Origin of the sequence: Pseudomonas canadensis (genome assembly GCF_000503215.1) — a bacterium.
GTDB lineage: Bacteria > Pseudomonadota > Gammaproteobacteria > Pseudomonadales > Pseudomonadaceae > Aquipseudomonas > Aquipseudomonas canadensis.
The window spans coordinates 230,687-395,312 of sequence record NZ_KI628540.1; the positions used below are offsets into that span (position 1 = coordinate 230,687).

Below are 164,626 nucleotides of genomic sequence, written 5' to 3' on the forward strand. Positions count from 1 at the left end.
TTGACACCGCCAAAGGTTTTGACGATGCCGTTCATTTGCAGCAGGTAGTCGGACATGGCGGTCACTGCCCGGCAATCTGCTCTTTGGTATAGAACCCGTCTTTCTCCAACAGATCGATATTGGCTTTGGTCAGCGGGGTAGGCGTGAGCAGGATGGTGTCGACCTTCTTGCTGCCGTTGTCGTACTGCGAGCTGTAGGTCGGCTTCTCGTTACGCGCCAGTTGCACCGAGAGCTTGGCGGCTTCGGTGGCGATCAGCTTGAGCGGCTTGTACACCGTCATGGTTTGGGTGCCGTCGATCACGCGCTTGATCGCGGCCAGGTCGGCGTCCTGCCCGGAGATCGGCACCTTGCCCGCCAGTTTCTGCGCGGCCAGGGCCTGGATCGCACCGCCAGCGGTGGCGTCGTTGGAGGCGACGATGGCGTCGATTTTGTTGTTGTTCCGGGTCAGGGCGTTTTCGACGATGCTCAGGGCTTCGGTGGGGTTCCACTCCTTGACCCACTGCTGGCCGACCACCTTGATATCGCCCTTGTCGATGGCCGGTTGCAGCACCTTCATCTGGCCTTCGCGGAGCACCTTGGCGTTGTTATCGGTGGGCGCGCCGCCGAGCAGGAAGTAGTTGCCCTTGGGCGCCGCTTGCAACACGCCGCTGGCCTGCATTTCGCCGACTTTTTCGTTATCGAAGGAGATGTAGGCGTCGATGTCCGCGTTGAGAATCAGGCGGTCGTAGGACACTACCTTGATCCCGGCTTTCTTGGCTTCTGCGACGGCGTTGGTGAGCACGGTGGCGTTGAACGGCACGATGACGATCACGTCGACGCCACGGGAAATCAGGTTTTCAATCTGCGAGATCTGCTTCTGCTCGTTGGCATCGGCCGATTGCACGAAGACCTTGGCGTCGAGTTTTTCTGCAGCTGCGACGAAGTAGTCGCGGTCGCGGGACCAGCGTTCCAGGCGCAGGTCGTCGATGGAAAAGCCGATTTTCGGGTGGGCTGAGTCGGCCATGACTGGCAGGGCGAGCAGGGCCAGGGCAGTGGCGATGAGTGTACGTTTCATGATTGTGCGTCCTTTTATTGTTGTTGGAAGACTCTAGACAAACACTGTATCCGTGGTGAGCGGGCTTGCTGTGGTGAGCGGGCTTGCCCCGCGCTGGGCTGCGAAGCAGCCCCAAAACCAGGCACCTCAGAGTGTCAGGTAAAAACACATCGCCTGCAGTGGGGCCGCTACGCGCCCCAGCGCGGGGCAAGCCCGCTCACCACAAACAAGCCAACACCCCACATACAAGCCAACCCCACAAGCAAGCCCGCTCGCCACAGTGCTAGCGGTAGATAAACCGATTCACAACACCTTCAAGCATTTCCTGCCGACCACTCACCGCCTGCGGGTTCAGCTCCTGGGCAAACGCATGCTCAGCCAGTGATTCCAGGCTGAACTCACCCGCCAGCACGGCCTGGCCCAACGGTTGCTGCCAGCCGGCATAACGTTGGTCCTTGAACTGCTGCAACCGGTCGTTCTCGACCATCGCCGCCGCGCGTTCCAGTGCCAGGGCCAGCACATCCATGGCCGCCACATGCCCGTGGAACAAGTCCACATCGTCCAGGCTCTGGCGACGCACCTTGGAGTCGAAGTTATAGCCGCCGTTCTTAAAACCGCCAGCCCTGAGGATTTCATAGGTGGCCAGGGTCATCTCTTCGACGCTGTTGGGGAACTGGTCGGTATCCCAGCCGTTCTGCGGGTCGCCTCGGTTGGCGTCGATACTGCCGAAGATCCCCAGGGACACGGCGGTGGCAATCTCATGATGAAAGCTGTGCCCGGCCAGGGTCGCGTGGTTGGCCTCGATGTTTACCTTGATCTCCTGTTCCAGGCCGTATTCATGCAGGAAGCCAAACACCGTGGCGCTGTCGTAATCGTATTGGTGCTTGGTCGGTTCCTGGGGCTTGGGTTCGATCAGCAGGTCGCCCTTGAAGCCGATCTTATACTTGTGTTCCACCACCATGCGCATGAAGCGCCCGAGTTGTTCGCGCTCGCGCTTGAGGTCGGTGTTGAGCAGGGTTTCATAACCTTCGCGGCCACCCCACAGCACATAGTTGGCGCCCTTGAGCCGCAGGGTCGCATTCATCGCGCTGAAAACTTGGGCAGCGGCGTAGGCAAACACCTCCGGGTCCGGGTTACTGGCGGCGCCGGCGGCAAAGCGCGGGTTGCTGAAGCAGTTGGCAGTGCCCCAAAGAAGCTTGATCCCGGTCTGTTCCTGATGGCGCTCCAGGTGATCGACCATCTGCGCAAAGTGGTGGCGGTATTCCTTGAGCGAGCTGCCTTCGGGGGCGACGTCCGTGTCGTGAAAGCTGTAGTAGTCGATGCCCAGCTTGGAGAAAAATTCGAAGGCGGCGTCTGCCTTGCCGATGGCCAATTCCATCGGGTCGCCGCTGCGCTGCCACGGCCGCTTGAAGGTGCCCACCCCAAACATATCCGCCCCCGGCCAGACGAAGGTGTGCCAATAACAGGCCGCCATGCGCAAGTGTTCGCGCATGGGTTTGCCGAGGATGAGCTTGTTGGCGTCGTAATGGCGAAAGGCGAGGGGGGCATCGCTATTGGGGCCTTCGAAGCGAACTTTCTCGACACCGGGGAAGTACGGCATGGCGTTTTCCTTATTGTTCTTGGCGGTGGCTCGATACTAGCAACGGCGTGCGGCCTGCCGATTACGAAAATCACCAAGAGACGGTGCGATTTTGCGTGGCAGGGACTAGTCTGTTTTGATCGGCCCAGGACAACAACAATGAAAACCCTACCGCCCGTGCACCGCATTGCCTTGCTGTTCAACGGCAGCAAAATCTACGACCGTGGCATCATCGCCGGCATCGGCAATTACCTGAGCAGCACTCGCGCCTCCTGGGACTTGTTTCTGGAAGAAGACTTTCTGTGTCGCCTCAAAGGCATCGAGCGCTGGCAGGGCGATGGCATCATTGCCGACTTCGACGACCCGCTGATTGGCGAGGCGCTGGCCGGGAGCAAGGTGCCGGTGGTGGCGGTTGGGGGTTCTTACGAGGATGCGCGCGCCTATCCCAAGGGCATTCCCTACGTGGCCACGGACAACTATGCGTTGATCAAGTTGGCCTACGAACATTTGATCGAGGCCGGCCTGACCCGGTTTGCCTGTTTCAGCCTGCCTGAAGCCCAGGCCAATCGCTGGGCCCAGGAGCGTGAAAAAGCCTTTCGCCGCCTGCTGCAACGGGACGGTTTGCAGGTCGAGGTCTATCGTGGGCTGGGCACCAGTGCGCCGCTGTGGGACAGCGCTGTCGAACAGCAAATCGCCTGGCTGCACAGCCTGCCAAAACCCATCGGCATCATCGCCGTCACCGACGCCCGCGCGCGGCAGTTGCTGCAAGCGTGTCTCACGGCAGGGATTGCCGTGCCGGAAGAGGTGGCGCTGATCGGCATCGACAATGATCCGCTGACCCGAACCCTCACACGGGTGCCGTTGAGTTCGGTGATCCAGGGTACGGAAACCATGGGCCGTACCGCCGCCGCGTTGCTGCATCAGATGTTGCACGGCAAGCCTTGTAAGGCGGAGCAGATCCTGGTGCCGCCGGAGGCAATCAATGTGCAAGCGTCCAGCCTGCATCAGCCCTTGGGCAATCCGTATGTGATGCAGGCGTTGTTGTTTATCCGTCAGTACGCGTGCCAAGGGATCAAGACAGCCCAAGTGGCGGGGTACGTGGGGATATCGCGTTCATCCCTGGAGTCGCATTTTCGCAAGGAACGCGGGTGCAGCGTGCATGACGAGATCCTGCGCTTCAAACTCGCCGCGGCCGCCAAGGGCCTGCAGAATCAGGCCCTGGCGATTGCCGATATTGCGCAAAGCTGCGGCTTCAAATCCGCGCAGTACCTGCACACGGTGTTCCGCCGCGAGTTTGGATGTACGCCACGCGAGTATCAGCAGAGTGAGGCCTAGAACACGGCCTTGACTTGCAAGCCCAGCACCAGCGCGTTGTCGATGTTCTCGCCTGAGAACGCCCCCGGTTCGAGGATGTATTGCACATCCGGGCGCAGGGTCAGCCAGGGCGTGGCCTGGTAGCCGTAGCTGAGTTCGATCAGCTGTTCTGCATTGTTCAGGTTGGGGTAGTCGTTTCCGGCGTTGAACGCGGCCAATTCCTGCACCTCGCGGCTGCGGGGGTTGGGCACGGCGCGACCATAACCCAGCGCCAGGGTGTCACGCGGCCGGCCTTCGAACGGTTTGTACAGCACCACGCCCGCGCCATACCATTTGCTGAACGGCGAGGCCGCTTCACTGGCGGCGGAGTATTGGCCGAAGGCGTGCAGCACGCGGCCAGCGGAGGAGTCGGAAGCCCAAACGGCTTGGTCGATCAGCAGGTAGTGGCCGCCGCGACCGCTGACCTCCTTGCTGCTGCCGATGCGTTTCACGTCGGAGCTGTCGTAGTAATAGCCCAGCTTGTATTCACCCGGCAGGTTGCCCGCGTGTTTGTACACCAGCTCGATCGGCACCACGGTGCCGGTAGTGTGTTTGGGGCTCAGCTTCCAGGCGCGGCTGGAATTGCCGTTGCTTTCCGGGTCCACGTTGAACGCGGCGACGCGCAGTTGCCAGTTGGGGGCGAAGTCGTATTTCACCCGCGCACCCAGGCGCGCATTCGGGTAGTTGGTCCAGCCACTGCCGCCGGACATATTCAGCGGGTGCCCGCAGAAACCGGCGTTCATGAAGTTGCACAGGATCCCGCTGTCCAGGCCGCCGAGGTCGTTGCCCATGGCCATATAGCCGAGCTTGACGTTGAGTGCCGGGGTAAACAGGGTGCGCTCGTAACTCAGCTCGGTCAGGCGCGTGTAGAGGCCGCCGTAGTTTTCCTGGATTGGCAGGCGATTGCCCACCAAATCCTCGGAAGCGCTATTGCCACGACGGTCGTTGATAGTGACCTGAATGCGATCGCCATTATTGAAGCCATACAGCTTGCCCAGGTCGAACTGCACGCCCAGCTTGAGGTTCTGCGAGTAACGCGCCGAACGGTGCTGGCCGCCGTGAGCGTTGTAGGCGGTTTCGCCGCTGTAGTCGCCGGTAAAGCGGATGCCTTGTGCGTCGAGTTCACGGCGCAGGCCGCCCCAGTCGCCGGTCAGGGTGGTGTCATCGGCTTGCACGGGCAGTGCGGCGCCCAGGGCCAGGCCCAGCAACAGGCGCCCAAGGGGAATAGGAGAAGTGGGGGTCATGCGGGTTCTTCCAGACAGAAGGCGCGGCGCCGGAGGGAGGCGCCGCGCGAACAGGGGGTTATGGCAGGGCGTAGGCGATCACGTAGTCGCCACGGTCGGTGGACTGGCGTGCGCCGCCGGCGGTGATGACGATGTATTGCTTGCCGGTTTTCGGCGACACGTAAGTCATCGGGCCACCTTGGCTGCCCACGGGCAGGCGGGCTTTCCAGACTTCATCACCGTTGCCGCTGTTAAAGGCGCGCAGGTAGAAATCCTGGGTGCCGGCGATGAAGATCAGGCCGCCCTGGGTCGACAAGGTGCCGCCGAGGGTCGGCAGACCGATCTTGATCGGCAGGTGCATGCGGATCCCCAGCGGACCGGTGTCCTCAACAGTGCCGACCGGCACTTGCCAGGCGACCTTTTGCGTCTTCATGTCGATCGCGGTCAGGGTGCCGAACGGCGGCGCCTGGCACGGAATGCCGGCCACCGACAGGAAGCGGTTCTTGTTCACGGCATACGGCGTGCCCTTGAGCGGCACGGCGCCCATGCCGGTGTTCAGCGCTTCGCCACCGGACGCGGCCTGGGCCTTGTTCTGCGACGGCACCATCTGGATCCACAGGCCCAGGCGCATGTCATTGACGAAGATAAAACCGTGTACTGGGTCGGTGGAAATGCTGCCCCAGTTCATACCGCCCAGGGAGCCTGGGAAACTCAGGGATTTATCGGTTCCCGGCGCGGTGTACAGGCCGTCGTAGCGCATGCCCTTGAAGTCGATGCGGCACAGCAATTGGTCAAAAGGCGTGGCGCCCCACATGTCCGATTCAGTCAGGGTTTGCGCGCCAATCTGCGGCATGCCGACTGATTTTGGCTGGGTCCGGGAGTAGGGTTCGTTAGGGATGTTGGCGGCCTTGACTGGGACTTCCTGCACGTCAGTCAGCGGTTTGCCGGTGGCGCGGTCGAGCACGTAGATCTGCCCGGCCTTGGTGCCGATCACTACCGCAGGCACGGCTTTATCGCTGCCCGGTGGCGTGAAGTCGATCAGGCTTGGCTGCATCGGCAGGTCGAAGTCCCACAGGTCATTGTGGACGGTCTGGTACACCCACTTTTCGGTACCGGTGGAGGCGTCCAGCGCCAATACCGACGCGCCGTATTTGTGGTTGAGCTGGGTGCGTTCCACGCCGTAGATGTCGGTGGACGAGCTGCCCATCGGCAAGAACACGGTGTTCATCAGCGGGTCATAGGACATCGGCGCCCAGCTGTTCGGGGTGCTGCGCACATAGGTGCTGCCGTCGGCCGGGGCTTTTTTGTCTTCCGGGTTGCCCGGGTCGAAAGCCCAGCGCATCTGGCCGGTGATCACGTCGAAGCCACGGATCACACCGCCCGGCATGTCGGTTTGCACGTTGTCGGCCACGCGGCCGCCTACCACTACGGTGGTGCCGGCCATCAGCGGTGCCGAGGACAGTTGGTAGTAGCTGTCCGGCACGTTACCCAGGCCGGCTTTCAAATCCACTTGGCCGTGGGTGCCGAAGTCTTCGCAGAACTTGCCGGTGTCGGCGTCCACGGCGATCAGGCGCGCATCGATGGTGTTGGTCAGCAGACGGCGCTGGCACTGCGCACCGGCCGGAACGCTGGCGGCCGTGATCGGCGAGCTGTTGGGCTGGGTCGGCTGGGCAATCGGCGCGGTGGCGTCGAAATACGCCATGCCACGGCAACGCTGCCAGACCGCCGATTTGGCGTTGACCTCGTTCTTCCACAGCTCTTTGCCGGTGTCGGCGTCCAGGGCGATCAGGTTGTTGTGCGGCGTGCAGATGAACACCTTGTTACCGATCTGCAGGGGCGTCAGTTGGTCTTCGGCACCGTTGCCGTCGCTGATGGCTACATCACCGGTGTGATAGGTCCAGGCCACTTTGAGCTTGTTGACCGTGTCACGGTTGATCTGGTCCAGCGCGGCAAAGCGGCTGCCACCTTCGGTGTTGCCGTAGTGCGCCCAGTCTTTCTGCGCATCCGCTGCAGCCACCGGGGTGATGCCAGGGCCGGCGCCGGTCGGTGCCACGCTTGGGTGGGCGACGAACATATTGCCTGCCGCGACTGCTACGCCCACCGCCAGTACGGCAGCCACCGCATAGGCGCCCCGTGCAGGCCGGTTGACGAGCAACGGGTACACCAGCGCCACCACCATGCCAATGGCCGCAAACATGAATACGCGGGAGAACAATGGCCAGAATACCAGGCCCACATCCGCCACGGCCCAAATGGCCGTGCCGATCAGGAAGGCTGCGAACAACCACGCACCGGCCGGCTTGCGGCCGGCGATCAACAGCCCGGCGATCGCCATGATTGCGCCGCCGATCAGGAAGTACCAGGAACCTCCCAGACTGACCAGTTTGACGCCGCCAATGGCGAGCGCGAGGCCGAGCAGGGCGATGATCACGCCCAGGCCCAGCAGTAAGAATCTAGAGGCGCCAGCGGCGCGCGATGCTCGTTTCATGTCGAAAGGACTCGAATGTGAGAGGGCAAAGACGCGATTTTAGCAAGATAAGTAACTGGTTAGTACATTAGAGTCCTGCAATAGACTATTACAGGTGCTGCGATGATGGCGTGTGGCTAAATGTCGCCTAGGGTCTGATGTGATACTTAAAGGCGCACGCAACTTGTAGTGATCGGGCTTGCCCCGCTCACTACAGCAAGTCCGCTCGCGATAAATTGTGGCTCTGCGCACTCGCTGGCCTGTTAAAACTTGAACCGCCCCACCAACCCCTTGAGCTGAGCCGAAATATCCGTCAAACGACCTGACCCGGTCTGCGCCGAGTGGGCAAAGCCTTCGACCAGTTGCGCGTCGGCATGGATTTGCGCGATGTGGCGGTTGATCTCCTCGGCCACTTGGTGCTGTTCCTCGGCGGCGGTGGCGATCTGGGTATTCTGGTCGCGGATCGAGTCCACCGAGCCGCGGATCTTGTCGAAGCTGTCGCGGGCCTGCTGGATACGTTCCACGCTGGTGTGGGACACCAGGAGACTGCCTTGCATCTGCTGCGTCACTTCCTGGGTGCGACGAGCGAGGTTGCCGAGCAGGCTGTCGATCTCGCCGGTGGAGTCTGCGGTACGGCGGGCGAGGGCGCGGACTTCGTCGGCGACCACGGCGAAACCTCGGCCTTGGTCCCCAGCGCGCGCCGCCTCGATCGCCGCGTTCAGCGCCAGCAGGTTGGTCTGTTCGGCAATCGAACGGATGGTGTCGAGGATGGTGTTGATGTTTTTGCTGTCCTGCTCCAGCAACTGCATGGTCTGGGTCGACTTCTGCAGGTCTTCGCTGAGCTTGAGCACGCTGCCGGTGGCTTCACCGATGTGGTGCTGGCCGTCGTGCACGTCGCGGTAGCCTTCGTCGGCACTGGTGGCGGCGGCGCTGCAAGAACGGGCGACTTCGTTGGCGGTGGCCACCATTTCGTTGAACGCGGTGCTTACCAGCTCCACGGCTTCGCGTTGTCGGCCGGCGGCCTGGTTCATGTTGTTGGCGACTTGGCTGGTGTCGGCGGCGGCGGTCTGCAGGTCCGACGAGGCGTTGCCGATACGCTGCACCAACTGGGCGATCATGCTCAGGAACTGGTTGAACCAGCCGGCCAGGCTGGCGGTTTCGTCCTTGCCTTGTACCTTGAGCTGACGGGTCAGGTCGCCTTCACCTTCGGCGATCTCTTGCAGGCCGTCGGCCACGCCGCGAATCGGCCGTACGATGACGCTGGCAAAGCTGGCGCCGACCACCGCGAACACCAACGCCAATACGGCGGCAATGGCCGCGATCAACCAGGTCAGACGGGTGGCGCCGGCCATGACTTCGTCACGCTTGATCAGGCCGATAAAACGCCAGCCCAGGTCTTTGGAGCTGACCATATTGGCCATGTAGGCCACGCCATCGATCTCGATCCGGGTCACGCCGTCGCCGCGCTTGGCCAGTTCGGCGTAGTTCGGGCCCAGGTCGGCCAGGGGTTTGAAGTTGTGCTTGGCATCGCTGGGGTCAACCAGCACGTTGCCGTTGGCTTCCACTAGCATCAGGTAGCCGCTGTCACCGAGCTTGATGTTGCGCACCAGTTCGGTGAGCTGCTTGAGCGACACGTCCAGGCCGACCACGCCGAGGATATTCCCGGTGGCGTCGGCGACGGTGTGTACGGTGCCGATCAGCGTCACATCGTCCGGCGCCCAATAGTAGGCGCCGGTGCGCACGGTCTTGCCCGGCGCGGCGATGGCTGCTTGGTACCAGGGGCGTACGCGTGGGTCGTAATTGTTGAGTTTGGTGTCGTCGGGCCAACTGGCGTAGCCGCCGTCTTTCAAGCCCAGGGACAGGTAGGCGGTGCTCGGATGGCTCTTGGCGAACTGGTCGAAAATTTCCAGCAGTTCTTTATTGGTGGGGGTGAGGGGGATTTGGGCTGCGTCGGCCCCGGCGTAGCTCTTGAGGTCTTTGGCCGCGACAACGCGCGGGTCCTTGGCCACATAGTCGACGTTTTGGCTGATGCCGTCGAAGAACTGCTTCATGCCATTGTCGATCTGGCGGATCTCACGGCCGCTGCTGTCGAGGAAATTGGCCTGGGCCCCCTCGCGCAGATTCAGCACAACCAGTACCGCGACCAAAATAACCGGGACGCACGCGATGGCGGCAAACGCCCAGGTCAGCTTTTGCTTGATATTCATGACTTCACCCGCGGGTATTTATAATTTTTGGCAAGGGGAAAACAGTGGCGTCGAGCGTCGCATGTGTTGTTTTGAGGTGGGTGTGGCCCATGCGTACTCCCTGTGTATCGACTGCGGGAGCACGCACTTGAGGGCCAAAGGAGGGTTTAACCGATACGCTCGCCACCCAGCGCATCACGCTGCATCGACTGCAGGTTTTTCTCGATGGTTTCGCAGATGGTTTCCATCTGGATCTGGTGTTCGCTGGAGTTGAACGGGCTTTGCAAATCGGTGCCAATGCGCTCGATGGCCAGCAGCATGAAACCCACCACCGTCGAGGCCAGCGGGGTGAACCAGCCCAAGGACTCCACCAGGCCCACCGGCACGATCAGGCAAAACAGCGAGATAAACAGGCGCGGGAAATACACGTAGGGGTAGGGCAGTGGGGTGTTGGCGATCCTCTCCATGCCGCCCTGGGCGTTGGACAAGTCAACCAGGGTCGACTCCAGCCGCGCCAGGCGGATGCTGTCGAGGTGGCCGGCCTTGTATTCCTTGGCCAACAGCGCGGCAGAGCCGGTGAGGATGTCGTTGGCGAAGTTGTTGGTCGCGCCATTGCGCGCGAACTCTTCGCTGGGAATGAAGGCGCGGACTTCTTCAGGGCATGGCTGGCCCTTGAGGTGGGCGGCCAGGCAGTTCACGTATGCCACATGGCGGCGCAACAGGGTGGCCTTGACCGGGTTGACTTCGCCATCAGGGTCGTCCAGCAGCGTCAATACCTGACGGGCAAAACTGCGCGAGTTATTAACCATCGCGCCCCACAGCGTGCGTGCTTCCCACCACCGATTGTAGGCGCTGCTGTTACGGAAACTGATCAGCACCACCAGCGCCGAACCCAGCAGGGTCAGGGGCATCAGCGGTAAATTGATCTTGGCGGTGAGAAACAGCATGAAGTCCACGGTGACGGCGACGTCCCACAGCAACAGCCAGAACAGCGCCCAGCCCACGTAGCCCATGGTCTTGATGATCAGGCGGTACTTTTTGAGGATGGCAGCTTTCAAACGAAGACCTCGCGGCGAGCGGTAAGCAACAGTGCCTTAGCTCGGACGCCGTCTGGTGGGTAAGGTTCGCCCCGCAGACTGAAACGTTTAAGTCAACTTGGCTGGATTTGGCTTAAACCGCCTGGCTTTCGAGTGCGCTTTCGATATGTAAGTAAATGTCACAAGAGTTTTGCTGGTCGCCCAGTTGCTACGGGCCATTGGAACAATTTTGGTAGCGATGGGGTCCCTTACTCTAATCACGATAGATTGCACTTCGAGGCAAAACGCCATTAGTGGCTTTTATTCTGACGTGAGTTGTTGTGAGACCTGGTTGCATAAAGAGTGCAATTGATATCAATGAATTCAGGTTGTTTGATCAGGGCTCTTTCTCATGTGTGGTCGTTCGTTGAAGTTGGCGCTGGAGCATTCGGCACGCGTAGCCGAATGCCATGTGGAATTTGAGGCGTGCATTCGCACGCATTACACACTGCTGCTGAAGCCCTATTCGAAAAGACCGTTTTTCTACAAGACGGCGTTGAAGTTCAATCGTTTGATGGTGTCTTTTGCACTATTAAGTGCCTATTTTTCCAGGCCGGAGCCGTTACTTTCCGAAGTGAAAGCATTGTGTGTGGCGCGCGGGTTTTGCTCGAGGAACGGCCTGGAGTCGATTTTCCTGCTGTTCAGGGCCTTGGGGTTCATGAAAGTGGCGGGACACCCGGAGGATAGCCGTTTCCGCGTTTTCAGCCCGTCGTCCCAGGCGTGCCAGGAAGTGCGGGCGATGCTCACTTCCGTCGTTCAGCCGCTGGGCACGCTCTATCCGGAAAATACGATGATTCGGCATTTGGATGGGGTGGATGACCGTGATTTTCTGGCCGTTTATTTCAAAGGTTTTACGAAGATCCTTGAGGGTAACTCGACCCTGGATCAGTTGTTGCCGGATTGTTATTGGTTGGTCAATCGAGATGCCGGTCACTTGTTGATGTTGGCTATCTATAACGACGCGTGTGCGCTGGATAACACCGGCGCGAGTTTCCGGTCTTCTTCCTATCTTTCACTTGCCGAGAAATTATCGGTCTCCAAGACGCATGTAATTCGCCTGGTTCGGGAGGGGGTCGACAGGGGATATTTCAAAATTCATTCCAAGACACAACTGGAAGTGCTGCCGCCGTTTGTCGTGTTGGTTAGACGCTTCATGGCCTATTCATTTGCGATCAGCCTGCACAGTCTCCAATCGGGTCATACCGACAGTCATTAGGCAACTCATGTACAGGGAATGAACGAATGCCGGCTAATTTGAAGCTTAGGCCACGGATGCAAAGGCTATTGTCACCGGCGATCTTGCAGGCTGAAATCATCGGGATTATCGCTTGGTTGGGCGTGTTGCTGATTGATCCGTTGATGAAGTTTGGGCTGGACAAGCTGATGGTCACGCTGGGCCTGCTGGTGGTCTGCCAGCTTCACCGCACGGTGACCCACTTCTACCTGTGGCGACTGCTTGGCGTGGCCTACATGGTGTTGCTGGCTGTTGGATTCGCCTATGTGTTGCACACCAACTTCGAACTGCAGGTATTTGCCTTGCCGCTGGCGTTGACGCTGGTGCTCAGCAGCGCAGTACTCTTTATCACGCCCCAGGATTTCCTGATATGTGCAGCGTTGGTCTGGTGGGTGATGTGGCCAAATATCCAGATAGGTATTTACGCTGACGTCGAGGTTTACCTGTTCATATTTTGCCTGTCATCAGTGCCTATTGGCTTCATCCTGAATTTCTCTTACTTGAAGAACTTGCGCTCCGTGCTGCTGGTTGAAAGTGAGTTCCGCGAACTGGCACACACTGACCACCTGACGTCCCTATTGAACCGGCGCGCCTTTATGGAAAGTTTCGCCAAACTGATTGCAGCCGGTCATACCGGCTATTTCATGATGTTGGATATCGACAGTTTCAAGTTGAAGAATGACCAGTTCGGGCATGACGTTGGCGACAGTATTCTCTGTGCGATGGCCGCGTGCCTTAAATCCACCCGAGGCAGCCACAGTTTCGGCAGGATCGGCGGCGAGGAGTTCGGCGTATTACTGGTCTGTGATGACCCCCACACGGCGACCGATTATGCGCTACGCCTGCTGCATGCCATTCGCTGCAGTGTCGCGCCGCCCCATGACTACACCTGCAGTGCGGGCATGACGCGCTTTACGGCGGGTGCCGAGCTGTCTGCGGTACTCAAATGCGCCGATCGCAATCTCTATGAATCCAAGCGCAACGGCAAGGATTGCGTGCATCTGGATGGCAAACCTGTGCGGCCGCGCTTGCCTGCGGCGGTTGAATAAGCGAGGACGTATGAAGATCGAATTGGAAGACGTGGACTCACCCGAAGGTTGTCTGCTACGGCTGGGTGACTTGAGCATGATGTTCAACACGCGTCTGGAGGCGCAGCGGTTTGTCGACCAACTGCAAGGGCGTATTGGTGCAATCAAATTGGGTGGTATGCCGAGCCGGCACGTCGAGCAAGGCGAAGGCGATCCGCTAGCCTGATTTTGGTTCAGTGCTGGGCGAGGATGCACCCGAGTAAACCGGGAAAGCGTTCCTCAAGCAATTCGCCGCGCAATGAATTCATATGCGTGGTGCCCACACTGCGGGTCTGCACCAACCCGGCATCGCGCAACACGCGAAAATGATGGGACATGCTCGACTTCGGCCGGCCGCCGTCCAACTCACCGCAGGTGGCTTCGGGCACGCCTGCCAGGCAACGCACGATTTCCAGGCGCACCGGATCACTCAGGGCGTACAGCAGGCGCTCGAGAGTCAGGTCTTGAAGAGGGGGGTGTTTGAAGGCTCGCATGAAATGAATCATAACAGGGGGCTATCGTTGAATACCATAGTTCGATTACCATCGAACTATCGAATCAACCACCCACTGGCTGGAGTCAACATGTCCGCATTGTTCGAACCGTTCACACTCAAAGACGTCACCCTGCGCAATCGCATCGCTATTCCGCCGATGTGTCAGTACATGGCCGATGACGGCATCGTCAACGATTGGCACCTGGTGCACTTGGCCAGCATGGCCCGTGGCGGGGCTGGCCTGGTAGTGGTCGAAGCCACCGCCGTGGCGCCGGAAGGGCGTATCACTCCAGGCTGCGCCGGGCTCTGGAGCGATGCCCACGCCGAGGCGTTTGTGCCGATGGTCCAGGCCATCAAGGCTGCCGGTTCGGTGCCGGGCATCCAGATCGGCCACGCCGGCCGCAAGGCCAGCGCCAACCGCCCGTGGGAAGGTGACGACCATATGGCCGCGTCCGATGCACGCCGTTGGGAAACCATCGCACCGTCGGCAATCGCCTTCGGTGCCAATCTGCCGCAAGTACCGCGCGCCATGACCCTGGACGACATCGCACGCGTGCGCCAGGACTTCGTCGACGCTGCGCGCCGCGCGCGTGATGCCGGTTTCGAGTGGATCGAACTGCACTTCGCCCACGGCTACCTGGGCCAGAGCTTCTTTTCGGAGCACTCCAACCAGCGCACCGACGCCTACGGCGGAAGCTTTGACAACCGCAGCCGATTCCTCCTGGAAACCCTGGCCGCCGTGCGTGAAGTCTGGCCGGAAAACCTGCCGCTCACCGCGCGTTTCGGCGTGATCGAGTATGACGGCCGCGACGAGCAGACCCTCACCGAATCCATCGAACTGGCCCGTCGTTTCAAGGCCGGTGGCCTGGACCTGCTAAGTGTCAGCGTCGGCTTCACCATCCCAGAGGCCAATATCCCATGGGGCCCGGCATTCATGGGTCCGATCGCTGAGCGCGTGCGTCGTGAAGCCGGCATTCCGGTGACATCGGCATGGGGTTTTGGCACGCCGCAACTGGCGGAAGGCGCCTTGCAAGCCGGGCACCTGGACCTGGTTTCGGTGGGGCGTGCGCACTTGGCTGACCCGCATTGGGCGTACTTCGCGGCCAAGGAGTTGGGCGTCGAGAAGTCGTCGTGGACCTTGCCTGCACCTTATGCGCATTGGTTGGAACGTTATCGCTAAGGCGGTCATGGCGTGACAAAAGCCACTCGTGAGAGTGGCTTTTTTTTGCGCTGTTTTTGCCGTGCGTTGATACAACGCGGTCACTCGATAAGTGGTTAATGAGAATAGATGCCAAACGGTAATGATATGACCTATCATGCGCGCCACAATAATTGGCAGTTATGCCGTCCTGTCTGGCTCTTTCACTAGGTTTATCCTTCATGCGTCGTACCCTGCTTTCCGTGTGTGTGCTTCAGGCGTTTTCCCCATTGAGCTGGGCGGAGGTCGAACCGGTTGAAAAAGCCGCGATCGAGCTGCAAACCACCAGCATCACTGGCGCAGCCGACTACGAAACCGCTCAGGGCCCGGTGCAGGGCTACCACGCCACCCGCTCGGCGAGTGCGACGCGTACCGATACCTCGATCCATGAAACTCCGCAGTCCATCAGCGTGGTGTCCAAGGCGGTGGTCGAGGATATCGGCGCCACCCGCTTGCAGGACGCGCTGGACTACGCCGGCGGCGTCGGCCGTGCCAACAACTTCGGCGGGCAGGGGCTCACCACCTTCACCGTGCGCGGCTTTACTACCGGCGAGTTCTACCGCAATGGTTTCCCGATCAACCGCGGCTACCCGAACATGCCCGACGCCAACACCATCGAGCGCCTGGAAGTGCTGCGCGGCCCGGCAACCATGCTCTACGGGCGTGGCGATCCCGGCGGCACCTTCAACGTGGTCTCCAAGCAACCGCTGGCCGAGCCGACGGTGACCCTCGGCAGCCAACTGGATGACCAGGGCATGCAGCGCGCCACCCTCGACGCGTCCGGCCCGCTGGATGAAGACGGTCGCCTGGCCTATCGCTTGAACGTGGTGGGCGAGGGCGGCGATACCTTTCGTGATCACGTAGAAACCGAGCGCTACGGCGTGACCCCGGTGATCACCTGGCAGGCCACCGACGACACCAAGGTGATCTTCGAAGGTGACTTCATGCGCAACAATCACCCGTTGGACCGTGGCTTGACGCGTTACCCCAATCAAAAAGGCACGCCTTCGCGCGATACCTTCTGGGGTGAAAAAGACGCCGGCAAACTGCACAACGACAACAGCATGGCCCAGTTGCGTTTCGAGCACCTGCTCAATGAAAACTGGACCCTGGGCGGCGGTTTCCAATGGCTCGACGGCACCCTGCAAGGCAATGCCATCGAAGCCAACGGCCTGGCCGCTGACGGTCGCACCCTGGGTCGCAACTTCAACTACCGCAAGCTGGAGTGGACCGACAAGGACACTCAGCTAAACCTCACCGGGCATTTTTCCACCGGCGGTTTCGACCACACGCTGCTCACCGGCGTCGAGTTCGAAGACTACGACTACAAGTCGATCATCCAGCGTTCCAGTGGCGCGGTGGGTGCCTACCCCATCGATATCTTCAACCCGGTCTACGGCCAGCCACGCCCGGCGCTCACACGCACGCCGACCCACGACAAAGAAAACCTCAAGACCTACGCCGCCTTCGTCCAGGACCAGGTCGCCCTGACCGAGCGCCTCAAAGTGCTGGCTGGTGCACGCTTCGAGCGCTTCGAACACGATTACCACACCTACGTGCCAGGCGGTAAAAGCTGGGAAGCCAGCGATAACGAAGTCACCCCGCGCATGGGTGTGATCTACGACCTCACCGACACCATCGCGGTGTACGCGGACGCGGCCCGTTCGTTCAAGCCCAACACCGGTGCCAGCCGTCAAGGCGGTGGTTTTGAACCGGAGAAGGGCAAGTCCTACGAGATGGGCATCAAGTGGGAAGCGCTGGATCGCCAACTCAGTGTCGACGCGGCGATCTACCAGATCGAGAAGAAAAACGTGCTCACTACCGACCCAGTTGACTCAACCTTCAGTGTCGCTGCCGGTCAGGTGCGCAGTCGAGGTTTCGACCTCAACGTCGCCGGCAACATCACCCCCGAGTGGCGCGTGATCGGCGGCTATGCCTATGTGGATGCTGAAGTCACAAAGGACAACACCATCCGCACTGGCTCACGTTTGGCCAACATCCCGCGCAACAGCTTCAGCCTACTCAACGTCTATGAGTTCCAAGACGGCGCTCTCAAGGGCCTGGGGCTTGGCGCTGGTGGCAAGTACGTCGCCGAGCGCGTTGGCCAGACCTCCAATACGCCGTTCTCGATGGCCACCTACACCGTGGTCGACCTGCTCAGCTACTACAAGGTCAACGACAAGGTACGGCTGAACCTGGACGTGAAAAACCTGTTCAATCGCGAGTATGAAGAGGGAGCGTTCGGCAATGTATATGCCTACCCAGGCGAACCCCGCACCGTTCAGGTCGGGATCGCCTACACACTATAAGGCTCCCACAGGTAAACCTGTGGGAGCGGTGTTCACCTGATAGCGCGTGGTTTTGGCCTGGGGGTCAGAGCGGCGTGAGCACATTCATCACCGTATCCAGCGCCACCCGCGTGTCATCCAGTTGCACCAGCGACGCATGCCGCGCACCCAGGGCATCACGGTTCTGGATTGCGGTAAGGATCGCTTTGTGCCGGGGCAGGCTCAGGCCCTGGATGTCCGGGCGGCGGTTGGTGATGTTGATCGACTCGCGCAACGGCAGCGACAGCATGTTGCACATGTAGGCCAGCAGGTCGTTGCGGGTGGCGTCGGCAATCGCGCGGTGGAAGTCCAGGTCGGCCTGCAGCAGCTGTTCGTGGGTCTGCGCGGTTTCCATGCCCAGGTAGGCTTGCTCGATGGTGGCGATGTCTTCGTCGGTGGCAGTGGTCGCAGCCATGGCGGCGATTTCCGGTTCGAGGATGCGCCGCACCCCGGCCAGGGTGTTGAAGAACTCGCTGTGCGGCGTGGATTGCATCAACCAGGACAGCACGTCCGGGTCGAGCAGGTGCCATTTCAAGCGCGGCCGCACCACGGCGCCCACCCGGGGCTTGGAATACACCAGGCCCTTGGCGCTGAGCACGCGGGTAGCCTCACGCAACACCGAGCGGCTGACCTTGTACTCTTCGCAGAGCGTGGCCTCCATGGGCAACCGTTCTTCAGGCTTGAAGCGACCGGAAACGATGTGCATGCCCAAATCCTGAACGATCTGGGCATGCTGGCTCTTGCGCGGCTTGGGCGGCTGGTGATCCATGACGACAGGGAGGCTCTGGCTTAAAGACGCGGCATCATAGCATCCCAATTAGTGGGAATGCCTTGGGACTTCCGCCCCACGGCAACCCACCAGGAAGTCAAAGTCACAGCCTTGGTCGGCCTGCAGCACATGGTCGATGTACAGCTGGCGATAGCCGCCGACAATCAGCTTCTCGGGTGGCGCCAGGTCGGCCATGCGTGCCGCCAGTTCTGCGTCGGGGATGTCCAGGTGCAGGCGGCCGTTGGCGCAGTCCAGTTCGATCCAGTCACCTTCCTTGACCGTGGCCAGCGGCCCACCGGCCGCCGCCTCCGGCGCCACGTGCAACACCACCGTGCCGTAGGCCGTGCCGCTCATGCGCGCGTCGGAGATCCGCACCATATCCGTTACGCCTTGGGCCAGCAGCTTGGCGGGCAAGCCCATGTTGCCGACTTCGGCCATGCCTGGGTAACCCTTGGGGCCGCAGTTTTTCATGACCAGGATCGAGTTGGCGTCGACGTCCAGTTCCGGGTCGTTGATGCGTGCCTTGTACATGTCGAAGTTCTCGAACACCACGGCGCGGCCTCGGTGCTGCATCAGTTCAGGGCTGGCGGCGGACGGCTTGAGGACTGCACCGAGCGGCGCCAGGTTGCCGCGCAGCACGCAGATGCCGCCGTCGGCGCGGATCGGGTTGTCGAGGGTGCGGATCACCTCGTCCTGGCCGTAGATCGGTGAGTCCTGGGTGTTTTCACCCAGGGATTTACCGTTGACGGTCAGTGCGTTCGGATGGGGGATCAGGTTGGCTTCACCGAGGCGGCGGAGTACGGCAGGCAGGCCGCCGGCATAGTAGAACTCTTCCATCAGGAAGCGCCCCGACGGCTGCAAATCGACGATGGTTGGCATGCCACGGCCGATGCGGGTCCAGTCATCCAGGTCGAGTTCGACGCCTATGCGTCCGGCGATGGCCTTCAAATGGATCACAGCGTTGGTCGAACCGCCAATGGCGGCATTCACGCGGATCGCGTTTTCGAACGCTTCTTTAGTGAGGATCTTCGACAGCTTCAAGTCTTCGCGCACCATCTCCACCGCGCGCATGCCGGACATATGCGCCAGCACATAACGTCGTGCATCCACCGCCGGAATCGCCGCGTTGTGGGGCAGGGAAGTGCCCAGTGCCTCGGCCATGCAGGCCATGGTCGACGCAGTGCCCATGGTGTTGCAGGTGCCGGCCGAGCGCGACATGCCGCCCTCGGCCGCGAGGAAATCGTCCAGGGTAATGGTGCCGGCCTTGACCTGTTCGCTGAGCTGCCACACCACGGTGCCCGAGCCGATGTCCTGGCCTTTGTGCTTGCCGTTGAGCATCGGCCCGCCGGTCACGACGATGGCCGGCACGTCGCAGCTGGCCGCACCCATCAGCAGCGCAGGGGTGGTTTTGTCGCAGCCGGTCAGCAGCACCACGCCGTCAATCGGGTTGCCACGAATCGCTTCCTCCACGTCCATGCTCGCCAGGTTGCGCGTGAGCATGGCGGTGGGGCGTAGGTTCGATTCGCCATTGGAGAACACCGGAAATTCCACCGGGAAACCACCGGCCTCGATCACGCCGCGTTTGACGTGCTCGGCAATCTGGCGGAAATGCGCGTTGCACGGCGTCAGCTCCGACCAGGTGTTGCAGATGCCGATGATCGGTTTGCCATGGAACTGATGGTCGGCAATGCCCTGGTTCTTCATCCAGCTGCGGTACATAAAGCCGTTCTTGTCGGCAGTACCAAACCACTGGGCGGAGCGTAGGCCGGGCTTTTTATCAGACATGATCGATTCTCTTATTGTATGACTATATGTTCTATGCGTGCTTAAACATAAGCGCAAAAACGCTGCTTTGGAAGAGTTGTTTTGCAAATAGTCATACTATATAGTCCGTCTTAACTGAGGTATGACCCTGGCGGATTTTCGCGAGAGGCGTCCCCCGAGCTTCTATAAAAACAACAATCGGAGATCGACCCCATGAGCCAGGAACTGCGGCTTATTCGGCGCATCACGCTGAAACTGATTCCCTTCCTGATCCTGCTGTACCTGATCGCCTACGTGGACCGCTCCGCCGTGGGTTTCGCCAAGTTGCACATGGGCGCCGACGTCGGCATTGGCGACGCCGCCTATGGCCTGGGTGCGGGGTTGTTCTTCATTGGCTACTTTCTCTTCGAGATCCCCAGCAACCTGATGCTTGATCGCTTTGGCGCGCGGCGCTGGTTTGCGCGGATCATGATCACCTGGGGCACCATCACCATCGGCATGGCCTTCGTGCAGGGGCCGCACAGCTTCTACGTGATGCGCTTTTTGCTCGGCGCGGCGGAGGCGGGGTTCTTTCCGGGCGTTCTCTACTACATCACCCAGTGGTTCCCGGTGCGCCATCGCGGCAAGATCCTCGGGCTGTTCATCCTGTCCCAACCTATCGCGATGATGATCACTGGCCCGGTGTCCGGCGGTTTGCTGGGCATGGACGGCATTCTTGGTCTGCATGGCTGGCAGTGGCTGTTTATCGTGATCGGCACCCCGGCGATCCTGCTCACCTGGCCGGTGCTGCGCTACCTGCCGGACGGCCCCAAGCAGGTCAACTGGATGAGCGAGGACGAGAAAACCTGGCTGACCGGTGAGCTTGCCAAAGACCTGCAAGCCTACGGCCAGACCCGCCACGGCAACCCGCTGCATGCCTTGAAAGACAAGCGCGTGCTGCTGCTGGCGCTGTTCTACCTGCCGGTGACCTTGAGCATTTATGGCCTGGGCCTGTGGCTGCCGACCCTGATCAAACAGTTCGGCGGCAGCGACCTTACCACTGGTTTCATCTCTGCCGTGCCGTACATCTTCGGCATCATCGGCCTGCTGATCATCCCGCGCAGTTCCGACCGTTTGAATGACCGCTACGGCCATCTCGCCGTGCTCTACGTGCTGGGCGCCATCGGCCTGTTCTGCAGCGCCTGGCTCAGCGTGCCGGTGCTGCAAATGGCCGCGCTGTGCCTGGCGGCGTTCGCGCTGTTTTCCTGCACGGCGGTGTTCTGGACTTTACCGGGACGGTTCTTTGCCGGTGCCAGTGCGGCGGCAGGTATCGCGTTGATCAACTCGGTGGGCAACCTCGGCGGCTATATCGGCCCGTTCGTGATCGGCGCGCTCAAGGAATACACCGGCAACCTGGCGTCGGGCTTGTACTTTTTGTCCGCAGTGATGGTGTTTGGCTTGCTGCTGACGGGTGTGGTCTACCGCCAGCTGGAGCGCAAGCACGTGCTGCCTGCCGACCAATTTGCCGCCAGTGCCCGTGGCGCTACACGTACTTGATTCAGGAGAAATGGCATGCGTTTAGTTCAGTTCGAATTGCGTAACGGTGAGCGCCGCGTCGGCGTGGTAGAAGGCAGCAAAGTGCGTGAGGTCAACAGCGCCCGCACTGTGCGCGAACTGGCCCTGGCTGCGATCGAAGCCGGTGTCGGCCTGGCGCAACAGGTGGACAGCCTGGGCCTGGGCGACAGCTATGACTACGCCACCTTGCTGGCCGACCTGAAAATCCTGCCGCCACTGGACCACCCGGACCCGGCTCACATGCTGATCAGCGGCACTGGACTGACCCACCTGGGCAGCGCCTCGGCGCGGGACAAGATGCACCAGGCCGGGGATGACACTGCGTTGACCGACACCATGCGCATCTTCAAATGGGGCGTGGAGGGCGGCAAGCCAGAGTCCGGCCAGGCGGGCGTACAACCGGAGTGGTTCTACAAGGGCGACGGCAGCATTGTGGTGCGCCCCGGCGCGGCCTTCCCGTCGCCTCCCTTCGCGGAAGATGCCGGCGAAGAACCGGAAATCGGCGGCCTCTACGTCATCGGCCCGGACAGCAAGCCCTATCGCGTTGGTTTCGCGGTGGGCAACGAGTTCTCCGATCACGTCATGGAACGCAAGAACTACCTGTACCTGGCCCATTCCAAGTTGCGCAGTTGCAGCTATGGCCCTGAGTTGCGCGTGGGCGAGTTGCCCCAACACCTGGCGGGCACCAGCCGCATTCTGCGCGAGGGCGAAGTGATCTGGCAGAACGAATTCCTCAGCGGCGAAGCCAACATGTGCCACAGCCTGGAAAACCTCGAATACCACCACTTCAAGTACCGCCAGTTCCTCAAGCCGGGCGATGTGCACGTCCACTTCTTCGGCACCGCGACCCTGTCATTCGCTGACGGTATCCGCACCCAGCCGGGCGATGTGTTCGAGATCAGCCAGGCCGAGTTCGGCGCGCCGCTGGTCAACCGTGTCGGCAGCAGCGATGCGGCCTTCGAACCCGGCAACGTCATCACCCTTTAAAGGAGAACCCTATGACCTCGTTCCTCGGCCACAACTACATCGGCGGCCAACGCAGCGCCAACGGCAGCATCACCTTGCAAAGCGTCGACGCCACCACTGGCGAAGCCTTGCCCCAGGTGTTCTACCAGGCCACGCCACAGGAAGTCGATGCCGCCGCCAAGGCTGCCGCGCAGGCTTATCCAGAGTACCGTGCGTTGAGTGCGGCACGTCGTGCGCAGTTCCTGGATGCGATAGCCGATGAACTGGATGCGTTGGGCGATGAGTTTGTCGAGCTGGTCTGCCGCGAAACCGCCTTGCCCGCCGCGCGTATCAAGGGTGAGCGCGGGCGTACCAGTGGCCAGATGCGCCTGTTCGCCAACGTGTTGCGTCGCGGTGATTTCTACGGCGCGCGCATCGACAAAGCGCTGCCTGATCGCCAGCCCCTGCCGCGCCCGGATTTGCGTCAATACCGCATCGGCTTGGGGCCGGTGGCCGTGTTTGGTGCGAGCAACTTTCCCTTGGCGTTCTCCACGGCGGGCGGCGACACCGCCGCCGCGCTGGCGGCAGGCTGCCCGGTGGTGTTCAAAGCCCACAGCGGGCACATGGCGACGGCCGAGTGTGTTGCCGATGCAATCATCCGTGCGGCCGAAACTACCGAGATGCCCGCCGGTGTGTTCAATATGATCTTCGGTGGCGGCGTCGGCGAAGCGCTGGTCAAGCACCCGGCGATCCAGGCGGTGGGCTTTACCGGTTCGCTCAAAGGCGGCCGTGCGTTGTGCGACATGGCGGCAGCGCGCCCGCAGCCGATCCCGGTGTTTGCCGAGATGTCGAGCATCAACCCGGTGATCGTGCTGCCTCAGGCATTAACTGCACGGGCCGAAAGCGTGGCACGCGACCTGACTGCCTCGGTAGTCCAAGGCTGCGGCCAGTTCTGCACCAACCCCGGGCTGGTGATTGGCATCGCCTCGCCTGAATTCACCGCGTTCACCCAGCAAGTCGCGCAACTGATCGGCGACCAACCGGCACAGACCATGCTCAACGCCGGCACCCTGGGCAGCTATGGCAAGGGCCTGGAAAAACTTCTGGCACATCCGGGCATCCAGCACCTGGCGGGCCGCCAACAGGCCGGCAACCAAGCGCAACCGCAGTTGTTCACGGCCGACGCAAGCCTGTTGATCGACGGCGATGAAGTGCTGCAGGAAGAAGTCTTCGGTCCTACCACCGTGTTTGTCGAAGTCGCCGACCAGGCCCAGCTCAGCGCGGCTTTGCAGGGGCTGCACGGTCAACTCACCGCCACGATCATTGGCGAGCCGGCTGACCTGCAACAGTTCACCGAACTCACGCCGCTGCTGGAACAGAAGGTCGGCCGCATCCTGCTCAACGGTTACCCGACCGGCGTGGAGGTCTGCGATTCGATGGTGCACGGCGGGCCGTACCCCGCGACGTCGGACGCCCGCGGCACCTCGGTCGGCACCTTGGCCATCGACCGTTTCCTGCGCCCCGTGTGCTTCCAGAATTACCCTGATAGCCTGCTGCCCGAAGCGTTGAAAAACGCCAACCCGTTGCGTATCCAGCGGCTGGTGGATGGCACGCCATCTCGCGACCCGCTGTAACGCGCACCTGAGAACAACAACAATCCAGGAGGCATCATGTCGTGTATTGCCGTTACCCCGCACCGTGCGCAGCTGGGCGAAGGTCCGTTCTGGGACGCGCCCACTCAGGCGCTGTACTGGGTCAATATCGCCGGTAAACAGGCGCTGCGCCTGATGGACGGGCAATTGCAGGTGTGGCAGTTGCCCGAGCATGTCTCGGCGTTCATCCCGTGTGAAAGCGGCGATGCGTTGGTGACCTTGAGCAGCGGCGTGTATCGCCTTGACCTGGCCACCGAAGCCCTGACCCTGCTGTGCGTCGCGGACCCGCAACCGGGCAACCGTGGCAATGAAGCGCGCTGCGATGCCCAGGGCCGCCTGTGGCTGGGGACCATGCAGAACAACATCGGCGAGCGGGGCGAAGACCTGCCCGTCATCCGGCGTTCCGGCGGCCTGTTCCGTATCGATGCCGATGCGCAGGTGACGCCGTTGCTCAGTGGTCTGGGCATTCCCAATACCTTGCTGTGGAGCGACGACGGCCGCCACGTGCACTTTGGCGACAGCCTGGATGGCACGCTGTACCGGTATGGAATTCAAGCGGACGGCCAGCTCGATCCCGCGCAACGCTGGTTCGGCCCCCACGAACGCGGCGGGCCGGATGGCTCGGCCATGGACGTTGACGGCTATCTCTGGAACGCCCGCTGGGACGGCAGTTGCCTGTTGCGTCTCACGCCCGACGGCGAAGTGGACCGCATCATCGAGCTGCCCGTCAGCCGCCCCACCAGTTGCGTGTTTGGTGGGCCGAACCTCACCACCCTCTATATCACCAGTGCCGCCAGCCCTTTGGATCACCCCCTGGATGGTGCGGTATTGGCCATCGAGGTCGACGTGCCAGGCAAACCCTGTCACCGCTTTGCCGGATAAGTCCCCCTTTAAAAACAACAACAAGGAGTCACCCGTATGAATCGTCGTCGTGGTTTGCGTTCCCTGTGCTGCGCCGCTGTGGCGGTCTCGGCCATGAGCTTGAGCGGGCTGTTGCTGGCCGCTGAAGAAGTGAAGATCGGTTTCCTGGTCAAGCAGGCCGAGGAGCCGTGGTTCCAGACCGAGTGGGCCTTTGCCGAGAAAGCCGGCAAGGAACATGGCTTCACCGTGATCAAGATCGCCGTGCCCGACGGTGAGAAAACCCTCTCGGCCATCGACAGCCTGGCCGCCAACGGCGCCAAGGGCTTTGTGATCTGCCCGCCGGACGTGTCCCTCGGCCCGGCCATCGTCGCCAAAGCCAAGGCCAATGGTTTGAAAGTCATCGCGGTGGATGACCGTTTCGTCGATGCCAAAGGCAACTTCATGGAAGACGTGCCGTACCTGGGCATGGCCGCCTTTGAAGTGGGCCAGAAGCAGGGCGCCGCCATGGCCGCCGAAGCGAAAAAACGCGGCTGGGACTGGAAGGACACCTATGCGGTGATCAATACCTTCAACGAGCTCGACACCGGTAAGAAGCGCACCGATGGCTCGGTCAAATCCCTGGAAGAAGCCGGCATTCCCAAGGATCACATCTTGTTTACGGCGGCCAAGACCCTGGATGTCCCAGGCTCCATGGACGCGACGAACTCGGCCTTGGTGAAACTGCCCAGCGGTGCGAAAAACCTGATCATCGGCGGCATGAACGACAACACCGTGCTCGGCGGCGTGCGCGCGACTGAAAGCGCCGGCTTCAAGGCGGCCAACGTGATTGGCATCGGCATCAATGGCACCGACGCCATCGGCGAACTGAAAAAACCGAGCAGCGGCTTCTTCGGCTCGATGCTGCCGAGCCCGCACATTGAGGGCTACAACACCGCGCTGATGATGTACGAGTGGGTCACTAAAGGCACTGAACCGGCGAAGTACACGGCCATGGACGAGGTCACCCTGATCACCCGTGAAAACTTCCAGGCTGAACTGACCAAGATCGGGCTGTGGCAATGACCGCTGCCGCCTTGCGATTTGACGGCATCGGCAAAACCTTTCCGGGGGTCAAGGCGCTGGATGGCATCAGCTTCAGCGCCCACCCAGGACAGGTGCACGCGTTGATGGGCGAGAACGGTGCGGGCAAGTCTACGCTGCTGAAGATCCTCGGCGGCGCCTACATCCCCAACAGCGGCACGCTGCAGATCGGCGAGCAGGTCATGGCCTTCAAGAATGCCGCCGACAGCATCGCCAGCGGCGTGGCAGTGATCCATCAGGAATTGCACCTGGTGCCGGAAATGAGCGTGGCCGAAAACCTGTTCCTCGGGCACTTGCCGGCGCGTTTCGGCGTGGTCAACCGAGGGCTCCTGCGCAAGCAGGCCCTCGCTTGCCTCAAGGGGTTGGCGGATGAAATCGATCCGGCCGAAAAGCTCGGGCGCCTGTCCCTGGGCCAGCGCCAACTGGTGGAAATCGCCAAGGCGCTGTCCCGTGGCGCCCATGTAATTGCGTTTGATGAGCCCACCAGCAGCTTGTCGGCGCGGGAAATCGACCGCTTGATGGCGATCATCGCGCGTCTGCGGGATGAGGGCAAAGTGGTGCTCTACGTGTCGCATCGCATGGAGGAAGTGTTCCGTATCTGCAACGCGGTGACGGTGTTCAAGGACGGCCGTTATGTGCGCACCTTCGACGACATGAGTGCGCTGACCCATGATCAATTGGTGACCTGCATGGTCGGTCGCGATATCCAGGACATCTACGACTACCGCCCGCGTGAGCACGGCGAGGTAGCGCTCAAGGTCGACAGCCTGCTGGGGCCCGGCCTGCGCGAGCCGATCAGCTTCAACGTGCGCAAGGGCGAGATTCTCGGCCTGTTCGGACTGGTGGGGGCTGGGCGCACGGAGCTGTTCCGTCTGCTTAGCGGCCTGGAGCGTGTCAGCGCCGGGCAACTGCAACTCTGCGGCGAGCCGCTGCATCTGCAGTCACCACGGGATGCTATCGCCGCCGGCGTGCTGTTGTGCCCGGAAGACCGCAAGAAGGAGGGCATCATTCCGCTGTCCAGCGTCGCCGAGAACATCAATATCAGCGCGCGGGGCGCCCATTCCACGTTTGGCTGGCTGCTGCGCGACGGCTGGGAGCAGGGCAACGCCGACCAGCAGATCAAGGCCATGAAGGTCAAGACGCCCACCGCTGCGCAAAAAATCATGTACCTCTCCGGCGGCAACCAGCAAAAAGCCATTCTTGGCCGCTGGCTGTCGATGCCGATGAAAGTGTTGCTGTTGGACGAGCCCACCCGTGGCATCGATATCGGCGCCAAGGCCGAGATCTACCAGATCATCCATAACCTCGCTGCTCAAGGCATTGCGGTGATCGTGGTGTCCAGCGACCTCATGGAAGTGATGGGCATCGCCGACCGCATCCTGGTGCTGTGCGAAGGCGCGCTGCGCGGCGAACAAACCCGCGAACACGCGACTGAATCCAACCTGCTGCAATTGGCCTTGCCGCGCAGCCTGGCGAACTGAGAGACGATTATGACCACTCAACACAACGTGCTGCCCACCGCGCGCAAGCCTCTGGACCTGCGCGCATTGCTGGACAACTGGGCGATGCTGCTGGCCGCCGTGAGTATCTTTTTGCTGTGCGCTTTGCTGATCGACAACTTCCTTTCACCGTTGAACATGCGCGGGCTTGGCCTGGCGATTTCCACCGTGGGCATTGCTGCGTGCACCATGCTGTTCTGCCTGGCGTCGGGGCACTTCGACCTGTCGGTGGGCTCGGTCATCGCCTGCGCCGGGGTGGTGGCGGCGATTGTGATGCGCGACACCGACAGCGTCATGCTCGGCATTGGCGCCGCGTTGCTGATGGGCCTGATGGTGGGGCTGATCAACGGCATCGTGATCGCCAAGCTGCGGGTCAATGCGCTGATTACCACGCTGGCGACCATGCAGATCGTGCGTGGCCTGGCGTACATCTTTGCCAACGGCAAGGCGGTGGGCGTGTCCCAGAATCAGTTCTTTGTCTTCGGTAACGGCCAGTTGTTTGGCGTGCCGGTGCCGATCCTGATCACCATTTTGTGCTTCCTGTTCTTCGGCTGGCTGCTCAACTACACCACCTACGGGCGCAACACCATGGCCATCGGCGGCAACCCGGAAGCGGCGTTGCTGGCAGGCGTGAATGTGGACCGCACCAAGATCCTGATCTTTGCCGTGCACGGGGTGATCGGGGCGTTGGCCGGGGTGATCTTGGCGTCGCGCATGACCTCCGGCCAGCCGATGATTGGCCAGGGCTTTGAGCTGACGGTGATTTCGGCGTGCGTGCTGGGCGGGGTTTCGTTGAGTGGCGGGGTAGGGATGATCCGCCATGTGATCGCCGGAGTGCTGATTTTGGCGATCATCGAGAATGCGATGAACCTGAAGAACATCGACACGTTCTATCAATATGTTATTCGCGGCTCAATCCTGCTGCTGGCCGTGGTCATCGACCGCATGAAACAACGCTGAGTCATGCCCTGTGAAGACTGAATGTGGGAGCGGGCTTGCTCGCGAATACGGAGTGTCAGACCCGAATGAGTTGACTGACACGGCGCATTCGCGAGCAAGCCCGCTCCCACAGGTTTAATCGGTGGAGAATTTGAAGACGGTGTTCTGGGTGTAGGTCTGCCCTGGATTCAGGCGGGTAGACGCGAACTTCGGCTGATTAGGCGCGTCCGGAAAATGCTGGGTCTCCAGCGTAAAACCGCTCCAGTGCAGATAGGTCTTCCCAGCCTTGCCTTTCACCGACCCATCCAGGAAGTTGCTGGTATAAAACTGCACCCCAGGTTCCGTGGTAAACAGCTGCAAGCGCCGCCCCGACTCAGGATCATGCACCTCGGCCGCAAGCTGCTTCACATCACCTTTGTTATCCAGCGCCCAGTTGAAATCAAATCCACCCTGCTTCGGCTCGGCAAACTTGAGCTGCGGGTGATCGTCCTTGATGTGCTGGCCGATGGGCGTCGGTTTCAGGAAGTCCATCGGCGAGCCCTTGACGGGCGCCAGTTCGCCGGTAGGGATCAAGGTGGCATTCACCGGTGTGTAATGGCTGGCGTGCAACGTGGCAACCTGCTTGAGGATGTCGCCATTGCCCGCGCCGGCCAGGTTGAAGTAGCTGTGGTTGGTGAGGTTGAGCACCGTGGGTTTGTCGGTGGTGGCCTTGTAGTCGATGTGCAGTTCATTGTTGTCGTTGAGGCGGTAGGTGACCTCCGTCTTCAGGTTGCCGGGGAAGCCCATTTCACCGTCCTTGGACAGGTAGGTGAGGGTCACGCCCACCGAGTCCTTGGCCTTGACGGGCGTGGCTTTCCACACGTGTTTGTCGAAGCCCTGGGCGCCGCCGTGCAGCGAATTGGGGCCGTCGTTGAGCGGCACCTGGTAGCGTTTGCCGTCGAGCTCAAAGGCGCCGCCGGCCAGGCGATTGCCGAAGCGCCCGATGGTCGCGCCGAAGAATGCAGTGCCGCTTTGATAGCCCTGCACGTCGTCGAAGCCCAGCACCACGTCTTCGACCTTGCCGTGTTTGTCCGGCACCTTGAGCGACTGCAGCACGCCGCCATAGGTGATCACCGTGGCTTGCATGCCGTGGCTGTTGCGCAGGATGTACTGTTCGACGGCAGTGCCGTCATTGGTTTTACCGAAGGGCTTGTGCTCACTGGTGAGGCCTGCGGCCTGGGTGCCGCCGCTGGCGATCAGCATGGACATCGCCAGGCCCGACAGCAGGTATCGAGGGTGCTTCATGATCGAACTTCCTTTTGTTGTTTTGAGTGGAATAGTTCTACTAATGTGCGATATTTTGTCGATAGAGCAGCGAATTTATAGCCTTTAACGCCATTTTTGCAAAATAAAATAAGACTAATTAAATGAGGCAAGCTTTTATGACCCGCCAGCACGCTGTTTACCCCGACCTCGAAGGCAAGACGGTCCTGATCTCTGGAGGCGCCTCAGGCATTGGCGAATTCATGGTGCGCGCCTTCGCTGCGCAAGGTGCCAAGGTCGGCTTTGTCGACCGCGCGCAAAGCCAGGGCGAACGCCTGGCGGCTTTGCTGAGTTCGCGAGGGCACACGGTGGAATTCGTGAACTGCGACATCACCGACGAGATCGCCTACAAGGCCGCCATCACACGCTTCGAACACTCCCTGGGACCGATCACGGTGCTGGTGAACAATGCCGCTAATGACGTACGCCACAGCTTGGAAGAAGTCGACTCGGAAATGTTCGACCGGCTCATCTCCGTCAACCTCAAGCACGCCTTCTTCGCCGCCAAGGCCGTGGTGCCGATGATGAAAAACGCGGGCGGCGGGGCGATCATCAACCTCGGCTCCGTCGGCTGGATGATGGCTTCCGCCGGCTACCCGGTGTACGCCGCCAGCAAGGCCGCCGCCCACGGCATGACCCGCGCCCTGGCCCGAGAGCTGGGGCCGAACCGGATCCGCGTGAATACGCTGGTGCCGGGTTGGGTGATGACGGAAAAACAACTGGCGATGTGGGTCGACGATGCGGCCAAGGAACTGATCAGTCGCAGCCAGTGTTTGCCGGGCAGCGTGCTGCCGGAGCACATCGCCAATATGGCGTTGTTTCTCGCCTCCGATGCCTCGGCGATGTGTTCGGCGCAGAACTTTATTGTGGATGGCGGTTGGGTTTAAACGCGTCGCACCCTCCATCCGAATGTCGACTTCAATGGACTGCTCTTGCGCAGGAGCAGTCTGTCAACTCGCTTGTGCATAAACTCCTCCCCCCTCCCGCCAATATGCGTTAGCCGACGAATGGTCAGGCGCGCCAGTGAGCATTCGGGTGCCCTTCGGACCGATCAGTCGAGCTGTCGGCCAACAGCTTGAAATCAAGACAATTTTGCCGATGAAGGCGCTTCGATCTGGTAGTGGATGTTAACTGACAGTGTAGTTTTACTTAAATTTAATCGTATTTTAAACGGTCTATATCGTTCGTATTGGTAGTTTAGGTTAACTATATGCGTTCTTGAACCTAGACATCGCCAAGGCGTCGGGCGTATGGTTTTGATCATTGGATCCGAAAGATCACTGCTCCATACCTAAGCCGCATCAGGCCCCGTTTCATAAGGAGATGAACTATGCGCGAAAGGTATTCATCGGGCTCCAGCTGGGAGGAAGTGTTCGGGTTTTCCCGGGCGGTTCAAGTGGATGACACCCTATACATATCCAAGACGGGCGCACTCGGGCCCGACGGAATCATCGTCGCGTCCAATGTCGCCGAGCAGACTCGCGTCATCCTGGAAAAGATCAGCCGCATCCTGCAGGACGCCGGTTTCGCCCTCACAGACGTGGTGCAAAGCCGCATGTACCTGACGCAATTGACGGAGTGGCGGCAGGCGGCCGAGGTCCATGGCGCCTTCTTTCGTGATATCCGGCCGGCGTTCACGCTGTTGCATGTGCTGCCTTTCGCCGAGCCGCAAATGCTGGTGGGCATTGAAGTGGTTGCCCAACGGAATCGTTGACGGAGAGCGTTGATATGAGCCTATCCGACACGCGATTCGTCACGGGGTTTGTGGCTGTCGCCGCAGGGTTGTCCATCGCCAACAATTACGTATTGCAGCCTGTGCTGCCGGCCATCGCGGTCTCGTTGAACATCCCCGTGTCGGCCACCGGCTTGATCGCCGGCAGTACCCAGGTTGGATACATGCTGGGGATCATGCTGCTGGTGCCCCTTGGCGATTCGCGGAACAAGCGCAGCGTGGTCAGTCTTCAATTTCTGGTGTTGGGCTTGGCATTGTTGCTGGCGGCATGCGGCACGCACCTGTTGTACATGATCGGCCTCGGTGCCGTGATTGGCGCCATGGCCACCAATGCGGTGCAGCTCAACGCCCTAGGCTTTCAGATTGACCCGAAGGGCAGCACGGTCGGGCTGGTGGGTGCCGGTATCGCCGCCGGTATTCTGCTGGCGCGGTTCATGGGCGGTGTTCTGGCTGATCAATTTGGCTGGCGTGGGATGCTCGTGGTGGTGGGGCTGCTGATGCTGCTGCTGGCCTTGGCCAGTCGAGCGGTGTTGCCCTATATCGAAACCCGGCGCAGTGCCAGTTATCGGCAATTGCTCCTCGGCCTTGCGCCTCTGTTCATGCGCCACGAGGCATTACGCCGGGCTACGTTATTGGGAGGCTGTTGGTTTTTGATTTTCAGCTTGTTGTGGGTCGCATTGATGCTCCACGTCAGCAGCGCACCCATGTCGTTGAGCCCTTCACAGGCAGGCATGCTCGGCCTGGCCGGGCTGGCAGGATTGTTGATGGCTCGGCCGGCCGGAAAATGGGCAGACAAGTGGGGAAGCCGACAGGTGATTGGCGCCGGCTTCGGCATGACCGGACTGGGCGTGCTTGTGTTGCTGGTATTTCCCTATTCTCTGCTCGCGATTGTCGCGGGAGTGGTGCTGTTTGACTTGGGTTGCTTCAGCGCCCAAGTCGCCAATCAAACGACCGTGCTGAAAATAGATCCGCTCCAGCGCAATAGCCTGTTTGCACTTTATATGTTTTTTTATTACGGCTGCGGCGCCATAGGGTCGATAGCTGCGCCGGTCATTCATGCTTATTTCGGCTGGGCCGGTATTTGTTGGACGAGTCTTTTACTTGCGTTGACGGGCGGCGCTGCCAACTACTTGATGCGTTCGCCTGGCGCGCGCGCAGTTGTCGAACTTTCGATTGCCGATAGTGTTGATAAGTAAACTGCGCACGCATCGCTAAGTTTTATAGATGGATGGACTGCTGTACTGCCAATGACTGTGTGGCGGGTGGGTTTAAACCGTGCCTGGATGCCGAAGGCATGCCTGAAGTTCGGTGTCTTGTGTGGCTCTTTCAATCGTTGTACTGCATGGGTACTTCACTATGTTTTTCATACAACTGGCCGTTATATTACTTGCTTGTCACCTATTTGGTTGGCTGGCTGAGCGCCTTGGACAATGTCGCGTGGTGGGCGAGATAACCGCGGGTATCGTGCTCGGGCCAACGGTGTTCGGGCGCCTGGAATCATCCCTTGGTCAGTCCGTGGGCCTGTTTGAAACCCAGCACATCGGGTGGTTGGCGCATGTTGCCGACCTGGGGCTGATCTTCCTGATGTTCCAAGTCGGTGTGCACATCAATCAACGGCACCCCGAAGCATCGGCACAGGGGCGTTTCGCCGCCTTGGCGATTGCCCTGCTCGGGCTGGTTTTGCCCTTTGCCTTGGGCGTAGGCGTGGCACTGGTTGCCCATGAACACTTGGCGCCGACCTATTCGAAATGGGGGTTCGCCTGGTTCTGCGGTGTTGCGTTGGCAGTGTCTGCGGTGCCGGTCATGACGCGGATCGTCCAGAGCCTCGCCTTGCAGGAAACGCTGGTGGCCCACGTCACATTGCGTGCGGCTGTGATCACCGACGTAGTGGGCTGGGTGATATTGGGCGCGATAGTGTTTTGCTCCCGAGTGGATGGCAATCCCCTCGATGCTCGCTATTTCGCTGCGCAACTGTTGGTGGCATTCGTCGGTTTCTATGGCCTGACACGCTACCTGGTCATCCCCTTTATCCGCCGCGCCCAGGCGCGGGACGAGCACGCGGCGATCATGCCCATGGTGATCAGCTACGTATTGCTGTGTGCCTGGGTCACTGACTGGTTGGGCCTGCACTGTGCAATCGGAGCGCTGCTCGCCGGCTTGATGATGAAGAAGGTGCCTGAATTCACTCACTATTGGCGTAACCAGGTGGAAGGGTTTCTGAACTTTGTCCTGTTGCCGGTATTTTTCGCCTACGCCGGGATCAAAACCTCGTTCGCCAGCCTTGGCAGTCAGGAAAACCTGATCTGGCTCGGCGTATTCCTGGTGTGTGCGTTTGTTGGCAAGTTCGGTGGCGCCTATCTGGGGGCGCGTGTCAGCGGTCTGCAACGGACCGATTCGGCCATTGTCGGCGCCCTGATGAATACCCGTGGGTTGATGGAGCTGATCATCCTGGCGATTGGCCTGGAACTCAAACTGATCTCGATCGATGCCTACACCATCCTGGTGTTCATGGCGCTGATTATTACTGCAACGACGACACCCTTGGTCCGGCGTCTGTTACGCCCGGATCCCCATGTATTTCTTTCGAAAGAAATGCTGCAAACGCGAAGTTCTCACTGACCTGTAATACCCGTTGTTTCCTTTGATAAAAGCGAGGTTTCCATGAGCGTACATACCCGGCAAGAAGTTATCGCGATTCTGAAGAAAATTGTTTCCGAAAAGTTGGACCTGGATATCCCGGAGTCGCACATAAAAGAGGAGGCGGGGTTCTCCTCGGAAGTGGGCGTGGACTCGATTGGTTTTATCGAACTGCGTTTTCAATGCGAAGAAGAATTCAAGATTAAGATCAGTGAAGAAGAGTTCGGGCCCGACAACTTCTTTAATTGCAAGACCCTGTCTGACTTTATTGTCAACAAGCTTGAGGCTCATTGAAATGAATAGCCTTGTGTCAATCGAACGAAGCAGGGAGTTCTTTCCTGCCGATAAACTGTTGAATATTTCGGCCACCTCATCCGTAGGCGATCATTGCACAGCGACTGACACTTACACGGACTACCTGAGGTTCTGGCAAACCAGTCCGCTGCAGCCCGGACACGTCGTGGTCATCGCCTTGCCGAACACGATCGATGTACTGCACATGTTTTTCGCTGTGCTCAACAGCGGCCTGGTACCGGCGTTGATTGCGCCGACTACCCCGGCTGAGCGGTTTGGGCAGATCATCGAGGATTTCCAGGCCGCGGCGTTGGTGAAGTCGAGTCTGCGCATTGATGGTATTCCCCATGGGCCAGGCGCACGGGCTGAACTCATCGGTCGCTGGAGTGTGCTGATTTTCGATGCGCCGCGTATGCCGTCGACGCGACCTGGTGAGGTCATCATCACCACATCAGGCACTTCAGCGTCGTTCAGCAGCGGTTGCGTGCACCGGTTCGAATCGTTGCAAGCCAATGGCCTGCGACATGCCCACAGCATCGGGCTGCGTAAAGAGGATCGGGTGCTGGTCAATCTGCCGTTGTATTACTCGACGGCACTGGTGGCCCAAGCCATTGCGACCCTGACGCTGGACGCCCAGTTGGTCATCAGCGGTCCGCCCTTTTTACTGCCGCAATACACCCGCGATATCGCCGCGCATCGCATCACGGTCAGTTCGCTGACACCGGTGCTGTTGCGTCAGATCAATGCCTGCGAACCGTCCGGCTTACCGCCTGGGTTGCGCGTATTGAGCGTGGGGGGCGACCACGTACCGGCGGAGCAGGTGCAACGTTGCCTGCAAGCAAACCCGCAATTGGAGCTGTATCTGACGTACGGCATCACCGAAGCCGGGCCCCGCGTGTCGACGTTGGCCGCCCACCGCGTCGACCCTGCCCGGTATGCCTCGGTGGGGCTACCGTTGGCGGGCACCCAAGTGAGGCTCGACTGGCTGTCCGAGAGCCCTTGGCAAGGGGAGTTGCTGGTGTCATCCAATACGTTGCTGCTCAGCAAAATCGGGCGCAGCGCGAAATCGCCTCTGGTCGATATCGACGGGACGACATGGTTGCGCACCGGCGATATTTTTACCCAGGACGCGCAGGGATATCTGTTTTTCAAAGGGCGTAAATCGGACTTCCTGGTGATCAACGATGAGAAGGTCAACCTTGGGGCGATCAAGCACATCTGCCGCACGCTGCCAGGGGTCATCAGTTGCCGAACGCTGGTCAAGCCGACACATCAGGCGCTGGCGGGATTCGAGCTGGAAGTAACGCTCGATCAGTCCATCGTGCCGTCCTGCGACGGCCCTTCGTTCAAGCAACACATATTGAAACTGCTCAAGCGCTACGAGCGCCCCGGCCGCATTGACCTGGTCTTTCAGGACGCCGGCTCCATCGTCAATTACAAGTAGGTGACTGCTATGAATGAACAGCTTACGGCTGCGGCCCGCGAAGTGATCAATCGCTACGCGTTGTCCTCACTGGAGGATGTCATGGCGTTGATTCCCCGGTACATGTGCCATGTGCTGCAGGAGTCCGACCAGTTCGAGACCTACCCGCCCAATGTGGTCAAGTTGAAGTTCGACCCGAGCCAGTGGGAAGCCTGCATCCAGCGCTATGAGCACTATCGGGACGTGGTGATTCCCGCGATCAGCCCCCTGGACTACCTCAACGCCATGCTCGACGAGGGGCCGCGGTTGCCGTGTTTCTGCTCGGAAATGGCCAACGTGGCGGGCGTGCTCGTCAGCCAGTTGCTCGGCCAGAAGGTCTACGCGGTGAGGAACATCTTCGTCAACTATCTGTACCTGCCACAGCGCTGGCACTGCATCAACGCGCTGATACAGGACAACCGTATCCGCTACTTCGATGCTTCGGCCTATGCCCAGGTACTGGACAAGAAGCGCCGCAAGATCGTCGAACCATCGCAGTTGCCGGGCTTCAATGCCGCCGATATCGACGAAACCTTCATCCACAGCGACCGCTGGCTGCAAAGCGAGCCGTTTGCCCGGCGCATCGAGCTGGTCTCGGGCGAGTTGCTTGATAACTACTATCCCTCGCCAGTGCACGACAAGCCGGTTGACGAATTTCAACGGGTCTACGGCTGAGGCGACTCCCGATTTTTCTGCTGGAGGCACTATGAACAAGGTTGTAGTGACAGGTCTCGGATGGACCACCGCGTTAGGGTCTCAATTGCAGACCGTATGGGAGCGGCTGGTAGAAGGTCAGACAGGCATACGTGATCTGCCCGTCGAATATCCGCTCAAGAACACGCTGGCAGGCTTCCTGCCGGACAGCGACATCGCCGAGCCGAAGGCACGGCTGCTGGATCTGACGCAACGCACGGCCAAGGCGGCATTGGACGATGCCCGAGTGGCCGTCAGCGGGCAAAACCCCCGGCAGTTTCTGATTGCCGGCACCAGCCTTGGGTATCGTCTGGACAGCCTGGCGTTTCACCAAGATCCGCTGCATGAATGGGTAGTGACCACCGCGCAGCAACTCGGTTTGCAGCCGTTGGCGCTGTCCACCGCGTGCTCGTCGGGCTCGGATGCGCTGATGCTGGGGGCTTACCTGATCCGAGCCGGGTTGGCCGACACCTGTGTCTGTGGCGGTGCGGATATCCTCGGCCGCTCCAAACGCCTGGCCCATACCGCGTTGGGCACCATGTCGGCGACTCGACTGCGGGCGTTCGACCAGCATCACGACGGCACGCTGCTGGGGGAGGGCGCGGGGTTCCTGGTGCTGGAGCGTCAAGGGCAGGAGGCGCGCAAGCCCTATGCCTATCTGCTGGGCTGTGGCTCGGCCAACGATGCCGCCGGGCTGACTGCGCCGGACGAGCAAGGCACGGGTATTCGCCTGGCCTTGGACCGGTCTCTGGAGGAGGCGGGGATTCACCGTAACCAGATCGGCCTGGTCAATGCCCATGGCTCGGGAACCCTGACCAATGACCGGGTGGAAAGCGCAGCCTATGCCGATTACTTCAGCGGCTACCAGCCCATCGTCTTTGCCACGAAAGGCGCCTTTGGCCACACATTGGGCGCAACGGGGGCGTTGGAGGCGATTGCCTTGGTCAAGAGCCTGCAGACCGGAGTCGTGCCGCCCATCCACGGGCTTGAGACGCCAATCGCGAACCTGGATTTCCGCTTGCCCGTCGGCACGGCATTGCAGGCACAGGCGCAGATCGGCCTGAGCCTCACCATCGGCTTTGGCGGGTTCAATACCAGCCTTGTGTTCCAACGCTACAGCTAAGTCACTTCAAGGAGGGTCTCATGAAAATCCTGGATCGTGCTCATGCCAGCAACTTCACTTACAACGATCTTGATGAAGGCTTGCGCAAAGGCCTCAAAAGCGCTGACCCGTCGGTCTACAGCGTGCTGTCCAGCGTCAGCGAGCTGTACCTCAAATACCGCGAACGCCTCGACCCGGTGCGTGCTCAGGTGGGGTTCATTTATTACGGCAACGCTTATCCCAAGACCACCACCGACAAGATCGTCGAAGGCCTGGCCAGCAAGGACCGTGTTTCGCCCTCGGACTTTATCAACGCCAATGCCGGAGCGGCGACCTCCATCTGTTGCACACGCTATGGCTTCCAGGGACCGACGCTGGTCCTGACCATGCCTGGACGTGACGTCCAAGCCATTGCCCGAGGCTTGGCCGACTATTGGCTAGCCACGGGCCAGGCCGACTATCTGTTTCTGGTCGAGGCCCAGACGGACAGCGTCGAGGTACTTCAGGTCAGCACCGAACTCCTACAGCGCGCAAGTGCGCACTTTCACTGAATCAATAACCACCGATCGAGGTTGTCATGGAAAACACTTACGACGTAGCCATCATTGGCAGTGGCATTGCCGGAACCATGTTGGGCGCTATCCTGGCCAAGGAAGGTGTGAGCGTGGTCATCATCGACGCCGGCACCCATCCGCGTTTTGCAGTGGGCGAATCGATGGTGCCCGAGAGCGCTGTGCTGTTGAAAATCCTGGCCAACCGTTACGCCATACCGGAGTTGGCCTACCCCGGCGAACTCAATTCGCTGATCAAGCATGTGGGTTCCTCATCGGCCGGGATCAAGTTGGCGTTCAGTTTTGCCTGGAACGGCAAACACCAGGAACATAACCCGCTGGATGTGGTGTCCACTCCGGTTATCGCCCCCGAGGCCCATCTGTTCCGGCAGGATGTGGACGCCTATTACCTGGCCCTGGCCGCCAGGCTCGGCGCGACCATCAAGCAACAAGCGCGGATTCAGGATATTGAAGAAACCGCCGACGGCATGATCCTGAACCTGGGCCGCGAACAGCTCAGTGCACGCTACGTGGTGGACGCGGCGGGTTACCGTTCGCCCATCGCCGACAAGTACCAGCTACGCCAGGGCGCCCGGGAAATGCAGGCGCGTACCCGGTCGATCTTCACGCATATGACCGGGGTAAAGCTCTACGAAGAGGTCATCGCGTCGACCCAGGCTTCCGGTTCGCCTACACCCCTGGCGCAAAGCACGTTGCACCATATGTTCAAGGGCGGATGGCTGTGGATCATCCCGTTCAACAATCATCCTCACTCTACCAACCCGCTATGCAGCATCGGGCTGCAGTTGGATATCGACGAGCATGGTCCTGCTGGTGATCCAGAGGTGGAGTTCAAGCAGTTTCTTGACGATCACCCCTCCGTTGCCCGGCATTTCGAGGGCGCGGCCAGGGTGCGCGAATGGACCGTAGCCCCCCGACTCAACTACACCAGCCGCGAAAGCGTGGGGGACCGTTACTGCTTGCTCGGGCATGCAGTGGGTTTTGTCGACCCCTTGTTTTCTCGTGGCCTGGTCAATACCTTCGAGTCGATTGCGCGGGTGGCACCGAAGATCCTCAAGGCGGTCCAGACTGACGTCTGGCGCAAGGAGGACTTTCTCTCATATCAGGATTACAGCCTGGAAGTGGTGAAAGTGAACGACCGCCTGGTGGCCAACTCCTTTACCGCGTTCGACAGCTTCCCACTCTGGAATGCGTGGTTCAGGGTGTGGATCAGTGGCAGTTACATTGGCGTGCTGCGGTTTCGCAAGATTCTCTCCGACTACCTCAAGACCGGCGATAACGAGGCGTTGGAACAGGCGTTCGAGACGGCAACCTATGCTGGGCACCTGTCGATCGAGAGCCCGTATTACGAAGCGCTGTTTGAGGCCGCCTGCACCGCCATGGAAGCCTACCGTGCCGGCCAGCAGAGCGAAGCGCAGACCATCGAGGTATTGCAGCGCTTGTTCGAAGAGCAGCGCGAGCATTTGCCGATCGATTTCGCCGACTTCTCCAACCGCTTCATCTCCCGCGCGAGCCAGGAGTTTGCCGATTCGTTGCTCAAGTGGGCCAATGATGCACCGGGCGGGCTCAAGGCACGATTTGATCGCGGCAATGCACCGGTCAAGTTCGACTTCCTCGACAGCTACCGTTACGGCGACCGCCTGCAGCTGGCTGCCGAGGCAGATGCAGCGCTGCAAGCCTATCGGGCCCGCTGAGTTCCCCCACTGCATGCGGCTCCGGTGAAGGCTGGAGCCGCTTTGACTGTCGTCTACGAGAGGGCAAGGGTATGCAAGATACAACCCAGGCATTGGCGCAGCGACGCACCCAGGCAGTCGCCCGGGGCGTCAACCAGGCCCATGCCGTGTACGTGGAGCGTGCCGACAATGCGCTGCTATGGGATGTCGAAGGGCGGCGCTACGTGGATTTCTGCGGCGGGATTGCAGCGCTCAATACCGGTCACCTGCACCCGCAGGTGGTTGACGCAGTGCAGGCGCAATTGCAGCAGTTTTCCCATACGTGTTTTGCGGCGGTGCCCTATGAGAGCTATATCGCGGTGTGTGAAGCGATCAACGCGAGGGTGCCGGGCGATTTTGCCAAGAAGACGCTGCTGCTGACCACAGGTTCTGAGGCGGTAGAAAGCGCATTGAAAATCGCCCGCGTACACACACGCCGTACGGGTGTGATTGTGTTCACCGGCGCCTATCACGGCCGAACGCTGATGACCCTGGCGATGACCGCCAAGGTCAACCCCTATGCCCAGGGCATGGGACTGATGCCCGGTGGTGTCTATCGGGCGATGTTCCCGGATGCGGACGCCGGCGTTTCGGTAGTCGAGGCGATGAACAGCATTTACCGGATCTTCAGCAGCGACGCCGCACCGGAAGATATCGCTGCCATCGTTATTGAGCCGGTTCAGGGTGAAGGGGGATTTGTCGCAGCCCCTGTGGCGTTCATGGTGGCGCTACGCGCCTTGTGCGACCAGCATGGCATTGTGCTGGTCGCGGATGAAATACAGTGTGGCGCGGGGCGTACCGGCAGTTTTTTCGCGATGGAGCAAATGGGCGTCCATGCCGACTTGATTGTGTTCGGCAAGTCGATTGCCGGCGGGCTGCCGTTATCCGGCGTGACCGGCAAGGCTGAAATCATGGATGCGCCCCTGCCCGGCGGCCTCGGTGGCACCTACGCCGGGAACCCGCTGGCCTGCTCGGCTGCATTGGCCGTCCTGCGGGTATTCGATGAGCAAGGGTTGCTCAACGTCGCCCGCGAACTGGGCGAGGATCTGCGCGACAACCTCAAGGAAATCACCGGCGCCCTTGGTATCCATTGCCGTATCCGCGGCCTGGGGGCGATGGTTGCCCTGGAGCTGTTTGAAGATGCGGCGCACCGTGTACCTTCTGCGCGCCTGGCCCGGCAACTGATCCAATGCGCGCGCGAGCGCGGCTTGCTCCTGCTGGCGTGCGGGCAATACGGCAATGTCATCCGATTTCTCATGCCACTGACCATTCCCCGGCCCGTGTTGCTCGAAGGTCTGGAGATACTGGCGGCATGCTTGACGACAATCGACAACCACACCGTGGTTGGCCAACTCTGAAAAGGTGGACAGGGAAATGCAGACGCTTGAAAAACAGATGGACACGCGCGCGTTGCGTAACGCCTACGGCAAGTACGCCACGGGGGTCACCGTTGTCACAACCCTGGATGATCGAGGCGCGCCTGCCGGGCTGACGGTCAGCAGCTTCAATTCGGTGTCATTGGAGCCGGCCCTGGTCTTGTGGAGCCTGCGCAAGGAATCTTACACCGCTCGTGCATTCCAGGCGGCGGATGGCTTCGCGATCAATGTACTGGCCCATGAGCAACAACTGCTGAGCGACCGTTTTGCCACGCCGACCGCTGACAAGTTCAGCCAGGTGCCCTACGCAATCAGCGAAAACCAGCTGCCGTTGATCGATGGCGCGATTGCTCAGTTCGAATGCATCAAGCGCAATGAGTTCGACGGTGGCGATCATTGGATTTTCATCGGCGAAGTCATCAGCTTCACACTCAATGAAGGCAACCCGCTGATCTTTCATGCAGGCAAGTACGCCACGGCGGTCTAGCCCGTCGCGCGGCGATCGGCAATGGCCGTAAGCTTGTCGACGTCGCCGTGCGTGCGCTCATGATACGGCGCGCCTGCATCATAGGCGCGTCGAACATCGTCCCGTTGGGCCATGTGCTGCAGGTACTGCACGGTGTGAGGTAGCGCCTCCAGGCTGATGTGCAGCACCTTGTGCAGCCGCAGCCAGGGATAAATCGCCATGTCGGCGATGGAAAATTCGCCGCAGATAAACGCGCGCCCGGCGATGGCTTGCTCGAATACCTGGAACAGCGTGCGGGTCTGGTTCAGATAACGGTTGGCCGAGTATGCCTCGGGTTGGGAAGCCTGATGGTGGAAGTGATAATTCTGGCCGGCCATCGGTCCCAGGCTGCTGACTTGCCAGATCAGCCATTGCACCACCTGCCAGCGCTGCTCGGGCGACGTCCCGCGAAAACGGGCGTGCTTGTCCGCCAGGTAGAGCAGCACCGCCGCCGACTCCACCACCACTTGCTGGGTGTCGTGGTCGAGCAGCACCGGAATCTTCGCGTGCGGGTTCAGCTGCAGATACGCGGGAAGGTGCTGCTCATCGCGGGCGAGGTTGATGTGGCAGATGTCGTAATTGACCGCCAGGGCCTCAAGCATCAGCAGGATTTTATAACCGTTGGCGGTAGGTGAAAAAAATACGGTGTACATAGGCGGCGTTCATGTGGGCGCAGGGCGAGGAGCCGGTGGGGACCGGCTCGCGTGGCGTTTGAGCCAGTTTATTGGATGGGGTATTGCATGAAGGCCGGGAGTTCCTCCAAGCGCTTGGCGTGACGCTGCAGGTACGGGAAGGACTCGGCTTTGACCACTGAGGCGACCGTGAACTGGCTGAACGACCACGCCACCGCAGCGGTAATGGCGCCTTGAGTCAGCTTTTCGTCGGACGCGTGGGCCAGGCGTTTTTCCAGGGTCGAGTAGGCTGCCAGTAATTGGCCGGTTACCCGGTCGAGCCAGGGCTTGTGGAGCTTTTCGGCGGGGCGCAGATTATGCTCGTACACAATCTGTACGGTTTTTTCACAGGCGGCCAGTGCGAGCCCGATCAATTGCAGGTCCTGGGCGCGCTCGCTGGCGCGATCGGGCAAAAGCTTCCTGTCGGCCGGCGCCAGCGCTTCGAAGTATTCGAGGATCAGGCTTGAGTCCATCAACACGGTTGAATCGTCCAGCACCAGGGAGGGCGCCTTGACGACCGGATTGATTTGGGCAAATCGCTCGTAGGTGCTGAATACCGAGAGCGGCTGATGCTCAAAGTCGACGCCATACAGGTCCAGGGAGATTGCGACGCGGCGCACGTAGGGCGAGTCCAGCATGCCAACCAGTTTCATGAAGCCTCCATTTACGTCAGGGTAATTTTCAAAGTGCAGTGGGGATGCTTGAGGTATTTGTAGAGATCCAGGAGCAACCCGCGCACGCGAGGACTGGCCTCGTCGGCGGCCAGGAACAGCGCGATTTCCCCGTCGCCCTCCAGCAGAATCAGGCCCGGGGCAAGACAGGTGAAATCCCCGGGTTCCAGGCAGACATCGGTACCTTGGGACGTCATCCAATGACGCCCTTTCAGCGCGACGACATAGGCTTGCTGTTCCAACCAGAAAGAGAGTAGTTGATCCTTGGTCACCAGCCATTTCAGGGAATGTCGGCCCAACGCCATTTTCGCCAGCAATACCTGCGGAGCCTGAGTGATACGGGCGGTCGAGACGCTCTGTTCCATGATCGTGGTTTTCATCGAAGACGCTCCGCGGTTCGCGAGGTGACGGTGGAACGAAAAGACGCCTGCAGCTGGCAGGATTGTTAATTTGAGGTTACTTTATCCTGAGTGTAGCCCTCAAAGTATCGATAATTTTTACCACAATAGGTTAGTTTAGCTTACATGAGTGCATTCCCCCCGTTGACCTGCCTGCGCAGTTTTGAAGCCACTTCCAGGTTGGGGAGCGTCACCCTGGCAGCCAAGGAATTGCACGTTACCCATTCAGCCATCAGCCAGCAGATCAAGGTGCTGGAAGAGATTGTCGGCTTGACCCTGTTCGTGCGTGAAGGGCGGGGCTTGCGTGTCAGCGAGGATGGGCGGCTGTACGCGTTGCAGATCCGAAAAGCCTTGGGCGATATCGCCGAAGCCACGCGATTGATCCAGGCACAGCCCAAGATGGGGGAGTTGGTGGTGGCGGTATTGCCGTCGTTTGGCCGGTCCTGGCTGTTACCGCGCCTACCACGTTTTCAGCAGCTTTACCCTCATATCAGCATTCGTCTGCAAGCCAGCTTGACCATCTCCAACTTGCATCAGGAATCGGTGGATATCGGTATCCGTATGGGCAAGGGGGATTGGGAAGGGGTCGAGCAGAAGCTGTTGTTCCACGATGAAGTCGTCGTCGTCGCCGCCCCCCACTTCAATAGCGGGCGCCTGCCGCAAACACCGCAAGAGGTCATCGACAGCGAGATCATCTACAACACTGAATCATGGTTGCCCTGGTGCGAGGCCGCGGGTGTTGAAATGGGCAACGAACGCAAGGGGTTGTGCAGCAACGACTCCAATCTGGTCTTGGAGGCGGTCCGCCTGGGGCAGGGCATCACGCTGGAGCGGCGCAGTCTGGTGCATGACGCTATCGAGCGCGGAGAGTTGGTCCAGTTGTGCGATGTGAGTGCGCCCTATGCCTATCCGTATTGGCTGGTGTGGCCACCCAGGGAAAGTTCGGAAGACAAGCAGCGCGAATTCTCCCATTGGCTGTCCGGGGAAGTGGAGCGTTATCTTGACCAGCTGAGAAAAAACGCCTGAAGGAGGCCCCGCCCGAATGGATCTGTTTTTGCAACAACGCCTGGTAGTGGTCGCGGGCGGTAGCTCAGGCATTGGCCTGGCCTGCGCCCAGGCTTTCGCCGCCGAAGGCGCGCGGGTGGCAATTGTTTCGAGGTCACATCAGCGGCTTGAGCAGGCGCAACGCGTGTGCGAGGAAGCGGGCCTGCACGTGCATCCTTTTGCCGGCGACCTGTCAGACGCCGATCAGGCTCAAGCGGTCATTGACGCAATCAGCGCGCGCCATGGCGCCATCAACGTGCTGGTCAACAGTGCCGGTGCCGCTGCGAGACACCCGGTGAGTCAACTTACTCCGGCCCATTACTTGGAGGCGTTCAGCGCCAAGTTCTGCCCTTACATCAACACCCAGCATGCGGTGCTTGCCCATTTTCTTGGCCAGGCGCAGCCGTCGCTGCGGGCGGTGGTCAATATCGTCGGCATCGGTGGCCGGGTGGCAATGCCCGAGCATCTCGCCGGCGGTGCAGCCAATGCAGCGTTGATCCTCACGTCACAGGGGTTGGCGCAGGCTTATGGCTGCCAAGGCATCCGTATCAACGTGATCAACCCTGGGTTTACCCTGACGCCCCGTACCCAGGCGACCCTGGAACGCATGGCTCAACGCAGCGGCGAAAGCCTTGAGCAGACCCTGGCGCGACAGCAGGCATCGATCCCGATGGGCAGGTTTGCCCGCGCGGGGGAAGTGGCCGATCTGGCGTTGTTCCTGGCCAGTCCAAGAGCATCCTATTTGTCGGGGGCGGTCATCAATATGGACGGTGGGGCCTATCCCGGGGCGTAGACCCTACCCGGCGCAAAGGCCGAAGGTTGTCCGGCGGCGCGCAGCAGGCCATTGATCAGGTACTGCTGATCATGCGACTGGTGTGCCGATTGCGTCCAGACCAGCCTGTATTCGTAGGGGGAGGTGAGTTGATGGCGGTCGCCGAACACGGCTACCAGGCGCCCGTCGGCCAATTCGTCTTGCAGCAGCGCAGAACTGCCGATCATTACCCCGCCGTTCTGCGCCACTTCATGCATGGCATAGCCCACACCGCTGAAGGAAAGCGCTGCCGTCGTCTGCGTATCGCACTTGGCAATCGCCGTGAACCAGTCGTCCCAAGTGGCATTGCCCAAGCGATCGTCGTGGTACCAGGGTGACTGGACCAGCCGCGCACCCACCAGGTCCAGCGGTTCGTCGACAGGCCCAAGGCTGTTCAGGTAGGCAGGGCTGCAAACGGGGAAGTAGCGGTCCTGCAGCAGCAACGCCGAATGGCTCAACACAAGTTCGCGCGGGCAGTAGCGAATCGCCAGATCGGCATCGCCATGGTCGAGGTTGCGCACTTCGGAACTCGGGTCGATCGTCAATGCAAGGTTACCGCCAGCATACGCGGTGATGGCCGGCAACCGCTTGCTCAACCAGTGACTGGTGATGGATACCGTGCAAGTCAACACGATGCTGGCACCGGTCTGCGGGCGCATGTCCTGAGTGGCCTTGAGCAGCAGCGAGAAGGCCTTGGACACGTCACGGGCCAGGCGCTGCCCCGACTCATTGAGGGTTACGCCGTTAGCGGTGCGATGAAAGAGGCTCAGCCCCAGGTCATCCTCCAATTGGCGGATCTGCCGGCTCACTGCGCCCACGGTCACGCACAACTCCTGGGCGGCTTCGGTGAGCGTGCGGCAGCGTGAGGCGGCTTCGAACGCACGCAAGGCGCTGAGGGAAGGGAGGCGGTGAGGTTTTTCCAGGTTGAGTTTCATGCAAGCACCTTAGCAAAAAATCGATTACTTGCCAGAGGTGATGCGCATAGCCTTGAACCTATGTTTTTCAATGCCGTGGCTCAAGGTCTATGACGATGCTCGACACACGCAAATCCCTCGATGTCTTTTCCGTGTCCACGATGATGGTCCTGTGCCTGTTATGGGGAGGGCAGCAGGTATTGATCAAACTGGCCGCGCCGCAGCTCGATCCGCTGATGCAATTGACAATTCGATATGCCATTTCCGCGCTGATCCTGGGGGGTTACCTGTGGTATCGCCAGGGTGCCGGGCTGTTCAGCGATAACACCGTCGGCGCGGGTATCGTGGTCGGAATCCTGGTAGCTCTGGAATCGATCTTCATCGCTGAAGGCTTGCGCTACAGCAGTGCCAGCCATATCACCGTGTTTCTGTACACCGGCCCCTTGTTTGCGAGTTTCGGCCTGCATTTCCTGCGCGAGGAGGAACGTCTCAGTGGCAGCCAATGGTGTTTCGTGGTGCTGGCATTCCTTGGCATCGTCATTACCTTCATGGGGCGGGGCGACGGTGCCCAAGGCAACACGCTGCTGGGGGATGGGCTCGGGCTGCTGTCCGGAGCCGCTTGGGGGGCCACCACCATTGCAGTGCGTACGTCGACGCTCGCCAGTGCGCGACCGGAGAAAACCCTGTTTTACCAGGTGAGTATCGCGACGCTGTTGATCTTTCCGCTGACCTTTTTCATGGGCCACTCCACCTTTGAAATCGACGGTGCGGTGGTCGCGAACCTGACCTTCCAGACCCTGGTTCTGGTCCTGGGGACCTTCCTGGGCTGGTATTGGCTGCTGACCAAATACCTTGCGTCACGCCTGTCCGTGCTGCAGCTGTTGACGCCGGTGGCAGGCGTGGCACTGGGGGTGGTGGTCCTCAACGATGCGTTGGACCTGTGGTTCGTGTGCGGAGCCCTGCTGGTCCTGATTGGCATCCTGGGTGTGAGCGTGCTGGAGGTCCTGAGCGTGCGCCGCGCAGGAGCGACTTCGCGCCTGGTATCCGAGGCGTGATGCCGCTGTTTCCAACGGTCAAGGGTCAAGTCGCTATGGATATGAATGACTGCAAGACAGTGTTGTCCACCCGCATCGGCATTGTCGGCTCGGGCCACTTGGGGGTCGCCCTGGCCCAAGGGCTGATTGCCGCCGGCTTACCCAGGGCCAACCTGTTGCTCAGCAATCGGCATTCCAGCGCTGCGCGGGGCAGGCTCAAGAAGGCCGGGCTGGAAGACCGATATGCCGACAACCGGCGAGTCGTCGATGAGTCGCAGTTGATCCTGCTGACCGTAAGGCCTCAGGACTACCGGGCGTTGAGCGGGCTGCAGCTCAAGAGCGGCACTGTGCTGGTCTCGTTTATCGCTGGTTTGCCGGTTGAGCGCATCAAGTCCCTGTTCCAGCCGCCTCCCCAGATCGTCCGTGTCATGGTCAGCGCACCGGATACGATTGCTGGCGCCTGTGCCATCGGCGCGCGTTATGGCGCCGATTCGGCCCTGGTTGATGGGTTGCTGCGCCGGCTGGGAATCGAACTGATCAACCTGCCATCGGAAGCTGAATTCGACGCCTTTACCGTCTATGGCCCCTGCCTGCCGATTGTTTTGACCTACTGCGAGAGCCTGGCCGTCAAGGTGTCCCAGGAAGCCATTGCCAGGGGCGCCACAGCGTGCAACCTGCCGCCCTGGGGCAAGGTGATTGCGTGGGCCAACGCCGTAAGGCCCCGGGGGCTGGATGACCGTGCCCGGCGCGACTACCTGCACAGCGCCACCACGCCAGGTGGCGTGACGGAAGCATTGCTGGACGCCGTAGGCGAAGGCTTGACGTTGTCCGACTGTTTCCGCGCCGGTATTGCGCGCAGCCAACGGCTTGCGGGCTGAGGCTTATTTCCCCACGTGACATCAATCGAGGATCGACAATGAAACACACGGCAGAGGAAAGTGCATTGGTGACCGCATCCCACCGGCTCAATGGTGAAAAGGAGGTGCTGCGGGCCTTCTACGATGAATGGGCGCAAGGCTACGTAGACACCGCTTTTGGTGAGAAGTATGTCGGTCACTGGGTTTGTGCAAAATTGCTGGATGTGGTGGCCCACGCGTTGGTCAAATCGGGGCGGCCACACAGTGCGCGGATTCTCGATGCCGGGTGTGGTACCGGGTTGGTGGGAGAGCAACTGGCCGGGATCGGCTACGGCGAGATCGATGGCGTCGACCTGTCCGCCGGCATGGTCGAGCAGGCACGCAAGACCAACGCATACAGTCAGCTTACGGCTGATGTCGACTTGAACGTGCGCAACCCTGCCATCGCGGATGATCGCTATGACCTGGTGGTCTGTTGCGGCGTGTTCATCGACGGACATGTGGCCGTCACCGCACTGGACGAACTGCTGCGTGTCGCGCGCAGTTCTGGCTACCTGATTGTCAGTACGCGCCAGAGTTACCTGGACCATGAACCTTTTGTCGAGTACGTCGAGCGTTTGGCCGAGGACGGCAAGGTGCGTGTGGTCATGCGTATCGAGCGCGGTAACTATATCAACGTCGACACCGCCGATTATTGGGTCCTCGAAAAAACCACCTGAACGCCGGCGTCGGCCAGGATGTCTTCGAGGCGCTCGTTCATGCCGGGCTCCGGCTGCGCTGGCGGCTGGCCCCCGGCGGATGGCCGGTAATACGCTTGAACGCACGGCTGAACGCTGCCTGGGAGGTATAGCCCAGGCGCAGCGCCACTTCTTCGATAGGCAATCGCTCCAGGGTCAGCCACTGGCTGGCCAGGCGCATGCGCAACTCCGTCACGTAGCGCAGGGGCGGGATGCCCAGGGTGGCCTGGAAGCGCTCGGCGAACACCGAACGGGAAGCATGACAATGCGCCGCCAATTCGGCCACGCTCCAATCGCGACCCGGGTCCTGATGCAGGACGAGCAGGGCACCGGCCAGTCGCGTGTCGCGCAGCGCCGCCACCAATCCTGATGCATTACCGCAGGCACATTCCACCCAGCCCCGCACGATCATGGCGGCGACCACATCGGCCAGGCGCGCGAGGATGCCGGAGTAGCCGATGCGGGCAGCAGACACTTCACGCTCCATCACCGCCAGGATCGGCATCAGGCCGGGGTACCGCTGGCCCTGGGCATCGATCAGCATCAAGGCCGGCATCAGACTGCCGAGCCCCTGGAGACTGCCGAGTTCGAACGCCATGCAGGCGCTGAACAGCAAGGTGCAGGGGGGCGTATCGGGGGACGCATCCACGGCGCAGACGGTATCGCCCAACGCGGTCGCGCCAAAGCCATCGATGTCCTGCACAGGCCTGTCCGCATCGGAGGACAGCGCATGGGCGCCGCCGTGGGAGATGAACACCGCATTGCCCGCCGATAACTCAAACAGGCCGCCGTCGTCGGTTCGCAGGGTGGCCGTCCCTGCGGCCAGGAAGTGGAAGTAGGCGTGTCCGGGTTTGGCCTCAAAGCCCATGCCGAAGCTCGGTCCGGCCTGGATGCGTCGGTACTGCACCCCGCTCAGGCGCATGCCGCGCAGCAGCTCGTCGATAAGGCCGGAGGACTGATTGAAAGGGGCGACTGTTGTCATGTTCGGGGTTTTGGTCAAAAACTCAAGGGTCTGCATCATAGATCATCCGGATGGGCGAACCTAGACTGGCCGTCGCGCTAATTTTCCGAGGATGTCGTGTGATGAATGATTGTGTAGCCCAAGCCGCTCACTCTGCCCAAGTTGAGCCCGATGCGCCCGCCTGGATGGCGGTGTTTTCCCTGGCCATGGGGGTATTCGGCTTGTTGACGGCGGAATACCTGCCGGCAAGCTTGTTGACGCCAATGGCGATGGACCTGGGAGTGTCCGAGGCGCTGGCCGGCCAAGCCGTGACGGTGACGGCAGTGGTGGCGTTGTTTGCCGGGCTGCTGGTGCCCGGCCTCACGCGTGGGATCGACCGACGCGTGGTGCTACTGGGTTTCTCCCTGCTGATGATTGCGTCAAACCTGTTGGTGGCGTTCTCTTCAAGCCTGGCGGTATTACTGCTGATGCGTATCCTGCTGGGCGTTGCCCTGGGCGGTTTCTGGAGCATGGCCGCCGCCGTGGCGATGCGCCTGGTGCCAGCGGCGCTGCTGCCCCGCGCGCTGTCGATCATCTTCAGTGGTATTGCGGTGGGCACGGTGGTTGCTGTGCCGCTGGGCAGCTACCTCGGTGGTCTGTATGGCTGGCGCAGTGCGTTCGTTGCCGCCGCCGCCGTCGGTGCAGTGACGCTGGCGTTCCAACTGTTCACGCTGCCCCGCCTGGCGCCCTCGGGGACTGCACGCTTGCGCACGGTACTGGATGTGCTGCTGCGTCCAGGCATCGCCATCGGCATGTTTGGCTGCGTGCTGGTTCACACCGGGCACTTTGCGCTGTTCACCTACATCCGACCCTTCCTGGAAAGCACCACGGGGGTGGGGACAGAAGGGTTGGCGTTGATGCTGCTGGGGTTCGGCGCAGCCAACTTCGTCGGCACGCTGCTGGCCGGTTGGATGCTGGTGCGTTATCCACGTGGCACCTTGGTACTGATGCCGGTATTAGTGGGCGTCGCGGCGCTGGCCCTGGTGTTGCTGCCAGTCTCTCTCCCAGGCCAGGCGTTGCTGCTGGCGCTGTGGGGCATGGCCTTTGGCGGGGTGCCCGTGGCATGGTCGAACTGGGTGGCCCGCGCCGTGCCGGACCAGGCTGAGAGTGCCGGTGGCATGGTCGTGGCTTCGGTGCAGTCCGCCATTGCAGCGGGCGCGGCCGGAGGAGGCGCGATGTTCAGTCTCAGTGGCATCAGCGGGGTGTTTCTGGGCGCGGGTGTACTGATGCTGTTGGCTGCCTTGTTGATTGCGCTGCGGGTACAGGTGCCACGCACCGAGGCAGGCATGGGCGTGGCGCTGCACCTGTGAGCTAGGTGTCCAGGTGGGGCAGCAACTGGCTGACCAAACCAATCCCCAACAAGCAGCACGACGAGGATGCGCTGCTGGCGGCCCAGATCGCCGAGGAAACCAGCGCCCGGCCTGTTCGCAGCGAACGGGTGGGCGAGGGCGGCGGGATTGAGGTTGACGGCCTGGGCACCGGTATCATGACCGAAAGCAGCTAGATCAATCGCAACCGTAACCCGGACTGGAGCAAGGCCGAGGTCGAGGCCGAACTCAGCAAGGGCAATCCGGATTTTGCGGCGGGCTACATCAATTACTTCGTGATAAACGGTGCGGTGATCGCTTCAAAGTTTGGCGACCCGGTAGCGGACCGCAAGGCACTGGACCTGCTGGCCCGGCTCTACCCGGACCGCAAGGTGGTGGCATTCACTGTGTGACGAGCCATCAACCTTTGGTTTAGTCTGGAGCGCTTCGCCGATCGCAAACGCCTCTGGAGCCGTCAGCATGACCGATTACGTACCCCCGAAAGTGTGGACCTGGGACGCCGAAAATGGCGGCACCTTCGCCAGCATCAACCGCCCGATTGCCGGTGCGACCCATGACCAGGAACTGCCGGTAGGCAAGCACCCGCTGCAGCTGTATTCCCTGGCCACGCCTAATGGCCAGAAAGTCACGATCCTGCTGGAGGAGTTGCTGGCGCTGGGTCACAGCGGTGCGGAATATGACGCCTGGCTGATCAAGATCGGCGACGGCGACCAGTTCGGCAGCGGCTTTGTGGGGGTGAATCCGAACTCCAAGATTCCGGCGCTGTTGGATCGCAGCGGCGCCACGCCGATTCGCGTATTCGAGTCGGGGGCGATCCTGCAGTACCTGGCCGAGAAGTTCGGTGCGTTCTTCCCCACCGAGCCTGCGGCCCGTGCCGAATGCCTGTCGTGGCTGTTCTGGCAGATGGGCAGCGCGCCGTATCTGGGCGGTGGGTTCGGGCATTTTTATGCCTATGCGCCGAGCAAGATGGAGTACGCGATCAACCGCTTCGCCATGGAAACCAAGCGTCAGCTGGACGTGCTCGACCAGCGCCTGGCAGTGAGCGAATACATCGCGGGAGATGAATACACCATCGCCGATATCGCCATCTGGCCGTGGTATGGCGGGCTGGTCAAAGGTCGCTTGTATGGCGCGGCGGAGTTCCTGTCGGTGCATGAGTACAAGCACGTATTGCGCTGGGCAGACGCGATCGAAGCGCGGCCGGCGGTGCAGCGCGGCCGGCGGGTGAATCGGGTGTCCGGTGAGCCCCATGAGCAATTGGCCGAGCGGCATGACGCCAGCGACCTGGACTAAAGGCCTGACGCGGTAAGAAAGGTGGGAGCGGGCTTGCTCGCGAATGCGGAGTGTCAGTCAACAGATTCATTGGCTGATCCACCGCAATCGCGAGCAAGCCCGCTCCCACATTTGGATTTGTGTATTTCACTCTACTTGTAGCGCTGCTCAAACACTGCCACCTGCTCCGGCTTGATCAGTTCAAACGGCACCCACACTTCCGACTCAATCGCCTCGCCCTTGATCATTCGCACCGCCGCCTGCACGGCCTGGGTCGCCTGGGCTTTCGGGTCCTGGAATACCGACGCCGTCAGCAACCCCCGCTTGATCGCTGCCAGCCCATCGGGCAAGCCATCGATACCCACAATCGCCACTTCACCCTTGGTTTTTCCCGCCTGCTGCAAAGCCATGGCCGCGCCAATCGCCATTTCATCGTTGTTGGCTACGATGGCATCGAACTGCGTGCCTGCCAGCAGCCAGTTGCTGGTCAGGTCCATGCCCTTGCTGCGTTGCCATTCGGCGCTTTGCTGCTCGACCATCTTGATACCGGGAAACTCCTTGAGCACCTGTTTGGCGCCCTCGGTGCGGTCATGGGTGGCGTTCTGCGCAAGGTCGCCCATGATGATCGCCACATTGCCCTTGCCGCCGAGTTTTTCCGCCAGGTAGCGCATCTGCAACTGCCCGGCCTCGATGTCGTTGGAGGCCACGGTGACCACGCCCTTGGGCAGGGTGCGTTCGTCCGGGTGACGGTTGACGTACACCAGCGGCGTCTTGGCCGCCACGGCAGCACGGGTCATGTTGGCGGTGGCGGCGGTGTCCACCGGCAGTACGATCACCGCGTCGACCTTCTGGTTGAGGAAGCCTTCGACCTGATTAAGCTGGCGCACCACGTCGCCCTGGGCGTCTTCGAACTGGATCTGCACATCCTGCTGCTTGGCGGCCGCTTCCAGGCCGGTGCGCACGTAGGTCATGAAGTTGTCGTCGACCCGGGCAATGCTCACGCCGATGCGATAAGCCGCGAAGGTCCATTGGCTGAACAGCAGCAACAAGGTGGCAGCAAACAACGAATAGCGATTCATAAGGGTGATCCTTTTATTGTTATAGGGTGAACGCCTGGCGGAAACGCGCCAGGGCCAGCTCGCTGTCGCCGCTGGCCCAGCCTTCCAGGCCGACCACGCCGCTGTAGCCTATGGCGTGCAAGGCTTTGGCAATGGCCGGGTAGTGGATTTCACCGGTGCCAGGCTCCTTGCGACCTGGTACATCGGCCACTTGGATTTCACCGATGGCGCTGCCGGCGCGCTGGATCAGTTCGATCAAATTTCCTTCGCAGATCTGCGCGTGGTACAGGTCCAAATTCATCTTCAGGTACGGGCTGCCCACGGCCTCGATCAGCGCCAGGGTATCGTCGGCGCGGGCGAAGGGGGTGCCAGGGTGGTCAACTGCCGTGTTGAGGTTTTCCAGCAGGAACACACGACCGGCGTCTTCCCCCAAGCGGGCGATTTTTTCCAGGGTCTTGCATGCGCTCAGCCACATGCGTCCGGTGGTCTGGCTCACCGGTTGTACGGGCAGGCCGCCGTCACCCAGGCCGGTGCCGTGCAGGTTGAGGCTGGGGCAATTCAGTCGTTCGGCGACCCCTAAGGATTCGCGGGCGCTGTCGAGCAGTTGGCGGATACCGCCGGGGTCGGTGAGGGTACCGCTGATGTAGCCGGTCATGGAGGTGAAGTCGGCGCCGGTAGCGACCAGGGCGGCGATGTCCTTGTCTGTCCAGTTCCAGATTTCGGCACTGAAGCCCAGCGCATGAATGCGCTGTACGCGCTCGACAAAGGGCAGGTCGAGAAACACCATCTCCGCGCTGACAGCCAGCTTGAAGGGGCTCATACGGCCACCGCCTTGCCGGTTTCGAATGACTCGATGCAGGCGCGGGCAATCGCCAATGCCGCACGCGCGTCTTCGCCGCTGGCCAGGGGCTTGGCGCCGCTGCGCAGGCAGTCGACGAAGTGGTTGAGCTCGGCGATATAGGCGTCGCGCAACAGGTCGGTGTCCAGGCGCTGGGTGTCGGCCTGGATGCCCTGGGCCAGGTAGCGCACCAGGTCGGAATCGTTGAGGCTGCCCATGCTGAGCATGCCGGCGCTGCCGAACACTTCGCCGCGCACGTCGTAGCCATACACAGCCTGGAAGTTGGCCTCGGCGGTGGCGATGGCGCCGTTGTCGAAGCGGATCGCGACCGCGGCGGTGTCGAGGAAGCCTTTGCTTTTGTATTCGGGCGCGATCAATGCGTCGGCCATCACGTAGACCTGCACCGCCTCCGCGCCAGGGTTGAGGTAGCGCAGGGTGTCGAAGTCGTGGATCAGGGTTTCCAGGAAGATCACCCATTGCGGCGACTTGGCCGGGTTGTTCAGTGCCGGGTCGCGGGTCAGCGAGCGCAGCAACTGCGGGGTGCCGATGCGGCCGGCGGCGACATCGAGGTGCGCGGTGCGAAAGCTCTTGGCGAAGCGCCGGTTGAACCCGACTTGCAGCGGCACTCGCGCATCGGCCGCAGCAGCGATAGCGCGGTCGGCTTCCTCGAGGGTGATGGCCATGGGTTTTTCGCAGAAGATGCCCTTGCCGGCGCGGGCGGCGCTGATCACCAGCTCTGCGTGGCTGCGGGCGGGGGCGGCGATCAGCACCCCGTCGATGTCCGGGTCGTCGAGCAACTGCTGCGGGTCGGTGTAGACCTTGCTCACGCCCAGTTCAGCGGCGAGGCGGGCGGCCTGGCCTGGCGTTGGGTCGGCAATCGCTGCCAGGCTGGCACCGGGGATATGCCGCGCGGCGGTCAGGCCGTGGAAGCTGCCCATGCGGCCGGCACCGATCAAGCCCAGGCGGATGTTCTGTGTACTCATGAAATAACCCCTTGTTGTTATTGGCCGCAGGACGCTCCTGATGGCAAAGGGGTGAGAGCAAAGCTTGTGCCATTTTTTAACGTGTTGATAAATAACGATTAATAATTATCTATAAACAAAAAGTGTTCATTTTGATGACATGCCTATACTGACATGTCAAAAACATGAACATGGATACCGCCCAATGAGCATGGCGTTCAGCGTGCAAGACCTCGACTACCTCACGGCCCTGGGGCCTGCCGCGCTGAATGATGGCCCGGTTGTCGCACTGGAACAGGCTTGGCGCGACTGCCTGGCCGGCCAGGTCGACCGCCCGACGCACGTGCGCCAAGTGATCTGGGATTCTTGGCGGCGCAGCGTCCAGGCCGGTATCGACCCGGCCGACAATACGTACCGCTTCGTTGGCGCCCACACGCTGGCCGCCACCCAGGCCACCCACCGCGTGCTGATCGAGGCGGCTGCGCAGGTCATGCATGGCTTGCTGGCCTACAACCCGCGCGGCCATATCAACCTCACCGATGCCGACGGTACCACCCTGTATTTCTGTGGGCTGGACATCACTCCGGTGGGCAGTCGTCTGCTGGAATCGGTGCAAGGCACCAACTGCACCGGCCTGGCGCTGGCCGAGGATCACCTGGTGTACGTGCTGGCTGAGGAGAACTTCGGCATCGGCCTGCGTCAGCGCCGTATGCATTGCGCCGCCGCGCCGATCAAGAATGCCCAGGGCCAGACCGTGGCCATGCTGACGCTGACCGCCGAGCCCGGCTGGTTTCACTTCCATACCCTCGGCACGGTGCAGGCCGCAGCCGACGCGGTATCGCGGCAGATGGCCCTGCAAGGGCTGTTGGAAGAACAGCAGACTGTCCTCGAAGTGCTCAACGAAGGCCTGGTGGTGCTGGACGAACGCGGCTGCATCAAGGCGCTCAACCGCTATGCCCGGCAGCTGTTTGGCGTCGGGCTGGAGCTGATCGGGCAGCCGTTCCAGCAACTGGGCCGTAGCGAACTGAGTGACGCCCTTGGCGCACCCGTACGCGACCTCGACTGCACCTTCCTCCTGCACAACCGCAGCCAACTCGCCTGCCTGGTCTCGGTGTGCCCGCTGGAGCAGGGCGGTGTGATCGTGTCACTGCGCGAAAACCGCCGCATTCGCGAAATCACCCGACGCATCATCGGCACCCAGGCCAGCTACACCTTCGACACCATCCAGGGCAGCTCGCGAGCGATCCAGGACGCGCTGCACCTTGGACGCATCGCCAGCCGCAGCGACTCCACCACCCTGATCCTTGGCGAAAGCGGCACCGGCAAGGAGCTGTTCGCCCAGGCCATCCACAATGGCAGCGAGCGCTGCAACGGCCCGTTTGTGGCGGTCAACTGCGGCGCGATTCCACGAGACCTGGTGCAAAGCGAGCTGTTCGGCCACGTCGAAGGCGCGTTCACCGGCGCCAGCCGTGGCGGCTCGGCGGGCAAGTTCGAACTGGCGGATGGCGGTACCATCTTTCTCGATGAGATTGGTGACATGTCCTTCGATGCCCAGGTCAGCCTGCTGCGGGTGTTGCAGGAGGGTGAAATCACCCGCGTGGGCGCGAAAAACTCGCGGCAAGTGAACGTGCGCATCATCGCCGCCACCCACCGCAACCTCAGCCAGGCGGTCGCGGAAGGCGCGTTTCGTGAAGACCTCTACTACCGCCTCAACGTGCTGAACCTGACCGTGCCACCGCTGCGCATGCGCCGTGAAGACATTGCGCTGCTGGCGCAGCATTTTCTCGCCCGCTGCGCGCGCTCGTTGCGTAAATCGGTGCAGGGCTTTTCGCCGGAGGCGATGGCGCTGCTGTCGGCCTACGGCTGGCCGGGCAACGTGCGCGAGCTGGAAAACAGCATCGAACGGGCGACCAACCTGGCGATGGGAGAACTGATCGAACCGGTTGATCTGCCGCTGGAAAGCCGCCAACGCACCCCGCTGCGCGCCCACGAAGCGCCGCCCGCCCAGGACCTGAGCAGCCACGAAATGCACGCCATCGTCGCCGCGCTCAACAGCACCGGCGGTAACATTCGTCTGGCTGCGCGGCAGCTCAACGTGTCGCGGGGTGGGCTGTACAACAAGATGAGTCGGTTCGGCTTGAGTGCTGCAGATTTCCGCAAATCTCTGTAGGCGCCGGCAAGCCGGCGCCTACAGGTTGATTTGTGCGTCAGCTGCCCCTATTTTCCGACGTCACAATCTGCGGTGGCACATACACCCGCTGCCGCACCGGATCGAACCCCTCTGCACTCTGCAACTCCACCATCAACCGCACCAACGCCGTCGCCGTCTGCCCCGGTTGCGAATCCATCACCACATCGATCAACCCCTGGCCCAGTGCCTGACGTGACAGCGCGGTCGACTCCTGCAGGATGCAACACAACGCCGGCCGCTTGGGCAGCTGCGCCAAGGCGCTGATGATGCCGTCGCCGCCGCCGCCCACCACGCATAATCCGCGCAGGTCGCTGTGGCGGCTGATCAGGTCGAGGGTGGCTTCTTCGGTGATGTCGCAGTTGTCCAGGTTGATCAGCGGTTCCAACGGTTTGAGCCCCGGCGCGTGCTCGGCCAGGTAGCTGTGCAGGCCTTCGACCCGCGCCTGGTGGCCGAGAAACCGATGGCCGCCGAGCAGGATGCCCACGCTGCCTTTGCGAGCGCCGCAGGTGCGGGCGAGCAGCCAGCCCATGGTGCGGCCGACCACATGGTTGTCCTGGCCGACGTAGGGTTCTTCGGCCTGTTCGTGGATATCCGAGAGCAGGGCAACCACGGGGACACCGGCTTCGCGGATCTGCTTGAGGCAGGCGTTGATCAGCGGATGGGCAAAGCTGACCACCGCGAGGCCGTCGCATTGCACGGCCAGTTGTTCGATCTGCGCGACAATGGCGCTGGGCGTGCGATCGACGATGTACTCGAACTGGCACGTCAGGTTGGCACCGGCATGCTGTTCGGCGGCGGCGTTGATGGCTTGCGCCAGGCTGGCATAGAACGCCTGGGCGGTGGCCAGCAACAGGATGCCGAAACGATAGGTCGGCCGGCGTTCGCGAATGCGCTGGCCGATCAACCGCGCCGCGAAATACCCCACGGCTTCGGCCGCCTGGAACACCTGCTCGGCGGTCTCGGGATTGACCGGCGCACGTGCGTTCAACACGCGGTCGACGGTGGCCACGCTGAGCCCCGCCTGGGCGGCGACGGTGGCGATGGTTGGGCGTTTATTGTTGTTCATGACAGGCCCCTTTGAGCGTCTTGATAGAAAACTATCAAGCCCCGCTGGGCCTGGATGATAGCTTGATAGGGAATGGATTCAAGGCATTGAGGGTGAAAGATTGGTTCTCTAAGGTGGGTTTCACACAGCACCTGAAACCACCCGCTTGCGGAGAACAATAACAATGCCTGAACACACCGCTCACACCGCCCGGCGCGATTACAGCCTCACCGGCCCCGAAGCCGCCCGCGCGGCTGAAAAGGGCCTGGTCTCGGCCAGTTGGTACCAGTCGCCCATCTCGCGCAAACGCATGAAAGAACTGATGCAGCGCCGCGACGGCCCGGCCTTGCTCGACACGGCCATCTGGGTGCTCGCACTGTTGGTCACCGGTTTTGGTGGCTACTGGTTCTGGGGCACCTGGGCCTGTGTGCCGTTTTTCCTCGCCTATGGCGTGCTCTACGGCACTGCATCCAATCCGCGTTGGCACGAAACCGGCCACGGCACCGCGTTCAAGACCCGCTGGATGAACGACGGGCTGTATCAGGTCGCCAGCTTCATGTGCATCTTCGAACCCCACGTGTGGCGCTGGAGCCATGCCCGTCACCACACCGACACCATCGTGGTCGGCCGCGACCCGGAGATCGTCGAGCCGCGTCCGCCAAGCTTTTTGATGATGTTCTTGAGCCTGTTCAACCTGCCCCTGGCCTGGAAAACCTTCAGCGGTGTGGCGCGGCATGTCATTGGCAAGATGAGCGCCCAAGAAGCCGACTTCATCCCCGAATCCGAATGGCCCAAGGTGTTTCGCGCGGCACGGATCTGGGTCGGTATTTATGCGGTGGTGATTGGCACCGCGTTGTACCTGCACAGCTGGCTACCGCTGATGCTGATTGGTCTGCCGAGCCTCTACGGTGCCTGGCTCGGCTATATCTTCGGCCTTACCCAGCACGTCGGCCTGGCGGAAGACGTGCTGGACCACCGCAGCAACTGCCGCACCATCTACATGAACCGCGTGCTGCGCTTTATCTACATGGACATGAACTACCACCTCGAACACCACATGTACCCGATGGTGCCGTACCACGCCCTGGCGCAACTGCACGAAGAGATCCGCAGCGACTGCCCGCCGCCGTACGCCAACCTGTTCGAGGCGTACAAGGAAATCCTGCCGACGATCTGGAAGCAGCGCCGCGATCCGAGCTACTTCATCCAGCGCCCGACCCACTGTAGTGAGCGAGCTTGCTCGCGCTGGGGTGCGCAGCAGCCCCAGTAAATCCACCGCGTTCTTTCAGACAAAACTGTGCCGCCGATTTTGGGGCTGCTTCGCAGCCCAGCGTGACGGTGCGACGGTTCGACAAGCTCGCTCACCACAAGGTGGGAAAGTCGCCAGGTAATTGGAGAGAAACACCATGAACGATCAATGGATCGACGTCTGCGCCGTGGGCGAAATAGACGAAGAAGACGTGCTGCGCTTCGACCACGGCCCGCACACCTACGCGCTGTACCGCTCGGCCGAGAATGAATTCTTCGCCACCGCCGGCCTGTGCACCCACGAGAAAATCCACCTGGCCGACGGCCTGGTGATGGACCACGTGATCGAGTGCCCCAAGCACAACGGGCGTTTTGATTATCGTACGGGCAAGGCCCTCGGCGCGCCGGTGTGCGTCAACCTCAAGACCTACCCGGTGCGGGTCGAAGCGGGGCGGGTGTTGCTCGCTGTCACGGCCTGATGATGAACGCTCCGTTGATTATCGTCGGGGCCGGTCATGCCGGTGGCCGGGCGGCGCTGACCCTGCGCGAAGAAGGTTATACCGGCCGCCTGATCCTGATTGGTGATGAAGTGCACTTGCCCTATGAGCGCCCGCCGTTGTCCAAAGGCCTGTTGCAAGGCACGGCGGATCTGGCCGGATACAGCTTGTGCGACAGCGCGCGACTGGCCGAGCTGGGCATCGAGCACATCGCGGGTAACCCGGTGACTCGACTGGAGCGGCAGCCAGATCGGCTGCAACTCGCCGACGGCCAGTGGCTGCCTTACGCTGGTCTGCTATTGGCCACCGGCGGCCGGGCGCGGCGATTGCCCCAGGAACAGGCCAATGTGCTTTACCTACGAACCCATGATGAAGCGCTGGCCTTGCGCAGTGCTTTACGCCCCGGCACGCGATTGGTGGTGGTGGGTGGTGGTTTTATCGGCCTGGAAGTGGCGGCGACGGCCCGTGGCCTGGGCTGTGAAGTGACGGTGTTGGAAGCCGGGCCGCGCCTGGCGGGGCGTGTGCTGCCGCCGGTAATCTCCCAGGCGCTGCTGGATCTGCACCGCGAGCACGGTGTGGAGGTGCGTTTGAATGTGGCGCTGGAGTCAATCCAGGCCGATGCCGTGCTGTTGGTAGAAGGGCAACGCTTGCCCTGCGACCTCGTCGTGGTCGGCATCGGCATGCAACCCAACATCGAACTGGCGGCGGCAGCAGGGCTGGAGGTGGGCCAGGGCATTCGTGTTGATGCGTGCCTGCGTACCAGCGCGCCGAACATCTATGCCGCTGGTGATGTGTGTGAGTTTCGCCTCGACGGTCTCTATCAGCGCCAGGAAACCTGGCGCAATGCCGAAGCCCAGGGCCGGCATGCGGCGCTGAATCTGCTGGGGCGCGAAGTGCCGTTCGAGGCGCTGCCCGGTTTCTGGTCCGATCAGTTCGACTGGGGTTTGCAGACCGTGGGCGTAATCACACCGACAGTGGTCAACCGCCCATTACCGAGCGGCGGCCTGTTGCTGTTTTACCTCGATGCCGATCATCGTTTACAAGGCGCCTGTGGTTGGGCGCCGGGCAACAGCGTGGCCAAGGACATCAAGCTTTGCGAGCGCCTGATCAGCGCCCGGATCCCTCTTGATCCCGCCAGCCTGGCCAACCCCGAGCTGTCCCTCAAACCCCTGCTGCGAGGCTGATATGCGCCAATTCCTGGTGTTCCAATCCCTGTGGGCGATGCAAACCGAACCTGGCGCCCTTGACGCCCAACTCGACCGTATCCAGGCCGCCGGTTTTGACGGCATTACCGATCATTACTGGCAGCCTGCTGACGTCGCGCGTTTGCACGCGGCGGCTAGCTCAAGAGGCTTGCAGATCGAGGGCCAATTGTTCCCGCAATCGGTGGATGACCTGGCCGCGGCGCTGGATGTGATCAGCCGCTATGGCTGCCACCACCTCACCCTGCAAGCCGACGTACGCCCGCGCACTCAATCCGAGGCGGCCCGGTTGATCGAAGGCTGGCAACGCCTGGCCGAGCAGGTGGACTTTCCGGTGTTGCTGGAAACCCACCGTTATCGCCTCACCAACGACCTGCTGTTCACCCTCGATCTGCTGGCGCAAATGCCGGATTTGAAACTGCTGGCCGACCTGTCCCACTACGTGGTCGGGCGTGAACTGCCTGAGCCCGGCGCGCCTGAAGACGACGACCATATCCGCACGATTTTGCGCCACAGCTGGGGGTTCCACGGCCGTGTCGCCAGCAGCGAACAGGTGCAGGTCTCCCTGGACTTCCCCCAACACCAAGCCTGGGTACAGCGTTTTACCCAGTGGTGGCGCTACGGGATCGAAGACTGGTTGGCCCGGCCCGACATGTCACAGAGCCTGTCCTTTACCTGCGAACTGGGGCCGCCGCCCTATGCGATTACCGGTGCGGACGGCCGCGAAATCAGCGATCGCTGGGCCGAAGCGCTGAAGATGCAGGCGCTGATTCGCGACGTGTGGGAGAGCTGTCAGGCATGATCTGCTAATCTGCGCGGGTTGAATTTCGCCCCTTAGCCTGGACTATCACCATGACACCATCCTCCGTTCAGCCGCCCCTTGAGCCGCAGTCCGTCTGCCATCCCATCACCAGCAGCGCGATTTTCATGGTTGCCACCGTTGCCCCCGGCAGTGAAGACACGGTGCGTGGCTGGTGCGCGGACATCGCCGGCTTGGTGCGTTCGGTGGGCAAGCGCGTGCCGGCGGGCAATCTGACCTGCGTCTGCGGGTTTGGCTCGGACGCGTGGGACCGGCTGTTCGGCGCACCGCGCCCGGCAGCGCTGCATCCGTTCCGTGAATTCGGCGTGGAAGGGCGCAAAGCCGTGTCGACACCGGGGGATATCCTGCTGCATATCCGCGCCGAACAGATGGACTTGTGCTTTGAACTGGCCACCCACGTGATGGCGGCCCTGGGCGACAGCGTCAAGGTGGTGGATGAGGTCCAGGGTTTCCGCTATTTCGACATGCGCAGCATCATCGGCTTTGTCGACGGCACCGAGAACCCGGTGGGGCGCAAGGCCGAAGGGTTCACCATTGTCGGTGATGAGGACAGCGAATTTCGCGGCGGCAGCTACGTGCTGGTGCAGAAGTACCTGCACAACATGACAGCCTGGAACAGCCTGACGGTGGAGGCCCAGGAGAAGGTGATCGGGCGGACCAAGCTGTCGGATATTGAATTGGACGAAGAGACCAAACCAAGCAATTCCCACAGTGCGCTGACAGTCATCACCGACAAGAACGGCGATGAAGTAAAGATCCTGCGCGACAACATGCCTTTCGGCCGCCCTGGCGCCGGTGAGTTCGGCACCTATTTTATCGGCTATGCACGTTCGCCGGAGCCTCTGGAGTTGATGCTGGAAAACATGTTCGTCGGCCGTCCGGTCGGCAACTATGACCGCCTGCTGGATTTCAGCACGGCGGTCACCGGCGGCCTGTTTTTCGTGCCTTCGGCCGATCTGTTGGAAGAACTGGCCGAGCGCAAACTGTAGGAGCGAGCTTGCTCGCGAAGGTCGTCAATGATAACGCGGGCTTGCGGGTTTGCTGCGGCGCCTGTGCATTCTTCGCGAGCAAGCTCGCTCCTACAGTAAGCCGGTGCTGACGGCTACGATCAGGAAAATCCCCAGCAACGCGCGATAGATCACGAACGGCCAGGTGGAGAACCGCTCCAGGAACTTCATCAGGCCCCAGATCGCAAAAAACGCCGAGATGCTCGCGACCACCAGGCCGAACAGCAAATGCGGCCAGGCATGGGCGGGCATGTCGGCGTGCAGCAGCACCCACAGTTCCTTCAAGCCAGCGAGGGCGATGGCGGGCAAGCCGAGCAGGAAGGAGAATCGTGCGGCTTCCTCACGCTTGAAGTTGAGGAACAGTGCGGCGGTCAACGTAGAACCGGAACGCGAAACCCCTGGAATCAGCGCACCAATCTGCGCAACGCCAACGATCAACGCATCCCGCAGGCGCATCTCGCTCACCTCGCGGGTGTGGCGTGCGCGCACTTCGGCCACCGCCAGCAGCACGGCCATCACCACGCAGGAAATACCGATCACCATCAACCCGCGCAACGGCGAGTTGCACGCGTTCAGGGTCGAAGACAGCGCCAGGCCGGCGATGCCGATGGGGATGGTCGCCAGCACAATCGCCACCGCCAGCTTGAACCAGCGATCGTTGTAGTCACCCCTGCGCACGGCGTCGATGCTGCCGGTGGTCACCTGGCGCACATCTCGCCAGAAGTAACTGACCACTGCCGCCAGCGCCGCCAACTGCATCGCCGCGGAGAATGCTGAACCGGGGTCCTGCCAGCCGAGCAGGGCGGGTACTACGCGCATATGGGCGGTGGACGACACCGGCAGCAGCTCGGTAATGCCCTGGATCACGCCCAGGATGAAGATTTGCAGGTAGTCCAGGGAGGCAAAACCCACGTCCAGGCCGGCGGTACAGGCGTTTGTCAAAATACGTGTCCTCGAAAGAGAGCGGCAATTTCGCGGAGTTTATTCGAAATGTTTCAAGGTTTTGGTAGAGGCAACACCTATTTGCAATCGGTTCAGCAAGTAGAAAGGTTGGCCGCTCTCTTGGCCTGCCCACCGGTTTTGTGAACAATGGCGCCCTGTGTTTTTTCACCGAGAGTCTCATGCCCGAAGTCACCGTCGAATTGATCCAGACCGGCCCGGAGCACGCCGAGCTGATCCGCAATCTTTACCAGTACTACGCCTATGAATCCTCTGACTGGGAACAGGAAGATGTCGAGGCCGATGGGCGTTTCTACATCCATGACGAACACCTGGTCCGCTACTGGCAGGACCCGCAATGGAGCGCCAACCTGCTGTTGGTGGACGGCTATATCGCTGGCTTCCTGTTGATCGAAGGCAGCGAGCTGCCGGGCATTGACGCCCTGGAGTTGGCCGACTTGTTCGTCCTCAAGCGTTACCGCCGCAAAGGCATTGGCCGCGCCATCGCCAGCCAGGTGCTGTGCAGCGGCGAGGCCGATTGGCTGGTGCGCTTCTATGATCAGGACGAAGTGTCCCAAGCGTTCTGGCGCACGGTGCTGGATAACCTGCCGCGTCCGGTGCAAACGATTGAGCTGGAGGATGAGCCGCAGTTGGTGAGTTACCTGATTACGCGGGCGGCACTGCATTAAACGCCTGCTGCATCACCTGCGGCGGCTGCCCGAACGCCCTTAAAAATGCCTGGCGCATACGTTCGCGATCACCAAACCCGGTTTCGCGGGCGACCACCTCGACCGGGTGGCGACTGGTTTCCATCATCGCCCGTGCCGCTTCTACCCGCAGCGACTCGATGGCCTTGGCCGGTGTTTGTCCGGTCTCTTCCCGGAACACCCGACTGAACTGGCGCGGGCTGAGGCGGGCGACATCGGCCAGGGCGTCTACCGACAAGTCGTGGGTCAGGTTCTCACGGGCATAGGCCAGGGCCAGTTGCACGCGGTCCGACTTGGGGTCCAGCTCCAGCAGCGCCGACAACTGCGACTGTTCACTGCCCCGGCGTTGGGCGATCACCAGTTTGCGCGCAATGCGCCGGGCCAGATCACTGCCCAGGTCGTTTTCCACCATCGCCAAAGCCAGGTCCACCCCGGCACTCATGCCGGCACCGGTCCACACCTGGCCGTCCACCACGAACAGCTTGTCTTCTTCCAAATGAATGTCCGGATAGCGCTTGCGAAAGGCTGGCGCGTGAATCCAGTGGGTGGTGGTGCGCTTACCTGCCAGCAAGCCCGCTTCGGCCAGCACGAAGATGCCCATGCACAACGAGGCGACGCGTCGCGACTGGGCGGAGGCGGCCTTGACCAGTTCCAGCAGGTTGGCCTCCGGCAGGCGGAACTCTAGGTAGCCGCTGACGATCAGCGTGTCGTAGCCCTCCGGCCGGATCGGCATGGTGTTCACCGAAAAGCCCTGGGACGTCATCACCGCGCCGCCGCTCTCAGACACTAGGTGAAACTCATAGGCCGGTTCGCCGCGCAGCAGGTTCGCGCACTCGAACACCGAGCCCAGGCTGAGGCTCAGGGACTGGAAGTTCGGGTAAACCATCAGCGCAACGCTGTGCATCGCATGTCTCCGGGTGGGGGGAGCAGGGATTGTCGGCGGCTGCCGGGAAAACGGCAACCGACTTTGGCGGATGTCCGAAATCCTTGCGGATCTGACATTGTGCGAGCCTGACCAGGCTCCTAACATTCCCTCAACGAACTAGACGACTGGTCTAATCCGATGAGCAACGAAACTAAAACTGTGCGCCAGAGCATTCTTGATACGGCGCAATTGATTGTTGGCCGCAAAGGATTTTCTGCGGTGGGCCTGAACGAAATACTGCAAGCCGCCGACGTACCCAAAGGTTCGTTTTATCACTACTTCACCTCCAAAGATGCGTTCGGCGTTGTATTGCTCGACCACTACTTCGACAACTATGTGCACGGCATGCAGCAACTGTTCGACCTGCCGGGTTTAACCCAGCACGCCAAGTTGATGGCTTATTGGCAATGCTGGATCGACAACCAGACCGGCTGCACCGACGCGGGCAAATGCCTTGCCGTCAAACTCGGTGCGGAGGTGTCAGACCTTTCAGAGCCGATGCGCCTGGCCCTGCAACGTGGCACTGCACGCACCATCGGGTTGCTGGCCGAGGCCTTGCAGCAGGGCGTCGAAGACGGCTCGGTAGCGATTACGCAACACCCGGACAGCCTGGCGCGGCGCCTGTATGCGTTGTGGTTGGGGACCAGCGTCATGAGCAAGATCACCCGTACTACGGCGCCTTTTGATGAGGCGTTGGGGTTGACCCGACAGTTGTTGGGTCAGCCGGAAGAAACTGACATTCACACCTATCGAGGCACTGGAAAATGAAAGTATTAATGGTACTGACCTCTCACGACCAGCTTGGCGATACCGGCCGCAAGACCGGCTTCTGGCTCGAAGAGTTTGCCGCACCCTATTACGCGTTCAAGGACGCCGGCGCCGAGATCGTACTGGCTTCACCGGCCGGCGGCCAGCCGCCGCTGGACCCGGTGAGTGACCAACCGGACTTCCAGACCGAACAGACTCAGCGCTTTGCCGCCGATCCTGCCGCCCAGCAAGCCCTGGCGACCACGGTGAAACTGGACTCGGTCAACGCCGACGATTTCGACACTGTGTTCTACCCAGGCGGCCACGGCCCGCTGTGGGACCTGGCCGAATCGCCGGTGTCGATCGCGCTGATCGAGTCCTTCGAGCGTGCTGATAAGCCCATCGGCTTTGTCTGCCACGCACCGGGCGCGCTGCGTCACGTCAAGGCGGTGAATGGTGAACCGTTGGTCAAGGGGCGTCGCGTCACCGGGTTCTCCAACTCGGAAGAGGCGGCGGTGGAACTGACCGATGTGGTGCCGTTTCTGGTGGAAGATGAATTCAAGAAGCTGGGCGGCCTCTATGAGAAAGGCGCTGACTGGCAGTCCTTTGTCATTACCGATGGCTTGTTGGTGACTGGGCAAAATCCTGGCAGTTCCAGTGATGTCGCTAAAGCCTTGCTGAAACTGACCGCTTAATTAAATAAACCGCTGAGTTCATTGGCGACTTTTATAAGTCGCCAATGCTTTAGCACGTCCAGAATTTGGAAATGATTAGATGACTGACAATGTTTTAAGTACCCCAATAAAGCTGGGTCACCATACGCTGAACAACCGTATTGTCTTGCCGCCATTGACGCGCCAGCGCAGCGCCCAACCGGGTGATATCGCGACCGACTTGATGGCCGAGTATTACCGCCAGCGGGCCAGTGCCGGTTTCATGGTCAGCGAGGGCACGCAGATAGAGCCACGGGGCCAGGGCTACGCCTGGACACCGGGCATCTACACCCCGGCGCAGATCGACGGTTGGCGCAAGGTCACCGACGCGGTGCATGCCGAGGGCGGGGTGATCTTTGCCCAGTTGTGGCATGTCGGTCGGGTGTCGCATAACGCCTTGCAGCCAGAAGGGGCGGCGCCAATCGCACCGTCTGCCCTCCAGGCCCTGCAAGCCAAAGCCTTTATCGAAACGGCGCCGGGCGAGGGTGAGTTGAAACAGCCGCCCGTGCCACGTGCATTGACCACGCAGGAGGTCAAGGAGCTGGTCGGGCACTACGCCCAGGCTGCACGCAATGCGCTGGATGCCGGGTTTGACGGGGTGGAGATCCATTCGGCCAATGGCTACCTGGTGAACCAGTTCATCTCGGCCCATGCCAATCAACGTGACGATGAGTACGGTGGTTCGTTGGAAAATCGCCTGCGTTTTCTGCGTGAGATTGTTGAGGCGGTGAGCGCCGTGGTCGGGCCGGAACGCCTGGGCGTGCGCTTCTCGCCGTTGTTCAGTGGCACCGATCAGGACCGCGTGTACATCGGCCTGGTGGAAGACGACCCGCACCATACCTACATCGAAGCCATCAAGGTGCTGGAAGCGTCGGGCATCGCCTACGTCTCCATTGCCGAAGCCGACTGGGACAACGCCCCCGACCTGCCTGAAACCTTCCGCCGTGCAGTGCGCGAGACGTTCAGCGGACGGATCATCTACGCCGGCCGCTACACCGCTGAACGCGGTGCGCGATGGATAGAGGCGGGGCTGGCGGATTTGATCGCGTTCGGGCGGCCGTTCATTGCCAATCCGGATCTACCGCAGCGGCTGTTCAATGGGTGGCCGTTGAATCCGCTGCGGGTAGAGGGCATGTACGGCGGTGGTGCAGAGGGCTACATCGATTACCCGGTTTACGCCGGATAATCAGGCAACCCGCAACACAATCTTGCCAATATGATCCCCACCTTCCATCCGCGCATGCGCCTGATCGGCCTGGGTGTAATCGAACACCTGGTCGATCATCGGCAGGCAGCGCCCGGCTGACAGCACTGGCCATACATGCTCGCGCAGTTGGTCGGCGATTGCGGCTTTTTCGTCCTTGGTCCGTGCGCGCAGCAGTGAACCGGTGACGATTGCGCGTTTGCCTAGGATGGTCAGCAAGTCCACCTCATTGGCCTTGGCACCGCCGAGGAACCCCAGCATTACCAGACGGCCGTCCATCGCCAGCGCCTTGAGGTTGTTGTTGATGTAGGAGGCTCCCATGATGTCGAGGATCACATTCACCCCTTGATCACCGATCACCTGGGCGAAATCCTGTTCGCGATAGTTGATTGCTTCTGCGCCCAGGGCACGAATGGCCGCACATTTTTCTTCGCTGCCGGCAGTGGCAAACGCCTGGATGCCGAACTCGCGGCATAGCATCAGCGCGGTGGTGCCGATTCCACTGGTGCCGCCGTGGATCAGCACCCGCTGGCCCTTGTGGGCGCCGCCGATGCCGAACAGGTTGGCCCACACGGTAAAGAAGGTTTCCGGGATGGCCGCCGCTTGAATCCAGTCCATGCCTTCGGGAACCGGCAACGCCTGGCTGGCGGGCACTGCGCAGTATTGGGCGTAACCACCGCCATTGGTGAGGGCGCAAACCTTGTCACCGACGGCGTACTCGGTCACGCCATCGCCCAGCGCTACCACTTCACCTGCCACTTCCAGGCCGGGGATTGGGCTCATGCCGGGTTTCATCGGGTACTTGCCGGCGCGTTGCAAAGCGTCCGGGCGGTTGACGCCGGCGGCGTGCACGCGGATCAGGATTTCACCGGCTACCGGGGAGGGCAATGGCACCTGGCGCGGCTTGAGCACCTCGGGGCCGCCAGGGGTGGTGATTTCAATCAGGGTCATGTCGGTAGGCAGGGGCATTTTGCGGGTCCTGTTGCGGTGAGCGTATGAAGTGGGACCACGCTGCGCGACGGTTGATTCAAATGAAACCGTGCAGCAGGGTCATCTTGGATATTTCCATGGTCGACAGGATAGCAACGTCGCATGATGCAATAATGCTGCGATTCAGCAGCACATAAATGCATATATGCAGCAGTGGAGGACGCAATGAACTGGGACGATGCACGGGTGTTCCTGGCGGTGTGCCGGGAGTCCACATTGCGCGGCGCCGCACGGGTATTGGGCGTGGATCAGGCCACCGTCGGCCGGCGGGTCAACGCCCTGGAAAAGTCCCTGGGCGCCACCTTGTTCCTGCGCACGTCCGAGGGCTACGCGCTGACGGCCGTGGGCGAGGCTGCATTGCTGTCGGTGGAGAAAATGGAGCGTTCAGCCCTCGACCTTGAGCGCCAGGTTCAAGGCCTGGATGATCGTTTAACGGGCACCGTGCGCGTCAGCACCACCGATTCCCTGGCCATCGACTTCCTGATTCCGTCCATCGCTCGCCTGCACGACAAACACCCCGACGTGCGCGTGCAACTGGACGCTTCCACCCAAATGCTCAGCCTGGCCAAGCGTGAGGCCGACATCGCTGTGCGCAACCAGCGTCCGGATAACCCCGACCTGATCGCCCGTCGCATCGCCCGTTGGCCGTTGGGCCTGTTTGCCTCCCAGGACTACATTGACCGCCACGGCGTGCCTGAACCGGGCAGCCTGTTCGAGGGGCATGACCTGGTGGTCTACCAGCCTCACCTACAAAGCAAGAAAGAGCTGACCCTGGTTTCCGAGCCTCTGGGCCGAGGGCGCATTGTTGCTGCCTTGAGTTCCAGTTTGCTGGTGCGCCGCTCGATCGCTGCCGGCATCGGCATAGGCGAAATCCCGGTGTGCACGGGTGAGCGTGACGGGCTGGTGCGCCTGTGGCCCGAGCGCTCCCGGCCACTGCCGTACGACGTGTGGCTGGTGACCCACGCCGACCTGCGCCACACCGCACGGGTGCGGGTGGTGATCGATGAAATCGTCGCGGCGTTTGCCGGCGTCGGGGAGTGAGGTCAGCACAGACTTGCAAGCGTGAGGGCGCCTCGGCCGACACAATCGATGTTTATGTCGACCTACCGAGCGTACGCATGAACGAATCAAAATGTCAGGACTTGGGGCTGCTGTTTCTGCGGGTCAGCGGAGCGTTGTTCCTGTTGTGGGTACATGGTTTGCCCAAGCTGCTGAGTTACAACGAGCAATTGAAGCTGATCGAAGATCCGTTTCATCTGGGCGCTTCGGCCACGCTAATGTTGGCGATATTTGCTGAAGTGCTGTGCCCGCTGCTGATCATTGCCGGCGTGCTGGTGCGTCTGGCGTGCCTGCCGATCCTGTGTGTGCTGCTGATTGCCTTGCTGGTGGTGCACCCGGAGTGGACGCTGTTCGAGGCGCAGTTCGGTTGGCTGCTGTTGATCATTTTCACCACGGTGCTGATCAGCGGGCCAGGGCGTCTGGTACTGCCTCAGCGTTTCTCTTGAGCAAAAAAAGGCCGGGCAAGCCCGGCCAAATAAGGAGAGGAGGGTTTAGGTGTTTCAGCGGTTCAGGAACGCCAGCAGGTCTTCATTCAACTGCTGCGCATGGGTCACGGCAAACCCGTGGGGGGCATCCTTGTAGACTTTCAACTCGGCACCCTTGATCGAGGCAGCGGCCACTTTGCCGGTTGTCTCGAACGGTACTATCTGATCGCCATCGCCGTGGATCACCAGGGTCGGCACGTCGATCTTGGTCATGTCCGGGCGGAAGTCGGTTTCGGAGAATACGGTGACGCAGTCGACGGTCGATTTGAGGGACGCCAGCAACGCTACCTGCAAGGTTTGGGTCAGCACACCCTCTGAGACAACCTGGCCTTTGTTGGTGCCATAGAACGGTGCGTTGAAATCACTGATGAATTGCGCACGGTCCTTCAGCAGCCCGGCCTTGATGCCGGCGAACACTTCAGCCGGGACGCCTTGCGGGTAGTCCGGTTTCTGACCAAACAGCGGCGTCACCGCGCCCAGCAACACCAGGCCGGCCACGCGCGCGCTGCCATGGCGTGCGATGTAGCGCGCCACGTCGCCGCCACCCATGGAGAAGCCCACCAGGGTCACGTCCTTGAGGTCCAGGTGCTCGATCAACTGGGCGATATCGTCGGCGAAGGTGTCGTAGTCGTTGCCGGTCCACGGCTGGTCTGACCGGCCAAAACCACGGCGGTCGAATGCGATGGTGCGAAAGCCGCGGCTGCTCAGGTATTCCATCTGGTATTCCCACATGTCGGCATCCAGCGGCCAGCCATGGCTGAACAACACGGGCTTACCGCTGCCCCAGTCCTTGAAGTAGATCTGGGTACCGTCTTTGGCAACGAATGTGCTCATGGAAAACTCCTTGGGTCAGGTGAAAAAAGCGTAGCTTCACTATTTGGGCTAAGGCGTATACAGGGCTTGTACGGGTGTGCTGGGTTGGCTCTACCAGCTGAATTTAAGCTCGACGCCCAGGTAGTTGCTGTCATCGCCGCCAGCACCGCGCAGGGTCTGACCTACATCGTAATGGACGGCTTCGACGGCGCCAGTGAGGTTGGGGCTGAACACATAATCGGTGCGCAGTTGCGCATAGGCGCCGGTCCAGCGATCACCTCTGCCAGCGGTGCCGGCGACCGGCAGATTGGGCTGGGTGTACACTGCGTCGCTGATGGTTTGACGCCAGAGCAGGCCGATCGCGGTTTGCACGCTGAGCTTGTCGATCGGTTTGACTGTGATTGACGGTTTGACGTGAATCAGGTTGCTGTAGCCGGTGTAGCCCGCCAGAGAAAAGTAGTAACCGTTGGGGAACAGCGGATTGAACGTACCGACGGTGCCATCCCCGGTTTTACGATCGCCGGAGGCGATGTCCAGTTGCAGGCCCACGCGCGGTTTCCAGGCCAGGCTGTCGAAGGTGTAGCCGGTGCGGCTTCCCCCAGCCCAGGCGCGGATGTCCTTGTTGCCCACCGAGCCGCTTTGCAGCATCGCTTCGATGTCCCAGTCAAAACCCATGGCCGCGCCGCCCAGGCGTGCGTCGATCAAGTGTCGGGTTTCGTCACCGTCCGCGTCCAGGTAGTGCGCCGCGCTGCGTTCATACACGCCGTAGTAGGCCGACAGCTCGTTCTTGCCGCCCACCAGCCGTTCCACGCGGACCATATGGAAACGCGCGTCGCTGTTGGATTTGTCGTCGAAGTGCCGACCGTCCTGATACTGCACCGGCTGGCTGGCAATCCCGATGAAGCGCCAATTGGATGTTTCCCAGTCGGCCCACAGCGCATCGAAGGATTGCCGCACATTCGGCCCGTCCCGTGATGAGATGAAACGCTGCAGGTCGAAGGCGAAATCCTGGCGCCCGACACGGGCCTTGAGTGTACCGCTGCTGAAGGTATTCACGTATTCGGCAAAGGCCAGTCGCAGGTCAACCCGGTTCTGGTCGGCGCCGCCAATCGTGGTTTTATCGTAGGCACGCACATCTTCGAGTTGGGTGAATACCCGCCAGTTTTCGTTCAGGTGCAGGTCGGCATGCACCTGAAAACGCTGGATCAGGTAGCGGTCACGTTTCACGTTGCGTACGCCGAAGCCGCTGGCGTCGTTCATTTCGAAACGCTCGCGCAAGGTTGCGCCCAGGGACAGATAGGTCAACGGGTCGGCGCTCGACAACGGGATGTACTTCAAGCTGTCCAGCGGCTGCGTGCGCAGCGCCGGGTCCTGCAGTACCGACCAATCCTCCTGCCAGCGGTTGGCCTTGATGGCCGGACGCGTCGCTTGCTCGTCGGCGTGGACGCTGCCGGCGAGCAGCGGCCACAGCACGGCCAGGCCCCAGCCTGTGCGACGGGTCATTTTACTGCGATGAGTTGATGGATCTCTGCGACGTAGCCGCCTGGGAATTCGACCAACGCACTGCGACGGCCTTTGCTGTCGAACGCGGGCACCAGCACTTTGGCGCCAGAGCCGGTGGCCTTGCCCAGGGTAGCCTTCAGGTCAGCCACTTGATAGCCGGTGGTCTCGTGGCCGAACGGGTAGGGCAGTTGGCCGTTGGTGACCAACACTGCCATGCGCCCGAATGGCGACTCGATGTCGACACGACGATAACTGCCTTTGGCTTGACCGATATCGACGCCAGGCGCGTGTTTGTCATCGACCAGGACTTTACCGTGGGAGAAACCGAGGAACGATTTGATGAACGTATCGGCACGCTCTGCGCTGAGGTACACACGGTTTTCCGGTACGGTCTGGAACGCTGCGTATTCAGGGGTCTTAGTGTGCCAGTAAAGCTGCATGTTGACGCCGCCTGGCCATTGCACCACCGCGTCACGCCCGATCGGGTCGGGGAAGTCGTTGACGATCACCGCCGCGCCGTTTTCCCGGGCGGCCTTGAGGGCGGCGTCCATGTCCTTGACCAGGTAACCGTTGCGCTCTTGGCCAAATGGATGCGGGATCGGCGTGGTGAAACCAAACAACGACACCGTGCCCGCTGGAGTCTGCAGCAATTGCGAGGTGGTGCTGCTTGGCACCGGCAGTACATTCACCACCACTTGGTCTGTGCTTTTGCCGCCGAAGGTGGCCAGGAAACTCTGGGCAAATCGGTCGACCTCCGCCGGTGCCACATAGACGTGGCTGGTGTCGTACTGGGGCGCCACGGCCACCGCGGGTGTTGCCGCAAAGGCACTGCCCATTATCTGCGCGGCCAGCAATGTCAGTGCCAGGGAAACCTTCACTCGTTTACACATGCCCACTCTCCAGCACTTTTAAGCGTGATCGAAAGTCACGATCTTAGGGGCGGGGCTGTGGGGCCGATTGTATGCACGTGCTTGGTTGAGCGTTTCAAGGTCGCTGCGGTTTTACCGAGGTACCGAAGGTATTGCCCATGCGCACACCGGTCGCCGCGGGCGTCGACAGCCCCAGGGCGTTTGGCAGCCTTTTCTCGATGGAAATGTCCTGCGCCTCACGGTTCTTCTTCGCCGCCTTGGCCGCGTTCGTGGCATTGCCCATCTGTTGGCTCAGGCAACCATAGTCGGGGGCCTTGTAGCCATCCACCGTGACTTCTGGGCAGCCGTCGGCGTGAGCCAGCCAAGGCAAGGCGGCACTCAGCAACAACGCGGCAAGGGTCGGTAAAGATTTCATCAGTGGCCTCCTGGCGAGGCCCAGAAGTGGCCCGTCATGACGTGCAAGTCTAGTGCAGCGGGCTTCTCATCACCGTGATGTTTTTTTTGCTATCACCGTAACATCAGGTTCATAAACTGGCCTCAGGATGACGGTTTTCTAGGGCGCGTCGGCCGTGCAGCGATGCAGAGCAGGGGGTGAACAGGGAGTCTGGAGGCGCGTCATGTGCGCCCTGGTCTTGCTGTTGCTGTTGGCCGGCGGTCGTACGGCGCAGGCAGAGTCACAGCTGCTGTCGTTGAACCTGCCGGCGCAAGACCTGGAACATGCACTGCAAGCCTACAGCCGCGCCACCGGGATGGCGGTGCTGGTGGACCGCGAGTTGACGCGGGGCCGGCGCTCCATCGGGGTACGCGGACGCTTTACGGCGCAAGAAGCACTGGCGATGTTGCTGACAGGGAGTGGCCTGATGGCACGTTATGCACGCAGCGATGCGTTTACCTTGCAGACCCCGCAGGTCAGCCAGCCACCGCCCACAAAGGGGGCGGCGACACGCAGCGCCGCGCGGATCAACAACAGCTACGCGACGGCATTGCAGCAAGCCATCGAGACCAGCCTGTGCCGCTCGCCGCTGACCCGGCCCGGCAGTTTTCGGGCATTGGTGCAGGTGTGGGTCAACCCGGACGGGGTGATTGAACACAGCCGGTTGGTCAGTTCTACCGGCGATGAACAACGCGATGAAGCACTGGTGCGCAGCCTGAGCGCAGCCCGGGTCCAACGCCCGGCGCCGAGTTCACTGCGCCAACCGGTGACTTTACTTCTGATGCCTGACACAACAGGAACACGCATGGAATGCACAGCAGCGAAAGGAACCTGGGGCGGATGAAAAATACCGGGCACAGTACGATGGTCAGCTTGTTCCTGGCCTCCTACGAAGACTTCAAGGTGCGTTTGCGCAAGCGCCTGGGCTCGGAAGACCTGGCCAACGACGTGCTGCACGAAACCTACCTGCGGGTCGACCGCATGGACGTGCCGCCCAACCTGCAACAGCCCAACGCCTACCTGTACCGCATGGCCCTGAACATCGCCGCTGACCGCCGCCAGGCCGATGCGCGACTGCTCACCGGCAGCGAAGTGGAAGAACTGCTGCAAAGCGCCGACGAAGCCCAGGACCCGTCGCGGGTGGTGGGCGGCCAGAAAGAGATCCAATCCTTGGTCAAGGCGCTTTACGAACTGCCGGCACGCCGCCGCAAAATTCTCATCGCCGCGCGCCTGGAAGAGGCGCCGCACCTTGAGATTTCCCAGCGTTTCGGCATCTCCACGCGCATGGTCGAGAAGGAAATCAAGGCCGCCCTGGGCCACTGTGCCAAGCGCCTCGAAAGAAAAGTGATTCAGCGGTTCGGTCCCGGGGCCGGAAAACCGTCTTAGTGTCGAGTCCCTGATAAATCCGTGAGTACGTGCGCGCTTGAATATTTTCAGCTTCCCCAACGCCCGGCCATCCGCCGCCAGTCCCCTGCACGATGAAGCCCGCGATTGGCTGCTCCTGCTGACCTCGGGCCGCGCCACCGTGGCCGATGCCAAGGCGCTCAAGGCCTGGTGCGCGCAGAGCCCGGAGCATGCCCAGGCATTCGAGCAGGCCAAGGTGCTGTGGCAAAACCTCACACCGGCCCTCGACCAGGTGGCGCAACCGCGCAGCTTTGGTCGACGGGCGTTCCTGGGCGGCGCGATTGCCGCTTCGGCCGCGGTGGTGATGGTGCGCGTCGGCGTGCCGGGTGGCTTTGCCGGGCTTACCGCGGACTATCACACTGAAGTCGGTGAGCAGCGCCAGGTGCTGTTAAGCGAGGGGATCAGCTTGGAGCTCAACACCCAGACCCGCATCAGCCGGGTGGGGCAGGGCATTGAACTGCTTGAAGGCGAAGTCGAAGTGCTCGCCCACGTTGCCCAACCGCTCAAGGTCCAGGCCGGCGAGGGTTGGGTGAGCGCGGCGCAGGCGCGGTTCAACGTGCGGCATACCGATCACACCGTGTGTGTCACCTGTATCGAAGGGTCGCTGTCGGTGGACGCTGCCGGCAACAGCATGAGCCTGGGCAGTGGCCGGCAATTGACCTACAGCACTGCCGGTTTCAGTGAGGTGACGACAGTCGACACCCAGGCAGTCGTGGCCTGGCGTGAACAGGTGCTGGTGTTCAACAACGCCACGTTGGCGACGGTGGTGGATGAGATCAACCGGTACCGACCTGGGATGCTTGTATTGCTTAACAAGCAACTGGGACAGCGCCGGGTGCAGGCACGGTTCAGTCTGCAGCAACTGGCGGGCGTGGCGTTGTTGATTCGCGATGCATACGGGGCGAAGTGCACGGAGTTGCCGGGTGGGGTGGTGTTGTTGAGTTAATTCATCGACCCCAACGGCCCCACCACCTGCCGATATTTTTCCACGCCCTGAGGCGTCTGCCGCACCAGACTGATTTCCAGTCCCAGCGGATCCTCCCGACGATTTCCGCTCAATTGTCGCCATCCCTTGTCTGCGTCCCACACTCGCACCTGCAGGTCACTCACACCGGTCAACACCACCACCCCATCCTTGGCCGCCGGCAGCGGGTATCGGTCCCGCGTCGGGGCGGCGGCGCGGTACAACGAGTCGCCCTTGAGCCACCAGCGCACGCGTTGCAGCCCATCCCCGGCCGTCGGAGCGCTGCGGATCACGTCCAGCCTGAAGCCCTTGCTGTCGGAGCTGCGCACGGTCACGGCGGCCAGCCCTTCGGTTTTGGGTGCCTCGTCTTGCGACACATCGGTGGCAACCAGCTCAACACTGGCGCGCAAGCTGATGTCGCGCTGCATCTGGTTCAGTGCCCGCAGCAGCACCTCCGTCTGCTCACTGCTCGCCTGCAAATGCTGATCAGCGCGCGTCACGCTGTCCAGCCCGCGCCAGGCGATCAGACTGACCACCGCCATGAGCATGATCGCCACCATCACTTCGATCAGGGTGAAGCCTTGCTGGGAGGTGTTCATGGTTGACTCACTACGCGCATCAAGCCGGCGGCGTCGCGTTGCAGGCTGAGGCTGTGTTGCCCGTCGGACAGCACCACCCGCAGCGGTGGGTTGATCCATTCGGCATTGAGCACCAGGGTTTGCCGGGGTTCGATGTTGATCTGCATGGGCGTGCTTTCCCAGAGGCGCGGCCGCAGTTGGGTGTCGCCCTGGAAAGACTCCACGCTCCTCCCATCATCGCTGCGGCGGTTGAAGCCAAAGCCCTTGGCATCCGCACGCCAGGTGATGGGACGGCCGTCGGCGTGGGCTTCGGCCTGGGCGACTTGCAGCAACTGGCTCAGGCGCTCGGCGTCTTTGCGCAGCAGGTGCAGTGGGTCGGGTTTGATCGTGAGGCTGATGGCGGCGCTGGCGATGCCGATGATCACCAGCACCACCATTAGCTCGATCAGGGTGAAACCTTGCTGTTTCATCGCGGGCTTCCTGGAGAACTGGGGAGTCTGTGAAATAAAAGCGTGCGAATTGATCTGTAGGCTGGTGCGACGGACAAACAGGAGGTCCTCCCCATGGCATTTGCCCATCGTTTCACCCTGGCCCACGGCGTGCAGGCGCTGGGTGTGCTGGCCGCCCTGGCGGGCGTGGCGGTATGGACGCCGCTGCTGCTTACCACGGCAGAATCCCACACGCCCCAAGCCACGCCCCAGGCACTCGCGGCGCGCAGCGATAACCCGGCGCTGCAATGGTTTTCCAATGCGCCGACGGCGCTGCAGGTGAAGGTCACGGGTGTGCTGGCGGGCGCCCGTGGTGCGGTGGCGATCCTCAGTCTCAACGACGGACCGCCGCGCAGCTTTCTATTGGGCGAGCGGCTCAGCCCCGGCGTGCGGTTGACGGCCATCGAAGGCGATGGAGTCGAGATCGAGCGCGGTGGCGAGAAGCTGCGCGTCAACCTCGACAAGTTGCCGGACGGCCCTGCGCTGCCGCTGCTCACTCGGCCATGACCTGGGTGTCCAGCCGCGCCAGGGGTGGCGCTTCGCGGCTGGCGTCGAGCACCTGCAGGTTGACCTGAAACAGGCGGCCATCGGCGTTGATGGTCTGCTCGCAACGCAGTTTCAGGCGGCCCTGATCGCACTCGAAGGTCTTCTTGCCGCTGCGCAAGTGGCCTTCCAGGCGCAGTTCCGCCAGGCGACTCTGCGCCGCCAGCAACGCGATCGATTTATCCCGCAGCAAGCCGTTGCTCTGGGTCATCAGCCCGGCCACGCGTACGGCGGCGGCCATGGCCACGGAGATGATCGCCAGCGCCACCAGCACCTCGATCAGGGTAAAACCTTGCTCCTTGCGACGGCCGTACATGGTGCTCTCAAAGCCGGGAAACAGGCCCGCAGACTAGCGCCGGCAGTTGACCGATTGGCGACCGAAACTCCCGAGGATTTTCAATACGACTGACATGTGTTCTTGCAACACTGCGCCACGAATTGCACTCAAGCCAAGGAATGTCGAGATGGATATCGCGCGCCTAACGTCCCCATTGCCAGGCCCTCGCGGGCAGCGTGGCTTCACCTTGATCGAGATCATGGTGGTGGTGGTCATCCTCGGGATCCTGGCCGCCATGGTGGTGCCCAAGGTGCTGGATCGGCCGGACCAGGCAAGGGCCACGGCGGCCAAGCAGGACATCGGTGGGTTGATGCAGGCGCTGAAACTCTATCGGCTCGACCACGGTACCTACCCGAACATGAACCAAGGTCTGAAAGTGCTGGTGGAGCGCCCGGCGGACGCGAAGAACAGCAACTGGCGCGCCTACCTGGAGCGGTTGCCCAACGACCCGTGGGGCAACCCTTATCACTACCTTAACCCAGGCGCCAACGGTGAGGTCGATGTGTTCTCCCTCGGTGCCGATGGCCAGCCGGATGGCGAGGGTGTGAATGCCGATATCGGCTCCTGGCAGCTGTAAGGCCCATTATGAAACGGTATTCGCCCCCAGCGGCGAAGCAGCGCGGCATGGCGATTATCAGCGCCTTGCTGATCGCTGCGGTGGTCGCGGTGTTGGCCGGCGCCATGCTCACGCGCCAGACCGTGTTCACCCGCGGCCTGGAAGCCGAGCAGCTGCGCATCCAGGGCCAGTGGTTGTTGCAGGGTGGCCTTGAGCGCAGCCGACAGATGCTCTGGGACGCACGCCAGAAGGACGTGCTGACCCGCCTCGACCAGCTTTGGGCCCGCCCTCAAAGGGGCGACTTTGAGGGCCGGATCGAGGACGAGCAGGGCAAGTTCAACCTGCGCAACCTGGTCAATCGCCAGCAGGTGGATGCCGAACAGTTACAGAGTTTCGAGCGGCTGTGCCGGCTGATCGGCGTCGATCCGGCCGTGAGTCGGCGCATAAGCCAGCGGGTGATTGCCTCTTATGAACCGCCCGCCAAATACCCGATGCTACGCAGCCTGGATGACCTGAGTGGAATTGAAGGCCTCAACCCCGTCATGTTGCAGCGCATGCAGGCCTACATCAGCGTGTTGCCCGGCCAGACCTGGATCAACGGCAACACCGCCAGCGCCGAAGTGCTCAGCGCGGTGGTTCCGCAGCTCAGCCTGTCCCAGGCCCACGGGCTGGTGGCCGAGCGCGACAGTGGGCAGTGGTTCATCAACCGTGGGGATTTTGTCAATCGCCTGCGGCTGCCCCAAGTGGCGGTGGACACAGTCCAGGTGGGCATCACCAGTGAATGGTTTCGCGTGCAGGGTCAGGCCCGGCGCGAGCAGCGGCGGGTGACGATCGACGCGTTGTTGCATCGCCCGGAAGACCGTCAGCCGCGGGTCATCTGGTCGCGGGTGGGCGTATGAAACGCCTGCGCATCGGCTTGCCGCCCCTGGATCAATTGACCGCTGACAGCAGGGTCAGATTTGCCTGGTTGGAGCGTGGCGCAGTCATTGAAGAGGGGTACGAAAGCCTGACGCAATTGGCTACATCCCGCCAGGCAATCGACTGTTTCCTGCACCCGCGCGACAGCCTGCTCACCAGCCTGGAGCTGCCACCGCTACCCGCCGCGAAAACGGCGGCGGCGGTGGCCTGCGCGGCGCAGGCGCTGATCCTCGGCCCGGTCGAACAGATGCAGGTGGCCCACGGCCCGCGCGAAAACGACGGGCGCGTGCACGTCGCGTGGGTGCCCAAGGCCGGGTTGGCGCGGCTCGCGCAATTGCCAATCAAACTACGCGGTCTGTACCCGGCGCCTTATGCCTTGCCGGTGGGTGCTGCTGCGTTGGATGACGGCTATCTGTTGACACGTGACAGCCTGCAACAAGGCGCGGTGCACCCACTCGGCTTGCAGGCGCTGGATGTGCAACTGGTAGACGCGGCGCAGCGTTGGAGTGGGCCTGTACCCACTTGGGGCTTGCACGGCGGTCTCATCCAGCCTTCGACTGTTGGATGGGGCCGGGCGCTGGCCTGTGTCGCGCTCGCCACCGCCATTTGGACCTTCGGCCTCAACCTGTACGCCGCACGTCAGGTAGAGGACGGCCAACGCCTTAAAGCCTTGATGAGCCAACAGGTGCGTCAAGCGTTTCCTGAGTTGCCAGTGGTGCTCAACCCCCTGCAGCAAGCCCGACAGCAATTGGCCGCCCGCCAGACCGGTGCGGCCGCCGACCCCGGCCAACGCTTTACCAGCCTGCTGCAACTGGCCGGCAGCAACCTGCCATTCATGGTCGGCAGCGTCGACAACTTGAGCTTTGAGCAGGGGCGTCTGCATGTGGCATTGCTCGCCGACAGTCGTAACCCGGCCGCCGAGGGTGAATGGCAGGCGGCGCTGGCCCAGGCCGGGTTTACCGCCAGCCGCGATGAGCATGCCTGGACGATTGCCCCGGCCCAGGCCGCAGAGAAGCCAGGAGCCGGCGATGAATAAAGTACAGCGAGTGCGCAGCCAGGCCCAGGTGTTCTGGAACGGCCTGGCCCTGCGCGAAAAACGCTTGCTCGGTGGTGCCGGGCTGGTGCTGGCGAGCTTGCTGACCTGGCTGGTGCTGGTGCAGCCCGCGCTGAAGAAGATCGATTACTGGCAGGCCGAAACCCCCAAGCTGCGCGCCCAGGCCGCAGCCTTGCAGGTGCTGTTGCAGGATGTCGCCGCGCCCCGTCAGGGTGACGAAGCCACCCTGCGCCAGACCTTGGATGGCGCGGGTCTGCAAGGCCATTACCAGTTGCAGGCGCTGGAACCCACGGGTTGGCGGCTGACCTTCGACAACGCGCCGGCCGATGCCGTGGTGGGTTGGTTGCTGGGCAATACCCGTTCGTTTTCCCTGGAGGTGTCCGAGGCGCGATTGCAGCGCACCCTCGACACCGTCGACAACTCGGCCGGCACTGTGTCCGGGACCGTTCGCATGGATCAGGCGCTTGGCGCTAAGGAAGCTTCATGAAGTGGTCAGTTCCCCCGTTTCGTCTGGTCGCGCCGCTGCTGGTGCTGGCCCTGAGTGCGTGCAGCAGCCAGCAGGCGCCCAAGCCGTTGCTGGTGGACAGCGAGCTCGGCCAACCACTTGCCGAGACGCGTAGCAACGGCGAGACCCTGCAAGATCGTCTGCGCGAACCCGTCCCCAAAGCTCCCGTACAACACCGGGTCACCAACAGCGCACGCGGCCATGCCCCGGCGGTGGTCAAGGCACGCAACCCGTTGGGTGACCAGCCCGTCCAGCTCAACTTCGTCGACGCCGATATCCAGGCGGTGGTACGCGCACTGTCCCGCGCCACCGGCCAGCAATTCCTGGTGGACCCGCGTGTGAAGGGCAACCTCACCCTGGTCAGCGAAGGCCAGGTGCCGGCGCATCAGGCCTACGACATGCTGCTGGCGGCGCTGCGCATGCAGGGCTTCAGCGTGGTTGACGTCGGCGGCGTGGCCCAGGTGGTGCCCGAAGCCGATGCCAAATTGCTCGGTGGGCCGATCTACAGCGCCGGCAGCAGCGGCATGCAGACCCGCACCTTCCGTCTGCAATATGAGAACGCGGTGAACCTGATCCCGGTGCTGCGGCCCATCGTGTCGCCGAACAACCCGATCAACGCCTACCCCGGCAACAACAGCATCGTCATCACCGACTACGCGGAAAACCTGGCGCGGGTGGCGCAGATCATCAACGGCATCGACACGCCCAGCGCTATCGACACCGACGTGGTGATGGTGCAGAACGGCATCGCCGTGGACATCGCCGCCATGGTCTCCGAACTGCTGGAAACCCAGGGCGCCGACCAGACCCAGAGGATCAACGTGATCGGCGACCCGCGCTCCAACTCGATCATCATCCGCTCCGGCAGCCCGGAGCGCACCGAGCTGGCGCGCAACCTGATCTACAAACTCGACAACGCCCAGAGCAACCCCAGCAACATGCACGTGGTGTACCTGCGCAACGCCCAGGCGGGCAAATTGGCGCAATCGCTGCGCGGGTTATTGACCGGCGAAAGCGATTCCGGCGTCAGCGACGACGCGCGTGGCAAGCTCAGCGCCATGGGCGGCAATGGCAAGAACAGCCAAGGCGCGGGCAACGCGCAAAACAGCAGCGGCACACCCACCGGCAGTGGTGTGCAATCCGGTTACGGTCAATCCACGGGTTCAACCGACACTGCCAGTGGTACCTCCAAAGACCAGGACACCGCGTTCAGCGCCGGGGGTGTGACCATCCAGGCCGACGCCACTACCAACACCTTGCTGATCTCTGCACCGGACCCGCTGTACCGCAACCTGCGTGAAGTCATCGACATGCTCGACCAGCGCCGCGCCCAGGTGGTGATCGAAAGCTTGATCGTGGAAGTTGGCGAAGACGATGCCACTGAGTTTGGCGTGCAGTGGCAGGCCGGCAATCTCGGTGGCAAGGGTGGGTTTGGTGGCGTGAATCTCGGCGGCAGCGGCGTAAATGGCAAGCCGGGTAGCCCCACCAGTATCGACGTGTTGCCCAAGGGGCTGAACGTGGGCTTGGTCAACGGTACGGTGGATATTCCCGGTATCGGCAAGGTGCTCGACCTCAAGGTGTTGGCGCGTGCGTTGAAGAGCAAGGGTGGCACCAACGTGTTGTCGACGCCGAACCTGCTGACGCTGGACAACGAAGCGGCGAGCATTTTTGTGGGGCAGACGATTCCGTTTGTCACCGGCAGTTATGTGACTGGCGGCGGGGGCACCAGCAACAACCCGTTCCAGACGGTGCAGCGTGAGGAGGTGGGGTTGAAGCTGAATGTGCGGCCACAGATTTCCGAGGGCGGTACGGTGAAGCTGGATATCTACCAGGAGGTCAGTACGGTGGATACGCGGGCGTCGGTGGAGGCAGGGACGGTGACCAACAAGCGGGCGATCGATACCAGTATTTTGCTGGATGACGGGCAGATCATGGTGCTCGGCGGGTTGCTGCAGGATGGGTATAGCCAGAGTAATGATGCGGTGCCTTGGTTGTCGGATATTCCAGGGTTGGGGGCGTTGTTCAGGAATGAAAAGCGCAGTGTGAACAAGACCAATCTGATGGTGTTTTTGCGGCCTTACATTATTCGGGACAGTGGGGCGGGGCGCAGTATTACGTTGAATCGGTATGAGTTTATGCGGCGGGCGCAAGGGGGGTTGCAGCCGGAGCATAGTTGGGCGATGCCGGATGTGCAGGCGCCGCAGTTGCCTTCGGTGGAGAAGGCGATTCCTGGGGGGCAGCAGCAGGGGCCTCGGGCGGTGATCAGGGCGGTGCCGCAGTGAGCGCCGGGTACATATCCGTTGCTGCGGTAACGGCTACTTATGGTTCAGCTCTTACAGCGGGTCACTTTTGGAAAGGCCCAAAAGTAACCAAAAGGCCTTCGCCCCACCACTCGGCACCTCGCCTAGGCTCGGTGTGCCCTCACTCCGGCTTGAATCCGTGGGCCGCCGCAATGGGCCATCCATGGCCCAGTGCGGCTAACCCGGCGTCCTGCCGGGTTACCCACGGATTCAAGCCTGCGTTCGGCCAGCGTGGTTTTACGGGGCGCCTAAGGTCAAAAGCAAAAGCAAGAGCAAAAGCGGCTCGCTTCGCATCGTGGATACGATTTTCGTCTTCTGTAGGAGCCGGCTTGCCGGCGAAAAACGCGAGAACGCCGCGATCATCCAGATGTTCCCGCGTCACCGTTAAGGACCATCGCCGGCAAGCCGGCTCCTACACGACCGCGTTTGCCCTTGCCTTTGCTTCACACCACTCAAGCCGGCTGTCAGGCCGCTGTGCTCTTGCTTTTGATTTTGACCTTAGGCGCCCCGTCAAACACGCTGGCCGGAATTCGGCAGGGATTTGGGGGGTAAACCGGCAGGGATGCCGGTTTAGCCGCCCCGCGCCATGGATGGCGCGTGGCGGCGGCCCCCCAAATCACTGTCGGATTACGGGCACACCGAGCCTAGGCGAGGTGCCGAGTGTTGGGGCAAGAGCGTTTTGCTTACTTTTGCGCTTTTCAAAAGTGAGCCGCCGTAAGGGCGGAACCAATAGTCGCCGTTACCCAAAAAACGGATATGTACACCTAAAAACAGGTCCAACCCAATGAGCCTACTCCCGTACGCCTGGGCCAAATCCCAACGCATCCTCCTGCGCCCCAGCGCCGAGGGCATGCTACTAACCGTGTGCCCCTCAACCCCCGGCTGGTCCATCAGCGAAGTCCACCGCCAATTCGGCCAAACCCACCTCGAACAGGTCCGCGACGACGAACTCGACGGCCTGCTCACCAGCGCCTACGCCGACACCGGCAGCGCCGCCGCTGTAGTGGGCGCCGCCGAAAACGAAGTCGACCTCGACCGCCTCATGCAAGACATGCCCGAAGTCACCGACCTGCTCGACACCCAGGACGGCGCCCCGGTAATCCGCATGATCAACGCCTTGCTGACCCAAGCCGCCCGCGACGAAGCCAGCGACATCCATATCGAACCCTACGAAACCCACTCCGTCGTGCGCTACCGCGTCGACGGCACCCTGCGTGACGTGGTTTCACCCCGCAAAGCGTTGCACGGCGCGCTGGTCTCGCGGATCAAAATCATGGCCCAACTCGATATCGCCGAAAAACGCCTGCCCCAGGATGGCCGTATCGCCCTGCGCGTAGCCGGGCGGCCCATCGACATTCGCGTGTCCACGGTACCCACCGGCCATGGCGAAAGAGTCGTCATGCGCCTGCTAGACAAACAAGCCGGGCGCTTGCAGTTGGAGACCCTGGGCATGGAGCCGCAATTGCTGGCACGCCTGGATACGCTGATCCGCCAACCCCACGGCATCGTGCTGGTCACCGGCCCCACCGGCAGCGGCAAGACCACCAGCCTGTATGCGGCCTTGGCGCGGCTGGACGCGAGTACCAGCAATATCCTCACCGTAGAAGACCCGGTGGAATACGACCTGCCGGGCATCAGCCAGATCCAGGTCAACGCCAAGATCGACATGACCTTCGGCCTGGCGCTGCGGGCGATCCTGCGCCAGGACCCGGACATCATCATGATCGGTGAAATCCGTGACCTGGAGACCGCACAAATCGCCGTACAGGCCTCGCTCACCGGTCACCTGGTGCTGGCAACCTTGCACACCAACGATGCAGTGTCGGCGGTCAACCGCCTGATCGATATGGGCGTCGAACCGTTCCTGCTGGCCTCGTCGTTACTCGGCGTGTTGGCCCAGCGTCTGGTGCGCCGCCTGTGCCCGCACTGCAAGCAGGAGGACCCGGCTGCGCCTGGCACGTGGCGCCCGGTCGGGTGTGCGCAGTGTAATCAGATCGGCTACAGCGGTCGTACGGGTATCCATGAGTTGTTTTGCGTCGATGACGATGTACGCAGTTTGATCCATCAGGGCGCCAACGAGCAGGACCTGCGCCTGGCCGCGCGCCGTGCCGGGATGTTCAGCATGCGTGAAGACGGCGAGCGCTGGGTGCGCAGCGGCGCCACTGCGCCTGAAGAAATCCTGCGTGTGACACGGGACGCCTGATGAATCGCTATCGCTATGAAGCCGCCGATGCCAGCGGCAAAGTCGAGGCCGGGCATGTGGAGGCCGATAGCCAGAGCGCGGCATTTGCCAGCCTGCGCAGCCGGGGCTTGACCGCACTGCTGGTGCAGATCGAAGGCAATCAGCAAACAGCGGCGGGCAGCAGCCTGTTCACCGCCAAACTGTCGGACAACGACCTGGCCTGGGCCACGCGGCAACTGGCGAGCCTGTTGGGCGCCAGCCTACCGTTGGAAGCGGCCTTGAGTGCCACGGTGGAGCAGGCCGAGAAAAAACACATTGCCCAGACCCTGGCCGCTGTGCGCGCCGACGTACGCGGCGGCATGCGCCTGGCGGATGCGTTGGCGGCGCGGCCACGGGATTTTCCGTCGATTTATCGCGCGTTGATCGCGGCGGGGGAGGAGTCCGGCGACCTGGCCCAGGTGATGGAGCGCCTGGCCGACTACATCGAGGAACGCAACAACCTGCGTGGCAAGATTCTTACTGCGTTTATCTACCCCGGCGTGGTGGGGCTGGTGTCCATTGGTATTGTGATTTTCCTGCTGAGCTACGTGGTGCCGCAGGTAGTCAGTGCGTTTTCCCAGGCGCGCCAGGATCTGCCGGGGCTGACGTTGGCGATGCTCAACGCCAGTGACTTTATCCGCGCCTGGGGCTGGCTGTGTTTTGCCGGGATCGTCGGCGGTTTCTGGAGCTGGCGCCTGTATTTGCGCAACCCGGTGGCGCGTTTGAGTTGGCATAGCCGGGTGTTGCGCCTGCCGCTGATCGGGCGTTTTGTGCTGGGCCTGAACACCGCGCGGTTTGCCTCGACCCTGGCGATTCTCGGCGGTGCCGGGGTGCCGCTGTTGCGCGCCCTGGAAGCGGCGCGGCAGACCCTGTCCAATGATCGCCTGAGCCAGTGCGTCAATGACGCCACCGCCAAGGTGCGCGAGGGCGTCAACCTGGCCCCAGCGTTGGCGGTGGAGAAGGTGTTCCCGCCGGTGTTGATCCACCTGATCGCCAGTGGCGAAAAAACCGGCTCGCTGCCACCGATGCTAGAGCGTGCGGCGCAGACTTTATCGCGGGATATCGAACGCCGCGCCATGGGCATGACCGCGTTGCTGGAGCCGCTGATGATCGTGGTGATGGGCGCGGTGGTGCTGGTGATTGTCATGGCGGTGCTGTTGCCGATCATTGAAATAAATCAACTGGTCACCTAGCTCACCCGACCGACCTCGGGTTCCTTATTGCGTCATATTTTCACACCCTGTGCGGCCTCCAGCCATGGCTGCTGAAACCTCGCTGTCACCTGCGCCGAAACCGCTCAAAACCGTGACCAAAACACCCGAGAATCTTTTTAGAAATCAAGGTGTTCCTCCCGAGGTTTTTTCCCATAACCGTCATCGGAAACTGCGACTTTCTCTCCCATGGTTTTAACCCCTGGCCACCCCCGCAAAAGGGCTTGGGGCAGAAGCCATGGCGTCATGCAAGAGCCCTCTACCCCAAACGTACAAACACGACGAAAGGAGATTCTTCATGTTTAAGCGCAACGTTCTCGCGGTATCCGTGACCCTCGCCGCACTGTGCTCGGCCCAGGCTGCAATGGCTGACATCAACGGCGGCGGCGCAACCCTGCCACAGCCGCTGTATCAAACCGCTGGTGTACTCACCACTGGCTTCGCTCCGTACATCGGCGTGGGCAGCGGCAACGGCAAGGCTGCATTCCTGACCAACGATTACACCAAGTTCGTGGCTGGCGTGACTAACAAGAACGTGCATTGGGCTGGCAGCGACTCGAAGCTGACCGCTACCGAGCTGTCGACCTATGCTTCTGCCAAGCAACCGGCCTGGGGCAAACTGATCCAAGTGCCTTCGGTAGCCACTTCGGTTGCCATTCCGTTCAACAAGGCCGGCACCAACGCGGTTGACCTGAGCGTTGACCAACTGTGCGGCGTGTTCTCCGGTCGTTTGACCAACTGGAACCAGATCACCAACTCCGGCCGCACTGGCACGATCGCCCTGGTGTACCGCAGCGAGTCCAGCGGCACCACTGAGCTGTTCACGCGCTTTCTGAATGCCAAATGCACCGAAGCCAAGCCTTTCGCAGTGACTACCACCTTCTCCTCGAGCTACGGCGGTGGTCTGCCATCGACGGCTGTAGCCGCCACTGGCAGCCAGGGCGTGATGGATGCACTGAACGCCGTTGAAGGCCGTATCACCTACATGAGCCCGGATTACGCTGCGCCCACCCTGGCCGGTCTGGATGACGCCACCAAAGTGGCCAAGGTTGGCGGTGTTTCCCCAGCACCTGCCAACGTATCGGCTGCGATCGGCCTGGTTCCAGCGCCAACCGAAGCCCGTGCGGACGGCTCGTTCATCGACGCGACCAACCCGGACAACTGGGTGCCGGTATTTGCCGCCACTGCAAGCGGTCCAGCCACCTTCGCTTACCCATCCAGCGGCTACCCGATCCTGGGCTTCACTAACCTGATCTTCAGCCAGTGCTACGCCGACGCTACCCAGACCACCCAAGTGCGCGGCTTCTTCGCCCGTCACTACGGTGCTTTCGGTAACAACGACACCGCCATCAGCAACAACCGCTTCGTACCGCTGCCAGCCAACTGGAAAAAAGCCGTGCGTGACACCTTCGCCACCGCTTCCAACGCTCAAGGCATCGGCAACACCAGCGTCTGCAACGCCATTGGTCGTCCGCTGTAACCCTCGCTTCAACGACCTGCAACACCGATCAGCAACGGCCTGTGCCGTTGCTGATTTTTTTGCGTTAACAGCCCTGCATGAACTTTGCGTGACAGAAGTTCAGTCCCGCGCCTCGCCAACCGCCTAACCCTCATACGTGAGCCTGTCTTGGCCCCAGCGCGATAACAAAGAAGGAAGATTCCAGATGGTTCGCTGCAAATCACCGGTTAACCTCAAAGCCCCAGTGACAGTCCTGCGCCTCAAGCCTTTGGCCCAGGCCATTGCCTTGTTGGTGGTGGCCGGTAATGCCCAAGCGGCCACGGCGTTCAGTTCCGGCTGGTTTGCCGACAAGGGCGCGTCCCAGGCGAGCACGGCAGCGCGCACCGGTGCCGGCCAGGTCCCGGGGATTCCTTCGCTGAACCAGCAGGCACAGGTCAAGCAGCAGTTGGCGCGTTCCATCAGCACGTTGAACACCAGTGTCGCGGCGATTGCGGCCCAGCAGGCGGCGCAAGCGGCGGGGCGTCAGGCGGCGTTCGGCCAGGTCTCGAACATCCCCGATGGCTTGGGCAAGGGCGGCCTGCAGGTCGATAACAGCCTGAGCCAGGGCTGGACCAACGCCAAGGGCCCCACCCAGAGCCAATCTGGCGGCAAGACCACGGTGACCATCGAGCAGACCGCCGACAAGGCGATCCTCAACTGGGAAACCTTCAACGTCGGGCGCAATACCACTGTCGACTTCCAGCAGCAGTCCAACTGGGCCGTGCTCAATCGCGTCAATGACCCCAATGCGCGCCCCAGCGAAATTCAGGGCCAGATCAACGGCGCCGGCACGGTGATGATCATGAACCGTAACGGTGTGGTCTTCAGCGGCACCAGCCAGGTCAACGTGCGTAACCTGGTGGCGGCGGCCGCGACTATCACGGATGACCAGTTCACCCAGCGCGGCTTGTATGTCGACACCAATGGCACCCAACCCACGTTCACCGACGCGGCGGGCAAGGTGGAAGTACAGCGCGGCGCGCTGATCCAGACACGCACTGCCGCCACTTCCACGGACTCAGGCGGCTATGCCTTGCTGCTGGGCAGCGAGGTGGAAAACGCCGGGACCATCATCACTGCCAAGGGCCAGACCACCCTGGCGGCCGGCGACAGCTTTTACATTCGCAAAGGGGCCGGCACAGCGGGCAACGACCGTTCCACTACTCGTGGCAATGAGGTGGCGACCAGCCTCAAGGCTGGCAGCACCGCCGGTAAAGTCACCAACAGCGGCCTGATCATGGCCTCCACTGGCGACATCACCCTGACCGGTCCCCAGGTGCAGCAAAATGGCGTGGCCCTGGCCAGCACCTCGGTGGATACACGCGGCACGATTCACTTGCTCAACGCCGCCAGCGACACCAACGGCAGCGTGACCCTGGGCGAGGGCAGCACCACCGCGATCCTGCTCGACGCCAGCGGCAGCACGGCGCTTAACAGCCAGAAAGACAACGGCCTGATCAAGCTCGACGGCACGCCTGCCAACCTGATCACCGGGCAGTTCAACAACCTGAGCGCCGTGGTTGACCGCACCGATCAGTCGCGCATCGAGATTGTCAGCGGCGGCACCGTGGACTTCCAAAAAGGTTCGATCACGTTGGCTACCGGCGGCCAGGTAGCGGTCAGCGCCGGCCAGCGCAGCCTGGTGCGTGATGGTGCGATGATCGACGTGTCGGGTGCCATCGGCGTCAAGGTGGCGATGGAAGCCAACAACATCAAGATCAACGTGCAGGGCAACGAGCAGCGCGATGCGCCGGTCAACCGCGACGGCGGGCAACTGATCAACAATGACGTGTGGGTCGACCTGCGCGAGCTGGTGTTTGTACCGGCCGGCACCAACGGCTACGCCACCGATCGCTGGTACACCGCCGGGGGCTTGCTGGAAGTGGGCGGTTACCTCGGCACCCAGGGCCACTCGGTGGGCGAGTGGATGGCCCAGGGCGGCACCTTGACCTTTACCGGCAAGGAGGTGGTGACCCAACAGGGCGCGCAGATCAACCTGTCGGGCGGCACGGTGGATGTGCAGGCCGGTTACATCCAGCAGACCTGGCTCAAGGGCCCGAATGGCCGTTTGTATGAGCTGTCGAAAGCGCCAGGGGACATTCTCTACTCCGGTTTCTACAAGGGCTATGAAGACAACAGCGCGCGCTGGGGCCAGACCGAGTATTACTACAACCCGCTGATCGCTCCCCAGCGTCGTTACGAAGCCGGTTACACCGTGGGCCGCGATGCCGGCAAGCTGGTCGTCGGCACGTCCAGCGCGGTGCTGGAAGGCCAGTTGATCAGTGATGTGTTCCAGGGTGACCGCCAGACCCAGGCACCCAACATCAATCTCGACGGCTACCAGCAATCCCAGAAAGCCAGGGCCCAGCGTGCGCAACTGATCATTGGCCAATACATTCCGATCTACAACAAAACCACCGGCACGCTGCGCTACGCCCTCAGTGGTACCTCCGACCAGGTGCTGATCGACAGCAATACCCAGAAAATCGCCGACGGCCTGGACCTCAACACCGTGCTGCCACTCGATCGCCAGGGCAAGATCCTGCTCGACAGCGATCAGCTCAATGGCTATCAGCTGGGCGCGGTCAAGGTCGCTGCCAAGCAGCAGGTGACCGTCAATGGCGCGCTCAGTGTGGCGGACGGTGGCGACATCACCTTGTTCGGGCCGGGTGTGCAGATCAATGCCAACCTCACGGCCCACGGCGGCAGTATCAACGCCGGCAACATTCTCAGCCAGGTCGATCCGCTCAAGGCCGGTGCGGTGGCGGATACGATCCTGGCCGGTGGTTCGAGTGTGAACGTCGCTGCTGGCGTCAAGCTGGACACCAGTGGCCGCTGGAACAACCTGGCGCTGGATCCGGCTGCCAACGCGGGTGTGGCGTACGTGAACGGTGGCAAGGTGTCGTTGCGCAGTTCCAGCAACGTGAACCTGGCCGCCGGCAGTGTGGTGGATGCGTCTTCCGGTGCCACCCTCGGCGTGGATGGCAAACTCACTGGCGGCAAGGGCGGCAATGTGACCCTGGGCGCACTCGGTGAGCTGGCCCTGGAGGGTGATATTCGCGGCTACGGCGTCAACGGCGGCGGCACCCTGGCGTTGCAGGCGCATAAGGTACAGATCGGCGAAAGCGCCAACGCGCTGGGCAGCGACACCCTGAAACTGGCGGGTGATTTCTTCAATAAGGGCTTCTCGGCCTACGACATCACCGGTAATGAAGGGCTGATCGTCACGGACGGTACTCAGGTCGATGTCAGCCTGCCGGTCTACCGATTAGGTGCTCAAGCCTCGGGTATGCCAACAGGTAGCGATCCAGCCACCGCGCTGGAACGCTGGACGCCGCCGCTGTATCAGGAAGACGCCACCAAAGGTGTGCTGACCCAACGCCGTGGCGCCGGCTTGAGCCTTACCGCCGGCGATGTCAATTCCACCGCCGCGCAACTGGCGACCACGGCGCTCACTGTGGGCCAAGGCGCGGTCATCAATGTGGACCCCGGCCAGGCGATCAACTTGCGCAGCGTCGGCCAATTGACGCTGGACGGCACGCTCAACGCCTGGGGCGGCAGTGTCAGCCTGGGCGGCTTGACGACGGGTGCTTCTGAAGCCGTGAATGCCATCGGCCATGGCCGCTCGATCTGGGTCGGCGAGCAGGCGGTGATCGACGTCGCGGCTCGGGCGGCGACGGCGGTGGACAACCGTGGGCGCACCTATGGCCTGGTGCGTGACGGCGGCAGCATCAACATTGGCGGCACGTTCGACCTCAACACCGGCCTGGCCAAGGCCAGTGACTTGTTCGTGGTGGTGCGTAACGGCGCACGCCTGGAGGCGTCCGGCACCCAAGCCCTGATAAACGTGGCGGGGCAGGGCGCCGTGCAAGCGGCCAGCAATGGCGGCAGTATTACGCTGGCGTCGAATAATGGCCTGTACCTGGATGGCAGTTTTGTCGCCAGGGCCGGTGGCGCCGGGGCGGCGGGCGGCAGTCTCAATGTGGCGTTGGACACCCCGTATTACCAGAAGGCGTCCGTCACTGACCGCGTCCTCAAGGTGCGTGAGCTGGTGTTGGGTCAGGTGTATCAGCCGACGGCGCTGGCCGGCACCGCGGAAGATGCGGCCGCCAGTCTGGAGTCCGGGCATGGTCGGTTGGGTGTGGATCAAGTCAGCGCGGGCGGTTTCGATAACCTGGCGCTGATGAGCAACGGCCTGTTGAGCGTTGATGGCGACGTGACCTTGAACATGGGCCAGAGCCTGCGCCTGTACAGCCGTGGTTACGGCCTCAGCGAAACCGCAGCGGGCAACTCGCGCATCAATCTTTCGGCACCGTATTTGCTGCTGGCGGGGTTCCTCGCGCCTGAAGAGACGGGCAAGGACCTCTATGTGCGACCGATTCCGGTGCTGCCGGCCCCGTCCCAGCGGGCAACCGAGGCGCAATTCAATGCCTCCGGCAGCCTGATCGACGTGCGTGGCAATGTCATCTTCGGTAACCGTAGCAGCCTGTTCCGGGCAGATAACAGCCAGGCCAGCCTTGAGCGTCGCGGGTTCGATCAGGTCAACCTGACCAGCCAGGGCGACCTGCGTTTTCTCGCCGGAGCAGCCGAGAACGACATCATTACCGGTGTCAGCACGCAGTTGCTGACGCAGGGCGATATGACCTTGCGCGCCGCGCAGCTGTACCCGGCCACTGAAGTCAGTGCCCGCGTCATCGCCGGTTATCTTGGGCAGTCGACCACCACCTCCCTTGACTTGGACTTTGACCCCTTGCGTACGCTGACCATCGGCCGCGTGGGCAGTGCCGATGCGCCTATCCCGTATTCGGCGTTCGGCCGCCTGCAACTGGGCGCGGCCACCGTGCGCCAAGGGGGCGTGGTACGCGCGCCCTTGGGGTTGATCGACATCGGCAGCATGGGCAGCAGCGTGGTGCAACTGCTGCCCGGCAGCCTGACCTCGGTGAGTGGCAAGGGGTTGATGCTGCCTTATGGCGGAACGCTGGACGGCCAGGTCTACAAGTACAACGGTAAAACGGTAAAATTTATCGGTCAGGGAGGGCTGCCCTCCCGTGAAGTTGACCTGAATGTCGGTGTCGTGCTGGGTGGCAAGTCGATCAGCGTGTTGCCGGACGCCACCCTGGACTTGTCCGGTGGAGGCGATCTGTTGGGCGCCGGCTTTGTTTCCGGGCGCGGTGGTTCTACGGATGCGCGCTACAGCCCGCTGGTGCAATTTGGCGCCAATGGCGGGTTCGTGCTGCCGGGACTGTCCACCAACCCGATCTATGCCATTGTGCCGGGGATACAGCCGGACGCCGCGCCGGTCGCAGGAGAGGGCGGGGCCGTGACGCCATTGGTTGGTCAGCAGATCACCATCGGCGCCGGTGTGCCGGGGTTGCCGGCGGGCACGTACACGCTGATGCCGTCGACCTACGCGTTGATGCCAGGCGCCTTCCGCGTCGAAATCAACGGCCTGGCCGGGCTGGGCAGCGGCACCGCGACCACCTTGATGCGCAACGGTTCGTGGGCCACTGCCGGGCACCTGTCGATTGCCCATACCGGGATCAGCAACAGCGTGGCCAGCCAATTGATCCTGACCTCTGCCGATACCCTGCGGCGCTATTCCCAATACAACGAAACCAGTTACGCCCAATTCGCCAGGGCCGATGCGGCCAGGTTGGGCGTGCCACGGCCGATGCTGGAGGCCGACGCGAAAACCTTGAAACTGGCCCTGCGTCCGGGAGACGGCGCCGAGGCCTTCTCGTTCCAGGGTATCGGGCGCTTTGGCGCGGCATCGGGTGGGTATGGCGGCACGGTGGCAGTCATCGACCGCAGTCAGCAAGGGATCGAAGTGGTTGGCGCAGGACAGGCGGCGACAGCCGGGTTCGCCGGCATCACCTTCAACGCCGATAGCCTGAATGCATTGGGTGCTTCGCGGCTGATGGTGGGTGGGATGACGGCTGTGGAGTACGGCCAGTCCGGGAACTTCATTTACCTGGCGGGCGGGGTCAACCGCGCCCAAAGCAATGTGATCTTGCGTAATGGCGCAACCCTTGCCGCGCCGGAAGTGTTCCTGGTGAGTGATACCGGCTCCATCGTCGTGGAGCAGGGTGCTTCGATCAATACCCTGGGGCGCGGTAATGCCAGCTACGATGCCCGCGACGGCTATATCTACCAGGTGGCCAACATGCTGGCGGTGTCCAATGGCCTGCTCAACGTGATCAGTGCGCCCAAGGTGGGCAGTGTGATCAGCCAGGGGATCAACATCGGTGCCTGCAGCAGCGGTGCGTGCAGTGGCCAGACCGGGCTGTACGCCAACGGCAGCATCGTGGCCCTGACCGACAGCACCTTTCAACTCGGCGACCAGGTGCGTTACGGCACCCGTCACCTGAACCTGGGCGTGAGCACCATCAACCTGGGCAGCGCCGACGCCCTGGCCGCAGCGGCGGCGACGAATCGCTTGCCGGCCGGGCTGACGCTCAGCCAGGCGCTGCTTGATCGATTGCTGCGTGGCGATACGCAGTTCGGCGCACCTGCCTTGGAAACCCTGCAGCTCTCGGCCCGCGACGGGTTCAACTTCTACGGCAATGCGGTACTCGACACTTATGACCCGCTCACCGGCAAATCGCTGCTGAGCAACCTGATGCTGTCCACCCCGGCCCTGTACGGTGCCGGTGGTGCCAACGACGTGGCGACGATCCACACCGCCAACCTGATCTGGCTGGGCGCGATCACGCCTCCGGGCGCGGTGGTAGAGGGTGGTGCGGGCACCGGCAGCGGGCGCCTGGATGTCAACGCCGAGCGGATCGAGTTCGGTTATGGCGCCTTTGGCCAGCCGAGCAACGTGAAAAGCTTCGACCGCCTGGCCCTGGGCTTTGCCAACGTCAATCTGAACGCCAGCGAGCGCATCACGGCCAACCATAAGGGCAGCCTGTCGGTGTACCAGAGCCAGGGCGCCTACGACCCGGTCAGCGGCTTTCAGTACAGCGGCGGCAACCTGACTATCCGCACGCCGTTGATGACCGGTGAAGCTGGCTCGGTGAACGTGATCAAGGCGGGCGGTGCGATCGACATCGGCGCGTCCGCCGGCCCGCGTGGTGCGGCCAGTGGCCAGGGGGCCGAACTGTCCCTGCACGGCGACAGCATTCGGCTGGCCAGCGCGGTGGTGTTGCCTAGCGGCAAAGTCAGCCTCAGCGCGCGTGGCGATGTGGTGTTGACCGATGACGCGTTGATCGACGTGGCCGGTCGCGCCATTCCCTTCAACGACGTGACCCAATACGGTTGGGGCGGCGATGTGCTGTTGGACAGCCGCAGCGGCAATATCCTGCAGGCGGCGGGGTCGACCATCGACCTGTCCGCGAAGAACAACCAGGCCGGCAAACTGCGTGCCGTGGCAACGGACGCGGCCGGTGGCATCGTCGACCTGCAAGGCAAAATCCTCGGCAGCAGCAGCGGCCACTACCTGGCCGGCGGCACTTCAATGCCATACCAGGCCGGCACCGTGGAAATCCAGGCGCAACGCCTGGGCAGCAGCGGCGCCCTCGACCAACAGTTCGCCGAGCTCAACCAGCGCCTCAACCAGGGCGAAGTGTTCGGCGCGCGCAGCTTCCAGCTCAAGCAGGGTGACCTGACCATCGGCAACGGGCTCAAGGCCGGCACCATCAGCGTGTCGGTGGACAACGGCAGCCTGCGCGTCAATGGCCTGGTGGACGCCAGCGGCGAGCGGGTCGGCAGCATCAACCTGGCCGGCAAAAATGGCCTGACCCTGGACAGCACGGCGGTACTCGACGCCCATGGCAGCAAGCTGCGCGTGGACAGCTACGGCAAGATCATCGACGCGCCGAACCGCGCCATGGTGGTATTGGGCTCCGGCACCGGCCAACTGACCCTGGCCGATGGCGTGCGCATCGACCTGCGCCACGGCACCGACGGCGCGACCGGCAACGATGGGCGCAATCGCGGCACCCTGGAGCTGAACGCGCCACGGTTGTTCAACCCGGACGGCAGCAGCAATGACATCAATATCGACGCCAGCGGGCGCCTGACTATTCAGGGCGCGCGCTCGATTACCCTCAACGGCATGGCCACCTACGACGATGCCCCGGAGAAAACCGACCCGACCGCCAGCGGCAGGCCGTATCAGGAAATCACCCAAGGCTACCTGGATGGCAAGCACGCCTTGAGCGAGGCTTTTATCAATGCCGCGCTGCTCAATAACGATCTGTTGCAAAACAAACTCGCCGGGTTGAACAACGCCACGTATGCCGATGCCTTCCACCTGCGCCCAGGCGTGGAAATCGTCAGCAAGACCCCGGACGGCGACCTGGTGGTGCAAGGCGATCTGGACCTGTCCGGCTATCGCTACGCCAGCCTCAACCCCACCAGCCAGAAGAACAACGCGGTGTATGGCAGCGGCGAGTCCGGCAGCCTGACCCTGCGTGCCGGCGGCGACCTGAATATCTACGGCAGCATCAACGACGGTTTCGCCAAGCCGCCGGTGTCCGAGGATGACAAAGGCTGGGTGCTGTTGCCGGGTGTCGATTTCAGTGGCGGAAATATCGTGGTGCCGGGCAATGGCGTGACCCTCGCCGATGGCACCGCCTTCCCAGCCGGCGCCACGCTTAACTACGACCTGCCGATCAAAGGGTTGACCGTGGCGGCCGGCACGCGCTTGCCGGTGGCCGCGACATTGGCTCAGGACCTGGTGGTGCCCGCCGGTAGCGTGTTGTCGGCGGATGTGCGCGATGCTGGCGGCAACCTGCTGTTCGCCGCTGGCACCTTGCTCAGCCAGGCGCAAACCCTGGTGGCGGGCACGCAACTGGGCGCCGGCACGCTGTTGACCGAGGGCACCCGCCTGCAAGCCATGATCTGGCCCAAAGGCGTGCCGCTGCCCACGGTGCACGGCGCAACGCTGAGCAATAACATCGTACTGCTCAGCGGCACCAAGGCCTTGCCTAAAGGCGGGCTAATCCCCGCCGGCACCGATGTGAAGCTGCCCAACGGGGCGACGTCGGTGCAACTGCGCGTCGGGGTTTCCGGCGGCGCCGGCCAGGTGTGGGCGATCTCGCCGATGCTGGCCGAAGGCACTCAATCGTGGTCGTTGCGCCTGGTAGCGGGCGCCGATACCGAGGCGGCTGACAGCCGTATCCTGCAAGCCCACCCGCGCAGTGGTGACATTCACTTGGCGGATAACCACTACGGCATGTTTGCCAAGGAAATACCTGCCAAAGGCGTACAAACCTGGACCGCCCAGGCAGTCATTGATATGGGCTTTGCCGGTGTGGTCGTCAAGGAAGGCGACCCGATTGATCAGGCGGTACTCGATGGCTTCGGGCTGGGTTCAATCGAGGACTTCTGTGCCGCAACGCCGGAGTACTGCAAGCCCAAGGTCACCTATGTATTCACCCAATACGCTGTTGATCAGTTGGCAAGTCAAGGCGTCACTGTGGTCGTCAATACCGAGATGACCGATGCGTTTTTCCAGAGCATTGATTACCCGACTGTGGCTGAGGTGTGTGGCAGCGCGCCTGAGTTCTGCCTGCTGAAGGCGGACAAGGAATACGCCGCCACACCTTCCAGCACGCGATTCAGCGTCATCCGCACCGGCACCGGCGACCTGGAATTGTTGAGTGCGGGCAACCTGAGCATGGATTCGTTGTACGGCGTCTACACGGCCGGCACCTCGTCGACCGGTACCTTTGCCGGCGACCCTTACAACCTGCCTAAGGCGACGCCGACAGGCACTGACCCGTCCAGTAAAACGGTGCTGAGCGACCCCGGCAGCTTCTTTGAAAAGTTTGTCAATGGCTCGCCTACCAGCCTGTATCGGGCCTGGTACCCGGAGGCAGGGGGCAACCTGACGCTGAATGTCGGAGGGGACCTGGCCGGTCATATCACCAGCCTCACCGCGTTGAGCCCCGCGCGACCCAACCCCAAGGATGCAGGGGTGGACTCCGCTGCCGTCGGCAATTGGCTGTGGCGCCAGGGCAGCAGCGACGTAGGGACGGGCGGGCAAGCCCAGCCGACGGCCTGGTGGATCAATTTCGGCAGCTACACCGCAACGACGGCAGCGGACAAGATGCTCGGTTTCACCGGTTTCGGTGCCCTTGGCGGCGGCAACGTGGATGTCAACGTCGGCGGCGATGCCGGCGTGTTGAACACGCTGGGCTACAGCGCCAGCCATGTCGAGGCGAACCCGCATAGTCAGGGCCTGGTGTTGGCTGTGGGTAGTACGGGCCGGGTCGCCAGCGATGGCAGTTTGCAGCTGACCGGTGGCGGTGACCTGCGCGTGCGCATCGGAGGGGCACTGAACCCGGCCAGCGTTGCCGGCACCGCTGACCATCGTGATGGTGTACTGGTCAACTTGCGAGGTGACGTGCAATTTCGCAGCGCCACCGTGGGCAGTGTCGACATGATGTATGGCAGTATCGCCAGGTTCCAGAGCCCCGGCGAAACCCGTGCCTATGATCCACTGGTCGCGACCCGCGGCGCTGCTCGCGGTGGAATGACCCTGGTGCCGGGTGATGCGACGTTCAATCTGCAGACCCTGGGTGACCTGGTGGTGCAGAACGTCGAAGACCCTGGGCGAGTCGTACTCTCCCACCTGTCCCCCTTCGCTCAAGGGGCTGAACAGGGCACCGGTACCAGTTGGTTCACACTGTGGACCAAGGGCACGTCGATCGACCTGTTTTCCTTGGGCGGCAACCTCACGCCCTTCAGTCGATCCGACGCGACGGCCGACCTGGCGGTGGTCTATCCATCGATCGTCAGGGCCACGGCAGCCGGCGGTAGTCTGTATTACGGTAAGGCGGCAGAGACGCAGGCCAATGGCGACGACAACTACACTTACCCACTGCTGTTGGCGCCCGGCGAGAATGGCCAATTGCAGTTCCTGGCCCAGGATTCGATCTACGCCGGTGGCATGACCGTCAGCCAATCCGGGACAGCCCAGAGCACCATGGCGACCCCTTGGCATCCGGCGTACCAGGGCCGCATCGGCAACGCGGTGAAGGCCAGTAACCTGTCGGCCAACGGCAACTCGGGCAGCCAGCCGTTGTTTGTATTCGGGCCGGGTACGGCTGGGCTGTCACCCGGTGGCAGTGCTGAACCCGCGCGTTTTTACGCGAGAGACGGCGATCTGGTCGGTGTCAGCAGTGGCCGCGTGATCACCTTCGGTACAACGGCGGGCAGCTTGCATGAAGGCCAGACCTGGTATGAGGGCAATGGGCCGGTATGGATGATGGCGGGACGGGATATCGTCAGCAGCGGTCGGCGCTTCGGTCAGAGCTCGCCTGCTGGCTTAACCATGTTCCCCCAGGACAACCTGATCATTCACAACACCCCCAACGACATCTCCGTGGTGTCCGCCGGCCGCGACATTCTGTACAGCAACTTCCAGGTCGCCGGCCCCGGCCTGCTGGAACTGTCGGCGGGGCGCAATATCCTCCTGACCGGTTCCGGGGCGTTGGGCGAGTCCAGCGTGACCAGCCTCGGGCCCCTGTTGGCCGGGGACAACCGTCCTGGGGCGAGTATCGTCATGCAGGCGGGCGTCGGCCCCCACGGGCCGGATTACCTGCGCTTCGTCGAGGCGTACCTGAACCCCGCCAACCTGGCGCAGCCTGGCGAGTCGATTCAGGGCAATAAGGTCGCCAAGACGTACGAAAACGAGTTGGTCACCTGGCTCGCCGAGCGCTTCGGTTTTGTTGGCGATACCGAGCAGGCACGCGCCTACTACGCGGCGCTGCCCGCCGAGCAGCAACGAGTGTTTGCCCGCAACCTGTACTTTGCCGAACTCAAGGCCGCAGGGCGCGAGTACAACACCGACGGCAGCGTGCGCCAGGGCAGCTACCTGCGTGGCCGCGCCGCCATTGCAGCGCTGTTCCCCGACAAGGACGTGGCCGGCAATCCGATTACCTACAAAGGCGACATCACACTGTTCGGCGGCTCGGGCGTGCACACCAATTTCGGTGGCTCGATCCAGATGCTCACCCCAGGCGGCAGCCAGACCTTCGGCATCGAAGGCGAGGCGCCACCGTCGACGGCGGGTGTGATCACTCAAGGTGCGGGGGATATCCAGCTGTATTCCATGGGCAGCATTCTGCTCGGCCAGAGCCGCATCATGACCACCTTCGGTGGTTCGATCATGGGCTGGACCAGCGAGGGTGACATCAACGCCGGTCGCGGCTCCAAGACCACTGTGGTGTACACGCCGCCCAAGCGTGTCTATGACAACTGGGGCAATGTGGGCCTGTCGCCGTCGGTGCCGAGTACCGGTGCGGGGATCGCCACGCTCAACCCGATTCCGGAAGTGCCGGCAGGAGACATCGACCTGATCGCGCCATTGGGCACCATCGATGCGGGCGAGGCGGGCATTCGTGTGTCGGGCAACGTCAACATCGCCGCCTTGCGCGTGGTGAACGCAGCGAACATCCAGAGCCAGGGCAAGTCGTCCGGGGTGCCGGTGTCTGCCGCGGTCAACACCAACGCCATGACATCAGCCAGCGCGGCCGGGGCGGCGGCGTCCCAGGCCGCGGAAGACGCGGCGCGCAGCCAGCAGGCGGCGTCCAAGCAGGGCCGGCCGTCGATCATGACGGTTGAGGTGTTGAGCCTCGGCAGCGAGCCGTTGCCACAGGAACCTGCGCCAGCGCAGAAAACCTCCGGCTACAACCCCGACAGCCCGGTGCAGGTACTGGGCGCGGGGCCGCTGAGTGAACAGGCGCGGGCGCGGCTGACGGATGAGGAGCGCAAGCAGATCAGCCTGTAGATTTACAGAAGGACCTGTGGTGAGCGGGCTTGCCCCGCGCTGGGCTGCGAAGCAGCCCCTCACCTCTACAAGCCCCCACAATTGCGCCCCGTGGTTGGCTTGCGGCTACGGCTCATCCTTGAGGGTCTTGAACGCCTCGATGCGTTTGATCAGGCGCGTGTTCTTCGCCGAGTCGGCATTGCCAAACAGAAAGGAGAAATCCGACGCCAGTTTGGACCCGCCGGCAATCGCCGCGTACTGATGGCAGTCGTTGCAGTTGTCTGTCTGCACGTAGGTTTCCATCGTAGTGTTGGCGACAACGACACTCTGGTCGCTGACAAACGGCCCATAGGACAGCGGCACCTGCACGTTGGGTCCAGGGCCGGGATCGTTGGGCGCGTTGGGCGTCTTGGACCACAGCACATTCACCAGTTTGTAGTACTGGAACACTGATTGGCCCTGGGTTTTCTGGGCGAAAGTCTGCTGCACCGCCGTGTTCAGCACCTGCAGGTCCTGGGGCGTGGCATTGAGTCGCGTGGCCTGCACTGGCTGATCAAGGGGCGTGCAGTTGGGCGGCGTGTGGGTGGCATCGCACTGCACCCGTGCAACGTTGGGCGTGCAGGCATCACCCGTGCAGGCCGGATTGTTGAAACTGTAGCCCTGGGGCCCTGCTGTGCCGTTGTCCGGCACGTTGTCGACCTGCTCGAAGGTGGTCCAGATGAAGTTCGGCTGGGTCTGTGTCTTGTTGATGATATGCAGGCCCACCAGACCCACCACTTCCTGGGTGCATTGCAGCGTGTCGGGGCGCTGCAGCCAGGCGACGGTGGTCAGGTAACGCCCGTACAGCTCGGGTTTGTTGGTGAGCACGCGCCAGGCTGCCTTGAGTTCCAGGGCGCCGAGTTCTTCTTGGGGCAGCGCCTGGGCCGGCAGCTCGCGCACCAGTTTGCCTGCGGGCAGTGACAGGCCTGCGGGGTGCCGGTTGTCGCTGTTCTGCGCCACGATCAGTTGGTTGGCGGCGTCGTACAGCCCGTTTTCGACGATGTAATCAAACTCGGCCTTGCCGACCTTGCGCTCGAAAAACACCAGGTTGCCCGACTGGTCCGTGAGCCAGCCGCCGGAAGCTTCCATGATCGAATCGGGCAGCGTCACCTGGGTACCGCTGGATAAGTGGAAGCGGTGCTTGCGGTTGATCGCGCTTTCCGACGTGGCTGTAATGAATTTACGTGCGCCCGTGGAAAACGCCTTGAGGTTGCCGGTGGCGGTGCAATTGGACGGCACCAGGGTTTCCACGCCCCAACCGGAGGGCTTGGGCGCACCGGGCAGGAAGATATCGCTGGCGTCCTTGTAGCTGGCCCACACCGGGGCATTGCTCATGGGCTGGCCGGGCGTTGGCGGCACGCCGAACTGGGCCACGGTGCTTTGCGTGTCCGGCTCTCCGGCCAGGCTCGAGTTGGCTGGCCAGCCGGGGTTGACCGGCCAGTTCATGGCGATGAACAACTGCCAGCCGAAACAGTTGAGAAAGTCCTGCTCGGTGCCGAAGTTGTTTACCGGCAGGAAGCCGCCGCTGGTGGGATCGAACACCAGTTGGCTGACGCAGCTCTGGGCGTCCGAGGCCGCATTGGCCGGCGTGGTGCCCAGCAGGGGAAGAAGGGCGCAGGTGATCCAGCACAACACACTCAAGCGTGCCCGGCGCAGCGGGCGAAGCCATCCGTTCATGGTCGCATTCCTTGCTCAAGACTCAAGAGGCGACCGCCCACGCCAGGCATGGGCGGCCAAGCGGTACTCAGGCGACAGGCACCAGCGCCAGGCCGCTTTCCCACGGATGCTGCGTGGCGCTGGGGTTGGCGGCTTCGCTGGGGTTCAGCGCACGCACGCTGACCAGCCCCGGCGCTGCGTTGCTGCTGACGGTGACGGTCATGATGTAGCCCTGGGTGCCGCCGCTGTCGGTCTGCCCTGGAATCGCCGAGGCATCCGGCAGGAATTTCGTGACCTGAGCCGTGATCCCAGGGTTGGAAAACTGCACCCGCGCATCTGCCGCCGTGGTGCTTGGGTCAGCGCCTTGCACCACCAGCACGAACTGGCCCGAGCTGCCGGGCGCAAAACTGGCCGGCAAGTCGCTGGGGGACTGACCGTAGAACAGGTCAATCGGCAGCAATTGCACAGGCCAGGGTTGCGCATCGGTGTTGTTGGCTGCCACGCAATCGCACTCTTGGGGCGTGGCGGTGAGTGGCGCCGGGGTTACGCTCAGGGCCACATTCAGCTCGTTGGCGATCACCCATACGTAGTCGATCGGCGTGCCGTTGATGGTGATGTCGTTGATCGAGAACCCCGCGCTTTGCGGCACTTCGAAGACGGCCTGCAGGATCTGGTCGGAGTTGTTCGGCCCGGTGCCGGCAGTGCCACGGGTGATGCGCCAGTAGCTGCTCACATCCTGGCCTTGCGGGCCTTTCCAGGTGCTGAAGGACTTCGGTTGTTGCAGGTACAGACCGATGGGGTTGGTCAAGGAAATCAGGGCTTTGACGGCTTCCTGGTTGGCGGAGAAACCGATATGCGGATCGGAGTTGCGGTAGTTCTGCCCGTATTGGGCGCAGCAGATCAGGTTCTGTTGGTTGCCGCTGCTTTTGATCGGCCGCAGGATGGTGGCCGCTGCCGCCAGGTAGATCTCGGCACTCAAGGTATTGGGGCCTGAGGTCAGGTGCATCGCGCCGCCTGACACACCCGGAATGCGCACGGTACCGCTGTTCCATTTGTTCACGGTGTCGTAGGCGGGCTGGCCGGTGGTGGGGTCAAGCACCGGATCACCGGCCTTGCCGGTCGGGCCGTTGGCGGTGTAGCGCAGGTACAGGTCTTCGATCTTCACCTGTGGGTCGACATAGGCTTTGTACAGCCCCAGCACGGCCTGCGGGTCGATGTTCCACATGGTCAGGAAGTACGCCGGGTTCTCGCTGGTGAACATGATGCTGCGCATGTTGCCGTCGGGATCGCGGGTGATCGACCACTCGCAGTATTCATCCAGCCAGCCCCGTGGGCCCGAGGGTGAAAAGTCGGCGTAGGGGCCGTTCCAGTTGATGGACTTGCACAGCACGCTGGGGATCTGCAGTTGGGTCGCCTTGGGGTCCGGGTACAGCGAATAGAGGGTGTTGTTGAGGGTGATCTGGCCGTGGTCGGTCAACTGCATCACCTGGTCCAGGGTCATGGCCTTGCCGCCCAGTTGCGGGACCACGGCGGCGCCGTTGTTGTAGAAGAACGTCCACAGACGATTGGGGAAGGGCTGCCAGGTGATGGTCACTGGCGTCTGCGTGCCGTAGCCGCTTTCGATCGGGTTGTAGTAGCCCGAGCGCGGTGCGTCGTTGAGGTTGGACCAGGGGTTGCCGATCACCGACATCTGGGTCCAGCCGGTGACGTTGTTGTTCCAGTTGGTTTCGAAGGTGGGCAGTTGATTCTCCAGGCCCAGCTTGTTGTAGTCCTTGGGGGCTTGTTCGGCGGGGGAGGTGAATTGGGTGAAGGGCGTGCTCATGTTGGTTCTCCAGCATTGGTGTTGGTGGAGCAGCAACCGGCGTCCGGAGCGGGGCCGGCAGAGGTTTGGCGTGGGTCGTCCCACACCAGTTGGGCGATAAAGCCAGGCAGGGGCGCGTACGCATCGGGCGTCAACACCTGGCCAGTATCGGGATGGGTCACGATCAGCGATAACTGCGCTGTATCGGTCGGTTTGAGGTTCAGCGCCTTGACGTTGCGCGCGGCGTTCAGGGCGCGGGAGACGCCTTGGGTGATGCAGCGTCCCTTGTCATCCACCAGGCCCATGCCGATGCGGCTGAAGCGCCCGACGTAATGCGGGTTGTCGGCATTCGCCTGTTGCGCCGTGGCGTCGGGTTGATTGAGGAAGACGTCGATCAGGTAGGTGTCGTGGGTGCAGCGCACATGGTCGAACACCACCCAGGGGCCGGTGATGGCAGCCGGTTTTTGATGGCAGCACGCAGCTTTCGCCGCGCCAAACTGCGGGGCCACCGGGGTGCCGTAGTCGTAGCCGATGTGCCGGCTGTCCTGGGCCATATCGCCGAGGGTGGTGTAGCGCCAAGCGTCGGCGCTGGTGAAGCTCACCTCGTCGGCCTGATGGCCAGCGAACGGCTGCAACAGGCACTGGGTGGTGTACTGCGCCGCCGGGTTGGCGCGGATCCAGACCTCCAGCATGCGGTCGATATTGGCGTGATAGGCGCAGAACACCGGGTCGAACGCGGTGTAGGCGTTGTCGGCCATGTCACCGCCGATCCAGCCGTGATAGTTGTCGTGGGGCTGCTCGTAAAGCCCGTCGAAATTCAGCGCGCGGTTGGGGTACAGGTCATTCGGTTGCGGCGGGTCGAAGCTGGTGATGTTGGCCCAGGGGTAGCCCGGCACGCCTTGCGGCTGGCTGAACGTGGTGAAAGCCAGCGCATCGACCACCTGCTGCTGAAAGATCCGGCTCATGCCATACAGTTGGGTGCGCTCGAAACGAAAGGCCTCGCCCTGGGTATAGAACAGCGGGTTGCGCTGCACATACAGGCAATCCACGTCGCCGACCGGAGCGGTGGCGCAAACCTTGGAACAGCCATCCTTGGCCGCCGCATACCGCAATGGGTTACGCCGCACTTCACCGGTGTGCGGGTGCACATAGGTTTCATCGAGGAACGCTTGGGGCAGGCCGGCCTGGGAGCTGCCGTCGATACTGGCGTCCACGGCCATCCAGTCCCAGTAAGGGATCGCGCAGTCGATCAACGCTTCCAGATATAGCAGGTAGGCGCGATGCCACAGGGCGAAGGCTTCCTGGTAATGCAGGCACCAGTTGGTATGGATGTAGGCGTAACGCTGCCAGGGCGAACCGCTGTCGGGGTCGCCGATATGCATCACGTCATCCAGCTTGGCGCGGTACAGGTTCAGTTCGTCGACGCTCAGCGAGCGGATGTCCTGGCGTACGCGCTTGACCGGGTGCGGCAACGCCGGTGGTGGGATGCGTTCGGCCGGGTCGAAGGGCGAGATGCTGTCCAGCCGCCAACCCTGGTTGACCCACAGGCGGAAGGTTTCCAAGGCATCGATCGGCCAGAATTGCTGCTGGTCGGTGGTCAGCGGCATGTTGCGCGACGCGAGGTGCTGGTAGATGGTCTGCGACCAGGTCTTGACCGACGCCGGGTCTTCCAGGAACACGTCGTAGGCATTCATGCAGCCGATCCAGGTGGCCGCAACGGCGGCGCGCTGGCTGACGGGTATCCAGTAGGGAGCGCTGAAAAGTCCTTGGATATCAGCGGTCCATGTCGGTTTCGCGACTATCATAAGATCCCTCTCATGCCGCCGTAAGGCCAGGTGTTGGCCGGGCTGCTAAGCTGAATCGATGTTAACTAGCCACTGCGCAGGATTTGTGCAAATTGGCCCGTCATTGCGACGGATTCATTGCAATTTTCAAGGACGATTTGGAACCGATGACAGACGCCATGGATTTGAAAATCCTGGGCAAGTTGCAAAAGGATTGCGACCAGAGCCTGGAGTTGTTGAGTGACAGTGTGGGGCTATCGTCCACCAGTTGTTACCGGCGGATTCGCCGCATGGAGAGCGCGGGGATTATCAAGGCGAAAGTGGCGGTCTTGGATGAGCGAAAGTTGGGGATCCAGGTGACGGCGTTTTTTCTGATCAAGTTGGATAGGGATAGCAATGATATTGATCGCAGGATGCAGCACATACTTTCTGGTCATCCGGAGATTCAGGACTGCTACTTGATGACGGGGGAGTTTGATTTTGTGATGGTGGCGAAGTTTCGGGATGCTGCGGAATATACCGAGTATATCTATCGGTTTTTGGAGATTTATCGGGATATTCCGATTCGGACTTATTCTTCTACGTTGGTGGTTCGGACGGTTAAAAAGTCTTATGAGTTGCCGTTGCAGGGGGTGGGGTTTTGATTGAGTACATATCCGTTATTTGAGTAACGGTCACTATTGGTTCCGCTCTTACAGCGGCTCACTTTTGAAAAGCGCAAAAGTAAGCAAAACGCTCTTGCCCCAACACTCGGCACCTCGCCTAGGCTCGGTGTGCCCTCACTCCGGCTTGAATCCGTGGGCCGCCGCGATGGGCCATCCTTGGCCCAGCGCGGCTAACCCGGCGTCCTGCCGGGTTACCCACGGATTCAAGCCTACGTTCGGCCAGCGTGTTTAACGGGGCGCCTAAGATCAAAATCAAGATCAAGAGCGACTCGCTTCGCATCGTGGATACGCGGTCCCTGTAGGAGCCGGCTTGCCGGCGAAAAGCGTGAGAACGCCGCGTTCATCCAGACACCCCACGTCATCGTTAACGACCATCGCCGGCAAGCCGGCTCCTACAGGACCGCGTTTGCTTTGGCCTTTGCTTCACACCACTCAAGCCGGCTGTCAGGCCGCTGTGCTTTTGCTTTTGATCTTGATCTTAGGCGCCCCGTTAAACACGCTGGCCGGAATTCGGCAGGGATTTGGGGGGTAAACCGGCAGGGATGCCGGTTTAGCCGCCCCGCGCCATGGATGGCGCGTGGCGGCGGCCCCCCAAATCACTGTCGGATTACGGGCACACCGAGCCTAGGCGAGGTGCCGAGTGTTGGGGCGAAGGCCTTTTGCTTACTTTTGGGCCTTTCCAAAAGTGAGCCGCTGTAAGAGCGGAACCCTAAGTAGCCGTTACCTAAATAACGGATATGTACACCATAAAAAATGCCCCCCACCCAATCCAAAATGAAGCTTTCATGACAAAAGTTCGGTAGTCCCCGGCCACTCCCGTCTCCTCTGTGTAACGCGCTTGAGCCCACCAGAATGTTGGGCTTTTCAGCCGCAAGCAGGATGCCAGGAGTGGGGCGATGGGAACTATGGAACGTTACTCGAAAGTGGGCATGCAGGAGCTCGACCAGCGCCTGTCAAAGATCGTCGAAGCGGCGCGCAAGAAGCCGGTGTCGGTCTATCGCTACGGCGCACCCTGGGTCTGGATCGTCTCCCAGGAAGACTGGCAAGGCGCTCGCAAGGAAGTGTCCAGCTACATCCCGGCAGGCCACTCCCTGGTGCTGCTGCGCCCACAGATCGACGAAGTGCTCGACCAGCATCGCGACTGGCTCACCGCCGAACCCGCAATGTCGATCGCCCCGCACACCGTGCTGCAGATCCTCCTGCTGCAACTGCTGTACTCGGTGCCCAGCGAACAACAGCTGCACGAACAGCTGAACTACAACCTGTTGTTCCGCTGGTTCGTCGGCCTGGACCTCAACCAAAAGGTCTGGAGCATTCACGTACTGACCCGCGACATCGCCACGCTGCTCAACAACCCGCGTGCGGTGCAACTCATCCAGAAAATCATCGGTGACGTGTTTTGTGGCGCCTTGCTGCACATGCCGGAGTTCTCGTTGAACTTCGCCCTGTTGCACACCTGGCTGGCACGCCACGGCAGCACTTCGATCACCAGCAATTGAGCCAGCCGCACGCCGGGCGTCCGGCGATGGCGCACAAAATCAGACAGTCAGGGGGCGGTGTGGAGCATCTGTTCAAATTAACGTTGGCGCTGTGTTGCGTGACGCTGGGGAGCCTGGCGCAACCGGTGTTGGCCGAGGAAGAAGAGGGCGCGCGCAAGGTCGACGTCAACGAGTACTTCGTGCGCGGCAATACGGTGCTGGATGCGGCGACGATCGAGGAGGCGGTGTATCCGTTCCTGGGGCCGCAGAAGACCTTGGGCGATATCGAAGGCGCGCGCGATGCGTTGCAGAAGATCTACCAGTCGCGTGGCTACCAGTCGGTGTTTGTCGAGTTGCCGGAGCAGAAGGTCGATGACGGTATCGTCTATCTGCAGGTCAGCGAGACCAAGGTCGGCCGGGTGCGTGTGGTCGGTGCCAAGCACTATTCGCCAGTGGAAATCCGCGAGCAGGTGCCGGCCCTGGAGGAGGGCGCGGTGCCGGACTTCGCCACGGTGCAAACCCAGTTGGCGGGCCTCAATCGCGGCGCTGGGCGCCAGGTCACGCCGTTGGTACGCGAGGGTCAACGCCCCGGCACCATGGATGTGGATTTGCAGGTGGAGGACCAGAACCCCTGGCACGCCAGTATCGGCCTGAACAACGACTACAGCGCCGACACCGAGAAACTGCGCTCGGTGGCGACCCTGGGGTACGACAACCTTTGGCAACTGGGCCACAGCATTTCCCTGACCTACTTCACCGCGCCCCAGGACACCGAGAATGCCAAGGTCTGGTCGGGCTCCTACAGCGCCCCGCTCAACGAGCGCTGGACCGTGCAGTTCTCGGGCTACCAGTCCGACAGCAACATCGCCACCATCGGCGGCAGCAACGTGCTGGGCAAAGGGCATTCCTACGGCGTGTCGGCCATCTACAACCTGCCGGCGGCGGGCAACTGGGCCAACTCGTTCTCGTTTGGCGTGGACTTCAAGGACTTCGACGAACAGATGAAGTTCGGTTCCAGCAGCGACCAGGTGCCCCTCAAATATGCGCCGTTCACCTTGGGCTACAACGGCTTTCGCTATACCGAACAATCGCAATTGGGCCTCGGCTTGAACCTGGTAGTGGGCACGCGCGCCTTCTTCGGCTACGGCAGCGATGCCGAAGAGTTCGAATACAAACGCTACAAGGCCAGCGCCAGTTTTGCCGTGCTCAAGGGCGACCTGAATTACACCTACACCTTCGCCAACGATTGGCAGTCGGCGACCAAGGGCGGCTTCCAGTTGGCGTCGGGGCCGCTGGTGTCCAACGAGCAGTATTCCGCCGGCGGTGCCACGTCGGTGCGCGGCTACCTGGCGGCGGAGCGTACCGGGGATGAGGGGTACTTGCTCTCCCAGGAACTGCGCACGCCGTCCCTGGCCAAGTTCCTCGGCAGTTATGTGCAGGAGTGGCGCTTCTACGCGTTCGCCGAAGGCGCGCGCATGCGCCTGCACGATCCGCTGCCCGAGCAAGAAGACGAATACAGCCTGGCCAGTGTCGGCCTGGGCACCCGCGCCAGTTTGAGCAAATGGTTGTCCGGCAGCCTGGATTGGGGCTACCCGCTGCTTGATGGACCGAACACCCAGAAACAGGACTCGCGACTGCACTTCAGTGTGCAGGCGACTTTCTGACTTTTTCTTCCGGAGACTTCACCCATGCAACGCCTATTCCTGAGCCTGTTGATCTGCCTGGGCTTCACGCTCCCGGCCACCGCCCATGCCTGGTGGCAGGACGACTGGCACTACCGCAAACAGATTTCGGTGGACACCACCGCCCAAGGCGCCGCGATCAACCAGGCCCTGGGCCGTACCGCGCTGCTGGTGCGCTTGCACACCGGCAACTTCACCTTTGACGGGGTCAAGGATGACGGCGCCGACCTGCGTTTTGTGAGCGCCGATGAAAAAACCGTGTTCAACCACCAGATCGAGAGCTTCGACCCATTGATGGGCATGGCGCTGATCTGGGTCGATGTGCCCAAGGTCGAAGGCGGTCAGCGTCAGGACCTGTGGATGTACTACGGCAACCAGAAGGCCCCGGCCACCGCCAACGGCCAGTTGACGTTCGACCCGAACTACACCGCGCTCTACCATTTTGACGGGGCCAACGGCACACCGGCCCGCGACACCACGGCCTACGCCAACACCGCGTTGAACGCCACCGGTGCGAGCATCGACGGTGTGATCGGCCGTGCCTTGCAGTTCAGCGGTCAACCGCTGATGTTGCCGGCCAGCCCTTCGCTGCAACACGCTGCGGGTGGCGCGTTCACCTTCAGCGCCTGGCTGCGCCTGGACCAAGCCAGCGGCGAGCAAGTCGTGCTGGCCCGACGTGATGGTGCCCATAGCCTGTTGCTGGGTCTGAACCAGGGCATGCCGTTCGTGGACATCGACGGCCAGCGCGCCGTGTCGACTCAACCTTTGAACCCCGGCCAATGGCAGCACCTGGCGTTCACCTCTGAGGGTGACAAGGTCACGCTGTATGTGAATGGCCGCGAGACTGCCACCCTGGCCGTTGCCTTGCCCGCGTTCAACACCCAACTGGCCATTGGTGCCGATCTGCCGGAAGCGGGCACCACGCACCTGCCATTCGCCGGGGCCATCGATGAGTTGCGCCTGTCCAAGGTGGCGCGTCCGGCGGCACTGTTGCAGGCCGATGCCAGCGCCCAGGGCGCCGAGTCGAAACTGGTGGCCTATGGCGTGGATGAAGAACAGTCCGGCTTTGGTTTCGGCAGCCTGGGCTTCTTGCTCAACGCGGTGCCGGTGGATGCCTGGGTAATCATCCTGGTCCTGGTGGCGATGATGTTCCAGTCGTGGGTCATCATGCTGCGTAAGAACCGTCAGGTCAGCCGCCTCAGCAGCGCCAACGAGGTGTTCCGCGAGCACTTCTCACAAATCGGCACCCGCCTGGAGATGTACGCCGACGACGCCCAACTGGGTGAGCGCCTGGCCCATTCTTCGCTGTGGCGCCTGTACCTGGTAGCGGTCAAGGAGATCCGCACCCGGCGTGCCCAGGGCGCTGACACCTCGTCGGTCTCGGCCGCCACCATCGAAGCCATCCGTTGCTCGATGGACGGCGTGCGCACCCGCGAAAACCAGGCGCTCAGCTCCAAGCTCTCGACCCTGTCCAACGCCATCGCCGGCGGCCCTTATATCGGCCTGCTCGGCACAGTGCTGGGGATCATGGTGGTGTTCCTCGGTACGGCCATGGCCGGTGATGTGAACATCAATGCGATTGCTCCCGGTATGGCGGCGGCGTTGCTGGCCACGGCCATGGGCCTGTTTGTCGCGATCCCGGCGCTGTTTGGCTACAACCGCCTGATCACGCGCAACAAGGAAGTCAGCGCGGACATGCGTGTGTTTGTCGACGAGTTCATCACCCGCCTGGCGGAGATGCACGGCGAGAGCCAGCACAGTGAAGCCGCGCACCGTCGTGACCATCACGCCGCTGTTCCGGCCTGAGGAGATCTGCCATGGCTTCCGTAAATACCTCCCACGACGATGACGATGATGCCGCCGTCGACAGTATCAACATCACGCCCCTGGTGGACGTGCTGATGGTGGTGCTGGTGATGTTTATCCTCACCGCCACCGCTCAGGTCTCGGGCATCCAGATTCACTTGCCCAAGGCCAGCGCTTCGGTGTCGTTGTCGGAGGCCAAGACCAAGGCCATCTCCGTGAACGACGGTGGCCAGGTGTTTCTCGACGCCTACCCGGTGACCCTCGGCGAGCTGGAAGAACGCCTGCGCATCGAGAAAGCGCTGAACCCGGATTTCCCGGTGATCGTGCGTGGCGATGCGATGGTGCAGTACCAGAAGGTGATCGAAGTGCTCGACCTGCTGCGTCGGCTGGAACTGTCCCAGGTCGGGTTGGTTACCGGCAAACCGAGTCAGGGCTGAGACATGACCGCACAGATCCCGATCGCGCCCTTGCCCATTAAGAAGAAGCCGCCGTTGCGCCCGTTGAAGTGGGGCGTGGGCCTGTTGCTGGGTGCCGTGGCGGCCTGGTTCTTGTGGCAATGGGCCAATGACATGAGTGGCGTGCGCCGCGAAGCACCGAAGGTGCCGACGATTATCCCGTTGCCGCCGCCACCGCCACCACCGCCGGAAAAGCCCAAGGAGCCTGAGCCCCAGGTCGAAGAAAAAATCCCGGAACCGGTGCCAAGCCCCGAACCCGAAGAGGTCAAGCCGGCCGAGGAAGCGCCGCCTTCGCCTAACGAAGACCTGGCCAACCCGATGCAGATCGACGGCGACGCCCAGTCCGGCAACGACGGTTTCAACATCGGCGCCGGCAAGGGCGGCGGCATGGCCGGCAGTGGTGGCGGTGGGTTGGGAACGGGCACTTACAAGCAGTACCTGGCCGGCACTTATCAGCGACTGATGCGCGAAGACCCTGAACTGCGCAAGAAGGCGTTCTCGACACAGATAGACCTGTGGTTGGGCGCCGATGGCCAGGTCACCAAAGCCTTGGTGACCAAGTCCAGCGGGGATGCCGAGACCGACGCGCAGATGCTCGCCTTGATCCAGGCACCGCGTGCCACACAGAAGCCGCCGGCGTCGCTGACGCTGCCCATGCGCCTGTCACTCAAGGGCCGGCGTCCGGATTGAACAAACCCTTTTTTACGGTTTTTTACAGGAGTTGCGTACACATGATTTCCCCCGTGAATCGACTGACCCTGGCGGTCGGCATGGTCATCGCGACCCTGGTCGGCCAGGCGGCTGCAGCCCCGGTCGCACCCTCGGAAAACGTCACCATCAACCTGATCCGCCTATTGGTGCAGCAAGGCGTGCTGACCCAGGACACCGCCAACGGCCTGATCGCCCAGGCCGAAAAAGAGGCCCAGCAGGCCCGCCAGGCCAATGCCGCGCCGGTGGTGGCCGCAGGCCCCGCCGCTGCGCCGGGTGACGTGCGTGTGCAGTACGTGCCGCAGGCGGTGAAGGATCAGATCCGTGATCAGGTCAAGGCCGAGGTCATGGCCACCGCCAAGCAGGAAAACTGGGCCCAGCCCAATACCTTCCCGGATTGGGTCTCGCGTATCAGCTTTGATGGCGATATCCGCCTGCGGGACGAGTCGCGCTATTTTTCGGGCAATAACAGCAACGAGATCGTCGACTACGCCAAGCTCAATGAAAGCGGCCCGTACGACACCAACAAAGACACCAACACCAAGCTGCCGCCGCTGCTCAACACCACCAAGGACCGCGAAAACCTGTTCCGCCTGCGCGCGCGCCTGGGCATGAAAGCCGTGCTGTCACCGGACTGGACGGCCGGCATCCGTGTGGGCACCGGCTCTGACAACAACCCGGTGTCCACCACCCAGACCCTGGGCGGCGGCTTTGGCAAGAAAGACATCTGGCTCGATCAGGGCTACCTGAGTTGGAAGGCCACGCCGGACGTGACCCTCACCGCCGGGCGATTCGCCAACCCGTTCTATTCCACTGACATGATGTATTCGGGCGACCTGAACTTCGACGGTATCGCCGCCAATTTCAACCATACGCTCAATAGCCAGTGGGGCCTGTTCGGCACCTTGGGCGCGTTCCCGGTGGAGTACACCTCCGACTCGGCCAGCAGCAACGGTTTCGACAAGGAAGACAGCGACACCAAGTGGCTGTTTGGTGGGCAGATCGGCGCCAACTGGAAGATCAACCGCGAAAACAGCCTGAAGGGCGCGCTGGCCTACTACCACTTTGACGATATCGAAGGTAAACGCTCCGGCGCTTGCCAGCCGTGGTCCGGCCAGCCGGCGTGTGACAGTGACGGCTCGCGCCTGGCCTTCATGCAAAAGGGCAACAGCGTGTTCCTGCTACGCGACATTACGCCGAATCCAGCCACCCCAGGCCTGACCCCGCAACCGCAGTTCGTCGGCCTGGCATCCAAGTTCGATGTGCTCGACCTGAACCTGGCCTGGGATGCCGAGCTGCCCAGCGATTTCAAGCTGCGCACCCAAGGCAACTTCATCCACAACCTGGCCTACGACAAGGGCGAGATGCTCAAGCGCAGCGAAGGCCAGATCGTCAACAACATCAACAGCAAGGGCCAGTTTGAAAGTGGCGGCAATGCGCTGATGGTGTCGTTCACCCTCGGCAGCGCGCTGGAAATGCGCAAACGCGGCGATTGGAACGTGTTGGCCGGCTACAAATACATCCAGCCTGACGCACTGCCTGACGGCTTCAACGATTCGTCGTTCCACCTGGGCGGCACCAACGCCAAGGGGTATTTCATTGGCGCCAACTACGGCATCGAAAAGAACATCTACGCCAGTGCGCGTTGGTTAAGCGCGTCTGAAGTGTATGGCGCGCCGTTCGAAGTCGATGTGATGCAACTGGAACTCAACACGCGCTTTTGATGCGCACGGAGATGCCACATGAACACGCGAATCTGCGGGCTGTTGCTGCTGCTGGTCACCACCGGCGCGTCGGCTGAAGGCATGGAGGAACGCCTGCGTACGCAACTGCGCAGCACTACCCAGCAATTGCAGGCCCTGCAAAGCGAACAGGCCCAGGCCAGCGCCGCGCGGATTGCGGCGGAAAACCAGGCCAAGCAGGCCCAGGCGCAAATCAAGCAGCTGACCACCGAACTCGCCCAGGTGCGTGGCGTGGCCGAGCAAATGGCCGGCCAGCAACAGAGCCTGCACAGTCAAGCTCAGGCCCAGGTGGCGGCCAGCAACGAGCAGATCGGCAAGTTCAAGAAGGCCTATGACGAACTGCTGGTGCTGGCCAAGGGCAAAGAGGCCGAGCGTGCGCGCTTGCAGGCACAACTGAGCGAACGTGACACACAAGTGCAGCAATGTTCAGTCAAGAATCAACAGATGTACGGCGTGGCCCAGCAGTTGCTCGCGGCCTACGAAAAAATCGACGTGGCCGAGGTGATGAGTATTCGCCAGCCCTTCGCCAGCAGCGCGCGGGTCAAGTTCGAGGAACTCGCCCAGGGCTTTGGCGACGATTTGTACAAAAGCCGTTTCGATGCACCCCAGGCAACCGCCAATCATTGATCGACAGGGAAGAAATCACCATGAACGAATTGATCTCCAGCGTCACCACCCAGAGCCTCACCGAGCTGCTGCAGGAAGCCGGCTACCGCGTCAACCAGACCGAACAGAACGGCGTCGTGCAATTGCTCAGCGCCAGTCAGGGCATCGGTTTTGCCGTGCGTTTCGGCAACCCGGCGGTGGAGCAGGGCAGCTATGTGGACTTCACCTACAGCTGTGCGCTGCGCATCCAGGGCGAATTGCCTGAAGGTCTGGCGCAGGTGTGGAACGCTTCGCGACGCTTTGCGCGGTTGTCGGTGCAGGGCGAGTTTTTGTTGATGGAAATGGACGTGGTGGTGGCGGGCGTGGGCGCTACGCACCTGCGCAGTCAGCTGGAGTTGTGGGATCGCCTGTTACAGGAATTTATCGTTTACCTGCGTGAATACAGCCAACAGGCCGCGCAGTTGCAGGCTGAAGCCGAGGCGCCGGTATTGTGAAGAAACCTACCTTGATGGTCGGCGCGGGTGCGTTGGTCTTGCTGGTGGTGGCGGTGGGCTTGAGCCTGCGGCCGGGCAGTGACCCGGTGGCGGCGCAGCAACCGGCGCCGGTGATCAATCCTGTATCGGCCGGGCCGGCGGTGGCCCGCCTGGGCAATCAGCAGATCGACCTGACGGAACTGAAAACCGTGCTGGCCAGCCTGCCTGCCGAGTCCCGTGAGCAGTTGCGCGGTAACCGTGGCGCGTTGGAAACCTGGATTCGTTCACGGTTGGCGCAAAAGGCGGTGCTCGAACAGGCCGACGCCCAGGGCTGGCGCCAGCGCCCGGACGTGGAACAGCAGACCCGCGCCGCCGCCGAGCAGATCGTGTTTCGCGACTACATGCTCTCGGTCAGCCAGGTGCCGGCCGATTACCCCAGCGCGGCGGAGTTGCAGCAGGCCTACGACAGTGGCAAGTCGCAATGGGTGACGCCGCCATTGTACCGGGTGAGCCAGATTTTCCTGGCGACCAATGACCCGCAAACCGTCGACAACGTGCGCCGCCAGGCCCAGGAACTGAGCCGTCGTGCCCAGGCCGCGCCAGGTGATTTCGCCGCCCTGGCCACGCAGTTTTCCCAGGACACCGACTCCGCCGCGCGCGGCGGTGACTCAGGCATGCAACCCTTGCAACAGCTGGTGCCGGAAGTGCGCAATGCCGTGTCGCGCCTCAAGGTCGGCGCCGTGTCGGACGTGGTGCAGAGCGCGGCGGGGTTTCATGTGCTCAAACTCACCGGCCAGCAACCGGCGCGTACTGCGACCCTCGACGAACTGCGCGAGCGCCTGACCCAGGCCCTGCGTGTCCAACGTCAGGAGCAGATCGCCAAGGCGTACCTCGAAGGCATGCTCAACACCGCAACCCTGAGTATCGACGGCGCCGAGCTGAACAAGGTGCTGGAGTAACCCGCGTCAACCCGCATTGGATGCACAGACCGACAAGACAGGGAGTCTCCCATGGCATTTCTAGAACCGTCCGCCCCCCAGGGGCCGTCCTCTTATCGCGCCCCCACCGAGGGACGCAGTAGCTGGCTGGCCCTGGCCCATGAGATCGAGCCGGAGGTGGCGCGCTACTTTCTGGTGAGCGCGCGCTGCGGCTGCTTCATGCAGGCGGCGCGCAGCTTGAATATCAAGGCGACGCTGTTGCGCAAGCGCCTGGCGCAGTTGGAAGAACATTTACGGCATTCGCTGTTCACCTACCAGGGCAATGGTCTGGTGCTCAGTCGCGATGGCCAGCAGTTGCAGGCCCAATTGATTGCCCTGGCCCATGAACGGCGCTTGCCGGTCACGGAGCAGCCGTTGATTCGGCTGGCAGTGGCCGAACCGATCCTGCACGACATCCTTGGTCGCGACCTGATCGCTTTGTTGCGCCGCAATGCCAGCGTGCGCCTGGAGATTATCTCCATCGACAGCCAGTTGTCGCTGCAAGCGGTGGATGTGGATGTGGTGCTATGGCTGTCGGACACCGATGGCCCCGTGCCTGGTCCGAGCTTTGCCACCGAGCCGCCACAGGCCCTGGCGCGCCTACATTACTTGCCCCATATCGCCAAGCGTTATTCGCGGTTGACCACACGCCCGGACAGTGTCGAAGACCTCGACGACTACATGCTGGTGCAATGGCAGCCTGATGCGCAGGTGGGCGCGTTGCAGGCGTGGAACCGGGTGGTGCAGCAGCGCTTGGCGGCGGTGGTGCAGGTGCATGCGTATTCGCTGATGTTGGAGATGATTCGTTGCGGTGCGTGCATTGGGTTGCTGCCACATTACATGAGCAGTTTTGACCGGGGCCTGGTGGCGTTGCCGGGGTTGTTGGCCGAGAGCATGCAGCGCCAGGTGTGGCTGGCGGTGAATGCGCAGGTGGCGGATGTGGAGGCGGTGCGGATGATTGTGGAGTTGATCATCGGCACCTTTGAAGGCCGACGCGAGTGGTTTGATTAGCGTTGCAGCACGCCGCGAAAGGTCGCGCTCAAGGCACGCAGTGTTTCCCGTGAGCGCACATCGGTGATGCGGCTGTGAAGTACCACCTCACTCACGGGCAAGGCGGGCAACCCGTATTGCTCACTCACTTCCACCGCACCTGCCGGCGCAACGCGATGGGCGAGGGCGGCGACGCCCAATCCGGCGCTGACGGCGGCGCCCACGGCCATGACACCGCCGCCAACGAACACTTCGGTCCAGTCGATGCGTGCCTCATCCAGTGCGCGTGTGGCCAAGTGGCGAACGCCGCAGGGCGCGGCCATTGTGGCCATGCGCAGGGGCGTGCCGGGGCTGTGTTGCCAGGTGGGGGCGGCGAACCAGCCGAAGCGTTCCACCGCCAGCACGTCGCCATCCTGGCGGTCGCCCTCGTTGCGCACGATCACGGCGTCAAGTTCGCTGCGGTCGAAGGCGGCGACCAGGTCGCGGGAGGAGGCGATGCGCACTTCAAGGATCACCAACGGATCGTAAGCGGCCAGGCGATTGAGCCAGGTCGGCAAGTCGGGGCCGGCCACGTGATCACTGATGCCGATCACCAGGCGTCGCGGCGCGTGGCTGTTCATATCGCCCAAGGCGCGTTCATGGGCATTGAGCAGGGCGCGGGCCGCGACGATGAATTGTTCGCCTTGGGGCGACAACCGCACATGGCGTGGCGTGCGCTCTAGCAGGCGATAGCCGAGGCGTTCTTCCAGGCGTTTGAGTTTGAGGCTGATCGCTGCCTGGGAGGTGTCGAGGGCTTCGGCGGCGCGAGTGAAGCTGGCGAAATCGGCCACCAGCACGAAGGCTTGGACAGTGTCGATATCCAGCGGTTTGGGTGCGTCAGTCATATTGGATCCTTATCGCACTTATATCGGTTGATATCTTGTTGAAATCATCGTCGCTGCGCAAGCTAAACACTCAACGTGCCCAGGAGTTTGTCCATGTTTGCCAAACAGTATTCACATCGCTTGCCTGCCGACTACGACATGGGCGTGATCCGCCGACGCGCCGCGCAATTGGGGCCGTTGTGGGATAACGCCGAGGGGTTGCTGTTCAAGGCGTTTATCGCCCAGGAGCGCGGGGGTAATGTGTATTCGTCGGTTTACCTCTGGGCCGACCCGCTGCAGGCGGCTGACTTCCTGCTGGGTGAGCGCTTTCAGAAGGTGCTCGACAGCTTTGGCCGCCCACATATCGAGAGCTGGTTGCCGTTGGACCTGCAACGTGGCCCGGCACAGGGCGCGTTGAGTTTGTATCGCGAGGAGTGGGCATTGGCGCCAGGGGCGAACCGCGCCGCGATCTTGGCCGAGGAGAAACAGCGTAATCAGCAGGTGGCTGAGCACAGTGACACGTTCGCAGTGTTCCTCGCGTTGGATGTGCAAGCGTGGCGGTTGGTGCGGTTTACGCTGTCCGCCAAGGCGCTGGACGCCGAATATCCTGGCGCGGGTTACCAGGTGCTTTATCTGGCACAAGGCGTTGCGCCCTAGCGAGAACTGCGCCAGTCTTGGTGGCCTCATCCTTGTCGTTGAAGCACTCTGTGATGCCGGCCACTCGTTTGACACTTATCTGCCATGCCGTGACTCTCCAGCAAAAAAAGGGGCGTTTTCCCGATGACGAGTCCGTTGCGATGGATTGGCGAAATGCGGGTTTGTCCCTTGCCGGCCGCTACAAGAAAAACTTGCGCTTATTGTGCGGTCCCGAGGCGCGTACCCGACAGACAGCAGGTTTGTTCGGCAGGCATCCCCAAGTCGAAAAAGCCTTGCGCGATGCTGACTTTGGTCGGTGGAAGGGCAAGGACATCGACGCGATAGATCGCAACGAATTGATGGATTGGCTTGGCAACAGCGCCAGTGCCTCGCATGGCGGCGAATCCGTGGACCAAGTCTGCGCACGAGTAGGCCGTTGGATGAAATCCCTCGAAACCCAACCCGGCCACGTCGTGGCCATCACCCATCCCTTCGTGATCCGTGCGGCAATGCTGTACGTCATGGAATTTCCGATCTCGATGTTCTACCTGATCGACGTCGAACCGTTGTCCGCCACTGAGCTGCGCTTCAACGACGTCTGGCGACTGCGCCTGGAAACTCACGCCTAGCCGCCCGAACATGGCAAAATCCACGCCCCGCAATGAGAGCAACCCATGAAACGCATCCTGATCATCGGCATTGGCGCCGGCAACCCTGACTACATCACGATGCAGGCCGTGAAGGCGCTCAACCGCACCGACGTGTTTTTCCTGATGGACAAGGGCCAGAGCAAAGACAAGTTGATCGACCTGCGTCGCGAGATCTGCGAGACCTACATCACCGAGCCTGGCTACCGTTTCGTCGAGGCCAGCTGCCCCGAGCGGGTGCGCGGCGAGATCGACTACACCACCGCCGTGCAGGACCTCAACCGCGACAAGCAGCAGACCTTCGAACGCATGATCAACGAAGAAATGGCTGACGGTGAAGTGGGCGCTTTCCTCGCCTGGGGCGACCCTGCGCTGTACGACAGCACCATCCGCATCTTGCAGGCGATTCTTGCCAGTGGCCGCAGTGAGTTCGAGTTCGAAGTGATCCCGGGCATCACCAGTGTGCAAGCCTTGGCCGCCCAGCACAAAGTACCGCTGAACCGTATTGGCAAGTCCGTTGAGATCACTACCGGGCGCCGTTTGGCGGCGGGGCAGGCGAGTGATGCCGACACGTTGGTTGTAATGCTCGACGCCGAAGACTCCTACCGCAGCGTGGCGGACCAGGACTTGGAGATCTATTGGGGCGCCTACCTGGGCACGCCGGATGAGATACTGATCAGCGGCAAAGTCAGCGAAGTCGCAGAAGAAATCGAACGGGTGCGCAAGGCGGCGCGCTTGGACAATGGCTGGATCATGGACACTTATCTGTTACGTAAACCCTGAGGTGATGCCCTATGCTCAAACTGGTTGCCCTGGCGCTGACGCTGGTCGTCGGTACCGCCCATGCCGACGAGAGGTTGCATACGGACTTGCCGCTGTCTTACCTGGAACAAACCCAGGGTGATGCACGCAACCAGCCGCTGGTGATTTTCCTGCACGGGTTTGGCAGCAACGAGGAAGATCTGTTCGGCATCAAGGACGCGCTGCCCTCCACGTGGACTTACTTGTCGGCCCGTGCGCCGATGCCAGTGGATTCCCACGGTTATCGCTGGTTTACCAAGATACCCGGCAACGGCGATTACGATGGCGAGACGGCGGACCTGCAACGCAGCGCCCAGTTGATCGAAGACTTTGTCGGCAAAGCCACCGCCAAATATCACACCCAACCGGATCGGGTGTTCCTGGTGGGTTTCAGCCAGGGGGCGATCATGTCCTATGAGGTGGGCCTGCGCCGGCCGGAACTGCTGCGCGGCATTGCGGCGTTGAGCGGCAGCGTGCTCCCGGTGCTCAAGGCTGAACTGAAGCCGGATGCGTCATTGGGCAAATTGGCGATTTTTATCGGCCATGGCACCTTGGACCAGGCGCTGCCCTATGTGTCGGGAACGCGGGCGAATGAGGTGTTGACGGGGTTGGGGTTGAAGCCGGAGTTTCATGGGTATCCCGGCATGCCGCATACCATCAGCGAGGCGGAAGTGCAGGACCTGAAAGCCTGGCTGGAAAAAAGCCTGAAATAAACACCGTTAAGAAATGTGGGAGCGGGCTTGCTCGCGAATGCGGTAGGTCAGTCGAAACATCGGTGACTGACACACTGCATTCGCGAGCAAGCCCGCTCCCACTTTGGTTATGTGTTGCTTGGTAGATCGGGTTATTTGCCGCCGGTAATCTGCTTCACCAACGCCGCATGCCCCTTGGCATCATCCGCCCGCGAAATCGCCTGGATCACCAGCAGGTGATTACCCGAACCACCGAGGAACGTGGAGTTCAGCGTTTTGCCGCCGCCTTGGGTGGCGGTGCTGTCCACCTGGCGCAGGCCGAGGCCTTTGAACGTCAGTTTTTTCTCGCTCTGTTTCTTGAAGTCAGGCAGTGCTGCGCTCTGGTCCTTGACGAACCCGGCCACGGCGCCGTCCAGGAATTGCGCGTCGTTGTCGCCGATGGTTACTCCATCGTTACGCACGGTTTCGGCGACGATCACCACACTTTTAGTGGTCTGGTTGGCATACATCGTACCCTGGGTGTCAGCGGTGCCATCCTCGGCCTTGCCAGCCGGCAGGGTGTCGGCGGCGTAGGCTTTGGGCAGGTTGAAGGTGAACTTGCCACCCAAGGTGGAGATGGTTTGCGTGGTCGGCTTGGACGCGGCAAATGCACTGCCCGCGGCCAACGCGAGGGCCAGCAGGACGGCGGTCTTGGTGAAAGTGGCCATGAAGCGCTCCAGGGGTGAACGAAATTGCGCCGTATTCTGTCAGAAAATTCGCAAAATCGTTCACCCGTAGCCTCACACCTTGTCGGACTCTTCCTCAAGTCGGTCCATCTCAAACAGCCGCGCCAGTTCTGCCCGGGCCTCCTGGGCGGTTTGCATCACTTTGGCGGCGTCGTCGTACACCGCGTGTTGTGCGGCCAGCACTTGCAGGTCGTGGTTCTTGAAGCGGGTGATGCGCGCGTCGGCCTGGGCCTGGCTCAAACCGAGGCCTACCAACGTGCGGCGGCTCATTTCCAGGCTGGAGTAGAAGGTCTCGCGAATCGGTGACGCGTCGAGGTCCACCAGGCGATGCACGTGTTGGCGGTTACGTGCGCGGGCGATGATCTTCATGTGCGGGTAGAGGTTGCGCACCAGTTCGGCGGTCTTGATGTTGATCTCCGGGTCGTCCATGGCGATCACGAAGAACTCCGCCTGGTCGACTTTGGCCGCGTGCAGGATCTCGGGGCGTTGCGGGTCGCCGTAGAACACCGGCATGCCGCCGAAGCTGCGGGTCAGTTCGATGGTTTCCACCGACGTGTCCAGGGCGATAAACGAGATGTTCTGCGCACGCAGGATCCGCGCCACGATCTGGCCCATACGGCCCATGCCGGCGATGACCACGCGCGGGGCGTCGCTTTCAATGGTGCGGTATTCCTCCGGCACTTCCACCGACTTGACCTTGGGCTTGAACAGCTTCGGGCACACCAGCAGCAATAACGGTGTCACCGCCATGGACAGGGTGATGGTCAGCACCAGGATGTCGTAGAGGTGTGGTTCGAACAGGCCCTGGTCGCGGCCGATCTTGAACACCACGAAGGCGAACTCACCGCCCGCCGCCAGCACCACGCCCAGGCGCAGGGCGCTTTCGCGATTGAGATCACCGACCATGCGGCCCACGGCATACAGCAGCGGCAGTTTCAGGCCAATCAGCAGCAGCGTCAGGCCGATCACCACCAGCGGCGAGCTGAGCAACAGGCTGAGGTTGGCACCCATGCCCACGCTGATAAAGAACAGGCCCAGCAGCAGGCCCTTGAACGGTTCGATCTGGGATTCCAATTCGTGGCGATATTCCGAGTCCGCCAGCAGCAGGCCGGCGAGGAAGGCGCCGAGGGCCATGGACACGCCCACCAGCTCCATCAACCAGGCCGTGCCAATCACCACCAGCAGTGCGGTGGCGGTGGACACTTCGCGCAGCCCGGTCTTGGCGACGATGCGGAACACCGGCCGCAACAGGTAGCGTCCGCCGATGATCACCACCGCGATGCTGCCGAGAATTTGCAAAACATGCTGCAGGCCCTGGGCTTCGGTGGTCGGGTGATCGCTGCCGGCCAGCAGCGGCACCATGGCGATCAGCGGGATCGCGGCGATGTCCTGAAACAGCAGAATCGCAAAGGCCAGGCGGCCGTGGGGCTGGTTCAGCTCCTTGCGCTCGGCCAGGCTCTGCAGGCCAAACGCGGTGGACGACAGCGCCAGGCCCAGACCGAGCACGATCGCACTGTTCCACGACTGGCCAAACAGCCACAAAGCCACCACGCCCATCACCAGGCCCGTCAGCAGCACTTGCGCCAGACCGACGCCGAACACCGCCTTGCGCATCACCCACAACCGCTTGGGCGACAGTTCGAGACCGATGATGAACAACAGCAACACCACGCCCAGCTCGGAAAATTGCGCGACGCTTTGCGGATTGCCCACCAAACCCAGCACCGACGGACCGATAATCACACCCGCGAACAGATAGCCCAGCACTGCGCCCAGTTGCAGGCGTTTGGCCAGGGGCACGGTCAGCACGGCGGCGAGCAGGAACACCACAGCTGCTTGTAACAGGTTGCCTTCATGGGGCATTGCGAACTCCAGGATCTCTAAAACCAATCAACAAGGGTGTATTAGAGCGCTTTTTACATTTCGAAAATTGTGTTTTTGAGCGGGGTGGGTAGAGACTCAGGTAAAACGCTGTTCGACAGGTTGAATTTATTATTCCTTTGGTGGAATATTTTGTGAGGTCGAATTCTGGTTGGAAGGGTCGTCACCATGCCTAAGAAATTCGCTGAACTGCAAGCGCGCATGACGCCGCAATCCCGTGCCGAAGCCAAGCTGTTGTTCCAGCAGCACCTGCAGGAAATGCCACTGCATGAGCTGCGCAAAGCCCAGCAGTTAAGCCAGGCGAGCCTGGCTAAAGCACTGAACATCAACCAGGCGGCCGTCTCCAAGATGGAGCGGCGCACCGACATGTATATCAGCACGTTGCGCGACTATATCCGCGCGATGGGCGGCGAGTTGGAGATTATTGCCACGTTTCCCGATGGTCAGGTCAAGATCGACAATTTCGCCTGCTGAAAGCGGTTGCAGCTATCCAGAAGGTCATCCTTGTGAACCAACTTCTCGCCATGCGTGCCTTTGTTCGCGTCGTCGAAACCAGCTCATTCAGTCGTGCATCCGACCAGTTGACGCTGCCGCGCTCCACCGTGAGCAAGCTGATCACCGACCTTGAGAAGCACCTCGGCATCCAGCTGATGCACCGCACCACACGGGCTCTGGCGCCAACGTCCGAGGGGTTGGAGTATTACCATCATGCCCGGCGCCTGGTCGCAGAATTGGACGAAGTGGATAGCGCCATCCGTGGGCAAGTCCTCAAGCCCGGCGGGCATCTGCGGGTGGATGCGCCTGCGTCGTTTGCCAATTGCCTGCTGATTCCGGCGCTGGTGGATTTTCATCGCGAGTATCCCGATATCACCATTGCCTTGGGTATCAGTGATCGTTCGGTGAACATTGTGGGGGAAGGGGTGGACTGCGTGATCCGCGCCGGCAAGCTGGATGACATGGCGATGATCGGGCGTAAGGTGACCGACCTGGAGTATTTGACCTGTGCGGCCCCTGATTACCTGGAGCGCCGAGGTGTGCCGCTTTCCCCGGAGGATCTGGCGCTCAACCACCTCAAGGCCGGCTATTTTTTTGCCGGATCTGGTAAAGCGGAACCACTGATTTTCGAGCAGGGTGACAGGCGCATCGAAGTGGGCGATTGCGCCTATTCCACCAATGAAGGCAACGGCCTCAAGGAAATGCTGCTCGCCGGACTGGGCGTCGGGCAGCATTTCAAGGCCATCGTTCAGTACTATGTGGACAACGGCCAATTGGTCAGTGTGCTGCCGCAGTGGTCGTGTCCAGCCACGCCGCTGCACATCCTCTATCCACCCAATCGTCACCAGAGCGCGCGGCTCAAGGTGTTTGTCGAATGGGTGATCCGCAGGTTCGGGGTCAGGGAATAATCGCGGTCACGCGGATTTCCACGCGCATGGTCGGCAGGCCCAGGGCCTCGACGCCGACTTGCGTCCAGATCGGCGCATGGTGGGGCATGTACTGGCGGTAGTGTTTGACCATCGCTTCGTTGACTTCGGGCGGGAAACCACCGACGTGGTAGGAGTTGACGTGAATCACGTGCTCCCAACTGGCGCCGGCAGTAGCAAGGGTGCGTTCCAGGTTGTGAAACGCCTGGGCGATCTCGTCGGCCAGGGCGGCGGGGATCTTGAACTCATCGTCCCAGCCCCCTTGGCCTGAGGTTTCCACGCGATTGCCGATTTTTACCGCCTGCGAGTAATGCAGGTGCTCGCGCATGTAATCGCCGTAGCCGGAAGTGACAAAAAATTCAGGCGTGCTCATGGTATTTCCTTCGGTTCAGTACAGGACTGGACCCAAGCTAAAGCACTCAATACACGAACAAAATACCGAATTTATGCCATGACTATCTATCCATGTGGACAATTGGCTGCGGTTCCACGGGCGCGAGGTTGGCTGGCCTGCGATACAGGCCTACAGCCAGTCCGACGATGATGATCCCGATAGAAATCAGGTTCGGCGTGGAAATGCGCTCATCCAGAATCAGCATCGAGCTGGTGATACCGAACACCGGAATCAGCAACGACAGCGGCGCCACGGTGGAAACCGGGTACAGCTTGAGCAACGAGTTCCAGCCCCAGTAGGCAAAGTGCGTGGCCAGGTACACTTGGAACAGGATCGACAAAACCGCCGTCAGGTCGAGGCTGGCCTGCAAACCTTCGAACGCGGCGCTGCCGTGCATCAACCAGGCCGTGAGGAACAGTGGGATCGGCGGGATCAGGCTGGCCCACACCATGAACGAGAAGATCTCCTTCACTCCGGATTTCTTGATGATCACGTTGCCCACGCTCCAGGCCACCGCGCTGAGCACGATCAGCATGACGCCCAGCACCGCGTGGTTACCTTCCTGGGTGGAGATGATTCCGGCCAGGCCGATCAAGGCCAGCACGGCGCCGAGCATCTGCGCGCCACGGATCTTTTCCTTGAACAGCAAAAAGCCCCAGCCCATGGTGAAGAACACGCTGAGTTGAATGATCAATGAGGCAATACCGGGGCTCACGCCCACCTGGATGCCATAGTTGATCACGCCCCACATGCCCAGCCCGAAGATGAAGCCATAGGCGGCCACGTAGCTGAATTTGACGGCGGGACGCTTGATAAAGAACACCAGCGGCAGGGCGGCAAGGGCGAAGCGGATACCCGTGAGTACAAACGGGTCGATGGCGCGCAGGCCGAGTTTGGTGATGGGGAAGTTGACGCCCCATACCAGGGTGACGAGCACGGCAAGAGACAGATGTTTTTTCAGCATGGACCCTCCTTGGGTCAGGCGGCACACCGCGATCGCGAGGTGCCGCCGGGAAGTCAGTTCAAGGCGAAGCGTTTTTGCATCAGGCACAGCCCGGCGATTTCCATCAGCAGGTTGTCTGCCGAAGCGCGTTGGGCGGTGGACAAGCTTGGCAGGGTTGCCAGCAAGGCGCGTACTTTACGCGGGTCGAAGAACGGTACGTTATTCAATGCCGGGCCGCTCAACACGTCGTTGATCATTTCATACAGCTTCGATTGCGGGCTTTCGGATGCCGGCGGGGCGCGGAAGTACTGCTTCTTGCGATCCAGCACAGCCTGGGGCACATAAGGGCGCATGGCTTCGCGCAGCGCGTATTTCTCGGTGGCGCCGCGCACTTTCATGTTCACTGGCAGGCGGCACGCGGCCTCAATCACTTGGTGATCGAGCAGCGGTGGTCGACCTTCCAGACTGCCGGCCATTTCCATGCGGTCTCCCAGGGAGGTGAGCACCACGTTGGGCAGGCTGGACTTGGCCACCATATACAGCGAACGGTTCACCGGCTCCCAGCCGTTGAGCGCCCGTGGGCTCAGGCGATCGTAGAACTCGCGATAGGCATCGGTATTGCTGAAACGCTCACGGAAGTCATCGCTGTACAACTGCGCCAGGGGGCCGAACAGCGCCGACTGGGTTTGCAGCCAGGACACGCCATGGCCGAGTTCGTCCTGCACCCATTTCACATCATTTTTGCCGCCGGGCAGGTAGCGATCTTCGCTGGCATGCAGGCGTCGGCTGAGTTCGGCGATCGCGGTCGGGTCCTGGTTTTCGTGGTTGTACAACACCATGTCGCGACGATAGTGCGGGTAGCCGCCGAAGACTTCGTCGGCACCTTCACCAGTGAGTACGGCGCGCATGCCCTGATTCTGCACATATTTGCACAGCAGGTACTTGGCCACGCTGTGAGCGTTGGCGAAGGGCATTTCGGCGTGCCACAGGGCATTTTCGAAGTTATCCGCCATGTCGGAGGAGTTCACCGACAGCACATTGAGGTGGGCACGGTTATGCCGTGCGGCCACTTCGGCGTACTGGCGTTCGTCGTAGGCCTGCTCACCTTCGAACGACAAGTGGAACGCCTGCAATGGCTGGCCGGTCAGCTCGGTGGCGATGCCGAGCATGGCCGACGAGTCGAGACCGCCACTCAGGCACACTCCGACCGGTACATCGGCATGCAGGCGCAGGCGTACGGACTCTTCGATGGTGTTGCGCAGGGACTCGATCATCTCGGCTTCACTGCGCTGCTCGGTGGCTTGGGCATCCGGGAAGTCCCAGTCCCAGTACTGTTCGGTTTGCAGGCCGCTTTCATCGGCGATGATCCAGCAACCTGGTTTCACGCTGCGAATATTGTTGAACACAGTCCGGTCGCGCAGGATGAAACCGCGATTGGCGTAGGCTTCGTGGTCCCACTGCGCGGGTACACCGGCTGCTAGCAAGGCTTTGATTTCGGAGGCGAAGTACCAGGCACCTTCATGCTCGGTGTAGTACAGCGGCTTGACGCCCACCCGGTCACGCACGGCAAACAGCTTTTTGCGCAGGCGATCGAAGATCAGGATGGTGAATTCGCCGCGCAGTTGCTTGAGGCCGCGTACGCCATGGCGGCGGTACAGGTGCATGGCGATTTCGCTGTCGGACGAGGTCTTGAAGCGGCAACCATCGCTCTCCAGTTCGGCGCGGATGCGTTGATAGTCATAGAACTCGCCGTTGACCATCATCACCAAGTCGCCTTCGTCGGCCACGATAGGCTGGGTGCCGTTACCCAGGCCGACCAGTCCCAGGCGCACATAGCCAAAGGCGGCCTGGCCTTGGGGGTCGAACCATTGGCTGGAGCTGTCCGGGCCGCGATGATGGATTGCACGCAGGGCGGCATCGAACATGTTCGGGTTGAACGCACGAGGTTGTTTGGCAAAGACGCCAATGTATCCACACATGACAATTACTCTATTGAATTTGTATTGATCAGCAGCACGCTGGTTTCAAACGGTGGTGACCGGTTCGCTCATCACTGGCAGCTCAGGCAGCACCGCGTCGGGGTGTATGCCAATGGAGCTGAGAATCTCGGGCATGGCCGAGTAGTCCGCTTCGCCGGTCTCGGTAAATTGAGTCGGTAGTAGCAGCGATTGGTCGCCGAACACTTCGAGCAGTTGCGGCAGGATGATTCGCCACGCCGAAATCTCGCGCATCGGGAAGATCCGGATGGAGTTGGCGATGCCGCGGGTGAACAAGGCGGTTTGCTGCGCGGTGAAGTCTCCGACCACCTGCTGCACGAACAGCGGGAAGATGTGCTTGTGCACCAGCTCGTCTTTTTTGTGCAGGGCCACCACATGGCGAAACACCGGTTGGATCTCCGGCGCGTCGCTGAGGTCGGCCAGGTAGTCGCTGATAAATGTCTCCGAGACCAGCGAGAAGGCCAGGCGGTAGATCTTGAAATCCGCTTCGGACAGGGTGGCCTGGGCCTGGTTCAGGTGGCGGGTCAGTTCCAGCTCCGGCCATTTGATGCGCATGCCGCGCTGGGTAATTGCCAGCTCACACATGTTGATCGAAAACAGAGTGTGATAAGCCTCATCCGCCAGGGTTTCGGAAATCGTCGCGGCGCTGGCGGAGCTCAGGCGCGGGCCCAACTGCAGCAGGTCGATGCAGGACGGGCAAATGATTTCGGTTTCGATGGCGATGGTTTTCTGGTTATAGATCACCCAGCCGGCCGACAGGATCAGCAGTTTCAGGGCGTGGGGGTAGTGCTGGTAATGCGGATCATGGGCGAAAGGTAACAGGGCCTCGAGAAAGTCCGGCGCCTGCAGGTCAAGCTGGATATCCGGCCGTTGGGAATCGAGCTTGATCTGTGCGCGTTTGTGCCAGCTGCGTTCGATTTTGATCAATCGTTCATCGGTCGCGTCATTGCTGCGATAAAGATCGTCTTGAGTGCTGTGCTGAAACATGGTTTCACCAGGTTGATAGTGATTGTGAAGGCCATCCATGGTTTGCCGAGGTGCGCTCGGCAACGTTCACGACCGGGAGTTACACCGCTGGCGCGGTCTGGATCTTGTCCTTCTTGCGATCCAGGAAGTCCGCCAGGCGATCCTGTGTGCGGATATCCGAAGACACCACGGCAGCAATCAAGGCTTCCGTCATCAGGCCGTCCTGCTGGCTTTGATCGACAATGCGCGGCAGCACGTGGGTTACCGCGTAGTTGGTCATGGGCAGGTTGCCGGCGATCTTGTGCGCCAACTCGGTGGCCTTGAGTACCGCCTGGCCGACCGGCACCAGGTACTGGGCTACGCCGCGCTCATAGCTTTCCTTGGCGTAGAGCGTGCGGCCGGTGAGCATCATGTCGGTCATCAGGGCGATGCCGGCGATGCGCGGGAAGCGCACCGAGGCGCCGACGCCGACGTACAGGCCACGCATCGCCTCGGGCAGCGAGAAGAAGGCGCTGTCATCCACCACGCGCAGGCTGCAGGCCGTGGCGATTTCCAGGCCACCACCGATGGCGGCACCGGTAATGGCGGCGACGACGGGCACCTTGCCGAACTGGATCAGTTCAAAGGTTTTGTGCCATTCGCGGAAGGCCTGGACGTTGTCGATGACCGATTGGTCGCGGATCTCCGACAAGTCCAGCCCCGTGCAGAAATGCTGGCTGGTGCTGTAGAGCACGGCGGCACCAATGCCTTCAGGCATATTGGTGAAGGTATCGCGCAGTTCGTGCATGACTTCCAGAGACATGGCGTTTCGCTTCTGCGGGCGGTTGAGACCCACCATCAGAACGGCGCCGTCTACTCGTACGTCCAAGTAGTTTTTGACACTCATTTTCCGAATATCCCTTCGAGATGAACCCAACTTGGGGAGCGACGATTCTAGGTGGCAGAGTAGTGGCCCGCTTGCTATGTCAGGTCATACTTTGACAAAATCGGGCCATGCCGCCGACCTTCACTTATTCCCCGTACGAACCCGACAGCCCCGAAGCGGTGGTGACGCTGCGCGAGTACCCGTCCGGCACGGTGTTTCCACGGCATACCCATCGCCGTGGGCAGTTCGCTTATGCGTCCACCGGTGCGCTGAAAATGTTCACTGACCTCGGTAACTGGGTCGTACCGCCGCAGCGCGCGATCTGGGTGCCAGGCGGCGTCTCCCATGAGATGCACATGCGCGGCGATGTGGTGATGCTCAATACTTACCTGGACGACGACGCGGCCCGGCGCGCAGGGTTGCAGGACTATTGCCAGGTATTTGGCGTCTCGCCGCTGTTGCGCCATCTCCTGGAGGCGGCGCTGGCGATTGGGCCATCGGCCTCGCCCAGTGTTCGCGATCGCTGCGTGCTGACCCTGTTGATCGATGAAATCGGCGCTATGCCCGAGTTGCCCCTCAGTGCGCCGTTGCCCTCCGAAGCACGTCTGGCTCGTTCTTGTCAGCGCTTCCTCGAAGCCCCGACGCAGAAGATCTCCATCTGCGAGATGGCCGACTGGTCGAGCATGAGCCGACGCACCTTCACCCGTAACTTCCGTGAATGCACGGGCATGACCTTTGTGTCCTGGCGCCAGCAGGTGTGCCTGTTGGAGGCGACGGCGCGGCTCAGTCATGGCTCGTCCATCACCGATGTGGCGTTCGAGTTAGGGTTCAGCAGTTCCAGCGCGTTCACTTCGGTATTCCGCCGCAATCTGGGCGATTCACCGGCGCGTTACCTAGCCAAGTCCAAGGCCGCCTCCCTGTTCTGAAAGGACGAAGAGGCCAATGCGGTGCCTTTTCCCCCAGCGGTACGACGTTGAACCCCGCCCTTTGTTACTATCGCCGTCCCTTGTCACCAGGAGTCATTGCCCCATGCAGCACCAGTGGGATGAAATGCACCGCACCCGCAAGCCCACGTTCTTGATGTGTGGTGAGCCCCAGGGCGATGTGCTTAATCTCTATGTCCACGGTTATTCGGCGTTCTTCAACCGACAACAGCTGGGCAGCTTCAAGGCGCAGTTGGCGGGCATCGAAGGCTCCACCAACCTGATGCTGTTCTGGCCGGCGGGGCATTTCCTGGAAAACCTGTTTGCACCGTTCAAGGATGTGATCGGCGCAATGCTGGGCGGCGGCAGCCTGGGCGCGGCGACTGTCGGGGTGGGCAAGGCCATTGCGTATTTCCTCGATCACTACAAAAGCGTCGAGGCACGGGTGGACGAGGTCGCCAAGAGCTTGCTGCCCGAATTGGCCAATTACCTGCACGGCGAGTCCCTGGCAGTCCGGCGTATCAACCTGATTGGCCATTCCCTTGGCGCACGCATTCTGGTCAAGAGCCTGCTCGCCAATCCCGAGACCGCCCGTGAACTGCCATTGGACAATCTGCTGTTGATGGGCGGGGCGATCTGCACGTCGAGCCCGTGGGATGATGTATCGGCGCCGCTCAACGGGCGCGTGATCAATTGCCACTCCAGCAAAGACTGGGCGCTGGCCCTGAAACCGGATACCGAGCGTTGCATCGGCCGCTATGCGATCCCGGTGACGCCGGCGCTCAAGGCCAAGGTCACCAACGTGCACTTGGCGACCTTCGATCATGCCGCCTACTGGCCGCAGTTGCAGACGGTGGTGCAGTACACAGACCTGTTGCACGAGCGGCGCGGCATGATCCGCTCCGACCAGCGCAGCCCGCAGGTGCGTTTTGCCGAAGAGGACGCGGAGCTGTTTCCGGCGCTGGTGCAGGCGCGGCCCGAGGAGTTGAAGTTTCTCGCTGAACTGATGGCGCAAAAGCGCAGTGCGACTATCGACGCCACAGTGCGCGAGCCGCTCAAGCTGGCCATCGAGTTGCAGCGCATGGGCGGCGATACCTTTATGAACCTGGCCCGTGGCCACGGCGTGAGTTACCGCCAGATCGCCGAAGATGTGGTGCAGCGGCTGGGTATCAAGTTCGATGAGCCGCTCAATACCGTCGAATTGGCCGACCTTGAAGCCCAGGTCGCCGAAAAGCTCATCGAGCAGTACAAGGACAAACTCAGCAACGCCGACCGCCAGGTGTTCGACGCCGAACTCAAGGCCGCCGCGCAAAAGGAGCAGGGCTTGTTCAACCGTTTCGATGTCGGCCGATCGGCGACCACCGCGTTGAGCGGCACGGCGCTCGCCGGGTTGACCGGGTTTATCCTGCGTCGTGGCGCGGCCACGGCCATCCCGGTGGTGGGCCAGGCACTGGCCGCAGCGATGCTGCTGGTGAGCGGGGTACGCGCGTTTTCCGGCCCGGCGTATTCAATTACCACTCTGGCGGTGCTGGTGATAGGTGTGATTCGCCAGCGCATGGAGCGTGAAGCGCTGAACCAGGAGATGGACCTGGTGGTGCAAGTGGTCGAAGCGTTCGACTTGCCGCGGGAGACGGTGATGCGCACGGTCGCATCCGACTGATAAGCTGCGTCTCTATCGAGTGTGTTTGCCTGGGATACCGCGTGAAATTCAGCCTGCCAAAAATCGCTACCGCCCCCTTTTGCCCGCCGGAAGTCGCCGGTTCCGTCGCCGTTGACCCCAAGGCTTCGTTCTTCAAGCGCGCGCTGATGTTCGCCGGACCAGGCTTGCTGATCTCCATTGGCTACATGGACCCAGGCAACTGGGCCACGGCCATCGAGGCCGGCTCACGCTATGGTTACAACCTGCTGTTCGTGGTGTTGCTGGCCAGCCTGGCGGGAATGGCGGTGCAGTGCCTGTGCTCGCGGTTGGGCATTGCCACCGGAAAAGACCTGGCGCAACTGTGCCGCGAGCGCTACAGCAAGCGATCCGCACGCACCCAGTGGGTGCTTGCGGAAATCTCCATCATTGCCACTGACCTCGCCGAAGTACTCGGCTGTGCCCTGGCCTTTCACTTGCTGCTGGGGGTGTCACTGACCACCGGCATTGTCATCACTGCCTTCGATACCTTGCTGATCCTGGCCTTGCAGAACCGCGGTTTCCGCCGCCTTGAAGCGATTATGCTGGCGCTGGTAGCAACTATCGGCGTGTGTTTCTTCATCGAACTGGTCCTGATCAAACCTTTCTGGCCGGACGTGTTCAGTGGTTTCACCCCGTCATTGTCGGCCATCAGCGATGCTGCACCACTGTATTTGGCCATCGGCATCCTCGGGGCCACGGTGATGCCTCATAACCTCTACCTGCACAGCTCCATCGTGCAAACCCGGCTGATCGGCAAGGATCTGGCCAGCAAACAGGACGCGGTCAAGTTGGCGCGTATCGACACCATTGGCTCGCTAGCGCTCGCGCTGTTGGTCAACGCCGCGATCCTGGTGCTCGCTGCCGCAGCCTTCCACAAGACCGGCCACACTGACGTGGTCGAGATACAGGATGCCTACCACCTGCTTGATCCGCTGGTTGGTGGTGCCTTCGCCAGTATTCTGTTTGGCATTGCCTTGCTGGCCTCCGGGCAAAGCTCCACCTTTACCGGCACCATCGCCGGGCAGGTGATCATGGAGGGCTACCTCAACCTGCGTATTCCCTGCTGGCAGCGGCGTTTGATCACACGTGGCCTGGCGCTGATCCCTGCGTTCCTGGGGGTATGGCTGATGGGCGACGATGCCATCGGCAAATTGCTGATCCTCAGCCAAGTGGTGCTCAGCCTGCAGTTGCCGTTCGCGCTGTATCCGCTGATCCGCATGACCGGTGACAAGCAACTGATGGGGCCGTTCGTGAATCGCCTACCCACACGCTTGCTGGCGTGGTTTCTGTTCGCGGTGATCAGTGGGGCGAATGCCTGGTTGATTGGGCAGTGGGTCTTTGGGTAGACACAACGAAGCAATCGGGACGATTCACACCAGGATTGCCAGGGACGTGTATTGGGCGACCTGCGGATCGGCGGTCAATAGCTTCATGGGCTCGCTGATGGCGGTCGCAACGATGAGCCGATCAAACGGATCCTTGTGACGGTGCTCAAGGTCCTTCACCGCGATCGCATGTTCTGAGGTGATGGGCAGTTCGACGAATCCGCTTTCCAGGCAGTACTCACGGATTTCATCCAGATCGACGGTGAGTTTCCCCAGGCCGACCTTAATTGACAGTTCCCAGAATGTTGCAGCGCTGATGTAAATCTCTGCTGCGTTCTCAATCAGCTTCCTGGCTTTGCTGGATAGCTTAGGATCTTCACTCAGCGTCCAAAGCAGAATATGGGTATCCAGCAACATTCTCATAAGCGGTTGCCTTCGAAGGCATCCAGTAGGCCGTCAGGCAAAGGTGCATCGAAGTCTTCAGGAATGACGAGCTTGCCCTTCATTGCACCGATTCTCCGACCCTTGGATTTGCCGACGGGCACCAGCTGAGCCATCGCACGCCCATGTTTGGCAATGGTAATGATCTTGCCGGCGGCAGCTTCATCAACCAGCTTCGACAGATTATTTTTCGCTTCGCCCAGAGGTACGGTTGTCATGTGGTTATCTCCGCATTTTGGCCAAATATAGCCAAAACTACGTGCACTATCAAAGACGGCCAGACCGCTGACTGAAGCGGCTCGCGCAGCGCGCGATTTTTTGGGGTAAGTGAATTCCATTGCAGCTCTCTCAAAAAAATATCGTCAGAGTCTGCCTCAGCATGCAGAGGCCAGAAATACTGGCCCGGAAAATCAGAACGGACCTACCTATTTCTGTAAGGAAATTTCCTTCATAGCGACATTCTTCTCGACTTGGAAAAGTCACCGATCCCAATACGGCACCCCTCCAAAACATTCCACAAAATAATCAATCACCGTCCGCACCTTCAGCGACAAGCGCCGGCTCCCCGGCCACAGTGCCGCAATCTGCTGCGGCTCCAATGTTGTCGCCACGTCGTACTCCGTCAGCACTGCCCGCAAAGCGCCCGCACGCAAACTGTCGCCGATCAACCACGACGGAAACACCACCAGCCCCAGCCCCTGCTCGGCGGCGTAGGTGAGCGTGTCGGCATGGTTGCCGGTGATCGGGCCCTTGACGCTATAAGGTGTCCAGTCGCCCTGGCCCTTGCGGAAAAACCAGCGTTGCTGGCCGGTAATGCCTTTGTAGGCCAGGCACTGGTGGTTGATCAGTTCGTCAGGATGTTGCGGTGCGCCGTGTCGGGCCAGGTAGGCCGGGCTGGCGGCGATGCGGAAGCGTTGAGGGGCGAAGATGCGCGCCTGCATGCTGGAGTCGTTGAGCACGCCGATGCGGAACAGCAGGTCGGTGCCGTCTTGCAGCGGGTCGACATAGGTGTCGGTTTGCTGGATATCCAGTTGCAGCTTCGGGTAACGCCGGCACAACTCGCCCAGCCAAGGAGAGAGATGGCGCTGGCCGAACACCATCGGCGCATTGATGCGCACCAGGCCGCTGGGTTCGCTTTCCTGTTCCTGCAGCGCCTGGCCGGCGGCTTCCAGTTGTTCCAGCATCAACCGCGCATGTCGTCCGAGCAAGCGCCCGGCTTCGGTAGGGCTGACGGCGCGGGTGTGCCGGTAGAGCAGTTGCTGGCCGAGGGCCTGTTCCATCAGTTGGATCTGCCGGGAGATGGAAGAGGGCGCCAGGCCCTCTCGGCGCGCCACTTCGGAAAAGCTGCCCAAGTCCAGTACGGCGACGAATAGGCGCAGCGCCTTGAAGCTCAGTTCATTCAAGCCTTGCATCGTGCCTCCAGGCTGTGCGTTTTGCGCAAAGGTGTTGTTGGTATGCTCCCATTTATCGCACAGGACGGCCACCGGATAATGCTCGCCATCCAATCCTTTGTAGATGTGCAGGTGGTGTATGCAAGCAAGTTCCATCGAGGGCGTGGCGTTAGCCAAGCCGAAAAAAAACGTCCTGCGGCTACTGCTTTTGCCGCTGGTGATCGTGGCTGGCATGGGTTTGTCGGTTGAAGCGGGCCTGCTCGGGCCATTGGGTGTGCAGGTGGGGCATTTGTGGGCGACGCTGAGCATCTTTGGTGTGGGCTCGGCCATCCTGTTTCTACTGCTGCTGTTCAGTGGCCCGCAAAAGGGCCCGGCGTTGTCCGAGTTGCCGCGCTGGCAGTTGATCGGCGGTTTGCTGGGGCCGATCTACGTGGTGGTGCTGACCCTGGCCACGCCGCATATCGGCATCGCGATGACCATGATCGCGATTCTTTCGGGGCAAGTCGGCAAGAGCGTGCTGATCGATCATTTCGGCTGGTTCGGGGCGGCGCGCAAGCGGGTCAATGGCGAGCGCTGGATTGCCCTGGCGCTGATTGTGGTGGCACTTGTTTTGATTGCGCGAGGTTAAGGCGATGAACCTGATTCTGTTACTGGTAGTAGTAGTCGCCGCAGGTGCGGTGTTGAGTGTGCAGGCCGCCATCAATGGTCGCCTGGGCCAGACGGTGGGTGTATTGCGCGGCAGCCTGGTGACTTTTGGAGTGGGCGCGATTGTCACTGCGTTGTTGATCCTGTTCTTTGAACCCGCCCAGGCAGTGAGCTTGCTGGATGTGCCGAAATGGCAACTCACGGGGGCCTTGTTCGGAGTGGTGTACATGATGGTGATGGTCGGCGCGGTGCCTGTCGTCGGCACGGCGGTAGCGACGGTGGCGGTGATCGTCGGGCAATTGGGCATGGGCATGCTCATCGACAACTTCGGTTGGCTGGGCAATCCGGCGATTGAATTGTCGGGTGCGCGGATTGTGGCGATGGTCTGCCTGGCCCTGGCCCTGGTGTTCATGTACCGCAGCAATACCCGCGCCGACTGACGGTTTGAACCATCGCCGACGGGCCGCAGTCACTCTTTAAGGTGCCGGCGCCCGCCGCACCGGGACGACCAAGAAAAAGGAGTCTGACCATGCCAGATAAGACCTGTGCCTGCCCACACTGCAAGTGTGTGCTGGGAGCTGACGCGGTAATGAAGGACGGCAAGGGCTATTGCTGTCAGGGCTGTGCGGAGCACCATGCGCATGGTGAGCCGTGTGCGGCGGCAACCGGGTGCGAGTGTGCCAAATCCGCCAAAGGTTGATGTGTTTGCGGGAGCCGGCCAGCCGGCTCCTATTATTGGCGTTCGAGTTCGAGCCGCAGGCTATGGTCGGCCAGGTGTCGACGATGCTTCACCACGCCACGGGTACGTCGTCCCTCCAGCGCAAACACCACCGTCTGCGCGTCACGTAGATCGTCCGGCAACGGTTGAAACACTTTCAGTACCGTCCCACCCGCTTGGTGTTGCAAGCTCACTTGGCATTCGACATGCCGGGTAATCGGCCCGAACAGGGTGTCCTGGGTGTAGTCGATCCGTGCCATGCCGTTGACCGGCAGTATTGCATCCATGGTCTCTCTCCTTGATCAAGCCTGTAGCGCACGCGTCCGAGCTGTGTCGGTATAAGCCAATGATCCGCGTGACCCGTAAAAATTCACTCGGATTGTCGAACGGTGGTCATTACCATGGCGGCTCACCCTTGATTGATGTGTACATCATGGCCCTGGCTGCGCCTCCCGACCTCAGTGATCACGCCGTCCCCGTGCAGCCCTTGGCGCGTACCTATCCGCGTGGACTGTACGTTGAGCCCCATAGCCATGACTGGGGCCAATTGCTCTACGCCATGAGCGGCGTGATGTGGGTCGAGACGCCGCGCGAAGCCCTGGTGGTGCCGCCGCAGCGTGCCGTCTGGCTGCCGCCCGGGGTGGAACACGGAATTCGCGTGGTGTCGGATTTGCAGATGCGCAATATCTACTTGCGTCCGGCACTGGCGGCCACATTGGACAGCCAGGTGCAGGTGATCGAGGTCGGTGGGTTGCTGCGTGAACTGATCGTCACACTGGTGGACCAGGGCGATAACGGCGATGCGGCGTATTACGACGCCGTGGTCAGCCTGGCCTTGCTGGAATTGCAGCGGGCGCGCCGCTCGCAGATCCGCATCGCGATGCCGGTGGATGCCGACCGTCGACTGATCAGTGCGTGCCAGGCGGTCATGGCTGCGCCATCGCTGGAGATTGCTTTCGAACAGCATGCCGAAGCCGCCGGAGCCAGTGTGCGTACCTTGTCGCGGCTGTTTCAGAATAACCTGGGCATGGGCTTTGCCGAATGGCGCCGCCAGGTGCAATTGGCCACGGCGGTGGCGGAGTTGATCCAGGGCCAGCCAGTCAGTGCGATCGCACGCTCCCTCGGCTATTCCCCCAGCAGTTTCAGCGACATGTTCCGACGCGAACTCGGTATAGCGCCTTCGCAGTACATCGGCTGAGGAGTTGGCCGAAATTCTGAAGCACTTGGCCGATGCTTCAGGAAGGTGCCCTCTACACTGAGCGCATCCACCCACAAGGCGCTACCCCCATGAACTACCTGATTTCCCTCGCCATCGGCCTGTTTGTCGGCGTGATCTATGGCGCCTTGGATTTCCGTTCGCCCGCACCGCCGGCCATCGCCCTGGTGGGCCTGATGGGCATGTTGCTGGGTGAAAAGCTCTGGCCCATGGGGCGGCAGCTGGTGGGCACTTGGTTCTCCTGATCTCTTTTTTCACTTCGATGGATATTGGCCATGAAAGCACTGCAATTTTCCGCCACCGGCGACCTCGCCGCCCTGCGCTTCGTTGATGTCGCCACCCCGGTGCCGGCCGCCGGTGAAGTACTGGTGCAGGTCAAGGCCGCCGGCCTTAACCCCAGTGACGTCAAAAACGTGCTTGGTCGCTTTCCCTACACCACTTTGCCGCGCATTCCCGGTCGTGATTTTGCCGGTGTGGTGGTGGAGGGACCGCAGGAACTGCTGGGCCAAGAGGTTTGGGGCACTGGCCGTGACCTGGGTTTTTTTGCCGACGGTTCCCACGCCCAGTACCTCACTGTGCCGGCCAAGGGCGTGGCGCATAAGCCCAGCCATTTGAGTTTTGCCCAGGCCGCCAGCCTCGGTGTGCCCTATACCACCGCCTGGGACGCCCTCGAGCGCAGTGGTGTGACCCAAGGCACGCGCCTGTTGGTGATCGGTGCCAATGGCGCGGTCGGCAGCGCCACCCTGGCCCTGGCAAAAATCCGTGGCGCCCAGGTGCTGGCCGCTGTACGTCGGCCAGAGCAGGCCGAGGTATTGCAGGCGCAAGGTTGTGAAGCGGTTACCTTAGGCAAACCGGAAGAGCTCGGTGCGCAGGTCAATGCGGTATTCAAGGGCGGCGCTGATGTGATCTTCGACACCACCGGTTTCTGGCTGCCGGCGGCCGTTGCAGGTTTGGCGCCGTTCGGTCGCATCGCGATCATCGCCGCGCCGGTGGACGGTCATGTACAACTGCCGGCGCTGGCGCTGTATCGCAAAGGCGGCTCGGTGGTGGGGATCAACTCGTTGCTCTACAACTGCGAGCAATGCGCGGTGATGCTGGAGCAGTTCGGGCGTTTCTTTGATGAGGGCTTGTTGCCGTTGCCCACCGGCCTGCATGAAGTGGCGCTGGCCGATGGGGTGCAGTGCTATGAGGCCGTGAATCAAGGCAGCGCAGACAAAATCATCTTCCTGCCTTGATCCTGGTGGTCAGGCCTCGGGAACACCGTTCTTCCACGCCGACCAATTCTTGAGGATCGCCTGTACCAACGGGTTGCCCGTGCGGTACAGGTTTTCCAGCGCCGGCACAAAACCGCCCTGATCCGCGTACTTCAGCAGGTTGTCCACTTCGCTGTAGCCAGGGTACGGACGGTCGAAGTCCGAGCCTGCACGCACCACCGCCAGGCGCTGGATATCCACCAGACCTTCGCGACTGGCGCGCAGCAGGGCTTCGTAGGTGGAGTTGTCTTCCTGTTGGGTGGTGCAGTATTCACCTTTGTTGTCGGTCAGCAACTTGGTCCAGACTTCGGCGCGTTCGCTCAGGCGTGTACCGGAAAACCAGGTGTTGCCCGCCAGGGTGTCGCAGCGGGTGACTTCCGGCGGTTGATTGGCCGGGGCGGCGGGGTAGTGTTTACGCCAGGCGGCGGACTCCTTGCTTTCGGTCAGCTCCACTTTTTGTGACAAGGCAAACGCCTTGGCCTGCAACTTGGGGTTCAGCTCAAACACTTCGGTCTTGTAGTCCAACGGTGGTTTTTCGTTGGGACCTTTGGTGTTGATGCCGATATAGCCCGTCGGCCAATCCTTGGGCGCATCCCGTGAGTCCAGCTCCCACTGGGTGCCGAATTCCACCAGGTAATGGGCCCAGGCTGCGGTGCCGATGGTGCCGTGCTTGGGGCTGATGCCGGCGATCCCGGCGATCAGGAAATAGCTCTGGCGCAGGTCGAATTTGGGCGACAAGGCCAAGGCCAGCGTGGACGCGGCGGCGTTGGTCTGGCCCATGCCAGTGGCCAGCAGGCACACGTCCTGGGTGTTGCAGCGGATTACCGGGTATTCGGCGGACAGCCCTGGGACGCGGACTTCCTGCTTGAGCTCCAGGCGATCGATCCAGGTTTGCGCCTCAGGGGCGAACATGGTGATCAGCATCACCTTGGGTTTGATCGGTGCGGTATCGGCCAGCACCACGTGGGGCAGCAGCGCCAGGCCGACCGCCATGGAGAAACGTGTAAACGCGTTCATCTAAAGCTCCTCTATCAGAATTGGTAGCCCACGCCGGCGTAGTAACCCCAGCCGTCGGAACGGGCGCGGAAGTTGCCTTCGCCGAAATTCAACTCACTGCCGTCTTCCCAGTTGCCGCCGTTATGGAAGTAACGGCCGACCAGGGTGAAACGCAGGTGGGTGAACGAGTACAGCAACACATTGGTCGCGACCAGCGAGTTGGCGGTGCGCGCCGGGTTGTCCTTGTGCAGGTCGGAGCCGAAATCGTAGTTGGTGAAGCCGATGTAGGTCAGCGAGGCGCCGTTATCGAATTTGCCGATGGGCACGATGTACTTCATCTGCGCACGGTAGCCATCCCATGAATATTCATTGCTGGCGCCGTAGTTTTCCCACTGGTAGCGCCCGTAGAAGTTGGCCGACAGGTTCACCCGCGAATGGGTGTCGATGTCGGTGCCGAGGCCGCTGTACAAGGTGTTGGCGCGGTTTTCCTTGCGGCTGCCATGGTCGTAGATCCAGTCGAACGCTACATACCATTCCTTGAACGGGCCGAAGGCCAGGCTACGGCCCGCCAGGTAGTCGATGGAGATACGCGGTTCGTGCTCCATGAACACTGGCGAGCCATGGTCCCACACGCCTTTGTCATTACTGTTACCGATGGTGAGAATCTTCGGCACGTCGACATAGCCGTACAACTCGAACGGCCCTTTGCGGCCGAAGTACTCGTATTCCAGGTAGACATCATCCTGTGGCTTGGGGCCGAAGCTGATGTCTTTGCTGCCAATCAATGTCAGGTCCTGGTTGAACCATTCCGACAGGTACGCGCCTTTTTTCGCCGGGCTGGCTTGCGGGCTGAGGGTTTCGCCCTGTGCTGAGTCATCCACGGGTTTTTCCTGCGCCAAAATGGGGGCGCTGAGTACTCCCGTAACGGCGGCCAGTAGCAAGGAAACACCAAAGGAGGCAGGACGCCTTGAGGTGGAGTGCATTGAAAATCCCTATTCGTACGCGGTTTGAACCCGATTCTCCGGGTAAGGGTGAACTTGGCAGGCAAGTTCGTACCGCAAACGTTTGCACAGGCTGTACCAAGTTTGCTCAATGGGTTGATCAAATTGAAAAAAACGGGATTTAGTCGACCTTTTGGTCAGAATTGATTGGGTGTCATTTTTTCAATGTGTTGGAACAGGTGCATCGCTGTTTCCCGTCGATAGTCACTCGGCGTCTGGTGCATTTCGATACGGAAGTGCCGGTTGAAATTCGACAGGTTGGCGTAGCCCACTTCAAAGCAGATATCCGCCACCGACATGTCGCTTTGCAACAGCAGTCGGCAGGCGCGCTGCACCCGGAACTTGCGCATCAGGTCGATGAAGCCGTGGCCGGTGTTGCGCTTGAAGAAGCGTGAGAAGCCCGGCTCGCTCATCTCCAACTGTTGCGCGATCACCGACAGGCGAACATCGCCGGTCAGCTCGCGCATCAGATAGTCAAACGCCTTGTTGATACGTTCGGCGCTGCGTGCATCCAACGTCGGTGCATAGCATGGGCTGGCCAGGGCCTTGGCCTGTTGTGTCGGGGCGTTCTTCAGGGTGTCGAGCAGTTGCAGGAACAGGATCAAGCGTTGCAGGCCGTGGGCGGCGCCGATGGCTTCCATCAAGTGCGCAGCCTGCAACGCGGTGTCGCCGGTGAATTCCAGCCCGCGCCGGGCACGCTCGAACAGCGGTTGCAGGTCACCGAGTTCCGGCAGGGTCTTGCGCAGGGCGAGGAGGGCGGCACCGTCGAATTGCAACACCACGTCGCGCCCGCTCAGGTATTCGCCGGGGGCGAGTTCACCGATCCAGTCATGGGGCAGGTCGGGGCCAATCAGCGCCACATGCCCGGCACTGAACGCACCAATGTAGTCGCCCGCGACCAGTTTGCCGCTGCCTTGGCGGATCAGATGGATTTCAAATTCGGGATGGTGGTTCCAGCGCGCCAGGTCGTAGGGGTAGTCATGTTCGAACCAGCGGAAGCAGTGGTCCGGCTCGGGCAGGATCACTTCGAGTTCGGCGGGGCGGTGCTCGAACAGCTTGGCGCGGCTGATGGGCATGGCGGGATTCTTATGATTCTTGGAATCGCTCCAAAATACGCGCCTCAGTCATGGGCGCGCTACCCCTGGTTTTGCCTGGCACTGATACTTTTTTAACGTTCATATCCAGGTTAAAAAAGTATCAGTCACCCATCCTCCAGGCGTTTGTGGGGGCTTGGCCAAGCTGCTGTAATCGGCCCTCAACAACAAAAACAACAGGTAGAAACCGCTATGTCCAAGCTCCCGCAAGCGTTGTTCCTGCTTTCCAGCCTGACGCTGGCCATGCCCAGCCACGCCGCCGACACCGTGACCATCGCCACGGTCAACAACAGCGACATGATCCGCATGCAGCGCCTGTCCAAGGTGTTCGAAGCACAGCACCCGGACATCAAGCTCAACTGGGTGGTGCTGGAAGAAAACGTGCTGCGCCAGCGCCTCACCACCGATATCGCCACCCAAGGCGGGCAGTTCGACGTGCTGACCATCGGCACCTACGAAACCCCACTCTGGGGCGCCAAGCACTGGCTGGAACCCCTGACCCAACTGCCGGCCGATTATGACGCCGACGATATCTTCCCCTCGGTACGCCAGGGCCTGTCGGTCAACAACACCCTGTACGCCTTGCCGTTCTACGGCGAAAGCACCGTCACCTACTACCGCACCGACCTGTTCAAGCAGGCCGGGTTGAGCATGCCCGCGCATCCTACCTGGACGCAGCTCGGCGAGTTCGCCGCCAAGCTCACCGTCAAGGACAAGGGCCAATACGGCATGTGCCTGCGCGGCAAGGCCGGCTGGGGCGAGAACATCGCCTTGCTGAGCACCATGGCCAATGCCTTTGGTGCACGCTGGTTCGACGAGCAGTGGAAGCCCGAGCTGACCAGCCCCGAGTGGACGGCGGCCGCCAACTTCTATGTCAACACCCTCAAGCAATACGGCCCGCCGGGTGTGTCCAGCAATGGTTTCAACGAAACCCTGGCGCTGTTCAACAGCGGCAAATGCGCGATCTGGGTCGATGCCAGCGTCGCCGGTTCCTTCACCACCGACAAGAGCCAGAGCAAGGTCGCCGACAGCGTCGGTTTCGCTGCCGCGCCTACCGAAGTCACCGATAAAGGTTCTTCGTGGCTGTATGCCTGGTCCCTGGCAATTCCGGCCACGTCCAAGCACAAGGACGCTGCCAAGGCCTTCATTAGTTGGGCGACGTCCAAGGAGTACATCCAGCTGGTCGCTGATAAAGAAGGCATCACCAACGTACCGCCGGGCACCCGACAATCTACCTACAGCGAGGCGTACTTGAAGGCTGCCCCATTCGCCCAGGTGACCCTGGAAATGATGAAGCACGCCGATCCCGCGCACCCTTCGGCCAAGCCGGTGCCGTACGTGGGCATCCAGTACGTGACCATTCCCGAGTTCCAGGCCATTGGCACTTCGGTCGGCAAGCTGTTCTCTGCGGCGCTGACCGGTGGCATGTCGGTTGACCAGGCCCTGCTGGAAGCCCAGTCCACCACCGAGCGCGAAATGAAACGCGCCGGCTACCCGAAATAACTTCAACAGGACTTTTTCATGAAACGACTTGAAGGCAAGAGCGCGCTGATCACCGGATCGGCGCGTGGCATCGGCCGCGCCTTTGCCCAGGCCTACATCGCCGAAGGCGCCACCGTGGCCATCGCCGACATCAACCTGCAACGGGCCCAGGCCACGGCGGCTGAGCTGGGCCCACAGGCGTATGCCGTCGCCATGGATGTCACCGACCAGGCGTCCATCGACGGTGCGATTGCCGCAGTGGTCGCCCAGGTTGGCAAGCTGGATATCCTCGTCAACAACGCCGCGCTGTTCGACCTGGCGCCCATTGTCGATATCACCCGCGACAGCTACGAACGGCTGTTCTCGATCAATGTCGCCGGCACGCTCTTCACCTTGCAGGCCGCCGCACGGCAGATGATCAGCCAGGGCCATGGCGGCAAGATCATCAACATGGCCAGCCAGGCCGGACGCCGCGGCGAGCCGTTGGTGGCAATCTACTGCGCGACCAAGGCGGCGGTGATCAGTTTGACGCAATCGGCGGGGTTGAATTTGATCAAGCAGGGGATCAACGTCAACGCCATCGCACCGGGTGTGGTGGATGGCGAGCATTGGGATGGGGTGGATGCATTGTTTGCCAAGCATGAAGGGTTGGCGCCTGGCGAGAAGAAAAAGCGGGTAGGGGGCGAAGTACCATTTGGGCGGATGGGCACGGCGGAGGATCTGACCGGGATGGCGGTGTTCCTGGCCTCGAAAGAGTCCGACTACGTGGTGGCCCAGACTTACAACGTCGATGGCGGCAACTGGATGAGCTGACCGAAAAAACCTTGTAGGAGCCGGCTTGCCGGCGATGAGGCCCTTGAAAACTGCGCAATGCCCAAGGCCGCCATCGCCGGCAAGCCGGCTCCTACAGAGGGTGGTTCACTCGGCAAAACTGCGATCAAAGAAATAAATGTCCCCAGGCTTCAGTTTCTCCACCGTCGCCTGGGGCCTGCCGCCTTCACCATTCTTCTTGCGCCCCGTCTCGCGCAGGTACCCCGCCTCAGTCAGCTTCAGCAAGCGCTGGCGAATACTGGTCTTCAATACCGGCCGCGCCAGCACCAGGGAAAAGATCGTGGTCGCTTCCGGCGCGCTGAATTCATCGCCCAGGAACATCAGCGGCAAGCTGCTGTACAGCGATTTGGAAAACAAGCGTTCCTGCACGGCGGCCACGATGCTGTTGTGATCGAACGGCAGCTTGATGCTGCCATCCGCCACCCCCGCCAGTGAAAACCAGGCCTGATGCTCACCCAGCTCTACCTCATCCGCCACGATCGCCAGGTAGTAAGTGGACGATGACCAGCAGCGCGGATCACGAAACGCATCCCCCACCGTGCCCACTTGCTCGCTCCAGGCCAGATCAAGTCCGACCTTGTCACTCGCGCGCAAGCGCTCCACCGCGTCCTTGAGGCTCAGATCTTGCACGCCGCCATTCACCACCACGCCCGGCAGCGCCCAGTGCCCGGCGAAGGGCTCGGCGTCGCGTTTGTTCAGCAGCAATTTCAGTTCCCCGGAGGCGCGGCAATAAAACAATACGCACAGGTCGACGGTGTGGAGGTAGGGGCTCAGGGGCATGTTGACGTCCTTCTAGACAGCGATGACACACAGTCTAACGAATCGAGCAGATATGTCATGGACTTGCTCCAGGATAGATAACCAGATGTTTCTTGCAATGAAAGTACATGACGTGTACTTTTGTTTCCAGGCCACAGGAGAACCACCATGACCCTCTCGATATCCGCCATCGCTTCATTCGACGTAGACGCCCAGAAAAGCTTCACGCCGCTGTGCCCCAACGAATTGCCTGTGGCCGGCGGCGACCAGATTGGTGCCGAGCTCAACTACATGGCGAGTCTGGCGGGCCATCGCGTCGGCAGCAAAGACGCTCACACCCCGCATGCGCCCTGGGTGGTGTCGCAGCACAGCGAGATGCTGCAAGCCACCGGCCTGACCCACGCCGATGTGACCTGGGTCAGCCATTGCGTACCCGGCACCGAGGGTTTCACCTTGCTCGACGAATTACCTACGCCTTATGACTACGACTACTTCATCTGGAAAGGCGTCGAACCCGACCTGCACCCCTACGGCGCCTGCTACCACGACCTGCACGACAAACTCTCTACCGGCGTGATCGAGTACCTGAAAGCCCAGGGCGTGACCCGCGTGATCGTCGGCGGCCTGGCTTTGGACTACTGCGTCAAGACCACCGCATTGCAACTGCTCAAGGCTGGCCTGGAAGTGGTTCTGCACTTGCCGGCGTGCAGAGGCATTACGCAGGAGGGCGGTGTACAGGCGGTCAACGAGTTACTCAAGGCCGGTGCCGTCATCAGCAGCACCCGCGAAGAACTGGCCGCGATGGCCGCGCGTTAAGGAGACATACCATGGAAAGTGCCTACGACTACGAAACGCCCGTTATCCAGGGGTTGCTCGACACCGACTACTACACCTTCACCATGATGCAGGCCGTGTTGCACCAGTACCCCAATGTCGATGTGGAGTACAACTTCATCGTGCGGTCCAAGGAAAAGCTCGGCCACCTGATTCCCGAAATCCGTGCCGAGTTGGAGCAACTCGCCAGCCTGCGTATGCGCGAAGGTGAGCTGCGCTTTCTGTTCAATCCACGCTTTCGCGAATACCTCACCCCGGACTACGAGCGATTCCTCGGTCTGTTCCGCTTCAACCTGCGCTACATCCACGTCAGCGAAATCGATGGCCAACTCAACATCCGCGTGGTCGGCCCGATGCTGCACTGCATCATGTTCGAACAGCCGGTCCTGGCCCTGGTCAGTGAGCTGCGTAACCGCAGCAAATACCCCGACGTGACCCTGGAAGATGTCACCCGCAAGCTCTACCAGAAATTCGACTGGCTGCAGAAAAACCTCAGCCGCGAAGAACTCGCCGACCTGCGTGTGTCTGACTTTTCCACCCGGCGCCGCCTGTCGTTCAAGGCCCAGCGTGAAGTGGTCGACATCATGCGCCGCGACTTCCCCGGCCAGTTTGTTGGCACCAGCAACGCGCACCTGGCCTACGAATTCGACCTGCCGCTGATCGGCACCATGGCCCACCAATGGCTGATGGTGCACCAGCAACTGGGCCGCCTGCGCGAAAGCCAGAACGCCGCGCTGGAAAACTGGGTGCGCGAATACCGTGGCCGTCTCGGCATTGCCCTGACTGACTGCATCAGCACCGACTTTTTCCTCAAGGACTTCGACCTTTACTTCGCCAAACTGTATGACGGCCTGCGCCAGGACTCCGGTGACCCCATCGTCTGGGCTGACAAGGTGCTGGCGCGCTACAAGCAGCTGGGCATCGATCCGATGACCAAGGACTTGATGTTCTCCGACGGCCTGAACTTCGAAAAATGCCTGCCGATCCTGCGTCACGTGCGTGGCAAGGCCAAATTCGGCTTTGGCATGGGTACCAGCCTGGCCTGCGATGTGGAGGGCGTCGAACCGCTGAGCATCGTGATGAAACTGGTGCGGGTGCACGGCGAACCGGTGGTGAAATTCTCGGATGACCCGATCAAGAACGTTTGCGAAGACGCCTCGTTTTTGCAGTATGCAGCACAAGTGTTCAATGTTGGCAGCGTGGAGGTGTGACATGCAAGAACGTATCGCACAGGAACTGAACATCAATCGGCAACTGGTCAAAGGCGGTGAGTCGAAGGAAATCCAACGGCGCATAGATTTCATCAAGACCACCTTGCTCGGCTCCGGCAGCAAGGCGTTGGTACTGGGCATCAGCGGTGGCGTTGACTCCCTCACGGCTGGCCGTTTGTGCCAGTTGGCCGTAGAGCAACTGCGCGACGAAGACTACGCCGCGCGCTTCATCGCCATGCGCCTGCCTTACAAAACCCAAGCCGACGAAAGCGATGCCCAGGCCTCCCTGGACTTCATCACCCCGGACCAGATCGACACCCTCAACATCGCCGCCAGCGTCGACGGACTCATGGCCAGCCTGACCGCCACCGAGGCCAGCGCCACCCATGTCGATTTCATCAAGGGCAACGTCAAGGCACGCGCACGGATGATCGCCCAGTACGCCGTGGCCAACCTGCACAACGGCCTGGTGGTCGGCACTGACCACGGCGCCGAGGCGTTGATGGGGTTTTTCACCAAGTTCGGTGACGGCGCCTGCGACCTGGCGCCACTGTCGGGCCTGACCAAAACCCAGGTGCGCCTGCTCGCCACGGCCCTCGGCGCCCCCGACAAGTTGGTGCACAAACATCCGACTGCCGACCTGGAAGAGCTTGTGCCGGGCAAGCTGGATGAACACGCTTACGGCTGCACTTACGCAGAAATCGACGCCTACCTGATGGGCGAACCGGTGAGCGAGCGGGTGAGAACCGTAGTCGAGGGCGCGTACAGCAAGACAGCGCACAAACGCGCGCTGCCGATTATTCCCCTTTGATTAACGTTCGATAGACCGACTCCACCGTGCATTCCACTCCGGCCGCGCCTGGTTGACCTGGTCCCAATCAATCGAAATAGCGGTCTGCAAATAACCTTGCATCGCTTCTACCCGGGCGCGGGTCTTGTCGGTGGTCGGCGTGGTCGGGTTAGACGGGATCTGATCGCCTTCTTCCAGCGCCGGGGCCTGGGCTTCGGCGGTCAGCAAAAACGCGGCGAGCTTCTGCGCCAGTTCCGGCTGGTCGTTGCGGGCAATCACGCACTCAGCCACGTTCAGCACCACCGCACCCTCCTTGGGTTGCGCATATTCCATGGGCACACCGAGCAGTTTCTGGGTGGCGACTTGGGTCGGGGTGAGCGGGAAAATCGCGGCTTCGTCGGTCTGCACCATTTCGGAGATCTTTGCGGAGCTGGCGATGTATTCCAGCACGTTGGGGCCAACGGTTTTTGGCCAGGCCTTGAAGCCCGGGTCGACGTTGGTTTCGTCACCGCCCTGGATGCGGTTGAACATCAGGAAGCCATGCAGGCCGAAGGTGGAGGAGGCCAGGGACTGGAACACCACTTTGTCCTTGAAGCGCGGGTCGGCCAGGTCCATCCAGGAGGTGGGCGCGGCCCAGCCTTTTTCCTTGAACATCTTGGCGTTGTAGCCCAGGCCGGTGACGCCGAGGGTCACGGCCACGGCTTGTTCCTTGATCTTCGCCTTGGTAGGGATCTGCTCCAGGGTCGGGCTTGGCGCCAGCTTGTCGCACAACCCCATGGAAATTGCGCGGTACATGATGCCGTCGTCAAGGAACATCACGTGCATCTGCGGGTTGTCTTTGTTGGCCTGGACCTTGGCAAGGATGTCCGACGAGGTGCCGGGCACGATCACCACCTTGACGTTATTGGTCTTTTCGAACGCGGGCAGCACCTTGTCGGCGTAGACCCGTTCCATGGTGCCGCCGTTCATGCCCAGGTACAGCGTGGGCGCGGCGTGGGCCGTTGAGGCGAGCAGGGCGAGGGACAAGCAGGACAGCGCAATACGTGGGTTCATGGATGTTTTTCCTCTCAGGCTTGGAAACGACGGATGGAAAACGCTTCGATAGGTTGGCGGCTGGCACCGGTGCAGACGATCTCTGCCAGGGCTTCACCGACGGCGGGACCAAGCTGGAACCCGGCGCCGGCAAAGCCGAAACCGTGGAGCAAGCCGGGTTGGGTGCTGCTGGGGCCGATCACCGGTTCATGATCGGGGAGGTAACCTTCGGTGCCACTCCAGGTGCGGATGGCCTGGGCACCCTTGAGAAACGGGTAAAGCTCGCCGGCATTGCGCAGAATCTCCAGCACCGCAGCTTGCCCTGGTCGCGCTTGCTGCGGGCCGAGGGCAAAGCCGCGACCGCCGCCGAGGATGCAATTGCCCCGGGCAACCTGTCGCGCATAGATCCCGCCGCCTTCGACGCCCGTGCTCACATCCATCACCACCGGCAAGGGCTCAGTGACCAGCATCGCCGGGTGTGCCGAGGTCATAGGCACCGCTTCGCCAAACTGTTCGGCCACCGCACCTGCCCACGCCCCGGCGCAATTGAGCAGCCACGGTGCTTGTAGATGCAGACCGTTGGCGCAGTGCACCTGGAAGTCCTGGCCGTCATGCTCGATACGCGTGACCAGCGACTGTTCATACAGGTGAGCGCCGCGTTGTTTCGCCGCGCGGGCAAAGGCGGGCGACACCAGGCGGGGGTTGGCGTGGCCGTCTTCCGGGCACAGCGAGGCACCGACGGCGATGTCACCGACCCAGGGGAATCGCGCGCGCAGCTCGACGTAATCCAGCAACTGCAAACTCAAGTCAAATCCTTGTGTCTGCTCGGCATACGCTTGTAAGGCGCCGAAATCTGCGTGACTGCGCGCCAGTTTCAAATGCCCGGAACGCACGTATTCGCCATCGATACCGATTAATCCCGGCAAGTCTGCCCACAGTTGGTGGGCACGCTGCGACAGTGGCAACTGGTGCAAGGGCCGACCCTGGCGCCGCACGCCGCCGTAGTTGACGCCGCTGGAGTGTGAGCCGCAGAAATCTCGCTCCACCAGCGCCACGCGCTGGCCTTTCTGCGCCAGCATCAGCGCGGCCGACGCGCCGACAATCCCGCCGCCCAATACGATGACATCAATCACGGCTGCACCTCCACGCCAAACGGCAGCGGCTTGATTGGTGCCTGGCCCCGCAAGCGGCCGACGTTTTCGATGGCCCGGCCACTGCGCTCTGCGACAATTTCCGCCGCCGCCAACCCGCACATCCGGCCTTGGCAGCGGCCCATGCCGACCCGACATTGGGCCTTGACGCGGTTGATCTCCCAGTGGCCCTCATCCACCACCGCGCGCACGTCGCCGACGCGGACTTCTTCGCAGCGACAGAGGATCAATTCATCGGGGGCTTCGACTGCCCAGTTCTCTGGAAAAGGGAACGCGGTTTCCAAACCATGACGAAAGCGTTGGATGGCCGCCAATTGTTGCTCCAGCACAGCAGGGCGGCGCTGATCGATGGCAACACCCGAGTCCTCCAGCACCGCCAGTGCTGCACGTTCACCGGCCATTTGCGCGGCGTCCGCGCCCATGATCCCGGCCCCATCGCCCGCCAGGTACACGCCGTTGACGCTGCTGCGTCCGGCGCTGTCCCGTTGTGGCAGCCACGCGCGGTTAAGGGCATTCCAGGTGAACTCACAGCCAAGCAAGTCCGCCAGTTGCGTCTCGCTGCGCAGGGCATGGGCAAAAGCCACGGCGTCGCACGGCAGAGTCTGATCACCCCATTGAATGCCGCTGACCCGTTGCGTTCCGTCGATCTGTTTAAGCGTGACGCCCTGATGCACGGGAATCCCATGGGCCGTCAGCCAGGCGCGGTAATACAAGCCTTTGGCCAAGGTCGTCGGTTGTCCGAGCAACGCTGGTAAGGCACGGCATTGGGCACTGAACGGCGCGCTGTCGAGCACCGCCACCACCTTGGCCCCAGCCTTGGCGTATTGATAGGCGACCAGATAGAGCAACGGCCCGCTGCCACAAAACGCCACGCGCTCACCGATGGCGCAGCCCTGGTACTTCAAAGCGATTTGCGCCGCGCCAAGGCTGTACACGCCCGGCAGGGTCCAGCCCGGTACGGGCAGGATGCGGTCAGTGGCGCCTGTGGCGACGATGAGTTGCGCGTACTCGATGCTTTCTGCGCGGCCGTTGTTGAGCATATCCAGGCGCCCGTCCTCGGCATTCCACACCAGGGTTTCCGGGCGGTAGTCGATCAGCGGTGCCAGTTCATCCATTGTGCGGTGCACGGCCTCGGCCTCGCGTGCTTCAAATCCGTAAAGCTGCTTGGCGGTGCGTTGAAATCCCTGTGGCTGACGCCGATAAATCTGCCCGCCACCGCGCAGGCTTTCATCCACCAGGCAAGGTCTGATGCCATGGTCGAGCAACGTGCGCGCCGCGCTGATCCCGGCCGGGCCTGCGCCCACAATCACCACAGGCTTCATGACTGGCGCCCCGGATCGCGGCGGATGGCCTGGCCTTCTTCCAATAGCGTCGAACAGGCGCGTACGCGACGCCCGTCTTCAAGTCGCACCCAACAATCCTGGCACGCGCCCATCAGGCAGAAACCGGCCCGTCGTTCGGCGCTGAAATCACTGCCGCGCAGGTGTTCGGCGCAGGTCAGCACGGCGGTCAACAAGGTGTCACCGAGCAAACCGCTGGCGGGTTGCCCATCCAGGGTGAAGGCCAGGGCAGGGCGTTGGGTTTCGGCCAGGCGTTTGAACAGGGCCATCAATGTTTCCCTACCAGTACGCGGTCCAGGCCGTAGACCCGGTCCAACAGGATCATGGTGGCCGCCGTGAGTGCAATCACCAGCGCCGACACCGCCGCCATCATCGGGTCGATGGATTCGGTGGCATACACATACATGCGCACCGGCAGGGTCTGGGTCGCCGGCGAGCTGACGAAGATCGACAACGTCACCTCATCGAAACTGTTGATGAACGCCAGCAACCAACCGCCCGCCACCCCCGGCAGGATCATCGGCAGGGTGATCTGGCGAAACAGCGTAAAGCGACTGGCGCCCAGGGACTCGGCGGCCTGCTCGGCGCTGCGATCAATCCCGATCGCCGCGGCCAACACCAGGCGCAGCACATACGGGGTGATGATCACCACGTGAGCCAGCATCAGCCAGGTGAAGCTGCCGTTCACGCCCATCAGTGCGAACAGGCGCAACATCGCCACGCCGAGCACCAGGTGCGGAATGATGATGGGTGACAGGAACAACGCACTGAAAAAATTGCGCCCCGGAAACTGATAGCGACTGATCGCCAAGGCGGCCGGCACTGCAATCAAGGTGGCCAGACTCGCGGCGGTAAACGCCAGGATCAGGCTGTTGTAGAACGCCTGGATAAAGTCAGCGCGCTCGAACACCGCACGGAACCAGCGCAGGGAGAATCCCGACGTGGGCAAGCTCAAGGTGTTTTCCGGGGTGAAGGCCACCAGACATACCACCACCAGCGGCGCCATCATGAACAGCACCACCAGGGTATGGAAACCCAGGGCCAAAGGACCGTTTCTGGACATGTGCTTAAACCCCCAGGGACTTTTTGTAGCGGCCTTCGACCATGCGGTTCCAGCTCAGCATGATCAGCAGATTGACCAACAGCAGCACCACCGCGATGGTCGCGCCCATGGGCCAGTTGAGTTCCGAGAGGTACTGGTCGTACACCACGGTCGCGACCATTTTCAGGCGGCGTCCGCCGAGCAGGCCGGGGATCGCAAAGGAACTGGCGGCCAGGCCGAACACGATCAGCGTGCCGGACAGCACGCCGGGCATCACCTGCGGTAATACAATCCTGCGCATTACCGTGGTTTGGCTGGCGCCGAGGGACAACGCCGCCTGTTCCGCCGACGGGTCGAGTTTCTGTAGGGAGGTCCACACGGGGATGATCATGAACGGCAGCATCACGTGCACGAGGGCGATGATCACCGCGAACGGCGTATACAACAGCTTCACCGGGCGCCCGCCAAGGAATTGGATGACTTGGTTCACCAGCCCGTCCGCGCCGAGCAGCAGGCTCCAGCCAAAAGCGCGCACCACCACCGAAATCAGCAGCGGCGTGAGGATCAGGATCAGGAAAATCGAGCGCCATGGTGTACCCATGCGGCTGAGGATGTACGCCTCGGGCACGCCGATCACCACGCAGAGCAAGGTGACCAAGGCACTGATCCAGAAGGTGCGCCAGAAGATTTCGTAGAAGTACGCATCGCTGAACAACGACAGGTAATGCGCGAAGGTCCATTCATCCGCCTTCACACCCACCTGGTAATCGAACACGTTGAACGACAACACCAGCGTCAGGCCCAGCGGCAGAATCAGCAACCCGACAAACAGCACCAGGGCGGGTAACGACAACAGGTAGCCCCGGCTCATGCGCGCACCTCATCCGCTGCCAACACGCGCAGCAGGCTGGCTTGCCAGTCCAGGCCCACCGCCGCCCCGCAACCGAGCGGCGCGCTGCCGTCATTGCTGCGCACCACGGTGATTTCGCCAAGGCTAGTGTGGATGCGATACAGCCATTGGCTACCAAAAAAGTAACTGTCGAGCACCTTGCCCTGCAGTCGGCCGGTGCCGGCGTCCACCAGTTGGATCTTTTCCGGACGCAGGCTCAGGGTCAGCTCGCCGTCACCGCTTTCGTGACGCACTTGCGGAGTGCCCAGCTGGTCATAGTCGCCCGGCAACAGGTTGGCCTTGCCGACGAAGTCCGAGATGAAGCGTGTGCGCGGATGTTCGTAGAGCTTGTACGGCGCGTCGATCTGGGTCACACGCCCGGCCTGCATCACCACCACGCGGTCGCTGATGGACAGCGCCTCGGCCTGGTCGTGGGTGACCATCAAGGTGGTGATGCCCACGGCGCACTGGATGCGGCGGATTTCGAACTGCATTTCTTCACGCAGGTTGGCGTCGAGGTTGGACAGCGGCTCATCCAGCAGCAACACCGGTGGCTCGATCACCAGGGCGCGGGCCAGGGCCACACGTTGGCGCTGGCCGCCGGACAGCTCACGTGGGTATCGGTCGGCGTGCGGCGCCAGGCGTACCAGTTCCAATACCGTCTTAACCTTGCTGGCGATCTCGGCGGTCGGCACTTTGCGCATCTTCAGGCCGAAGGCAACGTTGTCGCGCACGCTCATGTGCGGGAACAGCGCGTAGCTCTGGAACACCACGCCCAGGCCACGGCTGGCGGGCTTGGCATGGGTGATATCGCGACCGTCGAGCAGGATCTGCCCGCCGCTGACGTCAACGAAGCCGGCGATCATTTGCAGGGTGGTGGTCTTGCCGCAGCCCGACGGGCCGAGCAGGGAAACGAACTCGCCTTTTTCCACTGCAAGGTCGGTGGCGACCACCGCATCGACGGCGCCGTAGCGTTTGCTCAAGGCGTGGAGTTGGAGAAATGCCATGTCTGCGTTCCACCTTTTTTTGAGTCGCGTCGAAACGCGCTTTTTTGTTTTGGGCAGATGCGAATGAAGTGTTGCCGGTGCGTTGGCGCTCGATCTTGAGTCGGCTGCCGTTAGTTGTTCATGTCGCCCCTGTGGACGCAGATTAGGACGAAGACTAGGATGGGTGGAAGATGGTATTTCACTGAATGGACTATTATTTTCATATTTATTCACTCACCGGAATTTACTTAGAGATTGGTTGTTATGGATTCCACTGAACGAAACGATAGCGCCAAAGAAGTCGGCCCCGGTGGGGTGTCCCGACTGTTCGCGCTGCTGCGCACCCTGGGTGACGTGCCGGAGGGCGGCGAACGCGTGACCCAGCTCGCGCAACAGGTTGGCTTGTCCCAACCGACCACCCACCGCCTGCTGCGCAGCCTGATGGACGAAGGCATGGTCGAGCAGGACGCGCGCAGCAAGCGCTATCGCCTGAGCCTGGAGTTCTTCGCGCTCGCGGCGAATGCAGGCAAGACCGGTAACCTGCGTGATCTGGTGCGGCCGAGTATGTTGCGCCTGAGTGCGTCATTAGGGGATTCGCTGTTCTTGCTCGCGCGCTCAGGCTTCGACGCGATCTGCCTGGACCGCAGCGAAGGCCCGTACCCGATCCGTACCTTCACCGGGGACATCGGCGGGCGTGTGGCATTGGGCGTGGGGCAGGGCAGCCTGGCGATCCTGGCGTTCTTGCCGGAGGAAGAGCGCGAGACGGTGATCCGCTTCAACCTGCCACGGCTCAAGGACTTCCACTTGTATGACGAAGTGCTGTTGCGCTCGGAAGTTGAGAATGTGCGCAATCTTGGGTATGCGGCACGCAATACCGGGGTGCTGGAAGGCATGGCGGGGTTGGCGGTGCCGATCCTCAATCGCGACGGGCATGCAGTGGCGGCGCTGAGTGTGGCAACCATCAGTGATCGGCTGGGGCCGAGCCGCTTGCCGATGGTGGTGGAGTTGCTCAAGCGTGAAGCGGCTGCGATCGGGCCGCGGATCAATCCGTTTGATCCGACATTGCGCAGGCCTTCGCAGACCTTTGGTGGGTAGTTCCGATGGCGGTCCACGTTACCGACCTGGCCGCCGTACTGCACATACACAGGTTCCATTCAATGCTCTGTCATCCCTCATCGCCGGCACCATCGGCTGGCGTGTGGAATGGGTAACGATCAGGCGCTTACTTAGGCAGTACTAGGCTTTCTGGGTACGTGTTAGTTATTCAGAAAATCAATTTTTTTGTTCGTGTTTAACGGAACTGTCCTTTTACAAATTGCCACAGATGGCTGTTGATTCAACGCTGACTTGGGCGTTGGTCAGCTTAATTGCATCAACTATCTGAGGTGTTTTAATGATAAATACTCCTTTCGGTCAGCCCACACAAACTTACTACCCGCAATCTTGCCCGTCGGAAGGTCGCGCCAGGTTTGGTTATCAGCCCGCAATGAGTAACTCAATGGAGGCCTCTCGGCCAGTCCCCAATTCGTTAGTTGCGCGAGACTTTGTCAACGCCTTCCCTTATTTCCAGGGAGAATCCGGTTTCGTCACGAAGGAAACGCTTCAACATGCTGCCAATCGTCCGCTGATCGGTGATCCGTTTCACGATCAAATGACAATGCTGGCAAGGGAGATTCTTAGCCGTCCAGGAATGAGTAACTTACTCGATGGTATCAACCATGGCGGCCATGAAGATGGTCTGATCAGCCAGGGTGATGCGCATGAGGCGGTCTATGCGTACGAGGCCCAGGAGGCAGCGTACATGCAGGGTGGACCAGCAGGGTATAACGGTGGCATGCAGGGTGGACCGGCAAGGTTTAACGGTGGCATGCAACGCAGTCGTGTTGAAAATGGATATGGCGACTATGGTGCACGCAATTATCAACCGGCAGCGAACGGCATGAGCCTGCAGAATGCTGAGGTCGCGAATGGTTTCAAACAGGCCAAAGACTCAGATTTGACGACAGAGTTGGGTAATAATTTTGACTACTTCAATCCCAACGAGCATGGCAAGATAACCCAGCAATCGCTTCGTGAAATCGCAGGTCGGCCATTGACTGGCAACCCCGTAGACGATCGGATGACCCTGTTGGCCAAGGAGATCCTCAGTCGGCCGCAGATTAATCGCCACCTGGATTCCGACCACGATGCTGATAAAGCTGACGGGTTGATTGGGCGCGATACTATTGAGCGGGTGTCCCACCAACCTGCTGCACTGAATTATGAAAATATGAGTGACGTGGACTTGCTTGAGGCCCTTAAAGATAAATTCAAACAGTATTGGGGCAAAGATGACTACATCAGCTTCGATAGTCTTAAAGAAGCGGCTGCGGCGTCTCCTCCCACTGATAAATCTCGACTTGCGGCTGAACTTCTCCGTCGCCCGGGCCTGATGAAAGAAGTGGATATAGGTACCAATAATAAGGGCGGTAGGGGCTACGAGGACGAAAGGTTTGATATGGATAATGTCAATTACGTGATTAAAGAGAAACAGGCAAAATAGTGACCTGATTGAGCATGCAAGTGAAAATGCAGCCCGTGCCGTGGGCTGCGTCTTCAACCTTGCATCGCCAGTTGCGACCCTTTCTCCCACTTGGCTCAGCTGGGGCTGATCTTCCTTTCCGGTCGCCTCACGGCTTCGGTGACGATCAGGCCCTGGGTTATGTCGAAGTTCTTGCGCATGCGCTCGGGGCGCACCTGCAGGCCGGCGAGCATGAAGGTCGCCTGGCCGAGGGAGGCTAGAGGGCCGGCGGCCCCTAGGCCACGTTGAAAAACGCCACCTTGGTACTCAAGCGATCCGCCAGCTCCGCCAGTTCCTGATTGGAATGCTCCACTTGCTCGGAGCCCGCCGCCGATTGCACGGTGGAGCTATGGATGCGTGTGACGTTCTGCGCGACTTCTTCCGCCGCCGCGCTTTGTTGTACCGAAGCACTGGCGATCTGCGCGTTCATCGCATTGATCGCACCCACTTCCTGGCTGATCTTGCCCAATGACAACTGGGAGTCGCGGGTCTGCGCCACGGTGACCTGGGCCAGGCTGCGGCTGCGTTGCATGATGTCGGCGGCATCCTGGGTGCCGCTTTGCAGCTTGCCGATCATGTCGCGGATCTCCTGGGTGGACTCCTGGGTGCGCGTCGCCAGCGACCGTACTTCATCGGCCACCACCGCAAAGCCACGGCCATGTTCACCCGCCCGGGCGGCTTCGATGGCCGCGTTGAGTGCCAGCAGGTTGGTTTGGGCGGCGATGGCGTTAATCACTTCGATCACGGTTTCGATGTTTTCACTGTCGCTGGACACTTGGTTGACCCGGCTGGTGGCCTGGTCGAGGATGGTTGCCAGCTCCTCGATGGCCACGGTCACTTCGCCCACCAAGCGGTGGCCGCTCTCGACTTCTGCGTCTGCCAGAATGGTCGCCTTGGACGCGGCAGAGGCGTAGCCTGAAACCTCGCTGACCGAGGCTGCCATTTGCGTAATCGCGGCGGCCACATGCTGGGCCTCGCTGGTCTGCAAGGTGATCTGCTGACGGTTGTCGCTGGCCACTGACAACAGGGTGACCGAGGAGTGACGCAGGGCCTGGGCTGCTGAGCGCACTTCGGTGATGGTGTCGCCCAGGCGGGCCAGGGCGTTTTTCAAAATACCCATCACGCTGTCGGGGTAGCGGGTTTCGATGGGCTGGTTCAAGTCGCCATTGGCCAGGCGGCGGATCGCCTCGGCGACGTCCTCCGGCTCGGCGCCGAGGGTGGCCTTGACCTTGCGGATGATCAACAAGGACACCAGCACACTCAAGATGATTGCCACGGCGCTGGCCAGCAGCATCAGCACGGCAAAGTTACCGGCGGCGACTTGCACGGTGTCCAGGCGTTGCTTGATCTGGGCTTCTTCGAAGTCGATCAGGGCATTCACGCGCTTGAGCCATTCGGTGTAATGGGCCGACGACTGGGCCAACAGCAAGTCCTGGGCGCCGGCGATGTCATTGCTGCGACGCAGGCTGATCACCCGCTCGGTGGAGGCCAGGGCCTGGGTCTCGATGGCTTTGATATCCGCCAAAAGACGGGATTCTTCGGCGCTGGCAGCGCTTGTGACGGTGTTGGCGAACAGGCGATCCATCATCACTGCGGAGTCCTGGTAATCGCGCTTGAGCTGGTCGATCTCGGCCAGGTGACGGCTGAGCGATGATTCATCCTTGACCAGTACCGCATCGCGAATGGCGATGGCGCGGTTGTGCACGCTGCCACGGAAGTTGATCGCGTAGCGCTGCACCACGGCGGCTTTTTCGGCCACGTCCTTGAGTGTGCTGTCGATAAAACCCACGCGTTGAATACCGACGGCAGTGACCAACACCAGCAACGACAGAATGGACGCAAAGCCCAGTCCGATACGCATCGCCAACGAGACAGGTTTTTTCATGGAAAGCTCGATATTCAGGGGAGTTAAAAGTGATGGCTAAAAGCTATCTTCGTTGGGGAATCTATCGATAGGCCCGTCACGCGTCCAATCAGAAATTACTGACTCTGCCATCGAGCGAATTGATGGAATAAAACCTGGATTCCTACGTTATCCGATTTAGTTCGCCGCTCAGGGGTGAGCCGTTGGGAGTTTCACCACAAGAGTCCTTGCATCTCCTAAAACTTTGGCTAATATAATCCGGGTAAAACAATTAATATCCGGGTAATAGCTATGCCTACGCAAAACCTTTCTACGTGCACTGCCTTCGTTGGCCACCAGCGCGTAGCGGCGGGTCCCTACGCCGACGTTGCCGATACACTCGCCAGTCTTGATCATGCTGCGGGCAGCTTTCTGGTATTCGATGACGCCACCGGCCTCCAAGTCGATTTCCCCTGGCCGGCAGGCTATGCGCCCGCACAACCGCTCCAGGCCGAAGTACCCGATGAGCCTCCTGCTGCACCCTCGGTCGGGCGCCCTAAACTGGGCGTGGTCGCACGCGAAGTCACGTTATTGCCGCGTCATTGGGAATGGCTGGGCCAGCAGCGCGGCGGTGCATCGGCGGCGTTGCGCCGGCTGGTGGATGAAGCTCGCACTGCCCATGCTTCCCGTGATCAGATACGCCAGGCCAAGGAGGCCGGGTATCGTTTCATGAGCGCCATCGGCGGCGACCTGCCCGGTTTCGAAGAGGCTTCGCGCGCGCTGTTTGCGTTTGACGCAACGGACTTTTCCGGCAAGATCGCGCACTGGCCGGTGGACGTGCAAACCTACCTGGCTTGGCTGACGCGCAACGCGTTCCCAGTCTGATCACCATTCCTGGATCCCTACCCTCATGGAAGTCACTCAACAACGGCCGTTGTGGCAGATCTACCTGATCTTTCTGGCACCCATGGTGCTGTCCAACTTCCTGCAAAGTTTTTCCGGCACGCTCAACGGCATCTATGTCGGGCAGATGCTCGGCACCCAGGCGCTGGCGGCGGTGTCGGGCATGTTTCCCATCGTGTTTTTCTTCATTGCCCTGGTGATCGGCCTGGGGGCGGGCGCCTCGGTGCTGATCGGCCAGGCCTGGGGGGCGCAGGAAACGGCGATGGTCAAGGTGATCACTGGCGCAACCCTGACGTTGGGAGCGCTGGTGGGGGTGACCGCGGCGGTGCTGGGCAGTCTGTTTGCGCGTCCGGCATTGCAGGCGTTGGGCACGCCGGTTGATGTGCTGGACGATGCGGTTGGCTATGCCCAGAAGATGATGCTGATCATGCCGTTGTTGCTGGTGTTCATCCTCTACACCCAGTTGCTGCGCGGCGTCAGCGACACGATCTCGCCGTTGCTGGCGCTGATGGTGTCGACCCTGGTCGGCCTGCTGCTCACGCCGGCACTGATTGGGGGCTGGATCGGCCTGCCGCCCATGGGCATCCAGAGCGCGGTGTATGCCGGGCTGGTGGGCAACGCGTTGGCCATGCTGTTTTTGATCTTGCGCCTTCGGCATAAAAACCATGTGATGGCGCCGGACCGCGAACTGCTCGCGGCCTTGCGCCTGGACCCTGTGATTCTCGGCAAAGTCCTGCGCATCGGCTTGCCTACCGGCCTGCAGATGGTGGTGCTGTCACTGTCGGAATTGGTCATCCTCGCCCTGGTCAACGGCCACGGCTCCCAGGCCACGGCGGCGTATGGCGCGGTGACGCAGATCGTCAACTACGTGCAGTTCCCGGCGTTGTCGATCGCCATCACTGCCTCGATCCTCGGTGCGCAGGCGATTGGTGCTGGGCGGTTAGAGCGTATCGGGCCGATTCTGCGCACCGGTTTGTTGATCAACCTGTGCCTTACCGGAGGCCTGATTGTGTTGGGCTATGTGTTGTCCCACTGGTTGCTCGGGCTGTTCATTACCGACGATGCGGCACGGGTCAAGGCTGAACACCTGCTGCACATCATGCTGTGGAGCATCTTGGTTTTTGGCTTCCAGGCGGTGGTTGGCGGGATCATGCGTGCCAGCGGCGTGGTGCTGATGCCGGTGGTGATCTCGATTTTCTGCGTGCTCTGCGTCGAACTGCCGATGGCGTACCTGTTCAACGCGCATTTTGGCCTGGAAGGCGTGTGGATGGCGTTCCCCGTGACCTACTTGGCAATGCTGGCCTTGCAGACTACGTATTACCGGTTGGTGTGGCGGCACAAGCAGATCAAGCGGTTGGTGTGAGGCTCAGGCCGCGTAGCAGCAGTTCAAGACCTTGCAGGCCTTGTTCGAGCCGCTCGTCCGGGTGTTCATCCCGGGCGATCCACAGGGCGGTACTGACCAGGCTGCCGTTGATCAATTGCGCCAGTGCAAGGCTCGGGACGCAGGGGATCGCCTCGGCCTGCATCAGCGCCTCCAGCAACTGGCGCAATGACTCCACGCAATGTTGCTGGGCGCCGGTGTCGCCCAGGACGGCCGGCGCATCCTGCAACACAATGCGCTGGATTTCGTCGTCCTGTGCCATACGCAAGTAGGCACGACAACATTCGCAAAAGCCGCTCCAGGGGTCTTCAGCTTCATCTGAAATGCGCTGCAAACGCGCATCCATCTCGCTGTCGAGTTGGCCAACCACGGCGGCCAGCAAACCTTTCTTATCTCCAAAGTGATGGTACAGCGCCCCTCGGGTCAGACCGGCACGGGCGGTGAAGTCGTCCATCGATGTATTCGCGTAACCTTGTGTAGCAAAAGCCTGACGCGCGCTGGCGATCAGCCGGGCGCGGGTGTCTTCGATCATTTCGGCACGGGCACGGCTCATGGTTGGGCTCACAATCGGCAAGGGAAAGATTGACATACGCTGCGTATGTTAAGCATGATTTGTCACATACGCACCGTATGTATTTTGCCTCGATTCTTGTGAATAGCAAGTTCCAGGGCATTCATGAAGAGGTCGAGCAAGATGGCAAACCCTTACGCCGAGTTGTTCCAAGTCCCTGGCGCCCGGGCTTTTGTGCTGGCGGGCATGCTTGCGCGCATGCCGGTATCAATGACGGGGATCGGCTTGATCACCATGCTCTCGCAGGTACATGGCGGCTATGGCCTGGCGGGCTCGGTCGCGGCGGTGTTCGCCTTGGCGACGGCGTTTTGTGCGCCGCAGGTGTCGCGGCTGGTGGACCAGTACAGTCAAGGCCGAGTGCTGCCGATTGCCGCATTGATTGGCGGCGGGGCGCTGTTGATGTTGCTGCTGTGTACTCGGCTGCAAGCACCGAACTGGCTGCTGTTCCTGTTCGCCGCGTTGGCCGGATGCATGCCCAATATGTCGGCCATGGTGCGGGCGCGCTGGACCGAGTTGTACCGGGGCCAGCCCAAGCTGCAAACCGCGTTTGCCCTGGAGTCGGTGCTGGACGAGGTGTGCTTCATTATCGGCCCGCCGATTTCGGTCGGGTTGAGCGTGGTGTTGTTTCCGGAGGCGGGGCCTCTGGTCGCTGCGTTGTTGCTGGCGGTGGG

Annotated in this window: 150 protein-coding genes and 4 pseudogenes (1 of these 154 only partly in view); 94 read left to right on the forward strand and 60 right to left on the reverse strand. The window is 61.5% G+C overall.

What is annotated here, in order from left to right:
- The 3 genes from xylG to xylA form a co-directional block, all read right to left on the reverse strand.
- A protein-coding gene (gene xylG / locus U367_RS0129025) for a D-xylose ABC transporter ATP-binding protein (protein ID WP_174890981.1) crosses the window boundary here: on the reverse strand, nucleotides 1-56 show its 5' portion. Its footprint begins 1,489 nt before the window's first position; only the first 56 of its 1,545 coding nucleotides appear in the window; the start codon lies at nucleotides 54-56; the stop codon falls past the left edge of the window.
- A gap of 5 nt (nucleotides 57-61) precedes the next feature.
- Nucleotides 62-1,054 carry a D-xylose ABC transporter substrate-binding protein gene (gene xylF / locus U367_RS0129030; protein ID WP_028619694.1) on the reverse strand — a complete coding sequence of 331 codons (993 nt, stop codon included), beginning with the start codon at nucleotides 1,052-1,054 and terminating at the stop codon, nucleotides 62-64.
- A gap of 262 nt (nucleotides 1,055-1,316) precedes the next feature.
- A complete protein-coding gene (xylA, locus tag U367_RS0129035; protein ID WP_028619695.1) occupies nucleotides 1,317-2,633 on the reverse strand; it encodes a xylose isomerase in 1,317 nt (438 codons plus the stop codon).
- Nucleotides 2,634-2,771: 138 nt separating this feature from the next.
- Here xylA and U367_RS0129040 point away from each other — a divergent pair, with 138 nt between their 5' ends.
- Nucleotides 2,772-3,947 carry a XylR family transcriptional regulator gene (locus U367_RS0129040; RefSeq protein WP_028619696.1) on the forward strand — a complete coding sequence of 392 codons (1,176 nt, stop codon included), beginning with the start codon at nucleotides 2,772-2,774 and terminating at the stop codon, nucleotides 3,945-3,947.
- Here U367_RS0129040 and U367_RS0129045 read toward each other — a convergent pair.
- The 5 genes and pseudogenes from U367_RS0129045 to U367_RS0129060 all read right to left on the reverse strand — a co-directional run bounded on the left by U367_RS0129045 (nucleotide 3,944) and on the right by U367_RS0129060 (nucleotide 10,899).
- Nucleotides 3,944-5,209, reverse strand: coding sequence for a carbohydrate porin (locus U367_RS0129045; protein WP_028619697.1), 1,266 nt, complete (start codon nucleotides 5,207-5,209; stop codon nucleotides 3,944-3,946). The two genes, U367_RS0129040 and U367_RS0129045, sit on opposite strands and share 4 nt — an antisense overlap.
- A gap of 58 nt (nucleotides 5,210-5,267) precedes the next feature.
- Nucleotides 5,268-7,676: a glucose/quinate/shikimate family membrane-bound PQQ-dependent dehydrogenase gene (locus U367_RS0129050; RefSeq protein WP_028619698.1), complete on the reverse strand. Its 2,409-nt coding sequence runs from the start codon at nucleotides 7,674-7,676 to the stop codon at nucleotides 5,268-5,270.
- Between the two features lie 242 nt (nucleotides 7,677-7,918).
- On the reverse strand, nucleotides 7,919-8,773 hold the full coding sequence (locus U367_RS1000000132850) for a methyl-accepting chemotaxis protein (RefSeq protein WP_371923953.1): 855 nt from the start codon (nucleotides 8,771-8,773) through the stop codon (nucleotides 7,919-7,921).
- 9 nt (nucleotides 8,774-8,782) lie between these two features.
- A pseudogene (locus U367_RS1000000132855) lies at nucleotides 8,783-9,862 on the reverse strand (cache domain-containing protein); the annotation flags it as partial.
- 146 nt (nucleotides 9,863-10,008) lie between these two features.
- Nucleotides 10,009-10,899 (reverse strand): bestrophin family protein, encoded by an 891-nt coding sequence (locus U367_RS0129060; protein WP_016978827.1) that lies wholly within the window; start codon nucleotides 10,897-10,899, stop codon nucleotides 10,009-10,011.
- 370 nt (nucleotides 10,900-11,269) lie between these two features.
- Here U367_RS0129060 and U367_RS0129065 point away from each other — a divergent pair, with 370 nt between their 5' ends.
- The 3 genes from U367_RS0129065 to U367_RS0129075 are packed head-to-tail and all read left to right on the forward strand — an operon-like array spanning nucleotide 11,270 to nucleotide 13,405.
- A complete protein-coding gene (locus U367_RS0129065) occupies nucleotides 11,270-12,133 on the forward strand; it encodes a hypothetical protein (RefSeq protein WP_028619700.1) in 864 nt (287 codons plus the stop codon).
- A gap of 26 nt (nucleotides 12,134-12,159) precedes the next feature.
- On the forward strand, nucleotides 12,160-13,200 hold the full coding sequence (locus tag U367_RS0129070) for a GGDEF domain-containing protein (protein WP_028619701.1): 1,041 nt from the start codon (nucleotides 12,160-12,162) through the stop codon (nucleotides 13,198-13,200).
- 10 nt (nucleotides 13,201-13,210) lie between these two features.
- Nucleotides 13,211-13,405, forward strand: a complete 195-nt coding sequence (locus tag U367_RS0129075; protein ID WP_028619702.1) for a hypothetical protein — start codon at nucleotides 13,211-13,213, stop codon at nucleotides 13,403-13,405.
- Between the two features lie 7 nt (nucleotides 13,406-13,412).
- Here the strand turns inward: U367_RS0129075 and U367_RS0129080 are convergent, their stop codons facing one another.
- Nucleotides 13,413-13,724: an ArsR/SmtB family transcription factor gene (locus tag U367_RS0129080; protein ID WP_028619703.1), complete on the reverse strand. Its 312-nt coding sequence runs from the start codon at nucleotides 13,722-13,724 to the stop codon at nucleotides 13,413-13,415.
- Between the two features lie 78 nt (nucleotides 13,725-13,802).
- Between U367_RS0129080 and U367_RS0129085 the strand changes: the two genes are divergently transcribed.
- Together U367_RS0129085 and U367_RS0129090 are read left to right on the forward strand one after the other, a co-directional pair.
- Complete coding sequence (locus U367_RS0129085; protein ID WP_028619704.1) at nucleotides 13,803-14,894, forward strand: NADH:flavin oxidoreductase/NADH oxidase; 1,092 nt, start codon at nucleotides 13,803-13,805, stop codon at nucleotides 14,892-14,894.
- Nucleotides 14,895-15,094: 200 nt separating this feature from the next.
- Nucleotides 15,095-17,221, forward strand: coding sequence for a TonB-dependent siderophore receptor (locus tag U367_RS0129090; RefSeq protein WP_028619705.1), 2,127 nt, complete (start codon nucleotides 15,095-15,097; stop codon nucleotides 17,219-17,221).
- Nucleotides 17,222-17,285: 64 nt separating this feature from the next.
- On the opposite strand, the gene U367_RS0129095 is transcribed toward U367_RS0129090, so the two are convergent.
- A complete protein-coding gene (locus U367_RS0129095) occupies nucleotides 17,286-18,008 on the reverse strand; it encodes a FadR/GntR family transcriptional regulator (protein ID WP_016978830.1) in 723 nt (240 codons plus the stop codon).
- Nucleotides 18,009-18,056: 48 nt separating this feature from the next.
- Nucleotides 18,057-19,793, reverse strand: a complete 1,737-nt coding sequence (locus tag U367_RS0129100; protein WP_028619706.1) for an IlvD/Edd family dehydratase — start codon at nucleotides 19,791-19,793, stop codon at nucleotides 18,057-18,059.
- Between the two features lie 192 nt (nucleotides 19,794-19,985).
- Between U367_RS0129100 and U367_RS0129105 the strand changes: the two genes are divergently transcribed.
- The 7 genes from U367_RS0129105 to araH are packed head-to-tail and all read left to right on the forward strand — an operon-like array spanning nucleotide 19,986 to nucleotide 28,323.
- Entirely contained in the window at nucleotides 19,986-21,308 is a 1,323-nt protein-coding gene (locus tag U367_RS0129105) for an MFS transporter (protein WP_028619707.1), read from the forward strand.
- A 15-nt stretch (nucleotides 21,309-21,323) separates the two neighbouring features.
- Nucleotides 21,324-22,313, forward strand: a complete 990-nt coding sequence (araD1, locus tag U367_RS0129110) for an AraD1 family protein (protein WP_028619708.1) — start codon at nucleotides 21,324-21,326, stop codon at nucleotides 22,311-22,313.
- An 11-nt stretch (nucleotides 22,314-22,324) separates the two neighbouring features.
- Complete coding sequence (locus U367_RS0129115) at nucleotides 22,325-23,905, forward strand: aldehyde dehydrogenase (NADP(+)) (protein WP_028619709.1); 1,581 nt, start codon at nucleotides 22,325-22,327, stop codon at nucleotides 23,903-23,905.
- Between the two features lie 36 nt (nucleotides 23,906-23,941).
- Nucleotides 23,942-24,805 (forward strand): SMP-30/gluconolactonase/LRE family protein, encoded by an 864-nt coding sequence (locus tag U367_RS0129120; protein ID WP_028619710.1) that lies wholly within the window; start codon nucleotides 23,942-23,944, stop codon nucleotides 24,803-24,805.
- Nucleotides 24,806-24,841: 36 nt separating this feature from the next.
- A complete protein-coding gene (locus U367_RS0129125; protein WP_010211214.1) occupies nucleotides 24,842-25,846 on the forward strand; it encodes a substrate-binding domain-containing protein in 1,005 nt (334 codons plus the stop codon).
- Complete coding sequence (gene araG / locus U367_RS0129130) at nucleotides 25,843-27,345, forward strand: L-arabinose ABC transporter ATP-binding protein AraG (protein ID WP_028619711.1); 1,503 nt, start codon at nucleotides 25,843-25,845, stop codon at nucleotides 27,343-27,345. Before U367_RS0129125 ends, araG begins: the two co-directional genes overlap by 4 nt.
- A gap of 9 nt (nucleotides 27,346-27,354) precedes the next feature.
- Nucleotides 27,355-28,323, forward strand: coding sequence for an L-arabinose ABC transporter permease AraH (araH, locus tag U367_RS0129135; protein WP_028619712.1), 969 nt, complete (start codon nucleotides 27,355-27,357; stop codon nucleotides 28,321-28,323).
- Nucleotides 28,324-28,437: 114 nt separating this feature from the next.
- Here araH and U367_RS0129140 read toward each other — a convergent pair whose 3' ends face one another.
- On the reverse strand, nucleotides 28,438-29,586 hold the full coding sequence (locus U367_RS0129140) for an aldose epimerase family protein (RefSeq protein WP_028619713.1): 1,149 nt from the start codon (nucleotides 29,584-29,586) through the stop codon (nucleotides 28,438-28,440).
- 137 nt (nucleotides 29,587-29,723) lie between these two features.
- On the opposite strand from U367_RS0129140, the gene U367_RS0129145 reads away from it, so the two are divergent.
- From U367_RS0129145 to U367_RS0129200, 12 genes are all read left to right on the forward strand, one after another.
- A complete protein-coding gene (locus U367_RS0129145; protein ID WP_028619714.1) occupies nucleotides 29,724-30,491 on the forward strand; it encodes an SDR family NAD(P)-dependent oxidoreductase in 768 nt (255 codons plus the stop codon).
- A gap of 443 nt (nucleotides 30,492-30,934) precedes the next feature.
- Complete coding sequence (locus U367_RS0129150) at nucleotides 30,935-31,318, forward strand: RidA family protein (RefSeq protein ID WP_028619715.1); 384 nt, start codon at nucleotides 30,935-30,937, stop codon at nucleotides 31,316-31,318.
- A gap of 14 nt (nucleotides 31,319-31,332) precedes the next feature.
- The gene (locus U367_RS0129155) at nucleotides 31,333-32,532 is read left to right on the forward strand and encodes an MFS transporter (RefSeq protein ID WP_028619716.1); all 1,200 of its coding nucleotides are present in this window, start codon (nucleotides 31,333-31,335) and stop codon (nucleotides 32,530-32,532) included.
- Between the two features lie 160 nt (nucleotides 32,533-32,692).
- Nucleotides 32,693-33,955: a cation:proton antiporter gene (locus U367_RS01000000130400; RefSeq protein WP_073860083.1), complete on the forward strand. Its 1,263-nt coding sequence runs from the start codon at nucleotides 32,693-32,695 to the stop codon at nucleotides 33,953-33,955.
- A gap of 42 nt (nucleotides 33,956-33,997) precedes the next feature.
- Nucleotides 33,998-34,267, forward strand: coding sequence for an acyl carrier protein (locus U367_RS0129165; RefSeq protein WP_032864610.1), 270 nt, complete (start codon nucleotides 33,998-34,000; stop codon nucleotides 34,265-34,267).
- A gap of 1 nt (nucleotide 34,268) precedes the next feature.
- Nucleotides 34,269-35,711 carry a class I adenylate-forming enzyme family protein gene (locus tag U367_RS01000000130405; RefSeq protein ID WP_050587943.1) on the forward strand — a complete coding sequence of 481 codons (1,443 nt, stop codon included), beginning with the start codon at nucleotides 34,269-34,271 and terminating at the stop codon, nucleotides 35,709-35,711.
- A gap of 9 nt (nucleotides 35,712-35,720) precedes the next feature.
- Entirely contained in the window at nucleotides 35,721-36,404 is a 684-nt protein-coding gene (locus U367_RS0129175; RefSeq protein WP_028619718.1) for a hypothetical protein, read from the forward strand.
- Between the two features lie 31 nt (nucleotides 36,405-36,435).
- Nucleotides 36,436-37,545: a beta-ketoacyl-[acyl-carrier-protein] synthase family protein gene (locus U367_RS0129180; protein WP_028619719.1), complete on the forward strand. Its 1,110-nt coding sequence runs from the start codon at nucleotides 36,436-36,438 to the stop codon at nucleotides 37,543-37,545.
- A gap of 20 nt (nucleotides 37,546-37,565) precedes the next feature.
- Complete coding sequence (locus U367_RS01000000130410; RefSeq protein WP_050587944.1) at nucleotides 37,566-38,075, forward strand: hypothetical protein; 510 nt, start codon at nucleotides 37,566-37,568, stop codon at nucleotides 38,073-38,075.
- 26 nt (nucleotides 38,076-38,101) lie between these two features.
- Nucleotides 38,102-39,790: an NAD(P)/FAD-dependent oxidoreductase gene (locus U367_RS0129190; RefSeq protein WP_028619720.1), complete on the forward strand. Its 1,689-nt coding sequence runs from the start codon at nucleotides 38,102-38,104 to the stop codon at nucleotides 39,788-39,790.
- A 71-nt stretch (nucleotides 39,791-39,861) separates the two neighbouring features.
- Nucleotides 39,862-41,166 (forward strand): 4-aminobutyrate--2-oxoglutarate transaminase, encoded by a 1,305-nt coding sequence (gene gabT / locus U367_RS01000000130415; RefSeq protein WP_050587945.1) that lies wholly within the window; start codon nucleotides 39,862-39,864, stop codon nucleotides 41,164-41,166.
- 16 nt (nucleotides 41,167-41,182) lie between these two features.
- On the forward strand, nucleotides 41,183-41,671 hold the full coding sequence (locus U367_RS0129200; RefSeq protein ID WP_028619721.1) for a flavin reductase family protein: 489 nt from the start codon (nucleotides 41,183-41,185) through the stop codon (nucleotides 41,669-41,671).
- Here the strand turns inward: U367_RS0129200 and U367_RS0129205 are convergent.
- From U367_RS0129205 to U367_RS0129215, 3 genes are all read right to left on the reverse strand, one after another.
- On the reverse strand, nucleotides 41,668-42,342 hold the full coding sequence (locus tag U367_RS0129205; protein ID WP_028619722.1) for a glutathione S-transferase family protein: 675 nt from the start codon (nucleotides 42,340-42,342) through the stop codon (nucleotides 41,668-41,670). The two genes, U367_RS0129200 and U367_RS0129205, sit on opposite strands and share 4 nt — an antisense overlap.
- A 68-nt stretch (nucleotides 42,343-42,410) precedes the next feature.
- Nucleotides 42,411-43,013, reverse strand: coding sequence for a glutathione S-transferase (locus U367_RS0129210; protein ID WP_028619723.1), 603 nt, complete (start codon nucleotides 43,011-43,013; stop codon nucleotides 42,411-42,413).
- A gap of 11 nt (nucleotides 43,014-43,024) precedes the next feature.
- Nucleotides 43,025-43,411 carry a hypothetical protein gene (locus U367_RS0129215; RefSeq protein ID WP_028619724.1) on the reverse strand — a complete coding sequence of 129 codons (387 nt, stop codon included), beginning with the start codon at nucleotides 43,409-43,411 and terminating at the stop codon, nucleotides 43,025-43,027.
- A gap of 144 nt (nucleotides 43,412-43,555) precedes the next feature.
- Between U367_RS0129215 and U367_RS0129220 the strand changes: the two genes are divergently transcribed.
- The gene (locus tag U367_RS0129220; protein WP_028619725.1) at nucleotides 43,556-44,455 is read left to right on the forward strand and encodes a LysR substrate-binding domain-containing protein; all 900 of its coding nucleotides are present in this window, start codon (nucleotides 43,556-43,558) and stop codon (nucleotides 44,453-44,455) included.
- Between the two features lie 16 nt (nucleotides 44,456-44,471).
- On the forward strand, nucleotides 44,472-45,266 hold the full coding sequence (locus U367_RS0129225) for an SDR family oxidoreductase (RefSeq protein WP_028619726.1): 795 nt from the start codon (nucleotides 44,472-44,474) through the stop codon (nucleotides 45,264-45,266).
- On the opposite strand, the gene U367_RS0129230 is transcribed toward U367_RS0129225, so the two are convergent.
- Entirely contained in the window at nucleotides 45,251-46,219 is a 969-nt protein-coding gene (locus U367_RS0129230; protein WP_028619727.1) for a LysR family transcriptional regulator, read from the reverse strand. The genes U367_RS0129225 and U367_RS0129230 overlap by 16 nt on opposite strands.
- Nucleotides 46,220-46,314: 95 nt before the next feature.
- Between U367_RS0129230 and U367_RS0129235 the strand changes: the two genes are divergently transcribed.
- From U367_RS0129235 to U367_RS0129245, 3 genes are read left to right on the forward strand one after another with little or no spacing between them, the layout of a single operon-like run.
- Nucleotides 46,315-47,253 (forward strand): DMT family transporter, encoded by a 939-nt coding sequence (locus tag U367_RS0129235; protein ID WP_028619728.1) that lies wholly within the window; start codon nucleotides 46,315-46,317, stop codon nucleotides 47,251-47,253.
- A gap of 35 nt (nucleotides 47,254-47,288) precedes the next feature.
- Nucleotides 47,289-48,110, forward strand: a complete 822-nt coding sequence (locus U367_RS0129240) for a pyrroline-5-carboxylate reductase family protein (RefSeq protein WP_161634138.1) — start codon at nucleotides 47,289-47,291, stop codon at nucleotides 48,108-48,110.
- Between the two features lie 38 nt (nucleotides 48,111-48,148).
- Complete coding sequence (locus U367_RS0129245) at nucleotides 48,149-48,808, forward strand: class I SAM-dependent DNA methyltransferase (protein WP_032864611.1); 660 nt, start codon at nucleotides 48,149-48,151, stop codon at nucleotides 48,806-48,808.
- A gap of 37 nt (nucleotides 48,809-48,845) precedes the next feature.
- On the opposite strand, the gene U367_RS0129250 is transcribed toward U367_RS0129245, so the two are convergent.
- Nucleotides 48,846-49,844: an AraC family transcriptional regulator gene (locus U367_RS0129250; protein ID WP_236318357.1), complete on the reverse strand. Its 999-nt coding sequence runs from the start codon at nucleotides 49,842-49,844 to the stop codon at nucleotides 48,846-48,848.
- A gap of 65 nt (nucleotides 49,845-49,909) precedes the next feature.
- On the opposite strand from U367_RS0129250, the gene U367_RS0129255 reads away from it, so the two are divergent.
- From U367_RS0129255 to yghU, 3 genes and pseudogenes are all read left to right on the forward strand, one after another.
- Nucleotides 49,910-51,136, forward strand: a complete 1,227-nt coding sequence (locus U367_RS0129255) for an MFS transporter (protein WP_028619732.1) — start codon at nucleotides 49,910-49,912, stop codon at nucleotides 51,134-51,136.
- Nucleotides 51,137-51,186: 50 nt separating this feature from the next.
- Nucleotides 51,187-51,569, forward strand: a pseudogene (locus tag U367_RS1000000131410) (agmatine deiminase family protein); the annotation flags it as partial.
- Nucleotides 51,570-51,613: 44 nt separating this feature from the next.
- Nucleotides 51,614-52,447: a glutathione-dependent disulfide-bond oxidoreductase gene (gene yghU / locus U367_RS0129270; protein ID WP_028619734.1), complete on the forward strand. Its 834-nt coding sequence runs from the start codon at nucleotides 51,614-51,616 to the stop codon at nucleotides 52,445-52,447.
- 131 nt (nucleotides 52,448-52,578) lie between these two features.
- On the opposite strand, the gene U367_RS0129275 is transcribed toward yghU, so the two are convergent.
- From U367_RS0129275 to U367_RS0129285, 3 genes are read right to left on the reverse strand one after another with little or no spacing between them, the layout of a single operon-like run.
- Nucleotides 52,579-53,505 (reverse strand): sugar ABC transporter substrate-binding protein, encoded by a 927-nt coding sequence (locus U367_RS0129275; RefSeq protein WP_028619735.1) that lies wholly within the window; start codon nucleotides 53,503-53,505, stop codon nucleotides 52,579-52,581.
- A 19-nt stretch (nucleotides 53,506-53,524) separates the two neighbouring features.
- The gene (locus U367_RS0129280; RefSeq protein WP_028619736.1) at nucleotides 53,525-54,304 is read right to left on the reverse strand and encodes a TIM barrel protein; all 780 of its coding nucleotides are present in this window, start codon (nucleotides 54,302-54,304) and stop codon (nucleotides 53,525-53,527) included.
- On the reverse strand, nucleotides 54,301-55,305 hold the full coding sequence (locus U367_RS0129285; RefSeq protein ID WP_028619737.1) for a Gfo/Idh/MocA family oxidoreductase: 1,005 nt from the start codon (nucleotides 55,303-55,305) through the stop codon (nucleotides 54,301-54,303). The genes U367_RS0129280 and U367_RS0129285 overlap by 4 nt, the downstream gene beginning before the upstream one ends.
- Before the next feature lie 184 nt (nucleotides 55,306-55,489).
- Between U367_RS0129285 and U367_RS0129290 the strand changes: the two genes are divergently transcribed.
- A complete protein-coding gene (locus tag U367_RS0129290; RefSeq protein ID WP_028619738.1) occupies nucleotides 55,490-57,454 on the forward strand; it encodes a sigma-54 interaction domain-containing protein in 1,965 nt (654 codons plus the stop codon).
- Nucleotides 57,455-57,491: 37 nt separating this feature from the next.
- On the opposite strand, the gene U367_RS0129295 is transcribed toward U367_RS0129290, so the two are convergent.
- Nucleotides 57,492-58,541: a LacI family DNA-binding transcriptional regulator gene (locus tag U367_RS0129295; RefSeq protein ID WP_028619739.1), complete on the reverse strand. Its 1,050-nt coding sequence runs from the start codon at nucleotides 58,539-58,541 to the stop codon at nucleotides 57,492-57,494.
- A gap of 163 nt (nucleotides 58,542-58,704) precedes the next feature.
- Here U367_RS0129295 and U367_RS0129300 point away from each other — a divergent pair, with 163 nt between their 5' ends.
- The 5 genes from U367_RS0129300 (at nucleotide 58,705) to U367_RS0129320 (ending at nucleotide 63,276) form a co-directional block, all read left to right on the forward strand.
- A complete protein-coding gene (locus tag U367_RS0129300; protein WP_028619740.1) occupies nucleotides 58,705-59,790 on the forward strand; it encodes a fatty acid desaturase family protein in 1,086 nt (361 codons plus the stop codon).
- 136 nt (nucleotides 59,791-59,926) lie between these two features.
- Nucleotides 59,927-60,247 (forward strand): MocE family 2Fe-2S type ferredoxin, encoded by a 321-nt coding sequence (locus U367_RS0129305; protein WP_028619741.1) that lies wholly within the window; start codon nucleotides 59,927-59,929, stop codon nucleotides 60,245-60,247.
- Nucleotides 60,248-60,249: 2 nt separating this feature from the next.
- Nucleotides 60,250-61,449, forward strand: a complete 1,200-nt coding sequence (locus tag U367_RS0129310) for an NAD(P)/FAD-dependent oxidoreductase (protein WP_028619742.1) — start codon at nucleotides 60,250-60,252, stop codon at nucleotides 61,447-61,449.
- A 1-nt stretch (nucleotide 61,450) separates the two neighbouring features.
- Entirely contained in the window at nucleotides 61,451-62,269 is an 819-nt protein-coding gene (locus tag U367_RS0129315) for a sugar phosphate isomerase/epimerase family protein (RefSeq protein ID WP_028619743.1), read from the forward strand.
- A gap of 50 nt (nucleotides 62,270-62,319) precedes the next feature.
- Nucleotides 62,320-63,276, forward strand: coding sequence for a Dyp-type peroxidase (locus U367_RS0129320; RefSeq protein ID WP_028619744.1), 957 nt, complete (start codon nucleotides 62,320-62,322; stop codon nucleotides 63,274-63,276).
- 90 nt (nucleotides 63,277-63,366) lie between these two features.
- Here U367_RS0129320 and U367_RS0129325 read toward each other — a convergent pair whose 3' ends face one another.
- Complete coding sequence (locus U367_RS0129325; protein ID WP_028619745.1) at nucleotides 63,367-64,236, reverse strand: undecaprenyl-diphosphate phosphatase; 870 nt, start codon at nucleotides 64,234-64,236, stop codon at nucleotides 63,367-63,369.
- Nucleotides 64,237-64,415: 179 nt separating this feature from the next.
- On the opposite strand from U367_RS0129325, the gene U367_RS0129330 reads away from it, so the two are divergent.
- On the forward strand, nucleotides 64,416-64,922 hold the full coding sequence (locus tag U367_RS0129330; protein ID WP_028619746.1) for a GNAT family N-acetyltransferase: 507 nt from the start codon (nucleotides 64,416-64,418) through the stop codon (nucleotides 64,920-64,922).
- Here the strand turns inward: U367_RS0129330 and U367_RS0129335 are convergent.
- Nucleotides 64,900-65,844: a GlxA family transcriptional regulator gene (locus tag U367_RS0129335; RefSeq protein ID WP_028619747.1), complete on the reverse strand. Its 945-nt coding sequence runs from the start codon at nucleotides 65,842-65,844 to the stop codon at nucleotides 64,900-64,902. The genes U367_RS0129330 and U367_RS0129335 overlap by 23 nt on opposite strands.
- Nucleotides 65,845-66,003: 159 nt before the next feature.
- On the opposite strand from U367_RS0129335, the gene U367_RS0129340 reads away from it, so the two are divergent.
- The 3 genes from U367_RS0129340 (at nucleotide 66,004) to U367_RS0129350 (ending at nucleotide 68,511) form a co-directional block, all read left to right on the forward strand.
- Nucleotides 66,004-66,633 carry a TetR/AcrR family transcriptional regulator gene (locus tag U367_RS0129340; RefSeq protein WP_028619748.1) on the forward strand — a complete coding sequence of 210 codons (630 nt, stop codon included), beginning with the start codon at nucleotides 66,004-66,006 and terminating at the stop codon, nucleotides 66,631-66,633.
- Nucleotides 66,630-67,307, forward strand: coding sequence for a type 1 glutamine amidotransferase domain-containing protein (locus U367_RS0129345; RefSeq protein ID WP_028619749.1), 678 nt, complete (start codon nucleotides 66,630-66,632; stop codon nucleotides 67,305-67,307). The genes U367_RS0129340 and U367_RS0129345 overlap by 4 nt, the downstream gene beginning before the upstream one ends.
- Nucleotides 67,308-67,386: 79 nt before the next feature.
- A complete protein-coding gene (locus tag U367_RS0129350) occupies nucleotides 67,387-68,511 on the forward strand; it encodes an alkene reductase (protein ID WP_028619750.1) in 1,125 nt (374 codons plus the stop codon).
- Here U367_RS0129350 and U367_RS0129355 read toward each other — a convergent pair whose 3' ends face one another.
- Nucleotides 68,512-69,498 carry an NAD(P)H-quinone oxidoreductase gene (locus U367_RS0129355; protein ID WP_028619751.1) on the reverse strand — a complete coding sequence of 329 codons (987 nt, stop codon included), beginning with the start codon at nucleotides 69,496-69,498 and terminating at the stop codon, nucleotides 68,512-68,514.
- A 186-nt stretch (nucleotides 69,499-69,684) separates the two neighbouring features.
- Here U367_RS0129355 and U367_RS0129360 point away from each other — a divergent pair, with 186 nt between their 5' ends.
- Together U367_RS0129360 and U367_RS0129365 are read left to right on the forward strand one after the other, a co-directional pair.
- Nucleotides 69,685-70,560, forward strand: a complete 876-nt coding sequence (locus U367_RS0129360) for a LysR family transcriptional regulator (RefSeq protein WP_028619752.1) — start codon at nucleotides 69,685-69,687, stop codon at nucleotides 70,558-70,560.
- A 77-nt stretch (nucleotides 70,561-70,637) separates the two neighbouring features.
- Nucleotides 70,638-71,024 carry a DoxX family protein gene (locus U367_RS0129365; RefSeq protein WP_028619753.1) on the forward strand — a complete coding sequence of 129 codons (387 nt, stop codon included), beginning with the start codon at nucleotides 70,638-70,640 and terminating at the stop codon, nucleotides 71,022-71,024.
- A 54-nt stretch (nucleotides 71,025-71,078) separates the two neighbouring features.
- Here the strand turns inward: U367_RS0129365 and U367_RS0129370 are convergent, their stop codons facing one another.
- From U367_RS0129370 to U367_RS0129385, 4 genes are all read right to left on the reverse strand, one after another.
- Nucleotides 71,079-71,897 carry an alpha/beta fold hydrolase gene (locus U367_RS0129370; protein ID WP_028619754.1) on the reverse strand — a complete coding sequence of 273 codons (819 nt, stop codon included), beginning with the start codon at nucleotides 71,895-71,897 and terminating at the stop codon, nucleotides 71,079-71,081.
- Between the two features lie 90 nt (nucleotides 71,898-71,987).
- Nucleotides 71,988-73,379 (reverse strand): alginate export family protein, encoded by a 1,392-nt coding sequence (locus tag U367_RS0129375; protein WP_028619755.1) that lies wholly within the window; start codon nucleotides 73,377-73,379, stop codon nucleotides 71,988-71,990.
- A complete protein-coding gene (locus U367_RS0129380) occupies nucleotides 73,376-74,269 on the reverse strand; it encodes a VOC family protein (protein WP_028619756.1) in 894 nt (297 codons plus the stop codon). The genes U367_RS0129375 and U367_RS0129380 overlap by 4 nt, the downstream gene beginning before the upstream one ends.
- A 94-nt stretch (nucleotides 74,270-74,363) precedes the next feature.
- A complete protein-coding gene (locus U367_RS0129385; protein WP_028619757.1) occupies nucleotides 74,364-74,663 on the reverse strand; it encodes a hypothetical protein in 300 nt (99 codons plus the stop codon).
- A 202-nt stretch (nucleotides 74,664-74,865) separates the two neighbouring features.
- Between U367_RS0129385 and U367_RS0129390 the strand changes: the two genes are divergently transcribed.
- The 3 genes from U367_RS0129390 to U367_RS0129400 are packed head-to-tail and all read left to right on the forward strand — an operon-like array spanning nucleotide 74,866 to nucleotide 77,031.
- Nucleotides 74,866-75,525, forward strand: coding sequence for a TonB family protein (locus U367_RS0129390; RefSeq protein WP_050587947.1), 660 nt, complete (start codon nucleotides 74,866-74,868; stop codon nucleotides 75,523-75,525).
- A complete protein-coding gene (locus tag U367_RS0129395; RefSeq protein ID WP_016980117.1) occupies nucleotides 75,522-76,067 on the forward strand; it encodes an RNA polymerase sigma factor in 546 nt (181 codons plus the stop codon). Before U367_RS0129390 ends, U367_RS0129395 begins: the two co-directional genes overlap by 4 nt.
- Before the next feature lie 37 nt (nucleotides 76,068-76,104).
- Nucleotides 76,105-77,031 (forward strand): FecR family protein, encoded by a 927-nt coding sequence (locus U367_RS0129400; protein WP_028619759.1) that lies wholly within the window; start codon nucleotides 76,105-76,107, stop codon nucleotides 77,029-77,031.
- Here the strand turns inward: U367_RS0129400 and U367_RS0129405 are convergent.
- Both U367_RS0129405 and gspH read right to left on the reverse strand, forming a co-directional pair.
- Nucleotides 77,028-77,648 carry a type II secretion system protein GspJ gene (locus tag U367_RS0129405; protein ID WP_028619760.1) on the reverse strand — a complete coding sequence of 207 codons (621 nt, stop codon included), beginning with the start codon at nucleotides 77,646-77,648 and terminating at the stop codon, nucleotides 77,028-77,030. The genes U367_RS0129400 and U367_RS0129405 overlap by 4 nt on opposite strands.
- A complete protein-coding gene (gene gspH, locus U367_RS0129410) occupies nucleotides 77,645-78,097 on the reverse strand; it encodes a type II secretion system minor pseudopilin GspH (RefSeq protein WP_028619761.1) in 453 nt (150 codons plus the stop codon). Before gspH ends, U367_RS0129405 begins: the two co-directional genes overlap by 4 nt.
- 93 nt (nucleotides 78,098-78,190) lie before the next feature.
- Here gspH and U367_RS0129415 point away from each other — a divergent pair, with 93 nt between their 5' ends.
- The gene (locus tag U367_RS0129415) at nucleotides 78,191-78,622 is read left to right on the forward strand and encodes a type II secretion system protein N (protein ID WP_028619762.1); all 432 of its coding nucleotides are present in this window, start codon (nucleotides 78,191-78,193) and stop codon (nucleotides 78,620-78,622) included.
- Here the strand turns inward: U367_RS0129415 and gspI are convergent.
- Nucleotides 78,609-78,974: a type II secretion system minor pseudopilin GspI gene (gene gspI, locus U367_RS0129420; protein WP_028619763.1), complete on the reverse strand. Its 366-nt coding sequence runs from the start codon at nucleotides 78,972-78,974 to the stop codon at nucleotides 78,609-78,611. The genes U367_RS0129415 and gspI overlap by 14 nt on opposite strands.
- A 148-nt stretch (nucleotides 78,975-79,122) precedes the next feature.
- On the opposite strand from gspI, the gene gspG reads away from it, so the two are divergent.
- The 9 genes from gspG (at nucleotide 79,123) to U367_RS0129470 (ending at nucleotide 101,997) form a co-directional block, all read left to right on the forward strand.
- The gene (gspG, locus tag U367_RS0129425) at nucleotides 79,123-79,572 is read left to right on the forward strand and encodes a type II secretion system major pseudopilin GspG (protein WP_028619764.1); all 450 of its coding nucleotides are present in this window, start codon (nucleotides 79,123-79,125) and stop codon (nucleotides 79,570-79,572) included.
- An 8-nt stretch (nucleotides 79,573-79,580) separates the two neighbouring features.
- Nucleotides 79,581-80,450, forward strand: a complete 870-nt coding sequence (gene gspK, locus U367_RS0129430; RefSeq protein ID WP_028619765.1) for a type II secretion system minor pseudopilin GspK — start codon at nucleotides 79,581-79,583, stop codon at nucleotides 80,448-80,450.
- Entirely contained in the window at nucleotides 80,447-81,505 is a 1,059-nt protein-coding gene (gene gspL / locus U367_RS0129435; protein WP_028619766.1) for a type II secretion system protein GspL, read from the forward strand. The genes gspK and gspL overlap by 4 nt, the downstream gene beginning before the upstream one ends.
- Complete coding sequence (gene gspM / locus U367_RS0129440) at nucleotides 81,498-82,010, forward strand: type II secretion system protein GspM (RefSeq protein ID WP_028619767.1); 513 nt, start codon at nucleotides 81,498-81,500, stop codon at nucleotides 82,008-82,010. The genes gspL and gspM overlap by 8 nt, the downstream gene beginning before the upstream one ends.
- Nucleotides 82,007-84,310 carry a type II secretion system secretin GspD gene (gene gspD / locus U367_RS0129445; RefSeq protein WP_028619768.1) on the forward strand — a complete coding sequence of 768 codons (2,304 nt, stop codon included), beginning with the start codon at nucleotides 82,007-82,009 and terminating at the stop codon, nucleotides 84,308-84,310. Before gspM ends, gspD begins: the two co-directional genes overlap by 4 nt.
- Before the next feature lie 802 nt (nucleotides 84,311-85,112).
- Nucleotides 85,113-86,531 (forward strand): type II secretion system ATPase GspE, encoded by a 1,419-nt coding sequence (gene gspE, locus U367_RS0129455; protein ID WP_028619769.1) that lies wholly within the window; start codon nucleotides 85,113-85,115, stop codon nucleotides 86,529-86,531.
- Nucleotides 86,531-87,742, forward strand: coding sequence for a type II secretion system inner membrane protein GspF (gene gspF / locus U367_RS0129460; RefSeq protein WP_028619770.1), 1,212 nt, complete (start codon nucleotides 86,531-86,533; stop codon nucleotides 87,740-87,742). The genes gspE and gspF overlap by 1 nt, the downstream gene beginning before the upstream one ends.
- 316 nt (nucleotides 87,743-88,058) lie before the next feature.
- Nucleotides 88,059-89,240, forward strand: a complete 1,182-nt coding sequence (locus tag U367_RS0129465) for a substrate-binding domain-containing protein (RefSeq protein ID WP_028619771.1) — start codon at nucleotides 88,059-88,061, stop codon at nucleotides 89,238-89,240.
- A gap of 184 nt (nucleotides 89,241-89,424) precedes the next feature.
- Nucleotides 89,425-101,997, forward strand: coding sequence for a filamentous hemagglutinin family protein (locus U367_RS0129470; RefSeq protein ID WP_028619772.1), 12,573 nt, complete (start codon nucleotides 89,425-89,427; stop codon nucleotides 101,995-101,997).
- A 105-nt stretch (nucleotides 101,998-102,102) separates the two neighbouring features.
- Here the strand turns inward: U367_RS0129470 and U367_RS0129475 are convergent, their stop codons facing one another.
- The 3 genes from U367_RS0129475 to U367_RS0129485 form a co-directional block, all read right to left on the reverse strand.
- The gene (locus tag U367_RS0129475; protein ID WP_084651077.1) at nucleotides 102,103-103,692 is read right to left on the reverse strand and encodes a hypothetical protein; all 1,590 of its coding nucleotides are present in this window, start codon (nucleotides 103,690-103,692) and stop codon (nucleotides 102,103-102,105) included.
- Nucleotides 103,693-103,759: 67 nt separating this feature from the next.
- On the reverse strand, nucleotides 103,760-105,493 hold the full coding sequence (locus tag U367_RS0129480; protein WP_028619774.1) for a hypothetical protein: 1,734 nt from the start codon (nucleotides 105,491-105,493) through the stop codon (nucleotides 103,760-103,762).
- Nucleotides 105,490-107,277, reverse strand: coding sequence for a tyrosinase family protein (locus U367_RS0129485; protein ID WP_028619775.1), 1,788 nt, complete (start codon nucleotides 107,275-107,277; stop codon nucleotides 105,490-105,492). The genes U367_RS0129480 and U367_RS0129485 overlap by 4 nt, the downstream gene beginning before the upstream one ends.
- Nucleotides 107,278-107,435: 158 nt before the next feature.
- Here U367_RS0129485 and U367_RS0129490 point away from each other — a divergent pair, with 158 nt between their 5' ends.
- From U367_RS0129490 to U367_RS0129540, 11 genes are all read left to right on the forward strand, one after another.
- Nucleotides 107,436-107,900, forward strand: a complete 465-nt coding sequence (locus U367_RS0129490; RefSeq protein WP_028619776.1) for an Lrp/AsnC family transcriptional regulator — start codon at nucleotides 107,436-107,438, stop codon at nucleotides 107,898-107,900.
- A 926-nt stretch (nucleotides 107,901-108,826) separates the two neighbouring features.
- Nucleotides 108,827-109,420 carry a transposase gene (locus tag U367_RS0129495; RefSeq protein WP_028619777.1) on the forward strand — a complete coding sequence of 198 codons (594 nt, stop codon included), beginning with the start codon at nucleotides 108,827-108,829 and terminating at the stop codon, nucleotides 109,418-109,420.
- A gap of 59 nt (nucleotides 109,421-109,479) precedes the next feature.
- Nucleotides 109,480-111,063, forward strand: a complete 1,584-nt coding sequence (locus U367_RS0129500) for a ShlB/FhaC/HecB family hemolysin secretion/activation protein (protein ID WP_028619778.1) — start codon at nucleotides 109,480-109,482, stop codon at nucleotides 111,061-111,063.
- A 24-nt stretch (nucleotides 111,064-111,087) separates the two neighbouring features.
- The gene (locus U367_RS0129505; RefSeq protein ID WP_028619779.1) at nucleotides 111,088-112,887 is read left to right on the forward strand and encodes a DUF2341 domain-containing protein; all 1,800 of its coding nucleotides are present in this window, start codon (nucleotides 111,088-111,090) and stop codon (nucleotides 112,885-112,887) included.
- Between the two features lie 11 nt (nucleotides 112,888-112,898).
- The gene (locus U367_RS0129510; RefSeq protein ID WP_016980095.1) at nucleotides 112,899-113,324 is read left to right on the forward strand and encodes an ExbD/TolR family protein; all 426 of its coding nucleotides are present in this window, start codon (nucleotides 112,899-112,901) and stop codon (nucleotides 113,322-113,324) included.
- A gap of 3 nt (nucleotides 113,325-113,327) precedes the next feature.
- Entirely contained in the window at nucleotides 113,328-114,032 is a 705-nt protein-coding gene (locus tag U367_RS0129515; protein WP_028619780.1) for an energy transducer TonB family protein, read from the forward strand.
- 41 nt (nucleotides 114,033-114,073) lie between these two features.
- Nucleotides 114,074-115,774: a putative porin gene (locus U367_RS0129520; RefSeq protein WP_016980093.1), complete on the forward strand. Its 1,701-nt coding sequence runs from the start codon at nucleotides 114,074-114,076 to the stop codon at nucleotides 115,772-115,774.
- 18 nt (nucleotides 115,775-115,792) lie between these two features.
- Nucleotides 115,793-116,419: a hypothetical protein gene (locus U367_RS0129525; protein WP_028619781.1), complete on the forward strand. Its 627-nt coding sequence runs from the start codon at nucleotides 115,793-115,795 to the stop codon at nucleotides 116,417-116,419.
- A 20-nt stretch (nucleotides 116,420-116,439) separates the two neighbouring features.
- Nucleotides 116,440-116,892 (forward strand): YbjN domain-containing protein, encoded by a 453-nt coding sequence (locus U367_RS0129530; RefSeq protein ID WP_032864613.1) that lies wholly within the window; start codon nucleotides 116,440-116,442, stop codon nucleotides 116,890-116,892.
- Nucleotides 116,889-117,830 carry a peptidylprolyl isomerase gene (locus tag U367_RS0129535; protein ID WP_028619783.1) on the forward strand — a complete coding sequence of 314 codons (942 nt, stop codon included), beginning with the start codon at nucleotides 116,889-116,891 and terminating at the stop codon, nucleotides 117,828-117,830. The genes U367_RS0129530 and U367_RS0129535 overlap by 4 nt, the downstream gene beginning before the upstream one ends.
- A gap of 51 nt (nucleotides 117,831-117,881) precedes the next feature.
- A complete protein-coding gene (locus U367_RS0129540) occupies nucleotides 117,882-118,859 on the forward strand; it encodes a LysR family transcriptional regulator (protein WP_028619784.1) in 978 nt (325 codons plus the stop codon).
- On the opposite strand, the gene U367_RS0129545 is transcribed toward U367_RS0129540, so the two are convergent.
- On the reverse strand, nucleotides 118,856-119,722 hold the full coding sequence (locus U367_RS0129545) for a LysR family transcriptional regulator (RefSeq protein ID WP_028619785.1): 867 nt from the start codon (nucleotides 119,720-119,722) through the stop codon (nucleotides 118,856-118,858). The two genes, U367_RS0129540 and U367_RS0129545, sit on opposite strands and share 4 nt — an antisense overlap.
- A 93-nt stretch (nucleotides 119,723-119,815) precedes the next feature.
- Between U367_RS0129545 and U367_RS0129550 the strand changes: the two genes are divergently transcribed.
- Genes U367_RS0129550 through U367_RS0129565 form a run of 4 tightly spaced genes read left to right on the forward strand, consistent with a single transcriptional unit; the run spans nucleotide 119,816 to nucleotide 122,498 of the window.
- Complete coding sequence (locus U367_RS0129550; protein WP_028619786.1) at nucleotides 119,816-120,358, forward strand: DUF4865 family protein; 543 nt, start codon at nucleotides 119,816-119,818, stop codon at nucleotides 120,356-120,358.
- Nucleotides 120,359-120,411: 53 nt separating this feature from the next.
- Nucleotides 120,412-120,966 carry a histidine phosphatase family protein gene (locus U367_RS0129555; RefSeq protein WP_028619787.1) on the forward strand — a complete coding sequence of 185 codons (555 nt, stop codon included), beginning with the start codon at nucleotides 120,412-120,414 and terminating at the stop codon, nucleotides 120,964-120,966.
- Between the two features lie 45 nt (nucleotides 120,967-121,011).
- Nucleotides 121,012-121,767 carry a precorrin-6A synthase (deacetylating) gene (cobF, locus tag U367_RS0129560; protein ID WP_028619788.1) on the forward strand — a complete coding sequence of 252 codons (756 nt, stop codon included), beginning with the start codon at nucleotides 121,012-121,014 and terminating at the stop codon, nucleotides 121,765-121,767.
- A gap of 11 nt (nucleotides 121,768-121,778) precedes the next feature.
- Nucleotides 121,779-122,498, forward strand: coding sequence for an alpha/beta hydrolase (locus U367_RS0129565; RefSeq protein ID WP_028619789.1), 720 nt, complete (start codon nucleotides 121,779-121,781; stop codon nucleotides 122,496-122,498).
- A gap of 131 nt (nucleotides 122,499-122,629) precedes the next feature.
- On the opposite strand, the gene U367_RS0129570 is transcribed toward U367_RS0129565, so the two are convergent.
- Complete coding sequence (locus U367_RS0129570) at nucleotides 122,630-123,184, reverse strand: DcrB/PsbP domain-containing protein (RefSeq protein ID WP_028619790.1); 555 nt, start codon at nucleotides 123,182-123,184, stop codon at nucleotides 122,630-122,632.
- 72 nt (nucleotides 123,185-123,256) lie between these two features.
- Complete coding sequence (locus U367_RS0129575) at nucleotides 123,257-125,065, reverse strand: monovalent cation:proton antiporter-2 (CPA2) family protein (protein WP_028619791.1); 1,809 nt, start codon at nucleotides 125,063-125,065, stop codon at nucleotides 123,257-123,259.
- A 186-nt stretch (nucleotides 125,066-125,251) separates the two neighbouring features.
- Between U367_RS0129575 and U367_RS0129580 the strand changes: the two genes are divergently transcribed.
- Both U367_RS0129580 and U367_RS0129585 read left to right on the forward strand, forming a co-directional pair.
- Nucleotides 125,252-125,557, forward strand: coding sequence for an XRE family transcriptional regulator (locus tag U367_RS0129580; protein WP_028619792.1), 306 nt, complete (start codon nucleotides 125,252-125,254; stop codon nucleotides 125,555-125,557).
- A gap of 32 nt (nucleotides 125,558-125,589) precedes the next feature.
- On the forward strand, nucleotides 125,590-126,486 hold the full coding sequence (locus U367_RS0129585) for a LysR family transcriptional regulator (protein ID WP_028619793.1): 897 nt from the start codon (nucleotides 125,590-125,592) through the stop codon (nucleotides 126,484-126,486).
- On the opposite strand, the gene U367_RS0129590 is transcribed toward U367_RS0129585, so the two are convergent.
- The 5 genes from U367_RS0129590 to U367_RS0129610 form a co-directional block, all read right to left on the reverse strand.
- Nucleotides 126,476-126,877, reverse strand: a complete 402-nt coding sequence (locus tag U367_RS0129590) for a RidA family protein (RefSeq protein WP_028619794.1) — start codon at nucleotides 126,875-126,877, stop codon at nucleotides 126,476-126,478. The two genes, U367_RS0129585 and U367_RS0129590, sit on opposite strands and share 11 nt — an antisense overlap.
- An 82-nt stretch (nucleotides 126,878-126,959) precedes the next feature.
- Nucleotides 126,960-127,862 (reverse strand): EamA family transporter, encoded by a 903-nt coding sequence (locus U367_RS0129595; RefSeq protein WP_028619795.1) that lies wholly within the window; start codon nucleotides 127,860-127,862, stop codon nucleotides 126,960-126,962.
- Nucleotides 127,863-127,915: 53 nt separating this feature from the next.
- Entirely contained in the window at nucleotides 127,916-129,820 is a 1,905-nt protein-coding gene (asnB, locus tag U367_RS0129600; RefSeq protein ID WP_028619796.1) for an asparagine synthase (glutamine-hydrolyzing), read from the reverse strand.
- 45 nt (nucleotides 129,821-129,865) lie between these two features.
- A complete protein-coding gene (locus U367_RS0129605; protein WP_028619797.1) occupies nucleotides 129,866-130,825 on the reverse strand; it encodes a diiron oxygenase in 960 nt (319 codons plus the stop codon).
- Between the two features lie 79 nt (nucleotides 130,826-130,904).
- Nucleotides 130,905-131,690 (reverse strand): crotonase/enoyl-CoA hydratase family protein, encoded by a 786-nt coding sequence (locus tag U367_RS0129610; RefSeq protein ID WP_016977256.1) that lies wholly within the window; start codon nucleotides 131,688-131,690, stop codon nucleotides 130,905-130,907.
- A 107-nt stretch (nucleotides 131,691-131,797) separates the two neighbouring features.
- Between U367_RS0129610 and U367_RS0129615 the strand changes: the two genes are divergently transcribed.
- The 3 genes from U367_RS0129615 to U367_RS0129625 all read left to right on the forward strand — a co-directional run bounded on the left by U367_RS0129615 (nucleotide 131,798) and on the right by U367_RS0129625 (nucleotide 135,616).
- Nucleotides 131,798-132,595 carry an AraC family transcriptional regulator gene (locus tag U367_RS0129615; RefSeq protein WP_028619798.1) on the forward strand — a complete coding sequence of 266 codons (798 nt, stop codon included), beginning with the start codon at nucleotides 131,798-131,800 and terminating at the stop codon, nucleotides 132,593-132,595.
- 103 nt (nucleotides 132,596-132,698) lie between these two features.
- A complete protein-coding gene (locus U367_RS0129620) occupies nucleotides 132,699-134,252 on the forward strand; it encodes a DUF726 domain-containing protein (RefSeq protein ID WP_028619799.1) in 1,554 nt (517 codons plus the stop codon).
- Nucleotides 134,253-134,293: 41 nt separating this feature from the next.
- Nucleotides 134,294-135,616, forward strand: coding sequence for an Nramp family divalent metal transporter (locus U367_RS0129625; RefSeq protein WP_028619800.1), 1,323 nt, complete (start codon nucleotides 134,294-134,296; stop codon nucleotides 135,614-135,616).
- 24 nt (nucleotides 135,617-135,640) lie between these two features.
- On the opposite strand, the gene U367_RS0129630 is transcribed toward U367_RS0129625, so the two are convergent.
- From U367_RS0129630 to U367_RS0129640, 3 genes are all read right to left on the reverse strand, one after another.
- Nucleotides 135,641-136,018 (reverse strand): type II toxin-antitoxin system VapC family toxin, encoded by a 378-nt coding sequence (locus tag U367_RS0129630; RefSeq protein ID WP_028619801.1) that lies wholly within the window; start codon nucleotides 136,016-136,018, stop codon nucleotides 135,641-135,643.
- The gene (locus U367_RS0129635) at nucleotides 136,015-136,374 is read right to left on the reverse strand and encodes a type II toxin-antitoxin system Phd/YefM family antitoxin (protein ID WP_236639999.1); all 360 of its coding nucleotides are present in this window, start codon (nucleotides 136,372-136,374) and stop codon (nucleotides 136,015-136,017) included. The genes U367_RS0129630 and U367_RS0129635 overlap by 4 nt, the downstream gene beginning before the upstream one ends.
- Before the next feature lie 141 nt (nucleotides 136,375-136,515).
- Nucleotides 136,516-137,448, reverse strand: a complete 933-nt coding sequence (locus U367_RS0129640; RefSeq protein ID WP_028619803.1) for a LysR family transcriptional regulator — start codon at nucleotides 137,446-137,448, stop codon at nucleotides 136,516-136,518.
- Between the two features lie 118 nt (nucleotides 137,449-137,566).
- Here U367_RS0129640 and U367_RS0129645 point away from each other — a divergent pair, with 118 nt between their 5' ends.
- The 3 genes from U367_RS0129645 to U367_RS1000000131265 all read left to right on the forward strand — a co-directional run bounded on the left by U367_RS0129645 (nucleotide 137,567) and on the right by U367_RS1000000131265 (nucleotide 138,772).
- Nucleotides 137,567-138,055, forward strand: coding sequence for a DMT family transporter (locus U367_RS0129645; protein WP_028619804.1), 489 nt, complete (start codon nucleotides 137,567-137,569; stop codon nucleotides 138,053-138,055).
- Nucleotides 138,056-138,059: 4 nt separating this feature from the next.
- Nucleotides 138,060-138,512 carry a DMT family transporter gene (locus U367_RS0129650; protein WP_028619805.1) on the forward strand — a complete coding sequence of 151 codons (453 nt, stop codon included), beginning with the start codon at nucleotides 138,060-138,062 and terminating at the stop codon, nucleotides 138,510-138,512.
- A gap of 89 nt (nucleotides 138,513-138,601) precedes the next feature.
- A complete protein-coding gene (locus U367_RS1000000131265; RefSeq protein ID WP_016977247.1) occupies nucleotides 138,602-138,772 on the forward strand; it encodes a metallothionein in 171 nt (56 codons plus the stop codon).
- Between the two features lie 32 nt (nucleotides 138,773-138,804).
- Here the strand turns inward: U367_RS1000000131265 and U367_RS0129655 are convergent, their stop codons facing one another.
- Nucleotides 138,805-139,077 carry a hypothetical protein gene (locus U367_RS0129655; RefSeq protein WP_028619806.1) on the reverse strand — a complete coding sequence of 91 codons (273 nt, stop codon included), beginning with the start codon at nucleotides 139,075-139,077 and terminating at the stop codon, nucleotides 138,805-138,807.
- A gap of 146 nt (nucleotides 139,078-139,223) precedes the next feature.
- Here U367_RS0129655 and U367_RS0129660 point away from each other — a divergent pair, with 146 nt between their 5' ends.
- From U367_RS0129660 to U367_RS0129670, 3 genes are all read left to right on the forward strand, one after another.
- Nucleotides 139,224-139,988: an AraC family transcriptional regulator gene (locus tag U367_RS0129660; RefSeq protein ID WP_028619807.1), complete on the forward strand. Its 765-nt coding sequence runs from the start codon at nucleotides 139,224-139,226 to the stop codon at nucleotides 139,986-139,988.
- 89 nt (nucleotides 139,989-140,077) lie between these two features.
- Nucleotides 140,078-140,251 carry a DUF1427 family protein gene (locus U367_RS1000000131270; protein WP_073860085.1) on the forward strand — a complete coding sequence of 58 codons (174 nt, stop codon included), beginning with the start codon at nucleotides 140,078-140,080 and terminating at the stop codon, nucleotides 140,249-140,251.
- Nucleotides 140,252-140,281: 30 nt separating this feature from the next.
- On the forward strand, nucleotides 140,282-141,241 hold the full coding sequence (locus U367_RS0129670) for a quinone oxidoreductase family protein (protein WP_028619808.1): 960 nt from the start codon (nucleotides 140,282-140,284) through the stop codon (nucleotides 141,239-141,241).
- Between the two features lie 9 nt (nucleotides 141,242-141,250).
- On the opposite strand, the gene U367_RS0129675 is transcribed toward U367_RS0129670, so the two are convergent.
- From U367_RS0129675 to U367_RS0129685, 3 genes are all read right to left on the reverse strand, one after another.
- The gene (locus tag U367_RS0129675; RefSeq protein WP_028619809.1) at nucleotides 141,251-142,276 is read right to left on the reverse strand and encodes a purine-nucleoside phosphorylase; all 1,026 of its coding nucleotides are present in this window, start codon (nucleotides 142,274-142,276) and stop codon (nucleotides 141,251-141,253) included.
- 14 nt (nucleotides 142,277-142,290) lie between these two features.
- Complete coding sequence (locus U367_RS0129680; RefSeq protein ID WP_028619810.1) at nucleotides 142,291-143,238, reverse strand: nucleoside-specific channel-forming protein Tsx; 948 nt, start codon at nucleotides 143,236-143,238, stop codon at nucleotides 142,291-142,293.
- 155 nt (nucleotides 143,239-143,393) lie between these two features.
- Nucleotides 143,394-144,332 (reverse strand): AraC family transcriptional regulator, encoded by a 939-nt coding sequence (locus tag U367_RS0129685; protein WP_028619811.1) that lies wholly within the window; start codon nucleotides 144,330-144,332, stop codon nucleotides 143,394-143,396.
- A 261-nt stretch (nucleotides 144,333-144,593) separates the two neighbouring features.
- On the opposite strand from U367_RS0129685, the gene U367_RS0129690 reads away from it, so the two are divergent.
- Together U367_RS0129690 and U367_RS0129695 are read left to right on the forward strand one after the other, a co-directional pair.
- The gene (locus U367_RS0129690) at nucleotides 144,594-145,853 is read left to right on the forward strand and encodes an ABC transporter substrate-binding protein (protein ID WP_236318746.1); all 1,260 of its coding nucleotides are present in this window, start codon (nucleotides 144,594-144,596) and stop codon (nucleotides 145,851-145,853) included.
- Between the two features lie 18 nt (nucleotides 145,854-145,871).
- Complete coding sequence (locus U367_RS0129695; RefSeq protein WP_028619813.1) at nucleotides 145,872-146,645, forward strand: L-iditol 2-dehydrogenase; 774 nt, start codon at nucleotides 145,872-145,874, stop codon at nucleotides 146,643-146,645.
- Between the two features lie 105 nt (nucleotides 146,646-146,750).
- On the opposite strand, the gene U367_RS0129700 is transcribed toward U367_RS0129695, so the two are convergent.
- A complete protein-coding gene (locus U367_RS0129700) occupies nucleotides 146,751-147,443 on the reverse strand; it encodes an NUDIX hydrolase (protein WP_028619814.1) in 693 nt (230 codons plus the stop codon).
- A gap of 147 nt (nucleotides 147,444-147,590) precedes the next feature.
- Between U367_RS0129700 and U367_RS0129705 the strand changes: the two genes are divergently transcribed.
- The 3 genes from U367_RS0129705 to nadE are packed head-to-tail and all read left to right on the forward strand — an operon-like array spanning nucleotide 147,591 to nucleotide 150,278.
- Nucleotides 147,591-148,238 carry a nicotinamidase gene (locus U367_RS0129705; RefSeq protein WP_028619815.1) on the forward strand — a complete coding sequence of 216 codons (648 nt, stop codon included), beginning with the start codon at nucleotides 147,591-147,593 and terminating at the stop codon, nucleotides 148,236-148,238.
- A gap of 11 nt (nucleotides 148,239-148,249) precedes the next feature.
- On the forward strand, nucleotides 148,250-149,467 hold the full coding sequence (gene pncB / locus U367_RS0129710) for a nicotinate phosphoribosyltransferase (protein WP_028619816.1): 1,218 nt from the start codon (nucleotides 148,250-148,252) through the stop codon (nucleotides 149,465-149,467).
- Nucleotide 149,468: 1 nt separating this feature from the next.
- Nucleotides 149,469-150,278, forward strand: a complete 810-nt coding sequence (gene nadE, locus U367_RS0129715) for an ammonia-dependent NAD(+) synthetase (RefSeq protein WP_028619817.1) — start codon at nucleotides 149,469-149,471, stop codon at nucleotides 150,276-150,278.
- Here nadE and U367_RS0129720 read toward each other — a convergent pair whose 3' ends face one another.
- Genes U367_RS0129720 through U367_RS0129750 form a run of 7 tightly spaced genes read right to left on the reverse strand, consistent with a single transcriptional unit; the run spans nucleotide 150,279 to nucleotide 156,718 of the window.
- Nucleotides 150,279-151,310: an ABC transporter substrate-binding protein gene (locus tag U367_RS0129720; protein ID WP_028619818.1), complete on the reverse strand. Its 1,032-nt coding sequence runs from the start codon at nucleotides 151,308-151,310 to the stop codon at nucleotides 150,279-150,281. It abuts the gene before it with no gap.
- A gap of 14 nt (nucleotides 151,311-151,324) precedes the next feature.
- Nucleotides 151,325-152,422 (reverse strand): NAD(P)/FAD-dependent oxidoreductase, encoded by a 1,098-nt coding sequence (locus tag U367_RS0129725; RefSeq protein ID WP_028619819.1) that lies wholly within the window; start codon nucleotides 152,420-152,422, stop codon nucleotides 151,325-151,327.
- Nucleotides 152,419-153,762 carry an FAD/NAD(P)-dependent oxidoreductase gene (locus U367_RS0129730; protein ID WP_028619820.1) on the reverse strand — a complete coding sequence of 448 codons (1,344 nt, stop codon included), beginning with the start codon at nucleotides 153,760-153,762 and terminating at the stop codon, nucleotides 152,419-152,421. Before U367_RS0129730 ends, U367_RS0129725 begins: the two co-directional genes overlap by 4 nt.
- On the reverse strand, nucleotides 153,759-154,049 hold the full coding sequence (locus U367_RS0129735) for a (2Fe-2S)-binding protein (protein WP_028619821.1): 291 nt from the start codon (nucleotides 154,047-154,049) through the stop codon (nucleotides 153,759-153,761). Before U367_RS0129735 ends, U367_RS0129730 begins: the two co-directional genes overlap by 4 nt.
- A complete protein-coding gene (locus U367_RS0129740) occupies nucleotides 154,049-154,843 on the reverse strand; it encodes an ABC transporter permease (RefSeq protein WP_028619822.1) in 795 nt (264 codons plus the stop codon). The genes U367_RS0129735 and U367_RS0129740 overlap by 1 nt, the downstream gene beginning before the upstream one ends.
- 4 nt (nucleotides 154,844-154,847) lie before the next feature.
- Nucleotides 154,848-155,693: an ABC transporter permease gene (locus U367_RS0129745; protein ID WP_028619823.1), complete on the reverse strand. Its 846-nt coding sequence runs from the start codon at nucleotides 155,691-155,693 to the stop codon at nucleotides 154,848-154,850.
- On the reverse strand, nucleotides 155,690-156,718 hold the full coding sequence (locus U367_RS0129750; protein ID WP_028619824.1) for an ABC transporter ATP-binding protein: 1,029 nt from the start codon (nucleotides 156,716-156,718) through the stop codon (nucleotides 155,690-155,692). Before U367_RS0129750 ends, U367_RS0129745 begins: the two co-directional genes overlap by 4 nt.
- A gap of 243 nt (nucleotides 156,719-156,961) precedes the next feature.
- On the opposite strand from U367_RS0129750, the gene U367_RS0129755 reads away from it, so the two are divergent.
- A complete protein-coding gene (locus U367_RS0129755; protein WP_028619825.1) occupies nucleotides 156,962-157,792 on the forward strand; it encodes an IclR family transcriptional regulator in 831 nt (276 codons plus the stop codon).
- A 298-nt stretch (nucleotides 157,793-158,090) separates the two neighbouring features.
- Nucleotides 158,091-159,239, forward strand: a complete 1,149-nt coding sequence (locus U367_RS1000000131420; protein WP_152537943.1) for a hypothetical protein — start codon at nucleotides 158,091-158,093, stop codon at nucleotides 159,237-159,239.
- 253 nt (nucleotides 159,240-159,492) lie between these two features.
- Here U367_RS1000000131420 and U367_RS1000000132860 read toward each other — a convergent pair whose 3' ends face one another.
- Together U367_RS1000000132860 and U367_RS1000000132865 are read right to left on the reverse strand one after the other, a co-directional pair.
- Nucleotides 159,493-160,551 (reverse strand): methyl-accepting chemotaxis protein, encoded by a 1,059-nt coding sequence (locus U367_RS1000000132860; protein ID WP_376713300.1) that lies wholly within the window; start codon nucleotides 160,549-160,551, stop codon nucleotides 159,493-159,495.
- A gap of 66 nt (nucleotides 160,552-160,617) precedes the next feature.
- A pseudogene (locus tag U367_RS1000000132865) lies at nucleotides 160,618-161,142 on the reverse strand (MCP four helix bundle domain-containing protein); the annotation flags it as partial.
- Between the two features lie 270 nt (nucleotides 161,143-161,412).
- Between U367_RS1000000132865 and U367_RS0129775 the strand changes: the two are divergent.
- Both U367_RS0129775 and U367_RS0129780 read left to right on the forward strand, forming a co-directional pair.
- A complete protein-coding gene (locus tag U367_RS0129775) occupies nucleotides 161,413-161,985 on the forward strand; it encodes a DUF2239 family protein (RefSeq protein ID WP_028619827.1) in 573 nt (190 codons plus the stop codon).
- Nucleotides 161,986-162,010: 25 nt separating this feature from the next.
- Complete coding sequence (locus tag U367_RS0129780) at nucleotides 162,011-163,366, forward strand: MATE family efflux transporter (RefSeq protein ID WP_028619828.1); 1,356 nt, start codon at nucleotides 162,011-162,013, stop codon at nucleotides 163,364-163,366.
- On the opposite strand, the gene U367_RS0129785 is transcribed toward U367_RS0129780, so the two are convergent.
- Nucleotides 163,350-163,937 carry a TetR/AcrR family transcriptional regulator gene (locus U367_RS0129785; RefSeq protein ID WP_028619829.1) on the reverse strand — a complete coding sequence of 196 codons (588 nt, stop codon included), beginning with the start codon at nucleotides 163,935-163,937 and terminating at the stop codon, nucleotides 163,350-163,352. The two genes, U367_RS0129780 and U367_RS0129785, sit on opposite strands and share 17 nt — an antisense overlap.
- A gap of 141 nt (nucleotides 163,938-164,078) precedes the next feature.
- On the opposite strand from U367_RS0129785, the pseudogene U367_RS1000000132505 reads away from it, so the two are divergent.
- Nucleotides 164,079-164,626, forward strand: a pseudogene (locus tag U367_RS1000000132505) (MFS transporter); the annotation flags it as partial.

Bases quoted from the DNA above. Each gene is read 5' to 3' on its own strand.
- xylF (WP_028619694.1), bottom strand. From the start codon at position 1,054: ATGAAACGTACACTCATCGCCACTGCCCTGGCCCTGCTCGCCCTGCCA.
- xylA (WP_028619695.1), bottom strand. From the start codon at position 2,633: ATGCCGTACTTCCCCGGTGTCGAGAAAGTTCGCTTCGAAGGCCCCAAT.
- U367_RS0129040 (WP_028619696.1), top strand. From the start codon at position 2,772: ATGAAAACCCTACCGCCCGTGCACCGCATTGCCTTGCTGTTCAACGGC.
- U367_RS0129045 (WP_028619697.1), bottom strand. From the start codon at position 5,209: ATGACCCCCACTTCTCCTATTCCCCTTGGGCGCCTGTTGCTGGGCCTG.
- U367_RS0129050 (WP_028619698.1), bottom strand. From the start codon at position 7,676: ATGAAACGAGCATCGCGCGCCGCTGGCGCCTCTAGATTCTTACTGCTG.
- U367_RS1000000132850 (WP_371923953.1), bottom strand. From the start codon at position 8,773: ATGATCGCCCAGTTGGTGCAGCGTATCGGCAACGCCTCGTCGGACCTG.
- U367_RS0129065 (WP_028619700.1), top strand. From the start codon at position 11,270: ATGTGTGGTCGTTCGTTGAAGTTGGCGCTGGAGCATTCGGCACGCGTA.
- U367_RS0129070 (WP_028619701.1), top strand. From the start codon at position 12,160: ATGCCGGCTAATTTGAAGCTTAGGCCACGGATGCAAAGGCTATTGTCA.
- U367_RS0129075 (WP_028619702.1), top strand. From the start codon at position 13,211: ATGAAGATCGAATTGGAAGACGTGGACTCACCCGAAGGTTGTCTGCTA.
- U367_RS0129080 (WP_028619703.1), bottom strand. From the start codon at position 13,724: ATGATTCATTTCATGCGAGCCTTCAAACACCCCCCTCTTCAAGACCTG.
- U367_RS0129085 (WP_028619704.1), top strand. From the start codon at position 13,803: ATGTCCGCATTGTTCGAACCGTTCACACTCAAAGACGTCACCCTGCGC.
- U367_RS0129090 (WP_028619705.1), top strand. From the start codon at position 15,095: ATGCGTCGTACCCTGCTTTCCGTGTGTGTGCTTCAGGCGTTTTCCCCA.
- U367_RS0129095 (WP_016978830.1), bottom strand. From the start codon at position 18,008: ATGGATCACCAGCCGCCCAAGCCGCGCAAGAGCCAGCATGCCCAGATC.
- U367_RS0129100 (WP_028619706.1), bottom strand. From the start codon at position 19,793: ATGTCTGATAAAAAGCCCGGCCTACGCTCCGCCCAGTGGTTTGGTACT.
- U367_RS0129105 (WP_028619707.1), top strand. From the start codon at position 19,986: ATGAGCCAGGAACTGCGGCTTATTCGGCGCATCACGCTGAAACTGATT.
- araD1 (WP_028619708.1), top strand. From the start codon at position 21,324: ATGCGTTTAGTTCAGTTCGAATTGCGTAACGGTGAGCGCCGCGTCGGC.
- U367_RS0129115 (WP_028619709.1), top strand. From the start codon at position 22,325: ATGACCTCGTTCCTCGGCCACAACTACATCGGCGGCCAACGCAGCGCC.
- U367_RS0129120 (WP_028619710.1), top strand. From the start codon at position 23,942: ATGTCGTGTATTGCCGTTACCCCGCACCGTGCGCAGCTGGGCGAAGGT.
- U367_RS0129125 (WP_010211214.1), top strand. From the start codon at position 24,842: ATGAATCGTCGTCGTGGTTTGCGTTCCCTGTGCTGCGCCGCTGTGGCG.
- araG (WP_028619711.1), top strand. From the start codon at position 25,843: ATGACCGCTGCCGCCTTGCGATTTGACGGCATCGGCAAAACCTTTCCG.
- araH (WP_028619712.1), top strand. From the start codon at position 27,355: ATGACCACTCAACACAACGTGCTGCCCACCGCGCGCAAGCCTCTGGAC.
- U367_RS0129140 (WP_028619713.1), bottom strand. From the start codon at position 29,586: ATGAAGCACCCTCGATACCTGCTGTCGGGCCTGGCGATGTCCATGCTG.
- U367_RS0129145 (WP_028619714.1), top strand. From the start codon at position 29,724: ATGACCCGCCAGCACGCTGTTTACCCCGACCTCGAAGGCAAGACGGTC.
- U367_RS0129150 (WP_028619715.1), top strand. From the start codon at position 30,935: ATGCGCGAAAGGTATTCATCGGGCTCCAGCTGGGAGGAAGTGTTCGGG.
- U367_RS0129155 (WP_028619716.1), top strand. From the start codon at position 31,333: ATGAGCCTATCCGACACGCGATTCGTCACGGGGTTTGTGGCTGTCGCC.
- U367_RS01000000130400 (WP_073860083.1), top strand. From the start codon at position 32,693: ATGTTTTTCATACAACTGGCCGTTATATTACTTGCTTGTCACCTATTT.
- U367_RS0129165 (WP_032864610.1), top strand. From the start codon at position 33,998: ATGAGCGTACATACCCGGCAAGAAGTTATCGCGATTCTGAAGAAAATT.
- U367_RS01000000130405 (WP_050587943.1), top strand. From the start codon at position 34,269: ATGAATAGCCTTGTGTCAATCGAACGAAGCAGGGAGTTCTTTCCTGCC.
- U367_RS0129175 (WP_028619718.1), top strand. From the start codon at position 35,721: ATGAATGAACAGCTTACGGCTGCGGCCCGCGAAGTGATCAATCGCTAC.
- U367_RS0129180 (WP_028619719.1), top strand. From the start codon at position 36,436: ATGAACAAGGTTGTAGTGACAGGTCTCGGATGGACCACCGCGTTAGGG.
- U367_RS01000000130410 (WP_050587944.1), top strand. From the start codon at position 37,566: ATGAAAATCCTGGATCGTGCTCATGCCAGCAACTTCACTTACAACGAT.
- U367_RS0129190 (WP_028619720.1), top strand. From the start codon at position 38,102: ATGGAAAACACTTACGACGTAGCCATCATTGGCAGTGGCATTGCCGGA.
- gabT (WP_050587945.1), top strand. From the start codon at position 39,862: ATGCAAGATACAACCCAGGCATTGGCGCAGCGACGCACCCAGGCAGTC.
- U367_RS0129200 (WP_028619721.1), top strand. From the start codon at position 41,183: ATGCAGACGCTTGAAAAACAGATGGACACGCGCGCGTTGCGTAACGCC.
- U367_RS0129205 (WP_028619722.1), bottom strand. From the start codon at position 42,342: ATGTACACCGTATTTTTTTCACCTACCGCCAACGGTTATAAAATCCTG.
- U367_RS0129210 (WP_028619723.1), bottom strand. From the start codon at position 43,013: ATGAAACTGGTTGGCATGCTGGACTCGCCCTACGTGCGCCGCGTCGCA.
- U367_RS0129215 (WP_028619724.1), bottom strand. From the start codon at position 43,411: ATGAAAACCACGATCATGGAACAGAGCGTCTCGACCGCCCGTATCACT.
- U367_RS0129220 (WP_028619725.1), top strand. From the start codon at position 43,556: ATGAGTGCATTCCCCCCGTTGACCTGCCTGCGCAGTTTTGAAGCCACT.
- U367_RS0129225 (WP_028619726.1), top strand. From the start codon at position 44,472: ATGGATCTGTTTTTGCAACAACGCCTGGTAGTGGTCGCGGGCGGTAGC.
- U367_RS0129230 (WP_028619727.1), bottom strand. From the start codon at position 46,219: ATGAAACTCAACCTGGAAAAACCTCACCGCCTCCCTTCCCTCAGCGCC.
- U367_RS0129235 (WP_028619728.1), top strand. From the start codon at position 46,315: ATGCTCGACACACGCAAATCCCTCGATGTCTTTTCCGTGTCCACGATG.
- U367_RS0129240 (WP_161634138.1), top strand. From the start codon at position 47,289: ATGGATATGAATGACTGCAAGACAGTGTTGTCCACCCGCATCGGCATT.
- U367_RS0129245 (WP_032864611.1), top strand. From the start codon at position 48,149: ATGAAACACACGGCAGAGGAAAGTGCATTGGTGACCGCATCCCACCGG.
- U367_RS0129250 (WP_236318357.1), bottom strand. From the start codon at position 49,844: ATGCAGACCCTTGAGTTTTTGACCAAAACCCCGAACATGACAACAGTC.
- U367_RS0129255 (WP_028619732.1), top strand. From the start codon at position 49,910: ATGAATGATTGTGTAGCCCAAGCCGCTCACTCTGCCCAAGTTGAGCCC.
- yghU (WP_028619734.1), top strand. From the start codon at position 51,614: ATGACCGATTACGTACCCCCGAAAGTGTGGACCTGGGACGCCGAAAAT.
- U367_RS0129275 (WP_028619735.1), bottom strand. From the start codon at position 53,505: ATGAATCGCTATTCGTTGTTTGCTGCCACCTTGTTGCTGCTGTTCAGC.
- U367_RS0129280 (WP_028619736.1), bottom strand. From the start codon at position 54,304: ATGAGCCCCTTCAAGCTGGCTGTCAGCGCGGAGATGGTGTTTCTCGAC.
- U367_RS0129285 (WP_028619737.1), bottom strand. From the start codon at position 55,305: ATGAGTACACAGAACATCCGCCTGGGCTTGATCGGTGCCGGCCGCATG.
- U367_RS0129290 (WP_028619738.1), top strand. From the start codon at position 55,490: ATGAGCATGGCGTTCAGCGTGCAAGACCTCGACTACCTCACGGCCCTG.
- U367_RS0129295 (WP_028619739.1), bottom strand. From the start codon at position 58,541: ATGAACAACAATAAACGCCCAACCATCGCCACCGTCGCCGCCCAGGCG.
- U367_RS0129300 (WP_028619740.1), top strand. From the start codon at position 58,705: ATGCCTGAACACACCGCTCACACCGCCCGGCGCGATTACAGCCTCACC.
- U367_RS0129305 (WP_028619741.1), top strand. From the start codon at position 59,927: ATGAACGATCAATGGATCGACGTCTGCGCCGTGGGCGAAATAGACGAA.
- U367_RS0129310 (WP_028619742.1), top strand. From the start codon at position 60,250: ATGAACGCTCCGTTGATTATCGTCGGGGCCGGTCATGCCGGTGGCCGG.
- U367_RS0129315 (WP_028619743.1), top strand. From the start codon at position 61,451: ATGCGCCAATTCCTGGTGTTCCAATCCCTGTGGGCGATGCAAACCGAA.
- U367_RS0129320 (WP_028619744.1), top strand. From the start codon at position 62,320: ATGACACCATCCTCCGTTCAGCCGCCCCTTGAGCCGCAGTCCGTCTGC.
- U367_RS0129330 (WP_028619746.1), top strand. From the start codon at position 64,416: ATGCCCGAAGTCACCGTCGAATTGATCCAGACCGGCCCGGAGCACGCC.
- U367_RS0129335 (WP_028619747.1), bottom strand. From the start codon at position 65,844: ATGCACAGCGTTGCGCTGATGGTTTACCCGAACTTCCAGTCCCTGAGC.
- U367_RS0129340 (WP_028619748.1), top strand. From the start codon at position 66,004: ATGAGCAACGAAACTAAAACTGTGCGCCAGAGCATTCTTGATACGGCG.
- U367_RS0129345 (WP_028619749.1), top strand. From the start codon at position 66,630: ATGAAAGTATTAATGGTACTGACCTCTCACGACCAGCTTGGCGATACC.
- U367_RS0129350 (WP_028619750.1), top strand. From the start codon at position 67,387: ATGACTGACAATGTTTTAAGTACCCCAATAAAGCTGGGTCACCATACG.
- U367_RS0129355 (WP_028619751.1), bottom strand. From the start codon at position 69,498: ATGCCCCTGCCTACCGACATGACCCTGATTGAAATCACCACCCCTGGC.
- U367_RS0129360 (WP_028619752.1), top strand. From the start codon at position 69,685: ATGAACTGGGACGATGCACGGGTGTTCCTGGCGGTGTGCCGGGAGTCC.
- U367_RS0129365 (WP_028619753.1), top strand. From the start codon at position 70,638: ATGAACGAATCAAAATGTCAGGACTTGGGGCTGCTGTTTCTGCGGGTC.
- U367_RS0129370 (WP_028619754.1), bottom strand. From the start codon at position 71,897: ATGAGCACATTCGTTGCCAAAGACGGTACCCAGATCTACTTCAAGGAC.
- U367_RS0129375 (WP_028619755.1), bottom strand. From the start codon at position 73,379: ATGACCCGTCGCACAGGCTGGGGCCTGGCCGTGCTGTGGCCGCTGCTC.
- U367_RS0129380 (WP_028619756.1), bottom strand. From the start codon at position 74,269: ATGTGTAAACGAGTGAAGGTTTCCCTGGCACTGACATTGCTGGCCGCG.
- U367_RS0129385 (WP_028619757.1), bottom strand. From the start codon at position 74,663: ATGAAATCTTTACCGACCCTTGCCGCGTTGTTGCTGAGTGCCGCCTTG.
- U367_RS0129390 (WP_050587947.1), top strand. From the start codon at position 74,866: ATGTGCGCCCTGGTCTTGCTGTTGCTGTTGGCCGGCGGTCGTACGGCG.
- U367_RS0129395 (WP_016980117.1), top strand. From the start codon at position 75,522: ATGAAAAATACCGGGCACAGTACGATGGTCAGCTTGTTCCTGGCCTCC.
- U367_RS0129405 (WP_028619760.1), bottom strand. From the start codon at position 77,648: ATGAACACCTCCCAGCAAGGCTTCACCCTGATCGAAGTGATGGTGGCG.
- gspH (WP_028619761.1), bottom strand. From the start codon at position 78,097: ATGAAACAGCAAGGTTTCACCCTGATCGAGCTAATGGTGGTGCTGGTG.
- U367_RS0129415 (WP_028619762.1), top strand. From the start codon at position 78,191: ATGGCATTTGCCCATCGTTTCACCCTGGCCCACGGCGTGCAGGCGCTG.
- gspI (WP_028619763.1), bottom strand. From the start codon at position 78,974: ATGTACGGCCGTCGCAAGGAGCAAGGTTTTACCCTGATCGAGGTGCTG.
- gspG (WP_028619764.1), top strand. From the start codon at position 79,123: ATGGATATCGCGCGCCTAACGTCCCCATTGCCAGGCCCTCGCGGGCAG.
- gspK (WP_028619765.1), top strand. From the start codon at position 79,581: ATGAAACGGTATTCGCCCCCAGCGGCGAAGCAGCGCGGCATGGCGATT.
- gspL (WP_028619766.1), top strand. From the start codon at position 80,447: ATGAAACGCCTGCGCATCGGCTTGCCGCCCCTGGATCAATTGACCGCT.
- gspM (WP_028619767.1), top strand. From the start codon at position 81,498: ATGAATAAAGTACAGCGAGTGCGCAGCCAGGCCCAGGTGTTCTGGAAC.
- gspD (WP_028619768.1), top strand. From the start codon at position 82,007: ATGAAGTGGTCAGTTCCCCCGTTTCGTCTGGTCGCGCCGCTGCTGGTG.
- gspE (WP_028619769.1), top strand. From the start codon at position 85,113: ATGAGCCTACTCCCGTACGCCTGGGCCAAATCCCAACGCATCCTCCTG.
- gspF (WP_028619770.1), top strand. From the start codon at position 86,531: ATGAATCGCTATCGCTATGAAGCCGCCGATGCCAGCGGCAAAGTCGAG.
- U367_RS0129465 (WP_028619771.1), top strand. From the start codon at position 88,059: ATGTTTAAGCGCAACGTTCTCGCGGTATCCGTGACCCTCGCCGCACTG.
- U367_RS0129470 (WP_028619772.1), top strand. From the start codon at position 89,425: ATGGTTCGCTGCAAATCACCGGTTAACCTCAAAGCCCCAGTGACAGTC.
- U367_RS0129475 (WP_084651077.1), bottom strand. From the start codon at position 103,692: ATGAACGGATGGCTTCGCCCGCTGCGCCGGGCACGCTTGAGTGTGTTG.
- U367_RS0129480 (WP_028619774.1), bottom strand. From the start codon at position 105,493: ATGAGCACGCCCTTCACCCAATTCACCTCCCCCGCCGAACAAGCCCCC.
- U367_RS0129485 (WP_028619775.1), bottom strand. From the start codon at position 107,277: ATGATAGTCGCGAAACCGACATGGACCGCTGATATCCAAGGACTTTTC.
- U367_RS0129490 (WP_028619776.1), top strand. From the start codon at position 107,436: ATGGATTTGAAAATCCTGGGCAAGTTGCAAAAGGATTGCGACCAGAGC.
- U367_RS0129495 (WP_028619777.1), top strand. From the start codon at position 108,827: ATGGAACGTTACTCGAAAGTGGGCATGCAGGAGCTCGACCAGCGCCTG.
- U367_RS0129505 (WP_028619779.1), top strand. From the start codon at position 111,088: ATGCAACGCCTATTCCTGAGCCTGTTGATCTGCCTGGGCTTCACGCTC.
- U367_RS0129510 (WP_016980095.1), top strand. From the start codon at position 112,899: ATGGCTTCCGTAAATACCTCCCACGACGATGACGATGATGCCGCCGTC.
- U367_RS0129515 (WP_028619780.1), top strand. From the start codon at position 113,328: ATGACCGCACAGATCCCGATCGCGCCCTTGCCCATTAAGAAGAAGCCG.
- U367_RS0129520 (WP_016980093.1), top strand. From the start codon at position 114,074: ATGATTTCCCCCGTGAATCGACTGACCCTGGCGGTCGGCATGGTCATC.
- U367_RS0129525 (WP_028619781.1), top strand. From the start codon at position 115,793: ATGAACACGCGAATCTGCGGGCTGTTGCTGCTGCTGGTCACCACCGGC.
- U367_RS0129530 (WP_032864613.1), top strand. From the start codon at position 116,440: ATGAACGAATTGATCTCCAGCGTCACCACCCAGAGCCTCACCGAGCTG.
- U367_RS0129540 (WP_028619784.1), top strand. From the start codon at position 117,882: ATGGCATTTCTAGAACCGTCCGCCCCCCAGGGGCCGTCCTCTTATCGC.
- U367_RS0129545 (WP_028619785.1), bottom strand. From the start codon at position 119,722: ATGACTGACGCACCCAAACCGCTGGATATCGACACTGTCCAAGCCTTC.
- U367_RS0129550 (WP_028619786.1), top strand. From the start codon at position 119,816: ATGTTTGCCAAACAGTATTCACATCGCTTGCCTGCCGACTACGACATG.
- U367_RS0129555 (WP_028619787.1), top strand. From the start codon at position 120,412: ATGCCGGCCACTCGTTTGACACTTATCTGCCATGCCGTGACTCTCCAG.
- cobF (WP_028619788.1), top strand. From the start codon at position 121,012: ATGAAACGCATCCTGATCATCGGCATTGGCGCCGGCAACCCTGACTAC.
- U367_RS0129565 (WP_028619789.1), top strand. From the start codon at position 121,779: ATGCTCAAACTGGTTGCCCTGGCGCTGACGCTGGTCGTCGGTACCGCC.
- U367_RS0129570 (WP_028619790.1), bottom strand. From the start codon at position 123,184: ATGGCCACTTTCACCAAGACCGCCGTCCTGCTGGCCCTCGCGTTGGCC.
- U367_RS0129575 (WP_028619791.1), bottom strand. From the start codon at position 125,065: ATGCCCCATGAAGGCAACCTGTTACAAGCAGCTGTGGTGTTCCTGCTC.
- U367_RS0129580 (WP_028619792.1), top strand. From the start codon at position 125,252: ATGCCTAAGAAATTCGCTGAACTGCAAGCGCGCATGACGCCGCAATCC.
- U367_RS0129590 (WP_028619794.1), bottom strand. From the start codon at position 126,877: ATGAGCACGCCTGAATTTTTTGTCACTTCCGGCTACGGCGATTACATG.
- U367_RS0129595 (WP_028619795.1), bottom strand. From the start codon at position 127,862: ATGCTGAAAAAACATCTGTCTCTTGCCGTGCTCGTCACCCTGGTATGG.
- asnB (WP_028619796.1), bottom strand. From the start codon at position 129,820: ATGTGTGGATACATTGGCGTCTTTGCCAAACAACCTCGTGCGTTCAAC.
- U367_RS0129605 (WP_028619797.1), bottom strand. From the start codon at position 130,825: ATGTTTCAGCACAGCACTCAAGACGATCTTTATCGCAGCAATGACGCG.
- U367_RS0129610 (WP_016977256.1), bottom strand. From the start codon at position 131,690: ATGAGTGTCAAAAACTACTTGGACGTACGAGTAGACGGCGCCGTTCTG.
- U367_RS0129615 (WP_028619798.1), top strand. From the start codon at position 131,798: ATGCCGCCGACCTTCACTTATTCCCCGTACGAACCCGACAGCCCCGAA.
- U367_RS0129620 (WP_028619799.1), top strand. From the start codon at position 132,699: ATGCAGCACCAGTGGGATGAAATGCACCGCACCCGCAAGCCCACGTTC.
- U367_RS0129630 (WP_028619801.1), bottom strand. From the start codon at position 136,018: ATGAGAATGTTGCTGGATACCCATATTCTGCTTTGGACGCTGAGTGAA.
- U367_RS0129635 (WP_236639999.1), bottom strand. From the start codon at position 136,374: ATGGAATTCACTTACCCCAAAAAATCGCGCGCTGCGCGAGCCGCTTCA.
- U367_RS0129640 (WP_028619803.1), bottom strand. From the start codon at position 137,448: ATGCAAGGCTTGAATGAACTGAGCTTCAAGGCGCTGCGCCTATTCGTC.
- U367_RS0129645 (WP_028619804.1), top strand. From the start codon at position 137,567: ATGCAAGCAAGTTCCATCGAGGGCGTGGCGTTAGCCAAGCCGAAAAAA.
- U367_RS0129650 (WP_028619805.1), top strand. From the start codon at position 138,060: ATGAACCTGATTCTGTTACTGGTAGTAGTAGTCGCCGCAGGTGCGGTG.
- U367_RS1000000131265 (WP_016977247.1), top strand. From the start codon at position 138,602: ATGCCAGATAAGACCTGTGCCTGCCCACACTGCAAGTGTGTGCTGGGA.
- U367_RS0129655 (WP_028619806.1), bottom strand. From the start codon at position 139,077: ATGGATGCAATACTGCCGGTCAACGGCATGGCACGGATCGACTACACC.
- U367_RS0129660 (WP_028619807.1), top strand. From the start codon at position 139,224: ATGGCCCTGGCTGCGCCTCCCGACCTCAGTGATCACGCCGTCCCCGTG.
- U367_RS1000000131270 (WP_073860085.1), top strand. From the start codon at position 140,078: ATGAACTACCTGATTTCCCTCGCCATCGGCCTGTTTGTCGGCGTGATC.
- U367_RS0129670 (WP_028619808.1), top strand. From the start codon at position 140,282: ATGAAAGCACTGCAATTTTCCGCCACCGGCGACCTCGCCGCCCTGCGC.
- U367_RS0129675 (WP_028619809.1), bottom strand. From the start codon at position 142,276: ATGAACGCGTTTACACGTTTCTCCATGGCGGTCGGCCTGGCGCTGCTG.
- U367_RS0129680 (WP_028619810.1), bottom strand. From the start codon at position 143,238: ATGCACTCCACCTCAAGGCGTCCTGCCTCCTTTGGTGTTTCCTTGCTA.
- U367_RS0129685 (WP_028619811.1), bottom strand. From the start codon at position 144,332: ATGCCCATCAGCCGCGCCAAGCTGTTCGAGCACCGCCCCGCCGAACTC.
- U367_RS0129690 (WP_236318746.1), top strand. From the start codon at position 144,594: ATGCCCAGCCACGCCGCCGACACCGTGACCATCGCCACGGTCAACAAC.
- U367_RS0129695 (WP_028619813.1), top strand. From the start codon at position 145,872: ATGAAACGACTTGAAGGCAAGAGCGCGCTGATCACCGGATCGGCGCGT.
- U367_RS0129700 (WP_028619814.1), bottom strand. From the start codon at position 147,443: ATGCCCCTGAGCCCCTACCTCCACACCGTCGACCTGTGCGTATTGTTT.
- U367_RS0129705 (WP_028619815.1), top strand. From the start codon at position 147,591: ATGACCCTCTCGATATCCGCCATCGCTTCATTCGACGTAGACGCCCAG.
- pncB (WP_028619816.1), top strand. From the start codon at position 148,250: ATGGAAAGTGCCTACGACTACGAAACGCCCGTTATCCAGGGGTTGCTC.
- nadE (WP_028619817.1), top strand. From the start codon at position 149,469: ATGCAAGAACGTATCGCACAGGAACTGAACATCAATCGGCAACTGGTC.
- U367_RS0129720 (WP_028619818.1), bottom strand. From the start codon at position 151,310: ATGAACCCACGTATTGCGCTGTCCTGCTTGTCCCTCGCCCTGCTCGCC.
- U367_RS0129730 (WP_028619820.1), bottom strand. From the start codon at position 153,762: ATGAAGCCTGTGGTGATTGTGGGCGCAGGCCCGGCCGGGATCAGCGCG.
- U367_RS0129735 (WP_028619821.1), bottom strand. From the start codon at position 154,049: ATGGCCCTGTTCAAACGCCTGGCCGAAACCCAACGCCCTGCCCTGGCC.
- U367_RS0129740 (WP_028619822.1), bottom strand. From the start codon at position 154,843: ATGTCCAGAAACGGTCCTTTGGCCCTGGGTTTCCATACCCTGGTGGTG.
- U367_RS0129745 (WP_028619823.1), bottom strand. From the start codon at position 155,693: ATGAGCCGGGGCTACCTGTTGTCGTTACCCGCCCTGGTGCTGTTTGTC.
- U367_RS0129750 (WP_028619824.1), bottom strand. From the start codon at position 156,718: ATGGCATTTCTCCAACTCCACGCCTTGAGCAAACGCTACGGCGCCGTC.
- U367_RS0129755 (WP_028619825.1), top strand. From the start codon at position 156,962: ATGGATTCCACTGAACGAAACGATAGCGCCAAAGAAGTCGGCCCCGGT.
- U367_RS1000000131420 (WP_152537943.1), top strand. From the start codon at position 158,091: ATGATAAATACTCCTTTCGGTCAGCCCACACAAACTTACTACCCGCAA.
- U367_RS1000000132860 (WP_376713300.1), bottom strand. From the start codon at position 160,551: ATGCTGCTGGCCAGCGCCGTGGCAATCATCTTGAGTGTGCTGGTGTCC.
- U367_RS0129775 (WP_028619827.1), top strand. From the start codon at position 161,413: ATGCCTACGCAAAACCTTTCTACGTGCACTGCCTTCGTTGGCCACCAG.
- U367_RS0129780 (WP_028619828.1), top strand. From the start codon at position 162,011: ATGGAAGTCACTCAACAACGGCCGTTGTGGCAGATCTACCTGATCTTT.
- U367_RS0129785 (WP_028619829.1), bottom strand. From the start codon at position 163,937: ATGAGCCGTGCCCGTGCCGAAATGATCGAAGACACCCGCGCCCGGCTG.